We start from the raw sequence: 214412 nt of genomic DNA, 5'->3' as shown, positions 1-214412 counted from the left end.
ACGGGACCGATGAGCGTCGGTGACCGGCTCCGCGGGCTGGTCCCCGAGCGCTTCGAAGCGCTCGTCTCCGGGGTGCGGTTCGGTCAGTTTCTCTCGGTCGGCATCGTCGGCGCCATCAGCGACAACGCGGTACTGGCGGTGCTGGGACTGGCCTTCGGCGTCCCCGACCTCTGGGCGAAAGCCGCCGGCGTCGAGACCGCCATCGTCGTGATGTTTCTGGTCAACGAGCACTGGACCTTCTCGGGGGACGGCGAGGCCGGCCTGCGACCGTTCCTCGAGCGGCTGGGGAAATCCCACCTCGTCCGGACCGGCGGTGTCACCGTCCAGCTAGTCGTCTACTGGCTGTTGACCCAACAGCTGACGGTCGAGCTGGTGGTCGCCGGCCGGGACCTGTGGTTCATCGCCGCCAGCCCCATCGCCATCGCCGCCGCCATGTCGGTCAACTACGTCTTCGAGAGCCTCTTTACCTGGCAGGTCCATCAGGACGAGTAGTGCGTCAGTAATTCACGGACGGCAACCGAATCACAAGTCTTAATGAGGGCACTCGGGTATGAACAGGTAGCGGGATGGGATAGCCAGGAGATTCCGGCGGGCTCATAACCCGCAGATCGGTAGTTCAAATCTACCTCCCGCTATTTTCTGACGACACAACGACGAGGAGCAAAGCGACGAGTCCTGTGTCGTTGATAATCGAACGGAGTAGATTTGAAGAAGACCACGAGCGACGGGCGGGAGCGACGTGGGCGTAGTTCAAATCTACCTCCCGCTATTTCTGACGGACTCACTTCACAGCGAGGCGGTTTATCGCCGAGCGATACGTGAGTCAGTCGTCGCAGCGTAGATTTGAACCCTGCAAGACGCAGCGCGAACGGCGTGAGCGACCGTCCTGCTCCGGTTCAAATCTACCGCCCGCTATATTCTCTCGCTCACAACTCCGTGAGCGACGAACCCGTTCGAAGGAGACCACGCTAGCCCAGCGAGTCACGCTCCGCTGGTGGGCTGTGTACAGTTCGGTATCACAACGTAGCTACGCGTCTCGCACGCAGCGGGCTGAGACGCCTGCGAACCGGGTGAGGGAAGACGAGCAGTCTCGTGTTGATGTTTCCGGCCGACAATGCAAAAATCCGCGACCGCGCTGGCCCCTCACCCGTCGCCGTACTCGTCCGTGATTACCACTTCGCCGTCCTCGACGACGACGTTGATGAGCGTCTTGGCCTCGTAGCCGGCCTCGTCGAGCTTGTTCTGGCCGTCGTCTTTCTTGATGACACAGACGACATCGCAGATGTCCGCGCCGATGTCCTCCAGCGCACCGGTCAGTGCCGCCAGCGTCCCGCCCGTCGAGAGCACGTCGTCGAGCACGAGCACGCGGTCGCCGTCGTAGACGTCGTTGACGTACATCTCGTTCTCCGAGTAGCCCGTGACCTGCGAGAGTGCGACCTCGCCGTCGAGACCGTACTGGCGCTTGCGGACCACCACGAGCGGGATGTCGGTCATCAGCGACACCGCCGTCGAGATGTGGATGCCCATCGCCGCCGGCGTGACGATCTTGTCTACGTCTTCGAGTTCGGCCTTGCGGATGATCTTGATGACGATCTCGCGCAGCAGTTCGGGCCGCAACATCGGCACGCCGTCGCTGATCGGGTGAACGAAGTAGTGATACCCCTCCTTCTCGATGATTGGCGCGTCGAGCAACGACTCCTGCAGCTTTTCCATATCGAGGGTTCTGCGAGGCCCTACTAAAGTTCGTCGTCAGCGGTCGGCAGGCGGCTGGGAAAACCGACAGCCGCCTGGCCTCGCCAGCGTTGCCACTGGCCGACCGATACAAAGGAAAAGCGTCGCCGCGTGCCGATTCAGGGGGTAGTTAGCTTAGCACTCGGCGACGATGTGCGAGCCACTACCGTCCGGGTTGTTCCAGCGGACTTGCTCGTCACCGCCTATAGCTACTGCTCAAGAAATGCCCACCAGCGGAGAGATATGTCGAGGGTTTTGAGACCAAGACTTTCAGCGTTCAGCAGCACCTTGGACGCCATCAACAGCGCCCTGTACGGCTGCAACTCGGTCTCACTATTGAGACAGATAGCAGGGAGCCCGACAGTCGCCCAATCGAGCCCGAGGAGTCCTCAGCGCCTGTCGTCCTCGACGAACTCCGTCAGCGTCATCTCCCGAGCCACGAGGGTGTGATACAGCGCCGACAGCGTGAGCACGACGGCAAAGAGCGTGCCCCACACGAGCGGCGGGATGAGCGTGAAGGGGTAGACGCCGACCCACAGCACGGTCACGATGGCGAGGCTGATGGCGCCAATAGAGAGGTAGTACTCGCGCCACGGGAACTCCCCTTCCGGGACAATTTCCAGGTAGACCGTCAGCTCCTCCGTGTGGTCGGTGGTCGTGATGACGCCGTCATCGCTGTCGTAGTCGACGATACCCGCCTCGTCCATCTGCGGGAGGTGGGACTGCTGGAGTGTGGTGTAGACGCGCTTGCGCTGAGCGCTGGTAACCTCCTCGCAGTCGCAGTCGTACTCCGCGGCGGCGACGTGGTCGGCGAGATCACCCAGCGAGACTGGTCCACCGTGTTCGCGGAGATACTGGAGGACGTAGCGGCGACGCTCGTTGTGGAGGACATCGAATATCTCCTCGTTCGAGAGGCCGTCGTCCGCCTCGCGGCGTACCTGCTGGCTCATCTGGCGATCTCACCTTGACCCCGCGACGGTACCATCCTACCCGCCAGTGAGAGGTATGAGATAATAATATTGGCGGTCATAAATGTATGAGGAAAGATACGTATCTCCAAGACAGGTCTTGGAAAGTAGTCCCACCATCCAAAATATGGCTATGGAGATTTTACGCGTCGGGACCGTCCCAGTTTCCGATGGTCGCGCTATTATCTCCGTTACTGTCCTGCCAGATGACCCGGACCGTGTCACCGCTCTCAACGCCCGTATACGTATACGAGCTTCCTGCAGTTATGTCTGCATCGCCCGCGGTCTCGCTCCCGTCCCAGTCAATACCTGGACCTTCATTGCTACCGGAACTCGCACCTCGCAGCGCAATTTCGGATTCGGGTATCGCGTCACCGCCTTCGTGGGTTATCGTAAGATCGTTGGCTGAGCTATCGTAGTCGAAGTCGAAGTTTGCTTGTGGTGCACTATTACTTAGTGAGTCACCGAGTCCGAGCACGAACGTCGCGATAACGGCCGCGAGGATAACTGTGATAGCGACCATCAGGATGACACCTATGACCGGCGATACTGCGTCGTCGTTCGTTAATAGTTCTTTGAAGTTCATCATTCGGGATTAGCAGCTCTCCGAACGGAGCGTTGCCGAGCTACCCTGGTCGCTCCAAGTGAGTGGTGCTTCAAAGTCGCTATCTATAGTATCGCCAGCAGTTATAGAGGTATCTGAATTGGTGACCCCATCATCATCATCGGCGTCATCCAATTTAGTACCGTCCAGCTCGTCTCCACCATCGTGAAGAAGAGTAGTACTATCTTCACACGTGAAACTAGCCTGCGGCGCGGTGTTACTCAGCGAGTCACCGAGACCGAGCACGAACGTTGCAATCACTGCAGCGAGGATGACTGTGATTGCGACCATCAGGATGACCCCAATGACCGGCGATACCGCGTTGTCGTCTTGTAGTAGTTCTTTCAGATTCATAGTCGTGTCCGACACGAACTGAAGGGTACCATGCGGATACCAGTTGCGCCCCAGCCGTGTCCCTAGCGGTGATATTGGGACAGGAGTGTATAAAGGTACAGCACTAATTATCCGCTGTGAGAATACCTTTAACACTCAGGCCAAGAACAATAAGACTACTGTCACGAAGACGGCGAGGACGAGAATACTGAGCCCGATACCCGCTCGGAGCGGGTTTGAGCTCTCGCCGCCGACCACCCGGTCGTAGACGGTATCAGGATTTGTAACCGAGCTGACCACAGTGCCCGCTCCCGCGACGGCCGCCCGGTCAGCAGCGGCGTAGAGTTCGGTGAGACCGACGACCAGACCGCGGGTGCCGTAGAACACGGCCGGGTTCGTGAGACGGTCGATGTCGGGGACCCGCCCGAGTTTCGAGAGGGGCTTTTTCGTGATAGCGAAGCCGACGAGCCCGGCCACGGCGAGGACGAGCCCCTCGACGATGTGCTCGACCGTGTAGGTCGTGTAGGCGTGCGAGACGACGGCCTCGCTGGTCACGTCGAAGGGCAGCAGTGCGAACAGGGCGCCGTCGAAGAGCCCGTAGGCGACACAGAGAGCGGCGACGCCGACCATCGCGACGGCCTGGCCGCGGTTCGCGTCCGCCACATCCCCGTCGTACTCGCCGTGGAAGAAGGCGTAGTAGCCGAACTTGATGAACGACATGAACGTGCCGACGCCGCCGATGTAGAGCAGCCACTCCAGAGTCGTCAGGCCGCCGACGTACACCGGGCCGTGGGGGAAGTCGTAGTGGCTCGCCGCGATGACGATACCCTTCGAGACGAAGCCGTTGAAGCCGGGGAAGCCGGCGATAGAGAGGGCCGCGACGGTAAAGGCCCCCGCCGTGATGGGCATCTGTCGGGCCAGCCCGCCGAGTTTCTTCAGGTTCTCCTCGCCGGTCCGGTAGACGACGACGCCGGCGGTCATAAAGAGCAGTCCCTTGTAGAGGATGTGGTTGAACACGTGGGCAAAGGCGCCGGCCTGGGACAGGGCCGACCCGATGCCGACGCCGGCTATCATGTAGCCGACCTGGGACTGGATGTGATAGGAGAGCAGCCGGCGCATGTCGTTCTGGAACAGCGCGAAGGTCGCGCCGAAGACGGCCATCCCGCCACCCATGTAGGCGATGGCGACGTGGCCGTCCGGGAACGCCCGGTACATCCCGTAGACGCCGGTCTTCGTGGTGAACACACAGAGGAAGACGCTGGCGGCGATGTGTGGCCGGGGGTAGGTGTCGGGCAGCCAGGCGTGCAGGCCGATGAAGCCGACGTTGACGCCGATGCCGACGGCCGCAAGCGCCGCCGGCAGCCCCGGCACGATACCGGCGGTCTCGGGCCCGCCGGGCACCGAACCAAACAGGAAGGTGCCCTTGATGGCGTAGTTCTGGAGGATTGCAGCCATCAGGAGAGTCCCGCCGATACCGTGGAAGATAGCGTAGCGGAATCCGGCCCGTATCGCCGCCCCGCGGTAGTGCCAGACGAGCAGCGTGCTCGTGACGGCCATCAGCTCCCAGAAAAAGAGGAGGGTGAGCCAGTCACCGGCAAAGACCGCGCCGAAGCTGGTGGCGACGTAGGAGTAAGCAAAGGCGGTCTGGACGCTCTCTGCCTCGCTGGCGTACGAATACAGCACCGCCGCGATACCGATGATGCCGAAGATGACGCCCATCAGCCGGGAGAAGTCATCGACGTTCAACAGGACCGCGTCGAAGCCCAGGAACGTCGTCCGGAGGAAGGCACCGGAGGGGACGACCCACGCCCAGGCCAGGGCGGCCCCGGAGGCGGCGATGCCAAGCGCGTGGCCGGCCCGCCGCGGCAGGACGGCGATGAGGACGGCGACGGCCAGCAGAACGACGACGGGCGGAACGGTCGTAAGGGGACCCGCCATCAGAGCGCCACCCCCGGCAGACCGCCGACAACTGTCTCAACGATGCGGAGGAAGACCGCCAGTCGCGGCGCGATACCGAGCGCCAGCGAGAGGGTCGCCGCCGTCAGGATGGGTCCGAGCATGAACCAGGTGCTCTCCCCGCCCAGCCAACCGCGCCGGTCCCAGCCGCCCTCGGGCGGCCCGCCGTGGTGTTCGTGGTCCTCCTCAAACTTCCCGAGGTGGTCGACGTGTTCGGGTTCGGGCGCCGGCTCGTCAGTTTCGACCGCCCCGTCCGTTTCCGTGACTGGCTCCTCGCGGCCCTCTCCACCGTCGGGCCGCACCGCTTCGCTCCCGCCCAGCAGGCCGCTGATGAGCGGCTTGTCGTCGTGGTGCTCGGGCGTCTCGAAGTACGCCTGGTAGACGATGGGCCAGAAGTACGCGATGTTGAGGATGCCCGAGACCAGCAGCGCGGCGGCGAAGACCGTCTGGCCGCCCTCCAAGGCCCCGATGACGAGATACCACTTGCTGACGAAGCCGGCCACGAGCGGGATGCCGGCCATCCCTGCCGCGGCGACGGCGAAGGCCGCCATCGTCAGCGGCATCCGGGCTCCGATACCGGCCATGTCGCTGATGTCGTCCGTGTGGGTCTCGACGTGGATGGCCCCCGCACAGAAGAACAGGGTGAGCTTCATGAACGCGTGAGCGGGGATGTGGAGCAGCCCGCCGATGAGGGCGTTCCCCTCCAGCAGGGCGAGCCCGAGGACGATGTAGGAGAGCTGGCTGATGGTGGAGTAGGCCAGCCGGCGCTTGAGGTTGTCCTGGCGCAAGGCGATGACGCTGGAGGCAAGCAGGGTGAAGGCAGCGACCGCAGCGAGTGGCAGCGCGACCCCGAGGTCGGCCATGAGGTCGGTGCCGAAGACGTCCAGCACGATGCGAGCGATGCCGAAGATGCCGCTCTTGACGACGGCGACGGCGTGCAGCAGTCCCGACACCGGGGTCGGCGCGACCATGGCGTCGGGCAGCCAGGAGTGGGCCGGCATCAGCGCGGCTTTCACGCCGAAGCCGGCCGCAAGCAGAGCGAATGCGGCCTTCGCCAGCGTCGGGTCCGCCGTCGCGAGCGCCTCGATACCGCCCGGCGTGAACGCAGTGGTGCCGGTCAGGAAGTAGACCAACAGGGTGCCACCGAGGACGGCGACGCCGCCGCCGAAGGTGTAGGTCAGATACTTTCGGCCGGCTGCGCGGGCCTCGTCGGTCTCGTCGTGGGTGACCAGCGGGTACGTCGACACCGTTAGCAGCTCGTAGAAGACAAAGAGTGTCAGGAGGTTCGCGCCGAAGGCCACGCCGATGGCGGAGGCGACGCTGGCCGCGAAGGAGGCGAAGTATCTGGTCTGGGCGTGTTCGCTCAGCCCGCGCATGTAGCCGATGGAGTAGAAGCTCGTGACGAGCCACAGCAGGCTCGCGAGCAGGCCAAAGAGAACACCGAGCGCGTCGGCACGCAAGACGAGCGAAAGGCCGTTACCGAAGTCGGCGATGTCGGTGACGTACACCGTCCCCGAGAGGACACCGGGGACCATGCTGCCGACGATGGCGAGCTTGGACCCGGCCACGAGAAGGGTGACGCCCTCGCGGACGTTCGGCCGGGATTTAAGCGAGAGGATGACGGGGATAGCCAGCGCGCTCACGAGTACGGCGGCCAGTGGTCGGATGGATGGTTCTATCATTGTAGGAGTGAGGGCAGCGTCTCGATCAGGAGCTGTTCGAGCGCCGGGACGGCGGCGGTCAGCGCGACCGCGAGGACGGCGGCGACGACGACGACGGCGAGCATCCCGGTCGAGACGCCCGTAGCGCCGTCGGGCTGTGAGTCCGACTCGGGCCTCTCACCGCCGTCGGCCACGGCCCCCTCCTCGCGGATGGTCGGCTCGGCGAAGTAGAGCCGCTCGCCGAGGCGGGCGAAGTAGGCGAGTGTCAGCAGCGTACTGAGCAGGAGGACGCCGACGACAGGCCACAGCTGGGCCTCGACGGCGCCCACGAGGATGTACCACTTCCCGACGAACCCGATAGCGGGCGGGACGCCGACCATCCCCAGCGCGAGGACAGTGAAGGCGCCGGCGGCGACCGGCGTCCGGGTACCCATCCCGGCGTAGCCCCCGAGCGTGGTCGCGCCGGTCTCGCGTTCGATGATGCCACTTGCGGCAAAGAGGCCGCCTTTCATCACGGCGTGGCCGACCAGGTGGACGGTCGCGCCGACGACGGCGAGAGGGGTCGCGACGGCGAAGCCGGCGATGACGAGGCCGAACTGCGACACCGAGGAGTACGCAAGCATCCGCTGGACGCTGGACTGGGAGACTGCAAGCGCCGAGCCGGCGACGATGCTGACCGACGCGACGGCGATAAGGGCCCAGCGGGCCGCGGGCACCGCCGTCAGGAACTCCACGGTAAAGACCGAGAACAGCAGTCGGGCGAGGGCATACGCCGACACCGTCGAGACGAGTGCCGAGATGAACGCGCTGACGCTGTCCGGGGAGTTCGCGTACGCGTCGGGCTGCCACGTGTGTAAGGGAAACAGCGCGACCTTGACTGTGAGCCCGCCGACCATCAGCCCGAACGCAGTCAGGACCAGCGTCGAGTCGTAGCCGACGGCGGCGAGTTTCGCGCTCATGTCCGCCATGTTGAGCGTCCCGGTCGCTGCCAGCGCGTAGCCGACGCCCAGCAGGTACAGCGACGCGCCGACGGTGCCGACGATGAGGTACTTCAGGGCCGCGACGGCCCCACTTGCCTCGCGGCCGCTGGCGACGAGGCCGTAGGCCGCGAGGCCGGTAATCTCCAGGAACACGTAGAGGTTGAACACGTCGCCGGTCACGGTCATCCCCGTGAGCCCGGTGACGAGCAGGAGGAACTGGCTGTAGAAGGTGTTCTCGTGTGGGCCGGCGTGGCGCGCGTACGCGAGTACGCCAAGCGAGATGGCGCTGATGAGGGCGACGACGGCGACGGTGAGCCCGTCGACGACGAGTTCGATGCCGTAGGGTATGGTGAAGCCGCCGACGGCGTAGCTGACGACGCCACCGGTCCGGACCTCGCGGACGAGCAGGCCCGCGAGCGCGGCGTGGACAAGCATCGTGACGGCGGCGATGGTCCAGCCGGCACGGTCGGTGTAGAGGCTCGCCACGAGCGGGACGGCGGCCCCGACTATCGGTACGACGACAAGCAGGACGGGGAGATGGTCAATCATAGTAGAGCTCCTCCAGCGTGTCTTCGTCGAGCGTTCCGTACTCCGAGTAGATGCGAACGATAAGCGCAAGCGCCACCGCAGTGAGGGCCACGCCGACGACGATGGCGGTCAGGATGAGCACGTGTGGCAGCGGACTCACGTAGGGGCCGCCACCGTCCGTCACGACCGGCGGGTTCCCGCCGGTGCGGTAGGCCAGCGTGACGAAAAACAGGAAGATACCCGTCTGGAAGATGTTCATCCCGATGACTTTCTTCACGAGGTTGGGCGACTCGATGAGGGTGTACAGCCCGATACCCAGCAACAGCACAACGGCGTAGTAGTTGTACCGGCTCGTCAGCAGGTCCAACTGGAGCGGGTCGGCCGTCATCGCTCGCCCTCCGTGTCCGTGACGTGGCCGAAGCCGGCAGCCAGCACGAAAAAGAGCCCGATGGCGACGCTTGCCACGATGCCGCCGATGCCCAGTTCGACCAGCTCGATGCCGTACTTGCTGGCCTTGTAGTAGTACGGTTCGTAGACGTTGTACTGGAGGAACTGCCCGCCCAGCGCCATCGCGCCGAGACCGATACCAGCAAAGACGAAGACGCCACCCGAGGCAAGCGCCGCGACGATGCGCACGTCGAGCCACTGCCGAGTGGAGTCTATACCGAAGGCGAAAGCGAGCATCATCACGACCGAGCCCGCGATGACGCCGCCCTGGAACCCGCCGCCGGGCGTGTCCGCCCCGTGGAACATGATGAAGAGGGCAAACGTGAGGACGAACGGGGCGACGACCCGTACGGTGGTCATGATGATGGTCGACTCGACGTACAGCCCCGGCCGCTCGTCGGCGCTCATGCGAACACCTCCCGGCGAAGCACGGAGAGGGCGACGACGCCGGCCGAGAAGACCACGACGGCCTCCCCGAGCGTGTCGAAGCCCCGATAGGCCGCGAGCACTGCCGTCACCGCGTTGTGGACCTGTGTCTCCTTGTAGGCGTTCGCCAGGTAGTACTGGGTGACCTCCCCCCCGACGACGGGTGCGGTCGGGTCGCCGATGGCCGGCAGCGACGGGACGGTCGCCCCCAGTACGAGGACGAACGCGCCGACGAGGGCGACCGTCCGCCAGCGGACCGACTCGAACAGGCTGTCGGCGTCCGGCGTGACCGTGTTAGCAAGTGCCAGCAGGAACAGGATGGTCATGATGCCGGCGCCGACGGCGGCCTCGGTCAGCCCCACGTCCGGGGCCTGGAGGACGAGCCAGATGATGGAGATGCCCAGGCTGTAGGCGGCAAAGGCGATGACCGACGCCATCGTGTCCTTCAGCAGCGCCGTCCCGAGCGCACAGCCGATGACGAACACCAGCAGGGACCCCTCCAACAGCGACAGACTCATTGGTCGTCCTCCGTGGTCCACGGTTCGATTCCCTGGTCCTCCGCGGCCCGGGCGATGGCGTGGGCCGCCGTTGGGTTCGTGAGGAACATGAACACGACAAGGAAGACTGCTTTGATCGTCGAAAGCCCCGTCTCCAGGGCCAGAGCGACCGCGGCGATGGTCAGTACCGCCCCGAGCGTGTCGCTTTTCGACGCCGCGTGTGCACGTGTGTAGATATCGGGCATCCTGACGATGCCGACGGCGGCGACGCCGCCGAAGAAGGCCCCCAGCACGGCGAGGACGACGATGGCCCACTCGACAGGTGTCATAGCACACCTCCGTGCTCGACGTTGAACTTCGAGAACGCGATAGAGAGCAGGAAGTTGAGCAAGGCATAGACGAGCGCCACGTCGAGGAAGGTCGACTCGTCGAAGGCCGCCGCGACCAGGGCGATGGCTATCACCGTGTTCGTGCCGGCGACGTTGACGGCGATGACTCTATCGTGGATGGTCGGGCCGACGAACACCCGGTAGAGGGCGACGACCGCAAAGAGTACGAACGCCGCGGCGACGGCGAGCAGGGCGGTCGAAAAGTCAACCATCGCTGTGGCCCCCGTCGTCCCCGCGTTCGCGGGGCGTGGCGATAGCGGCCGCCTCGCGGCCGTAGAAGACGAACCGCACGGCCCGTTCCAGCCCGCCGTCAAAGAGGTCCCCGCGTGCGCCTGCAGTCAGCGAGTGGATGGTAAAGGCGCGGTCGGAGACGCTTACAGTCAGCGTGCCGGGCGTGAGGGTGATGCTGTTTGCCAGCGTCGTCACGGCGGTGTCGCCCCAGACGGCAGCCCGGAGTTCGACGACTTCCGGGTCGATGGGGAGGGACGGATGCAGGACGACGTAGGCTATCTGGAGGTTCGCGACGGCGATTTCCTTCAGGAGATACGGCGCGTAGATGAGCATCCTGACGGTCTGTTTGCCGATGCGTACAAAGGAGGGCTGGTCGCTGAACGCGACCGGGGCGAGCAGGACGGCGACCAGGGCCGCAGTGAGGGTGCCGGTGGCGAAGTCGATCGGTTTCCACGACGAAAGCAGCATGTAAAACAGGAACGAGGCACCGAACACGGCGAGGTACTTCGGAAGCGACGCCGCACGGGCCACGACCGTCCGCTCGGTCCGGCGCTCGACGGGCGCCTCCTCGATATCGACCTCGCCGCGGGCGAGTTCGATAGTGAGCGGGCGCAACATGGGGGCCGCGCCGCCGGGGCTGTACTCGGGGTCCAGTACGATGCGGTCGATTCCCCGCTCGTCGGCGTACGCGAGCAACACGTCGGCGTAGTCGCCGGGACTGAACAGGTACTGGTCGGCGCCGACGACGTCGGTGACGAGTGTCAGGTTCGCGGGTCGTTCCCCGGCCGTGTCCTCGTCGACCCAGGCCTCGACGCGGTCGAGCAGGTCGCTTGCGGCGGCCAGTTCCTCGGGGGCGTCCGGGTCGACCGCGCGGGTCGAGGCGACGTCGACGACGTGGAGCTCGACCGGCCGGTTGTCGGCCGCTTCGATGGCCGCGTCGACGGCGTACGCGACGGTGTTTCGCACCGTCACGGAGTCGGCGACGGGTACCAACAGACGAAAGGCGTCGGAAGTAGTCACGATAGTTTCTGAGAGTCCTGTCTCTGTGTGTCTAAGCGGCTCTACAGTCGTTACCGGAAGCGAGCGTCGGGATACGCAAAACTATTTCGCAATCACTCGACCGCGGATGGCTGTTCGCCCAGTTTTCCGGCCAATTTCTCCGCGACGGCGAGTCCGAGGCCCCCCTTGTCGCCGGTGTACTCGTCGTGGCGCTTGCCCTCTACGAGCAGCGCCCGAGTCGTCTCGCTTCCCATCACGCTCGCGTCGTTGGCGACGACGAATGCGAGGTCGACACGCGCTCTGAGTTCGCGAGCCCGAGCGACCAGCGCATCGTCATCGCCCGCCGACTCGACCTTGAAGCCGACGATCGGCAGGTCCGGGTGGTCGGTCCGGACGGTGTCGATGAGCTTCGGGGTGGGTTCGAGTTCGAGGGTCAGCCGGGCCTGGCCGCTGCGTATCTTCTCGTCGGCGGCCTCGACGGTGTAATCCGAGATAGCGGCGGCGGAGACGAGCGCGTCGGCGTCGCCGGCGACCTCGGCGACGGCGGCGGTCATCTCCGCGGCCGACTCCACGCCCTCGACGGTCGCGTAGGGCACGTCCGGCCCGTCGTGGACGAGCGTCACGTCGGCTCCGAGGACGTGACAGGCCCGCGCGACCGCCCGGCCGGTCCGGCCCGAGGCGCGGTTCGAGAGGGTCCGCACGGGGTCGACCGACTCCGTGGTCGCCCCGGCGGTGACGACGACGTGTCGGCCGTCGAGGGGTCGGTCGCCCGCCGCCCGCGCGACCGCGGTGACGATGGCCTCCTCGGTCGCGACCTTGGCTTTCCCCTCCTCGATTCGGGGGTCGACGAAGTCGACTCCCCAGGACTCGACCCGTTCGATAGCGTCCAGCACGCCCGGATGGTCGTACATCGGTTCGTGCATCGCGGGCGCGACGACGACGGGGACGCCCGCGCCGAGTGCCGTCGTCGCCGTCGTCGTCACCGGCGTGTCGTCGACTGCGGCGGCGACCTTCCCGACGGTGTTGGCCGTCGCCGGCGCGAGCAAGAGCACGTCCCCCCAGCCGTCGGCGCCACACAGCTCGACGTGTTCGACCCGGCCCGTGAGCTCGGTCACCACGTCGTTCTCGGTGGCGAACTCGACGGCCCACGGGTGGACGATGCCCGTCGCGCTGTCGGTCATGACCGCCCGGACCTGGGCCCCCTGTCGGCGAAGCTCGTGGGCCAGTTCCACCGTCTTGACCGCCGCGATGGAGCCCGAGACCCCGAGGACGACGTTGACTCCCTCCAACATGGAATCGTCTTGGCCGTCGCGGCCTAAAAGTCCGACCGTCTCTGCGCTCTAGTCATCGTTGGCGACACTCGGATGCATCGTCGGCTCGCCCGGGTGTGGCTCGGCGAAGGCCTCGCGCATCCGCTCCAGCGACTCGGCTTCCCGCCGCTTGCGTTCGGCGTCGTCTATCTCCTCACAGCCCGGCGGGACCTCGCGGTCCCGCTCCGTGAAGTAGCCCTCGGGGACCGTCCAGTCGTGGTAGAACTTCGCGTCGCTGTCCTCGACGACGGCGATACCCACCTGGGCGCCGTCACCGGCGGCGACGACGGTCTGGTGGTGTTTTTCCGCCAGGCGACCCGCCGCGTACAGCCCGTCGACCGAGGTCGAGCCGAACTCGTCGACGCCGACGAAGGTCTTGGAGCCGCGGTCGAGGAAGTCCACGTCCAGCCCCTCCAGATACGTCGCGTCGGACCACGAGGCCGCGACGACGTAGTCCGCCTCGTAGCCCTCGCCGTCGGCGTCGACGAGTTCGAACGCCCCGCCGTCACGGGTCACGCGCTGGACTCGCCCGTCGGCGAACTCGACCCCCGCGTCGGCGGCCTGTTCTTCCAGCAGTTCGAGGAGGAGCCGGGGGTTGACGCCGGCCGGGAAGCCGGGGAAGTTCTCCAGGTGGGCGTTGCGTTCCAGTATCGACTCGCCGGTCGAGACGACGGTCGTCGCGAGGCCGGCCCGGGCGGTAAAGAGGGCCGCCGAGAGCCCCGCGACGCCGCCGCCGACGACGACGACGGAGGTGGTCTGTGATGCCATAGGTGGCCTAGCCCCGGACCCGGCAGAAAGCTACCGATTCGGCAGGTGCCACAGGAGTGCCGTGTTCGAACGTTTCCGGGCCGCTACGCCCGCTTTCGGTATGTGGCACTACCCGAAGCCTCTTAATGATTCACCTACTAATAGGGGCATAATGACCGACACCGTCGACGAGGTGGACCTGCCGTATGACGAGGGTGCCTCGATGCAACAGAAGATAGAGTCGCTGCAGGAGCGCCTGGAGGTGCTCGAATCGCAAAACGAGGAGATGCGTGACAAGTTGCTGGACGCCAACGCCGAGAACAACAAGTACCAGCAGAAGCTAGAGCGGCTGACCCACGAGAACAAGAAGCTCAAGCAGTCGCCGCTGTTTGTCGCCACGGTCCAGGAGCTCAACGACGACGGTGCCATCATCAAGCAACACGGCAACAACCAGGAGGCCCTGACGGAGGTCACAGACGAGATGCGGGAGGACCTCGCACCCGACGACCGCGTCGCCGTCAACAACTCGCTGTCCATCGTCAAACAGCTCAACGACGAGACGGACGTACGCGCACGCGTGATGCAGGTTGACAAGTCCCCGGACGTCACCTTCGCCGACATCGGCGGCATCGAAGAGCAGATGGCAGAGGTCCGCGAGACCGTCGAGATGCCCCTGACCAGCCCGGGGATGTTCGAGGACGTGGGTATCGAACCACCGAGCGGCGTCCTGCTGCACGGCCCGCCCGGCACCGGCAAGACGATGCTCGCCAAGGCCGTCGCAAACGAGACCGACGCCACCTTCATCAAGATGGCCGGCTCCGAGCTGGTTCACAAGTTCATCGGCGAGGGCGCCAAGCTCGTCCGCGACCTCTTCGAACTGGCCCGCCAGGAGGAGCCCGCCGTCGTCTTCATCGACGAGATCGACGCCATCGCCGCCAAGCGAACCGACTCCAAGACCTCCGGGGACGCCGAGGTCCAGCGGACGATGATGCAGCTGCTCTCGGAAATGGACGGCTTCGACGACCGCGGCGACATCCGCATCATCGCCGCCACCAACCGCTTCGATATGCTCGACCGCGCCATCCTCCGACCCGGCCGGTTCGACCGCCTCATCGAGGTCCCCAACCCCGACGCCGAGGGCCGCGAGCAGATCTTCCAGATCCACACCCGCAGCATGAACGTCGCCGACGACGTGGAGTTTTCCGACCTCGCCGCCGAGATCGACGACGCCTCCGGCGCCGACATCAAGGCCATCTGTACCGAGGCCGGGATGTTCGCCATCCGCGACGACCGCACGGAGGTCCGGATGTCGGACTTCCACGACGCCTGGGAGAAAATAGAGCAAGACGAGGCCGAAGACGAGGACGTCTCGAAGACGTTCGCCTAGACCCGGTTTCGACGCCCGTTCCAGAACACGGAAAGCCCTCGAATTCTCAGGTGGAGTATGGCCGTCGCAGACAGACTCCAGTCACGCGCGAGAGCCTCCCCGCGCCGTGTCACCGCCGTGTTATCGCTCGTCGGGTACGCCCTCGTCTTCGGGACCTTCGGGGGCGTCTTCCCGTTCCCGTCTATCAGCAACGAGACCGTCATCGTGCTGTCCGATGCCATCGCCGTGGTCAACACGCTGGCCCTTGGCTGTATACTCGCCGGCGTCTACTTCATCAGGACCGACCAGGTCCGCAGACACCGCGCAGCGATGCTGTCGGCGTTTGCCCTCATCGTCCTCTTTCTGGTACTGTATCTCCTGAAAGTGGGCGGGGGCTTCGAGAAGTCGATTCTGGTCGAGGGAGCCGTCTACTACGCCTACCTCGTGATGCTCGCGGTCCACATCCTGCTGTCGGCCGTCTCCGTCCCGGTCGTCGTCCACGCCGTCGTCCTGGGACTGTCACACACGCCCAGCGAACTCAGGGAGACGGCCCACGCGAGAGTCGGCCGCATCGCCGTCGCCGCGTGGGGGCTCTCGCTCTTTCTCGGCATCGTCACCTACGTCATGTTGAACCACATCTACATGTGGGAGCCACGCGGCGAGGCGGCGCTACTCCTTGCGCTCGTCGGGCCGAAACTGCAACGGTAGTCGACGGCTCAGTCCGTCCGGGGCAACAGCGCCGCGCCGACGGCGAAGCCGACGACGGCACAGACCGAAAGCACCGCAAGCGGGAGCAGCGTCTCGCCGCTCCCGGTGCTCACTGCACGCACACCGCGGGAGAAGTAGGTCAGCGGCGAGAGCCACGTCGGGAACCACGCCGGGAGCAGCTCCGGCGGGACGAACGTCTCCGAGAGGAAAAGCAGCGGCAGGGCGATACCGTTGCTCGCGGAGATGACGCCGTCCTGTGAGCTCGCGAGGCTGCCAAGCATCGCGCCGACCCCACAGAACAGCGCCACACCGAGGACGACAAAGGGGAGCAAGAGCGGGGAGAGCACGATATCGGCCCCGGTCAGGACGACCATCAGGCCGAGAAGGATGAGTCCCGCCAGCCCGATGACGACGGTGTTGACGAGCGTCTGGGCCAGCAGCCACTCCGGCCGTGTCAGCGGCGTGGTCGCCAGTTTCTCGAAGCGGTTGCCGTCGCGGTGGCGGGCCACCTCGCTGCCGACACGGGAAAGCGGCGTAAAGAGGACGACCACCGCGAGATAGCCCGGCACGTAGTAGGCCGGCTCCCGGGTGAACAGCCCGCCGCCGCCGGGCCGTGTCTGGACGAGGACGCCGAAGATGACGACGATGATGAGCGGGAAGAAGAAGGTGAAAAAGACCGCGGTACGGCGGCGCAGGAACGCGCGGCTCGCGGCCCGCGACTCCGAACGGAGCCGGCCGAGACGACTCATCGGGCCCCTCCCGCGGCCGCCGGGACGGCCTCTTTCGGTTCGCCGGACCGACCGACCCCGGTGCCCGTGAGTTCGAGGTAGACGTCTTCGAGGTCCGGCTGCTTCCAGGTCAGGCTGTCGTAGTGCAACCCCGCGGTGTCGAGCGCGTCGACGACGCCGCCGATGGATTCGGGACGGACGCCGTAGACGACGAGCCGGTCGTTGCGCAGTGTCATCTCGGCCGGGTAGTCGATGGTCTCGACGGCGGCCTCGTCGAACTCCCCGTCGATGCGGAGCTGGCTGTCGCCGCCGTGGTCGGCGACCAGCGCCTCGGGGGCGTCGAGCGCGACGAGCCGCCCGTCGGCCAGCAGCCCCACGCGGTCGGCGAGCCGCTGGGCTTCCTCCATGTAGTGGGTCGTCACGATGATGGTGACGCCGCGGTCGGCGAGCCCTTCGAGCAGCTCCCACAGCGCCTGCCGGCCGGCGGGGTCGATGCCGGTCGTCGGCTCGTCCAGCACGAGGAGGTCCGGGTCGTTGATGAGCGCCGTCGCCACGCAGGTCCGGCGCTGCTGGCCCCCCGAGAGGTTCTCGTAGTGGGTGTCGGCAGTGTCAGTCAGTCCCACGTCGTCGAGTACGTCCGCGACGGGGCGGGTCTCGTCGTAGAGCCCGGCGTAGTAGGCGACCAGTTCGCGGGCGGTCAGTCGCTCGTGCGGGGTGAACGACTGGGGGAGCAGGCCGATTCGGTCCCGGTCGACCGCCGTCGGCGACCGGCCGAACAGTTCGACGCGCCCCTCCGCGTCGGTGGTTCCAGTCAGCGCCCGAACGAGCGTCGTCTTGCCGGCCCCGTTCGGGCCGACCAGCGCCAGCACTTCGCCCGCCGTCGCCGACAGCGACACGCCGTCCAGCGCGACGGTGTCGCCGTAGCTCCGGCGGACCTCCTCGGCGAGGAGTACGTCTGTCATACTGGTGGCTGGGAATCGGGCGCCGAAAGCCGTTCCGTTCTCCGCGCGGCTACACCCGCTTGCGGACCGCCCGAACGATGCCGTCTACGTCGTAGTCGTCCTCGCTTTTCTCGTAGACCGCCTCGCCGTCGACGGTGACGCGGAAGACGCCGTGGTCACCCATCGCCAGGCTCACGCGGTCGAGGTCGCGCTCTAAGCTCGTCAGAATAGCCCGTTGCACGTCAAGCGCCCGTTCGCGGAACCCACACGGGACGCAGTACTCGATTTCGACAGTGGTCATACGAATCGGTAGGGGCGGTCGGTGACAAACCCACCGACACGGACCGCTCAGTTCCCGAACCCGTGTGCCGTCGCGGTCCGCTCGTACAGCGAGCGGACCGACTGGAGGAGGAGCAAGACACCGAGCGGGACCATGACAAGTGAGACGCCACCTCTGGCCCACAGCAGGAGCGACCCGACGCCGACGACGAGGCCGAGGAGGGCGAGCGTGCGTTCGGTGGATTCGAGCAGCGGGAGCGGGAGGTCCATGGCCATCAGTGTCACGGCCCCGTCAAAAAGCTGTGTAACTGCCGCCGTAGACGGCGTCACCGGTCCGCGACACGGCGCAGCCAGCCGACGGCGGTGATGTCGAACCGATGGACGGCATACAGCACGCCGACCGAGACGAGAAAGACAACCGTCGAGAGCCCGTAGGACTGACCGAGAGCGGCCTGATACAGCGTCCCGCCGGCACCGATGGCCCCGCCCACGACGGAGGCGACGATGGGCAACACGCAGCTGACACAGGAGAACAGGCCGATCACGCCGCCCGCGAGCCCGCCGCTGGCGTCAACGACGGTGACATAGACGAGATACGAGAGCGCGAGATAGCCCGCCACCTTCCAGGGGGTGACCACGACGGCGAGAGTCGCCCCGCTGTAGACGACCGAGGGCGCGAAGCCGGGCGGAGCCGCGAGGACGACCCGGAGTCCCGTCCCCGCCCCGCCCAGTCCGACGACGCCGCCGACGTAGCCCAGCAAGAGCCCGTACCCGACGGCGACGGCCGCGGCGACGGCCCGCCGACGGGGCGAGGCCGGCGCCGGACGGACCTGCAGGAACACCAGTCCGGCGACGTTGAGCCAGACGAACGGGAACGCAAGCAGGACCGGGTCCGTCGCGGCACCGGGGAGCAAGACGAGATACAGCAACACCAACAGAAGCTCCGTGTTCAGCACCACGGCCCACAGCGCGAGCGAGCGTCCCTCGGGAACCAGCCCGCGCCAGTCGGGTTCGAGCGTACTCATAGGACAAGCGAGTCGACGACGACGGCGACGAGCAAGAGTCCCAGGTAGGCGTTCGAGGCGTGGAACGCCCGGAACGCCGAGGCCTCGGTCTGCTCGCGGTGGAGGCGGACGACTGTCCAGAGGAAGACCCCGCCGACTGCGGCCGAGGTGAGCGCGTACAGCCACCCAAGCGAGGTCAGCGCCGCGAGCACGCCCGAGCCAACCAGCGTCGCGCCCAGGTAGTAGACGATGTGCTTGCGAGTCTCGGTCTCGCCACGGACGACCGGCATCATCGGGAAGCCGCCGGCCTCGTAGTCGTCCTTGTACGCCAGCGCGAGGTTGTAGAAGTGCGCCGGGGTCCACAGGAAGATGACGCCGGCAAGCGCCAGCCCCGGGAGCCCGATGCTCCCCTCGACGGCAACCCAGCCGATGAGTGCCGGCAGCGCGCCCGCGACCCCGCCGAGGACGGTGTTCTGGACGGTGTTGGGCTTCAACACGAGCGTGTAGATGACGCTGTAAAAGAGGATGGCCGCCAGCCCCAGCGCGGCCGCCAGAACGTTGACCTGCCAGAACAGGACGAGGGCGGCCGCCGCGAGCGCGACGCCAAAGGCCATGGCGTTGGCCACCGGAATCCGGTGGGTGGCGATGGGCCGGTCCGAGGTCCGGTCCATCCGCTTGTCGATGTCCCGCTCCAGCACGTGATTGAACGTGCCCGAGGCCCCGATAGAGAGCACACCGCCGCCAAGCGTCAACAGCACGGTCCGGGTCGTGAGTTCGGGGCCGGCCGCCAGCGCCATCCCGGCGGCGGCGACCAGACACAGCAGCCACATCAGCCGCGGTTTCATCAGCCGGAAGTACGCCCCGAGGGTGCCGAGCACACGCTGTTTCGTCGAGAGCGCGGCTACGGGCGGCGAGTCGGTCTCGTCGGTCTCGGGCATCGGCGCCGGCGTGGGGTCGTCGACCGGTTCCTCGTCGTCGCTGCCCGTCTCGAACTCCAGATGCCACGCGAGCGCGACCACGAACGAGGCGAAGATGGCCATCCCGACGCCGAGGTGCGCGCCGGGGAGGGCGCCCACGCCGGCGGTGGCGACGAACGCGCCCAGCGCTATCTGGACCGGGTACAGCGCGATGCCGACGAGCAGGGCGGCCTTGACCCGTCGGCGCGTCGCCGTCCGCAGTCCCAGCGCGACCGTCCCCAGCGCGAGCAGGCCGACGACCGCCGCGGTCAGTCGGTGGCCACGCGCGATCAACAGGTCGGGGTCGGCAAGCGTCACTGGCCCCCGACACAGGGGCCAGGAGCTACAGGCGGCGACGGCGTCGGTGATGGCCGCCGTCGCACCAGCCATGACCAGCAGATAGACGCCCACGGCCGTCGCGGCCAGCAGCCCGGTGAATGTCCGGCTCTCTGCCATTGTTCCACCCTTCGGGCAAGGACACTTAGACTCCTCGCTTTTTTCCCGCCTCCTGAGAACGGTAACAGCAGCCGAGGGTGGCCACTGGCTGTCTGGTCGGTCCTACCCGCCCAGTCGCCCCCCAAGGCGAGACAGCAGTTATTTATCCCCGAAATCCTAAGCCGCGCACATGACTCGGAGACGCGCCGGTCTGGTCGCGCTCGTCGGCGCCGCGCTGCTGGCGTTCGCCGCCGAACCTGTCGCCGCACAGCCCTCGGCATCCACGACGGTCGAGCAGATATGGAACCTCAACATGAACCTGCTCGCCGTGGCCATCCCCATCACCGTGCTGGTCGAGGCGATTCTCATCTACACCGTCTGGCGGTTCCGGAACAAGGAGGAGGCGCTGCCGACGATGGAGAACCGACGCCTCGAGATCACCTGGACAGTCGCGACGGCCGTCATCCTGCTTTTCGTCGGCATCGCGTCCTACCAGGTGATGGCCAGCCCGTTCGTGACGGCCGAATCGACCAACCAGGCTGAGCTGCAGACGGAGGAGGTAACGCACATACAGGTCGAGGCGTACCGTTACGGCTGGACCTTCTACTACAACGGGTCGAGCTTCGGCCAGGAGGCCGACGTGACTTCGACCGGAACACTCCGGTTGCCCGCCAATCAGGAAGTGAACTTACGGGTCACCTCCACCGACTGGCTCCACGCCTTCCACGTCCCCAGCCTCGGACTGAAGGCCGACGCCTTCCCGGGCCAGTACAACCAGCTCCGGACCGTCCCGACCGAGACCGGCACCTACCAGCTGTACTGTGCGGAGTACTGTGGGTCGGGCCACTCCCAGATGCTCGGCACCGTGCAGGTGATGCCACAGGACGAGTACGACCAGTGGCTGCAAGACCAGCGTTCGGGCGACAGCAGCGGGAACGAAACGAGCGCCGATAACAGCACGTCGGGCAACGCGACAGCGACGCCCGCAGGCACTCCGACGCCCGGCGCCACGGCGACCCCGGCCTGAACGAACGGTTTCTTCGGCACTGTTGGGCCGCGAGAGCCCACCGTCTGTGTGGCGTCGTTCGATAGCTGCGCTAGCTCCGGCGACGAGGCACACACGGCGCAGTGACCGGCCCGGAGACAGCGGTGTCGGGTCCAGCGGAGGTCACCAGCAACTGAAACACGGCAGCGGTGTGGCCCCCGACTGACAGCGTCGCGGAGCCATGCGCCGAGGTCTACTCGTCCCCGACGTGCCGGGCGGCTACGCGGCGGGTCAGGAAAGCGTGCGTCGACAATCTGGAGGTTATTCCGGCGGGTCCACTGGGAACGTCGGTCGCACTGTCTAGCAGACGTTCGCGGTCGCGTAGACGCTCCCGGTTCTGGTGACGGTGACGCCGACGCCGATGCGGTCGGCGTTCTCGTAGAGCAGCCGTTGGGACTGTGTCGAGAGCCACTCCTCGGTCAGTGCGTTCGCGACGGCGGTATCGTTTCCGTTGAATTTCTCGGTCCCGTTATCGGGGTACTCCTGGCCGGCGTAAGTCCGTCCGACAACCTCTAGTGCGTTATTGTCGGCTCTTTCGATGTAGCTTGCGACCTAGAACTGGCAGGTGTCATAGAGGTCGTACTGTCTGTATCGGTCAGCGCTGGTTGTTCCATCGATAGTGTGCCTGGCGAGGCCGGCCTCGGCCATGGCGTCGCTGTGACTGCTCGCCATCGTGCGGACGGTCTCGGCCGTGATACCCGTAGTTGACAGCGGTTCAACCCCTTCGTCCTCGCGTGCGTCGTTGATGTCTTCGACGATGGCGTCACCGATGTTTCGCGCGGTGAACTCACGCGCCGGAATCGGTTCGCGCTCGTCGCTCGACTCCCCCGACGACGCGGGTGTTGACTCGGGTGTCGTTGTGGCCGGCGCGTCGGCGCCTGTCGGCGTCCCGGCGGCCTGTGACCCCGTCTCGGTCGCCGTTTCGGCGGGCCCACCACCGCCGAGGCCGCCGACCTGCATACCGACGAGGACCCCTGTGCCAAACACCGCAAAGAGCACGACTGCGGCGAGACTGAGGAGAGCTTTGTTGACCATCTAGTCGCCAGTAGTGTGTACAATCATGTAAGTATGTAGTCTCCCGGAGCCGTCGGAAAAGAACATAAGTGAGGGGTGGTCACTGTCGGGCATGGTCGAGAACGTCATCTGGCCGGTCGCGTTCGACGCGGAGCGCTCACGCAGCGAGGGGCGCCGCGTCCCGACCGACCTGGCGGTGCAGGAGCCGACGGTAGACGAGATAGCGAAGGCGGTCCAGCAGGTGGGCTACGACGCCGTCATCGAGCGGGACAAGACGTATCCCCGCGAACACGAACAGCGGGGGCGCGTCATCGTCAAGGACGCCGACGACGCCACGAAGACCGACCTGCTGGGCGCCGCCGCGGCCTACATCCAGGTGCTGCGCGAATGAGGCGAGTCGGCTCGGTCGAACGGCTCGCACAGGGGCTGGCCGTGGTCCGAGCCACAGACGGGACGTACGCGGACATCGGCGCGTCGCTGGTCGACGACGAACTCACGTCGGTCGGCGAGGTCGTCGACGTGTTCGGGCCGGTCGAGCGGCCGTACATGGCCGTCTCGCCGGCGACTGGTGTCCACCTCCCGGCGCTTCTGGGGTCCCCGCTGTACGCTCGGTAACTGTCAGCCAGCTCTCAGCGGGACTCCGTAACCCTGAAATCCGGTCCTGCGAGACGGGAGATATGGACAGTCGCTGGCGTGCCGTCGCCGGATGTGCGCTCATCGGGTTCATCTTCCTGTTCGTCCAGGTCGGCGCGCTCGCGCTGGTCGAGCCGTTCAAGACGGCCGGCTACCAGGCCGTCGAGGACCCGTCCGACCCGACCAACAGCGTCCTCTACGTCGTGGCCATCCTGCTGGCGACGGCCGGGATGTTGCTCGCTTTCCGCTACGACGCCGACCAGCTGATTCGGGGCGTCATCGTCTTTTCGAGCGCGTGGCTCTCGCTGTACATCTTCCGGCTGGTCGCGCCGCCGGTGTTCGTGGTCGGCGGATTCAACGTCCTCGCACTGGCCATGGCGACCCTGCTCGGGGTCGGGCTGCTCGTCTACCCGGAGTGGTACGTCATCGACACCGCCGGGGCGGTGATGGGTGCGGCCGCGGCCGGCCTCTTCGGCATCAGTTTCGGCATCCTCCCGGCGCTACTGCTACTGACAGTGCTCGCGGTGTACGACGCTATCAGCGTCTACGGCACCGAACACATGCTGACACTCGCCTCCGGCGTGATGGACCTCAGGGTCCCCGTGGTACTCGTGATTCCGCTCTCGCTGTCGTACTCCTTCCTCGAGGCGACGACGCCGGACCCGACCGCGGAGGACGGGAGCGACGAAGCCACCGGGGAGAATACGGTCGATGACACGACAGCGGCTGAGACGAGCGAGGAAGCGACGAGCGACGAGGAACATACCGAAGACGCCGAGGTAGCGCAGGGCCCGCTGGAGCGGGACGCGCTGTTTATCGGCCTCGGTGACGCCATCATCCCGGCCATCCTGGTCGCCAGCGCCGCCTTCTTCGCGCCCGCGGGCGTCCGGACAGTACTGGGAATCCCGCTCCCGGCAGTGACGGCCATGGTCGGGACCTTCCTCGGTCTCGCGGTGTTGCTCTGGCTGGTGCTCAAGGGGCGGGCCCACGCGGGGCTGCCGCTGCTGAACGGCGGCTCCATCGCGGGCTACCTGCTGGGTGCGCTGGTGGCCGGCATCGGCCTCGTCGAGGCGCTCGGCCTGGCGCCGTACGTCTAGCGGTCCATCGCCTCGCTGGCGGGCGCGAAGTCGATTTCCTCGCCGACGCCGTCCTCGACGGCCCGGTCGTACAGCATTTTCGCGGCGGCCACGGTCTCGATGGCCGTGCCGCCCGAGTCGAAGACCGTGATGTCCTCCGGCGACTCCCGTCCGGGCGCGTCGCCGACGAGCACCTCGCCGAGTTCGGCGTGGACGTGGTCCTCGTCGACGACGCCTTCCTCGACCGCGTGGATGAACGACCCAGCGTCCCGCGTGACGCGAGCCCTGAGGTCGGGGACGTACGTCGCACGCTCGATGGTCGCGGCGTCGAGTTCGCGTTTGTCGGGATGGTACTGTCCCATCGCGGTGACGTGGGTGCCCGAGTCCAGCATCTCGCCGTCGAAGACGGGGTCGTCGGCGTTGGTCGCGGTGATGACGACGTCGGCGCCCTCGACCGCGGCCGCCGAGGAGGCGACCGCGGCGACTGTGGCGTCGAGCGTCTCGTTCATCTCGGCGGCGAAGTCCTGTCGGTTGGACTGGGTGGGTGAGTACACCTCGACGCGGTCGAAGTCCCGCACCGTCGCGGTCGCCAGGAGCTGGCCGCGGGCCTGGGTGCCGCTGCCGATTATCGCCAGGTCCGAGGCGTCGACCGGGGCCAGGGCGTCGGTGCCGACAGCGCCGGCCGCGCCCGTCTTGTGGGGGTTCATGCTCGCGCCGTCGAGCAGCGCCAGGGGGGCGCCGGAGTCGGCGTCAAAGAGCGGCAAAGCGAAGTGGGCGTCCCGCTCGCCGAAACCGGCGGCGTAGGTGTACCCGCCCATGGCGCCCGTCTCCGGGAGCACGGCGAGATAGCCCGTCAGCATCCCGGCCGGGGAATCGTTGGACAGCGTCGTTCGGGGCTCGGCCGGGGCGCCGTGGCCGCGTTCACGGTAGCCCGCACGGACCGGGTCGACGTACTCCGCTGGGCGAGCGAGCTCGGATATCTCGGCACTTGTGAGAAACAGGGCGGTCGACATACCCGACCGTAGGTCGGACGGCGACTTAATGGCGATGGGCGAACGGAAAACAGCGGGCGTCACCGCTTTACGGGAACGGGTCAGTCTGCGGTCTGTACCGGGTCCGACTGGACGGTTTCGGCAGGGACGGGGTCGACCGGAGCGTTCACGAACATCGCGTGGCCGATGAGGCCAACGGCGACGACCGACGCCAGAGGAATCGCCGTCGTCAGTGCGAAGCCAGCGAAGACGAGGGCGCCAGTGATGCCGGCCATTGCGAGCGGGATAAGTCCAAGAACGATGTCGTAATAACCCGTCATAATTGTGATTTATTGTATGGGAGAGGGGTACATAAGCGTTTCGCGTAATTTTTGCATAGGATTTCTTGTAGGCACCAGATACTTCCTCTGATTAATCGTTGTAACACTCTCATAAGTTATAGAGATACTCAATAGGCAACGAGCCCGGAGCTCCTCGACCGATGGGCGCGTATCTGGCGACACAGTGCCAGTCTGTGGCGTTTTCAGTTGTTACACTGCCGTCCGGAAAGCAAGCTCTACGGGTGGCCGTCCTCTCTCTCCCCACGACTCGGGGCCGGTCCGTCCCACCAGCCGTTTTCAGAAAATGAAGCCGCTCGTTCCCTCTTTTCAAGTGTCGGCCAATGTCATTTTATGGAATGATAACTGGGTCCGAGCGCTTATAATCGGTAACAAGGTAGCAGATACCGGAGGGAGCGACCCGGGGTTGCCCGGCGAAATCAATGAGTACGAACGCCACGGACGATACGACCGACGCCCGAAGCGAGGAACCGGCACGACGGTACGCCGAGTTGAACATCGGTGACGAGGAGTTCGTCATCTACGACCGGGAGAACCACCAGGCGTGGATTCAGTCGTCGATGGCCCTCGACGTAGCCGACCTCCGGTAGGTACGGGCCGGCCACCGGACCGAGAGCCACCACTTCTACGGCCGACTATCGATCGATGGTCAGCGCCGCGCCGGCCCGCCACAGGGTGAGAAGCAGGCCGCCGACGAGCACCGAGACCACGGCGAACGTCAGTGCGGCCCCACCGTGAAAGACGCTCGTGGCCCGGAGCCCCTGGGCGATAGCGACGGCGGCGACCCAGCTGAGCAGCGTCACGAGTGTCGCGTTGGCGAGTGTCCCGGGCGCGTCGCTGGCGTACAGCCCCGCGGCGCTGGCCACGAGTAGCCAGCCGATGAGGAACGGGGCGAAGGTCCCGGCGACCCGTCCGAAATCAAGGAGCGGATTGTAGCCGTGCGTGTACTCGCCGACGGCGACAAAGAGGAGGATGGCGCCCAGGTCACCGGCCGCCAGCAGGGCCGTCTTCGAGGAGAGGTCGATGCGGCTCCGGTCGGCCGTCGCAACGCTCATACTACCTGTTTTGCGCTCCCCGTATTTCGGTGTCCCGTTTTCCGCCCGCTTGCGGCCGGTTGTGCCGTACCGCGTACGCCGAGTGAGTGGGAACTACATGGCCGGTGGCGCTACGGGCGGTATGGAGTTCGCGCTGCTTAGCTGGCCTGAGGACGACCACCCGCTCCGGCTCGACTACCGGGAGTTTGCCTACGCCGGCAAGTTCGTCATGACCTCGACGGGGAAGGCGGTCGTCGGCGACGACGGCGTCGTGGCCGCCGCGGCGTTCGACGCCGACCGGACCGACCCGGAGACGCTGTGTATCCGCTACATCACCGTCCGGCGGGACCGCCGGGGGGAGGGACTCGGACCGCGACTGCTCCGGTTCGTCCGCGAGCGGGCCGGCGAGCGCGGCTACCGACGGGTGACTATCGGGGTGAACAACCCCTTCTCCTATCAAGCGGCCTATCGGGCCGGCTTCGCCTTCACCGGGGCGGAAACGGGGCTGGCCGAGCTCACGCTCGAATGGCCGGGCGACCGGAGCCAAGCGCAGTACCGGGCGGGACTGGCGGTGTTCCGTCAGCGAGACCTCTCCGCCGACGAGGACGCGTTTCTGGCCGAGAAGCTGGACAGCGAGCCGCCGGACGTGGTCGAAGCGCCGGGCTGAGCCCGTCCCGGGAGATTCAAGCGCCCCTCGCCCGAACGCCCCCCAATGGGAAACGCTGACCTGCGCTCGCTTGCGGCCATCGAGGACGTGGCCTTCGCGGACCTAGACGGGAGCGTCGTCGCCGTCGACGCGCACAACTGGCTCTACCGGTATCTGACGACCACGGTCAAGTTCACGAGCGACCACAAGTACACCACCGCCGACGGCGAGGAGGTGGCGAACCTCATCGGCGTCGTCCAGGGGCTGCCGAAGTTCTTCGAGCACGACCTCACCCCCGTCTTCGTCTTCGACGGCGCGGTGACCGAACTCAAAGACGACGAGGTCGCGAAACGGCGCGAGCAACGCGAGAAGTACGAGGACGAACTCGAAGACGCCCGCGAGGCCGGCGACTCGGTTCGCGTCGCCAAGCTCGACTCCCGGACCCAGCGACTCACCGACACCATCGTCGAGACGACCCGCGAGCTGCTGGAACTGCTTGACGTACCCGTCGTCGACGCCCCCGCAGAGGGGGAGGGCCAGGCGGCCTACATGGCCCGGCAGGGCGACGTGGACTACGTCGGCACCGAAGACTACGACAGCCTGCTCTTTGGCGCGCCCTACACCCTGCGTCAGCTCACCTCCAGTGGCGACCCCGAGCTGATGGATTTCGAGGCCACGCTCGAATCGACCGGGCTGACCTGGGAGCAGCTGGTCGACGCCGCCATCCTGATGGGGACGGACTTCAACGAGGGCATCTCGGGTATCGGCCCCAAGACCGCCGTCAAGCTACTGAGCGAGCACGGGGACCTCTTTGCAGTGCTGGAAGCGCGGGGCGAACACGTCGACCACGCCGACCGCATCCGGTCGCTCTTTCTCGACCCCGCCGTCACCGACGACTACGCGATTCCCGACGACATCGACCCGGACCTCGACGCTGCCCGCGAGTACGTCACCGGGGAGTGGGAGGTCGACGCCGAGGAGGTCCAACGGGGCTTCGAGCGCATCGACGAGTCCGTGGTCCAGACCGGGCTCGACCGCTGGACGTAGGGGCGGGGTAGCAGCTAGCCGGGAGACGCGGACCGGTGGATTTTACGCGGAGGCGTCCGAGCGGCCAGCCATGAGCGACGAGTTCAGAACCGAACAGGACAGTCTCGGGGAGATGCAGGTGCCGGCCGACGCCTACTGGGGGGCCCAGACACAGCGGGCCATCGAGAACTTCCCCATCAGTGACGTGACCTTCGGGCGGCGGTTCGTCCGCGCGCTGGGCATCGTCAAGAAGGCCGCCGCACAGGCCAACCGGGACCTCGAACTGATTCCGGAGGAGAAGGCCGACTGCATCGTCGAGGCCGCAGACGAGGTCATCGCCGGCGACCACGACGACCAGTTCCCGGTCGACGTGTTCCAGACCGGCTCGGGCACCTCCTCGAACATGAACGCAAACGAGGTCATCTCGAATCGAGCCACCGAGCTCTACGGCGGGGAGATCGGGACCCGCGAGATTCACCCCAACGACCACGTCAACTTCGGCCAGTCCTCCAACGACGTCATCCCGACCGCGATGCACGTCGCCAGCCTGGAGGCCGTCGAGAAGGACGTGATTCCGGCGCTGAAGACGCTGCGGGACGCACTGGCCGGGAAAGAAGACGAGTTCGACACCGTCGTCAAGACCGGCCGGACCCACCTCCAGGACGCCACGCCGATCACGCTTGGCCAGGAGTTTTCGGGCTACCGCACGCAGGTCGAGAAGGGCATCTCGCGGGTCCAGGACACCCAGGGCCGCCTCGCGGAGCTGGCACTCGGCGGCACCGCCGTCGGGACGGGACTGAACACCCATCCGGAGTTCCCCGCGAAAGCCGCCGAGTACATCAGCGAGGAGACCGGCCTGAGCTTCCGGGAGGCCGACAACCACTTCGAGGCCCAGGCCGCCCACGACGCGATGAGCGAGGCCCACGGCGCCCTGCGGACGGTGGCCGGCTCGCTGAACAAGATAGCAAACGACCTGCGCCTGCTGGCGTCCGGTCCGCGCAACGGGCTCGGCGAGATAGACCAGCCCGAGAACCAGCCCGGCTCCTCCATCATGCCCGGGAAGATAAACCCCGTCGTCGCCGAGTCGGTCAACCAGCTCCACAAGCAGGTCGTCGGCAACGACGCCGCTGTCTCGGCCGGCGCCGCCGAGGGCCAGATAGACCTCAACCTCTACAAGCCCGTCCTGGCCTCGAACTTCCTGCAGTCCGCTCGCCTCATCGCCAACGGCAGCGAGGTGTTCGCCGAGAAGTTCGTCGCGAAGCTCGAAGCCGACGCCGACCACTGCGCCGAGCGCGTCGAACAGTCGATGGCGCTGGCGACGGCGCTGAACCCCGCAATCGGCTACGACAAGGCGAGCAAGGTGGCCAAGAAGGCACTCGCCGAGGACAAGACGATTCGGGAGGTCGTCCTCGAAGAGGGGTACCTCGACGAGGACGAGGTCGACGACGTGCTGGACCCCGAGAAGATGACCGAGCGGGGAATCCTGGGCGAAGACTGAGCCGGGAGGCGTCCCATCGCCGACACCCAGTCTTTGCCCAGTAGAGGACGAGCAGGAACCGCGGGAGTCTCCTCGGAGGTGGGCGGTGGCCATCGGGAACCGCGAGTGACCGGGAAAGCGCCGCGTCGCCGACTCGCAGTCCTCGCCGAGTAAGGAGTTTGATACCGGGAACCGGCCTCGGTTACCAAGCGCCGGAGCCACAGGACAGCACCCCTGTCTGCGATGAGTGGCTGGTCCGTGTCGGCGGCGAACGCCGGGCCGCAAACGCCCAGCTATACTCGTGCAACGTTACTGGTAACTATAGGGATAAGAACAAACTACTGACAAGACACAGGGGATTTTGTATCCCGGTCCCATGGTGAACCACATGTCTCACAGCGACGGTGATGTCAGCGAGTCGGCGGCGGGCGTGTACCACGTGAGCATCTTCGAAGACGACACGGAGGAGCCGATGATGGAGCTTGTAAACTGCATCGCGGAACACAAGGGTGTCCAACAGGACGAACTGAATCCGCTGTACCAGTGGGCGGACCACCTCATCGAACATCTCTACTCGTCACCACCGCCGGCTGAGGCCCAGGGTGTCGTCGAGTTCAGTTACGAAGGGTTTCGAATCAGGCTGTATCAAGACGGCCGCGCCGTCATAATGCGTCGGAACACGTCCGAGTAAGGCGTGTGGGCGCTGTACGGACAGGATTTTGGCGTCAGTACGCCGGTCAGCAGCTCCCGGAGCTGTCGCCGATTGGATCGACATCCACACACTATTAAGCAGTATTATTACACGTATGGATTCATTATGGAGTGTATATGCAGTTAATACGGTAGTTATTTGGCACTATAGTTGAATTTTGTAGCTACAGATCCGATGACGAACCACGCAACGAGCGAGCCGATGTCGGATAGCCTGGGAGACGCGATCAAGTCGCTGAGCAGGTCAGCCAACAGCCTGGGGTCCGGGCTAAGCGAGCTACACGACTCCATCGACGAGCTACAGGCTTCGACGGAGCGCTGTTGTGTAACACAGCAGTCGGCATCGGCATCGTTGACCAGAGCTGCCGAGACGCTCTCGACGGCGGCCGATCGGGACAGTCCCGACCGTCCGGACGCCGTCGCTACTACGGCCGCGTCCGACTGAGAGTGTCGCCCGCGGAAGCGACAGTGCTCTCAGAGTCGGGACGGGGGGATTCGGCCGGGCCGTCACAGTATGAAACGTGGAGGCCCGGGCTATCCGGCTGCCGAAGGGTGCGTTTTTTGGCCCCCGGTCCCGGAGTCGACGGTAATGACTGACGCCGACTTCGACTACGAGGAGCTGGGACTCGTAGCCGGGCTCGAGATCCACCAGCAGCTCGATACGGCCACCAAGCTGTTCTGTTCGTGTCCGACCGAGCTGCGCGAACCCGAGGACGCCGACCACACCTTCACCAGGTACCTCCACCCGACCAAGAGCGAACTGGGCGAGATAGACGACGCCGCCCTGGAGGAGAGCATGGTCGACCGCGAGTTCGAGTATCTGGCCTACGACACCACCTGTCTCGTCGAGGAGGACGACGAGCCGCCGGGTCGGGTCGACCGCGAGGCCATGGAGACGGCCATGGAGATCGGCCAGCTGATGGACATGAACGTCGTCGACCAGGTGAACGTGATGCGGAAGATCGTCGTCGACGGGTCGAACACGACCGGGTTCCAGCGGTCGATGCTGGTCGCCAACGACGGCGAGATAGCGACGAGCGACGGGCCGGTCGGCATCGAGGACATGCTGCTTGAGGAGGAGTCCTGCCAGCGTATCGAGGAGACCGATTCGGGGGTCCGGTTCTCGCTCGACCGGCTGGGCATCCCGCTGGTCGAAATCGGTACCAAACCCGACATCAGCTCGCCGGCACAGGCCCGCGAAGCCGCCCAGCGCATCGGGATGTTGCTGCGCTCGACCGGTAAGGTAAAGCGCGGCCTGGGGACCATCCGCCAGGACGTCAACGTCTCCATCGCCGAGGGCGCCCGCATCGAGCTCAAGGGCGTCCAGAGCCTCGACGACATCGACGACCTCGTCCGCAACGAGGTCCGCCGGCAGGTCGAACTGGTCGATATCGCCGAGGAGTTGGGCGACCGCGACGCCGCCGTCGGCGACCCACAGGACGTGACCGAAGTGTTCGAAGGCACCGACTCCGGCGTCATCGGCGGCGCCCTCGACAGCGGCGGCGAGGTGCACGCGGTCCGGCTGGACGGGTTCGACGGCCTGGTCGGTCGGGAGATACAGCCGGACCGACGCCTGGGCACCGAGTTCTCCGACCACGCCAAGCGCCACGGCGCCGGCGGCATCTTCCACACCGACGAACTGCCGGCCTACGGCGTCACCGAGAGCGAGGTCGAGGACCTGCGGGCGGCCGTCGACGCCGGTCCCGAGGACGCCGTCGCACTCGTCGCGGACGACCCCCACACCGCCGAGCTGGCAATCGAGGCGGTCGTCGAGCGGGCCGAGACGGCCATCGAGGGTGTTCCAGAGGAGACCCGCGACGCCCTACAGGACGGGACCTCGCGGTATCTCCGACCGCTGCCCGGCGCGGCGCGGATGTACCCGGAGACGGACGTTCCCCCGGTCGAACCCGACACCAGCGAGGTCGAGACGCCAGAGCTGCTCACCGAGAAGGTCGACCGCTACGAGTCCGACTACGGCCTCGATTCGGGGCTGGCCGAGCAGGTCGCCTACGGCCAGCGGTGGCCGCTGTTCGAGTCGGTCGTCGCCGAGGGCATCGACGCGACGCTTGCGGCCGGCACACTCGAATCGACGCTGACCGAACTCCGCCGGGACGACGTGCCCGTCGACGCCCTCACCGACGCCCACCTGCGGGCGACGCTCGCACTCGTCGACGGCGGCGACGTGCCCCGGGAGGGCATCGAGGACCTGCTGTCGGCGCTGGCCGAAGAGCCCGAACTCACCGCCGAGGAGGCGGTCGAACAGGAAGGGCTGGGCGGCGTCGACGAGTCCGAAGTTCGCGAGGCCGTCGCCGAGGTCGTCGAGCGCAACGCAGACCAGGTCGAATCGGAGGGGATGGGCGCCTTCTCGGGCCTGATGGGCGAGTGTATGGGCGCACTTCGCGGGAAAGCCGACGGGGACACGGTCAGTTCCGTGCTGCGCGAGGAGATACGGAAGCGGGCCTAAATACTCCCGTCCGGTTCGGGACTCATCGGTCGCGCTCGCGCTCGATACGCTTTCGAGCCCGCCGGAACACGCCCCGGAGCGTCTTTGCCTCCCGGCCCGTAGGGTGGGCGCGACCGACCAGCCGGCGAAAGAGCCGGCGGACGCGGTGGCGTTTCTCCTCGGGGTGGTCGATGCTGTCGAGAAAGCTCCCGAACTCCTCGTACAGCCCCTCGACGGCCGCTTCGTCGGCGCGTGCGTGGAGGTCGCCGGGGTGCTGGTCGCGCTCGACGGTTAGTTCCCGCAGTTCATAGAGGACGATAGTCGCGGCCTGGCCGAGGTTCAGGACGGGATAGTCGGCGCTGGCCGGAATCGAGCAGATCTCGTCTAGGCGTTCGAGCTCGTCGTTGGTCAGCCCGACCCGCTCGCGGCCGAAGACGACGCACGTGTCGGCCGCGACGCCGGCGAGCGAGTCGGCCAGTTCGGCCGGCGTCTTCGCGGGGTAGCGGACGTGGCTGGAGTCGTCCTCGTTTGTCGTTGCGGTGCAGGCGACGGTGTGGTAGTTCTCGACGAGATAGTCGAAGCTCACCTCGCGGGCCTCGGGAAGGATGTCCTTTCGGGCCTGTCCGGCAAAGCCGTAGGCCTCCCCGTCCGGGTCGAGTTCCGGCGGGTCCACGAGCAACAGCTCCGACAGGCCGAAGTTCTTCATCGACCGGGCGATGGTGCCGACGTTGCCGGGCGTCTCGGGGTCCACGACGGCGACGGATATCATACGTCGAGGTCGTCGAGGTCGATGTCCATCCCGTCGAGGTCCTCCTCGTCGAGCCCCTCGATTTCCTCCTCGAAGCCGGGGATGGCCTCGTTCCGGCCGGGAGCCTCCGGCAGCGAGGTCGGGTCCTCGTCGACGTGTTCGAGCCCCTCGTAGTCCTCGGGCGCGCGGTTCCCATCGAGAATCCACTGGTGGAACGCATCCCGGAGTTCGAGTTCGCCGGCGAAGTCGGAGCCGCCCGCCTCGCGGAACCAGTAGAGAAAGTCCGGCTCGTGGGCCGAACACAGCACCACCTCGCCGCGTGGCTCGCCGTAGATGACCTCGGCGACGTTGCACTCCTCGATCTTGTTCTCGCCGTACTCCAGCCAGCAGGCGTCACAGGGGTCGACGACGCGGTCGGCGAGTACGAGAATGCGCTGGCGGTCCTCCGGTTCCATCGTTGCCAGCGGGCGCACCCGACCGTCCTCGCCCAGCACGTCCTCGTCGAACCGCCACCCTCGTAATCCGATGTTGACCTTGCCCATACGCTACGGTTGGGCGACTGCGCGATTAAAAGGGCGCGGTGTTCCCGCCAGTGGTGAACAGATGGCCACCATGTATACTACAGGTGTGAGTAAGAGAAAGCTTATACCGGAGGCGTCAAAACACTGGCGTGAAAGCCGGAAGGGCACCCGGGTAGGGGTACACGGACGTGCCATTTCGGCTCAACCCGCTTTATCTGGCGCCAGTTCGATAGTGATAGCTATGGACTTTCAGACGTGGGAGCCCGTCTACGACGGCCTCTTGGCGGCGTTTGGCTACCCCCGCGAGGGGGACGAACAGGCGCGCGACCGGCTCGGTGACCTGATCGACGGGGCGGGGACGTACAGTCCCGCCGACCTCGCGCTCGACGGCGAAACGGTCGCCATCGCCGGTGCCGGCCCGTCGCTGGAAGCCAAAGCGGACCGGGCGGCCGAGGCCGACGCCGTACTGGCCGCCTCGACCGCCGTCGACCGCTTGCGAGAGCGGGGCGTCGCCGTCGACGCGATGGTGACCGACCTCGACAAGAACCCCGAGACCGGCCGGGCGCTGACCGAATCGGGGACGCCGGTGTTCGTCCACGCCCACGGCGACAACGTCCCTGCCGTCGAGGAACACGTCCCGACCTACGACCCCGCCTTCGTCGTGCCGACGACCCAGGCCGCCCCGACCGACCGCGTGTACAACTTCGGGGGGTTCACCGACGGCGACCGGGCGGCCTTTATCGCCGACCACCTCGGCGCCGCCGAGTTGGCCTTCGTCGGCTGGGACTTCGACGACCCCGACGTGGCCCCCGAGAAACGCGAAAAGCTCCGCTGGGCCGAGCGGCTGCTGTACTGGCTGGAGCGGCGCCGCGGCGAGCGCTTCGACGTGCTGGCCGGTCGGCGGGCGGACATCAGCCTGCCGGCCGGGGCCGACTAGGGCGCCAGGGCCGCCACCGTCGCCTCGATGTCGGACCGCTCGGCCGCCCGCGGGAAGGAGACGTTGACGGCGTCGACGCCGTCGATGCCCGCGAAGCGAGCGAGGCGGTCACGGCACTCCTCTGGCGTGCCGGCCACGGCCAGCGCGTCCAGCAGGTCGTCGTCGATGGCGGCTATCGCCCTCCCGCGGTCGCCGCCCGTCCACTGTTCGAACACCTCGGTCGCCGTCTCCTCGTACCCCTGTCTGGCCAGCGCGTCCCGGTAGTACGTGCCCATGCCGCCGACGTAGAAAGCGAGGTGCTGGCGGGTCAGGTCGCGGGCGCGCTCGCGGTCGTCCAGCACACAGCAGGGGACCGAGAAGGTGACCCGCTGGCTGGCCCGGTCGCGGTCGCCCAGGTCGACCCCGCGGTCGAAATCGTCCAGCCGGTCGGCCATCCCATCGACGGTGAAAAGCAGGGCGTGCCAGCCGTCGGCGAAGCGACCGGCGAGTTCGACGGCCTTCGGGCCGAGCCCGCCGGCGTCTATCGGCGGCGCGGGCTCGGGCGGGTCCGAGCGAAGGCGGAACCCGGAGAGTTCGAACAGGTCGCCGTCGTACTCGACGCTGTCGCCCGACAGCACCTGCTTGACGATGTCGATAGTCTCGCGGGTCCGGCGCAGCGGTCGCTCGAAGGACTCCCCGTGCCACCCCTCGATGACGCGCGGACCCGAGGGGCCCAGCCCGACGCGCAGGCGCCCGTCGGAGACCTCCTGCAGCGTGGCGGCGGTCTGGCCGATGAGCGACGGCGAGCGCGAGTAGACGTTCAGCAGCGACGTGCCGATACCCACGTCGGTGGTCCCGTGGGCGATGCTCGTCAGCGTGGTCACGGCGTCCCGGCCCCACGTCTCGGGGAGCCAGACCCGTTCGTACCCCTCGACCTCGGCGAGTTGGCTCAGCCCGACCAGCGTCGAAACCGACGGCTGTGCGGCGACAGGGAGGTAGATGTCTCTGGCAGTCATCGGTCGGGCCGCAGTCGTGGCGGTCGAACGGTGGAAACGGCTCCTGACGGGTCGCTTCGACGTATCGCCGGCATACCTCTACTGTGACGCCGCATGGTATAAAATGACAGGCGGACGGCCACAAGCGAGTTTAAACGAGTTTCAACGGTCGATCTGTTGGCACGCTCAGTCCGGCCGCGAACCGCTAGACCGGTCGAGGGCCTCCCGCGAGGCCGCAAGCACCGCCGAAGGCGAGAGGTCGGTCGCCGTCCACGCGGGGAGCCGGTCGTCCGGGCCCGGCGCGCGGATGCTTTCGGCGTAGGACTGAGCCTGGGAGCGCTCGGACTCGGCGTCGTAGTCGAGCCCGTTTATCCCGGCGTCGGCGCCGTACTGGCGGATGAGCGTGTCGGCCGCGTCGCGGTAGGCGTCGGGCAGGCGCTCGTAGTCGGGGGCCAGCCCGCGGTCTTCGAGGACGCGAAACAGCGCCTCGCCGACCTCCTCCGCCATCGTCGAGAGCCCGCCGCGGCCGCCGACGGGGCGGTGGTCGTGGCGGTGCATCCCGAGGTCGACCTGCGCGGTCGCGGTCTCGCCGACCACGTCGTAGGCCTCCCCGAGCATCCCGACTTCGAGCCCCCAGGCCCGCTGGGCGCGAATCGAGCGGGCCGCCTCGGCCGTGAGGGCGAACTCGCCGGCCAGCGGGTAGCGAAACGCCGAGAGATAAGAGAGCAGCGGGTCATCGTGAGCACGCGACAGCGCGCGCAGAAGCGGCGCGACGAACAGCCTGGCGAGCCGGCCGTAGAGCTGTCCGTCCTCGACGCGGGCGTAGTAGCCCTTGACGAACCCATACCCCATCTCCAGCCCCGCGAGCAGGCGCGGGACGTGTTTCGGGGAGTACGTCGAGGCGTCGGCGTCGTGGACGGCAACGTAGTCGGCCCGGCTCGCGGCCAGCCCGAGCCCGAGCCAGACGTCCCGCCCTTTCCCCATCGCGCCGTCGAGCCCGTGGTCCTCAAGCAGCGGGGCCACGGTGGGCGCGTTACACCACAGCGTCGTCACGTCGAGGTCGAAGTCGGCGGCCCAGCGGTCGAAGGCGGCCGCGACTTCCCGGGGGGCCCGAAGCGGGACGACGACAGCGTCGGGACCGACGGTTTCGAGCGCATCGAAGACGTGTGTCGGCGCCACGGCCGCCTCGCTCTCCCCGGCGATGGGAACCACGACCGAGCTCTCCCCGTCCGGCATCGCCGGCACCGCGTCGGTCAGGTCGTGCAGCGTCGTGATACGCTCCTGTAGGTAGTCCATGCGTTAGCTCGTTCGGACAGCCTCGACAAGCGGTTCGAACGCGGGCCGCCCGGCCAGCTCGTCTGCCGCCGCACGGAGCGCGTCGGGTCGGCCGCCCACCAGAACGCCGCCGTCGCCGGTGGTGACGGTGAGCCCGGCCGACTCGGCGACGGCGGCCAGGTCCGATACGGCTTCGGGGGCGAGTCCGGACACCTCGAAGATGCGGCTGACGTAGGCCTCGCTGTCGTCGGCCGACGCACCGAGCGTTTCGAGGTGGCGCGCGACCTCCGTGGCCCGCCGGGCGTCGAGTTCGGTCACCGAGACGCTGTCGTCGGTGACGAAGGCCCGCTCGGTGAACGCCGAGCCGATCTTCGCCGCGTCGACGGTCTCTTCGACGTCGTGGGTCCGGACGATGTGGGCGCCCCGTTCGACGGCCAGCGCCGTCGCTGCCAGGGAGACGGGCAGGGCGTCCTCGGTCGAGCGGTCGGCGATGGTCCGCAGGAAGTTCTTCCGGTTGATCGAGACCAGGATGGGGCGGCCAAAGCCGCGGAACTCCCGCAGTCGCTCGAAGGTGGCGTGGTCGTCTTCGATGGTTTTGGCCTCGCTCCAGCCGCCGAAAGCCGGGTCGACGATGGTCTTCTCTGTGAGCCCGTTCTGTTTCAGCGACTCGTAGACCTGGTCGACGTAGTCGGCCGACTCGGCCCACCCGGGCGATTTGCGGGCAGCCCAGTCGGTCTCCTCGACGGCGCCGGGGCGTTCGAGGTCCGGCGGGCTGGCCATCTTGGCGACGGCCACATCGTACTCCCGACAGACCTCGGGCATCTCGGGGTCGGCGAAGCCACAGATGTCGTTGACCATGTCGAACCCGCCCGCAATGGCGGCCTCGGCCACCTCGGCATAGCGGGTCTCGATGGAGAAGACGGCGTCGTCGCTGACCGACTCGATAGTCTCTATGGCGATGTCCAGCCGGTCGAGTTCCGCCTCGGCCGAGAGCACGTCGAGTCGCTTGTTGGCCGACTCCAGTCCCACGTCGACGATGTCTGCGCCCTCACCGATGAGCTCCTCGTCGACGTAGGCGGCGGCCTCGGCCGGGTCGTCGTAGACGGAGGGCGAGTACGGCGACTCCTTGCTGACGTTCAACACGCCCATAACTCGTGGCGGATGGTCGTCACCAATCGACAGCCCTGCCGCGTCGACCGTTTGCATGGCCGGTTCCTGGGACTGGGGACGGTAAGCGTTGGCGCTTCCGGCACCGTTCGCTCGGGTCAGGCCGGCGCCGCGGACGGGTCGAGGGGGGCTTCGTTCTCGTATTCGATAACGTCGAACTCGTCGTACCCGTGGCGGTCGGCCACCGACCAGTTCGTCCCGAGATAGGGAAACACCCGGCTCGCGGCCTGCCGCTCGGGCAGTTCGGAGACGTAGGCCCGCTCGGCGTAGGGGAGAAACGTCGCGTAGATGGACTGGCCACCGATGACATAGCCCACCTCTCGCTGGGCCGCGACGGCGTCGACGGCGTCTTGGACTGTTGAGACGAACGTGGCGTCGGCTTCCTCGTACTCGTCGGGACTTCTGGTGACGACGACCGGGTGGGTCCCCCGAACCCGGGTCATCCCTTCGTGGGTCTTGCGGCCGACGACGACGGGATGGTCCGCGACGCGGTCCTTGTACTGCTTTTCGTCCTCCTCGTAGTGCCACGGGATGGTCTCGCCGTCGCCGATGGCGCCCGTCCGAGCCACGCCCGCGATGAGTCTGAGTTCGACCATGCCCGGTGTTCGGGAGCGGTCCCTAAGCGACTGTCGGCGCCACACAGTCAGGCGGCTGTGGGCTCCTCTCGCTGTCCGCTGTCGAACCGCCTGACACTGGGCACAGCACACCCCCTTCACCGTCGTGAGTATCAGTAACGATTTTACCCTAACAGACCCTACGGGTAACCGCTATTTTAACACCAAACAGTCTGACTACTCCCAACGTGTATCTTCTGGGCTACGTTCTCCTCTTCGGTGCCGCGGCGACGGCCTGTTTCGCGAGCCTCCCCCGCGCTCGGGCCATCGAGCACGAGGGGACACGACAGGGGCTCGTCGGTCTCCTGCTGACGAGCGGGTGCTGGTCGGTCGCCCATCTCGGCTTCCTCCTCGCGCCGACTGTCGAACTCAAGCTCGTGTTCTATCACGTCGGGCTGTTCGTCGGACTCAGTACAGTGGGGCCGTGGCTGTACTTCTGTTCGGCCTACACTGGCCGCAATCTCCATCGGTCAGCACCGATACGCCGGGCCGCAATCGGCGTGTTCGCCGTCATCTCGCTCGTGAAGTTCACGAACCCGATACACCATCGATACTTCCAGTCCGAAGTGTTGCTCACCCCGTTTCCCCACATCTCTATTGTCTCCCAGGAGCTGCACTGGCTCGCGATGGGACTGGCCTACGCCCTCTCGATTGTCGGCTATTTCATGCTGTTCGAGCTGTTCCGTCAGGTGGGCCACGACACCAGGCCGTTACTCGGGCTGGTCGTTCTCACCGGGCTCCCGATCGTCCTCGATGCGCTGGCTATCGTGAGCCCGACGATACTCAACATCACGTACGAACCGCTTGGCGTCGCCGCCTTCGCAGTCGGCGTGTTGTTCGTCTTCGTCGACGATTTCCAGACTGTCCAGCTGACCGGCGGGCACAACGACCCGGCCATCGTGCTGAACGACGAGGGGCGGATACGCGATTTCAACATGAAAGCCAGCGAGCGGTTCCCGGCGCTCGAAACCGGCAAGTCGATCGAGTCGGCGGTACCCAGACTCGCCGAGTTTCTCGGCGGCCCCGAAAACGACGACGTTCTGGAACTCGAAAGCGATGGCGGCCCCCGGTACTACCACCTCGGTGTCAGGCCGTTCACGACCGACCGGAGCCGGCTCGGGAGCTCGATTACGCTCACCGACGTGACCGAGCGCGAGGAGTACCGCAGGGAGCTAGAGCGACAGAACAACAGGCTGGAGCAGTTCGCGGGGATGGTCTCTCACGACCTTCGAAACCCGTTGAACGTCGCACAGGGGCGGGTCGCCTTCCTCCGTGAGGAGGACGACGACGAGCACCTCGCCGCGACGGCCCGCGCCCTCGACCGGATGGAGGTGCTCATCGAGGACGTCCTCGCGCTCGCCCGGCAGGGGCAACCGATAGGCGAACGCGAGAACGTCACCCTCTCCGTCGTCGCGCGGGACGCCTGGGACGTTGTCGAGTCGGACGGGGCGACGCTCGCCATCGAGAGCGACGGGACCTTCCTGGCCGACGCCACGCGACTCCAGCAACTGCTGGAGAACCTCTTCCGGAACAGCGTGGAGCATGGCTCTACGGGCAGCCGGCCGGCGGCCGACGACGCTGTCGAACACGGCAACGACATCGAAATCACCGTCGGCGTCCTGGACGGCGACACCGGGTTCTTCGTCGCCGACGACGGGGACGGCATCCCGGTGGAGGACCAGGAGGCGGTTCTGGAATCGGGCTTCTCGACGTCGAACGACGGGACGGGGCTGGGGCTGGCGATCGTGACAGAGGTCGTCGCGGCCCACGACTGGGAGATACAGGTGACCAGCAGTGCGGAGGGCGGCGCGCGCTTCGAAATTACCGGCGTCGAGTTCGAGGAGCGGGCGGCAGAGCCATGACGGCTGCGGTCCCCCATCGTCCGGCCTATGTACTTTCCCTGTGGCGAGGATTTCGAGGGTCCCGCGGCGGAGACACTGACAGTTTTATCCGGCCACCCCCCATAGCCGGTCACAGTGTCGACGCCGGAAGCCGATATCCGTGCTGTCCTCGACGAGTCGGGGCCGGACTACAGCGGGTTCACGTTCGAGACCCCGGGCGGCGGTCACCAGAGCGACGTCTACATGGTGACACTGGACCACGGCGGCGAGCAGTACGAGGTCGTAGTGAAGTTCAAACCGGCCGGTGACATCCCCTTCGACATCGAGCCGAAGCTGCACGAGTACGTCGCCAACCGGACGGACGTGCCGGTCCCCCGGATTCTCGTGTTCAAACAGGAGCCCGCGGTCGACGTGCGTCCCTACTTCGTCACCGAACGGGTCCACGGCGAGAACCTCTCACAGGAGTTTGCGACGCTCTCGTCGGGCGACCGCCAGCGGGTCATGCGCCAGGCCGGTCAGATCCTCGGCGACCTCCACTCCGAGATCGGCTTCGAGGCCTTTGGCCGCCTCGACCTCCACAACGGCCGACTCATCGTCCGGGACTGGATGGGGAACTGGCGGGAGTACTTCGAGCGGCTCACCCGGGCACACCTCTCGCGGCTCGACGAGACCCCCTTCGCTGACCTCAAGGGCCGCGCGATGGCGAAGATCGAGCCCGCCCTGGAGTCCGTCCCCGAGGACGGCGTCCCCCGGCTGGTCCACGACGACTTCCGGCCGGCGAACCTGCTGTTCGAGGCCGGCACCGAGCGGCCGATTACGGCGGTGCTTGACTGGCAGGACGTGCTCGCGGCCCTGCCCGAGTACAACCTCGCCCAGACGGAGTTTCTCTTCATCGACTCCTCGTTTACCGACCCCGATGTGCGTGAGGGGTTGCGCTCGGAGTTCCACGACGGGTACACCGAACACCGACCGATGGAGTTCGAGGACGGCTACGCGGAGCGCCGACCGCTGTATCAGCTCTCGACCCTGCTGTGGCGGATGGCCGGCTTCGACGCCGTCTTCGACGACGACTCCGGACTGGCCAGGGCCCGCGCCGAGGCCCAGTACCGCCAGCAGTTCGAGCGGCTCATCGACGGGCTTCCCGACTGAACCCCCGTCTCCGTGACCGCCGTGTGTCGCCGCCCGGGGTGTGGGGATCGCCGGTCACTGTAGCCGGTGGTCGGCCCGGTATCGTGGTACTATCACACAGTCCGTCGGGTTTATTGTATCACCTTGTCCAGTTGTGGTATGCAAGCTATCCCCGCAGAGACACCCTCCACCGGCCACAACCGAGACGTTCGAAACACGGGAGGCGCGCCGTGCGTCGACTGGTAGTCGCCGCGCTGGTCGTACTGGCGACGCTTCCGGCACTCGCCGCCGGTGCACAGGTCAACGCCTCCATCACCGGTGTGACGGTCTCGCCACAGAGCCCTGCTCCCAACGAGTCGGTCACGTTCACGCCGACGATTCGGAACCTGGAGGGGAGCGGCGACGCGATGGTAATCGATAGCGTCGAACTACGCCCCAGCGGCGGACAGGGGCTCCCCGTCTACACCCGAGCCCAGAACCTCGGGACGCTCTCGCCCGGGGCTAAGATCACGGTCCCGCTGACCCACAGGTTCGAGGAGCCGGGCACCCGCGACCTGCGGATCCACGTCGACGCCCAGAACGCCAACACCGATGAGTCAGTCGAACTCCGCTACCCGGTCTCGCTGTCCGTGCAGAAGCGGCATCCACAGATAGACGTCCAGACCAACGATTCGGTCGCCGGTGTGGCGACGAACGGGTCGGTGAGGGTCGCCAACGGACTCGATACGGGCGTCTCGAACGTCGAGGTGGCCGTCTCGGGCGACGGCGTCACCGTCTTCGACGACCGCTCGGTGTTTGCGTCCCTGGAACAGGGCGGGACGGCCACCGCGGACTTCCGCTTCCGGCCCGAGCGCGCCGGCGTCAACGAACTGACGGCGACTGTCACCTACACGCTCCCAAGCGGTACCGAGCGGACGGTGACACGGAACCAGACGATAGAGACCGAGCCCGCCCGCCGCGGGGTCGTCCTCGAAACGTCGCGGTCGGGCAGCGGCACCGAACAGACCCTCACGGTAGATATCGTCAACCAGGGGAACGCGCCGGCCGAGGACATCGTGGTCACCGGCGTCTCGGAGAACGCGACTATCAGCCAGACGATAGTCGATTCAGTCCCCGCCAGCTCGACGAGACAGGTCCGGCTCAACGCGACGCTGTCCGAACCGCGCGCCGACGTGGCCGTCACGGCCGACTACGAGAGCGGCACCGTCCAGCGGTCGGTCAACGCGACCGCCACGCTTCGGGCGACACCCGCCAGTATCGAACTGACCGGGCTCGATGTCGCCCGGGAAGACGGGCTGCTCCAGGTGACCGGCAGCACCAGCAACGTCGGCACGACGACGGCACGGAGTGTCGTCGTCCGCGTCGTCCCCTCTGAGACCGTCGAACCGGCGCCCCCCAACAGGGACTTCTTCGTCGGGGAGGTGCCGGGGAGCGATTTCAGCTCCTTCGACCTGACGGCACGGGCCACCGGTAACGTCTCCTCGATTCCGCTGGAAGTGAGCTACCTCGTCGACGGCGAGCGGATCACGGAGACGTTTGCCGCGCCCGTCGATTCGGGGCTGGCGGGACAGGAAGAACAGCAGACCGGCGGCGGTCCGGGTGTGGGCCTCTTTGCGGTCCTCGGGCTCGGTGTCGTCACCGTACTCGCCGTCGCCGGGCTCCTCTTCCGTCGCTACCGGCGCGGCGACGACGACGATGACGTGGACATATGACCGTCATCGACGCCCGCGGGCTGGTCAAACGCTACCGAACCGGCGGCCAGACCCTCGAAGCGCTGAAAGGCGTCGATTTCTCGCTCGAACCCGGGGAGTTCGTCTCCATCATGGGACCAAGCGGCAGCGGGAAGACGACCCTCCTGAACATCATCGGCCTGCTCGCGACGCCGACGGAGGGGCGGCTCCTGTTAGAGGGCCGCGACGTGACCGACCTGGGCGACCGGAAGCGGACGCTGCTTCGAAAGCGGACCATCGGGTTCGTCTTCCAGCATTTTTACCTGCTGCCGACGCTGACCGCCGTCGAGAACGTCGAGGTCCCCCGGCTGTTCGACCGGGACCCGAACCGGACCGAACGTGCCAAGGACCTCCTGACGCGGGTCGGGCTCGGTGACCGGCTCGACCACCGGCCCGACCAGCTCTCGGGTGGCCAGAAACAGCGCGTGGCCATCGCCCGCTCGCTCATCAACGACCCGAAGATCGTCCTCGCCGACGAGCCGACCGGGAGTCTCGACCGCGATACCGGGCGACAGATCCTCGACGAGTTCCGCCACATCGCCGACGAGGAAGACGTCGGTATCATCGCCGTCACCCACGACGAACTGGTAAACGAGTACGTCGACCGGACGGTCCACCTGGTCGACGGCGCGCTCGGGGAGGAGACGCCCGATGCTTGAGTCGCTCTACCGTCGGTTCCCGTCGGTGCTGATGGCGCAGCGGAACCTGACACGGACCAAGATACGCTCGCTGCTTGCCTCGCTCGGTATCGTCATCGGCGTCATCGCCATCGCCTCCCTGGGGATGTTCGGCGTCGCGCTGCAGTACTCGATCTCCGATAACCTCGGCGGGCTGGGGAACCAGGTGACGGTCTCGCCCAACGGGGAAGCGGGCGTCCAGAACCTCACCGAACGCGATGTCCGGGAGATACGGCGCGCGGCGGGGCCGGACGCGACCGTGTCACCGGTCAAACAGCGGGTCGAACCGATCGCGTTCGAGCGGGGGACAAACACCACACAGCTGGTGTACGGAATCCAACAGCCAAGACAGGTGTACAACGCCTCGGACGGGCGCATCCCCGAACCGTTCCAGAGCGGCACACTCATCGGGCAGAGCATCGCCGACGAGTACGACCTCCAGCCCGGCAACACCATCACGATCAACGGTACGTCGGTCAGGGTCCGGGCCGTCCTCGAATCGACCGGCTCGTTCTCGCAGCTCAATCCCGACAGCCGTGTCATCGTGCCGGTGGGCTCGTTCGAGGGGCGCAGCTACGCACAGGTGTACGTCACCGCCGAGTCGGGGACGGCGGCCAACGAATCGGCGATGGCGATTCGCGAGGCCCTCAACGGGCGCGAGCAACGCGTCACCGTCCAGGAACTTGGCTCCATCGTCGACCAGGTGAACCAGACCTTCCAGGTCATCAACACCGTCCTCGTCGGTATCGCCGCGATATCGCTGTTCGTCGCGGGCATCTCCATCCTCAACGTCATGCTGATGTCGACAGTCGAGCGCCGCGAGGAGATCGGTGTCCTCCGCGCCGTTGGCTACCAGAAGCGGGACGTGCTGAAGGTGATGCTCATGGAGGCGACGCTACTGGGCGTTTTCGGCGGGGTCGTTGGCGTGGTGGTCAGCACGCTCGTCGGTCTCGCGATCAACCACTACACGGTCGGCGACGCGACGGCGCTGTTCCGGGTGGCGAACCTCTGGTATCTGGTCGCCGCGTTCGGCTTCGCCGTCGTCGTCAGCGTCCTCAGCGGGCTGTATCCGGCCTGGAAGGCAGCGAGTGAAGAACCGGTCGAGGCCCTGCGGGGATAGCGGGGTCCGACACCTCGGAGCGGTCGGCGACGACGGGCCTACGGTAACGCCTCGACGCCGGCTTCGAGCCACGGCTCGGTCCGGTCGACAGTGACGGCGTCGAACTGGGCCAGCCACGCCTCGTCGCCGCGCTCGAAGGCGTCCAATGCGTCCCCGACGGTGTAGACGTGCTCGCCGTCGCTGCAGGGAAACACCGACTGCAGCCGTTTCTCGTCGTAGATAGCCAGCGAGACGACGGGGAAGACCACGACGTCGTCGACCCGGTCCATGCCGACGTAGGTCCGCGTGCGGCGCTCGAAGGCCGGTTCCAGCGACGAGCCGTTCCGGTCGGCCCAGTCGTCGAACTCCTCGTAGGTCGCAAGCGCTCCCGAGCGGGTGTCCTCGGCCATCGTCCGGATGCGCTGCCAGTCGCCGGCCACCATCGACTCGGTGAAGACGCCGTTCGCTTCCAGCCGATTGACCCGGTTCAGCACCTGCTGTTGAGCGTCGAAGGTGCCGTACGTATCACCGCGAAGATACAGTTCCGCTCGGAGGTGTGTCTTGTCGGTCATCGGGTATCTCGTCTGGAACATCACCCGAGTACAACTAAACTCTTTCCCAGCGACAAGAGTTAGCAACCGAATAATTTCGTTCGAAGGCTATTCGTCTCAATAGCGTTTTCAAGCACTCTAAATGCGTTTCTATAACTGAATAGTTATCTTTTCTTTATTTATCGCCAATGCTTTTATTTCTGCGCTGGTCGAGTTCGAGTTCGTCTATCGTCGAACCGTCTGGCCGGTTTGACCTGCGTGGCTTCCGGCTGTTGAGCTGTACGTGCGTTCTCACGTGAGAAATTGAAGCCCCACAGCACAGTTATCGGCGGGGAGACACCGCGCGACTGTCACAGTCGTTAGAAGTCGTCCGCTGGCCCGGTAACTGACTACTCGCGGACCGCTCGAACTGTCATCGTCGCACGGGTCACTCTGTTCCCCGTTCGACGTATCCGAGACGCTCCCGCTGGTCGCGTCTCGCTAGTCGTCCGCACTCGCTTCCGCACCGCTGTCGGCGACGACCTCGATCTCGCCGGCGTCGAGTTCCTGTTCGACCTCGCGGGCCGCCGTGACCATGTTTTCCATCTTGCCGCGCGCGATCTCGCGGGGCAGGAGCTTCACGCCACAGTCGGGCGAGACGGTCAGGCGCTCGGGCGGGACGACTTCCAGCCCTTTCTTGATATTGTCCTTGATCTCCTCGACGGACTCGACCTCGGCCGTGTGGGCGTCCAGCACGCCCATGGCGAAGTCCTTCGTGAACTCGTGGTCTTTGAACACGTCGAGCTGTTCGTAGTTGCCGTTTGCCAGTTCCAAGTCGTACTCGTGGACCGGATAGTCCAGAATCTCCGGGTAGATACGCGAGTAGTCTCCATAACAGACGTGCAGACCGAGTCGAACGTCGTCGGGGATCTCGTCGACGATGCGTTCGAGACACTCGCCGACGATGGCGTGGTCGTCGGGCGTCGTCGCGAGGGCCGGCTCGTCTATCTGGATGTAGCGGGCGCCGGCCTCGACGAGGGCCTCTATCTCCTCGTTGACGAGGTCCGCCAGCTCGTAGGCCAGTTGCTCCTCGCTGTCGTAGACCTCGTTAAAGGACCAGTTCGCCAGCGTGTACGGGCCGGTGATGGGGACCTTGACGGGGCGGTCGGCGATCTCGTCGGTGAACTCGAACTCCTCGACGAGCCACTGCTCGCCGTACTCGACCTCGTCGGCGACGCTGGGCTTGTCGAAGTAGTTGTGGCCCCACACCTTCACGCGGCCGTTGAACTCGTAGCCGTCGATGCGGTGGGCGAAGTACTCGACCATCTCGTTGCGGCGCATCTCGCCGTCACAGACGACATCGATACCGCAGCGCTCGTGTTCGTGGGTGATGAGCCGCGAGGCGTCGTCCTTCGACTCCTCCCACTCCTCCTGCCCGAAGTCGGCGTCTTCGTCCTCGAACATCTCGCGGGCGCGGTCGTGCCACTTGGGCTTGGGGTAAGAGCCGACGACGGTCGTCAGCAGGAAGTGGTCGTTCGGGTGGTCCTCCGGTCGGAACTGCTCTCGTGGTCCTGTCATTGGTCTGGTGCCTCCAGCTGTGCCGCGTTAGCGAGGGACCGAATCTTGTCCTCGAACTTGTTCACTGGCAGGTAGAAGGTCTCGGTGTTCGTGGTGGCGTAGACGGTGTCGTAGGCCGTGTTGGTCTGCTGTTCGAACCAGTCGATGCGGTCGCGGATGGTTTCGGGCGACTCGATACGGGTGTTCTGGCCGTCGACGACGCCCAGCGCGACGGCGTCCTTGGTGCCGTACTCCTGGACGTTGTAGACGTTCTTGTCGTGGTCGGAAACGAGGTCGAAGCCGATGGCGTCGACGTCGGCGTCCATCAGGTGCGCGTAGGTCTTCTCGGGGATCGACCCCCAGTAGGTGTGGGCCACGACCTCGGCGTCGATGGCGCCCGCGATGGCGTCGATGGCCTCGCTTGCGCGCTCGTCTTCGCCGTCTTCCGGCGGGTTCTCGACCAGCGACGGCTCAAGCAGGAACAGCGTCTCCACGTCGGGGAACTGCTCGACCTCGCGGACGAGGAAATCGGCGACGGCCTCGACGAACTCGGCCTCGTCGCCGTAGTGTTCGTCCGTCGCCAGGTCCGCAAGCGAGTACGGGCCCGGCAGGACGGCCTGCAGCCCCGAATCGACCAGCTCCGTGGCGGCGTCGAGGTCTGCGGCGACGTCGCCACCGGTGGTCAGGTCGCCCGTGACGACCGGCTCCCGGTAGAAGTTGTTGTTGTCGTAGTAGCGGACGATGCCGCGGGTCTCGACGTTCTCGTGAACCGCCAGCGGGTGTGCGAGCATGTCGTCCCAGCGCAGCTGACCCTCGCTGATCCGGTCGAGGCCGGCGTCGGTCTGGAGGGAGACAACCTCGCTGCGGGCGCGGTCGTAGGCATCCGTGATCGCCCCACCCTCGTCGCCGCTGATGAGGTCCGTTTTCTGGTGTCCTTTCAGGTCGGACAGCTCGTCTTTGGCCCAGTCCGGTAACGGGAACAGGCCGGGTGTCGTCGCTACAATCTCTGGCATTAGCCGTTGCTATGAAATGACGAGCTTTAATATTTCCTATTCAGAAAAATGCCCTTCAGTAATCCCCTGGGGAAAACCGCAGGACTACGAGCTCCTCGTAGGGATGTTTCTCGGTAGCAAGCACCTCGCTTTCGAGCCCTCGCTCGCGAGCGTACGCGCGAACGGCGTCGGGGTCGGTCAGACTGCTCACCAGCATGAGGACCTCGCCGCCCGGTGTGAGCACCCGACCCACGGTCTCCAGAAACGGGTCGACCAGCCGGCGGCCGTCCTCGCCGCCCGACAGCGCCGCTTCCATCCAGTCGTCCCACTCGGCCTCGGCCGGCGTCGGCAGATAGGGAGGGTTGAACGCCACGAGGTCGAAGGCGTCGGCCCGGAACGGAGCTACCAAGTCCCCCCGGACGACCGACACGCCGTTGTCGGCGGCCTCGCGACACGCCAGCGGGCTGAGGTCCACGCCGACGGCGTCGGCGCCAGCCTCGGCCAGCGTCGCGGCGACGTAGCCCGACCCGGTCCCCACGTCGAGGACGTGGTCGCCCGGAGCGACGCGCGCGGCAGCAGTACGAGCCAGCAGGTCGGAGTCCTCAGCCGGCTGATACACTGTCTCGACGCCGCGCCGGTCGGCCAGCGCCGGCTTGCCGCTCGACGCCGACGGCTCGTCCTCAGTCATCGGCAGCGGGCTCGCCGATCTCGTAGGCCAGCGTCGCCAGGTCGGCGAAGTCGGCCGGCGCGAGTTTCCCCGCGCGGGCGCTCATCAGGTCCTCGTCGGCAGCATCGACGACCGCGTCGGGGTCGCCCAGCCCGGAGATATGGGCCGTGTTGCGGACGGCGTTGCGCATCGTCTTCCGTCGCTGGGTGAAGACGGCCTTCAGGAAGTCCATGAAGAACTCGTCGCTGGGGACGGTGTAGTCCGGCTCGCGCGGTGTCGTCCGAACCAGCGCGCTCGTGACCCGTGGCTGCGGGTCGAACGCGCCCCTCGGGACAGTCTCGACGAGTTCGGCGTCGGCGTAGTGACCCGCCGTCACCGACAGCCGCCCGTAGTCGTCGGTCGCGGGCTCGGCGGTCATCCGCTCGGCGAACTCCCGCTGGAACATCAGGACCATGGGCTTGCCCTCGGGTAGCAGCCGGAACGCTATCTCCGAGGACGCGCCGTAGGGCAGGTTCGAGATGCTCGCCGTGAACTCGGGGAGTTCTACGTCGAGCGCGTCCCCCTCGATAACGGTCAGCCGGCCGGCGGCGACGGCGTCGGCGAACTCCTCGCGCAGATGCGCCGCGAAGTCGGGGTCCCGCTCGACCACGGTGACCCGGTCGGCGACGGCCAGCAGCCTGTCCGTGAGCGCGCCGGGTCCGCCCCCGATTTCGAGGCCGTGAGACAGGTCCATCCCCTCGGCGTAGGTCGGAATCCTGTCGAGGACGCGGTCGTCGACCAGGAAGTGCTGGTCCTGTCGCGTGTCGGCCCGCTTGCCCGCCCGGGCGACGAGCGCGTCGGGGTCGCGGCTCCCGTAGTCAGTCATACCCTCCGTAGACGGTCGGGCAGTGAAAAAGGCCGCTACTCGGCTCGGCATCGAACGAGCCGCCCCGCCTCGAGGGTTCGTTTGCTTCGCTCAGGCATCCCCGCCTCGCTCCGCGGGTCGCTACGCTCCCCGCTCCGCCTCGAGGGTTCGTTCGCTTCGCTCACTCACCCTCGCCTTGCTCCGACCGCCGCACGAAAATCCGGTACTTCAGGTCGTCGTCGCGCAGCTCCTCCTGGATGCGTTCGACGAGCACCTCTCGGGGGTTGTGGAGGCCGCTGACCCGCTCTTCGAGGTCCTCGAAGCTCTCGAAGGGCTTTCGCTTTCGCTCGTCGAGGATGGTGTTGCGCAGCTTCTTCCCGATGCCCGGAAGCAGGTTCAGCTGGTGGAGCCGCAGCGTGATAGGCTGGGCGTCGTTGTAGAAGTCGACAAAGCGCTGCTCGTCGGCATCGACGACCTCGTCGACGGCGTACTCGAGTTCCTGTCTGGCACCGCTTGGCAGGTCCTCGAAGTCGACCTCGGTCAGCCGGCCGAACTCGGTGAGATCGATGCGGTCGCCAAAGGCGATGTCGTCATCCTCGTCGAGCGAGAGCTCGTATATGTGGAACTCGTCGACTCCGAGGGCGTACGCGAGCGGCTCTTTCTGGTGCTGTGGGCGGTCGTCGTCACTCCGGCCGTGCGGGAGCACGTCGAGCACTGCCGCCACTATATCCTCACCACCGCTCTCGGTACTGCTCATGGAAAACTGTACGACAAGAGTACACTTAATGGATTGGATGACCGCAGGAGAGAACGGGCCCGACCGTCAGGCGTACTGCTTGACGACGGCGAGAATGTCGTCGAGTTCCTCGCCCGACAGGGAGTACCGCTCCTGGGCGTAGATGGCTCGCAGTTCGTCGCGGTCGAGCGGGCGCAGGTTCGCGATCTTGTAGGCGGTCGCCTCGTCGACTTTCTCCAGGTCCCGGAGCTGCTCGACGAACTCCAGGGACTCCTCGACGTCGAGCATCGCGAAGTGGTTGACGTGCTCGATGGAGCGTTTGAGCTCGTAGCGCATCTCGCGGTCCTCGTCGGCCGCTCGCTCCATCTCCAGGTCCGCCAGTATCTCCTTGGTCTCGGCCGTCGTGAGATACTCCTCGGAGACCTTCTCCTTGAATATCGTCATTCTTGCCGGCGGAGGTGAGCGGGCTTGACGATGAGCGTCTTGGTCTTGCCGCCGTCGACGATTTCGACCTTGTAGGCCGTGCCCTGCTCACCGGTGACGGTGCCGGTCTGGCCGTCGAAGCGCGGGTGGAAGCGACCCTCGGGAACCGAGGGGTCGATCTTCAGGTGGACCTTCTCGTCGACCTCGTACTGCTCGACGGCGCGCTGGGGCGGGGAGGTGCCGCGGTCGCGTGGCTTGTTTTTCAGCTTGTTCCGTGTTCCTTCGAGGGGGCCGTTCGAACTAGGCATTCTTGCTCATCGCTTGTCTACTCGCCCATATAAAACGTGCGTTCCGCGGTCGGCGGAGCGGCCGCCGGCGCTGTCGCTGACCACGTGGCGAGACGGAAAACGAACGCCGCGTTACAGACGGCCGACGGTATCGACGTCAACCGATTCGACACCCTCGACGTCGGCGAAGGCGTCCTCGACGGCGTCTGTACCGCCGGCTTCGTCCGGGATGATGACCGTCGGGAACAGCGCGACCAGCCCGAAGGCCACGTCGTCGCGCTCGAACCCTTTGATTTTCGCTCCCTCGGGAAGTGCCCCTTCGAGACGCTCCTGAAGCGCGTCGAGGTCGACTTCCGGGCTCTGCGGCATGATCTTGATCTTGGCTGCTACTTTCCCCATTGTTATGGTCCCGTGAATCCGCAGTCGGGGCACTTGTAGAGGTTGCTCTGCTTTCGGCACTTCGAACAGCGGTATATCTGCTGTCCGCAGTCCGGACACTTGAACGCGGCTGCGTTCGTGGTGGCGATGTTGATGCCACACGAGACGCATTTCTGCGCTCGTTTTTGCTGGCTCTCGCTCATACCACCCCGTACCCGACCGGCGCTTTTAACGGTTGTCAAACGCCCCGGAAAGTGTGGGGTAGTATGGCAAACGCGGCTCAGCTGCCCGGGAGGATGTCCCCGAGTGCCGCGCCGATGGCCATGGGCACGAACGCGATGGCACAGATACACAGCGATTCCCAGACGACCGCGGGGTCGCTCGACCAGTCGACCAGCCCCCAGGCAGTCAGTAAGGCGACCGAGGTAGCGAGGGGTGTCAGCGTCACGCCGACCAGACGCCGGGGGAAGACCCCGAAGATACGGTGGGCGACGCGCACGTCCTGAAAGTCGGCGACATAGAGGATACCGACGACCATCGCGACCGCGGTCGCCAGCGTCCCGGCGAAGTAGAGTGGGTGCTGTGCGATGTGGCGTCCGGCGTCGATAGTCCCGCCCTCGACGGCCATCGGGATACCAAAGAGCAAGGACCCAAGCACCGCCTCGGCGAAGTCCTCGCGGTCGAACCCCCAGATGACCCGGCCGAACACGGCGGGGTCGTCGTCCTGCGTGTCGGCCGCGGCCCGCATCGCCTCGCGAACCTGTCGGCGCTCCTCGTCGCTGTCGACGATGTCTTCCAGTTCCTCGAGTTCGTCGAACAGGCTACCGATGCCCTCCCTGTCTCCCCGTGGGTCCGCACTCATCGCCAGACCGCCCCGCGGGAGGGTGCGATCGCCCGGGTATCCATCGCTTACGACACCCCGAACGGCCGGCGTTCGTGGTTCGAGACGGCGGCGCGCGCGCTGTCGCGGACTCGTTCGACTGTGATAATCGGCCCCTGGAACGGTTGCATGTATCTACATAGCACGGCACGCATGGGGGTTAAGGCTTTACTCGCCCCCCTGCGAGCGGGATGTAGGCGGGGCGTACACCCGGTACCCACCCGTTTCGCCCAAACATTTATACGTGATTAGGCGTTCTCCGTAAAAGAACACATGGAACGGCCGACGCGCCAGCGGGACACGGAAGAGGAGGAGGCTGAGCAGTCGTCCGAGAACACGGGCCAGCAGACCTGCCCCGAGTGTGAGTCGGAGTCTATCACCAGCGACGGCGGCGGTGAGCTCGTCTGTGAGGACTGCGGACTGGTCATCGAGGACGAGAACATCGACCGCGGACCGGAGTGGCGCGCGTTCAACCACTCCGAGCGCCAGTCCAAATCCCGTGTCGGCGCCCCCACGACACAGACGATGCACGACAAGGGGCTGACGACACAGATCGACTGGAAGGACAAGGACGCCTACGGCCGCTCGCTCTCCTCGGAGAAGCGTTCACAGATGCACCGACTGCGCAAGTGGCAAGAGCGCATCCGCACGAAGGACGCGGGCGAGCGTAACCTGCAGTTCGCGCTGTCGGAGATCGACCGCATGGCCTCCGCGCTGGGTGTCCCGCGCTCGGTGCGTGAGGTCGCCTCGGTCATCTACCGGCGCGCCCTCAACGAGGACCTCATCCGCGGGCGTTCCATCGAGGGCGTCGCCACCGCCTGCCTGTATGCCGCCTGTCGGCAGGAAGGCATCCCCCGCAGCCTGGAGGAAGTGTCGGACGTCTCCCGCGTCGAACAGAAGGAGATTGGACGTACCTACCGCTACGTCGCCCAGGAGCTCGAACTGAAGATGGAGCCGGTCGACCCCAAACAGTACGTCCCCCGTTTTGCCTCCGAACTGGACCTCTCGGAGGAGGTCCAGTCCAAGGCAAACGAGATAATCGACACCACCGCCGAGCAGGGGCTGCTCTCGGGCAAGTCCCCGACCGGCTACGCCGCCGCCGCCATCTACGCCGCCTCGCTGCTGTGTAACGAGAAAAAGACCCAGCGCGAGGTCGCCGACGTGGCACAGGTGACGGAAGTCACCATCCGGAACCGGTACCAGGAACAGATCGAAGCGATGGGCATCCACTGACAGGGTCCCGGGACGCCGCAGTGTGGCGACCCAACTTGGTACCGACCGAAAACAGTGTGCCGTTCCCCTGTGGAACCGTTCTTTTCCAGCTCAGTCGGCCGTGATAGCGGCCCCGTCGGTCACAGCGTCGAGGTCCATCGTCATCCAGGCGTGGAGCGCGATAGTCCCGAAGCCGACCTTCGTCACCACATCCAGGTAGACGATGACCAGCGACGCCGTCTCGACGTCCATCAGCCCGATGCCGGCCGCGCCGAGCAGCCAGACGACGGGGTAGACCGACCAGAGGACGACGACGAAGTTCCGCAGGGTCCGGTAGAGGCTGGCCTCGACGTCTGAGAGGGTGGCGACTGCCGAGTCGGCCACGTCACCGTACAGCAGGTAGACGACGCCTGCGAAGGCGGCCGCCCCGGCCGTAAAGAGCCCGTAGCTGAGCGCGCCATTCGCCATCGCACCGGCGAAGCCAAAGACGATAGTGAGCGCCTGCAGCCCCACCAGCTTGCCGATAGTCTCGCGGTTCACGTGGGCGAGCAGCCCCAGATAGAGGACGTTTATCGGCGTCGTCAGCAGCCAGTCGACGTACCTGACCACGTAGACGGTGTGGCCGCCGCCGTCGACGGCACCGATGTCAAGCGCCAGCAGCAGATACGCGACGATGGCGATGCCGGGAATCGCCACCAGGAGTAGATACCGCTTGCGTGTCGATTCGGGGACCAGGGTGTAGCCGTAGGCCAGCAGCGCGGTCCCGAGCAGTTCGCCGAGCAGTCCCAGCGTGAACCATGTCGTTATCATCTCAGTCGTCCCCCGTGGCAGCCGCCTCGGCCGTATCGTCTCGTCCGTTCCCGTCGACATCGAACTGGCCGAGGACGGATTCGAGGTCCTCGGCGCGAGCGCGCAGCTCCCGGGCGGAGTCGGTGACCGTCTCGATGGAGGCCGCCTGGTCGTCGGCAGCGCCGGCGACGGTGTCGGCCTCGGCCGCCGTCTGCTGGGAGATGCTGCTCAGTTCGTCGATGGTCGCCTGCACGTCCTGTGCGGTGCGGGCCTGCTCCTCCGTCGCGCGGTCGATCTCCTGAATACCGGTGTCGACCTCCTCGGTGTACTCGACGATAGTCTCTAAGGCGTCGACGGCCTCCTCTACGGTCTCGACGCCCTCGGAGATGCGTTCGCTCGTCGACTCGATGGTCTCGACCGTGTCGCCGGCCTGGGACTGGATGCGCTCGATGCGGTCCTCGATGTCCGCGGCGGCCTCTTTGGTCTCCTCGGCGAGGCCCTTTATCTCGTCGGCGACGACGGCGAAGCCGTCCCCGTCCTTGTCGGCGTGGGCGGCCTCGATAGAGGCGTTCAGCGCCAGCATATTCGTCTGCTCGACGATGTTCGTGATGACGCTCACGATGTCGCCGATCTCCTCTAGATCGCCCTCCAGGGCGTTTATCTCGCGGACCGTCTCCGCGGTCTCGTCGTCGATGGCGCTCATCTCAGCGATGGCCTCCTGTGCGGCCTCGCGGCCGTCTTCACCGACCTCGGCGGCGGCCTCGGACGTGTTCGCGACCTCCTGGGCCGAGGCCGCGACCTCCTCGGCAGTCGCCGAGAGGTTGTCCATCTCGGCCGACCCCTCCTGAAGTTGCTCGCTCTGTTCGGTCGCCCCGTCGAATATCTCCTCGATTGAGTCGGAGACCTGCTGGCTGGCCATCCCGACGCGCTCGGCGTTGGTCTCGACCCGGTCGCTGGCCCCCATCACGTTGTCGGCGAAGTCCTGCATGTCCGCGATAGTCGTCTCCAGGGCGTCCAGCGTCTCGTTTATCTCGCGACCGACGTCGGCCATCGCGTCGCTCATGCTCTCGGTGTCGACGCGGGCGGTGAGGTCGCCGTCGGCCGCCGACTCCAGCGTCTGGGAGTACTCCTCGGCCTTCAGTTCGAGATGGCTGGAGAGAGCTTGCATCTCGTTGCGTTCGGCCTCGACCTCGGTCCGTGCCTCCTCGGCCTCGCGTTTCGCCGACTCGGCCTCCTCCCGGGCGGCCTCGGCGTCGGATATCTTGTCCTGGAGGTTCGACCGCATGTTGTCGAAGGCGCCATACAGCGTGCCGAACTCGTCAGAGCGGGCCGTGCTGAGGTCGACGTCGAGGTCCCCCTCGGCCATCACCTCGGCCTGCGAGGAGAGCCGTCGCAGCGAGGCGATAGTGCTTTCGCCGACGGTCACGCCGACCAGCCCGAGGTTGATGACCGCGAGCAGGATGAGCGCGATGAGGTCCGAGTTTATCTGGTCAGCGAGGGCGTAAGCCTGAGCCCGGTCGGCGTGGACCATCACCGACCAGTCGTGACCTTCGAGCCGGGAGATACCCATCAGCATCTCGTCGGTCTCGACAAACGTGCTCTGGCCGCTGTCGAGCGAGCTGAGGGGGTTTTCCTCTCCCGACGCGACCGGGGCCGTCGAGCCGATGTTGGAGACGTTCGGATGGGCGATGAACTCCCCGTCCCCGTTGACGACGGTCGTGTAGGACCCCTCACGCTGGTTCGATATCGAATCGGCCCGCGCTTCGAGGTCAGTCATATATACGATAGAGCGGTTTTCCGCCCCATTTACCGGCGAGACGACGGCGATGATGGGGTGGTCGACGATGGACACCGTGAAGGGGTCCGTGACGTGCGTGTCGTCGGGCCCGCTGAACTCGGGCGGGTCCGTCGCGAAGGGTGCGCCCTGTTCGGTGGCGTTGACGCCGACGAACTGCTCGTTCGAACTGGCGGAGATGGTCCCGTTTGCCGTGTTGACGTAGTGGACCGCCACGACGTCGGGCGGGACCTCGTCGTTCTCAACCAGGCCCGTGAGCCTGTCCTGGACGGCCGACTGTGACCCGTCAGCGAAGACCGAAAGGCGCGAAGTCGTGCGGGCGTCCCGTCTGGTTGTCGTCAGCCAGCCGTCGAGCTGTGCCGCTTGTGTGTCTGACAGCGCCGTCGTGTCGCTCTCGACGTCCTCCGAAAGCGTCGACGACGCCTGGACGCTGATGACAGCGCCGAAGGCGACGACGACGACAATAGCGAAAGCGAGCGCAACGCCGAGGCGGACGGCGTAGCTGTCGCCGACAAAACTCGGCAACGGCGAGTCGCGGTCTGTTGGCATCCTTTGTTCATCAGGCAAACACAGTGTAAAGCGTTCCTCCTCGATTTTCACCGTTGATAAATTGCGACGCCGCCGCGGGTGTCAACAACTCACCAAAACAGTGATGCCATCGGGGGGAAGATGCTTGTTCTATCGACCCATGACCTCGGAGAGAGACCCCCGTGTGCTCGTCGCCGAGGTGCTCACCGCGACCGACGTGGACCGGAACAGCATCCCGCGACTGCTCGACCTCCTCGACGACGGTGACCGACAGGTCCGCCTGGGCGCGGCGACGGCGCTGTGTGTCGTCGCCGACGCCCACCCCGGGGCCGTGGCCTCGCTGGTCGGCCGCCTCGCGGACCGAACCGACGAGAGCCTGGCCGCCACGCTCGCGCTCGAATACATCGCCGACCAGTACCCCACAGTCGTCGAGGACCGACTCGACCAGTGGGAGACGAGTCTAGAGGCCAGACACGACGTCGAGCGGTCGACACCGACGGGCCGGACCGACAGCCGCGAGATGGGGCGGACCAGGGTCGCCGGCTCGGGGACTGACTCCGACGGGCGGCAGGTATACACGGACGACGAGGACGAGGACGCCCAGCGCCAGGGGGCCGACAACGAGGACGGCAACACCATCGGTCAGCGGCCGCGGGCGGCCGACGCCGAGTGGCGGTCGCTGATCGAGTACGAGAGCCGGTTCGACAGCCTCACCGTGCTGGCGCCGCGCGAGCGCCGGCGCTACGGCGACACCTACCGTACGCTCGGCGTCGTCGACGAGACCGAACACGCCGTGGCGCTGCGCCTGCTCGACGGCGTGGACGGGACCGACGAGGCCTTCGAGGCGGCGCTCTCGACCCGGCTTGACGACTGGCGGGCCGTCTCCGAGGTCGAGAACGTGCTGACGCTGTACGACTGGCAGGACGACCCCCGGCTGTGGCTGGCGACCGAGTACACGGCGGAGACGCTGGCCGACCGCGAGCGGGTCCCGACGGCCGAGGCCGCCTGGCACGCCGAACAGCTGGCCGAGGCAGTCGCGACGCTCCACGAGCGCGGGCTCGTCCACGCCGGTATCGACGCCGAGTCGGTCGCTTACTACGGGAACGTAATCGAGGAAAGCGACAGACAGCCGCCGCTGCTTGACAACCTCGGCCTGTTGTCGGTGTACCGCCACCGGTTCGACCCCTCGGAGTTCCTCGACCCCCGCTATGCCGCGCCGGAGTACTATCAGCGCCGCTTTGGCCGCATCGACCACGCGACCGACATCTACGGGCTCGGCGCGGTCTGCTACCGGCTGTTCACCGGACAACCGCCCTATACCGGAGCGTTCGACGCGGCCCGGGAAAGTATCCTGTCGGCGGACCCGCCCGAGCCCTCGGCAGTCGCGGACGTGCCGCCCGCCGTCGACGACATCGTCGGCAAAGCGATGGCGCGGCGAAAGCTCGCCCGCTACGAGACGGCGGCCCACCTCCGGCAGGAGCTCCGGAGCCTGCGGGGTGGCGATGAATAGCGTCGCCGTCGGTCTGCCGTACGCGCCCAACAACCCCAACCTGACTTTCATCTTCTTCATCGCGCTGACGCTGCTTGCGGTGCTGGGGGTCCGCTTTAGCTACTACGCCTACCGGAACCGGCTGACGAGCGAGCTCGGAACCGGGGACGGGCTGTGGGACTTCCTCGTCCTCGCCGGGCTGCTTGCCGTCGGCTTCGCCCTGCTCGGGCTGGTCGAGCTGCTGACCGTCTACGTCCTCCCGTTCAAGATGGGGCTGTTGCTCGGGGCGGTGTTCGTACTGGCCGTTGCGCTCCGGGTGCTGTATCGCAGCGTCGCCCTGCCGTCGTCCGGCGGCGAGGCCGGCCCGGAACGGGGGGTGACGTCGGCGGCCATCGTCGGCGTCAGTGTCGCCGTCGTCGGGCTGGCACTGGTCGGCCGCCACCCGCTCTTGCTCGCGATTACGGGACTGAGCGCGCTGGGGTTCGCGCTGGCTGGCGGGCTCTACGGCCGACGCGGGGCGGCCGAGGCCCGCGTCCAGGGCACTGTCGCCGACACGCTGTTGCGCCACCTGCTCCCTGTGGTGCTGTTTGCGGCGCTGGTTCCCGCGCTCGACCTCGCCGTGCTCGTCGGCCTCGACCGCACCGTCGTCCTCCACATCCAGGTCGTCTTCGTCATCATGACCGCGACAACGCTGATGACGGCGACCATCAAGCTCCGGCAGAACCTCGCCAGCCTCTGAGCGCCGGCGGGACCGCTACCGTGGCGGCCGTGCGCAGGCGGACGCTGAGAACGGCGTTCCTGCGCCCCGACAAGAAACATATGCGTTTAAAACGGGGCAGCCGCATGCTTTGGGTACTATGTCTGACCGGGAGACGTGGGCCACGCGGCCAGGATTCATCATCGCAGCCATCGGGAGCGCAGTCGGTCTCGGGAACCTCTGGCAGTTCCCGTTCAAGACCGCGACCAACGGCGGCGCCGCGTTCGTCGCCTTCTACCTCATCGCCGTCGTCGCCATCGGGTTCCCGGCGATGCTCGCCGAGTTCGTGCTGGGTCGGCGGACCAACGTCAACGCCGTCGACGCCTTCGAAAGCCTGGGCCACCGGTCGTGGCGGGCGGTCGGCGGACTGGCCGTCCTCACCGGGTTCTGGATTCTCTCGTACTACAACGTCGTCGGCGGGTGGGTGCTGCGCTACATCGTCGGGAGCGTCCGCGGCGCGTACTTCTCGGACCCGGCGGGCTACTTCGGCGCGGTGTCGGCCGGCCCCGAAGCGGTTCTGGCCCAGGCGCTGTTCCTGGCGCTGGTTGTCGGCATCGTCTCGCTCGGCATCGAGGACGGCATCGAGGCGGCGACGAAGCTCATGGTGCCGAGCATCCTCGTGCTGATGGTGGCACTGGCGGTGTGGGTGACGACCCTGCCCGGCGCGGGTGCGGGCTATGACTTCTTCCTCTCGCCGGACCTGAGCACGATGACGGCAAACGCCGGGAGCATTATCCCCTTCGCGGTCGGGCAGGCCTTCTTCACGCTCTCGCTGGGGATGGCCATCATGGTGACCTACTCCTCCTACGTGGGCGACGACGACAACCTCCTCGTCGACGGGAGCGCCATCGTCGTGACGAACACGCTCGTGGGCGTCCTGGCCGGGCTGGTCGTCTTCCCCATCCTGCTTACCATCGGCGCCGAAATCACGACCCAGACCGGCGGCGCCGGCGCGCTGTTCGTCGCGACCGCCGCCGGCTTCGGCTCGGTCCCCTTCGGCCGGCTGTTCGGCGTCGTCTTCTTCGGCGTCGTCCTCATCGCGGCGCTGTCCTCGGCCATTAGCCTGCTCGAAGTCACGGTCTCGTACGCCAACGACAACTACGACGTGCCCCGGACGGTCCTTGCGCCCGCCGTCGGCGCCGGGCTCTTCGTGCTCGGCCTGCCATCGGCCTGGGACACGGCGTGGCTGACCTGGTTCGACAGCGTGGCCTACCAGCTGTTCCTCCCGCTTTCGGTGCTCGCAACGGCGATTTTCGTCGGCTGGGTGCTCGGGACCGACGCCGTCGACGAGTTGCGCGCGGGAACCGACGGGCTGGGCGCCGGCGGCGACGTGTGGCTCTGGACGGTCCGGGTGGTCGTCGTCGCCGCCGTCGTCGTGACCCTCGCGCTGGGGGTCAACGAGCTGTTCCTCGTCGAGGACGCCGCCTTCTTCGCGCCGCTCTGATACGGTTTATTGTAGATTATTTCCGGATATCGCCGACCCCGGGGTCGGCGAATACCGGTAAATCGCTACACGAATCCGTATGAGCCCGCACCCGACGAGCTTTTCCCCGTTCACACGGACCGGCAGACGATGACGAGAGCGACGTGGGGCACACGACTCGGGTTCGTGCTCGCGGCGGTCGGGAGCGCCGTCGGGCTTGGAAACATCTGGCGGTTCCCGTGGCTGACCGCGACCAACGGGGGGTCTGCGTTTCTCCTGTTGTACGTGGTCGTGGTACTGCTCGTGGGCGTGCCGGGACTGCTCGGGGAGATGGTCATCGGCCGCCGGAGCCGGCGCAACCCCGTCGGCGCGTTCGACGCGCTCGGCGGTCGCCACCTGCGGGCCCTTGGCGGGCTCGCGCTGGTCGCGTCGGTCGTCGTCCTCTCCTTTTACAGCGTGGTCGGCGGCTGGATACTCCGCTATACGGCCGCCAGCGCGACGGGCGCGTACTTCGAGGCGCCACAGGCGTACTTCGCCGCCGTCGACTTCGGGCCCGCCGCGGCGGGCTTTCACGCGCTGTTCCTGCTGGCGACGGTCGCCGTCGTCTACGCCGGCGTCGACCGCGGCATCGAGGTCGCGACGACGGTGATGGTGCCGGGCATCGTGCTCCTCTTTGGCGCGCTCGCGGTCTGGGTGGCGACGCTGCCGGGCAGTGCCGGCGGCTACGAGTTCTACCTCTCGCTGGACGTGGCGTATCTCCGGGCGAACTTCTTCGACGTGCTCGTCGCCGCGGCCGGGCAGGCCCTCTTTACCCTCTCGGTCGGGGCCGGCGCGATGCTCACCTACGCCTCCTACATCGACGAGGACCGCTCGCTGGCCGCCGACGGCACGCTCATCGCCGTGTTGAACACCGGCATCGGCGTCCTGGCGGGGCTCGTCATCTTCCCGCTGCTGTACTCGCTCGACGTCCCGCCGGGGTCGGGCGGGCCCGGCGCGCTGTTTGTCGGTCTCGCCGGCGCGTTCGCCGACCTGCCGCTCAGCCGGCTCGTCGGCGTCGTCTTCTTCGGCGTCGTCCTGCTGGCCGCGCTCTCCTCGGCTATCAGTATCTTCGAGGTGCTCGTCGCCTATCTGGTCGACGAGCACGGGCTCGGGCGGTCGCGGGCGGTTGCGGGCGTGGGCGGCCTGTTCCTGGTCACGGGCAGTGCCGCGGCGCTGTCGCCGTCGCTTTTCACGCTGCTTGCGGACACGATGGCGAACCTCGCGCTGACCGTCACGCTGCTTGGCTTCCTGCTGTTCTGTGGCTGGGTGCTCGGTCGGGACGCGATAGCGGAGTACGAGCTCGGGGCCGGCCGGGTCGCGCGACTGACGAGCCGGCCGTGGTACTACGCCGTCGCCGTCGTCATCCCTCTGTTCCTCGCGTTCACGCTCGCAAGCGGGGTCGGGACACTGGTCGGCGTCTCCCTGTCGGCCACGCAGTCGGCGGCCATCGCCGTCGCGGTCGTCGGCGTGACGGCCGTCGCGTTCCGATATCGGGCCGAGCCGGCCTGAGGCCGACGCGCGGATAGAAACCCCGATACGCCTCGACGCCGACCATCCCCCAATGGAACGGGGCTCGATAGACGTGGCGTCGCTGCCGGGCGGTATCGACCTGCAGGCGACCGTCGAGAGCGGCCAGTCGTATCTCTGGGACCGCGAGGACGGGCAGATGTACGAACGGACCGCCGCCAGCGGCGGGTCGGCGTGGTACTGGACGACGCTGCGGGTCGACGGCGACCCGGAGGTCGTCCGTGTGCGCCAGACCGACGGACGGCTGGAGTGGGCGGCATCGTTCGACGCCGCGGACGCCCTCCATACCCTGTTGGGGCTGGACGACGACCTGCCGGCCATCCGCGAGACCGCGCCGTCCGACGCCGTCGTCACGGAGGCCTACGACGCCTACTGGGGGATGCGCATCGTCCGGGACCCCGCCTTTCCCACGCTTATCTCCTTTATCTGCTCGGCCCAGATGCGCGTCGGGCGCATCCACGGGATGCAACAGGCGCTCCGGCGGGAGTTCGGCGAGCCCGTCGAGTTCGACGGAGAGACGTATCACGCGTTCCCGACGCCCGCGGCCCTCGCGAACGCCAGCGAGGCCGACCTCCGGGATCTGAGCCTGGGCTACCGTGCCCCCTACGTCAAGCGGTCGGCCGAGCTGGTCGCAAGCGGCGAGGCCGACCCCGAGGACGCCCGCGGGCTGGCCTACGAGGACGCCCGCGAGTCACTCACCCAGTTCGTCGGCGTCGGCGACAAGGTGGCCGACTGCATCCTGCTGTTCTCGCTTGGCTATCTCGAAGCGGTTCCACTGGACACGTGGATTCAGACGACCATCGCCGAGTTCTACCCCGACTGTGACCGCGGCAACTACGCCGACACCTCCCGGGCCATCCGGGAGACGCTGGGCGGCGAGTACGCCGGCTACACGCAGACCTATCTCTTCCACTATCTGCGTTCGGGCGGGCGGGACCTGTAGCCCGGACTCATCGGGGCGCCACAGGCCGCCGAAACACCACACACAGTGTCTCGACCCCCGAACATAACTGCCACCCCGGCAAAGTCCAATCCATGTCACGAAAGCGAGTCCACGTCTACGTCTCCGGTCGAGTACAGGGCGTCTTCTTCCGGGCGACGACGCGGGACACCGCACAGGAGCGCGGCGTCGACGGCTGGGTGAAGAACCTCGATGACGGGCGCGTCGAGGCGGTCTTCGAGGGCGACCCCGAGGCCGTCGACGCGATGGTCGATTTCTGCTACGAGGGCAGCGAGATGGCAAGCGTCAGCACCGTCGAGGTCGAAGAGGAGGAGCCCGAGGGGGTAGACGGGTTCCAAATCGAGTACTGACGGCGGGCGTCGTCCCCCACCGTTAGGAGCGTGGCGGGCCAAGCGCCGGTATGCTCACTGGCTCCGAGATGGCCGTCGTCGACGCGAACGCCGAGGCGCTCGGCGTCCCGCGCAAGCAGCTGATGGAATCGTCCGGCCACGCCGTCGCGCGGGCGGTACGGGACCACGTCGACCCGGGCGCGTCCGTCACCGTGGTCGCCGGCCGGGGGAACAACGGCGGCGACGCGCTCGTGGCCGCCCGCTTTCTCGACGAGTACGACCTGCGGGTCTGCCTGCTGGGCCGCCCGGAGACCATCACGACCGACATCTCACGAGAGAACTGGGACGCCCTGCAGTCGGCTGATTACCCCACCGAGCAGGTCCGCGACAGCGCCGGGTTCGACCTCGGCGACCCCGACCTCGCGGTCGATGCGATGCTCGGGACCGGCATCAGCGGCGCGCTCCGGGAGCCGGCCGCCACCGCCGCCGAAGCCATGAACGAGTCGGCGGCGACGGTCCTCGCCGTGGACGTGCCCTCCGGGCTCGACTGCGAGACGGGCGAACTCGCGGACAACGCCGTCGCGGCCGACCACGTCGTCACGTTCCACGACACGAAGCCAGGCCTGGACGAACTGGCAGCGTCGGTCAGCGTCGCCGACATCGGCATCCCCGACGCCGCAGAGCGGTTCGTCGAGCGGGGCGACCTCCGGCGGCTCTCGCGGGACCCCGCGAGCCACAAGGGCGACAACGGCGAGGTGCTGGTCGTCGGCGGCGGCCCCTACACCGGGGCGCCGGCCCTGGCCGGACAGGCCGCACTGCGAGCCGGTGCGGACCTCGTCCGGGTCGCCGCTCCCGAGTCAGTCGCCCGCAAGATTCAGGGGTACAGCGAGAACCTCATCGTCCGCGAGTACGACGGGGACCGACTCGGTCCGGACCACGTCGACTGGCTGGCCGACCTCGCCGCGGACCACGACACCGTCGTCCTTGGGCCGGGACTCGGGAGCGCCGAGGGGACGCTGGAGGCGGTCGCGTCGCTGCTCTCGACGTTTGCGGGGACCGCCGTCGTCGACGCCGACGCGCTTCAGGTCGGCCCCGAGGTCGAGACCGACGCCGAGCTGATCTGTACGCCCCACCAGGGCGAACTGGTCGGGATGGGCGGGGAGACCAGCGACGACTGGCGCGAACGGGCCGACCTCGTGGAGGAGTTCGCCGCCGACATCGGCCACACGCTGCTGGTCAAGGGTGCCCACGACGTGATATCCGACGGCGAGCGGACCCGTATCAGCCGAACGGGCAACGCGGGGATGACCGTTGGCGGGACCGGCGACGTACTCGCCGGTGTCACCGGGGCGCTGGCTTGCGTGCTCGACCCCCACGACGCCGCCGCCCTCGGCGCTTACGCCAACGGCGCCGCTGGCGACACTGTCGTCGAGAAATACGGTTCCGGGCTGGTCGCGACCGATCTGTTAAAAGCGGTGCCGGGCGTGCTGTGGGACTGAGTGTCAGGCGGACGCGCCGACGAGGTCGCCGGCCTTCGAGCGGGACTGCTCGACGATAGCGGGGCGGGCCTCGAACTCGATGACGACCTCGTCGCCGTAGTCGACGGTCTCGACGTGGGCGTGGTCGTGAATCCAGGAGACGACGCTCATCGTCTCGTCGGTCATCGGCAGTACCAGCCGCTCGCGCTCGTAATCGGGGAGGTCGGCGTCGATGCGGTCGGCCAGCCCCTCGATGTTCAGCCCCTCGGCGGCGCTTACGGCCACGGGGTTGGGGGCAAGCGCCGACAGCGCCTCCCGCTTGCGCTGGATCTCCGCGTCGTCGACCTTGTCGGTCTTGTTCAGCACCGTCACGATGGGGGCCTCGTTGCGCTCGTAGAGGGTGTCGTGGCTCGTCACCAGCTTCTCGCGTATCTCCTCGACCGACTCGGAGATGTCGACGACGAGCAAGACGAGGTCGGCCCGGTACACCGAGTCGAGCGTGGACTTGAACGACTCGACGAGCCAGTGGGGGAGGTCCTGAATGAACCCGACAGTGTCGGTCACCAGCACCTCACGCTTGCCGACCGAGGCGCGGCGGGTGGTCGTCCCGAGCGTCGTAAAGAGGCGGTCCTCGCTTTCGGCCGTGGTGTCGAGGTCCGGATGCAGGTCCTCGTTCTGGTCTACGTCCAGGTCCTCGGCCAGCCGGCGCAACAGCGTGGATTTGCCGGCGTTGGTGTAGCCCGCAAGCGCCACGAGGTCGAATCCGGACTCCCGGCGCTGGTTGCGCCGGTGTTGCTCGGTCTCCTCGATGGATTCCAGTTCGTCGCGGATGTTGGCGATCTGCTTTTTGATGTCCTCCTCGCGGGACTCGTCGTACTCACCGAGGCCCATGAAGCCGGGGCGCTCGTCGCGTTTCGCGAGGCTGGCCTTGGCCTCGGCGCGGGGCAGCTCGTAGCGCAGCTGGGCGAGCTCGACCTGGAGCTGGGCCTTCCGCGTCTGGGCCCGCTGACCGAAGATTTCGAGGATGAGACGGAACCGGTCCAGCACGGTCGCGCCCTTCGGGAGCTCGTTACCGATGTTGTAGGTCTGGTAGGGGCCAAGCTGGTTGTCGAAGATGACCGTCGTCGCCCCCTCGCGGGCGACCGTGTTTGCCAGCCGCGTCACCTTCCCCTCGCCCAGGTGGTAGGCGGGGTCCTCGGTTCGGGTCTGCGTTATCTCGCCGACCACCTCGTAGCCGGCCGCCCGCGCGAGGTCGCGAATCTCCTCCGTGTCGGCCTCGCCGCTGTCGACGCGTTTGGCCAGGACCGCCTTGTCTGTGGTGTGTGTCGCCGTCACTCGCTCCAACGTAGGCTGTCCGGTTATTTAATCTGCGGGGTCGGACAGAAACCACCGGACTTGGGCGGCCCAAAAAGGATATACACCGTCACGAGTAGGTGTCCAGTATGGCAGGGTTAGCGTTACAGCTGGATTTCAATCTGCAACAGATGGGGCTCGAACTCGGAACCGGCGCCGTCATCGGTGGTATCATCGGCTTTGCCGCCAAGAAGGTCGCGAAGCTCATCGCCGTCATCGTCGGCCTGGAGCTTGCCCTGTTCAAGTTCCTGGAGACGAGGGGTATCCTCGAAGTGAACTGGGACGCCATCAGCGGCGCCGCACAGAACACCACCACCAGTGCGGGGGCGGCCGCCAACCAGCCCCCGGGGTGGATCATGTCGCTGCTCTCGGCCCTGCCCGTCAGCGCCGGCTTCTCGGGCGGTTTCCTGGTCGGATTCAAGAAGGGGTAAGCCGCGATCGGTCGCTATCGCGTGCCGATATCGTCTTCGTCCTTGATGATGCGAGTCTCGGCTTCGCCGCTCGTGTGCTCGTTGACGACGTCGTAGAAGTCGTTTTGCATCCCCGCGGGGAAGGTAAGGACACCGACCCAGGAGCCGTCGGCCTGCCACTCCTCGCGTTCGAGTTCGCCGAAGGTCCGGATCTTGGCCTGTGCGCTGCCGGCGTAGTCGGCCGGGACCTGAACGGCGACGGTTATCTCGTCGAAGCGAATCGGAATCACGGGTCGCAGGGCGTCGAGGGCGTCGTCGACCTGCGTCTCGACGGGCTCCATCGGGTCGATGCGGAAGTCCGTCTCCTCTAGGGCCGACTCGATTCGCTCGGGCGGGTGGGGCGCGTCGTCCATCTGCGGGTTGACCGCGTTGCGCGTGATACGCTGGACGAGCTGTTTGTGCTTCTGCTCTTGCATCTCGCGGCGCTGGTCGGCCGTGATCTGTATCTCGCCGCGTTTGATCACCTCCGGGATGATCTCCATCGGCTCGGTGGTCTCGAACACCTCTTCGAGCATGTTCTCGGGCGGGCGGTCCCCCCGGTCGGCGTCCTCGAAGACGTCCTCGGCGGCGATGACGTCCTCGAGGTCGCCCTCGAACTCCCCGCGTTTGATTGTCAGTGCCGCGTCGGGATCGACCAGTACCTCGAACCGCTGACCGTGGGATTCGAGGCGCGCCGTAACCGCCTCGTCCAGCGATATCATACCAGGCGGTAGCGGTGGGGCAGGTAAAGTCCTTACTGCGACAGCGGGAAAGACTGATTACACAGCCGTCGGATAATGAATATACGAACGTGGCCGAGAGAAAACTATGACAGACGGGACCGATGACGGACGACTCTTCGAGTGGTATCGGACGTACATTGGCGAGCCGGACCGGGAGATAGACGTCTATCTCGGGTTCGCGCTGTTTTTTGCCGGTATCGGGTTCGGTATCGCCGCGTTCGTTATCGGGGCCATCGGCCAGTTGACGGGGGCGGGCGGCCAGTCGGCCGATTTCGTCTACCGCGAGGCGGCCATCGCAGTGGGAATGCTCGCGCTGCCGGCCACGCTGTCGAGTGTCGTTGTCCTCCTGCCGGTCAGCAGGCGGGCGGTGTACGGCGCGGCCGCCGGCTCGGCGGTGTCGCTCGTCGGACTGGGGCTTTTCATCTGGGCGTACCCCTACAGCTGGGCGGTCGGGCCCGGACCGACCTACAGCGTGCAGGTCCTGTTCATCTACGGCGTCGGCCTGGCCGCCCTGCTGGCGGCGACCGGCGGGGCCCTGGTCGCCTACCACATCGACCGGGCGGAACCCCGTCCCGGCGATTTCGCCGCCGAGGACGACAGTGCCGGCGACGAGATCACCGACGAGCAGATCGAGGAAGACATCGAGTCGGCGATGGAGGGGGTCGACCTCACCTGGGGCGGCGTCGAGCGGGACGAGGGAAGCGACCTGAAAATCACGCCCAGCGAGGGCGAGCTCGATATGGACGTACAGGGGATGGACGTCGAGGCCGAACGGGTCACCCGCAGCGGCGTCGACGAACAGGTCCAGGGGCTGGCGATGGTCAAGGGCGGCCAGAAGACGACCGACCGGTCGGAGTCGACGGTCGACGACCAGACGAACAAACTGGCGGAGCTCCGCGAGCGAAAGCGGGCGGAGGAAGCGAACCAGGAAGAGGAGACGGTTCTGGGCAGTCTGCTCGACCGCATCGCGGCCCTGTTCGGCCGGAACTGAGACGCGGTAGCGGTTCGTTTCGGCCGACCTGTGCCGGTCGGTGCCTGATTCACAAGGGTTCTATTCGTCAGCAAAAGGTCAGCTAAAAACAATAACGTATCAGGCAGATACGTACATTTATGTGTTCTATCCGGGAAATGTTAGTGAGCTACTCATGGCAAAAGGACTCGACGTTGGGACGATGAACCTCATCTCGGCACAGCAGGACGGGTCAGACACCGTGTTCGTCCAGCAGCGCAACTCCTTCGTGGAGATAGAGTACAGCGACATGGCCGAGCGGATGCTCTCCCGGTCCGACGTACTCCATATCCGGAAAGACGACGACGTGTACGTACTGGGCGACGACGCCCTGAACTTCGCGAACATCTTCAATCAGGAGACACGGCGCCCGATGTCACAGGGGATTCTCTCCTCGGACGAGCAATCGGCGATTCCGATGATGAAACTCATCATCGAGCAGGTCGTCGGCTCCCCGGACCATCCAAACGAGAAGCTGTATTTCTCCTCCCCGGCCGACCCGATCGACTCGGACCTCTCTACGCTGTATCACCAGAAAACCATCCAGTCGTTCCTCAACGACATGGGCTATGACGCAGAGCCCATCAACGAGGGGATGGCCGTCATCTACTCCGACCTCGCCGACAGGGACTTTACGGGGCTGGGTATCAGCTTCGGTGCCGGGATGACCAACGTCTGTCTGTCCTACTACGCAGTGCCAGTGATGAAGTTCTCCGTCGCCCGCGGCGGGGACTGGATCGACGAGCAGGCCTCCCAGGCGACGGGCAAGCCGGTCGACAAGATCACCTCCATCAAGGAAGACGACTTCGAACTTGACTTCGAGACCGACGTCGGCGGCGTCGAGGGTGCCCTCTCCATCTACTACGAGAACCTGCTCGACTACGTCATCGACAAAATTCAGGAAGAGGTCGACGAAGAGGACATCGAGGAAGGGCTCGACGTCCCGGTCGTCGTCACCGGCGGAACCTCCTCGCCGAAAGGGTTCAAGAAGCTCTTCGAGCAACACCTCGAAGACGCGTCGATTCCCTTCTCCATCAGCGACGTGCAACACGCCGACGAGCCGATGTACAGCGTCGCTCGCGGTGCGCTCGTGGCCGCTCGCTCCGAAGAGGAACAGACGGGTCACGGCGGCGACGACGAAGAGGAAGTCGAAGCCGACGACTAGTCGCGTCTTCCGGCCCCGGACCGGGGCCACAGTTGGACTCGTCGGTCACTCGCGTCGGCCGGCACCGCTTTTCTGGGCTATTCGGCCGCGTCGTCGTCGCGAGCGGCAGCTGTCCCCTCGTTGCCGACGGCCTCGTCGAAAACGGGCACCACCAGGTCCTCTTCGTCGACCGTCTCCGTCTCGACCCCGTTTACCAGCTCTTCCTCAGACGGCAACTCCCCGGCGGGGACCTCGGCCGGCAGGTCGTCCCGCGTCACAACGGTGACTGTCTGGCCCCGTTCGCGGAACCGGTCGATGGCGTCGTCCCACGACTCCGGCGGCCCGTGTTCGGCCGTGTGGTCGACCGAGACCCCGACGTAGGCACACGACTGGCAGCCGATCGCCTCCCGCTCGCCGAGCCGATAGCGCGTGAGCGTTCCCCCACACCGTGGACACTCCATGCGTCACGCTTTGCCACTGCGGGGCTTAATTCTATGGTCGGCACAGAAAAAACGAACCCGCCTACTCCTCGTCGTCGGCAGCGTCGTCCTCGGCGTCGGGGTCGGCCAGCAGGTCGGCGGCCTCCAGGTGGCTGCGCTTCTCGTCGTCGGAGAGCTCGCCGAACGTCTCCGTCTCGACGTCGATAGTCGCGATGCCGATACCCTCGGGGGCGAGGCCGCCCTCTGTGACCGACGCGAGCGCTTCGAGCGCGAGGTCGACGCCCTCGTCGAGGGGCATCGACTCGTCGTAGTTCGCTTCGAGGTAGTCCCGGATGTCGCTCCGGTCGGCGCCCACGGCCAGGGCTTTCCACTCGTAGGGCGTGCCCGACGGGTCCGTCTCGTAGAGGCGGGGCTCGCCGTTGGCGATGCCGGCGATGATGAGCGCGACGCCGAACGGTCGCGCGCCGCCGACCTGGGTGTACTGCTGGATGTAGTCGGTTATCTCCTTGGTGAGCGTCTCGACACCGACCGGCTCGCCGTAGCGCAGGTGGTTGACCTGGGCCTGGCGCCGGGCGAAGTCGATGAGCTGGCGGGCGTCGGCGACGTGGCCGGCGCTCGCGATACCGATGTGGTCGTCGGCCTTGTGTATCTTCTCGACGGAGGACCGCTCCATCAGCGGCGAGCGGATGCGCTTGTCGACGGCCAGGACGACGCCGTCGCTCGTCCTGATACCGATACTCGCCGTGCCGCGCTTGACCGCCTCGCGGGCGTACTCGACCTGGTAGAGGCGCCCGTCCGGAGAGAAGATAGTGATTCCGCGGTCGTACGCCTGCTGTTGGTTTTGTCCCTGCATAGTGTTAGATGTCGAGGTCTGTCGCGCCGACGAACCCGTCGTCGGTCTGTACGTCCACCCGCCCGCCGCGGGCGACCGCACGCCGGTCCCGGTTCTCGAACACGACCTGTCTCTGTTCCGGGCCTTTTGCCGGGCCGCGTATATATTTTTCCTCACACGCACGGACGGTGCCGCTGGTGCCGGCGACCCGCAGGCCCACGGGGGCGCCGTCGACGGTGTCGAGGCAGGCAAGCGCCGCTCTGGCGGTATCGGTGTGGCCACGCCGGACCCGGACGATAGCGTGACCGACGCCGTCCGCGTGGCTAAAGCGCAGGACGGTCATGTCCGCCTCGGCGCTGCCGGGGTCACCGAGCAGGTTCTGGGTGGCATACCACACCTCGCGCTGGAGCGCTCGCCGGTCGAGGTCTGCGTCGGGCCACGTCTCGATGACCACGGCGAGATACCGCCAGCGCGGCTGGAGGTGTTTGGGCAAGTGTTTCACGGGACAGGACCCCCGCTGTCAGGCTGCATACGACCCTCCTGGCGGGCCGGGGTGAAAACGGATGTCATCGACGCCTCACCGGAGCGTCGAGCCGTGGCGGGTCGCGCTGTCGTCCTCGTCGATGTGGGCCGGCTCGGTGCGCGCTACCGGGCTCCGGACCAGCAGGTAGAGCACAGACAGCGCCATCCCGACGCTCTCGACGACGATGACGGGATCGACCGCTCGAAGCGACGGGTAGCTGAGCGCGATGACGGCCAGAAACGCCGCGACGGTCATGACACGAGCGAGGACGAACGCGCCGGCCAGCGCACCGGCGACCAGCGCCAACACCACGCCCACCGCAAGCGTCACCGCCACGCGGTCGGTCACCAGTACCGAACTCACCACCGACGCGCCCGCCGCAGCCAGCGCGCCCCCCAGGAGATACTTTGTGCCCACCACACCCGCGAGGGAGGCGACGACGAGACCGCCGAACGTGGGGCTCGTGTCGGCCATATATCACGCTTTTTGCCCTCATGGTAGATAAAGGCACCACATGCCCCGAAACTGTCAGGAACCGTCGAGCCATACACCGGGCTCGACGAAAGACTCGGCCCGGCGGTCACGGTTTCGCGCGGCCAGGCGCTCCCACTCGGCCAGCCCGTTCCGAATCGCATCGGCGTCGAACCCGATTGCCCCGCCCAGGGCAGACAGCTCACGGGGTGCCCGCAGCTCCAGGTGGCTCCGCGGGTCGGCGCTGACGACGTAGGGGGCGTCGGCGTCGGCGACGAGTTCCCGGAGCTTCCGGAGGCCACGCAGGCGGCGGACACGGCTCCCGCCCTCCCCGTGGATGACCGGGTGGAGATTGAACTCGACGCGGACGCCGTTGTCGGCGGCCGCCTTCGCAAGCACGTGGTTGAAATCGCCGTCGCCAGCCATCGGATGGGCGAGCACGTCGACGGCGTCGTTCTCGACGGCAAAGCGGTTCACCGCGCTGTCCCCGCCGTGGACGACGACCACCGTCCGCTTCGAGCGGTAGTTGCCCACGAGGCCGCTTGCCTGTGAGGGGTCGTCGGCCCGGACCTCGATGCCGTAGACCACGTCGATGTCGACGCCGTCCCGGACGGCCGTGAGGTCGTCAGGACTACCCTCGTCGCCGTGGTTGCGGACGACGATGCCGTCGAACCCGTATTCGGCGGCGGTCCGGGCCTGTCTGGCGACGGTACTCGGGCCGTCGGGCCGGGCGTGGACGGCCTCGTACATCACAGTTCGGACAGCAGGTTCCGGGCGTTCTCGATAGCGTTCTCGCGTTTCGCGGGGTAGGCCTCGACCTTCGCGCGGAGCGTGATGCCGTCACCGCGTTCGATGGCACCGCCGAACGCGGCCTGCTTGTCGAGCGTGAGGAAAAACGAACAGTTGTCGTCGACGCGGTCGTCAAGCTCCGCCCGCACCTCGTCGATATCCGAGAGCGTCGCCACCTGCGAGAGGACGTGGCGGATCTCGTCGGCGTTCTCGACGCGGGCCGAGAGGACGACGATGCGGTCGCCGTAGTGGCCTTCGCTCTCGGCGCGCTCGATTGGGTAGTCCTCGGGGAGATAGGTCCGGAGTGCCGACTCGACGCGTTTCTCGTCCTCGGTGGCGTAACAGAACACCCGGAGGTCGACGTAGTGGAACGGAACCGACGGCACGTCTTACTCGCTGGCTTCGAGGTTATCCTCGGGGACGCCCTGCTCCTGGCCGTCCTCGAAGGAGACCGTGTAGTTCGCGTCGCCGAACATCGTCTCGACGACCTGCGTGACGGTGCCCGTCTCGCCGTCGTAGTCGCTGTGCTCGTCGTGGAGAATAACCTCGTCGTCTTCTTCGAATGCCATACCTGCCGGTACTCGATGGCCGCTCAAAAAGGGACTGATTCAGCGGGAACAGCGGCCCCGTGTCCACCGACACCGGCGAGCGCCCGACGCCGCCGCTTTGGAGCCTGTAAGCGAGTGTGTCGAAGGGTTATAGTGGTGCTCTTGCGTAGCCAGTCCCATGATTGGTCCGTCTCGTCCCCTTCGGTCCGCCCGCGATAGCTACGTCACAGCTCCCGAAGAGAGATGACTACCGTCGACGACCTGTGGTATCTCGCCGACGTGGCCAGTCAGCAGGCCGAACAGACCTACCACGAACTCACAGAGGAGTACGACGAGTTCGTGGAGTTTACCCGCCACCGGCGAGTCAAGCGCCCCCGGTTTCGCGCTGTCGCCGAGGACGCCCGGGACCACGGCGCGCCCTTCGGTGCCCACACGCTCCCCTACCGGTCGACGGGCGAGCTCCTGCTGGTGCGCCACGACGGCGTCGGTCGATGGGTCTTGCCCGGCGGCGAACTCGACGCCGGGGAGTCGTTCAGGGACGCGGCCCTGCGGGAACTCCGCGAGGAGAGCGGCATCGAGGCCCGAATCGAGGGACTGGGGATGCTCGGTCGGGTCGAGTTCTACTGTGCAGACAACAACACTTGGGGGATACTCCCCGTCTTCGAGGCCCGCGCCGAGACGACCGACATAGACGTCCAGGACCCGGACGGCGAGATAAGCGAGGCCCGCTGGTTCGAGGAGTTACCGTCGGACACCCGGGACCGCGAGGAGATACTGTGCTGGCGGGAACGGCGGTTCGGCCCCGAGTAGCACGGGCCGGGACAGCGTCACTCCGCCGAGCCGATCCGGTCGCCGGCTTTGGCCTTTGCCTTCTCGGTCGCCCGCTCGACCACCGGTTCGGCGTCCGTCCACTTCTCCCCGATTACCGCGCCGACGAGCGCGCCGATACCGGCGGCCGTGCTCGCGGCTTTGGGACTGACCAGCCCGCCGATTGCCCCGCCGACGGCACCGCCAGTTGCTGCGTACTTGGCGCGATTGAGCGCTCGCTTGATTCGTTTTCGCATATCGATACTCCGACACACGGAGGTAAAAAGGACGTGGCAGCCGCCGGGTGCGCTACTCGGGACCGAACGACTGGCCCTCGCGGGCGTCCGCGCCCATCCGTCGAACCGTCGCCCGGGCGTTGCTGGCGTCGTAGCCAAAGAGTACCGAACGGCCGTACTCGGCGGCCACCTCGGCGGCGTCCGCGAGGTCATCGATGTCGACGTCGACCGCGTACAGCTCGACGCTGAACGGCGTCGCGAGCCTGTCGACGAACCCCTTCGCGAGTATCTCAAGCCAGTAGGTCGTCGAGTAGGCCATGTCGTAGATGGGGACGACAAACTCGTCGACGTACGCCTCGATGTCGTCGACGGCGACGCCGGTGCGGGCTTCGAGGTGGCCCGGGTAGGGGTCGGGGTACAGCGTCAGATAGAGGTCGCCGGGGACGCGCTCGCGGGCCGCGGCGACGAACTCGGTGATGACGCTCGTGCGCCACCGGCCCCACTCCTCGAACTCGCTGTCGGCGAAGCGGCGCTCACAGCGGTCGCAGTGGCAGTACTCCTCGCGGGGAAAGCCCACGTCGTCCAGACGCACGTCGCCGTTTACCTCGGCGGCCTCCTCGATGATGTCGAGCAGCCCCTCCCGGTAGCGGTCGTGGGTCGGACAGACGTACGTCCAGTCGAAGTAGGGTTCGTTCCGGGTCGCGGCGGTGCCCTCGTCGTCGAAACAGAGCAGTTCCTGCTCGCCCTCGACGGCGTTGTCCCCGAAACACGACACCATGTTCACCGCCCCTTCGACCGGTTCTGTCGCCCGGCCGGTGACGTCTTTGACCTCGTAGAACGCCCGGTCGAACTCGGACCAGTCGGTCTCCTCCTCGTTTCGCGTGACGACGCCGTACATGGGGGCGGCTATGGGGTTACGGCGGGTAAGCGTTCTGAAAAGGGTGGTCGAAGACGATACGACAGCGGGGGTCGGATTACCTCTTGGCCACGTACGCCGCGCCGACGGCGACGAGAGCGACTAGGAGGAGTACCTTCTTTGACATCGTTTCGAGGTATGACAGCAGTTCTTAAAGAACTATCGGCGCGAGCGAGCAGCCCGGTCGCCGCTGTCGGTGGTCTGTGCCGCTTTCTCCAGTTTACTCATCCCGCTCGTGGGCCCAGAACGCCCCGTTGACCGTGACCTCCTTCTTGAACAGCGGGATCTCGTCTTTCAGCCGGTCGATGCCGTCCTGAACCGCGCAAAACGCTTCCTCGCGGTGGCCCGCCAGGACGACCACGAAGACGATGTCCTCGCCGGCCACAACGGTGCCCGTCCTGTGATGGAGCCGGACCGCGTGGACGCCGTCACGAGCTTCGAGGTCCGCCCGCAGGTCGGCCATCCGCGCCTGAGCGACGCCGTCGTAGCGCTCGAACTCAAGGCGTTCCGTGGGTCGGTCCGCCGGCCCGTCCTTCGCCCGTACGCGACCCGTGAACGTGGCGATGGCGCCGGCGCGGTCCTCGTTGGGCGAGCGCTTGACCGACTCGACGAGCGTCTCCAGGGTGACGTAAGGGTCCCGCTCGGCCAGGGCGTCCAGAGCCGCATCGAGGTCGGCGTCCTCGGCGCTGTCGAAGCGTGCGAGAACGGGGTCGGCGGCCGTCCCGTCGCCGAGCACCACCTTCGGAATCGCCGCGTCGCCGTACCCGTCGACGAAGGCGTAGTCGTAGTCGGGTGCCAGCGTGTCGAGCGTGTCGGAGAGGGTCCGGCCATCACCGGTGGCGACCCACTCGCCGTCGTCGGTCAGCGCGACCGTCTCGTCGGCGCCGGCGGTCCGGTGGCTGGCGGTGTCGTTCCCGTCGGTGCCGACGCCGGGCAGGTGGCTGCAGTGGTCGACCGTGGCGACCCGCCCCTCGCAGCGTTCGACCAGCCGCTCGACCAGCGTCGTCGTCCCGCCGTCTGTCCCGCCCACGATGCCCAGGACCTGCATGTCGACCGCTATCGGCGGCACACACGTCAGTGTTTCCGGTCGCACCGCCGGTTCGGCCATCAGACACTTACCGATATACCCGATTCATCGGGTGTGAACCGACGAGAGTATCTGAAGACGGCAGGGGTCACCGCCACGGCAGGACTGGTCGCCGGCTGTAGCGGCTCGACCGACGGCAACGGGACACCGACCTACGGCACGCTCGCGACGAGTGTCACCGACCAGCCGGCGGACATCGACGACTTCGAGTCCTGTGTCGTGACGATTCAGGGTATCTGGGTCAAGCCCGCCGGGGAGGAAACCGAGAGCGGCTCCGAGTCGACGGCGGAGACGACCGAATCGGGGACCGACGCGGACGGCCGCCGCTACATCGAGTTCGAGGAGGCCCAGGAGGCCGACCTCGTACAGTTGCAGGGAGCGAACACCCAGCTGCTCGACGAGACGGAGGTCGAGACGGGCGACTACCAGTATCTCCAGCTCGACATCAGCGGCGTCGAGGGGGCGCTCACGGACGGGAGCGACGCCTCGGTCGACACGCCCGGCAACGCCCCGCTGAAGTTCGACGCCGAGTTCGAAATCCGGGAGGGGGAAACCACCACGTTCGTCGCCGACTTCACCCCGGTCAAACGCGGCCCCAACGGCTACGTCATCCAGCCGGTTGCGTCCGGAACGAAGGTGCTGTACGGCGACGACGAGTACACCGCCGCGGACGCGAGCGCGACGCCGACCGAGAGCTGATACTGTTGGCTGTAAGTACGTGGAGATATTCGGCACCCCGGGGTGCCGAATTCTTCCGTAATGGTACAGCCGACAGTATGAGAACGACCCCGATTACTCCCGCCGTACCGACTTCGTTTTCTCGACGACGCGCACGTCCTCGATGGCCGCCGTCGGGTACCCCCCGTCGTCGTCTTTCTCGCTGGCTTTCACCATGTCCCAGACGACGTTCAGACCCGTCGTCACGCCCTCCAGGGCTTCCATCTCGCAGCCGGTCTTGCCGACCGTCTCGACGGCGACGGTACACTCGACTACCCCCTCGCCGAGTTCGAAGTCGACCTCGACGTTCGTGATGGGTATCTGGTGACACATCGGAATCGTCTCCCAGGTGCGTTTGACGGCCTGGATAGCGCCGATACGGGCCGTCGTCAGCACGTCACCCTTGCCGATGTCGTCGTCCGCGATGGCGTCGAGCGTGGCCGAGGAAAGCCGAATCTCCCCGCGGGCGACCGCCCGGCGCTCGCTGTCGGCTTTCCCACCGACGTCGACCATCTGCGCGTCGCCCTCGGCGTCGACGTGTGTGAACTCCTCTGTCATGGGTCGGCTTACCGGAACCACAGGGAAAACGATGGGGATGTTCAGCGACGGACCAGCCCGAGCAGATGGCCCACGGCCGGCGCGACGAGTTGCTCGCTGCCCGTCCGTGCGGCGTCTTCGCTGCCGGGGAGACAGAAGACGAGCCGGTCTTCGACCACGCCGGCGGCCGCCCGGGAGGCCATCGCCATCGGCCCGACGTCCTCGAAGGAGACGTACCGAAACAGCTCGCCGAAGCCGGGTATGTCGCGGTCGAACAGCGGGCCGAGGGCGTCGACGGTCACGTCGTCGGAGGCCAGCCCGGTGCCGCCGGTGGTCACCACCGCGTCGGCGCCGGCGTCCAGCGCACCAGTGACGGCCTCGGCGATGGCGACCCGGTCGTCGGTGACCAGCGTTCGGTCGGTCACCTCGTGGCCGGCCCGGGAGAGGGCCGCCTCGACGGCGTCACCGCCGGGGTCGTCGTCGAGTGTTCGGGTGGACGAGACTGTGACAACGGCAATCGAGGCCGCGGCTTCGTCGTGTGCGTGGTGGTCGTCGTGGGGGCGGTCGCCCATGTGTCACATAGCTGCGCCGCGGGGCAAAACTATCAGGGCAACTGGCCGGCCGGGGCGGCCACCGACCGAGGTCGACACGCAGGCCCGGTCCGGGTGCGCCAGAGCGCGGGTAAAAGCGGCTCAGTCCGCGAGGATGTGGGCCGGCAGATCGTCCCGGATGATGGTCTCGCAGTACTCACAGCGGACGCCGTCGTCGACGACGGCAAAGCGGGACTTCACTGGCTCGTCCTCCGTCGAGATGCAGTTGTGGTTCGGACACTCCAGGATGCCCTCGACCATCGACGGCCGCTCGACGCGGGCCTTCTCGACGACCTCGAAATCCCGGACGATGTTGATAGAGGCGGCGGGGGCGATAAGCGACAGCACGTCGACCTCGTTCTGGGAGAGCTCTTTTCCCTCGACTTTCACGATGTCTTTCTTGCCCAGGCGGTCGGAGGGCATGTTCATCGCGACCGAGACGGAGTCGCCGCTGGTGCCGTCGATGCCCAGAATGGCCAGCACGTTCAGCGCCTGACCGCCGGTGATGTGGTCGATGACGGTACCGTTGCGAATCTTCGAGACGCGCAGTTGCTGGTCGTCGTCGCTCATTCGTTTGCCTCCAAGAGCAGGTCGAGCAGCGCCATCCTGACGGGGACCCCGTTGTGGGCCTGCTCGAAGTAGGTCGCGTAGTCGGTGTCGTCGACGTCGTGTGCGATCTCGTCAACGCGGGGCAGCGGGTGCATCACGGTCAGGTCGTCCTTTGCGGCCGCCAGCGTCTCACTGTCTATCTGGTACTGGCCGGCGACCTCGCGGTACTCGCTCTCGTCGGGGAACCGCTCGCGCTGGATGCGGGTGACATAGAGCACGTCGAGTTCGGGGAGCACCTCCTCCAGTTCGGTGTGTTCGCGCACTTCGGCACCCTCCTGGTGGAGGTCATAGCGCACGGAGCGGGGCAGCTGCAGGGACTCGGGGCTGATGAAGTGCTGGCGGGCATCGACGTTCGTCAGCGCGTGGGCCAGCGAGTGGACGGTGCGGCCGTACTTCAGGTCGCCCATGATACCGATTGTGAGGTCGTCGAAGCCGGCGTTCTCACGAATGGTGTAGAGGTCGAGCAGCGTCTGTGTGGGGTGTTGGCCGGCGCCGTCGCCGGCGTTGACCAGCGGCACGTCGACGAACTCGCTCGCCATCTTCGCCGACCCCTCCATCGGGTGGCGAAGCACCAGGGCGTCGGCGTACCCCTCGACGACGCGGACCGTATCGGCCAGCGACTCGCCCTTCTTGACGCTGGACGATTCGACCGAGCCCATGTCGACGATGTCCCCGCCCAGGCGTTTCATCGCCGCCGTGAAGCTCATCTTCGTGCGTGTACTGGGCTCGAAAAAGCACAGCCCCAGCAGCGTGTCGGCGTGCCGGTCGGCGTAGGCCGACGGGTCCGCCGCGATGTCGGCCGCGTGGTCGAGGACCGTCTCGATGTCGGCCCGCGACAGCTGTTTGGCGCTGATGATGTGGTCGTGCCGCATCTTACTCCCACACCCGCCCCCGACGCTCTTGAATCTCTCGACACGCTCTAGCTGCGGTCGGTGGGCTGGTAGTTACCGGGTGTGTGAGCGTGTCATAGAACGCGTCTCACGCTCTCGCCTGTCCGGTTACTTCGGAACAGGTTCACAGAGAGCGATAATGCTAGTTGTATACTAGTAGCGCGACGCCCCCGGGGAAAACGAGTGGCAGGACAGCTCCGGCAGTCACCCGAACAGGAACCCGGGAGTCAAGACGGTAGCGACGAGGGCGCCCAGGTACACAAGTATCGCCGTGAGACGGAGTACACCAGCTGTCTGTCGCCGGCCCTCCGGACGTGACTCGGCGACACCCTGCAACGCGAATCCGGCCCCCATCAGGAGTGGAAACAATACGCCATCTTCGCTACCGAGGACCCATGCGAAATAGACGTACATGCTCAGAAAGACGACTGCTATGCCGGAGTAAAAGAGCGACACGGGGCGGCCGTCCGGCTCACTGAACACGCGTTTACTGATTGTAGAACGCATTACTGCCAGATTTTTGTCCAATCTGTAAACTACTTTCCCTCTCATCTTACCCCGTGTGGGCTGCTGTTCGACTGTGGACGATTCTGTGAATCCCTCCAGTTCAGGGCGAGAGTTCAAGACGGAGACCGAACACACCCACCCTATGCTCGCAATCGCCGGGGGGAAAGGAGGGTGTGGGAAGACGACGACGGCCGTCGGGCTCGCGCGCGGGCTGGCGGCGCTTGGGACGCGGCCGCTGGTGGTCGACGCGGATCTCGATATGCCGGACCTCCACCACCGGACCGGCGTCGACCGGCGACCGGGTATCGACGATGCCGTCAAACGGGGCGACCCACGCGGCGTTGCGCAGTCGGCCACTCGCTTCCCGGCGATAGACGTGTTACCCTGTGGCGGGGCCGACACCGCGACCGCCGCGGCGCTGTTCGAGCGACTCGCGGACGACAGCGAGCGGTCCGGCAGCCCCGTCCTGCTTGACTGTCCGGCCGGCGCGAGCCCGGACGCCGCGGCACCGCTGCGAGCGGCCGACCGGACCGTCCTCGTCTCGACGCCACGGGAGCGGAGCCTGCGGGACGCGGCCAAGACGGCGGCGATGGCCCGCGAACTCGACGCCCCGCCGGCCGCAGTTGTGCTGGTCCGCAGCGACGGCGGCGTCGACCCGAGCGAGCTGCTGGGTTGTGAGGCTGTCGTCCACGTGCCGGAGCTCTCGGAACCTCCACTCGAAACGGAGGAATCGGCCGCGAGACACCGTCAGTGTGCCAAATCGCTATCCAAGCGGAATATTTAATCGGGTGGGCCGGGTAGGTCCACTATAGCATGGTCAACCGGCTCCGTACGGGCATCGACGTCCTCGACCGGAAGCTCGACGGCGGCATCCCAGCGGGGAGCATCGTCGCGCTGACGGCCCAGCCGGCGAGCCAGGCGGAGCTGTTCCTCTATGAACTGACGGCCACACGCGGGACGCTGTGGCTCTCGCTCGACCGCACCGCGGAGTCAGTCGTCGCCAGCATCGAGCAGACGCCGGCCAACACCGGCGACCCGACGGTCCGACACATCTCCGGGGAGGCCCCGCTGGACAACGCGGGCAAACTCGTCTCGGCGCTGCCCGAGACCTCCAACCTCATCGTCGACCCGCTGGACGTACTGGAGGCCCAAGAGCCCCACTCCCGGTTTCGGGCGTTCATGAACGACCTCCAGAACCACATCGTCAACACGGGCAGCATGGCCATCCTGCACTGTCTCGACGGCCGCGCGGTCCCGCCGCTTCGGGACACCACCGAACACTTCGCCGACGTGGTCTTCCAGCTCAAAACCCACACGCGGGGCGACGAGGTGGAAAACCGGCTGGCGATTCCGAAGTTCCGGGGCGGCCGGGCGCCCAACGACATCATCAAGCTCGACCTGGTCGAGCAGGTCAGCATCGACACGAGCCGGGACATCGCGTAGCCCGGGGGTATATTTATTTCCCGGTAGCAGCGTGTGTGAGTGTATGGCGAATGCAGCCGAGCGGCTGCGGGCCATCGTCGAGGAGAGCGATGCGTCCGAGCAGTCCCTCGTCGTGGTCAACCGCACGGAAGTCGACCCGATCCAGCGGTTGCTCGCGACGACGTTCGACGAGCAGTCGGTCGATGTCGCCGAGGCAGACGTTCCCAACACCGAAGACGACATGGTCCTCCTCGTCCGGGACGGCGAAATAGTGGCGTCGTCGTCGCTCCAGTCGGTGATGGACGCCTGCCTGCTGGTCAACAGCGACCTCTACCGGTCCGGCGCGGGCGGTATCGAGCGGTCACGCGCCCCGTCGGTGATCACGGAACTCGACGAGACCGTCTTCGAACTCCGGGGGTTCCCCGCCTCGGCGAAGGAGAAGCTGATTCTGGTGCTCATCTCGCGGTTCATCGAGGGAGGCGCACTCGACCACGGCTCGGGTGTCCTCCGAGCGACGTTCCAGAAGCTCTCCCGGCTCGGGACCGAGAGCGGGACCCGGGAGGTGTACCGCCGGCTCTCCGAGACCGACCTAGAGGTCCACGTCTACGGGGTGGACGACTGGACGGTTCCGGCGGCGTTAGACGTCGAGACACACGCCGGGAGCCACCGCGGCTACCGGGACTCGTGGTGTGTCATGTTCCGGCCGTCCGAGGACGCCGTGCGACACGCGGCGCTTGTCGCCCTGGAGACCGGCCCGAACGAGTGGGTCGGTACCTGGACCTACGACGCCGGGAAAGTTCGACGGATCGACGAGATACTCGTCGACGGGTTCTGAACCGCAGAAAAGTGCGAGCGAGTCGTTACTCGCCGGCGTTTTCGAGTTCTTCGGCGATCTCCTCGGCGTCGACATCGGCGTCCTCGAGTTGCTCTTCGAGGCCGCCCATGCCGCCGCCCATCATGCCGGGCATACCCATGCCGCCACCGCCGATCTCCTCCTGGACGATGATGCGGTCGACGCCGAGCAGCTGGGTGAGCTGCTGGGCGATCTGTTGCTTGCCCATCATCCACTGCTGGTTCATCGTCAGCTGCGGCGTGGCCTCGATGTAGAGGGTGTCCTTCTCGACTTCGACGGTCTCGTACTCGGGCTCCGCGTCTTCGTCGTCCTCGTCGTCGGACTCAACGAGCTGCTCTTCCTCGACGGTCTCGTCCTCGAACCAGACGTCGAGTTCCATATCGAGCATCAGCGAGAGGATGCCCTGGGCCTTCTCCTCGCGGTCGGTGACCTCGGCGACGATCTCGTAGTCGTACTCGACGGCCTCGCCGGCGAGGGGGTGGTTGAAGTCGACGCGCGCGCGGCCACCGATGATGGTTTCGAGGCGGCCCTGCTCGCCGTCGATCTGGACCTGCGCGCCGGGGTAGCGGTCGTCCTCGTCGATCTTGTCCTTCGAGACGGTGCGGACCTCGCTCTCGTCGTACTCGCCGAAGGCGTCCTCGGCGGAGACCGTGACGGTTCCCTCGTCGCCGACCTCCTTGCCGTAGATGTCTTCCTCGACGTCCGGGAAGATGTGGCCTTCACCCAGCACGATGGTGCGCGGGCCCCAGTCCTGCTGGTCGGTGTCGATGCCTTCCTCGTCGGCCACGTCCTCGTCGGTCGTGTCGACGAGCTGGCCTTCGTCGACGGTTCGGGCGGTGTAGGCGAGTTTGACGACGTCGCCGGACTGGAAACCGCTCTCGGGCTCTTCGTCGGCCGCGTCTTCCTCGACTGCTTCTGTCTCTTCGGCCTCGGAGTCGTTGCTCATACCCCGAAGGACTGCCGTGGCACTCTTAAGAACAACGTTTCGGGCCGGCGCGCAGAGCGGTCGGTCTCACACCGCGCCGTCGTGCGCTTCGAGAATAGCGTCGAGCTTCTCGTGGTCGATGTTCCGGCCCGAGACCGGGACGACGACGGTCTCGCCGGCGATGTCGTCGGCCCCGAGCGCGGCGGCGACGCCGGTACCGCAGGCGCCCTCCATGACGATGCGCTCCTCGGTGAACAGCCGGGCGACGGCGTCGTGGATGGCGTCCTCCGAGACCAGTTCGAAGTCCGCCAGGCCCTCCCGGAGGATACCCATCGTGAGGGCAAAGGGAACCCGCGTGGCGACGCCCTCGGCGTCCGTCTCCATCCGGTCGTGGGGCGCGAGCGTGTCCTCGTGGTAGGCCCGATGCATCGCCGGAGCCGCGGCGGACTGGACACCCACGACCTCGGCGTCGGTCAGTGCGCCGACGGAGAGACAGTAGCCGACGGCGGCGGTCCCGCCGCCGATTGGGGAGTAGAGCCGGTCGACCTCGGGGAGTTCCGCGACCACCTCCAGCCCGGCGGTGCCGACACCGGCGAGCAGCTCCGGCTCGTTGCCCGAGTGGACGTAGCGCTTGCCGGTCTCGACGGCGAGCGCTTCCACGTGTTCGCGGGCGGCGTCGAAGTCGGGGCCGTGTCTGATGACTTCGGCACCCAGTTGCTCCATGGCCGCGACCTTCCCGGCGTTGGCGTCCTCGGGCACGCCGATGGTGACGGGCACGCCGAACTCCCGCCCCGCCCACGCGACAGAGAGACCGTGGTTCCCGGAGCTGGCCGCGAGGACGCCCCGCTTGCGGAACTCCTCGTCCAGCGTGGCGAGCAGATTGACTCCGCCCCGGACCTTGAACGCGCCCGTCGGCAGCGTGTCCTCGCGCTTGAGGTAGACGTCGGCGCCGGTGGCTTCCGAGAGGTGTTCGCTGCGGACCAGTGGCGTCTCGGGGAGATACCGGGAGACGGTTTTCCGGGCGCGGGCCACGTCGGCCGTCGTCGGCGGCGTCAGGTCGTGATACGGGAAGACGGTCGTCTCGTCTGGCGACTCGACCGGTTCGTAGCGACCGTCCATACCCCTACCCCGGGAGCGCGGACAGTAAAACTCGCGGTCTCTTCGCGGGCGCGTATATAAGCGGGTCGGAGCAGCCAGCGTCTCGGCTCCCGCGGCTCGCTGTCGTCCCACGGGAGCGCGACGAAGGGGGTCCATGTCACCGGGAGAGACAGCGACGGTCATTGTCGAGTAGTTCCACTTGTGCCGGCCTCGGGACCGATACAAACCGGTAGCTCGCTGCGATACGCCGTACGAGAGCGGACGGCCCGCGATACCACCGCTTTTTGTTGTCCGACCCCACGCCAGAACCATGTACGAAGTCGAAGTGAAAGTCGCCGCCGACCTGAGTGCCGTCGCCGAGCGCCTCGACGAACTGGGCGCCACGCTGACGGGCGACGTCGTCCAGGTCGACACGTACTACGACGCGCCCCTCCGGGACTTCGCCGAGACGGACGAGGCCCTGCGGGTGCGCCGCGAGAGCCGAGCGGACGACACCGAGGCCCGCATCACCTACAAGGGACCGCTGGTCGAAGCCGAGTCCAAGACCCGCGAGGAGTTCGAGACCGGCGTCGCCGACGGCGAGACCGCCGACGCCATCTTCGAACACCTGGGGTTTTCGCCGGCCGCGACGGTCGAGAAGGACCGCCGGTTCTACCGCTACGACGGCTACACGGTGACGCTGGACGCCGTCGAGGGCGTCGGGGAGTTCGTCGAGGTGGAGACCGAAACCGACGAGAACGGCGTCGAAGCGGCTCGCGAGGGCGCGTTCGCGGTGCTGCGCGAGCTGGGGCTTGACCCCGAAGACCAGACCCGGACGTCGTATCTCGGTATGCTCCTCGAAAATACCTCATAGTAATCTTTCGGCGGCCAGCGGTTCCCGTAAGTTATAGAAGCGGCCGAAGTTTAGGGGGGAGCAATGACCGAGCGGAACATCCACGTCGCCCCCGAGAGCGGACTCCCGATCGAGGAACAGAACGTCGAAATCGTCGAGCGGAAGGGCATCGGCCATCCCGACTCCATCTGTGACGGGGTCGCCGAGAGCGTCTCCCGTGCGCTCGCACAGACCTACATCGACCGCTTCGGCAAAGTGTTGCACTACAACACCGACGAGACACAGCTCGTGGCCGGCACCGCCGCGCCGGCCTACGGGGGCGGCGAGGTGCTCGAACCCATCTACCTGCTCGTGGTCGGCCGCGCGACAAAGACCTACGACGGCGAGCGCATCCCCGCCGAGACCATCGCCTTGCGCGCCGCCCGCGAGTACCTGGGCGAGAACTTCCCGCATCTGGATCTGGGCACCGACATCGTCGTCGACGTGGAGTTCGGCGAGGGGTCGGGCGACCTCCAGACCGTCTTCGGCGAGGAAGAGGTCGTCCCGAACGCCAACGACACGAGCTACGGGGTCGGCCACGCGCCCTTCTCCGAGGTCGAGCGCATCGTCGCCGACACCGAGCGCAAGCTCACCGGCGAGTACGCCGCCGACAACCCCGTCGTCGGCCAGGACGTGAAGGTGATGGGCAAGCGCGAGGGCGACCACATCGACGTGACCGTCGCCGTCGCGATGGTCGACGAACACGTCGCCGACCTTGAGGGGTACAAAGAGGCCGTCGAGGATGTCCGTTCGTACGTGGAGGAGCTCGCAGTCGAGAAGACGGACCGTGAGGTGACCGTCCACGTCAACACCGCCGACGACTACGACGAGGAGTCCATCTACCTCACCGTGACCGGGACCAGCGCCGAGCAGGGCGACGACGGCTCCGTCGGCCGGGGCAACCGCGCCAACGGTCTCATCACGCCGAACCGACCGATGAGCATGGAGGCCACTTCCGGGAAGAACCCCGTCAACCACATCGGGAAGATATACAACCTCCTCTCGACGGAGATCGCCCAGTCGGTCGCGACGGAGGTCGACGGCATCCGCCAGGTGCAGGTCCGCCTGCTCTCCCAGATCGGCTCGCCCATCGACCAGCCCCACGTCGCCGACGCGATGGTCGTCACCGAGGACGGCATCGCAGTCGGGGACATAGAGGACGAGGTCGAGGCGACTATCGACGCGGAACTGGCCGACGTGACCGAGATCACCCGCAAGGTCATCGCCGGCGAGCTCACGACGTTCTGAGACTGTCGGCTGGTCCGTCGTCCGGTAGCGACATCCGTCACGTGAGCCCAGCCGACAGTAGGTCCCGGCGAACGACACCCCTTTATTCGCGTTCGGGCAACTGCCGGTATGTCCCCGCCCGATGCCGACGTCGTCCTCGTCCGCCACGGCGAGCTAGGCGTCAAGAGCGAGCAGGTCCGCCGGAAGATGGAGGGCCGGCTGGCCGAGAACCTCCGGGCGATGCTCGACGCGCGCGGGCTCGCCGGCGACATCGAGCGCCGCCGCAACCGCCTGTTCGTCCACACCGGTGAGCCGGACGCCGTGGCCGACGCGGCCGCCGACACCTTCGGCGTCGTCTCGGCCTCGCCGGCCCGCACCGTCGAGCCCACGCTCGACGCCATCGAAGCCGGGCTCGTGGCGGCGACCGAAGCCGACTACGACGGCGGGAGCTTCGCCGTCGACGCGGCCCGCGCCGGCCCCAGCGACGCCCACCCCTTCGCCAGCACCGACATCGAATCGGAGGGCGGTTCGGCGGTCTGGTCGGCTATCGAGTCGCTGGGTGGCGACCCCGAAGTCGACCTCGACGACCCCGATTTCACCCTCTTCGTCGAGTGTCGACGCGGGGAGGCGTACGTCTTCCGTGAGAAGCGAGCGGGGCCGGGCGGGCTCCCGCTTGGAACCCAGCGGCCGGTCGTTGCCCTCGTCAGCGGCGGCATCGACTCGCCGGTCGCCGCCTGGCAGCTGATGGCCCGGGGCTGTCCCGTCGTCCCGGTGTACGTGGACCTGGGCGACTACGGCGGCCCCGACCACCGGGCCCGCGCCCGGGCGACCGTCGAGACCCTGGCGAGCTATGCGCCGAGCGAGGCGATGGCCATGCACGTCGTCGACGCTGGAGACGTGGTGGCCGACCTGGAGACCGAGGTGGGTGACCTGCGGATGCTCGTACTCCGTCGGTTCATGCTCGCGACGGCCGAGACCGTCGCCGAGGACGAGGGGGCCGTCGGCGTCGTGACGGGCGAGGCCATCGGCCAGAAGTCGAGCCAGACCAGCGCGAACATCGCCGTCACCGACGCCGCAGTCTCGCTGCCGGTCCATCGCCCGCTGGTAGCGATGGACAAGGCCGACATAACGAACCACGCCCGCGATATCGGCACCTTCGAGGACGCCACGGTCGACACCGGCTGCAACCGGGTCGCCCCGGAACTGCCCGAGACCAACGCCGACCTCGACGCGGTGCGGGCGGCCGAGCCCGACGACCTCTTCGAGCGGGCCCGGGCGTGTGCCACGTCCCGCGAGGTCGCCCCTATCGAAAGGTAAATCTCCGGGGCGCCAGTGGGTCGGGGTATGGCAGAGGTGTGTCTCGTCGGGAGCGACGACGTGAACCTCCGGTACGAGCTGCTCTCCCGCGAGACTGCCCGGAACGCGCTGGTCACCTACGACCTCCGGGAGCCCTTCGAGAACACCCTCCAGGTCGAGACGGTGAGTCTCGGCGCCGCGGTCGCCCTGCTCAACGACCTGAACTGGTATCTCGTCCGCTTTACCGACGCCGCCTTCGTGAAAGTCCCCTCCATCAGCGAGAGCGAGTGGCTCTCGCGGGAACTGGCGACAGCTATCAGGGACGACGAGATAGCGCCCGAGGAGACGGGGCGGTTCCTGACGGTGTACGGCATCGTCGAGGCGCCCGATGCGGGCGACGAGACGGGCGACGACACGGCGGCTGCGACCCAGGACCGCCCGCCACGGCTCGTAGAGCCGATGTTGCTGACACGCACCGGCGAGACGATTCCCGACTACGACCTGCGAGACGTCGACGACACGCTGGTCGTTCGGGTCACCGAGTCGGAGTTCGGAGCCTGAGCGACGGCACAGCTAGTCGAACATCCCGGTCGACATGTACCGCTCGCCGCTGTCCCAGTAGACCGTCACCACGAGCGGGTCCGTCACGCCCTCGGCCAGCAGTTCGTCGGCCACCTCGCGGGCCGCGAGATTCGACGCGCCCGAGGACTGTCCGACGAGGATGCCCTCCTCGCGGGCGAGGCGGCGACACTCCGCTTCGGCGTCGTCGAGTTCGACCGTCTTCACGTCGTCCAGCAGGTCCACGTCGAGGTTGTCGCTGACGAATCCGGGGCCCATGCCCTGGAAACTGTCCTCGCCGGTGCCCGGCTCCATCCCCGAGAGGACGGCGTTGTCGGCCGGTTCGACGGCGACGATGTCCACGTCGGGGAACGCCTCCCGGAGCCGGCGGCCGATGCCCGTGATGGTCCCGCCGGTGCCGACGCCCGCGACCAGGGCGTCGACGGTCCGGTCGCCGACCTGGTCGAGTATCTCGGGGCCCGTGGTCTCGTAGTGGGCCCGTGGGTTCGCGGGGTTCTCGAACTGGCGCAACTGGACGTGGCTGTCGCGGTCGGTCAGCTCGTCGGCCCGTTCTTTCGCGGCCGAGATGTCGCCCTCGACCAGCTCGATGTCGGCGCCGTAGGCCTGCATTATCTCGCGGCGCTCGGGCGACTTCGAGGACGGCATCACCAGCACCACGTCGTACCCCTTCGCCGCGCCGACCATCGCCATCCCGATGCCGGTGTTGCCGCTTGTCGGTTCGACCAGCGTGTCACCGGGGGTGATGTCCCCCTCACGCTCGGCACGCTCGATCATGAACCGCGCCGGCCGGTCCTTCGCGGAGCCGCCGGGGTTGAACGACTCGACCTTCGCGGCCACGGTCGCCCCCTCCGGCGCGGCGACCGACACCAGCGGCGAGCCGATAGTCTCGACAATGGAGTCGGAGAGTGACTCGTGCATTGGCGACGGCTACGCCGTCGCCGGTTAAAACCCCCCGTGGAACCGCCAAGGCCGAGGGGGAGTCGCGGGTGCCGGCAGTTCTTTCCGGCGCGAGGGTCACGCGCCCGTACGAGCGGTGCAGTGTAAGAGACGGACGTCGCGGCGATACAGCACGACCTGGCCGGCCTCGGCGGGTCCGGGACGGCGAGACGGTCGTCCTCGTCTGCTTCGAGGGTGACCGGAAGCGCTGTCACCGGAGCCTCCTGCAGGAGCGGCTCCGCGAGCGGGTCGACGCGCCCTGATAGCCGAGGGGTTCAAGCCAGTTGCACTGTTACCGGTAACCATGAGCGAAACCGGACACCTCGAAACGATGGAACCGAACCCGGTGTGGGTCGAGGACGCCTACGCCGACACGGTCGACCGTCTCGCCAGCTACCGACTCGAACTGGACTACCACATCTGGGGCGGCGACTGGTGTAAGGACTGTCGCGCACAGCTTCCGGACTTCGCCGCGGCACTGGACGCGGCGGAGATTCCCGACTCGCGGGTTCACCACCACCCGACGGAGAAAGAGGAAGACGGCTCGAAGACCGGCCCCGGCGTCGAGGAGTACGGCATCGAGTACATCCCGACGGTCGTGGTCGAACACGACGGCGAGGAGATCGCCCGCTTCGTCGAGGAGGAACGGGTTCCCATCGCGGTCTATCTCGCCGACGAGATCGAATCGGCACTCTGAGGCGGGCCAGCATCCGGCCGTTTTATCCCCTCCGAGGCGACGAGACACCGTCTGTCTGAAACGCGGTGATTGCTGTTTCCGGGGCAGTAGACGGTCGATGGACGCGGACCTCGGTAAGAACGGTATTATGTGTCGGTGTATCTATACGGGGAGTATGAACGAGATTCGCGTTCTTCATGTCGACGACGAGCCGGATTTCGCCGATGTGACGGCCGAGTTTCTCGAACGCGACGACGACCGCTTTACAGTCGAAACTGCGTTCAGCGGGCCCGACGGGCTCGAACAGCTCACGCCGGCAGTCGATTGTGTCATCTCCGACTACGATATGGCCGGCATGAACGGCCTCGAGTTTCTCGAAGTCGTTCGCGAGGAGTACCCCGAGCTCCCGTTTATCCTGTTTACCGGAAAGGGAAGCGAGGAGGTCGCAAGCGAGGCGCTGACCCTCGGGGCGACGGACTATCTGCAAAAAGGGTCCGTCCCGGACCAGTACGAACTCCTCGCGAACCGGGCCAGTCGCGCTGTCGAGCAGTTCCGCACGGAGCGGGAACTGGAACGGAAAAACGAACTGCTGGAGAAGAGCCAGAACCTCGCCGATGTTGGGGCCTGGGAGTACGACCCGGAGACGGGGGAGGCGTACTTCACCGACCAGGTGTACGACATCTACGGCGTCGACCGGGACCACGACCCGTCGCCCGAGTCGGACATCGAGCGGTTCTATCACCCGGAGGACCGGGATACGGTCCGAGACGCCGTCGCCGGGGCGCTGGAGGACGGCGAGCCGTACGACATCGAGGCCCGCATCACCGCCGCCGACGGCACCGAGAAGTGGATTCGGACCCGGGCCGACCCACAGTTCGAAGACGGCGTCTGCCAGCGCGTCCGCGGGACGATTCGGGACATCACCGACCGGAAGGAACGGGAGGAGAGTATCGCACAGACCACGGAGTGGTATCGGACCCTGCTCGACGGGGCCCCGGACGCGGTCTTCGTCGTCGACATCGAGTCGGGCAAGATACGCGAAACCAACAGGGCAGCGACCCAGTTGCTCGACCGGTCACGCGAGGAGCTTGTCGGACTCGACCAGACGAAGCTCCACCCGCCCGAGAAGGCCGAGGCGTACGCCGACCTGTTCGACCAGCACGTCGGCGCCGGCGGTGGCCGGGCCGAGACGCTCGGCCAGGAAGAGGTCTACGTCGTCGACTCGTCGGGCGAGCGAATCCCCGTGGAGATCAACGCCCAGACCGTCGAGGTCGACGGGAAACGCTACAACCAGGGGTACTTCCGTGACATCACGGCCCGCAGGGAACGCGAACGCGAACTCAAGCGACAGCGCGACCGGCTCGACGAGTTAGTCACGGTGGTCAGCCACGACCTCCGGAACCTGCTTCGGACGCTGTCCGCGTCGCTCGACCTCATCGAGACCGACGACAGGGCGTCACTCGAACGGTGTCGCCGCACCGTCGACCGGATGGAGCAACTGATGGACGACCTGGTGAACCTGGCGCGCCACGGCGAGACGGAGCCGGGGCCGGTCGGGCTCGCCCCCCTCGCGACGGCGAGTGCCCGGGCGACCGGTCTGTCCGAAGGGACCCTCTCGGTGACGACGGACGCGACCATCGTCGCGGACGAATCAGGGCTCAGACACCTCTTCGAGAACCTCTTTGTGAACGCTGTCGAGCACAGCGCCGCGAGCCGTCAGCCGGAGGGCACCGACGCTGTCGCGCGCGGACCGACGAGCGACCAGTCCCGGTCCGCCGACGCCGTCGGCCACGATTCGGGAGTCTCGCTCACTGTCGGGCGTCTCGACGACGGCTTCTACGTGGCAGACGACGGGCCGGGAATCCCAGAGAGCGAGCGTGAACGGGTCTTTCGGGTCGGCTATTCGACGAGCGACCGGGGCACCGGCTTCGGGTTGAACATCGTCAAGCAGGTCGCCGAGGCCCACGGGTGGGACATCGACGTGACGGAGAGCGCCGACGGGGGCGCCCGCTTCGAGATCACCGATGTCGAGTTCGCCGACAGCTGACAGCTCGCGGATGGGGGACCACTGACCTGCAAAAGAGGGGCGTATCGCCGCGCAGTGGGGGCAAAGTACACCATGCTGGGGAATAGAAACTTGGCTACTAATGCCCGAGATCACGGTCACCGAGACACAGCGTGAGCGACTGGCGGATATGCGAGAGGAGCTCGAAGCGGCGTACATCGACACGTACGGTCACATACGGACGACGGATGTCGTCCAGTATCTCCTCGATACGTACACGCCCCCCGAGCAGCGAGGCGACGTGGCCCACGAGCGAATCGCCACGGCCGAGTTCCAGGACCTCCAGGCGGTCGCGACCGACGTCGAGGGGGTGCCCGGAAGCGGGATCGACGCGGAGACCATGCGGGGGGAGCTGCTCTCGACGCTGGGCGTCGCGGAGTTTGCGGCCCGGCTCGCGGCCGTTGAGGACGGCGAGCCGGCGAGCAGCGACACTGGCGGCGCGGAACGCAGCGACTCCGGGGCCGACGACGCGGAGAGCAGTGGCGCGGACAGCGAACCCGACGACGCGGCAGCCGACAGCGAGGAGCCGCCAGCCGACGACGCGGACACTGCTTCGGACGGCGCGAGCGACGACGGCGGCTCCGGGCCGACGCCAAACACCGACGGCCCGGGCTCGATTCTCTCGGCGGCCAACCAGTTGCTCACCGACCACGATGACAAGTGGCGGGAGGGCGGCGGCGACGAGCCGTACGAGGTCGACCTCCCCGACGGGACGACGGAGACGGTCCGGACCAAAGACGACGTCAGAGGGCTGCTGTTCAAACACTACTGAGACTCGGGTACGACCGGGCTGTGACGGCGGACCACAGTCGGTCCCGGGAGCGAACGAAGCGGTTAGTCCTGTCCCCAGTCGAGCGCCTCGCCGAGGTCGTGTCGGGGCGGCGAGCAGGCGAAGTTCCGGCAGGCGTACACCGTCGGCTCGCCGTCGGCGGCGTCGCGGCCGGCCCAGATGGGCGGCGCGTCGGGCAGGTCGAGCGTGTCGAGCCACGAGTCCAGACCGTCGTCGGGCCGCCAGGCCAGCAGGCGCCTCGGGACGTAGCGGTCGGCGAGGGTCTCGGTCCAGTCGGCGGGCGGGTCAGTCGGGTCACAGACGAGCGTGAGTTCGAGCGAGCCCTGTTCGTAGGTGTCGGTGGCCAGGGTGAGCGAGGCGTGTTGCAGCGGGTTCGCGGAGACGCGGTCGGCGTGGCTCCGGACGACCCGCTCGGCCACGTCGGCAAAGCGGTCGCCGTCGCTGAAGTGGGACAGCTCCAACAGCAGCGACACCGCGACGCCCGTACTGGAGGGGGTGGACTGGTCGCCCAGCTCCTGTGGCCGGGCGACCAGCGACTCGCCGCCGGTCGGGGTGAAATACAGTGTCCCCGCCTCGCTGTCCCAGAAGGCCGCGACGACGGCGTCGGCAAGATCCAGCGCGAAGTCCAGGTACTCGACGTCGCCGGTGGCCTGATAGAGGTCGAACGCGCCCCGCCCGAGGAAGGCGTAGTCCTCCAGATAGCCGTCGATAGCCACATCGCCGTCCTTGAAGCGGCGCGAGAGGCGGTTTTCCGACTCGTCCCAGAGGTGCTCGCGGACGAACCCCATTGCGTCGGCGGCCACGTCGGCGTAGCCGTCGTCGAGGACGATAGCGCCCTCCGCGAGGGCGGATATCATCAGCCCGTTCCAGCCGGCCAGGACCTTCTCGTCGCGGGCTGGTCGGGGCCGGGACTCGCGTGCCTCGAAGGCCTCGTTCAGGGCCACCCGGAGCTTCTCGGTCAGTTCCGCCTCGCTCAGTTCGTACTCCTCGGCGAGCACCTCGATTGGCTTGCGGACGCCAAGCACCGTCGCCCCCTCGAAGTTCCCGCTCCCCGTGACGCCGAAGTACTCGCAGAAGATGTCGGCCGCCTTGTCATCGCTCACGGCGTCGTGGACCTGCTCGGGCGTCCAGACGTAGAAGGCGCCCTCCTCGGTGTCGGCGTTTTCGTCGCTCCCGGGAGGCCGGCTCACCGCATCGAGCGTGCTGAAAAAGCCCCCGTCGTCGTGCTGGAGTTCGCGCTGGACGAAGTCGAACGTCTCGCGGACGACCGAGGCGTAGCGTTCGTTGCCGGTAGCCTGGTAGCCGGCGAGGAAGGCGCGGGGTATCTCGGCGTTGTCGTACAGCATCTTCTCGAAGTGGGGGACCGCCCACTGCATGTCCGTCGAGTAGCGGTGGAAACCGCCGCCGACGTGGTCGTAGAGCCCGCGGTCGGCCATCGCGTTGAGCGTCTGTTCGACGACGGTCAGGTAGTCCTCCTCGCCGCCATCGGCGTGTGCCCGAAGTAAGGCGTGAATCCGCCCGGTCTGGGGGAATTTCGGCCCGCCCGACCCCCAGCCGCCGTGGTCGCGGTCGGCGCCCCGGTGGGCGACGGTCGCCGCCGTCTGTACGAGGTCGTCGGCGGGGTCGCCGGGTTCACCCACGTCTTCGAGGTCGCTCTCGATGGCGTCGGTCCACTGCCGGGCGCGGTTCTCCATCTCCTCGCGTTGCTCGGGGTCCGACCAAGAGTGTGAGAGGCGGTCGAGCAGTTCCGAGAATCCGGGCTGGCCGCGCTTCTCCTCGGGCGGGAAGTACGTCCCCACGTAGAAGGGCTTCCCGTCGGGCGTGAGCCAGGCCGACAGCGGCCACCCGCCGCCGCCGGTGACCTGCTGGCAGATGCTCATGTAGACGCTGTCCAGGTCGGGCCGCTCCTCTCGGTCGACCTTGATGGGGACGAAGTTCTCGTTCAGTTGCTCGGCGACGGCCTCGTCCTGGAAGCTCTCCTCCTCCATGACGTGACACCAGTGACAGGCGGCATAGCCAATAGAGAGGAAGATGGGCACGTCACGCTCCTTTGCGGCCTCTAAGGCCTGCTCGTCCCAGGGCTGCCAGTTGACCGGGTTGTCGGCGTGCTGGCGGAGATACGGGCTCTCGGCCTCGTCAAGTCGATTCCGGGCTGTGGGGTCGCTCATACCGGTCTCTCGGTGGGCCGGCCTCAAAAGGGGTCGGACGAACCGTCGGACGAGACGACAGTGCCGGCCGAGCCGCGTCGGGCCCTCCGCGCGGAACGCGGCGCGCGGCCGGACCCTATCTTCAACCATTATATAACAAATTATATATGACGAACGTTCGTTCGTCTCCGACGTATGCCAGAGATTACCGACCACGACCGACAGCGCCTCCGCGCGGCGTTCGACCGGCAACTCGACGCCGGCCTCCACCACGGGGCCCAGCTGGCCGTCTACGTCGACGGCGACTCCGTCGTCGACTTCGCGGGCGGGACGACCGGCCCTGACGGCGACGAGACCACACCGACGACGCGCCACGTCATCTTCTCGTGTACGAAACCGTACGCCGGGGTCGGACTGCACCAGCTCATCGAGGACGGGAAAGCCGAATACGACGACCCGGTCGTCGAGCACTGGCCGGCGTTCGCCGACGAGGGCACGCGGAAGGCCGACATCACCATCCGGCACGTGCTCAGCCACACCGCCGGTATCCCGTACGGCGAGTTCGACGACCGAGCCGAGCAGTGGGGCGACTGGGACGCCGTCGTCCAGGCGATGGAGGACATCGACCCCGTCTTCGAGCCCGGCGAGCAGCCGGCGTATCACACGCTCAACTACGGCTGGCTCGTCGGCGAGCTCGTCCGTCGACTCAGCGGCCAGCACGTCGACGAGTACGTCGGCGAGAACGTCTTCGAGCCCCTGGGGATGGACCGGACGTCTATCGGGCTCGGGCCCGAGGAGGACGACGACGTGGCCACCCTCTCCGGGTTCGAGGTGTTCGACCGCTGTCGCGACCCGGGCGAGGGGCTCGGGGACCCGGCGTCGGAGTCGGCGGCGGCGTTCAACAGCGAGGCCATCCGCCGGGCCGTCATCCCCGCCGCGAACGGCATCGGGACCGCCGGGGACATGGCGCGGTTCTACGCCTGTATGGCCAACGGTGGCGAACTCGACGGGACGCGGCTGCTGGACGAAGCGACGGTCGACCTGGCGACGGAAACGCACGCTGAGACCGAGTCGGACGGCACGCTCTCCCGGCCGGCCCGATACGGGCTTGGCTTCTGGACCGGCGGGCTGGCAAACGACATGTTCGGCTCGCTCAGCCGCGAGCGGATGTTCGGCCACGCCGGCCTCGGGAGCGTCTTCGGCTGGGGCGACCCGGAGCTTGGCGTCGGGTTCGCCTACGTCACCAACGGCATCCGGGAGGAGTCCTGGGAGCACGCAGCCCGGGTCGCGGGCATGTCCGACGCCGTCCGGCTGGCCCTGCTGGAGTAGCCGTCTGACAGCGGTCACTGAGCCACGGAAAGACAATACTTACGTCCGAGCCAATCAGGCCTTGAGGTATGACAGAGACAGTGCTGCTCGTGGGCGGCGGCGGCCGGGAACACGCCGTCGCGCGTGCGCTCGCCGATTCGGACGCCGACCTCTACGCCTGTGCCGGCAACCGCAACCCGGGCATCGTCGACCTGGCCGTCGGGTTCGAGACGCTGGAGACGACCAACCCACAGGCCGTCACCGAGTACGCCGAGGAGGTCGGCGCAACGCTCGCCGTCGTCGGCCCGGAGGCCCCGCTGGCGGCCGGCGTCGCCGACGCGCTCGACGAGGCCGGCATCTACGCGTTCGGCCCCCAGGCCGAGGAGGCCCGCATCGAGACGGACAAGGCCTTCCAGCGCCGCTTCATGGCCGAACACGATATCCCCGGCTGTCCCGACTTCGAGACGTTCGACGACATGGAGGCCGCCTGTGACTACATCGACGAGTACGACGGCGATCTGGCCGTCAAGCCCGCCGGCCTCACCGGCGGGAAAGGGGTCCGGGTCATCGGCGACCAGTGCACCGCCGAGGAGGCAAAGGCGTACCTCCGCGACTCGGACTACGACCGCGTTGTCCTCGAAGAGCGCCTCGTCGGCGAGGAGTTCACCGTCCAGGCCTTCGTCGCCAACGGCCAGCTTCGCGTGACTCCCGCCGTGCAGGACCACAAGCGCGCCTACGAGGGCGACGAGGGGCCCAACACCGGCGGGATGGGGAGCTACTCCGACGCCAGCCTCGAACTCCCGTTCATGACCGAGGACGACTACGACGCGGCCGTCGACGTGCTCCGCGCGACCGTGGACGCCCTGGACGGCTACAAGGGCGTGCTGTACGGCCAGTTCATGCTGACCGAGACCGGCCCCCGCGTCGTGGAGTTCAACGCCCGCTTTGGCGACCCCGAGGCGATGAACACCCTCCCCGTGCTCAACACGGACTTCCTCGACGTGCTCGTGGCCGCCCGCGAGGAGCGCTCGATTCCACAGCTTTCCTTCCAGCCCAAAGCGACGGTCTGTAAGTACGCCGTCCCAGACGGCTACCCGACCGACCCCGAGGCCGGCGCCGAGGTCACCATCGACGCCACCAACGCCGGCGACGCCCTGCTGTTTTACGCCTCCGTCGACGACCGCGAGGACGGCGTCTACACCACGACCTCCCGCTCGTACGCCGTGGTCGGTATCGCAGACAGCATCACCGAAGCCGAGGCGATCGCCGAGGGCGCGCTGGAGCGGGCCGGGACCGAGGGCCTGCGCGTGCGCCACGACATCGGCAAGCCCGACCTCGTCCAGCAGCGCATCGACCATATGGACGAGATCCGCGACTCGCAGTAGGTCCCGTTTTACGCGTTCGCCATCTGCCGGCAGCTTTCGGCACACTCCTGTAACACGTCGGCACAGACCTGACAGTGGTCGGCATCGTGGGTGGCACACTCCTCGGCACAGGCCTCACACGCCTCTGCACAGGCCTCTGCGAGCGTGGCGCTGTACGCCGAGCCACGGGCCATAAACCGGGCGTGCAGCGACGTGAGGTCGGCGACGTCCCGACAGAGGCGGGCGCACGCTTCCATGTCGGCGTCACCGAGACACTCGTCGGCACACCACTCACACACCTCGGTGGCCTCGTTGCAGTTCTCGATGCACTCGCGTTGCTCGTCGCTCAGGCTCTCGATTTTCTCTACTGTCTCTCCAAGTGACATGACGGTTCGGCGTTCGCATGGGATGAGTGTAAACAGCGCGCCTGCCTCTGCAGGGTGGACTGGCAGTGGCTAGCGGGGCGTTCAAGGCAGTCGCCGTCGTACCGACGGGCGTGAGCGACGCGACAGAACCAGACAGCGAGACGGAGCGGCGACACGACCGGCTGGACCGCGTCGCAACGCCCGGCCCGCGCAACTCGCTGTTCCCGTGGCCGGATGGGAAAGGACGGCTGCGGGTGATGGTGAACTACGTCGTCATCCTCGTCTGTCGTATCTCCCCGAGTCTCCGGCTCAAGAACTGGCTCCTGGGTCGTCTCGGTGTCTCCGTCGGCGACGGCGTCGCCTGGGGGCTCGAATCGACGCCGGACGTGTTCTGGCCCGAACGCATCACCGTCGGGGCCGACGCGATAATCGGCTACGACGCGACGCTGCTCTGTCACGAGTTCTTACAGGACGAGTACCGCACCGGCGATGTGGTCGTCGGCGAGCGGGCGATGATAGGCGCGGGCGCTATCGTCCTCCCGGGGGTCGAGATCGGCGCGGACGCCCAGGTCGCGGCGAACTCGCTGGTCGTCAAGGACGTCCCACCCGGGACGACGGTCGCCGGAGTGCCGGCGGAACCGGTCAGCAGCGGCGGGGACTAGTCCCGCACGCGGACCATCCCGCTTTGCATCACCTGCTGATTCGGGATGATGTGCTCTTTCCCGTCGCTTTCGACGTGTGTGACGAACATGTCCACTTCCTGGACGATGCCGCGCTGGTCGTCGATGACGACCTCGTCGCCGATGCTGTAGGGCTCGGTGAGCAACAGGTAGAGCCCGGCGGCGGCGGCCGCGAGCAGGTCTTTCAGCGCCAGCCCGGTGAGAAAGACGAGCCCGAAGGAGTACGCCGCAAGCAGAATGAGCAAGGCGAGGGTCGCGACCCCGAGCTGGCCAAGCGCGATGAGAACCGCGAGATAGAAGATGCTGTACTTGACGAGTTCGGGGAGGACCGTCGCCTCGGGTAGCTTGACGCTCCGCAGCTTTTCTGAGACGACCAGTTTCGCCTTGTCGCCGGCGATGAGGCCGATGATGATGGCGAAGACGGCGATAAAGAGATTCGGGAGGAAGGCGGTAAATCGGGTCCAGTACGCCTGTGGCTGGACGAGCTGGGCGATGTTCAGCGCGACAGTGATGGCGATGATGTAGACAAACAGCGCGGCCAGGTTCGAGACGATACCGACCGTCGAGGTCCCAAGGCTTCGGGCAGTCCGCTCGAACGGCGTCCCCTCGACGGCCTCGGGAACCCCCATCTCCTCCATGAACTGGCGGGCCGCCCGCCAGACGATGAAACCGGCAAGCAGGCCGACACCCAGGACGATAAGGGAGACGACGAAGGTCCCCTGCGGGGAAAACAGCGTCCGGACGATGTCCGGCCAGTCGGATACGGACTGCATTGTCAGTACTCCTCGGGGTCGATTTCCATGACGAGTTCCCCGCCCTTGAACGCGCGTACCAGCCCGTCGCTCTCCGAGAGGACGATAGCCGTCGCGTTCGTGTCGCGGGTGATGGCCCCGCCGGCCATGTGTCGGGCGCCCAGCCCCTTCGGGATGTCCACGCCCTCGGCGGAGGGTTCGAGATAGCGGTACGCGGAGACGATCTTCCCGGCGTCGGAGATGACGAAGGCGCCGTCGAGCCGCGAGAACTCCTTCAGCATGACGTTGACAATCGGGTCGCCGACGTGGACGTGGGACTTCTCGAAGGGGTTGTACGACAGGGGCCGGGACTTGTTCATCACCTTGCCGGCGTCGCCCACGACGAAGAGGGCGCCGACGGGCTTGCCCTTCTGACCTTTCTTGCCCAGCTCGATGGCCACCTCGAAGACGTCCCGGACGACACCGGGTTCGGCCCGGGAGTTGACAAAGAGGTCGTAGACGCCCGAGGGGGAGAACTCGTTGGTCTGGATGCGGGCCACGGCGTTGGCCGTCCCGGTCATGAAGTCGCTCACGCAGGCCACCTCGTCGCCTTCCTCGACGAGTTCCTGTTCCAGCGCCCCCTCGATGCCAAAGCGGATACGCCCCTCAAGGTCGGTGAAGTCGATGGGTAACTCGACGAACTTGTCGGCGTCGACGGTGTTCTCCGGTCCGACCACGACCACGGTACCGTCGGCCGCTTCGAGCGGTTCGAAGTCGCTCATGCTCGGCGAGAAGAGGAAGACGGCGTCGACATCTGCGACCAGTCCCTCGGAGAGGTCGCGCAACTCGTTCATTGTTCGTATCACGACGGCAAGCAGGAAAAAACCTTCCGGGCAGTCAGCCGCCCGTCAGCGCCGCGTCTGACGGTGCTCTCACGCCGCCCGACGGGTCATCCTGACAACAGATCGTCGAAGGCACCGCTTGCCGGGTGGGCGTGACAGTACGTGCCCACGGTGGCGTACTCGGTCAGCCCGTCGTGGTCGCCGTCGATACCGTCGCCCCGCTCGACGTCGAACGCGAAGCTCGCGTCCCCGTCGACGGTCGCCGCCGAGTAGTGAAACTCGTGGCCCCGCCGCCGGCTCCCCGCGGGCGCGACCGACGAGTCCCGGCTGGCGGTCAGTTCCACGTGGTCCAGTGCCTGGTAGCGCTCGCGCATCTCGACGGTCGCCGGGAGGACGCCAGCCATGTCGTAGCTGTCGCCCTCGACAGTCGTCAGCGACTCCGAGAGCGCCATCAGCCCCCCACACTCGCCGTAGACCGGTAGCCCCTCGGCCGCCCTTGCCGCGAGGTCGTCCAGCGTCGCGGACCCGGAGAGCGTCTCGGCGTGCAGCTCCGGATAGCCGCCGGGGAGGTAGACGGCGTCGACCTCGGGCACCGGGTCCCCGGCCAGCGGCGAGAACGGCTCGATGCGACCCTCGAAGCGGTCACGAAGTGCGGGGTAGCGAAAGCAAAAGGCCGCGTCGCTGGCGACGGCGAGCGTGTGGGTGTCGGCCGAGTCACCGGCGTCGAACGGGCGCTCGGGGGCCGCCGCCGGCGGTTCACGCGCGATGTCGGCGATGGCCTCGGCGTCGATAGCCTCGGCCGCCGCGTCGAGCGCGCCGGCGTCGAGGGGCGACTCCGTACCCATCTCCAGGCCGAGGTGCCGGTCGGGTATCTCTAGGTCCGGTGTCGGCGGCACCCGCCCGAGATAGGCGATTTCGTCGGGCAGGGCCTCGCGGATGCCGTCGGCGTGGCGGCCGCCGTGGGCACGCTGTGCGATGACGCCGGCGACATCGATGTCGACGCCGGCGTGAGCGGCGTACTCCCTGAACCCCAGGGCCGTCGCGCCGACGCTTTGCATTCCCGCCTTGGCGTCGACCACGAGGACGACAGGGAGGTCGAGCACCTCGGCCACGCGAGCCGTCGACACCTTCGTCCCGTCGTACAGGCCCATCATCCCTTCGACGACACAGATATCGCCCTCGCCGCGGTGGTAGGTCCGAAGGGTGCCGTCCTCGCCGGCCAGCCACGGGTCCAGCGACCGCGACGGTTTGCCCACGACAGCCGTGTGGTGGCTCGGGTCGATGAAGTCCGGCCCGGCCTTGGCCGGCTGGGGGTCGTAGCCCGCCGCGTCGAGTGCCCGGAGCGTGGCCAGCGTCGCCACGGTCTTGCCGACGCCGGAGGCCGTCCCCCCGAGGACGACGCCCCTCATCGGGACCCGGCGCCGGACTGGGGCGCCGTGGTGTCGCTCGCCGGGTCGCCGAGCAAGTCGTCGTACACGGCCCCGAACCGCTCGCGGACGTCGGCCATGCCGACGCCGGCGCGGTCGGCAAGCGCCAACGCCCCGCCCATGCCGACACCCTCCTTGGCCTCGCCGGCGACGAACCGCTCCATTGCGATGTGGTCGCTCGCGCCGAAGCCGGGGTCGGTGACAGTCAGGTCCAAGTCGAGGGCAGCCGCGCCGGCCCGGAGGTCCGCCGTAGCGTCGTCGGCGACGTAGCTCGTCGCCGCCAGCCCGAGCCGCCCCTCGTAGCCGCCCGCCCGCACGAGCGCCGCCACTGCGAGTTGCTGTGTCCCACCGGCGAGCGTCACGGCGGTGTCGGTCTCGACGGCGCCGGCGGTGAGCCCCGCGAGCGTCGCCAGAACGGGGTCGCCCATCCGACGGACCGCCCGCTTTGGCTCGCCGGCCGCGTCACCCGGGCCCATCGAGCTCGCCGAGAGCCCCTCGCTGACAGCCTCTTCCTTCCGCTCGATGGGGTTTGACGGCAGCGACGAGGAAACCATCCCGTCCTCCCCCAGCGCCCGCAACACGCCCAGTGCCGTCGTCGTCCCGCCGGGGACCGTCTCGGCCAGCCACAGCTCGTCGGTCGGGAGCGTCCGACCGAACTGCCGGGCCGCCTCGAAGGCCCCGTAGGCCGTCGGCACCGGGTCCTGCTCCCCGATGTCACGACCGACGCCGGCGCCGACCGAGACCGTGGGTGCGGCCGTGGGTTCGGCCAGCCCGCCGTCGACCACGGTGACCTCGAAGCCGAGCAGTTCCCGCACTGCGCGTGTCACCAGCGCCGGCGTGGGACAGCCGCTCGGGCTCACCGGGACCGTCTCCGTCCGGACCGGCCGACCGTAGGTGAGCAACTCCGCGTCGGCCGCGGGCGTCGTCGAGAGCAGGTCCGGGTCCGCGCCGGCGGCGCTTATCCCGTCCCGACGGGCCGTCTCCGTCGTACCCGCGACCAAAATGAAGCGTCTCGTCTCTGGGGACCGTTCCATGCTAGTTTGAGTTACTGCAACCGGACTTTAACGCACCGGTCGGCTGTGAGCTCGTGGCTAACTTCGCTCGCCGGGGCACGTCGAAAGCGACTATGACCCAGAATTTAAGCGACACCGGCCGGGAGTGTCGGTATGGAAGATTTCGACGAAATCGTCTCCTCGCTGACCCCCCGCGAGGACAACGAGGCCATCAAGTCCTACCAGAACACGACGGCCGTCGCCTGCCCCGCCTGTGAGCAACCGTTCGACGACATGGTCGTCTGCAAGGACCCGCCGACATCGCTGAACCTGGACTTCGAGATGGACCTGTGTACCGCCATCCACGACGACCGCGTGGTCATCTTCACACACCGGTAGCGTCGCAGACAGCCGCCCGGGCCCCGTCCCGGGTGGCCGGAGCCAGTGACCGGCGATTACGTCTCGACAGCCGTGTGGCTCTTTCCCCACACATCACAGTCACTGTTTCCCGACCGCACGGCCGGACCACTCCTGAATCGAGAGCGCCCACACGTTGGGGTTTTCCTGAAGTTCGTACTCCGAGAGGAGATTCGACTGATACGCATTGTCGGCCATGGCCCGACGTGCCGCGTCCCACTCGTCGATCGTGATTCGCTCAAGCGGTCCGGAGACGATGACGCTCTGCCAGGAGCCGTCAGGGTCGACATCGAAGGCGGTAAAGCTCGCCGTGTCGGCCTGTTCGGCGTACATCTCTTTCCGGAGCTCGCCGCTGGCACCGAGGAACACGAAGTACAGCCTGTCGTCGCCGTTGTACCCGAACGACAGCGGCACCCCATACGGCACTCCCTCGGCACTCATCGAGAGCACTCCGACGCCGACCTGCGTCAACACGTCGTCGATCTCAGCCGCGTCCATGTCGATTCCCAGTAAGGACTGGAACTCCGTCATACGGTAGAGGACACCCACAGTCGTAATAAAAACCGTGAGATTTCTCACATACTTGGAACACAAGTCGTTTTCTACAACACGTGTGATGTGTATGGAGTAGGTCTACAGGAGATACCGGCGATAGCGATACGACCGCAACCACCATTTACGCACTCACCGCTCACAGGTTCTTCGCGGAGACTCACGGCTCGCGTCGCTCGCCGTTCGTCTTTTCGAGGCGCTCACTCCGTTCGCGCCTCGCTATGCGCGGGACCGGATTCGAACCGGAGGAAGACGGTCGGCCTCACACCGTTCGGCCGCTGCGACTTCCAGAGTTCGAATCAGTCCTGCTCTTCGCTCACCTCGTTCGCTCATGCGCGGGACCGGATTCGAACCGGCGGACCCCTACGGGATAGCGTCCTAAGCGCTACGCCTTTGGCCTGGCTCGGCAACCCGCGCTCACTTCCTCGTTTCCACGAGGTAATCAAGAACCCTTCGCTTGCGGGCGAGTGTTTACGGTCCCCGGGGTCCACCTTCGGGTATGTACCGCGCGAGCGACCGGATCGAACAGGACGAGTGGCTGGGCGAGATAGAGGCCACGGCGGAGACGCTGGACCTGGGGACGCAGGCGCGCTCGCACGCGGTGGACCTGTTTCTCTCGACGCTGCCCGACGAGGACCGGTCGAAGCGGGCGTCGATGGCGGCGAGCATCTACGTCGGCGCGCTTGTCGCCGGCGAGGAGCGCTCCCAGACGGCCGTTGCCGACGCCGCCGGGGTCTCGCGGCTGACCATCCAGCAGCGCTGGAAGGAACTCATCGAGCGGGTCGGGCTGGACGCCCCGGACTGGTAGCACAGGGGGCCTCGCGGACGGTGTGAGAACGCGGGCCGACAGCCTCACGTCGACTGTTCGCGGCCGTCGCGCTCGGGGGTGAGGTTGCCGTACTCGTCTATCTCCCCGTTGACGATACGGGTCGAGGAGATGATGTCGCCGTCGTCGGCCCGCACGTGGGGGACGACCTCCAGTTCCAGTGGGTCGAGCCCGCGCTCGCGGCGTATCTCGTTGATTCGCTTGCCGCCGGTCTCGGTCTCGGGCGAGACGACGAGAGTGTCGAACTGCGGTTCGGTCGCGATACCGGTGGGTTCGGCCAGCTCGCGGATGTCCCACGAGCGGCCGTGCGTCTCGGCCACCCGTTCCAGTTCGGCCGCGAGGTCGGCGCGGCGCTCGTCGAACGAGCGGATGTGGCGTTCGTCCTGTCGGGTGTTCGGGGCGAGGTCGTCGCTGGTGAGTCCCACAGTTACGTCCCCGAGTTCGAAGGCGCGCTCGAACAGCGCCCGGTGTCCGTCGTGGACGGGGTCGAACGTCCCCCCCAACGCCACGTTCATATCCGCGCTAATGGCAGCGCCCGATTTAGTAATGTCGTCTCGGGCACCCCGCGGTAGCTCGTCACACAGCGCCGCCGTCGACCGGTACCACGGCTACTCGTCGTCGGTCGCGTCTTCGACCGAGATGGTGACCGGTTCGTCCGCGTCGTCGGTCGAGCCGACGTCACCGAGGTGGGCGTCCAGATTGAACACCGTGTTCAGCTCCGCCTGCACGTCGCCCACGACGGTCTCTACGAGTTCACTCGGCGCGATAGCGCTGTACTCGTAGGGGTTGTTGCCGGCGCCGTCGCTCTCGCGTTTCTCCCGGGTCACCTTCCCCTCCTCGTGGAGCGCGGCCAGGGCCTCCCGGACGGTGCTGGGGTACAGCCCCGTCAGGTCGGCGAGTTCGTCGCTCGTACTCCCCGAGTGCTGGCGGAGGGCCACGTAGATGCGAGCCCGCGTCTCGGTGTCGAGCACCCACGCGAGCATGTCCACGATGCCTTCGTCGAACTGTTCGACGGCCCGGTCTGCCTCCTGTTCCAGGCGATTCCGTACGTCATCGGCGTCGTCGAGGGCGTCGCCCTCGTCCTCCGGCTCGTCTGCAGACATGTGTTGTCTCTGTGGGGACGAAAGCGGTAGGCGGATAAAAACCTTGGCTCGGGGAGATACCGAGGCCGAGAGCAGGCCGGTGACGCCGATACGTCGCCGTGTCTGGCGGACGAGCGTCCGCCGTTGTCTCTCGCTCGGAGAGACACTTAAACAACCCCGGAATTCGGGGGCTGCTATCGCGTGTGAGAGTGACCCTCTGGTATTTTATTGACACACTCGGTACGAGTACGTGTTGCCGGGCAGAGCCGTACCGTCGACGCTCGGTGTCCGACAATCAATGTGGCCGCCGTTTGGGGACGGCGCCGCTGTCGGTCCGCAACGCGACATGCGAATGGGGAACACGACTCAGCGGGAGGGGAGGTAGTGGCAGCCAGAGCTTTCGTCGCCGCAGTCGCCGCGGCCTTTTAGTACTGGAGTTCGAGCGCACCAGCGAGCGCCGGGACGCCCGCATCCGTTCGGAGCCGGCGCTGTTTCTCCGCGCCGCTTTCGGCCTCGAACAGCCGTGCGATTCCGTCGATGCCCAGGCGGTCGCACTCGGCCTCGACTATCTCCCCCAGCGACAGCGTGTCGTCGCCGGCCCTGGTCAGCAACGACGCGGACTGGCCGTGGCGAATCGCACGCCACTTGTTCTCGTCGAGCAGCTCCCGGCGCAGGTCCGTCCCCGACTCGCCGTCCTCGTAGCGCGCTGCGAGGTCTTCGACGAGCGCGTGGACGTACTCGACAAAGGCGAGCACGCGCTCGGGGTCGGCCTGGCCGTCCGGGGCCCGCACCTCGACGGTGCCATGGCCCGAGTGGGGCCGCACGTCGAACCACAGCTCGCCGCGGTCGTCGATACTCCCGTGTTCGACCATCCGCCGCTCGTAGGCCTCGAAGGCCGCGTAGTCCTCGAAGGCCGTCGGAATGCCGGTGTTGGGGAGCGCCTCGAATATCTTCGCTCTGGCCGACTGGAGCCCGGTGTCGAAGCCGTTCCAGTACGGCGAGTTGGCCGACAGCGCCAGCATGACCGGGACGTGCCAGCGCAACTCGTTTGCCACCCACACCGCCTTGTCGGGGTCGTCCACGCCGACGTGGACGTGCAGGCCCGCCGTCGTGTTTCGGTGCTGGGGGTACTGGATGCGGTCCAGCTGGGCGCGATACCGGGGTTTCTCCGCGTGTTCGAGTTCGCGCCACTTCGCGAGCGGATGCAGCCCGGCTGCGGCGACGCCAAAGCCCTCGCTGTCGGCGTACTCCACGAGGGCCTCACGGACCGCCAGCAACTGCTCACGGGCACCGGCCGGGTCCTCGATGAGCGGCGTCTGCGTCTCGATGACGCATTTGAACAGCTCGTGGTCCAGCCGCTCTTCGAGCAGTTCCGGCGGTTCGCCCTCGTAGACGAGTTCGTCCGTTCCCGACGTGGGGCGGCCGTGCTCGTCTACGACGTAGAACTCCTCTTCGATACCGAGTGTACCCATCCGGGTGAAGTTCTCGGGAGACCCCGTCTCGTCCATTGACCAAAACGTCGCAATCGACCCGCTAAAGCCTTGCGTCCCCAGGCCAGGAAGCGTTGGAAACTCCGAAACGGTTGGTGCCCCGGGAGCTGTGACTCCCTGCGGGACCCGGCGTAGCCGGAACGGCCCCGCCCGTGGTAATTGGTTACACAGTACGTTCCGCGTGACGGGGTGCCATGGGCTGGATTTCCTATTCCAGCGGCCGCGCCACGACGCCGAGATGGTCCTCGTGGTAGGGGTCGAGCCGCTCGGTATCTAGAATCTCGTAGCTTTCCGCCAGTTCGGTCACCACGTCCTCGAAGACGTCTTCCGGGTCGGCGGTCACGTCCTCGCTGCGGGCCTTGATGGCAGCGAGCAGGCGGCCGTCGCCGTCGAGGAACCGGCGGTTCAGCGCCGCGACGCGGGCCTGGCCGCGGGTGGCCACGTCCTGGACGATGACGTCAACGGGCTCGACAACGTGGGCGTACGTTTCGGGCTTTCGCGCGTCCTTGAGCAGCGGAAAGAGGTTCGGCCGGTGGTCGGCCACGTCGAGCAGCTCCCGGGTGGGCCGTGGCGCGAACTCGACCGCGTAGGTCGGCCCGCCGAAGTCGGCGACGTGACTCACGGTCGTCCCGGCGGCGGCGCCCAGATACAGAGTTTTCTGGTCGGCTTCCAGCCCGGTCTCCATCCCCAGGACGAGCATCGCGCCGAGCTTCGAGCGGTGGGGGTCCCAGCGCCGGTACTCGCCGTCTGTCGCTTCGCCGTACTCGGGGTGGCCCCGCGTGGCGATGCTCGTCTCCCCGCCGAAGCCGTGGCGGGAGACGCCGTCGGGCAGCCGAGGCGTCACTCGCCGTCACCTCCGCGCGAGCGGATGCGCTCCATGCGCTCGTCCAGCTCCCGCTGCAGGTCGGGCCGGCGGTCGCCGCTGTAGTGGTCGATGCGGGCGGCGATAGCGAGTTTCCCGGCGAGGGCGCGAGCGGCCGACCCGCGCTCCTCGCGGCGGGTGCCGCTGACGTACTCGTGGGTGAAGATGATGCCGTGCTTGGGAGAGGGCGCGCCCCCGCTGAGGTGGGCAAAGAGGGCGTCCTCCGCGCCCAGCACCTGAACGGTGCCGCTGGGTTGCTTCGCGAGCGACTCCAGCCCGCCCGAAAGCGAGATGAGCCGTGCCGCGAGGACCGGGCCGGCCAGCATCGAGAGGTTCGGCGCGACGGCGGGCGCTGTCCGTTCGATGTACGCCCGCAGGCCGTCGGCCTCCTCGCTTACCGCCACGACCCGCTCGGCCAGCCCGCGGAGCGCCCGGTCGCCGCGGTCGCCGCGGTCGTCGCCCTCGCCCAGTTCGCCCTCGGCGACGTGGCGGGCGAAACCGACGCCGCTGCCGTCCTCGCCGTAGCGACTGTTGCCCCACTCGGCGACCCGCTCGGCCAGCTCGTTTGCGGTGCGCTCGCAGTCGGCCATCGCCCGGACGGCGTGGACGAGCTGCTGGTCGTCGGCTGTCTCGCGCTCGGTGACGGCCGCCTCGGTGGCTGCCGTCGTCGCCGCGTGGAGCCGGTCGTAGTAGTCGTCGATATCTTCGGCGAAGCCCGCGTCGACGGCCGTGGCGGGCCAGTCGTCGGGAGCCTCGGCCCGGCCGCTCGCGATGCGTTCGGCCGCGGCGGCCTCGTCGTCGGGGTCGAGGTCGGCGAACCACCCGTCTGTCATACTCGCCGGTGGGCACCCGACGCGAAAAAGCCCCGCGGTTGGTGTGTCGGCAAGCGGTGTGGCCACAGCCGGATAGCTGCTATCACACGTCTATATCTGTTTATATACTCTCTCGACTAATATAAGGTTGTTATGAGAGAACAGCGACACCCCTTCGACGGCATGGACCGGTTCTTCGACCAGATGCGCCGGGAGATGTTCGGTGCGTGGCGTCCCCAGGGTCGCCAACTCGGCGACGGCCAGCACGACGACGGGTCCAGAGAGCCGACCCAGTACGACGCCGGCGGGTGGGACGCCGGCGTCTCCGTCGAGGAGACCGACGACGGCTTCGTCGTCCTCGCTGACCTCCCCGGCTTCGACCGGGACGACCTCTCGGTTCGCCTCCACGGCGACTACCTCCACCTCAGCGGCGAACACGAGGTCGGGGACGGGATGAGCTACCGGAGCCGGCGGGTCGACGAGCGGATCGCGCTCCCGAGCCACACCGACCCGGACGCGGTGACCGCGAGCTACCACAACGGGGTACTGGAAGTCCGGTTTGCGGTGACGGCGTCCGAGGACGCGGGCACGGACATTCACATCGAGTGAACGTCGGGGTGCTATCGGGTCCGGCAGTTGCTATCCGGTTTTGAAACGGTTTCCAACGTGTAGTGTGTTAACATCCACTACCTACTTGTCCATCCTCGGTGAACTAACGACAAAATGGGCGCGACACCTGGCTGGTACGAGGCGGAGGCCGCCTACGACGACGCGGTCACCGAGATGGACACGCTCGGCGAACTGTTGGCGGCGACGGCGGCGCGCAACGCCGACCGGGACGCCCAGCGGTACAAGGGCGGCATCTACGACCGCTCGCTGACCGGCGAGGTTCTCCCGGGGCCGCCCGACGGCGAGTACGGCGCCGTCAGCTACGAGCGGCTGGGCGAGCTGGTGCGGTATCTGGCCGCCGGTTTCCACGACCTGGGCGTGACCGCCGACACCCGCGTGGGGCTGTTCGCGTCGACGCGGATGGAGTGGGCGCTCGCTGACTTCGCGGTGCTTTCGGCCGGCGGCGTCGTGACGACAGTGTACACCGACTCCTCGGAACAGCAGGTGCAGTACCTGCTCGACGACCCGGACGCCGAGCTGGCGGTCGTGGGCACCGAGGACCAGCTGGATCGCGTGCTGGCGGTCGAGGACGACCTCTCCCTCGACGCCGTCGTCACGATGGACGACTGCGCGCCCGACCGCGGGGACGTGCTCACGCTCGCGGAGGTCTACGACCGGGGCGAAGCGGCCTTCGAGGCCAGCGCCTACGAGTCGTGGCTGTCCGACCGGTCGGTCGACGACCTCGCGAGCATCATCTACACCTCCGGCACCACCGGGCGGCCGAAAGGGGTGAAGCTGACCCACCGGAACTTCCGGGCGAACGTCAACCAGACCAGGCGGCGGCTGGGTCCCCGTCCGGACAAGGACCCCGACCTCCCGACGGTCGCGGCCGGAAAGCGCTCTATCGCTTTCCTCCCGCTGGCGCACGTCTTCGAGCGGCTGGCGGGCCACTTCTTCATGTACGCCTCTGGCGTCACCGTCTGCTACGCGGAGAGCCCGGATACGCTCGCCGACGACCTCCGGCAGGTGCGCCCGCACATGGGTGCAAGCGTCCCCCGCGTCTACGAGCGCATCTTCCGGCGGATGCGCGAGCAGGCCGGCGAATCCACGGTAAAGGAACGCATCTTCGAGTGGGCGGTCGGCGTCGCTCGGGCGTACGCGCGGGCCGACGACCCCGGGGCCGCGCTGTCACTCCAGCACGGGCTGGCCGACCGCCTCGTCTACAGCACAGTCCGTGAGGGGCTGGGCGGGGAGGTGGAGTTCATGGTCAGCGGCGGCGGGAGCCTCTCGAAGTCGCTGTGTGAGACGTTCATCGGGATGGGCGTCGACATCGTCGAGGGGTACGGCCTCACCGAGACGGCGCCGGTCGTCGCCATCAACCCGCCGGAGGACCTCAGACCGGGGACGCTTGGCTACCCCGTGACCGAACTGGACACCTACATCGACGAGGGCGTCGTCGACGCCACGGAGTTCGACGAGGCCAGCGGCCGCCTGGGCGAACTGCTCGTCGACGGTCCGAACGTCACCGAGGGGTACTGGAACGACCCCGGCGGGACGACACGCGGCTTCACCGAACGGGACGGCCGTCGCTGGTTTCGCACCGGCGATGTCGTCGAACAGACCGGGGACGGCTTTCTGGTGTATCATGACCGCATCAAGCAGCTGCTGGTCCTCTCGACCGGGAAAAACGTCGCGCCCCAGCCCATCGAGGACCGGTTCGCGACGGTCGACGTGGTCGACCAGATACTGGTCGTCGGCGACGACCGGAAGTTCGTCGGCGCGCTCGTCGTCCCCGACTTCGAGGAGATAGAACGCCTCGCAGCGAAGGAGGGGGTCGACCTGCCGGAGGATCCGGCGGCGCGGTGTGACCACGAGGCCGTCCGCGGGTGGGTGCAGGCGGCCGTCGACGCGGTCAACGCCGACCTCGAACGCACCGAACGCATCAAGGCCTTCGAGCTGGTCCCCGAGGAGTGGACCACGCGCAACGACCTGCTGACACCGTCGATGAAGAAGAAGCGCCGCAACATCCACCAGGAGTTCGAGGCCGCAGTCGACGCCATCTACGACGAGCGGTCGTGATGGCCACCGGCACCGTCAGCCCGCCGGGCGAACTAGTCCCAGCCCCGCGACAGTATGTCCGAGCGGGACACAGCACCGCCGCACTGAAACGGCTCGGCCGGATAGAGCGAGCATGACCGACGACTACGCCGAGCAGCTCCGCCGGAACCGCGCCGAGAAGGACGACTTCTTCGCCGACCACCCCCAGTCCCCGATACCACCCGAGGAACGGGACGACTTCGACGGGCTGTCGTACTTCGACCCCGACCCGGCCTACCGCGTCGAGGCAGCGGTGACCAGCCACGACGACCCCGACCCCGTGGAGATGGAGACGACCGACGGCCGCGTCGTCCGCTACCTCCACGTCGTCACCTTCGAGTTCGATATCGACGGCGAGACCGCGACCCTCCAGGGATACCGGCAGGCCGGCGACGACCCCGGGCAGCTGTTTGTCCCGTTCCGGGACAAGACCACGGGCCAGCAGACCTACTCGAAGGGCCGGTACATGGAGCTCGAACACGAGGGGGAACTGGCCGACGGCGACACCGTGACGCTCGATTTCAACCTCGCCTACGCTCCCTTCTGTGCCTACAGCAACACCTTCTCCTGTCCGCTCCCGCCCGAGGCGAACTGGCTTGACGTGGCGGTCGAGGCCGGCGAGCGGACGGCGTGATACGGATTCGTGTAGCGATTTACCGGTACTCGCCGACCCCGTGGTCGGCGATATCCGGAACTAATCTACGATAACCCGTATGAGAACGGCTGCCGGAGGGAACGGCTTTTGAGGCCGTCGTTGCTACGGATAGGTATGTCAACCGCGTCGCGCGAGCGTCCCCGCCTCCAGTCGGCTATCGCGCTGGTCTCCGCGCTGAGTCTCGGGGCCGGCGGACTCGCACTCGGGTTCGCGTTGCTCGTCCTGACGGTCGTCGGTATCGGGCTCGTCACCGGGGCGGAGCTTTCGGGCTTTGCCTTCCTCGTCCTCAGCCTCGTGTTCGTCCAGGGCATCGGCTGTGGCGGTGTCGCACTGAGTTACTACAAGCTCAGGCCGGTCATCGCCCCGCGCGTCCGGGACGCGCTGAACATCGGTGGGGACGGGGAGCCGTTCGGAATCCCCGTCTCGGTGCCGAGCCTCCGTCAGGTCGGTGTCGTCCTCGCGGGCTACGCCGCGGCCATCGTCTGGGTGATGCTCTCGGGCGTCGTGCTGACCGTCGTCCAGAACGTCCGGGGCGAGCCGATACAGACCGGGAACAACGCCGCCGCGGAGCTCGGACAGACGAACCCGGAGCTGCTCTTGCTGTTGATTCCGGCGTCGGTCCTCCTCATCGGCCCGGGCGAGGAACTGCTCTTTCGGGGCGTCGTCCAGGGGCGCATCCGCGAGCGGTTCAGCCGCGTGCCGGGCATCGCCATCGCCTCCCTCTTCTTTGCGGCGCTGCACATCGTCGCCCTCGTCGGCGGTTCGCTGCTTGGCAACCTGGTCGTCGTGGCCATCCTCTTTGGCACCGCGACGGTCTTCGGCGTCGCCTACGAGTTCGCCGACAACATCGTCGTCCCGTCGCTGATACACGGGCTGTACAACGCAACGCTGTTTACCATCCTCTATGTCAGCCTGACCGTCGGCGAGGAGCTCCAGCAGGGGCAGGCCCTGCTCGGGCTGGCCGGCTGATACTGGTGGCTGTACCGAACTGACGGAATTCGCCCCCGCGAATGCCTTTCCGACCAGTATGACGACGTTACTCGCGGACGGCCTCCACGTGGGCCGTCGCCTCCTCGGGGGTCATCCCGCGGACGCCACAGACACAGGAGAGCAGTTCCGGGTCCGCGAGTTCGTCGACCTGTTCCCGGTCGGCCCGCTCCAGTGACCCGCTGTCGGGGTCGTACTCGAAGGAGACGCGGTAGCTGACCTGCGAGACGCCCTCGATGCGGTGGTCCTCGTCCGGGTCGGGACTGTGGATGGCCTCCTCGTGTTCGGCCTGCATCGTCTCCTTCCACTGCTTGAGGTTCGACCCGGGGTCGGTGTCGTCGGTCATGCCGAGAGGGTCGCGTGAGACGGACAAAAAGGGTGGCGACGCGACGCGTATAAGGGGCCTTGATTCGCCGGCAGCACCGCTAATCCCGTAACCGCCCTTTCCCAGCCCGGGGCCACGCGTGTGGCCGCCCGAAATCGCCGGCAGTCGGCGGGAGACACACCAATGGCGACACCAGAACCACAGAACGAACAGGAGCGACACCGGGACGGGACGCGCGCCGAACGCGAGCTGCTCCCGAAGACACTGACACGGGGCGGACAGCTAGTACTCGGGGCCGCACTGATCGACCACGGCCGCAGACGGCGCTCCCGCCGCGGGGCGGCCACGGCGCTGGGCGGCGGCGCCCTGGTGTTCAGTGCCCTGGGCGGTGTGTCCCGGGTGAAGCGGGCGTTCACAGACGGGACCGACAGCGAGCGAGCGGCGCCCCGCGAGACGGCCGTCCGCCGCTCGATAACGGTGGACGGGACGCCCGACGAGGTCTACGACCGGTGGCGCGACCCCGGGACCTTCTCGGAGATACTGGGGCACTTCGCCGACGTGAGCCCAGTCGACAGGGACCGGTTCCGGTGGACGGTCCACGGGCCGTACGGCCAGAACATCGGCTGGGAGACCAGCGTCGTGGCCGACGAGCCCGGCGAGGTCGTCCGCTGGGAGACGCCGACGGACGCCGTCCTGCCCAACGAGGGGGCAGTCCGCTTCGAGGAGGCGCCCGGGGACCGGGGCACCGTTGTCACGCTCTCGGTCGCCTTCGACCCGCCGGGCGGGACGCTCGGCAGCGCCGCCCTCGAACAGTTCGATATCGCGCCGGAGGCGCTTGTGGGAGCCGCGCTGGACCGGTTCAAGAGCCTGGTCGAGACCGGCGAGGTGCCGACGCTCGACCGGAACCCCTCGGGCCGCGGGTCAGGTGAGACCGTATGAGAGCGCTCACGTGGCACGGGAAGCAAGACGTCCGCGTCGAGGAGGTCCCCCGCCCGGAGGTCGTCAACCCGACGGACGCCGTCATCGAGGTGACGGCCACCGCCATCTGTGGCTCCGACCTCCACCTCTATCACGGCAGAGTGCCGTCGATGCGGGAGGGCGACGTGCTGGGCCACGAACCGATGGGCCGGGTCGTCGAGGTCGGCGAAGAGGTCGAGACCATAGAAGAGGGGGACCGCGTCGTCGTCCCCTTCACTATCAGCTGTGGCGCCTGCTGGTTCTGCGAGAACGACCTGTACTCGCTGTGTGACAACACCAACCCGAACGCCGAGCTCGCCCGCGAGGTGATGGGTCACTCGCCGGCCGGCCTCTTTGGCTACTCCCACATGATGGGCGGCTACGCCGGCGGACAGGCCGAGTACCTCCGGGTCCCCCACGCTGACGTGGGGCCGGTGAAAATCGAGTCGGACCTCACCGACGAGCAGGTGCTGTTCCTCTCGGACATCTTCCCGACGGGCCACATGGCCGCCGAGAACGCCGACATCGACGAGAACGACACCGTCGCAGTCTGGGGGTGTGGTCCGGTCGGACAGTTCGCCATCCAGAGCGCCGACCTGCTCGGGGCGGACCGCGTCGTCGCCATCGACCGGGTTCCCGAACGGCTGGAGATGGCCCGCGAGCACGGCGACGCGGTGACCATCGACTACGAGGACGAGGACGTCTACGACCGCCTGATGGACCTGACCGGGGGGCGCGGCCCGGACAGCTGTATCGACGCCGTCGGGACGGACGCCCACGGCACCGGGGTCGTGGCGACCTCCGACCAGGTGAAACAGCGGCTGAAACTGGAGGACGACCGTCCGACCGTGCTGCGCGAGGCGATTCGGTGCTGTCGCAAGGGCGGGACGCTCTCGGTCCCCGGGGTCTACGTCGGCCGCGCGGACAACTTCCCGATGGGGCCGCTGATGAACAAGGGAATTACGGTCAAGACCGGCCAGACCCACGTCCAGCGGTATCTCGGGCCGCTGCTGGACCAGATCGAGTCGGGCAACGTCGACCCTTCTTTCGTCGTTACCCACGACGCGCCCCTGGAGAAGGGGCCGGAGCTGTACGAGACGTTCAACCACAAGGAAGACGACTGTATCAAGGTGGTCCTGCGGCCCTGAGCGGCCGAGCGCTGTGGCTGGGGTTTGGGCCGTGAAATGTGCGCCCGGAACACTAACGTCCGGCATCATCCTCGGCGGTGTGCCACGTCAGCCGGCAAACCCTCGTGCCGGGCGGGTGGCGACGAAGTCGCCACCGATTGCCAAGCCGGCGGAAGCCGACGAGGCGCGCGGTTTACGACCGCAATCGGGCGGTTTTCGACGGCCAGTCGAGCGGCTTACGGCCGCTACGCGGACGGTTCGGGCCGTCAGTCCTGGCGGTAACGCCGCCGGATGTACCGCGCCCGGGTTCTCCGGTCTCTCATCGTCCCCCGAGGGGGGCCTCGGCCGGGGATTAAAGGCACGCACCGGCGCTAGACGCCGCCGGTATCTAAGGGTGGCGCTCGGCCGGCCAGGAGTTCAGATGGCGTAGTCGGCTTCCCGGAGCTGGACGTAGCGGCCGTCCCGGTAGCCGAACTTCCCCCACTTGTACTGGGCGACGAGCTGGAGCCCGTGCAGGCCGCCGCGAAGCGCCGCGTCGGCCTTGATGCCGCGGGCGTCCATCAGGTCGTTGGCGGTCCTGAACGCGCGGTCCCAGTCGCGGGGCCGCCAGTCCCGGACCAGATCGGCAAAGGTGACGTTTCTGAGTACCTCGTCGCCGATGGCGGCGTGCCACTCGCGGTTGTAGCGCTCCATGGACTCGTCGGCCGCGAGCCGCCCCGCTATCTTGCCGGTACGGACCGCGACGTGGTCGCCGCCCTCGTGGAAGGCGGAGGTCGCGCCCATCGCGCCGCCGACGACGGCGATGCCGGCGCCGGCGGGCGATTCGATGGGGCGCGTCGAGGAGATGGGATAGGTCTCGGTCCCCTTGGCCTTCCCGCGCTCCTCGACGACGGGGAAGTCCGCGAGGTCGTAGCCGGGGAACTGCTGTTCGAGCAGGCGCTCGATGTACTGGGCGCCGCGGGGAATCCCCTCGTCGTCCGCGCGCAAAAGCGCCCACTCGCTTTGCTCGTAGTCGTCGATGTCGAGCCCGATGGGCATCGTCAGACCGATGCGGGCGACGTTGTCGTCGTTCGGGAATATCCACGGGTAGGCCGTGTGGCCGGGCATCATCCCCCACCAGAACTCGATGAACTCGGGGTCGAACAGCTCCTCGGGCATCCGGCGGTGTTCCTGGTAGGCGATGTGGTTGGCCTCGTTGGATGGCATGATATCGCCCATGGTCCGGTCTAACAGGAACTGGTCCAGCGTCGGTCCGGTGACGGTCCGCTGTGGGCCGTCGGCCAGCACGACGTAATCCGTCCGGATGTCCTCGCCGTCGGCGAGGTGGACGGTGTGGCGAGGCGACGTGGCGAGTTCGGTATCGATGCCCGTGACGGAGACGCCGACCCGGTAGTCGGCGCCGGCGTCTTCTGCCCGGCCGCGGAGCCAGTCGTCGAACTTCGCGCGGTGGAACGTGAAGCCGAAGCCGTCGTACTCGGCGTCGATACCGGTCTCGGTCAGCGCCAGCTCCGAGTCGGGGCCGTAGAACTTCGCGCCCGCCAGTTCGCTGAGGACGATGTCGTCGGGGATCTCGTCGGGCGCATAGCCCATGATGTCGAGCCAGTAGTCGAGCAACCCGGCGGCGTCCGTCGAGTCCGGTCCGCGGCCGGCGCGGTCGGCCCGGGGGACGCCTTTCTCCAGCACGACGGCCTCGGCGCCGCGGGCGGCGGCCGCTTGCGCGGCCGACGAGCCCGCCGGACCACCGCCGACGACGGCCACGTCTACGTCTTCCATACCCGCTACGGTGCCCCCCGGCGGCTAAAACCTATTGTCTCTGTCGCGCGGTGGCGACCACGGCGTCGCGGCTGCCGCCGACTACTGCTCCGCGTTCGCGGCGGTCGGAACAGCTTTCCGGGCCTGTTCGAGTTCGGGACTGTCGCCGTCGAGCCGGTCGACGGTGCGCTGGTATTGCGGGTTCCGGGCGAGTCTGTGCTCTGACACGGCGGACTCGACAATCTGGCGGCGCCTGTCGAAGGCAATAAGCCGACGGTGCCGGTCCGAGCACTCGGCGATGGCGGCGGCGCGTTCGATGTGCGCTGTGACCGTCTCCCGCGACGACGGTTTCTGGAGGTAGTCGTCGACCGGGATGTCGAGGAGGTCGACGTCCGGCTCCACGCCGCTTATCATCACGACCGCCGCGTCTGTATCCCGCTGTTCCAGTTCGTGTGCGACGTCTACACCGTCTCGCCTGGGCATCTCCCGGTCCAGCACGACGACATCGACCGTCTCGTCGAGTTTCCGGAGCGTCTCATCGCCGTCGGCCGCCAGCCGAACGTCGTATGACGGCGCCAGCCAGCAGCGGTACAGCGAGCGCATGTCGCTATCGTCGTCGGCTGCCAGCACCGTCCCGGCGGTCCCTGTCATACCAGAGTAACTGGGCGGCTATCGCATATACACCGCCTACCGTTTAGACGATTCAAAACCGTTTAATCTGCCGTTTATCGGCCTCTCGGCAGCAATTTGGGAATTTCGCTCGCGACGCTGCGCCACCGTTTTGACGCCGCCGGTCGACGTCACTGCTATGCCCGATATCGTCGTCCGCCGTCACAGCGTCCACGGTATGCCCACCGCGGAGTACGCCACAGCCCTGCGCGAGCGCCTCCCCGGCCGCGAGGTCGCAGTCGCGCGGACACCGGCCGCCGAGCGCGACCTCGTAGCCGACGCGGCGGTCGTCACGGGCAGTGCCATCGACGAGTCGCTGCTGGAGCAGGCCGACGGGCTACGGCTGTTCGCCAGCACCTACGCCGGCTACGACCACCTGCCCCTGTCGGCGCTGGCCGAGCGCGGCGTCGCCCTGACGACCGCCTCGGGCGTCCACGGGCCAAACATCGCGGAGTACGTCGTCGGCGCGTGGCTGTCGATGGCTCGGGGGTTCCCCCAGGCGCGCCGCCAGCAGCGCCGGAGCGTCTGGCAGGCCTTCCAGGCCAGCGACTTCGCCGGGAGCCGCGTCTGTGTCGTCGGCGTCGGCGCCATCGGAGAGGCCATCCTCGACCGGCTGGACGGCTTCGGCGTGGAGACCGTCGCCGTGCGCCACTCCCCGGCGAAAGAAACGGCCGCGGACGAGGTGTTCGGCTACGAGGAAATCCACGAGGCGGTCGCCGACGCGCGATACGTCGCGCTGGCCTGCCCGCTCACCGCCGAGACGCGCGGGCTCGTCGACGGGTCGCTGCTGCGGACGATGCACCCGGACTGCGTGCTGGTGAACGTCGCCCGCGGCCCGGTCGTCGACACCGACGCGCTGGTCGGCGCCCTCCACCGCAACCACGTCGGCAGCGCCGTCCTGGACGTGACCGACCCCGAACCGCTCCCCGGCGACCACCCGCTGTGGGACTTCGAGAACGTCCTGCTTACGCCCCACAACGCCGGCCACACGCCGAAGTATTACGAGCGACTGGCCGACATCGTCGCGGAGAACGTCCGACGGGCCGAGGAGACGGGGTCGTGGGACGGGCTGCAAAATCAGGTCGACCTGTAGCTACGGCCCGCGGCTCGTCCGATAGCCGTCGCGGGCCTCGTAGGCGACGTAGGCGCCGAAGACGACCGCTACGAGCGCCCAGACGGCTGTCGAAAGTTGCCAGTTGCCCAGCTCGACCCCGCTGTAACTGTTGCCAACCAGTACGGCAGCGACGGCGAAACTGACCACCGCGACGAACCGCCAGCGGGCGGCGACTGGGACGGCCTCGCCGTCGCCTCGCGTGGCCAGATACGCGTGGGAGCCGGCAAAGAGGAAGACGTAGCAGGCGGCGACGAAGAGCCCCGACGAGACTGTGTCCGTCGTTCCGAAGCGTACCCAGAGCGTCGCGAGCGCCATCGTGGCGACGACGACGGCGACTTGGACCTTGCTATCGCGGGAGACCATCGCCGCCCTTTTGGTGCCGGCGAAAAGAGTGTGCCGGCCTACAGGTAGCCGCGCTTGTCGAGCAGCTCGCCGTTCAGGATGCTCGCGCCGGCGGCGCCCCGCATCGTGTTGTGGGCGAGGCAGTTGAACTGGACGCCGTCGGTCGTCTCGCGGAATCCGCCGACAGCGACGCCCATGCCGCCCTCGGTGTTGCGGTCGAGGCGGGGCTGTGGGCGGTCTGGCTCCTCGAAGACCTTGATGAGCCGGTCGGGCGAGGAGTGGAGGTCGACGCCGGTGACCGCTTCCATCGCCTCGGCGGCGTCCTCGGGGGAGATGTCCTCGGCCGTGTCGGCCCAGACGTTCTCAAGATGGCCGTCGAGTGTCGGGATGCGGTTGCAGGAGGCGGCCACGTCCATGTCGTGGAGTTGGACCTCGGCGCCGTCGAAGCTACCCAGCAGCTTCCGGGACTCGGTCTCCATCTTCTGTTCCTCGCCGCCGATGTGGGGGATGGCGTTGTCGATGATCTCCATCGAGGAGACGCCGTTGTACCCCGCGCCCGACACCGCCTGCAGCGTCGAGACGCGCACGTCCGTCAGATCGAAGGCGCGGTCGAGCGCCTCCAGTGCGGGGACCATCGTAATCGTCGAGCAGTTGGGGTTTTTCAGCAGGGCGCCGTCCCAGCCCCGTTCGTCGCGCTGGACCTCGATGAGGTCGACGTGGTCCGCGTTGACCTCCGGGATGGTGAGGGGGACGTCGTCGTCCATCCGGCCGTTCGAGGAGTTCGAGGAGACGACGTAGCCGGCCTCACAGAACTCCGGTTCGACCTCCGCGCCGACACCCGAGGGAAGCGAGGAGAAGATGAGGTCCACGTCGTCGGGCACGGACTCCGGGGTCGTCGCGCCGACCTGGATGTCCGCGACGTCGTCCGGGATGGGCGCGTCGACGCGCCATTTGGCGGCCTTCCGATACGGCTTCCCGGCGCTGGATTCGCTCGCGGTGAGTGCGGCGATCTCGAACTCCGGATGCGGGTCGAGTAGCTGGATAAGTCGCTGTCCGACTGCCCCTGTGGCACCGAGGACGCCTACGCGTACAGACATTGAGTCACCGTCTGCTTCCGGTACTCAAAACCGTTTGGGTATTGTCCCGCGTTGGCACGGCCGTCGAACCCGGGCCGACGTGTGCCCGTGCCCGGCAACCGTCGGGAGAAAAGCGTAGTTTCAACTATGAGATTGTTTTAACATGATTCCCACATATACTACAGTAGATGGACCAGTCAGCGTTGTTTGGCGTCCTGATCGACCACGTGCGTGATAAGATTCTCCTCGTGGACGAGCGGGGTGAGGTCACGTACGCCAACGACGCGGTGAAACGTCGCCTCGGCTACGACCCGGCCGCGCTTGTCGGCGAGCCCATCTTCGACTACATCCACCCGGAGGAAGTCGAGAAGACGAGAGACGCTTTCGAGCGGACCATCGCCGCCGAGAGCTACACCGAGATCACGGTCGAGTACCGGTTCCGCACCGCAGACGGGTCCTACGTGTGGCTGGAGAGCCGGATGTCGAACCTCACCGACGAGCGGTTGGACGGCTACGTCGTCAGTTCCAGAGACATAGACGACCGCGTCGCCGCCGAACGCGAGCGCGAGGCGACGGCGACCCGGCTGAAAGAGATCGCCGCCACGGCCGGGGACGTCCTCTGGATGTTCTCCGCTGACTGGTCCGAGCTCCTCTTTGTCAACCCCGCCTACGAGTCCGTCTACGGGAAACCGATCGACCGGCTCCGCGAGGACCCGTCGGCGTTTCTGGCGACGGTCCACCCCAAGGACAGACCCTGCGTGGAGGAGGCGATGGACCGGCTCACAGCGGGGCAGTCCGTCGACATCGAGTACCGCGTCAACTCCGTGGACGACGACGTCTGGGTGTGGGTACAGGCCGAACCCATCGTGCAGGACGGCGAGGTCGTCCGTATCACCGGCTTCACCAGGGACATCACCGACCGAAAGCGCCGCAGCCGCCAGCTCTATGTCATGGACAAGCTGTTGCGACACAACCTCCGCAACGACCTCACGACCATCCTGGGACAGGCGGAGTACATCGGGGAGACGGCGCCGGAGACGAGCGAGCGCGTGGCCGTCATCCGCCGGACCGGTGAGGACCTCTTGGCGACGGCGGAGAAACAGCGTGACATCATCGACGTGCTGACCAACGACGTCCGCTTTGAGACCCGGGACATCCGTGACATCGCCGACCGGAGCGCCACGATTGTCACGGAGCGGTTCGACGCGGCGAGCATCGACGTCACCGGACCGGCCTCGGTGCCCGCGTACGCGATACCGCACCTACAGCACGGTATCACCGAGCTCCTCGAGAACGCGGTGCGCCACAGCGACCGGGACCGCCCCCACGTCGACGTGACCGTGCGCCCGGAGGGCGAACGCGTCGTCGTCGAAGTGCGTGACGACGCACCCCCGATCCCCGACAACGAGGCGCAGGTGCTGACAGGGGAGTACGAGATGAGCGACATCTACCACAGCACCGGCCTCGGACTGTGGCTCGTCTACTGGGTGATAGAGCTGATGGACGGCTCGATAACGGTCGACAGCGAGGCGGCGGGCAACCGGATACGGGTGCAGTTCTCGGCCCGGCCCCGGACCACGCCGGTCGACAACTCGGCGTCGGACACCGACTAGCCCGGACCGCGACGCGACACCGGGCGCTCAGGCCGACGCCTCGGTGTCCTCGAAGGCCCACTGAATCACGCGTGCCTCGACGACATCGCGCTCGTCGACGTACGGGTCCTCGCGGTTTTCGAGGACGCGCTCGGCGTCGGCGCGCATCTCGGCTTCCAGGTCGGAGTGGTCGGGTTCGTCGCGGACCTCGTTGAGCAGCGCCTCGAAGTCAGAGCGCAGGTCAAAGGAGGCCCGGGCGACGTTGCACCGCGACAGCGGGCTCATCCCGGTTTCGAGGACGAGCTCCCGGACCGTCTCCCAGTCCGACGCACAGAAGTAGATGGACACCTCGCCGACGATGTCCCGCCAGGCGATGGCCCCCGAATGACGCATCAGCGGGACCGCTCTCGGCGGCAGGTCCAGCCGGCTGCTGGTGTCGGGGTTCCCACAGAGGCAACACGCCTTCTCCGTCTTGCCGGTGTACATAGTCGAGGGTAGGACTCGACGGACTTGGGTACTCCGTTCGGGACTGAAAGGTTTTAATCGCCGGCCCCGGGAGTCGAGGTATGAACACGGCCGAGCGAATCGACCTCGTGAGCAGACACACACAGGAGGTCGTCAAAGAGGCGGAACTCGAGGAACTGTTCGAGGCCGGCGACCCGACGGCCTACATCGGCTACGCGCCCACTGGCGAGATGCACATCGGTCACTTCACCACGATGCGCAAGCTCGCGGACTTCCTGCGGGCGGGCGTTGAGGTCACCGTCCTCATCGCCGACCTCCACGCCCATCTTGACGACAACAAGAGCCCGTTCGACCTGCTCGACGCCCGCTCGGACTACTACGAGACGGCTATCGAAGGGATGATAGACGCGGCCGGCGCCGACCCGGAGGACGTCGAGTTCGTCCGGGGCACCGACTTCCAGCTAGACGAGGAGTACACCCTGGAGATGTACCGGATGGCCGCCGAGACGACCATCGCGCGCAGCCAGCGGGCCGCAAGCGAAGTCGTCCGCGAATCGGAGAGCCCCAACCTCGGCGGGCTCATCTACCCGCTGATGCAGACCCTGGACGTGAAGGCCCTCGATGCGGACATCGCCTACGGCGGGGTCGACCAGCGGGGCATCTACATGCTCTCGCGCGAGGTCCTCCCCGACCACGGCGGCGACGCGCCCGTCTGCGTGTTCGCGCCGCTGCTCTCGGGCCTGTCGGGCGGGAAGATGAGCGCCTCTGACGCGGCCTCGAAAGTGAACCTGACCGACAGCCCCGAGGAAGTCGAAGAGAAGATCGGACAGGCGTACTGTCCCGCGGGCGAGGTTGAGGACAACGGCGTCCTCGAATACCTCGAGCACCTCGTCTTCCCCGTCCTCGCGGTCGACGACGAACCCTTCGTCGTCGAGCGACCCGAGGAGTACGGCGGCGACCTCACCTACGAGAGCTACGAGGAGGTCGAGGCGGACTTCCTCTCGGGCGAACTCCACCCCGCGGACCTCAAACCCGCCGCCGGCGCGGCCATCTCCGACGTCATCGACCCGGTGCGCGAGCGCCTGACCGACGAGCCCGAGCTGCTGGCCGAGGCCTACCCCGACGAGTACGGCGCGGAGTGACGGCCGGTACGCGCCGGCGACTCGGAGCGTTCGGACGGTCCCGGCCGGGGCCGGCCGGTCGTGTGTGTGGCCGAGTGGGACGCAAGTTCGGCGTCGTTTTGGAGTAGTGTTATATCTCCGAGGGAGGATATGGTGGGTGCGAGAATGTCACGAGCAGGTGTGTCGACGGGGCGGTGGCGGACGACAGTCGCGCGGCCGGGAGCCACAGGCGGGACCGCCCCAGTCGCTGCCGACCGCGAGGTCGGATGAGACCGGGGCTGGTCGGTATCGGGGTAATCGCCGCCTCGATAGCCGCTGGCCTCGGCGCGGTGTACCTGCTGCAGTATCTCTATGGCTACCGCGAGAAGCCGGGGGCGGCGTGGTTCATGGGCAACATCGCCAATGTGGCGGCGTTCTGTCTCACCTACGGGCTCTCGCTCCTCGTCTTCGACCCCGCGCTCCGGGTCGTCTTCGAGACGGCGGCGTTTATCAGCATGTGTTTCATGGGCCCGTTCTTCCTGGCCTTTGGCCTCGATTACACCGGCCGCGCGGACCTCATCCGGAGCCCGCTGTTTGCCGTCGTCATGTTCGTGCCGCTCCTGACTGTCGCGCTGACCGCGACAAACGCCGCACACGGGCTGGTCTGGACCCAGTTCGGCCTCGACCCGGTGTTCGGTCTGGCGACGGTCCAGTACGCCATCCAGCCGTGGGGGGTGTTCGCCATTCTGTTCTGTGTCGGGACCGCCGCCGTCGGGTCGCTGTTGCTCGTGGGCGCGATTATCAGCTACGGGCCGCTGTACCGCCGGGAGGTGACCGCGGTCATCCTGAGTACGGTGCCCCCGACCGTCGGCGTGTTGCTGTGGCTGTTCGAACTCGGACCGGTGCCCCAGTTGCATCTCACGGCGCCGCTGATGGTCGTCCACGTCTCGCTCGACGTCTATGCCTTCGTCGGGACCCACATGTTCGATACGAACCCGGCGACACAGCGGGTCGCCGAGCAGACGGGGCTGGACTCGCTGACCGAGCCGGTCATCGTCCTCGGCACACAGGAGGAGGTCGTCAAGCTGAACGACAGCGCCGAGGCGGTGTTCGGAGAGACGGCTGCCCTCCCGGTGGCGCTGGAGCGACTGACCGGCGTCACGCTGTCGACGCTGAAAGAGACCGGTGAGGTGGACATAGAGGGCGCACGCGGCGGGACGTTCGCCGTCTCCTACACCCCGCTTTCGGACCCGGACGGCGGCCCGGTCGGCGGGATGCTCGTCCTGTACGACCTCCAGGAAGAGCGGCGGCGCAAACAGCAGCTGTCCGTCCTCAACCGCGTGCTCAGACACAACCTCCGCAACGAGATGACCGTCATCCAGGGGTTCGCAGCGTCGCTGGAAGACAGCGTCGAGGAGCCGGCGTTACAGACACAGGCCGGGACAATCGTCCGCGCCGGCGACCGGTTGCTCTCCATCGGCGAGAAGGTCCGCGAGTTCGACCGCCTGCAGGAACAGGTCCGCCATGCCGGCCCGGTCGCGCTCGACGAGGTGGTCGCGACGGTGCGCGAGGAGTTCCTGTTGCAGTACCCAAACGCCACGATAACGACCGAGGTCGCCATCGCGGACCCGACGGCCCACGCCCAGCCGGAGGTGCTGGAGCTGGCGCTGTCGAACCTGACGGAGAACGCGCTGAAACACGCCTCGGGGAGGGACCCCCGAGTGTGGATTACCGTGGGGGCGGGGCCGGAGGACGACTCGGTGACACGGATCGAAGTCCGCGACGACAACGACCGGATCGCCGACGGCGAGATCGCAGTGTTGCGCGAGGCCGACGAAACCCCCCTGCAACACGGCCAGGGTATCGGGCTCTGGGTCGTAAACTGGTGTCTCAACGCGCTGAACGGCGACATCGAGTACCGGTACGAGGACGGGAACGTGTTCACGCTGGTCCTGCCCCGAGAGTGAGAACGATAACCCAAAGGTCCGCGGTCCACAGGCAGCGGTATGGGAACACCGCTTGCCAGTCGCCAGGAACAGGCCGAGGCAGTCGTCGACCGACTGCACGAGGCGTACCCGGACTCGACTATCTCGCTGAACTACGCGAACCGGCTGGAGCTGCTCGTCGCGGTCGTCCTCTCGGCCCAATGTACCGACGAGCGCGTCAACGAGGTCACACAGGAGCTCTTCGAGAAATACGAGACGCCCGAAGACTACGCCGAAGCGAGCGAGGAGCAGCTCGCGGAGGACATCTACGGGATCACCTTCCACAACAACAAGGGCGGCTACCTGAAGGGCATCGGCGAGCAGATCGTGGCGGACCACGACGGCGAGGTACCGGACACCATGACCGACCTGACCGACCTGCCGGGCGTCGGCCGCAAGACCGCCAACGTCGTCCTCCAGCACGGCCACGACATCGTCGAGGGCATCGTCGTCGACACCCACGTCCAGCGCATCTCCCGCCGGCTGGGCCTGACCGAGGAAAAACGGCCCGAGGCCATCGAGCAGGACCTGCTCGATATCGTCCCCGAGAGCGAGTGGCAGCAGTTCACACACCTGCTCATCGACCACGGGCGGGCCGTCTGTGGCGCCCGCTCGGCCGAGTGCGGGGAGTGTACGCTGGCCGACATCTGCCCCTCCGAGCAAGGCGACAGCGACGTCGACCTCGCCTCGGGCGAGGCGTGGTGAGTCTCAGATCACGTACCGGATGACATAGCGGGCCGTGCCGACGACGTAAGCGAGCATCCAGAAGATGACGTAGCCGAAGACGCCGATGCGAAGCCGAGAGCGCCAGTGGTCCATCTGCTCGCCCCCGATCTCGTCCATGAGCAGGTCCTGGTCGTAGTCGTTGTAGAGGTCGTGGCGGCGTTTCGCCCGGAAGATGCGGACGATACCCGTCCCGCCAAACAGCAACAGGGCGTACGCCTGCAGGCCGAGATAGGCGTGGACGGCGGAGAGTCCGCCGAGCTGGTCCGGGAGCCGCGGCACCATCCACAACAGCATCGGCACCGTCGTCAGCGTGAGCCCGGTGCCGACGAACTTCAGGTGGTGGACGAGCACACCCCACGTGACCGGCTCGGTCTCGATGATGTAGTACGCGCCGTACAGGAAACACGGGAAACTGAGACTCACCGACACGAACACGACGGATGCGATCAGCGCGTCCGACACCATGCGCGGCGTTAGGGCAGGACCCGCTAAAACGTGCCGGATACGCCGACCAGCCGCCGGTTCCGTGGTCGTCCGTGCGGCCCACATAGTAGCCACTTCGACCAACTTTTTCGGCGTATAGTATCCATATAACTGCTAATATCGCTGAAAAACCGTGCAGATATAGACTTATCCCGGTAGAACCGATACGTATGATCAGACAATGATTGGATCGGCAAGCCGTCGAGACGTTGGCACGGGTGGCATGAACACCCCGACGAAACGGAGCGAATTCTACTACGGCGAACTCGCGACCTGTGAGATCTGTGAGGTCGAAAAGCAGTGTTTCGACCGCTTCGGGATGCTGACCTGCCAGGCCTGTCAGACCGAGTACCTGCCCTCCGGCGGCGGCGTTCTCTACTTCGGCTAGTCGACTCGCGGGGCCGGCAATCGTCACGCTAACGGGCACGCCCCACGTAGGTCGGGCCGATGAGCGATTCCTCGGACGAGCAGGTGCGAGCGGGACAGGACGACGGGAGTCCCACGGAAACCGATTCCGAGGACGTCGAGGCGCTGCGCAAGCAGGTCGAAGAGAAGTACGACTTCGACGACTTCGGCCCGGCCGATATGGCCGAGATGACCGCAGAGGAGTGGGACGTCGCCTTCGACGAGGACTCCTGGATAACCGGCGAGGACCTGCTTTCCCGCGTCGAGCGGGACCTCCGGAGCCGGGTGGCCAACCGGGACGTGTTCGCGCGCATCGAACGAAGCGAGAACCCCCCGCGCGTGCTGGCCTACTCCGACGAGGGGTACGCCATCGTCTACCCTGACGGCTCGGTCGAGGGCGAGGGGACCGTCCTTCGGGACGTGAAACCGACCGTCGCGCTGTGTTCGATGGACAGCTACGACGTGCCCGAGTCGGTGCCGGACAACCCGCTGCCCGAGCCCGAGGCGGTCCCACAGGGCGGGGGCGAACTCGGTAACCGCATGCTACAGGTCATCGCCGGCGTGCAGCTGCTCGCCGGCCTGGCGATGCTTGCGGGGGCAGTGTTCGCACTGGTCGGTGTGTTCGGACTGGGGGGCCCGGGGACGAACATCGAGTTTCTGGTCGTGGGCGGGCTCGCGTTCATCGGTGTCTCGCTGGTGCTGTTTTTCACCGTCGCGAACGCGCGCCTCTCCGATAAGTTCCGGGCCGAGGAGTACCGCGACCGGCTGCGCGCTATCGGGCTGGAGGACGGCGAGCGCCCCGACTTCGTTCCCGAGCTCGGAGCCGAGGACGACCGGGGAGAGTGAGGCCGACCATGGAGGCCTCAGAAGACACGAGCGGCGACGCCGCGAGTGAGGCCGACGAGGAGCGCGAGGACGCCGACGAAGTCGGTGCGTAACGGTTCCTGCGGGTGGTATCCGGTGGGTTTATACAAACACAGTCCTGAAATCCGGATGAACATGAACAGGCGGGAATTCGTCCAGACAGCCGGGGGTGCCACGGCCGGCGTGGCGGCCCTCGGCGCTGCCGGCCCGGCCGCGGCCCAGGAGGAGGGCACCGAGTCCGGCGGCGGCGACACAGCCCCGGATTACGGCGGTTTCCTCGACTCCGTCGGGAACTTCGGCGGTCCCGGAAGCACCGTCGACGCGACGGGACAGGACTCAGTGACAGTCGAGGTCGGCGTACAGGCAAACGGCGGGGCCTACGGGTTCGGTCCGCCCGCAGTCCACGTCGACAACGGCGCGACGGTCCAGTGGGAGTGGACCGGCGAAGGCGGCGGCCACAACGTCGTCTCCGACGGCGACGGACCGCTCGACTCCGGGGAGGCAACGAGCAGTGCCGGTGTCAACTACGAACACACCTTCGAGTCCGACGGCATCTACAACTACATCTGTGTCCCCCACGAGGGGCTCAACATGAAGGGCTCCATCGTCGTCGGCGAGGACTACCCGACCCAGTCGCTGGGCGGCGGCGGCCCCGTCGAGGTCGACCCCCACTACGCGGGCGTCCCGATCCAGCCACACTACGTCGGCTTCGGGGCGGGGCTTGCGGTCATCATCCCGCTCATTTTCACCTTCTTCCAGCTGAAGTACGGTGAGTCGCCCCACACCAGCGGAGGGAACAACTGATGGCCTCGGAAGGCTCCACCTACGGCGATATCCACCGGTACGAGCCCCCGCGCGAGAGCACGGCCGCGGCGGTCGGCATCGTCCTGCTGACCATCATCCAGGTCGGGCTCGTCGGGCTCTTCACCTACGGGATGATCTCCGGCTGGGCGTCCGGTATCGGGCCGACGCTGACGGTCAGCCTCATCGAGGCCAACATGTTCCTCGGTGGCGTCCTGACTGCCATCTTCATCGACCTGGCGTTCATCATGTTGCTGTATCGCAAGGAGTTCCTCCCTGACGTGATGATCGTCAAAAAGCGCCGACGCAAGTGGGAGGACCTCTACATCCGCCAGGACGATGTCGACGGGACCAGCATGGCCGATAAGGACCAACTCGTTGAGACAGTCAAACGCGCTATCTACCCCTACTACAAGAAATAATGCCACTAGACGAAGACAAGTATCCGGCTGAGACAGGCAGACGACGGTTCGTATCGGGTGTCGTGGGTAGTGCAGCCCTCTCTGCCGTCGGCGTCGGCGGCGCGGCGGCGGCGGACTCACTGACCAGTTCCTCCGGTGAGGGTGGCGGGACCACGACGTTCATCGGCGTGGAGAACACCGACGGCCCCGCCCCGCGCGGGATGCCGATAATCCCCATCGAAATCGACGGCGGCGAGCTATCCGGTGTCTGGCCGGAGTACGACGAAGAAGAAGGACTCGCTATCAGCAAGGACTTCGCCGGGAGCGGCATCGACTACTCCTCGGCGTGGTTTCAGTACTGCGGCGTCCAGAGCAAACCGCCGGTCTACCCGCAGACCGAAGCCGACAACGCCTTCCTCAACAAGTCCGGGACGTTCGAGTGGCAGGGAGAGTACGAAGATGGCGAGCCCCTGACTGTCGACATGTTCGACGACTACCAGGAGTGGGGCAACGGTATCGGGAAGGACGGAATCGGCAAGCCCGCGGCCGTCGACTGGCGTACGACCGAAGATGACAGCCTTCAAGTTCAGGTAATCCGCTCGAAGCGAATCGAGGAGATGGCCAACGGGAACACCGACCTCCCCGGTCCCGTCCAGGACTTCATCTCCGAAGCGACGGACCAGGGCTTTCTCGCCTGGCTCAACAAGTGTACGCACTTCTGCTGTGTCCCCGGCTTCAAGACACAGGAGGGGAGCGCGAACTTCGGTGGCGCCAACGGCATCTACTGCCAGTGTCACCAGTCGGTGTACGACCCGTTCAGCCCCGTCCAGAAACAGTTCGTGGCGCTGCCCCGCCCGCCACAGACCGATGGATAACCAACCATGAGCCTAGAACGCAAAGACGACCACGACCACAAAGGGTGGATGGAATCGCGCGAGCTATCCCCGCTCGAGAGCATCTACCTCACGACACTCATCTGGCTCGACAAGCGCCTGCGCGTCGTTGACTACCTGGAGATCCTCGAGGACCTCTACTACAAGGTCAACATGCAGATGCCAAAGAGCCACACCGAGCAGTACAACCTCGACAACAAGTTCTGGTACTGGTATCCGCTGTACGCGCTTGGCTCCTTTTCGACCATCGCGTACATCGTCGCCGCCATCTCGGGCGCGCTGCTTGGCTTTTATTATGCCCCCGCAGCGGCGGCCGCCGACGGCTCGCCGACGGTGGCGTACGACTCGGTGATGCTCATCATGGGCCAGCTCAACCTCGGCTACTTCCTCCGGTCGGTCCACCGCTGGGCCGCCCAGATCATGGTCGCCGCGGTGTTTCTCCACATGCTCCGTGTCTACTTCACGGGCGCGTACAAGGAACCCCGCGAGCTCAACTGGCTCATCGGCATCATCCTCATCTCGCTGACGCTCGTCTTTGGCTACACCGGCTACCTGCTCCCGTGGAGTCAGCTCTCCTACTGGGCGGGCCAGATCGGCGTCGAGATGTCACTCTCCATCCCGCTCATCGGCGAGTGGGTCGCACAGCTGATGTTCGGCGGGTTCACCCTGTCACAGGCCACGCTGCAACGGATGTACATCCTGCACGTGTTCTTCCTGCCGTTCATCACGACCGCCGTCATCGCCCTGCACATCGGCATCGTCTGGATGCAGGGCATCGCGGAGCCACACTAAGACAATGAGCGACACCGAATCAGACGACGACGTTCGCACCGACGGCTCGGGCTCGGGTATCGTCGCCCCGGACGACGAGACCCCATCGTGGTCCGAGCGCAAGCAGCGCACGCAGGGGCTCTCCCGGCTCACCTACGAGTACTTCGAACGCGGCCGCCGGGAGGACCAGGACCTGCGCCAGCAGTCCGACTACGTGGAACGGGACGTGCTGGCGTTCCCGGCCTGGCCCCACGAGATGATGCGCAACCTCGCCCTGACGAGCTTCTTCGTCGGGATGATCCTGTTCGTGGCGGCGGCGCTCCCGCCGGAGATGCCAAACCCCGCAAACTCCGGCGTGACGCCGGCTATCATCCTGCCCGACTGGTATCTCTACTGGTCCTTTGGCCTGCTGAAACTCGGTCCGCTGAACCCCGACCTCGCGATACTTGGCGGCCAGAAGATAATGGCCGACCGGACCTACGGGGTGCTGGCCAACGTCGTGGTCGTCGGCTTCGTGGCCATCGTCCCCTTCCTCAACAAGGGGTCGGCACGACGTCCCGTCGAGCAGCCGTTCTGGGCCGCCGTCGGGATGTCCGGCGTCGTCTTCAGCCTCACGATCGCCGCCCTGTCGATCAAGAACCTCATCCCGATGGACTCCCATCTCCTCTTTGACCTGACGTTCCTGGTGCCCATCGTCAGCGCGACGATCACCTACGCGGTCTTGAAGACGATGCGTGAAGGCTACATGTTCACGCTCAACCGCCGCTACTACCGGCTGCGACCGCCGAAGTAATCGCAGCAGATTTTCTGGCCGTTCTTGCCAGCGCCGGTTGTCCGAGCGACTAATGCAGTTACTACAGTCAGCAAGCCCCGATCGCCTTCGGTCGGTCGAGAGACTCGCTGCGCTTCTCGTCGACCGCGTCGCTCACCCCTGTGTGTTGACGCAAGTACCGCAGGCCGTAGGCCGAGGAGCACAGCGAGGCGCCCGAGTCGGGCGGGACTTGCCGGCTGTTCTGCGTCGCAACGAAAACAGCACCGACACTCTGTAGCCATCTCGCCGCAGTCAAGTAGCTGTATCACCTAGGAACGACAATGAGCGAGGCCGACAAGGAGACCGAGGACCCGCCCCAGATAACCAGTTCGGGCGAGGGGAAACAGCGGGAGGTCGTCGTCCCGCTTCGCCTCTACAAGACGGTGACCGTGTTCTCGACGCTGTTTGCGATACTCAGCGTCGTCGGCGGGTTCATCCTCGTCGACGTGGCGACTGACAGAGCGTCGGCCCCGGCCTCCGAGATTGACATCCCAATCGCCGTTCTGGGTATCGGGCTCATCCTCGCGGGGACTGTCGTCTACGCGTTCTCGACGCGGTTTCGAACCGAGGAGATGGGAAAGTCTAAAGACGACGCTGACGAACCCTCTAGTAATGGCTGACGAGTTCATGAAAGGGTTCGCCGCCCTCATGGTTGGCGGCCTGGGCTGGATGACCATCGCGGGCTGGTACCGGACGCCGAGCTTCGAGGGGGCACAGCTCATCGGCGAGTTACCGCCAGCGGAGTCGCTGACGGTGTTTGACTCCGCCGCACTGCTGTTGATGGATGCGTTCTTCTGGTTCGCCGTCTTCGGCGCGCTGACGTTCTGGGTCGTCATCCCGCTGGTCAGCGAACTGCGCGAGTACCTCGACGAGCGCTCGGCCTGAGCGCGGGCGATCTTCTGCGGGACCGTCTTCCAGAATGTACGAACGGGTACCAGTCGTGACTGGGTGTGCCGCTGACGGCGAGTCGGGAACGGTGGTCCAGCCGTCCGGGCGGACAGGACACTGCCGTGGCACAGTCGCTTGCAAACTACCCCGAGGGCGATAATCGAGAAGGAGACCGCGTCAGATAACCGCGGACCAGGGGCCCTTGATGACCCAGAACAGCGCCTGGTAGCCGGCGTACATCGCGAGGAGCACGACGGCGGCGATGGCGCCCTTAGGTCGTTCGAGCGGGATGTCCCGGCGCGCTTCGACCTTGCGGGACTCGAACTCGAAGAAGTCGGTGATGACGGCTCCGAGGACGAGCACCGACATGACCATCCCGCCGTGGTGGGCGATGGTCATATAGAGGAACGAGGTGAGAATCAACAGGACGTTGCTCGCGACGTGTGCCGGATGGCGGGTGATCTCCTCCGCACCGCCCTCCTCGTACTGGGACTCGTGTCGTCGGTGGGCCAGCAGTCGCGTCCCGAAGTTAGCGAGGACGAGCGCCAACAGGACGTACTCGATGACGAGCACGCCACCGGGTCCCTCGCTCCCGAAGACGGTGTCCAGCGGCCCGAAGAGGATGACGTCTGGCTGCATACCTGATTCTGTGTCCGACGGCCATTAGTGTCTTTCCAATTTCCGGAGGGCGTACGGAGCGTTGGAAATTACGCACGGACGGTGCCGACACTGCGGTCGGGACCGCGCTGTAACACCCCGGTATCAGCGGAATCGGGACCGGCTCTCCCCGAGGACTGCGACCCGCAGCGACCGGTCCCGCCGCAGTCGGGCCGTCTCGCCACGGGCCACCGTCGCCGCCTCCTCGCCGTCGACGTACAGCGCGACGGTGGCCTCGTCGCGCTCGACCGAGAGAGAGAGCCCGTCGAGCGAGACCACCCAGTGGTCCGGGTTCGTCTGGAACGGGGCGATGGGGGCGACCACGCCGACCGAGTCGGCCGGCGCGAGCACCGGGCCGCCGATGCGGCGCGCGTAGCCCGTCGACCCCGACGGCGTCGCCAGTGCCACCCCGTCAGCACGGAACTGTCCGACAGTGTCTGTGGTCGTCTCGACGGCGTACTCGGAGATGCGAGCGGCCTCCACGGTGACGGCTGTCACGTCGAACAGCGCTGTGCCGGCGTCGACACCGGCGACGGACACGTCGAAGACCGGGTGCAGCTCCGTGTCAGCCTCGTCAAGCCCCGCGACGGCGGCCGGAACGGACTCCCGGGCCACGGAGCGGACGCCTCGGCCGGCGTCGACCGGGAGCACCAGCGGGTCAGCACTGGCGGTCGCGACGGCTCGCATCGCCTGCCGACCGACGGCGACGACCCGCTCCGTCGGGGGGACGGTACCAACGGTACCCGTTTCGACGGCGACCCCCGCCTCGCGGAGTCGGTCGGCCACCGCCGGGTCGCCGACCACGCCCACGGGGCTGTCACTCATTGGCTGAGGGTCCCCGCCGGTCGGAGAAAAAGTTGCCGCACTCGGACCGGCAGCGAGCCACTTGCGGACCGACGGCGACTCGCCGGACATCCCAGAGAGCGTGTCACTAGAGCGCGCTGACAGCTTATTTCGACCCGAACTCGACACCGGTGATCTCGAATCGCGCACCGCCGGCAGCCCCCTCTGTCACCTGAATGTTCCAGCCGTGGGCTTCGGTTATCCGCTTGACGATGCTCAGCCCGAAGCCGGTCCCTTCGTCGGCAGTCGAATAACCGGCGGTAAACACGTCGGTGCGCCTGTCTTCGGGGATACCGGGACCATCGTCTTCGATGTAGAACCCGTCGTCCACCGTCCCAACGGTGACAGTGACGTCCTCCCCGCCGTGTTCAATCGCGTTGCTCAGCAGGTTTTCGATGAGCTGGCGGAGTCGGTCACTGTCCGCTTCGACCGTGGCTGTCGGGGCCGCCTCGTCGGCGTAGCGTAACGCGGTGTGTTCGTCGCGGTCTGCCACGATGTCCCACGCGTCGTCGACCGTCCCGGCCAGGGGAACGTCCGCTACCGAGCCGATGTCCCGCCCCTCCCGGGCTAGCCAGAGTACGTCCTCGGTAATACGGCTGATACGGTCCAGTGCCGTCGAGATGGTGTCGAGATGCTCACTGTCACACTCCGCCTGTGCGAGTTCGACCCGCCCCCGCGCGACGGACAGCGGGTTCTGGAGGTCGTGGCTGACGACGCCCGCGAACTCGTCGAGGCGGTCGCGTTCCTCCCGGAGCTCCTGCTCGCGCTCTTTCAGCTTCGTTATCTCGCGGGACACCCCGACGATACCTTCGACTGTTCCATCGACGAGGAGCGGCGTCAGCTGATACTCCAACACCGCGTCGCCATGCGTGGGAAATTCGACCTCTATTTCGGTCGAATACTGGTCGCGCTCGCCATCGAGCAGCGCTCGATACGGGTCAGTGTCGGTAGCCCGCTCCCGGACCAACGGGAGGAGGGTGCTCTTCTGGCCTGTGAGGTCCTCCCGTGTCGTGTCGTACCAGTCAGCCAGGTGTTCGTTGACGACCACGAACCTGCCATCTTCATCGTAGATACAGGCGGCATCCTGCATCGAGTTGACCATATCCTTGTACCGACGGAGGTCCTTGTTCCGTTCGGCCAGCTTCTGTTCCGACCGGTACGACTCGACGACGTTGGTGATTCGGTTGGCCAAGACCGTGTATTGGTCGGCACCGCCGCCCTTTTGCAGGTACTCGGTAACGCCTGCGGAGATCGCGTCCATAGCGACTTCCTCGGACCCCTTGCCCGTGTACAGGATAAACGGGAGGTCGGGACACTCCTCACGAACAGCCCGCAGGAACCCGATGCCGCTCTGTCCCGGCAGATCGTAATCGGAGACGACACAGTCGATGTCACGCCGCCGAACGATCTGCAGCCCGTCGTCGGCGCTGGTCGCGGTTTGCACGCTGATTCGGTCGTCTTCACGTTCCAGAAACGTCGTCGTCATATCAGCAAACGCCGGGTCGTCGTCCACGTGCAGAACGTGGACAGGATCAGGCATGCGGTCCATCCATAGTCCAGCATAAGGCAGTCTAAGCTTAAGTAAACGGATGGAATTCACGCCGGCAGAAGCCCCCGGCCCGACACCGCGATATCGTCAACCTGGAGCCCCGGGTTCGAGCCCGCTAGCGGGACAGGCGCCGCTTGGCGTACTTCGCGAGCAACGAGAGGTCGGAGAGGTGGGTGAGCTCCAGGATGGCGCGCCGGTCGCCACGGTTTATCTGTTCGAGGGTGTCGCTGTCGGTCTCTCTGAGGTCGTCCATCAACTCGTCGTAGCGCTCGTTGGGGGCGAGATACAGCAGCTCGGTCATCATCAGCCGGGCGTTGTGTTTCGGGGCCACGTCACGGTGCCAGAGCTGGTCGTACACCGAGAGGGTGTCAGCGTCGGTCTGGGGCTCGTCGGGGGTCAGCGCCGCGTCGACGGTGGCAGCGGCGGCGCGGGCCGACTTCATCCCCTTGTGAATGCCCTCGCCCCACAGCGGGTCGATGGTGGGGACAGTGTCGCCGATGGCCATGAAGTTGTCCGTGCTCATGGATTTGGGCGGCTGGATGTGGGCCGAGCCGCGGTGGGCCTGGGTCCCTCCGATGCGCTCGGCGTCGGCAAATCGGGGGTCCGAATCGAGCCAGTATTCGAGGTAGTCGTCGATACCCATCCCCTCCTTGGCGTACTTGTGATGCGAGCCGTTCTGGATGTAACACAGCCCGACTTTCGCCGTGTCCTCGCCGGTGTGGAAGATCCAGGAGTACCCCCCTGGCGCGAGGTCGTGGTCCAGACGGAGCATCATCGCGTCCCGCAGGTCGGCGTAGCCGTCGTGGTTCACTGCGACGTTCTCGAACTCGTACTCGATGCCGATGGCCTGGTGTTCCCGTTCCAGGTTACAGACGTCGAGTTCCTTCGCCAGCGGCGCGGCGGGGCCGGTGGCGTCGATGACGATATCGGCGTACACCTCCCGGTCCCCGTCGTAGCGGACGCCGACTATCTCGCCGTCCTCCATGATGGGTGCCGACACCCGCGAGTCGAATCGGTAGGTTGCGCCCAACTCCTTGCTGTCCTCGACGAGGAACTGTTTGAACTCGGCGAACTCCAGGACCGCACCCGTCTGGGTGCGGGTGTAGTGGTCGTTGGGCGACTCCAGGACGACCTTGTCGGTGTACTGCATCACGACCTCGTCGGGGATGGCGAAGGCGGTCATCGCCGACGGGAAGGTGCCAGCAGTGGACTTGTTGCTCTGACGCGGGAACCCCTCTTCGGACTCGGTTTCGAGGACCAGCACGTCGTAGTTCCGCTCGGCCAGGTCACGAGCACACTGGCCGCCGGCGGGACCAGCCCCGGCGATTACCACGTCAAAGCGGTCACGCATTACTCATGGGTTTGCCGTATACGTAATCAGTCTTGCTTTCTCGGCTCCCGGCTCCGTCTCTCGAAAGGGTAAAGAAGCCGCCAGTCACAGCAGTGTCCATACCGGGACACGACAGATGGTTCTCAAAACAGGCGCGGCCGCGCTCGCGGAGAGACGCCGGCTGCCGACGGCGCTCCGCTCGGTGCTTGGCTACTACGCCGACACGGGCGTGTTCGACTACGGCAGCCTCTCGCTGAAATCAGAGATAGACGACCGGACCGAACGGATGCTCGACGACGTCTACGGCCGCATCGAGGCCGCACTCGCCGAGGAGTTCGGCCGCCCCGTCGACTTTAGCTACGACACGAAGCTCGTCTTGCCGGCGCGGCTGACGCTTGGGTACGTCTACCGCGCCGCCCGACAGGACGCCGACATCGACCCCGTCGGCGACGGCCTCGCTGACGGGGTCCCGCCGGTCGAGGACGCCGCCCTCGACGGCGAGTCGCCGACGCTGTCCCCCCGCGAGCGGGTCGTCCGCGCCGAGCAGATGACCCGCCTCGCCATCGAGGCACTCGTCGACGGCGACATGCGCGACGCCATCAACGACGCCGAGTTCGAGGACTTCCAAGTTGATTTTGACGCAAGCGAGACCGACCGCCGTCGCGTGGCGGAAATCGCACAGGAGACACTGCAGTCCCATCTGGACGGGCTACTCGCTGACCTGCCCGACGCGGTCGCCGAGGCCTACCAGTGGGCGGTCGACTACAGCGAGGCCCACCAGGACCGCGACGACCACTTCCGGGAGCTGATGCAGCGGGCCGAAGGCGGCGACGGCGACGCTGTCGACGCCATCCGCGAGGAGTACAAGTTCGCCGACTACGAGGAGCCCCCGGCGACGCTGTCGGCCGCCGAGCAGGAGCTTCCCTACAGCAAGACCCAGTACGCCCGCGTGGGCGTCATCTACGACGGAATGCTTGACCTCTACCGGCTGGCCGGGCTGGACATTGACGACGACTTCGCGAAAGCCATCGTGTTGGCCATCATCGGCGCACAGGTCTGGCTGGACGACGTAGACGACTACGCCGACGACCGCGCGGAGGGCCAGCTCACCCCCGTGACGGCCGAGTACCTGCTCCGGCCGGACGACCGGGCCGCCTACAGTCACGTCGTCGACATCACCGAGCGGTATCTGGACCTGGCAAAGGAGTACGCCACGGCCGCGGACTCGCCGCTGACGGGCGTGGCCGTCGAGTACATCTACCGGTCGGGCGAGCCCGACGTGTTGCCCGGTCACCGCTGAGTTCGTGCTAGCGGCGCGTCACTCGACGATGAACGGCGACGCGATGTCCAGAACTTCCGACCGGGACCGCGGGTCGTCGTAGGCCTCGGGGAACGGGATCTGCCCGTTCAGCGCCCGGAGGTAGGCGGCGTGTCGCGCCTCGACGCTGTGGATGCTGAGTGCCGGCGGGACCAGCGAGTCGTCCTCGATGAAGGGCGCGGCCCCGGCGTAGGCGGAGACGCCCGTGTCCTCCAGCTGGACGGCCGTCGCGATGAACTCGTCGGGCTCCTCGACGGCGGAGCCGAAGTCGAACTCCGGTTCGTCGACCGGCTCGCCGTCGAGGCTCTCGATGACCGACGCGAGCGTCTCCGCGTGGGTCCGCTCGTGGTCCCGTATCGTTTCGAGGTTCTCGTACACACTGTCGGTTATCGGGTCGCCAAAGTCCGCGAGCGGGCCGTCGTCGACGAGGTCCTCCTCACAGACGTTGTCGAGGGCCGCCTCGTAGAACGCCGCTTCGAGGTACTCCAGCGTCAGCGCGTAGTTGAAGATGTCGACGTCGTCCTCGAACTCGTTTTCGACCGCTTCCGGGGGACCGCTGTCCTCCTCGTCGCTGTCCGTGTCGTGTTCCTCCGCCAGGGCCGGTGTAGCGAACGCGCCACCGAGGGCGACGCCGCCAAGTGCCCCAGCGGTCCCGGCGAGGAACCGCCGTCGAGTGTCCGAATCTACGTTGGTATCTTCGTTGGTCACGAGCCCACATTATGTCAGTGTTCTATTAGTTATGCGCAAGCAAGCCCGGCCTCACTGCGTAGCGCTCGAATCAGTCGTCAGTATGCGGTGGTATCTGGCCGTTCCAGACTGCCGTATGCGTGTCGCCTGGGCGATAAGACCACAGTAAACGGAGTAAGTCGGCTCACTCGGCCTCGACAGGCCGGACTGCCTCGTCGCGCTCTATGACCTCGCGATCGGGCAGGTCCGTATCAGGTTTCCGCCCCACCGTGAGCAGGCGCTCGGTCAGCGTTAGCTCCTCGGGGCTCGGGCTGGGCTTCTGGATGGGTTCGTACTCGACGGCTACGCCCGCTGCCTCCGGTGCGATGCGGACGGCACAGAGCTGGTAGGAGGGGTAAAACACCGGCGGGAGCAGGCCGATGATGCCGTCGCGCCGATGGAGACGCTTGAGCCACGTCCCGGTGTTGACCATGACCCCGCCGTCGACGGTCCGCATCGTCGGGCGGTGGGTGTGGCCGTAACAGTAGATAGAGGCCCGTGGCTCCTCCGCGAATATCTCCTCGGCGGCCGCCACATAGGGCGACTCGGCGTCGACGGTGAGCCCGGTCTCGAAGATGCCAAACCGGTTTATCGTCTGGCGAACGTCCCGACGGAGGAAGTAAAGCGGGACGGCCACGAGCAACAGGAGCCCGGTGATGGCGACGTTTATCGCCAGCAGGGTCCGGACAGCGGTGCCGGCGGGGCCAAACTGGCCGAGGAACGCAGTGGTGACGTCGACCGGCATCGACCAGACACCCAGAACGTCGAGGCCGGCCACGACCGCGAGGACGGCGCTGACGTTGAAAAGCAACAGGAAGGGGAGCAAGGCATACCGGATAAGGGGGTTCATCTCCCTGTAGAAGTACTTCGAGAGCAGCCACACCGGCATCCGCTCGGTGGGCGTCACCGCCTGGACGTCTTTCAGCCAGTTGTACCGGCCCCTGTCCGAGAGCTGGCCGGCCCGGCTGGTGACCAGGGTGTTGTAGTAGTAGCCAAGCGGCGTCGCGTTGGGGTCGCCCCAGGCCTCGATCCGGTTGTTCGGGTCCTGCTGGTGGCCGTGTTCGAAGTGGACGACCTGGTCGCCCACGGTGCGCCTGAGCGACTGGCCCTGTACGAGGTCGACGTTGTACTCGGCGAACCGCTCGACGTACTCGTCGTAGGCCGCCAGCTCGTGGTCGTGGTTGCCCGGCAACAGCGTGATGTCGACGTTCTCGCCGGTCGCACGCAGCTGTGCGAACAGCTCCGGATACGTGTCGGCGAGTACCTCGAATTTTCCCATCCCGTCGACCATCGTGAACTCCCACAGGCCGAAGGCGTCGCCGTTGATGACGAGTTCGGCGTCCTCCTCGGTGGTTTCAAGCCGACTGAGAAACTCAAGCAGCTCGTCGAGAAACTCAACTTCCTCCAGTTGCTCGTCGCCGCCAATATGGAGGTCGCTGATGACATAGCAGACCCGGTCGTCGCTCTCCTCACCCATTGGAGTGGAGTGGTCGGTCAACGGTTATGGTCTTTGGGGGGTCGTACCCTCAGCCTTCCCATCCCGTCTGTCGGTTTCGGCGACGCCGTGGTGGGCCACCCGCTATCGACGGCCCAGCGCGCGCTCGAACACCCGCTGGGCGCGCTCGTAGGCACTGTCCCGGTCGACGATAGGGGCGGGGTACTCCGGCGCGAGCCGCTCGCGTTCCGTCCGCGGGAGCGTCGGCCAGTCGACGATTGTCGCAGGGTCGACCCCTTGCAGTTCCGGAACGTACTCGGTGACGTAGTCGGCGCCGTCGTCGTATTTGCTCATCTGGGCGACCGGGTCGAAGATGCGCACGTCGACGGAATCGGTCCCCGTGGAGGCGGTCCACTGCCAGTTGGCGGCGTTGTTCGCGGGGTCGTGGTCGAGGAGTTGCTCCTCGAAGTAGGCAAGCCCCTCGCGCCAGTCGACAAGCAGGTGTTTGGTCAGGAAGGAGGCGACGTTCTGGCGCGGGCGGTTGTGGACGTATCCCTCCTCGTTTAGCTGGCGCATCCCCGCGTCGACAAGTGGGTAGCCGGTCTCGCCGCGTTTCCACGCCGCGAGGTTGTCGGGGTCGTTCTCCCAGTCGATGGCGTTCGGGAACGATTTGTAGTTCGCCGACGGCAGCGAGGGGCGATGATAGAGCAGGTTGTAGTTCTGCTCGCGCCAGGAGAGCTCGTAGCGGTACTTCTCGACGTTGCGCCGGGCGTCGCCGTCGACGGCCTCGTAGCGTTCGGTGGCGTCGGCCCACAGCTCCCGAATCCCGATCATCCCCGCCGCGAGATAGGGCGAGATGCGCGAGACCGCGCCGACGGGACGCGCCACGGCCGCTCGCATGTCGTCGCGCGTGTCGCTGTAGGAGTCGATGCCGTCGGCCAGAAAGCGCTCCCAGCGTTCGCGTGCGGCGGCCTCGCCGGCCGCGGGGAGCGTGATGTCGGCCCCGGCGTCGGGGACGGGCTGGCCGTCCGACACGTCTGCCAGCGCGTCGGCGCCGGGGGCCGGAACCGGACTGGGCTTCTCCCGGGCCTGCCAGTCGTCGTGGAACCGGCTGTGGTTCTCGTAGCGCGATTCGAGGGTGGCCGGGTCGACGAGGGTGAGGTCAGTGACGGCGGTGGTCTCGATTGTGTCGTCGACGGCCCGCTGGCGCTCCCGGCGGACGGGCCGGTAGTGCTCGTTGTGGTACACCCGGTCGGCGCCGTGTTCGTCGGCCACTGCGGGGAGGACCGTCGCCGGGTCACCCACGCGAACCAGCAGGTCGCTGCCCCGCTCGCGGTACTGCGCCCGAAGCTCGCGGACGCCTGCCAGCCAGAAGGCCCACTGTCGGTCGCCGACCGCCGCGCGAACTTCGGGGTCGATAACGAAGACGGGAACGACGGTATCCTCGGCCGCGGCGGCGAGCCCGCGGTTGTCGCGCAATCGGAGGTCTCGCTGGTGCCAAAAGACGTGCATGGTCGAGGTATGCGAGCGACGGGTATGGGTCCGGTCCCAACTCAGTTGTGTATTGACGGGCGCCCCACTCACTCGCCGCCGCGTGACTGCCACAGCTTGGCGGCCGACCAGCAGCAGACGAACCCGAAACAGCCGACAGCGAAGTAGAACGGGTCGAGTCGGAGCGGGCCAGCGGCCACGCTGTGTTCGCCCGGTCCGGTCACGGCGACCGTCAGCACGAGCCCCACGACACCGACGGCGACCTGTTGCCACTCGTACAGTCGGTCCCAGTCCACAGCGACCCGTTCGACCGCGAGCTAAACAACCCTTCCGTCGCCGGGGATGGTTTTAGACACAAAACAGCTGACAGGTGTGACAGACGACGGAACCTCGCGCGGCGCTTCCTGCTCGGGACAGGTATCATGGTCGGCACGGCCGGCTTCGCCGGCTGTGGGATTCCCGGCGGAGGCGGCGGCGAAGAGGGCGAGGAAGGCGAGGGCGGAGAGGAAGAGGACGAAGAAGAACAACTGCAGGCGCCCGAATCAACGTAACGAGTGGTGCGGTGGCCGGGCGCGGCCTCCGTGCCGCGCCTCGGGGAAAGGCAGGCTGTCCAGGAGTAGCATCCGGTGAGCGAAGCGAGCCGGTTCGACCGCGGCGCGCGGACTGCCGCGCGGCTTCGCCGCGCGAAAGGAGCACGCCGCGATTTTTCCCCATGTTTTTGCCGCGGAGGCGTGTCGAGCGCCGCCGCGCTCGACCGCCGAAGCGTGCAAAAAGTGGTCTAGTAGAACTCTCTGACCAGGTCCATCGCGCCCTCGGGCGCGCCGTCGGGAATCTCGGCCATGGAGCCCTCGACGCCCTCACGCTCCTCGAAGGGCACCGAGTCCTCGTCCTGGTAGAGGACGCCCATGTACTCCTTGTCGCCCTCCAGGATCTTCTCTTTTGCCTGCTCGCGGTCGTGTCGGTCGTGGTCCGTCTCGCCGAGGTCCTCGATGGTGTCCCGGAAGTAGTCGTAGGTGTCGACGTCGTTGAACGTGACACACGGGCTGTAGACGTTGACGAAGCCGAAGCCGTCGTGTTCGATGGCCTCCTGGACGAGTTCGGCGTGACGCTGGGAGTTCGAGGAGAAGGACTGGGCGATAAACGTCGCGCCGGCGGCCAGGGCCAGGGCCTTGGGGTTGACCGGCGGCTGGTTGGGCCCGTCGGGGCTCGTCGAGGTCTCGAAGTCCTCCCGCGAGGTCGGCGAGGCCTGGCCCTTGGTCAGCCCGTAGATGCGGTTGTCCATGACGACGTAGCTCATGTCGACGTTGCGCCGCACCGCGTGGATGAAGTGGCCCGCGCCGATGGAGTAGCCGTCACCGTCGCCCCCGGAGACCATCACTTCGAGGTCCGGGTTAGCCATTTTGACGCCGATGCCCACCGGCAGGGCGCGGCCGTGGACGCCGTGTAAGGCGTAGCTGTGCATGTACGTCCCGATCTTGCCCGAGCAGCCGATACCCGCGACGATGAACGTGTTGTCGGGGTCGTTGCCGGTCTCGGCCAGCGCCTTCATCATGCCGTTCATCGTCCCGAAGTCGCCGCAGCCGGGACACCACGTCGGTTGCTTGTCGGATTTGAAATCCGTGAATCGAATGTCTGAGCTCATTCTGCTTCCACCTCCTGTGTGCCGGTCGCACCGGCGATCGTCGCTTTCACTTCCTCGGCCAGTTCGTCGGCGTCAAAGCGGACGCCGGTGTACTTGTTGATGCGTTCGACCCGTTCGAGGACGTCGTGTTCGATGACGTCGGCGAACTGGCCGGTGGCGTTGCACTCGACGACGATGGTCGTCTCGGCCGCCTCGACCGCCTCTGTCAGGTCCGGCCGCGGGAAGATGTAGGGGACCGAGATGAACCGCACGTCGATGCCCTCCTCGGTGAGCAGCTCCATGCCCTCACGCATCGCGCCCTCGTTCGAGCCCCACGAGATGACGAGCGTGTCGGCTTCGGGGTCGCCGAACTCGCGGTAGTCGAAGTCCTCCTCTTCTTTGGCGGTCTCGACCTTGCGGTTTCGCTTGTCGACCTGCTCGACGCGGACCTCGGTGTCCTCCGTTCGGCGGCCGAGTTCGTCGTGTTCGAGCCCGGTCGTCATGTGGGCGCCGTCGGTCGTGCCCGGGAACGCGCGCGGCGAGACGCCGTCGGCGGCGGGGAAGTGCGCCTGGAAGCGGCCCTTCTCGTCGAGCCACGCGTCGATGTCGTTCTCGTCGACGACCTTGCCGCGGTCGACCTCGACCTCGTCCATGTCGAAGGTCTCGGGCGAGAACGTCTGTTCGGTCACGGCCATCGCGAGGTCCGAGACGAGGAAGACCGGCGTCTGGTACTTCTCGGCCAGGTTGAACGCCTCGACGGTCTTCCAGAAACACTCCGAGATCGTCGTCGGCGCGAGGACGAAACGGGGAATCTCGCCGTGGCCGCCGTACAGCGTCATGTTGAGGTCGCCCTGCTCCTGTTTCGTGGGCATGCCCGTCGAGGGGCCAGAGCGCATCACGTCACAGATGACAAGCGGCGTCTCGCTGGTCGCGACCAGCCCGAACGTCTCGGTCATCAGGTCGATACCCGGGCCGGAGGTGGCGGTCATCGAGCGCGCGCCGGCTCGTGCCGCACCCAGGGCCATGTTGATGGCCGACAGCTCGTCTTCGGCCTGGACGACCTTGCCGCCGAACTGGTCGATTCGGCCTGTCAGATACTCCATCACGTCTGTTGCGGGCGTGATGGGGTAGCCGGCGTAGAACCGGCAGCCGGCGGCGATGGCGCCCATCCCGATGGCCTCGTCGCCGTTGAGCAGGACGTAGTCCTCGTCGGTGGTTTCGAGGTCGTAGCCGAAGTCGTGGTCGTACTCCTCGCGGACGTACTCCTGGCCCTTCCGTGCGGCCTTTTTGTTGTTGTCGACGATAGCCTCGCCCTTGTCGCCAAAGCGTTTCTGGAGGCTCTCATCGAGGTTCTCGATGGGGAAGTTCGTCACCTCACACGCCGCGCCCAGGGCGACGACGTTGAGCATGATGGCCCCGCCGGCCTCCTCGGCCAGCCGCTTGAGCGGGACCTCCAGGGCGGTCGCGCCGTGGGGTACCTCGACGTCCTGCATCGTCGAGCGCTCGCCGTCGTAGATGACGACACTGTCCTCGTGGAGTTCGTCCTCGTTCTCGTGGACAGTCCGTTCGGTCAGCGCGATGAGGATGTCCAGCCGGTCGACGACACTCTCGACGCGGTCGACCGACGTCCGGATCTTGGAGGCGGTGTAGCCACCACGTATCCTGGAGGCGAAGTCCTTGGAAGTGAAGACGTGTCGACCGGCCCGGGAAAGTGCCTGCGCGAAGATTTTCCCGGTCGAGTCGATTCCATCGCCGGCCTCGCCGCCGATGGCCCAGTTGAGGTCGTCTGGCATACTGCCAACTGATAGCCTGTGGCGGGTAAAAAGACTTCTGTGTGCGGGTGGACACATGTATCGTCCGACGCCCGACAACGACCGAAATTCCCTTGTCTCCGTACCGCTACGTCGCCGATATGGACGAACGTTCACTCACGGTCACCGCGGTCCGTGACGTCGGCCCCGACGCCATCGCTCTCGACGTGGAGACCCCAGACGACTTCTCGGCCCAGCCCGGGCAGTTCGTCAAGCTCACTCTCTCCGTCGACGGTGAGGACGAATCGCGCTTCTACACGATCTCCTCGCCCGACGTCGACGGCGAGTTCGAGATGACGGTGGGTATCGACCCCGACGGCGACGTGGCACCGCACCTGGCCGCGCTCGAAGCCGGCGACTCGGTCCGCATCTCGGGTCCGTTCGGCTCGGACTACTACGAGGGCGAACCGCGGGCAGTGTTGCTGGCCGGCGGCCCGGGCATCGGTCCCGCGATCGGTATCGCCGAGCGCGCGCTGGCGGACGGCAACGAGGCCGCCGTGGTCTACCGGGACGACGCGCCGATTCACGAGGAGCGACTGGCCGCGCTGCGGGAGCAGGGCGCCCTGGTCCGCGTGCTCGGCGGTGACGACGACCTGACCGACGCCGTCGCCGAGGCGACCGGCGAGGGCGGCCAGGTGTTCATCTACGGCTTCGCCGACTTCCTCGACGACGCGACCGCAGCGCTTGACGGGGCGGGTGTCGACACCGAGGACGCGAAAGTCGAGAACTTCGGCTAGGGACTTTCGTCACAGCAGCCGCCGTTTGCAGTGTGGCCGGACAGCGCTGGCCCGCAGACCGGATACGGGCCGGGCTACTTCTTCCGTCGCCCAGCCCCGAAGAGCCGCTCTATGAGCGACCGGTCGGTCGCGCGTTCGGCGAGCAACACCGTCCCCTCGACCTCGTCGACGACGTTCAAGTGCAGGGAGTTGGTGACCAGCCGGGAGAGGATGCCCTGCTCGGTCGCGCCGAGTACGACCATCGTGTGGCCGGCCGCTTCCCGTTCGATGGCCGCCTCGACGTCGCCCGAGTCGTCGACGACGCGCTCGGCGTCCCCGAGGTCGTGGTTCTCGGCCCACTCGGCGAGGAACGTCTCGCCCGCCTCGCGCTCGCCGCTGTCGGCGACGTGCAGGAGGGTTATCTGTGAGCCGACGGCGCTGCGGAGCCCGCGAGCGATGTCCGCGCTCAGGTCCGAGGCCGGCCCGCCCGCAGTCGGGACGAGGATGCGTGAGGCGTCGCCGCCGCGGTTCTTCAGGACGAGGAAGTCGGTGGGGAGCTGGTTCGTAAGCTCGGCCAGGGGCCGCTCGGCGCGAGCGCTGGCCCACAGCCCGTCTTCGTCCCAGTTCATCAACACGAGGTCGGGACGGGTCCGCGTCGCGCGGTCGAACACCACCTCGAACGAGCGGTGGGAGACGATAGTCGAGGTCTCGAGTTTCACGTCGTACTGCTCGGCGATGCGAGTGACGTCATCGAGCTGGCCCGATGACTCCTCGACGATTCGGTCCCGCTGTTCGCGGTCGGCGATGGCGCTGCTCTGTTCGGGCGCCTGGACGACGTGTGCGACGTGGACTGTCCCCTTCTCTCGGGTGCTTGCGAGCGCACAGGCGAGTTCGACCAGCGCGGACTCGGTGCGCGGGTTCGCGATCGGAACCAGAACGCGGTAGGACTCGGGGTCGCGGACGAAATCCTCGACGGTGTCGACGAGCGGGACGTACGACCGGCCGGCAAGGTTGCCAAGCAGCCACTCCCGAACGGAGAGCCGCCGGACGTGTTCGAACCGCGCCGTCTCCAGCCGGTCCTCCGTCGTCTGGTAGTAGTTGACGATGGTGACCAGCACGACGCCGCCGATGGTGTTGCCGAGCATCACGGGGACGACGAAGTCGGTCATCGCCAGCAGGAAGGGGAGATCGCCGGCCAGCATCAGATACACCGCCTCGGTAAAGGAGACGACCACGTGGAAGAGGTTCGCGAGCGGAATACAGAGGAACGCGAGGTAGACGACCGCCAGGCGGGTGATGGTGTCGCGGGCCGCGAAGTTCATCCAGACGACGCCGGCGACGATAAGGCCCGCGAACGCCCCCTTGAAAAACAGCTCCCAGCGGGAGGTCTCGTAGACGCCGTTGACGGCCAGGTCGGCCGCGACCGCCGCCGCTTCGGGGCTGAAGACGCCGCCGTAGGCGAGCACAACGGCACCGATTGCCCCGCCGGCGAAGTTACCCGCCGCGACGATACCCCAGTGGCGAAACAGCGCCGGGATGGAGGCCAGACGCTCCAGCGTGAGCGCGACCGGCGGGAGCGTGTTCTCCGTATAGAGCTGGTATCCCCCGATGATGATGTAAATGAACCCGATGGGGTAGAGCAGCGCTGCGAGGATGCTGTTGTCGGCCTTGGGGTACATCGAGGCGTAGACCAGCAGGGTGATAGTAATCGCGAACCCGCCTGCCAGCGCGCTGAAGAAGAGCTCGCGGGCGCCTGACGTTATCTCGTGGTCGGCGTCCGCGACAATGCGCTGGAACACCTCGTCCGAGGAGAACTTGTCGGGGACGACCTCGCCCGTGACGGGGACCTCCTGTTCGGCGTCAGCGGAGTCGCCCGCGGACCCCGACGGGCCGTGTGAGTCTGCCATTACGCGGTCATTATCCAGCCAGCCTAAGAAGCTTGGTTTTTCCGCCGATACCGCCGGCTAGCGACAGTCACTCGACGGAGGTGTCGACCGGTTCGACAGTCACGGTCGAGATACGGGCGCCGTCGATGGTGTCGACCTCGATTCGGTAGCCGGCGGCCTCGACGGTGTCGCCCGGTTCCGGTATCTCACCCAGTCGGGCCAGCACCAGCCCGCCGATGGTCTCGACGCCGTCGCTCTCGAACGTCGACTCTAGCTCCTCGTTGACGAGCGAGAGCGGGACGCTGCCGTCGATGTCGTACCGTCCCGACCCCAGTTTCCGGACCGAGTGCTCGCGCTCTTCGACGTCGAACCCGTCTCTGAGGTCGCCGACGACGGCCTCGACGACGTCCTCGATGGTGACGATACCCTCGAAGGCGCCCCACTCGTCGACGACCGCGGCCATCTGCTGGTGTTCCTCGCGGAACTGCAGGAGGAGGTCGTCGGCGGTCGCCGTCTCCGGGACCATGAGGAGGCCGCGGGCCAGTTCAGCCGCCGTCGTCGCCCCGTCTTCCTCGATGGCGCGCAACACGTCCTTGACATCGAGAAAGCCGACCACCTCGTCTTGGTCGTCGCTGTCGACGACCGGGTAGCGGGTGTGGCCGGCCGACAACACGGTGTCCCGAACCTCGGTCAGCGAGGCGTCGACCGGGATGGAGACGACATCGGGCCGCGGGACCATCACGGTCCGGACGGTCGTGTCGTCGAGGTCGAAGACCCGCTCTATCATCTCCACTTCGGCCGTGTCGACGTTCCCCTGCTCGCTGGAGCGGGCCAGTACGCGCCGTATCTCGCGCTCTTCGAGCGTCTCCTCGGTCTCGGAGGCCGGGGGGATGCCGATGAGCCGCGTGAAGGCGTTGGCGGTCCCGTTGAACACGACCAGACCGGGATAGAACACGTAGTAGAACAGTTTCATCGGGGGCGCAACGAACAGCGACAGCTGCTCCGCACGGGCGATAGCGATGGTCTTGGGGGCGAGCTCGCCAAAGACCACGTGGAGAAACGTAATGAGTCCAAAGCCGATGACAAAGGAGACCAGATGGAGCAGATCGGCCGGCAGGAGCGGGCCCAGAACCGGCTCGATGAGAGCCGCAACCGCCGGCTCGCCGGCCCACCCCAGTCCCAGCGAGGCGAGCGTGATTCCCAGCTGGGTGACCGCGAGGTAGTCGTCGAGGTTGGCCATCACGTCCTGGAGCGTCTCCGCGCCGGCTCGCCCCTCCTCGGCCAGCTGCTCGACTGAGGTCGAGCGCACCCGGACGAACGCGAACTCCGTCGCGACGAAAAAGCCGTTCAGTACCACGAGCACGAACGCGATGAAGAGCCGACCGAGCGCAAAGGCGAGGTCTACCATCGATGCCCCCGAGGACGCCCGAGACGACGGTGTCCGGTCATACCCGAACCTGTCGCCCCGGAGACTTAAACAGCCGCGGATGGAAGACGGAGCGGCGGTCAGCGACGCGGCGGGGCGCCCGGCGGATGTCGGCCGTTTTTATCGGTCGAACCCCTAGAGACGCACAATGTATACCGACGAGCAGTTCGATTACGACGTCGCAGTGGTCGGCGGCGGCCCCGCCGGGTTGACGAGCGCACTGTACACCACCCGTCTCGGGATGGACACCGTCGTCGTCAACCGTGGCGGCGGCCGCGCGGCGATGATGACCGACACGCACAACGTCATCGGCGTCACCGAGGACGTCTCCGGCAACGAGTTCCTCCAGACGGCCCGCGAACAGGTCGAGGACTACGGCGGCACCTACGAGCGTGGCTTCGTGGAGTCGGTCGAACCGCTCGACGACGCCGACGGCTTCGACGTGACGACGGCCGACGGCGAGATGACGGTCAAGCGCGTGGTGCTTGCGACCGGGTTTTCCGACGAGCGGCCCGATCCGCCCCTGCCCCGCACGGGGAAGGGGCTACACTGGTGTCTCCACTGTGACGCGTTCATGTTTGTCGGCGAGCCCGTCTTCGTGATGGGCACGGGGGAGTCGGCGGCCCACGTCGCGATGATCATGCTGAACTACACCGACGACGTGGACATCCTGACCCGCGGCGAGGCGCCCGAGTGGAGCGAGGAGACCCAGACGATGCTCGACAACCACCCGGTCGAGATTGTCGACACGGAGCTTGCGGGCAAGCGCACCGACGACGACGGCTGGCTAGAGGCCTACGAGTTCGAGGACGGGTCGGTCCGGGAGTACAAGGGCGGCTTCCCGATGCTGGGCTCGGACTACCACGCCGAGATCGCCGACGGCCTGGGCGTCGAACGCAACGACGACGGCACCGTCGCCGTCGGAGACCACGGCGAGACGAGCGTCTCCGGCGTCTACGCCGTCGGCGACCTGACGCCGGGCCACAACCAGATTCCGGTCGCGATGGGCGAGGGCGCCAACGCCGGCATCGCCATCCACAAAGACCTCCGGAAGTACCCGCGCTCCGTCGAGGATATCGAGGCCGACGGCGCCGTCGAAGACGTGGACGTGCCCGCGGTCTCGCCGGAGCTCTTCGCTACGGCGCTCGGTCACGAGGGCCACGCCGCCGGGCCGCGCCCGGTCGGCGAGGACGAACCGGAGGCCGCCGCGGACGACGACTAGCGCACCGCCGCTCAGGACCGGAGAACGAACGGCCCGGCGCCGGCGGTCCGCTGGGCGACCGTTGCGACGCGGAGCATGTAGGACGTGAGCACGATGAACGGGGTCAGCGCGACGGCGAAGGTGATGCTCACGAAGGTCAACAGCGGCGGCAGTCCCAGCATCCACACCTCCGGGAGGATCTGGGCGTTGATGGCGAGAATCGTCGACGCCGTCACCACGATGGCCGGCAGCGAAACGACAAGCAGCGTCCGCGAGAGCGCGGATATCTCCTGGTTGTAGTAGAGTGTCTTGAAGTACTCCCGGCCCGTCGCGAACAGCTCCAGGGCCTGGAGCAGTTCCTCGACGTTGTCGTCCCCGCTGTCGGAGAGGCCGTTTTCCTCCGCCGCCTTGAGCTGGCGTGACTGGCTCATCAGCGGGCCGTAGTCCATCTCCAGCCCGATCCACAGCACACCGAACTTGCCGCCGTGGACGTTCGTAAGCGAGTCCTCGATGTGTTCGGCGGTCCCGACGATCTGGTCGAGATACTCCTGTACCTCCCTGGCGAAGGTCTCCTCACCGCTCCGAGAGGACTCTTCCAGTTCCCCCGCCTCACGGCGAATAACGTCGGCCATCACCTGGAGGAACGTGTTCGGGTCCGTCGGGTTCTCGTCAGTGTCGGAGATGTGACTGAGGGTTCGCCAGAAGCTCATCATTCCCTCGATGCGGTCTTGCTGGTCGCTGACGTGAGTGATGTCATAGGAGAGGATGATGGAGTTTATCGAGACGACGATAGAGACGAGCAGAATGATGCCGCTCAGAAAGGTGGTGAGGAGGGTCTGGACGGCCTGAGTCTCAACGAGCAGCCGCTGCATCTCGAAGGTCCATACCGACCCGATAGCCAGAATCGAGACGAACGTCACCGTCAGGAGCGCCCCGGTGACGGCATAGCGGTTGCCTTCGAGCAACAGCCACCGGCCGAGCCCGATGCCGCCGTCCCCTGTCGGAACGGGGAACCAGCTCCGGAGACCGTCGAAATCGTCCGCGAGGCTCATCGACGCTCCCGGACCGACGGTCCGCATCGACTCATCCGGTCGCCGTGAACGGAGAGAACCACTGCGTAGACAGTACGCCGGTGACGGGATAAATAGTTGGTTCAGTTTCATTTTCCCCCGTCCGAAACGATTGAGAGACCAACATGAGTGCCACGGTCACGCGAGAACGGTACTGCGGGAGACACGCGAGAAGCCGTGTAACGAGCGATCACACACTCCCCGTGAGGTTATCAGCATGTGAAATAAGCCGGAAACGGATATATGCCGCTACGCCGTTTCAGAAGTTATGGTAGAATCCAGTATCGAAGGTAATAATGAATCGGTATCGTCTGGCTCGCTCCGGGAGTTCCTCAGATACATCCCGAGCGGGGACACGATTCCGGAGGAAACGTGGCGGAGCCGGCACCGACGGATTCTGTTGTTGTTGTTTGGGCATATCCCTTTCCTGCTCGCCCTGGGCCTCTACGAGGGGACCGAATCGGTCGTCACCGGCGCGACGATTCCCGCGGTGCCGCTCTGGCGGCTGGTGTTGAACCTCGGCGTCATCGGCGGGTTCGGGGCGCTCGCGCTGTGGCCGCGGTTCAATCGGCGGACCCGGACGGCTCTCGCGTCGCTGGGGACCGTGGTCGCCTCGACGACGCTGGTCTTCTTTTCTGGCGGGTTTATCGAGGCACACTTCCACTTCTTCGTCGCGCTCGTCTTCCTGGCGCTGTATGAAGACTGGCTCCCCTTTGCGGTCGGTTTCGCCGGTGTTGGAGTCTCCCACATCGTCTTCGGCGTCATCGACGCCAGCCGGGTGTACAACCACATCGCGGCGATGGAGAACCCGATGGTGTGGGGCGGAATCCACGCGGTCTTCATCGGGGCGTCGGCCATCGGACTGATGGCACAGTGGTACTCGACGGAGAAGTCCCGCGAGCGGGTCCAGACGCAGCTCAACGAGGTCGAGCAAAAGCGCGAAGAGATAGACGACCTCGAAGCCCGGAAATCGGAGGTCGAGGCGGCCAAGGCGGCCGCCGAAGAGGCCGAAGAGGCGGCCCAGCAAAAGCAACGCGAGGTCGAGCAACTGAACGAGCAACTGGAACAGACGGCCAGCGACTACAGCGACGCGATGGCGCGGGCGGCCGACGGCGACCTGACGGTCCGCCTCGATACGACGACCGACAGCGAGGCCATGCGGGAGATCGCCGAAGCGTTCAACGAGATGGTCGCGGACACGGAGTCGACGATGCGGGAGATACAGTCGTTCGCGGACGAGGTGGCGGCCGGAAGCGAGAGGGCCGAGGGGAGCGTGAGCGAGGTCTCCCGGACGAGCGCAGACGTAAGCGAATCCATCCAGCAGATCGCCGACGGCACTGACAAGCAACGGGAGATGCTCAAGAGCGTGACCGACGAGATGACGGACCTCTCCGCGACGGTCGAAGAGGTCGCCGCGTCCGCCGACGGCGTCGCAGACACGGCGGCCGAGTCCGCCGACGTCGCCGCCGACAGCGAACAGACGGCAAAGCAGGCGGCCGAAGACGTCCGTGCAGTCAAAGGCTCGCTCGACGAGACGGTGACGAACATCCGAGAGCTCGACGACCGGATGGCCGAAATCGGCGACATCGTCGAGCTCATCGGCGACATCGCAGAGCAGACGAACATGCTGGCGCTGAACGCCAACATCGAGGCTGCCCGGGCGGGAAGCGGCGACAGCGGCGGTGACGGCTTCGCCGTCGTCGCCGGCGAGGTCAAACAGCTCGCCGAGGAGACCCAGGAGTCGGCGACCCGGATAGAGCAACTCATCGAAACGACCCAGGAACAGGCCGCGGCGACGGTCGAGAAAGGCGAGGCGGCCAACCGCAGCATGACCGAGGGGGTCGAGGCCGTCGAAGAGGTCGCGGACGCGTTCGCGACGGTGCGGGAAAACGCGCGGGCGGCCGACGCCGGTATCCGGGAGATACGCGACGCGACGGACGACCAGGCGGCCACCTCGGAGGAGGTCGTCTCGATGGCCGGCGAAGTGTCGGAGATAAGCGACGAGAACGCCGCCGAGGCGACGAACGTCTCCGCGGCCGCCGAAGAACAGGCCGCCTCGATGAGTGAAGTGAGCGAGAGCGTGCTGTCGCTGAACGAACGGGCCGGCCAGCTCAAAGACCTCCTGTCGTCGTTTACCGTCAGCGAGGGCGAGACGGGCACTGACGTGTTCTCGGAGGACGTCTCCGTGGCCGGTAACCGGTCGGTGCAGACCGACTGATACTGCCGGCTAGCGGTTCGTGGAACTGTATGAACCGCTGGCCACTAACTTCTATTAGCCGTGGTACCGTAGCGCCGGCATGCGCGAGGCAAGTCGCACGACGCGCCAGCGCATCGCCGACCGCTTGCGCGATGAGCCCATGGCCGCGGGCAGTATAGCTAACGACTTCGAGATCCCGACCAGCACCGCGCTCACACACGTCGAACACATCGCGAAGTCCCTGGACGAGACCGACGAGCAACTGCTCGTCGCGCCGCCCGAGTGCAACCAGTGTGGGTTCACCGACTTCGACGACCTGACAAACCGGCCGAGCCGCTGTCCCGAGTGCAAGGCCGAGAGCGTCGCCGAGCCGGCCTACCGAATCGGGTGACCCCCGCTCACGTGAGTTGCACGAGGTCCCTACGGCTGAACTCCTCGTTACAGCAGTCACAGAAGTAGCCCCCGCTCTCCAGAACAACGGGGTTGTTGTCACATTCGGGGCATACCTCGTCCTCAGTGCGGTTTTCGCGTGTCATGTGTGTTGGTACCACGCACCATCATATAGTTCCGTTGTAACTTTACGCGGACACCCCACTCGCCAGTAAACAGCTGGGCCGGGTCGAGCTGTCGGGTGCTACTGGCCGGAAAAGCCGATGCGGCCGCCGGAAGACAGGTCGTGGTCGCCCGAGGGACCCCGGTTCTCGAACTCGTAGCGGTCGTCGGTCAGGTAGACATCGCCGTCCTGAACGCTGATGTCGACCGTCTCCAGAATCGCGCCCTCACAGGGGCCAAACGTACACGAGCCCGAATCGCGTTCGAACGTCGCGCCGTGTTTCTCACACACCAGCTCGTCGTCCCGTACCGTCGCGCCGCTGCCCGTGTCGAGGCGAACGTCCGTCCAGTGAGGGCAGTAGTTCTCGAAAGCGACGACGCCATCGGCGAGTGCCACGAGAATCGCCTCCGAGGTGTCGAATCCCTCCCGGACGGTAAAGAGGAGGCTGCCGTCCTCGGGCACGTCTTCGACCGCCGCGATACGGCTGTCCTCGTCCATTGGTGACGGCGATACGACCCTGGGCGGTTTCAACGTCCCGGTTGCCTCACCGTTTGCGCCCAACCGTTTTGCACGTGCCCCACCAACTGCCAGTGTGAGCGGCCTCGTCATCTACGGCTCTTATGGCTACACCGGGGACCTCATCGCCAAAGCGGCCGTCGAGTACGGGCTGGACCCGGTACTGGCCGGGCGCGAGCGCCGGACGCTTGAGTCACAGGCCGACCGGTTGAACTGCGAGTTCGAGGTCGCAAGTCTCGGCGAGCCGGACCTGCTCGATATGCTCCTCGACGACGCGACGGCCGTGCTCAACTGCGCCGGCCCGTTCTCTCGGACCTGGGAGCCGATGGTCGAGGCCTGCCTGCGGACCGGGACCCACTACCTCGACATCACCGGGGAGCTGACCGTCTTCGAGGCCATCCACAGGCAGGACGACCGGGCCGAGGATGCGGGTGTGATGCTGTTGCCCGGCGTCGGCTTCGACGTGGTCCCGACGGACTGTCTGGCGGCCCATCTCGCCGACCGTATGCCCGACGCGGCGACGCTCGAACTGGCCTTCCGCGCGGAGAACGGCGTCTCCCGCGGGACGGCAAAGACGATGGTCGAACACCTCGACGGCGGCGGCGCCGTCCGCCGCGACGGCCACATCGAGGACGTTCCGTTCGCCCACGAGAGTCGGACCGTGGACTTCGGCTGGGGACTGGACGGCCAGCACGTCGCCACGATTCCCTGGGGCGACGTCTCGACGGCCTATCACACGACCGGCATCCCGAACGTCACGACGTACATGGCGATGCCCGAACGCGCCGTCCGAATACAGCGAGCGGCGGGCCTGGTCGCGCCGTTGCTCTCCCTATCGCCGGTCAGGACCGGCCTGCAGTGGCTCATCGGACAGACCACCGATGGACCGGACGCCGGCGAGCGCGAAACCGGCGAGAGCCACGTCTGGGGCGAAGTCCGCAACGCCGAGGGCGAGCGAGCGGTGTCCCGGCTTCGGGGCCCCCACACCTACGCGCTGACCGTCGAGACGGCGCTGTCGGCGGCCGAGCGCGCACTCGCCGGTAACGCCCCCGCCGGCTATCAGACGCCCGCCGGCGCCTACGGCCCGGAGCTGATTCTGGATGTCGAGGGCGTCGAGCGCGAGGACGTGGTGTAGAGTTAGTACGCACCGCAATCGTTTCCCCAGTATTGGTAAAAGACCCGCTACTAGAACTCGAAATATCTGATGTTTCGAGTGGATATTTATGAATTGCTTATAGAATGTTGTCTATGAGTGCTGAGGCGGTCACGGCAACGTGCAAGAACTGCGGGTATACTGACGACTGTGACGAGGTAACGAGTAACGTTGGTTACGAGTGCGATTACTGCGGGGGGAACAACTGGGATACGACCGACTGCGAGTGAGACCAACCGCTCGATAGCGGTTCCCGTGGCGGCTCTCGAACGGCCACGAATCGGCCGGTCACACTGGTGGCTGTAACAAACTGAAGTAATTCGTCACCCCGGGGTGAGCAATATCTTTACGAACGTACAGCCACCAGTATCAGTAGCAGTTCGCTTCCACCCGCTCGTCGTAGAGCCGCTGTAGCAGCTTCGTCATCGGGCCGGCGCCGACGTCGATGCCGTCGACCGTCTCGACGGGGCGGATCTCCCACGTCGAGTTGGTGAGGAACGCCTCGTCGGCGTTCCGTAGCGCGTCCAGCGAGTAGGCGCCCGTTTCGACGGGAAACCCCTCGTCCCGGGCCAGCTCCATGACGACGTCTCTGGTGACACCGGGCAGCAGGTCCAGTTCCGCGCTGGGCGTCCGGAGGCCGTTCTCGGTCACGAAAAAGAGGTTGCTCGTCGCCCCCTCGGCGAGGTTGCCGTCGACATCGCGCAGGAGACACTCGTCGGCGGGGTCGCCGTCGCCGGCCGACCGGCGGAGTTCGAGCCGGCCGAGAATCCCGTTCAGGTAGTTGTGGCTCTTGATGTCCGCGGGAACCGCCTCGTCGGGGACCCGGCGCGTGCGGACGGTCTGGACCGTCGCCGGGCCGTCCCACGGGCGTTCGCCGCCGCGGCCGCCCCGGGGAAGCGGCTTGACGATGACGACGACGGTCGGGTCCACCCCGGGGTCGGGCGTGAGCTTCCCGGGCTGGACCCCGCGGGAGACCGAGACTTTGCAGTACGCGTCGTCCAGGTCGTTGGCTTCGAGCGTCGCGTCGACCCGCTCGCGCAGGTCATCGGGGAGGGCGTCGGCAAAGCCCAGCGCCTCGGCGGTGTGGGTCAGCCGCTCGCGGTGGGCCGCCCACTCGAAGGGGTCGCCGCCGTACACTCTGAGGGTCTCGAAGGCCGCGTCGCCGTACATGAACCCTCTGTCCAGCACCGACACCGTGGCCTCGCTCTCGGGGACGAGGTCTCCGTTTACGTGGTATTGCATGACAGACAGAAGTTCTCGACCATGGTCTTCCCGTGGTCGGTGAGGATGCTTTCGGGGTGGAACTGGACGCCGACGTGGGGCGCCTCCCGGTGGCGGACCGCCATCACGATGTCCGCCTCGGCCGCCTCGACCGTGTGGGCCGTCTCCGCCAGCACGTCGGGCAGGGCGCCGCGGTCGACCGCAAGCGAGTGGTACCGGCCCACCTCGACCGGGTCCGGGACGCCCTCGAAGACGCCCTCGCCGTCGTGGGTCACAAGCGAGGACTTGCCGTGGACCACGGCGTCGGCGTGCCCCACCTCGGCGCCGTGGGCAGCACACAGCGACTGATGGCCGAGACAGACCCCGAGCGTCGGATAGGACAGTTCGGCGAAGGTCGCCATCGAGATACCCGCGTCCTGGGGCGTGCCGGGCCCGGGGGAGACGACGATACCGTCGGGGTCGAGCGCGTGGATATCCCCGACACTGATGGCGTCGTTGCGCCGGACCACTACGTCGTCTTCCGTCCCGCCCAGACGCAGGACCACCTCGCCGACGTACTGGACGAGGTTGTAGGCAAAGGAGTCGTAGTTGTCGACGACGAGGACGGTGGGGGCGAGCGACTCGGTCACGGCTGCCCCTCCACGGAGAGGTCCGCACGCTCGCCAAGCGCCTCGTCGACCGCCGTGACCAGCGCCCGGCCCTTGTCTAGGGTCTCCTCGTACTCGCGATCGGGCTCGGAGTCGTGGACGATGCCCGCGCCGACCCGGAGGTGATACTCCCCGCCGTACCGGACCAGGGTCCTGATGACGATGTTCAGCGTCGCCCGGCCGTCGAAGCCGAAGATGCCGATAGAACCGGTGTAGGGGCCCCGGCGGGTCGATTCGACCTCGTCGATAATCGCCATCGTCCGGGGCTTTGGAGCCCCCGTTATCGTACCGCCCGGGAACACGGCCCCGACGGCGTCCGTCAGGCTCGCCCGCTCGCGGAGCTGTCCCCGGACTTCCGAGACGAGGTGCATCACCTCGGAGTAGCGGTCGACGCGGCGGTAGTCTGTCACCTCGACGCTGCCAAAGCGGCTCACCTTCCCGAGGTCGTTGCGTTCCAGGTCGACGAGCATCGCGTGTTCGGCCCGCTCCTTGTCGTCGGCCAGCAGATCCGCCGCGAGCCGCTCGTCCTCCTCGGGGGTCGCCCCTCGCGGTCGGGTGCCGGCTATCGGTTCGGTCACCAGGTCGTCGCCGTCCCGTTCCAGGAGCAACTCGGGGCTCGCGCTCACGAGGTCGACGCCGGGGAACTCCACCAGCGCGGAGTACGGCGCCGGGTTCACCCGCCGCAGGGCGTCGAAGGCAGCAACCGGGTGGACGGCGGCCGGGGCGGAGAGGCGCTGTGAGACGTTTGCCTGGAACGTGTCGCCGTCGCGGATGTACTGCTTGACAGTCCGCACGCGCTCGGCGAAGGCCACGCGCGTGCAGTCGCTCTCGAAGGCGGCGCTGTCGGTCGCCACCGGCGGGTCGCCCACCGTCGGGTCGCCCTCGGTGACCTCGCGGGCCAGTTCGAGGGCGTGCTGGCGGGCGAACTCGTAGGCCACGCCGACCGAATCGTGGTCGCGCAGGCGTGGACACGCCGTAATGGTGAGTTCGACCGGCCCGTCCCCGCGGGGCTCCGGCCAGGCGGCGACGCGGTCGTAGGTGGCGAGTTGCAGCCGGGGCAGGGCGCGGTCGGCGGCAGCGCTCTCGGGGAGGGACTCCAGCTCGCGGACGACATCGTAGGAGAGCCAGCCGACGGCGCCACACGGGTAGGGGACCTCGCAGTCGCCCCGGACGAGGTCGTCACCGGTCAGGGCGTCGGTCAGTGCGGCAAGCGCCGGGCCGTCGTCGGGGCCGACTTCGGTGAACTCGGCGGGCGCGGTCGCGAAGTAGCCCCAGCCCGACTGTCCGCCGGTCGTCCCGAGATAGACGCCACCAGTCGGGTCGCGGGCCCGGCGATACGCGGTGAAGGGGTCGTCGACGGTGACCGTGACAGCGACGGGAATCCGGGCCGACGGCGGCGCGTCGGCCGCGAGGGCCTCGTAGGCGTCCCGGCTCGTCTCGACCCGTGGCATGGCCGATAGCAACGAGCCCGGGGGGTAATTCGCTTGCGGTTCGGGCCGTGTCGACCGAACGCCGGCGGCAGCCGACACCCCCGCAGCGTCAGTACTCGTTTGCCTGCTCTATCCAGCCGGATACGCGGCTCTCGCCGAGGTCTATCCGGTCAGCCAGGTCGGCGGCGTCGGCGCCGGCCAGCTCGCCGACAGTGTCGATACCCGCGTCGGCGAGCCGGTCGCCGTAGGCCGGGCCGATACCCGTCAGCTCGGTGACCGGGTCGGTGCTGCCCTCCGTGTCGGTATCGTCGGTGTCCGCGTCCAGTTCGGCCTCCTCGATGCCGTCGACGCCGGTGTCAGCAGCCGCTTCGTCGGCGTCAGTCTCGCTCGTCGCGGACTCGTCGGCGTCGGTCTCGTCTGCCAGCGTCTCGAACTCCTCGGCCGACGGACCCCCGTTCTCGGCGTCGTCGGACTCCGAGACCGTCGGTTCGTCGGTCGACCCCCCACTACTCGCCGTCTCGGTTCCCTTGACAGCGTCCTCGTCCTCCGTCGAGGGCTCGCGCTCGACGGTGACGTCCACGTCGCCGGAGCGACCCGGCTCCGACGACCCCGTCCCGTCGAGCCCGAGTGCGGATTTCAACTTCTGAAGCAAACCCATACGCCTCTGTTCTGGGCCCCTACACTAATCTCTTGCTGGTAGAGTACTCCTCGATTGGTGTCTGTCTCCCGGACGGCGTCGACTCGGGGTCGGCGCGTGGGGTCATCCCCCGACAGCCCTATCAGAGCGCCGCCCGGAGGACCTCGTTCATCGCGTCGACCGGTGCAGACTCGCCGGTCCAGCGCTCGAACGCCTCGACGCCCTGGTACAGCAGCATCCACGCCCCGTCGACGGTCGTCGCGCCGGCCGCCGCGGCGTCCCGGAGCAGCCGCGTCTCGATGGGGGAGTACACCGCATCGAGGACGGCGAGGTCGGCGTGTAACGCCTCGGCGGGGACCGGCGTCGCGTCCTCGTCCATCCCGACGCTGGTGCAGTTGACCAGCACGTCGGCCCCGGAAAGCAGGTCCCCGAGCGCGTCGAGGCCGTGTCCGCCCGCGCCGGGCACCTCGGCGGCCAGGTCGTCGGCCTTCGAGGCCGTCCGGTTGGCTATCTCGACGGCCATCCCCTCGTCGGCCAGCCCGAAAGCGACCGCGCGGCCGGCCCCGCCGGCGCCGACGACGACCGCCGTGCCATCGAGGGCCACGTCGTGGTGGTCGAGCGCGCGGACCGCACCGACGGCGTCCGTGTTGTACCCCTGTGGCGTCTCCCCCGTGAGGTCGATAGTGTTGACCGCGCCGATACGCGCCGCGAGGTCGTCGGTCTCGACCGCTTCCAGTACGTCCTGTTTGAACGGAATGGTGACGTTCAGCCCCGCGACGCCGAGCCGGTCGGCCGCCGCGACGGCCGCCGCGCCCTCGTTGGCCGGCGGCTCGAAGGTGACGTACTTCGCGTCGATACCCAGCGCGTCGTAGCCCGCTTCGTGCATCGGCGGCGACAGCGAGTGCCCGACTGGATTCCCGATGAGCCCGTAGACGTCCATACCTCCGAAGGCGTGGCCCCCGCTATTGAACGCCACGCTCCCGACCGCCTACAGGAGTCGCTGCTGGTCCCACGCCGGAGCAGCCGGGGGCCACGGCTGGCTCTGGCCGTCTGCTCGAAATCCGTCAGGACCGTCCGGCTGTCTCGACCCGGAAGTACGCACACCACTACTAGCCATACGATTCGCAACCTTTTCCACCGGACCACCGCTGTGACGTTCTAGTGAGTCGTCTCCGTCATCCACTCGTGCAGGTCGGGGCCGCAGCGCTGTTGACCGTCGGCTGGGTCGCCGTGTTGCTCCTGGGCGTCGACCTCGGCAACGTGGCGACCGTCGGCATCTCGGGACTGGCTGTCCTGGGCGCGTCGTTCCTGCTCGCGTGGGGCGCCGAGACCGCGGAGAAGGACGTGCCCCGAGCCTTCGCCATCGCCGTCCTCGCGGTGCTCGCGGTCGCGCCCGAGTACGCCGTCGACGCGCTGTACGCCTGGAACGCGGGCGCCGGCGGCGCGACGGCCGAAGCCTGTAGCCAGCTGACCGCCGCGCAGATAGAGGCAAGCGGGACAACGCTGGCCCGTGGCTGTCACGACGCGAACCTGGCCATCGCGAACATGACCGGGGCAAACCGCATCCTCATCGGCATCGGCTGGGCCGGTATCGCCGTCTTCACCGTCTGGCGGGCCGCAAAGACCCGGGACCCGGCAGTCAAGAACCGCGACGGGTTCCTCAACGACGCGGTCACGCTGGACCGCGACATCGCGACCGAGATCGCCTTTCTCTTTGCGGCGACCGGCTGGGCCTTCCTCGTCCCGCTGGGCGGGGGTATCGGGCTGCTCGATACGCTGTTTCTGGTGGGGCTGTACGTCACCTACATCGGGCTGGTACTGAAGTCGGACATCGAGGCGTCGGACCACACCGTCGGGGTGCCAAAGTACTTCCAGGGCTGGTCGCTGCCGTGGCGCCCGCTCGTCGTCCTCACGCTGTTTGCGTACTCCGGGGCGCTCATCTTCACCGCCGTCGAGCCCTTTGCCCACGGCCTGGAGGAGATCGGCCTCCAGAACGGTATCCCCGAGTTCTTCATGATTCAGTGGGTCGCACCGCTTGCCAGCGAGTCCCCCGAGCTCATCGTCGTCGCGGTGCTGGTCAACAAGGCCCGCTCGACGGCGGGGTTCAACGCGCTCATCTCCTCGAAGCTCAACCAGTGGACGCTGCTCATCGGGACCATCGCGGTCGTCTACTCCATCGCGCTGGGCGGGCTGGGGACCCTGCCGTTCGACCAGAAACAGGCCGCCGAGATATGGATTACCGCCGCACAGTCCTACTTCGCGCTGGCTATCCTCTGTAACTTCGAGATCTCGCTGCGCGAAGCCGTCGTCCTCTTTGGGCTGTTTATCTCCCAGGTCGTCATCGAGTTTGCGCTCATCCGGGACCTCGTGGCGCTGCCGTTCGACAGCTACGAGCTGCTTATCGGCTACACCGTACTGTATCTCGTCGTCGGGACGGCGCTGTTTGCCGTCCGACGGCGGGCACTCGGCGAGCTGTTCGGGCTGGCCGGCGACGCCTTCCGGACTGCGCTGGGTCGTGACCCGGTCCACGAGGAGCTGGCGGACTGATGCTCGCTATCGTCGTCTCGCGGGCCGACGAGGCCAGTGTCCACATCGGCGAGCAGTTGCTCGACGCGGCCGACTGGACCGAGACGGTCGACGACAGCCGGACCGACGCCGACGGCGGCGGGACCGTCTATCGGACCGACGGGGCCGAACTCCGGGAGTTCGAGGGACAGCATCTCGACCTCGACGGCGTGGCCGACCGATTCAACGACCCGTCGCTTCTGGTGTTTGCCTCCAAACACGCCGGCGAGACCGGACAGTTGCTGACCGCCCACCACACCGGAAACTTCGGCGAGGCCGAGTACGGCGGTGAGAGCAGCCAGTTCGCCCGCGCCGCCCCCAACGCCCACCGGGCCGTCCTCGACGCGCTGGCCGAACACGCCCCCGAGGGCTACGACGTGGGGATGGAGTGTACCCACCACGGCCCGACCGAGGTGGGCGCTCCCTCGATGTTCGTGGAGGTCGGCAGCGCCGAGCCCCAGTGGCGCGACCCCGCGGCGGCGGCCGCCGCCGCCCGCGCGATACTGGACCTCCGGGGGGTGGCTCCCGACGCCCCGGCCGAGAGCGGCCACCGCCGCCAGCTCGTCGGCTTCGGCGGCGGCCACTACGTCCCGCAGTTCGAGCGCATCGTCCGGGAGACCGACTGGGCGGTCGGCCACATCGGCGCCGACTGGTGTCTGTCGGACTTACGCGAGTGGGCGCGGCTCGCGGACGGTCCGTCGGGGCAGTCGCGAGACGTCGACGAGCGGTACGAGGCCGTCCTCGGGCGCGCCGCCGCGGCCAGCGGCGCCGAGTACGCGCTCGTCACCGGCGACCGCCCCGACCTCGTCGAGACCGTCGAGTCGCTGGGTTACCGCGTCGTCGACGAGCGGTTCGTCCGGGAGACGACCGGCGTCCCGCTCGGGTTCGTCGAGTCGATGGAGTCGGCGGTCTGCCCCGTCGACGACGGCCTCCGATTTGGCGAGGGGGCGACGGACCCGCCCGACGCCTGGGACGTCGTGGCGCTTCCCGGGGAACTGGTCTCGGAGGCGACCGGCATCGACAGCGAGGCGGTCCGCTCGTGGGTCGAGCGGAACACGCTCGCGTTCGGCACCGAACAGCGGGGCACCGTCGTCACCGGGCCGGTCGTCCTCGACGACACGGTAGATCGGACCGCGGTCGTCGACGCGCTGGCCGGCGTCCTCCGGGCGCGCTACGACAGCGTCAAGCGCGACGGCGACGAACTGCGCGCCCGCGAACAGCGGTTCGATCCGGACCTCGCCGAGACGCTTGGCATCCCCGAGGGACCGAAGTACGGGAAGCTGTCCGCCGGCCAGTCCGTCGAGGTCGACGGGCGAGAAATCGACCCGGAAACGGTTCACAGCGAACGTATACGTCGCTTTACGTTGTAAGAAATCGGCCGGAAACTGGCCGTGGCACCGTCAGTCGCCCGTCTGACACAGGGGGAAAACTAATGAGTGTTCGTCTGCAACGGGGATTTAAATATGGACTCGATTATCGACGACGCCATCGACGAGGCCGAGGGGGAGCGCGAGGACGGCGCTGACCCCGAGGCCAACAGCCAGCACGAACCGACGCCCGACCGGGAGGACCCCTCCACGTCCGGGACGATGACCGACGACGAGCTCGCAAGCGTCGTCAAGGACCTCGAAACCAAGATCACCGTCGTCGGCTGTGGCGGGGCCGGCGGCAACACGGTCACCCGGATGATGGAGGAGGGCATCCACGGCGCGAAGCTGGTCGCCGCGAACACGGACGCCCAGCACCTCGCCGACGAGGTCGAAGCCGACACGAAGATTCTGATGGGCCGGGAGCGCACCGGTGGTCGCGGTGCCGGCTCGGTCCCGAAAATCGGCGAGGAGGCCGCTCAGGAGGACATCGAAGACATCCAGCAGTCCATCTCGGGGTCGGATATGGTCTTTGTCACGGCCGGGCTCGGCGGCGGAACGGGGACTGGGTCGGCCCCCGTCGTCGCCCAGGCCGCACAGGAGGAGGGCGCGCTCACCATCTCTATCGTGACGATCCCCTTTACCGCGGAGGGCGAACGGCGCCGGGCCAACGCCGACGCCGGCCTCGAACGGCTGCGCTCCGTTTCCGACACCGTCATCGTCGTCCCGAACGACCGGCTGCTGGACTACGCGCCCAGCATGCCCCTGCAGGACGCCTTCAAGATCTGTGACCGCGTGCTGATGCGCTCGGTCAAGGGGATGACCGAACTGATCACGAAGCCGGGCCTGGTCAACGTGGACTTTGCCGACGTTCGGACCATCATGGAGAACGGCGGCGTGGCCATGATCGGCTTGGGCGAGAGCGACTCGGAGAACAAGGCCCAAGACTCCATCCGGTCGGCGCTTCGCTCGCCGCTCTTGGACGTGGAGTTCGACGGCGCCAACTCCGCGCTCGTCAACGTCGTCGGCGGCCCCGACATGTCCATCGAGGAGGCCGAGGGCGTCGTCGAGGAGATATACGACCGCATCGACCCCGACGCGCGTATCATCTGGGGCGCCTCGGTCAACAACGACTTCGAGGGGAAAATGGAGACGATGATCGTCGTCACCGGCGTCGAGAGCCCACAGATATACGGCCAGAGCGAGGGCCAGCAGGAGCGAGCGGTCCAGCAGGCAGGCGAAGAGATAGACTACGTCGACTAACGCCCCGTCGCCTCGGTTTTCTGATTCTCCCCCAGTACCAGTAACTGCAGTTACCCCGATGCGGCTGTTATCATAAACGATACTCTAGTCGAAAGCGGTTTACGGAGAAATTCTAACTCTCACCGCATGCACTCAGATTCGAGGCGTAATGTTCTCAAAAAGTGTCTGGCCGTTGGGAGCTTGGGACTTACATCCGGCTGTCTTGGATCTCTGCGCGGGGGCAGTGACACTGTTCAGTTTGGTGCACTCCTCCCGCTCAGTGGTGCGCTCGGCCCACTCGGGCAACACGGCAAGCGCATGGTCGAGCAGGCAGCGAGCGACGTCAACGCCGGCGGTGGGATCGGCGGTAACGACGTCGAAGTGACGATTCTTGACACCGAAGCGAACGCCGAAACCGCGGTCGAGCAGTACCGATCGCTCGTCGACCGTGGTGTCATCGGTTTCGTCGGTGGCCTCGTCAGCGATGCGTCGCTCGCTCTCGCGCCGGAGGCAGCCAGCGACGAAATCATGGAGGTCAGCCCCGCCAGTACTGCCCCGCAGCTATCGACTGCCGGCCGGGCCAACGGCCGGAAATACTTCGGCCGAACGGTGCCAAGCGACGGGACACAGGCAGTGGTGATGGCGAAGGCCGTCGACGACCCGCTCTACATCGACGCGGACTCCGTCGCACTACTGAGCATCGACAACTCGTTCGGTGCCGGACTGGCCGAAGTGCAACGCGACGTATTAGACGCCGAGGTCGTCGCCGATGTTCGGTATGATCCGTCGTCGGAATCGTTCGACGACACGCTCGCGGACGTGTTCCAGAACGACCCTGATGCCGTCAGCTTCACCAGTGTCTCCGGTCAGGAGCGCGGTATCCTCGATGCGTACAGCCAGTCGGAGTACGACGCTCCGTGGGTGCTGTCTGCGGGGCTGTTCGGCAGCGACCTCCCGTCGTACTACGAGGGGTTCTACAGCGCGTCGCTGTCATCAGCGCGGACGCAGGCGTACTTCGAACTGGTCCGCCGGCTCTCGGACATCGACGAGCCCAGGGCGTACTCGGTCAACGCGTACGACGCACTGTTTTTGATGGCGTGTGCCGCCGAACAGGCCGGTGAAGCCAGCGGTCCGGCAATCGCCGAGACCGTACAGTCAGTTTCCGGTGGGTCCGGACACACTGTCTCCGTCGGCGACTTCGGTCGCGTACGGTCACTCACCGACGCAGGCCGAGCAGTGAATTACCAGGGTGCGTCCGGAAGCGTCGACCTGACAGGGGACCTCGAACCGCTGAGTTCGTACCTGATCGAGCGGGTCACTGACGGCTCGGTCGAGTCACTGGAGCTACTGCAACCGCAGTTCTTCAAATCGGGAGGGGCCCGATGAGGTCGCTCCCGAGTCGCCTGGTTCAGGCGACAGAGCGTGCGCTCCCTAACGTCGTTCGGCGTCGGTACGCGGCGAAGTTCGGCGTCCTGTTGCTCGGCGTGGTCGTCTTACTTGCACTCGGTGGGGCAGCCATCAACCTCGAAACGGGGGCACTGGTCGAGTCACAGACAGAGGATCAAATCCGCGGTGTCGCGGAGTCCCAATCGAGTTCCGTCTCAACTTGGGTCTCGAACAAGCAGTCGACAGCGTCGTTCCTCGCGGCGTCTATCGGTGACCGGTCCGAGTCGACTACGGACAGGGAACACCAGCGGTGGCTCGAACAGAAGCTCATCGGGTTACCGGGAGACGTCCGGGCGCTTCACTACGTCGACGCCGCTGACGGCACGGTCACCGCCAGCACCGACGACGAGCTGAACGGCGCCTCGTTGAGCGCCGTCGACGATCCGTGGACCGACGAGAGCGGTGCAGTCGTCTCGTCGGGGCCGACAGGGACGTCCGAAGCGTACCAGAGCGGGAACGAATCGGTTATCGCGTTCGTCCAGCCACTGGCCGGGAGCGAGGAGTACGTGGTACTGACGGCATCGCTCGAGGCGCGCTCCCACGAGTTCACGTCACCGTTTGCGACCGGCGACGTGAAAGTCGTCGGGTCGGACGGCCAGCTCATTCTCGACAACCGGAAGGGTTCGATTCTCGAGGAGTACGCGGCGACCGGGGACGCGACCGACACGAGTGTCGAAGCGGCACTGAACGGCGAGACCGGCTATAAGTCCGTCTCCGCCAGAACGGGCATGGAAGACGGCCAGTACGTGATGGCGTACACGCCGGTCACCGGAACCGAGTGGGCGTTGCTGTATCACGTCCCGGAGGACCGCGCCTTCGCCCTGCAGTCGGCTGTCTCCGAAAACATCGCGCTCCTCCTGGCGCTTGCTGTGGGGGCGCTGTTCGTCGTCGGCGTGACAATCGGGCGCGGAACCGCGAACGCGCTCTCCCGCGTGGCCGAAAGCGCCGAGGACATCGCCGCCGGTGATATCAACAGCACCCTCCCCGAGACCACGCGCGTCGACGAGATGGGGCAACTGTACGACTCGTTCGCGTCGATGCAGGCGTACCTGACGACCGCCGCGAACCAGGCCGACGCGCTCGCCGACAAGCGCTTCGACGACCCGGCCCTCGACGAGAACATCCCCGGTGAGTTCGGCGCGGCCCTGGAGGAGATGGGCGAGGACATCCAGACGTTGATTACCGACGTCGAAGCCGCCAGAGACGAGGCGGAGGCGGCAAAGGAAGACGCCGAGTCGATGGCGTCCGCCCTCGAAGCGAAGGCGGCCGAGTTCAGCGACGTGATGGACAAGTCGGCGGCCGGAGACCTCACCCAGCGGATGGCCACTGATAGCGACTACGATGCGATGGTCGACATCGCGGAGAGTTTCAACGAGATGATCACGGAGCTCGAACGGACGGTAAACCGCATCGAAGGCTTCGCCAGAACCGTCGACAGTTCGACGGATACGATCTCCGCGAGCGCGAAGGAAGTGCGGTCGGCAAGCGAACAGGTGAGCGAGTCGGTACAACAGATCGCCGAGGGCGCCGACGAGCAAAACAGGAACATCCAGCAGGTAAGCGGCGAGATGACCGACCTGTCGGCAACCGTCGAGGAGATAACCTCCTCCACCGACGAAGTCGCATCGAAGTCACAGCAGGCTGTCAACGACGGCGAGTCCGGCCGCGAATACGCCGAGCAGGCCGCCGCCGAAATCGAGGCGCTCGAACGGAAATCCACCGAAGCTATCGAACAGGTGGAGTCCCTCGCTGAGGAGATGGAGCGCATCGGCGAGGTGACGACGCTCATCGACGACATCGCGGAACAGACGAATATACTCGCACTCAACGCGAACATCGAAGCCGCTCGGGCCGGTGAGGCGGGCGAAGGGTTCGCCGTCGTGGCCCGCGAAATCAAGACGCTAGCCGAGGAGACCCAGGAAGCAACGACCGACATCGAGTCGATGATCGACACCATTCGGTCCCGGACGGACTCCACCGTCGAGGATATGCGGGACATGGGCGAGAGCGTCGACACCGGGAAGGAGACGGTCGAAAACGCGACGGACGCACTGACCAGTATCGTCCAGCAGGTCAACGAGGCAAACGACGGCGTCCAGGCTATCAGCGACGCCACCGACGAGCAGGCGGCTTCGATGGAAGAGGTCGTCTCGATGGCCGAGGAAGTCGGTTCGATCAGCGAGGAGACCTCTTCCGAAGCCGAAAACGTCGCCGCGTCCGCCGAGGAACAGACGGCATCGATCACGGAGGTCACCGAGAAGATACAGTCGCTCTCAGATCAGGCGACTGACCTCAAGGAGCTCATCGACCAGTTCGAAACCGGCGATGCCGGAGACAGTGGCGAACGGAGCACACACGAATCAGGCGGGACCGCGCTGACCGACGACTGACCGAGCGAGTCCGGAACGGCAGTTCCGGTTATCACCGCTTTCAGTCGGCTAATTTTTAGTAGATGGTAGACCCAGCGTGTTCTGTGAGTGGCGCGAAGCTGGTCGCCGCGAACACGGGCGCCCGGCCAGCGCAACACCGGCAATTGTCTCCGCTCGCGTCGAGCGTTCGACGGCGACCGGTCCGCAGTTCCTGTTGTTCTATTATGATAAATATTATATCAGCGTCTAAGAGTTGTTGTTGCATATGCGAAGCGAGGACCAATCGACGGACGCCAACGGAGAGGCGACACCAGACGGCGGCTCGATGGCCGAGCCCGTCAACCCCACCGACGGGCTCCACTACCGGATGATCCTCGACCGCGTCGACACGCCTATCTTCGTCCTCGACGCCGACGGCGACATCGTCCACTGGAACAGCTCCCTCGCGGCGCTGACGGGCGAGTCCGAGGCCGGCGCGGTCGAGCTCACGGAGGAACACGGCGTCGTCGGGCCGGCGTTCTACCACGACGGGCGGCGGTCGATGACCCTCGCCGAGAAGGTAATCGAGTCTCCGGAACACTGCGACGAGGCGTACGACGTGCCACGGGTCGACGACGTCGACTACACGCTGTACGCCGACGAGAGCGTGATGAAAGACGCACGCGGCGCGGAGCGACACATCCGGTTCAGCGCCGCGCCGATGTACGACGACGACGGCGAACTGGCCGGCGTCGTCGAGATGATACAGGACCGGACCGAGGACGCCAAACGGCAGGAGCAGCTCCGCGGGATGGTCGCCGAGCTGCAGTCGACCATGGCCGACATCGAGGCCGGGAAACTCCAGTCTCGCGCGTCCGTCGGGGAGACCGACTACGTCGACGACGAACTGCTCGATGTCGTCGACTCGCTCAACCAGATGGCGGCGCGACTCGACGACATCGTCTCGGATGTCGCCGGCCGGACCGACGACCTCCACGACTCCGTCGACTCGGTCGCAGACAGCAGCCAGCGGGTGTCGGAAATCTCCGACGAGCAGTCCGAGGCCCTCGCGACCGTCAGCCAGGAGGTGTCGAACCTCTCGGCGACCGTCGAGGAGATCGCCTCCACGAGCGACCAGGTGGCCTCGACCGCCCGCAACGCCGACGAGGCCGCCTCGGAGGTCCAGGAGACCGCCGAGGAGACCGAACGCGTGATGCAGGAGGTCGGCGAGTCCGCCGCGGAAGTCACCGGCGACGTGACATCGCTCCGGGACCGGATGGACGAGATAGACGAGATCGTCGACGTCATCGACGAGATAGCCGACGAGACGAACATGCTGGCGCTGAACGCCTCCATCGAGGCCGCCCGCGCCGGCGAGGCCGGCGAGGGCTTTGCCGTCGTCGCCGACGAGGTAAAGAACCTCGCCGAGGAGTCACAGGAACGGGCCTCCCAGATAGAGGAGATGGTCGGGCGCATCAAGGCGGACACCCAGGAGACCGTCGAGAACTTAGAGGAGACGACCGAACAGGTCGACCGCGGTATCGAACAGGTCGAGGCCGCCACCGAGGCGCTGACCGACATCGTCACGGCCATCGAGGAGACGGCCGAAGGCATCGAACAGGTGTCCGGGGCGACGAACGACCAGGCCGCGAGCACCGAGGAGATAGCCAGTATGCTCGACGAGGTGGTCCAGCGGGCCGAAGACATCTCCGACGAGATGCAGGCCACCGCCGAGAACACGCAGGAACAGGCGCGGCAGGTCGACGAGATCAACGCCACTGTCAGCCGCCTGTCGGGCGGCAGTGTCGGCGACCGCTGACCGGGACACTAACCAGTTAGGGTGTGCCCACACGCGCGCTCGGTTCTTTGTCTATCGTATGACCACAGACGAAACCGACGTGGGCAGCGCGCTCTCGCGGCTCGGGGACTCGATGGCGGACCTCCACACCAGCACGACCGGGCTCGACGATGCCGTCGAGCAGTTGCGGGCCTCCACACAGCGCCTGAGCGACCAACAGGCAGTGGTCTCCGAACAGATGTCGGAGACGGTGCGGGCACTCAACCGGGAGTCGACGGCTAACCCGGCGGTCACACCGACCGTAACGGGCCACAGCACCGTCGCAGACGACTGAAATGCCCTGTCGTAGCGTCTGGCCGGGGAGTCGCGCGCAGGGACACCGATGCGACAAGCCCTGTGAAACACGACCGGCGACCACAATATAGAAAAGCCACCGACCGGTAGGCTCCGATATGAACGTTCCGTACGACCTCACCTCCTACGTTCGCGTGCTCAAACTGGCGAGTACGCCCGACTGGGAGGAGTTCTCCCAGATAGCAAAGATTGCCGGTGCCGGTATCGTCCTCGTGGGGCTCATCGGCTTCATCATCTTCGCCCTCATGACGTTTGTCCCGGGCAGCAAGCCGGTGTAATCCGATGGGTATCTACGCAGTCAAAACCACGGCGAGCCAGGAGCGGACCGTCGCGGACATGATAATCACGCGCGAAGAGCCCGAGATCCACGCGGCGCTGGCCCCCGACTCCCTGACGAGCTACGTGATGGTCGAGGCCGACGACCACAACGTCTTCGACCGCATCCTCGACGAGATTCCCCACGCAAACGGCGTCGTCCAGGGCGAGTCCTCGATGGCGGAGGTCGAACACTTCCTCTCGCCGAAACCCGACGTGGAGGGGATCGCCGAGGGAGACATCGTCGAGCTCATCGCCGGTCCGTTCAAGGGCGAGAAGGCCCAGGTCCAGCGCATCGACGAGGGCAAGGACCAGGTCACCGTCGAGCTGTACGAGGCGACGGTCCCGATTCCCGTCACCGTGCGGGGCGACCAGATTCGCGTGCTGGATAGTGAAGAGCGGTAGTCCGGCGGCGTAGCCGCCGGTTCACGGGTCCTCGCTCCGCTGGACCCGCTTTTTCGCCCACGTTTTGCAAGTCGAGCGAGAGCGCAGGTCCCACAGACATGCGAACGACGACTGTGTCACTGTGAGGGGTGCGCAAACGCAGCGAGCGCACCCGACGCCGAAAAAGGTGAAGCGGTAGAGGCGACGGTCGGTGTCCGGTGGCACAGCTCCCGGGTCGCGGGCCGGGCAGGGCTGTCGGTTCGATTTGACTACCGGGCGGTACCCTGATTCTCCAACGGTATCGCCGAGCTGTCGGTCAAAATTCGCTCGAACCGTGCAGAAGATATACACCACCACCTGGTGATACCGCAGCCACAAGATGGCAGCTATCCGAACGGACGGGTTGACAAAGCGCTTCGGTGACGTCGTCGCCGTCGACGACCTGAACCTCACGATCGATGAGGGGGAGGTCTTTGGCTTTCTCGGCCCCAACGGTGCGGGGAAGTCGACGACGATCAACCTCCTGCTTGACTTCATCCGGCCGAGCGACGGACGCGTCGAGGTGCTCGGGCGGGACGCACAGACGAACCCCGAAGCGATACGCGAGCGGGTCGGCGTCCTCCCGGAGGGGTACGGCTTCGACGACCCCCTGACGGGGCGGGAGTACCTCTCGTGGGCGATCCGGACGAAACGGGCCGACGACGACCCCGACGACCTCCTCGACCTCGTGGGGCTGGCCGACGACGGCGGCCGCATGGCCGGCGACTACTCCAAGGGGATGCAACAGCGCCTTGCCTTTGCCATCGCGCTGGTTGACGACCCGGACCTCCTGATTCTGGACGAGCCCTCGACGGGACTCGACCCCAACGGCATCCAGCAGTTGCGCGACGTGGTCCGCGAGCGGGCGGCCGACGGGACGACCGTCTTCTTCTCCAGTCACATCCTCTCGGAGGTCGAGGCGGTCAGCGACCGGGTCGGCGTGATGAACGAGGGGGAACTCGTGGCGGTCGACAGCATCGAGGGGCTGCGCGAGAGCGCGGGCGGCCACGCCACGCTGCATCTCGACTGTGCGTCGCCGCCGACCGGGCTCGGCGTCGACGGCCTCCCGGGTGTCGCGCGGGCGGCCGTCGAGGAGCGGACGCTGGTGGTCGACTGCACCGACCCGGCCGCGAAGGTCGACGTCGTCACCCACGTCGCCGAGCGCGCGACCGTCGAGGACATCCGTTCGGAGACGGTCTCACTGGAGTCGCTGTTCAACGACCTGACCGGCGGCGGCCGCGACGACGCACGCGCCGCCGAGGAGGTCCCGCAGTGACGCTGCGCGATGTCACCCGGAAGGATTTCACGGCGGCGCGCCGGTCCCGGGCGCTGTGGGCCGTGGCGACGCTTTTGGGCCTGCTGACGGCGCTCATCGCCTTTGGCTTCTCGGGGTATCGGCTCACGCCGCGGGAGACCGTGATACAGCTGTTCCGAACCATGGGCGGGGTCTTCGGGCTCTTGCTTCCAATCGTCGCGCTGGTGGCCAGCTACATGGCCATCGCCGGGGAGCGCGAGAGCGGCGGCGTGAAGTTCCTGCTGGGGCTGCCAAACAGCCGCCGTGACGTGTTCCTCGGGAAGCTGGCGAGCCGGCTCGGGGTCGTCACCGCCGGGGTCACGTTCATGTTCGCCACCGCCACCGCGATGGCGGTGGCCCGCAACGGCGCCCTCCCGGTGGGCGTCGTGGTCGGGATGTTCGCCGTCTCGCTCGTCTACGCGGCCGTCTTCGTCGCAGTCGCCGTCTCGCTGTCGGCGGCTGTCGCCGAGCGCAGCCGGGCCATCGCCGCCGCGGTGGGGTCGTACTTCGGGCTGGTGCTTCTGTACGTCATCCCCGGGGTCAGCGTCGCCCTGCTCGTCCGCTTTGTCCACCAGACGCTGCTGGGGTTCGACCGGAACGTGGACCTCTACAACGCCGTGCTGTACACCAGCCCGCTCGTCGCCTACCGGAAGGCCATGAACCTCGTTGTCCCCTCCGAGTTCGAGCGGCAGGTCCTCCAGCGGGCCGGGGAGGGCGACACGTTGCCGGCGTATCTCGGCGACGAGGTGTCGCTGCTCGTCTTTGCCGTCTGGCTGGCGGTGCCGCTGGCGCTTGGCTACTGGCGCTTCGAGGGGGCTGACCTCTGATGGTCGACGACGTCGCCGGGACCGCGACGGCGGTCCTGCTCGTGGTCGGTGTCGCCGCGTTGCTCGTCCCGGCCCTGTTCCCGGTCCAGCAGGTGCTCTATCACGACACCGGCGCCGGGACGACGGCGAACGGCTCGGAACTCGAAGCCGAGGGGTACACCGTCATCGAGTACGAGAACCTCTCCCAACGGGGCCAGGAGATATACGTGGCCGCGCTGCGCTCACCCCAGCGGGAGTACACGGTCCCGGTAGGACAGGGAGCGCCGGAGTTCCCGTACTCGGCGGCGACGGAGATCGGTGACACGAACGGGCCGGAGAAGTTTGAGGAGCGACAGCGGCGCACCAGCGTCGTCATCGAACGACCCGACGACGCCGACCTCCCGCCGCCCGACGAGCCGGTCGACCGCATCCAGTCCGAGCGGATACAGCCGGAGGCGACGACGACAGGCATCCGGACGGCGTCGGGCGGTCAGGAGGGAGAGACACCGCCCGGTCAGTCGAGAGAGCAGCGGCTCGAACAGCGACGACAGGGTATCGCGACGTACGACATGGTGACCGTCCGGCAGGGGACGCCGCCGGCGACCCACAGCGGGACCCTCCTGCGGCTGGGGTCGGTGGTGTTCGGGGCGGTCGCTATCGGGACCGGGGGGTATCTCCGGTCGCGGCCCTAGCCTTCCAGGCGCTCGATGACTTCGTTCATGTCCGCTTCGGACTCGATTGACTCCTTGACGTTCTCGCGGCGCCGGACCTCGGCGGCGGAGGCGTCGTAGGCGCGGACGTACTCGGCCCTGGAGTGTTCGTCGAAGGCGTGTTTGATCGCGAAGTAGCCGTCGGGGACGACGGTCCCACAGACCTTGCAGGTGATGCGGTCGTGCTCGGTCGACTGGTGGACGATGAGCTCCTCGACGCGGTCGAACTGGCTGTCGTCGCCCTCGATTGCACACTCCCAGCGTGGCATTGGACGGAGGGAGGCACCCCGATGGTAAAAGCGTTCGCCACGGCACAGCGACACTTCCGAAAATAGAAACCCATAATGGGGCGACCGAGGTATTCCGACCCGTGACGAGCGAGGGGTTCACCGTCGACCTGCACGTGAAGGTTCTCGACGACCAGGTCGTCGAACGAGCGAAGGCGCGCGGACTCGACGCGCTGGTGTATGCACCCCACTTCACCCGTCTGCCGGATATCCGCGCCAAGGCGCGGGCGTTCTCCGACGAGGAACTCACCGTCTACCCCGGCCGGGAGCTTTTCACCGGGACCTGGCAGCGCCGTCGACACCTGCTGGCTATTGGCCTTGAGGAGATGGTCCCGGACTTTCTCACACTCGACGGGACCATGGCGGAACTGCGACGCCAGGGAGCGGCGGTACTGGTCCCCCACCCCGGCTTCCTCTCGGTGAGTCTCGGACTGGACGAGCTGCGGACCTATCGGGAGACCATCGACGCCATCGAGGTGTACAACCCCAAGTTCCTCCCACACCACAGCCGCCGTGCCCGGCGGTTTGCGGGGACGACCGGGCTGTCGACGTTCGCCTCGTCCTACGCTCATCTGCCGGGGACCATCGGCGAGGCGTGGACCCGCTTCGACGAGCCGATCAGGAGCGAATCGGCGTTGCGTGGGGCGCTCCGGGAGGGCAAACCGCGGCGCGTCAGCCACCGGAGCGGGCCGTTGCATACGCTCCGGCGCGGACTGGAGTTCGCTCACCTCGGGTTCGAGAACAGCTGGGAGAAGTTCGACCGCGTCATGCTACAGGGCACCGCGCCGACACACCCGGACCACGTCGCCTACGGCGAGGCCTTCAACGACGTGAAGGTGTACTAGGCGACCGACCCGATGGCGTTGGCCAGCAGCTCCGTCGCCCTCGGCGGCAGATACCTCGGGAGCACGTACACGAGCGCGCCGACGGCAGCCAGCTCGAGTATCGTGATAGCCACCGTGACGGCTTCGGCGTAGTCGCTCGACGTCGTCACGCCGGTCGGGAACCCGTACTCCGTGTCCAGCACCGGGTAAAACAGGGCGATTCCCCGCCGCGAACCGACCATATCGAGCACGTAGTGGGTCAGGACGCCCAACCACACCCACTGGAGGTTCCCGCCGTGGTAGATCGGATGGGCCATAAAGAGGAGCAACACCGGCAGGTTGTGTAGCGTCTTGCGGTGTTTGCCGAAGGCGGTGTCTACGTCCGGGAACAGCGCCCCGAGGACCACCGGAAGGAACACCTCGGCGATCGTCGCGAACGTCGACACGTCCCCGGAGGGGTCGAGGACGTATCCCAGCCCGATGCTCAGCAGGACCGCGTTCAGAACGTGGCCGCGTTTGTTCATTCAGCCGGCTCGACGCCACCCCGACCGAAAGCTCTTGCTACTGATTCTGTACGCGCCCCAACAGGTCTGTGAGGGCCTGTCGGGCTATCTTCTCTTTCACCTCGGTCCGGGCACCGTCGAACTCGTAGCCAGCGACAGTACAGCCAGACTCGCCCGTCTCCCAGGGGGCCGCGTGGGCGACGGCGACGTAGACGGTCCCGACGGGCGTTTCAGGGCTGCCCCCCGTCGGCCCGGCAACGCCCGTCGTCGCCACGCCCCAGTCGGTCCCGGCGGTGTCCCTGACGCCGCGGGCCATCTCGGCCGCGACCGGCTCGGAGACCGCGCCGTGGTCGTCCAGGGCTTCCCGGGAGACGGCGAGCAGTTCCTGCTTTGCCTCGTAGGAGTAGGTCACCAGCGAGCGGTCGAAGTAGGCCGAGGAACCGGACACGTCGGTCACGAGCGAGCCGACCAGCCCGCCGGTACAGGACTCCGCGACCGCGAGGGTCTCGTCGCGCTCGCGCAGCGCCGCGCCCACGCGCTGTTCGATAGGATCGTCCGTCATATCTCGGTGTTTGGCCGGGGACCGAATAAGCGTTCAGCCGTGTGACGGACACCCGTTGTACCGCCGAGAGACGGTAAATAAATACGTTGTGGCCGCTGAGCTAGTCGTAACAATTAGTTATATACTTCTAAACGTACTGGTAAGCGTGTGATGTCCACACTGTTACAGCTGCAAGCGCCCGCTGGGCTCGTACCTGCGGTGGTGTCGTTCGTCCTAACTGCCGTGACGTTCGTCGTCGCGTTTCTCATCCTGTATCTGGTTGGGAAGTCCGTCCTGGTCAGGGTGACCAAACGAGCGCTCAACGCCCGCGAGTTCTCGCCCGCCGTCGTCAGCCTCGGCTCCAGTATCGCCGGCGCTGTTGCGCTGTTTGGCGCCGTGGCGTTTGCCGCGACCGTCGCCGGCTTCCCGACGATTCTGTCGGCCTTCGCGACCATCACCGGTGCGCTCGCGCTGGGTGTCGCCTTCGCCGCGGGCGATATCATCGAGAACTTCGTCGCCGGCATCTTCATCCTCAAGGACAAGCCCTTCGAGGTCGGCGACTACATCGAGTGGAACGGGAACGGCGGCATCGTCCGCGAGATCAACCTCCGCGTCTCCAAGCTCGATACGTGGGACAACGAGCAGCTGACGGTCCCGAACGGGGAGCTGGCAAACGCCGTCGTGAAGAACACACAGGCCCACGAGACCCGCCGGGTCACGGTCGACTTCGGCGTCGACTACGGCTCCGACGTGGACAGAGCGCGGGAGATCATCTTAGAAGAGATCGAGGCCATCGACGGCGTCCTAGCAGAGCCGGCGCCGTCGGCCCCCCTCACCACCCTCGGCGACTCCGCCATCGTGTTCAACGCCCGGATGTGGATCAACCCACAGGAGACGGGTGCCGGCGGCGTCAAGCACAAGCTGACCGAGTCGGTGATGGACCGCTTTGACGAAGCGGACATCGGGTTCCCCTACCCACACACGCAGGTCGTCGGCGAACTGGACGTCAACCAGCGCGACGCCGGCGCTGTCGCGGACGACTAACGAGGGCGGGTCCCTCGGCCCGTGTGAGCGGGGAGAGACAATTCGCGAACCAGCCGATTTGTGGCCTTCTTTCGTGGTACCGCGTGGGCGGACGGTCCCGGGAGCTTTCAGTGTCGGCCCCGAACGTGTCATATGGCCTATCGTACTACGGTCGGCTGGTCGCTCGTCTCCTCGGGTATCGTGACGCTCCTGCTTGGTTTCCTGCCGGGGACGGACCTGTTCTGGGGGCTGCTCCTCCTGGTCGTCGGGGCGGTGACGCTGTACATCAGGCAGTGACGGAAAGGCAAAGGCCGTCGACCCGCCCAGATGAGGTATGGACTACGAGACCCCGCAGTTCTATCGGGTCATGCAGTACGCCGCTCGCGCCGACCGGGACGTGGTCGATATGGTCTCCGGCAGCCCGGACTGGGACCCACCGGCCGGCGTCCGGGCGGGGTTACGGGAGTACGCCGACGCCGGCGCCGGGGAGTTCCAGTACGCGCCGAGCAGAGGGCTCCGCGGGCTCCGTGAGCAGATTGCCGCCCGGCACGGCGTCGCCGAGGACCGTGTCGTCGTCACGAACGGTGCCGGCGAGGCCAACCACCTCGCGATGACCGGCGGGCTGGACCGCTTCGACGGCGACGAGATACTGCTTGCGGACCCGGTCTACCCCTACTACGCCGGTCGGGCGAACTTCCTCGATGCCGAGACGGCGTTCGTTCCGGTCGACGACGAGGGTCGGCTCGACCCCGACGCGGTGCGGGCGGCAGCGAGTTCGGAGACGGCGGTCATCGTCGTCAACTCGCCCAACAACCCGACCGGCGCGGTGTACGACGCCGACGCGATGGCCGCCTTCGCCGCCGTCGCCGAGGAAAACGACGCTCTGCTCGTCTCCGACGAGGTGTACGACCAGTTCGACTACTCGGGGCGGTTCGCCTCCGCGCTCGACTGCGCGTCGCCCAACGTCGTCGCGACGAACGCCTTCTCGAAGTCGATGGCCATCACCGGGTTCCGCGTGGGCTACGCCGTCTTCCCGCCGACCGAGGGCCCGACCGGCGGCCTCGTCGAGCGGGCGACGACGCGGCACATGCTGACGAACGTCAGCGGCTCGCGACCGGCCCAGCACGCCGTCGAGCGGGCGATGGAGACAACCGAACCGGGCTACTACGAGGCCGCCCGCGACCGGCTGCGGGCACGCATCGACCGGTTCTGTGACGCGCTCGACGAGGCGGGCGCGGTCTACACCCGTCCCGACGGCGGCTTCTACGTGCTGGCCCGGTTCCCCGAGTTCCCCGGCACGTTCGAGAACGCCTACCGGCTCGTCGACGAGGCCGGCGTCGCGGGGATGCCCGGCGCGGCATTCGGGGAGGCCCGAGCCGACTCGCTGCGCTTCTCGCTGACGACGCCGCGGGTCGGGACGGCGGCCGACCGGCTGGTGGCGTTTTTCGGGTAGCCGGCGCTGGTCCACGGACCGCACTCGACGCCCGTCCCGGCACCGACCGCTGTCGCGTTCGCCCCGCTACCGCTCCGTACTGTCGAAGTCGTCGGTGTCGTGGCTGTCGCCTTCGTTGTCGTCGACGGGAATCGTCCGGGCCGGCTCCTGGGGTTCGGACTGCCTCGTCTCGCGGCGTCCCCCGTCGCCGACGTCGACCGGAATCCGCTCGCGGAGGTCGCTGGCCAGCGATTCGACCCGCCGCCGGACGGTCCCGGCCTGGTCCTCGAACTCCTCGACGGTGCGGTCGACGCGGTGGACGCGCTCTTTGGGAATCTGTTTCATGAGGTCGTTGCCGTCCTCGTCGGTGCCGGTGCGGACCATCCAGTGGTCGCGGGCGTACACTATCTCTTCGTTGTCGACGGTGTCCCGGACGACGCCTTCGTCCGGGTCCTCGTAGACTATCGTCGCCTGTCCGAGTTCGATTTCGTCCATACAGTTACTCAGTTGACACTCTTGACACTTACATACTCGGTCGAGAGACAATGGCACGGCCGGGCGGCCTGGCGCTCAGTTGAATCTCAGCTCGACGTCGAGCGCCCGCTCCAGCAGGTCGTCGTCGTAGCACTCGTCGGTCTGTGCGGGGTGGGTCTCGTCGATGGCTCGCACCGTCAGGACGGTGTTGGCGAAGTTCTTGTAGGTGGCCTCATCGACCATCTGGCCGTCGACGACGACGGCGCCGGTCCCCTCGCGTTTGGCCTCGTTGAACGCCTCTATCTTGGTGAGGTCCCGGTCCAGCTCCTCGCTGCTTGGCATGTGGATGCGGTTGGCCTGGGCGGTCTGTTTGGGATGGAGCGACCACGAGCCGTCGATACCGATGGTCGCCTCGTGTTCGACCTGGTCTGCGTACCCCTCGGCGTTGTAGTAGCTGACGCCGGCCCGCTCGTGGAAGAGCTGGTCGAAGGGGCCGCCGATGGAGACGATGCCCGCGGCGCTGGTCTCGTTCGAGAGGGCTTCGAGCAGCCCGTCCCAGCGCGGGCGCTCGCCGCCGAGCGCCCGGCCGCCCAGTTCCGCGGTGTAATCGACGGGCCCGAAGACCAGCCCGGAGAGCCGCGACTCTGTCGCGAACTGGCATATCTCCCGCAGGTCCGAGCGAGCGGGCGCCGTTTCGAGGATGATGGCCATATCGAGCGCGCCGTCGTCGAGGCCCGCCTCGCGCTCGGCTTCGGCGAGGACGCCGGCGGCCTCGCGCACGTCGTCGAGGCGGCCGACCTTCGGGAAGACGACGCCGTCGAGGTGGTCACCCACCTCGCTCGCGAGCCGGCGGACCTGCTCGGTCCCGCGCTCGCGGAACTGTGCGTCGTCGTAGGCCCACTCCACGCGGGGGAGTATCTCGCCCGCGAAGTCGGGCGCGTGGTCGGGCAGGCGGTCGACGATGTTGTCGATGGCTTCGGCTTTCATCGAGGGGGCGGTCCCGTCCTCGATGTCGGGGACGAGCCAGTCGGGCGTCGAGAAGCCCTCGCTGGTGAGCCCGGATTCGAGGAACTTCGCGCTGTTGTCTCTCGGGACGGCGGCCGGTGCGGTCTGGAACGTTCGGCAGAGTCGTGTCATTGTCGGGTGATGAGTGCGGTTCGCCGGCCGCTGTAGACCGGGGCGCTGTCCTGGTTGAAGGCGACGTGTTCGAAGGTCACGGCCCCCGCCGTTGCGGGGCCGGCCTCGCCGTCGCAGTCGAGCACGCGGGTGAAGCCGTAGACGGTGTCACCGAGCGTGACGAAGTCGTGGAACCGTTCGTTCTCGAAGCGCCGCTCGCGGTAGGTCGCCTCGTCCGAGCGGGCGTGTGCCAGCGCGATGGAGCGGGTCACGTCGCCGTAGGCGACGATGTCGCCCGACGGCGAGTCGGCCATCGCGTCGCGGTTGTGGTGCTGGCGAGCGGTGTTCAGCGTCGAAAGCGGCAGGCCGGCGACGAGGCGCTCGTCCATCGTCCGGCCCCGCTCGTGGCGGTAGGCGACGGCGGCGTCGGTCTCCCGGGCCCGCTCCAGGGCCGCGCGGAAGTCCTCGAAGGTGCCCCCGTCGGGCGTGACGAGCGTCGACGGGAGGTCGGGGCCGGTGCTGTCGGCGCCCGAAGGCTGGTCGTCAGCCACTGCACCGCTCCCGTCCGACGCCATCGGTTTGCGCCGCGGAATCATGTTCGTCCGCTCGTAGGAGACGAGCCGGTCGCCGGTCTCGCGATCCCGGCCCACGGACTCCCAGGTGACGATGCCGTAGTTGGGCCGCGAGGAGGAGGTCCGGGTGTCGACGACCGTGGAGGTCACGTCGAGTTCGGTTCCCGGATACGCGGGCCGGTGGAACTCGACGTCCGTCCGGCCGAGGAAATAGCCGCCCTTCTCCGAGAGGTCCTCGACGGTGACGCCCATCACGCAGGCCAGCAGGTAGTCGGGGTGGGCCGGAGGCTCCGAAAAGTCGCGCTCTCGGGCGTCGTCGGGCCGCCAGTAGGCCGGGTCGTGGTTCAGCGTCTGGCCCATCCACTCCTCGTTACCGTGCTGGCTGAGCCGCAGGCCGGGGTCGTGGCGTAGCTCGTCGCCCTCGTCGAAGAACTCGAAGTAGTGGCCCTTCTCGCGGGTCTCGACGCGGTCGAGCAGCGCCCCGAAGGCGGACTCGTCCGCGCAGTCGATTGCGTCGGGCGCCGACCAGTCAGTCATCGCTCCCACCTCCCGTCGACCGCGCCTCGCGGCTGTCACCGGCGACCGCGCTCCCTGCGGTCGCGGCGGTCCCCGAAGTCGCCCGCCGCATCTCGTTGGTGACGACCATGAACCCCTCGTCGAAGCCCATCCCGGGCTTTGCCAGGACTTGCGCGGCGTCGGTCGCCAGCGCCACGTGGGCACAGGCCCGCGCGGAGGTCACCGTCTCGTTGCAGGTGCCGCCCAGATACGCGCGGATGTCGGTGCCGTCGCAGTAAAGCACCGCCTCCGCGGAGCGCTGGATGCCGCCCAGGTCCGGCGTCTTTATCTGGACCACGTCGGCGGCGCCCTCGTCGACGAACGCCCGCACGTCCTCGAAGGTGTTGCACCACTCGTCGGCGACGATGTCGACATCGACGCCCGCCGAGTCGAGCGCCTCGCGGAGTTCGGCCATCCGTTCGATCTGGGCCTCGCGGCTGCCGGCGTCCATCGGCCCCTCGACCTGCAGCGGGTAGGGCGCGGCGGCTTCCCGCAGCGACTCGAAGTAGTCCGTGACCTCGGGCCGGTCGTAGGGGGGGCCGAACAGCTCGCCGAGGATACCGTAGACGTCGACGTGGAAGCGCGGGTCGTACCCCTCGGAGCCGAGCGCGTCGGCCAGCTCCGAGAGCCCGGAGAGGTACTCGCGTAGCGTCTCGCCGTCCCGACCCACCTTCTCGACGCTGTTGAACAGGCCGTGGGGAAGCACCGGGACGCCTTTCAGCAGCATCTTCTCGGCGTTGGTCCAGCGTTCGTCGCCCGATTGGCCGAACACCGGCACCGGCTCGGTCGCGGGCTCGGTGTCGTAGGCCGCTGCGAGCACGTCGGTCGGCGTCACGCCTCGCGCCTTCGCGGCGGCGTTCAGGAGGGCCTGGGAGACCCCGTAGCGAACGGCCGTGTGCAGGCGGTCGCCGCCGGAACGCTGTGCGTCCATGGCTTCGAGCGTCTCGGCGTTGTCCCGGAACAGCGTGGCATCCCGTCCACACAGTGCGTCGGCGACGGTGCCCTCCACGACCGGGCGATACTCGCTCGCCCGGAAGAGGGGGTCCCGGCCGCCGGTCCCCGAGTACTGCACCGCGGCGCAGTCGCCGGTAACGACGGTCCCGTCTGCGAGTTCAAGTTCGACGATGAGCGACTCGCCGGCCTCGCGGACCCGCTCGAACCCCGCTGTCTTGGGCGGGCTGTCGTAGGCGAATCCCCGCTGGGTGGCGCCGGCTTTGATGGCCCGCTGGTCGTCGAAGAAGAAGCCGGAGACCCCCGGAATCGCCTGAATCGACTCAATCCGCATCGCTGGCACCTCCCCGGTGGCCGGTCGGCCGTCCGATGAGCTTCCCGTCGCTGATGGCGTCCACGTCGTCGGCGACCATCCGGAACGACTGGTCCCGGCCCTCGGTGCGGGCGCGCTCGCCGAGTTTCGCCGCGTGTGTCTCCTTGATGTCGTCGGGCAGGGCGAGGTCGGCGAACTCGAAGATGCGCACGCGGCCGTCGTCGTCGCGGGCCGGCAGGACCGCCCCGGCCGCCGCGTCCGACGGGGCGAAGGGCACGTCCATCGCGCCGCTGTCAAAGGCGGCGATGACACCCTGGGCCACGTCGCCGTCGCCGGCCCGCTCGATGGCGTCGACGAGGGCCCTCGTGGCCCGCTCGATGAGGCGCTGTTCGTCGTCGATACCGCCGAGGTCGATGTCTTGCTCTATCATCATATCGATAAGCTGTCTCGTGGTCCGCAGGCCGGCGGCGTTTGCCTCCTTCGTGGGCACACCCTGGAACTCCTCCGGGGACTTGGTGATGACCTTGTCCGGCCGCGCGACCGCCGCGGTCGCCCCGCCGAGGCTGATGACGCCGTTGGCGCGGGCCTCGTCCGGCGGGAACCCGCCCATCCACTCGTGGAAGACGGTCGTGACGGTCACCTCGTCGGGGAGGTACTCCTCGCCCAGTTTGCGCAGCGCGCGCAGCGCGGCCACGTCCTGGACGAGGTTGCCGACCTGCCCGTAGCCCAGCGTCACCGAGCGCACGCCTTGCGTGGCCGCGAGCTTGCCCTCGATGAGCATCACCGCGATGGCGATACAGGGCGGGACCAGTGTGCCGGTCAGCGGGCCGAACGGCTCGCGGTTGATGGTGACGCCGCGCTCGGTGTAGGCGCCACAGAGCCGGTCGACGAACTGCCAGTGTTCGATGGTCGTCGCGAGGTCGTGGCGCTTGGTGTAGGGGATGTTATACGAGATGGGGCCGCCCTCGAAGGACTGGAAGCCGCCCGCGAGAGTGACCATCGCCAGCAGGCGCGCGTCGGGCGTGCCGTGGCGCACCTCGATGGGGGCGTCAAGCGCCCGGATGAGCCGCCGGCAGTCCTCGACGCCGTGGTTGACGGCGGGGAAGCCGTTGAGCTCGTCCGTGTCTTCGTTTCTGGACGCGGCCAACCCCTCCTCCGCCTTCTCGTACTGGTTGTCCCGCGTGTACGAGTCGATGGTCGTCGGCAACAGGTCCGCGCCGCCCTCGTCCTGGAGATACCGTAGCAGGTCTATCTGGTCCTCCAGACAGGGGACGCCGGCCCGGGGCTGCAGGAGTGGCCGGTCGGCCGACTCCAGCAGGGGGGCGAACTGCTTGCTCTCGGGCAGGGACTCGTGGAAGGCGACGGCCTCCTCGAAGTCGACGCCCCGGCCGGTGTGCCAGTTGTCGCGCAGCTCCGATGCGATGCGCTGTAGCTCGTCGGCGGGGAGCTTGCTGTCCGTGAGCATGGTCAGCCGTCGACCCTGACCGGTTCGCCCTCTGTGGTCGTGAGCTTGAGGTCACGGCGCAGCGCGGCGATGGCCTCCTCCGGGTCGGTCTCCGCGTCGAAGACCCGGTCAAAGCCCATCTCCGTGAACTGCTCGCGCGTGGCCTCGAAGTCGTCCTGACCGACGGCGAGGTTCCCGCCGACGTACGTGGGCACGTCGATGCCGGCTTCGGCGAGCCGGTCGTGAAAGCCCTCGCAGTCCTGTCGGGCGTGCCCGTACAGGGAGGATACCAATACCGCCTCGGCGTCGTGGGACTTGGCTGCGCTGACGAACTCCTCTTGTGAGGTCTGGACGCCGAGGTTGATGACCTCGAAGCCAGCGGCCGACAGCGCCTGCTCGAGAATCGTGATACCGACGACGTGTGCGTCGGAGCCGATCACGCCGAGGATGACGGTACGGGGCATGTGCTCTGTCGTGGTTCCGGGATGGGCATAAACCTAATGGTTTTTCATGATAATACGGCCTTAAGGAATTTATAATGATTTATCACCAAAGTTTATGCCGGTGCCCGCTATCGGTTCCGCTATGAGCGCGCTTGCCGACCTGCGGGTGCTCGATCTCACACAGGTGCTTGCCGGCCCGTACTGTACGATGTTGCTCGCGGACATGGGCGCGGACGTGGTAAAGATCGAGCGCCCCGGCGGTGACCTCATCCGGGGGAACCCCCCCTACGTCGACGACGGCGACGAGGAGGCCTACGGCGGCTACTTCCAGAGTGTCAACCGCGGGAAACGCTCGCTGGAGCTCGACCTCGGCGCCGACGACGACCGCGAGGCCTTCCTCTCGCTGGTCGAGCGGGCCGACGTGGTCGTCGAGAACTTCAAAGCCGGCACCATGGAGAAGTTCGACTGCGGCTACGAGACGCTGAAAGAACGCAACCCGGGGCTCGTCTACTCCTCCATCCGCGGCTTTGGCGACCCGCGCACGGGTGAGACCCACCGTCAGGGCCAGCCCTCGTTCGACCTCATCGCGCAGGCACTGGGCGGGGTGATGGAGATAACCGGCCAGGAAGACGGCCCGCCGACCAAAGTGGGTCCGGGCGTCGGTGATATCTTCACCGCCGCGCTGAACGCGGTGGGGATTCTGGCGGCGGTCCACCACCGCGAGCGCACCGGCGAGGGCCAGTATGTCGACACCGCGATGTACGACTGCATGGTCTCGCTGGCCGAACGCGCCGTCTACCAGTACTCCTGTGACGGCGAATCGCCGACCCGACAGGGCAACTCCCACCCCACGCTGTTCCCCTACGACGCCTTCGAGGCCAGCGACGGCTACGTCGTCATCGCCGCCTTCTCCGACGGTCACTGGGCGACGCTGTGTGAGGCGATGGACCGGCCCGACCTGGCGGCAGACTACCCCGACGCCCCGAGCCGGCTGGCGAACCGGGAGGCGCTTCGGGCGGAGATCGCGGACTGGACGAGGGCACACGAGTCGGCGGCGATTCTGGACCTCCTCGAAGGCCGGGTGCCGGCCGCCCCCGTCCAGAACACCGCCGATATCTTCGCCGACCCGCACGTCCGCGACCGTGAGATGCTCGCCGACGTGGCCCAGCCGGGCGCCGACGACCCGATGACCGTCGCGGGGAGCCCGATCAAGATGACGGAGACGATGCCCCGGCCGCGGGGGCGGGCGCCGCTGCTGGACGAGCATCGGGCCGAGCTGCTCGGCGAGGAGGTCGACGGAACGCCCGAGGTCGCCGAGAGCGACTGAGCCACTGTTCGAGGCTTCGACCTCGGTTGCGGCGGGCACGACGGTTCCCGGACCCGTGATTTTACCCCGCCGTTCCGCCTTTCACTACGCGTGTACTCGTCTACCCCGTCGTCGGTGCCCGTCGGACAGTTCGGCGCGCTCCCCGCGGTCTCGCAGGAATCGATTACCGTTCTGGGGACCGTCGCAGTGGTGGTTCTCATCCTGTTTTCGGCGTTTTTCGCCTCCGCCGAGATAGCCATCTTCTCGCTCGCCGACCACCGCATCGCCTCGCTCGTCGAGGCGGGGACGCCGGGCGCCGAGACGCTCTCCCTGCTGAAAGACGACCCGCGCCGGCTGCTCGTGACGATACTCGTCGGGAACAACATCGCCAACATCGGCATGTCGGCTATCACCACGGGGCTGCTGGGGTTTTATTTCACCCCGGGCGAGTCCGTCCTCGTCGCCACCTTCGGGGTCACGTCGCTTGTGTTGCTGTTCGGCGAGACCGCGCCGAAGTCGTACGCGGTCGAACACAGCGAGCCGTGGGCGCTGCGCATCGCCCGGCCGCTCCGGTTCGTCCAGCGGGCGCTGTATCCGCTCGTGGCGCTGTTCGACGCGCTCACCAGCCTGGTCAACAGACTGACCGGGAGCGAGGGAGACCTCGAAAACGCCTACGTCACGCGGGCGGAGGTCCGGGAAGTCATCGAGGCCGGCCAGCGCGCGGGCGTGTTCACCGAGGAGGAACACCGGATGCTCCAGCGGTTGCTCCGCTTTCGGAACCGCATCGTCAAGGAGACGATGGTCCCGCGGCTCGACGTGGTCGGCGTCGAGGCCGACGCGGACCTCGATACGGCCATCGAGACGTGTCTGGACAGCGAGTTCAGCCAGCTCCCCGTCTACGAGGACGTACTCGACAATGTCGTCGGCGTCGTCCACATCCGGGACCTGCTCGAAGCACAGCACCGGGGCGACTCGCTCCGCTCCGTGACCCGTGAACCCTACGCCGTCCCGGAGACCAAGGAGGTCGACGAACTGCTGACGGAGCTACGCGAGCAGCGCCGTCGGATGGCCGTCGTCGTCGACGAGTTCGGCACGACGGCGGGGGTCGTGACCATCGAGGACATCGTCGAGGAGATAATCGGCGAGGTGCTCACCGCGACGGAGGCCCCGCCGATTCGATGGCTCGACGACGACTCGGCTATCGTCCGCGGCGAACTCAACGTCCACGAGGCAAACGAGGCGCTGGGCACCGAGTTCCCGGAGAGAGAGGAGTTCGAGTCCGTCGCCGGCTTCCTGATGAGCCGGACCGGCCGCCTCGTCGACGAGGGCGAGACGATTACCTATGACGGCGTGAGCCTCACCGTCGAGACCGCCGAGAACAACCGCGTGCTGGAGGTCCGCATCGACCTGTCCGGACCCGGGGAACAGTAGCTCAGGGCGGCGTCCACTCGAAGCGATACGCGACGTTCAGGACGCTGTCGGGGAGGACGACCGTCACGCCCTCGCCGCGTGCGACGGCGCTCACCATCGCCGGGAACCAGAGGTCGCCGCCGGCGGTCTGGCCGCCGAAGGTACCGAAGGCGTCGGTCGGCTCGTCGGGAATCCCCCCGTCTGGCAGCGTCTCGAACACCTTGACGGCGCGGTTGACGAGGTCCACCACGAACAGGTAGCCGTCGGCGAGCGCCAGACTCGTCGGCAGGAGAAAGCGGCCGGCGTCGTCGCCATAGCCCGCCCGTCCCGCGACCGTCCAGCCGTCGCCGGCGTCGTACTGGACGCGGTCGTTGCTGCGGTCGGCGACGTAGGTGGCCTCCGGGCCGACCGCCACGTCCGAGGGGAGCCAGAACTCGCCGGCGTCGTGGCCGAACGTGCCGCGGGTGTCGTGGTCCTCCACGGTTTCGGCCCGGCGGTTGACGACCCACGAGGCGACCCGCCCGTTGAGCGAGTCGGCGACGTGGAGCCGGCAGCGGTCGGCGTCGAGCGGCTCGACGGCCATCCCGCGGGGGAGACGCACGTCGCCGCCGAAGTAGCCCCAGCCGCCAAAGCCCACGACGTGTTCGGGCTCGCCGTCGTGTAGGCGGTAGCAGTGGAGCTGGCGGTCGTCCTCGAACGCCTCGGCGTCGGCGGTGTAGTCGGCGGCAAAGAGGTACGTCTCCCCGTCGGGGTGCCACGTCGCCAGCGTCGCCGGGAAGCGGTTCTCGGTGAGCGATTCGGGCGCGACCGGCTCGTCGAGCCCCGGAGCGGTGTGCTGGGCCCGGCCGTTGCCGCCGTCGCCGACCCAGAGGACCGGGTCGTCGCGCCGCTGAACGGCCGACCCCAACGCGTAATCGAACTGGCCGGGCCGGCGCCGGCAGCCGTCGACGGTCGCCAGCCGGGCCTTGCGCTCGGCGACAAAGCGGAGCCGGTACGCGGAGACGGCGTGGTCGAGGGCCTCGGTGACCAGCACGCGTCCCCGGATGGCGCCGGTCGGGTCGGCCTCCCCGGGGTCGTAGCCGGTGACCGCCATCGGTGCGCCAAAGCGGCGCGACTCGATATCGGGCGCGATGACGGAGGGTACCTCCCCGCGCCGGTCGCCGTCGAGCGAGTACGCATAGAGGTGCCCGCCGCCGATGTCCGGGACCAGGATTCGCTCCTCGTCGGGGATGTAGCTCACGGCGCGGGGGACGGCGAACTCGTCGTCCAGGACGGGCGAGCCCGTGGTCGGGAACGGGACCTCGGTGCCCTCGCGGTCACAGCGGAGGACGTTCGCGTAGTAGGGCGGACGGCCGTACTCGCGGGCCTGCTGGCCGTAGCCGGTGTTGGCGACGAGCAGGTTCCCCTCGGGGTCCGTGTCGAGCCCCTGGGACCAGTAGAGCCCGAGTGGGTCGTCGTCGGACCGTGACACCTCGCGGAACTGCCCGGTCTGGCGGCCCTCGCCGTCGAAGACGACGACGCGGCTCCGGGTGTCAGTCGGGCACTCGTGGTAGAACTCGTCGGCGACGAAGACGGTCAGGCCGCCGTGGCTCTCGTGGACCGCGATACCGTTGGGATGGAAGTCGCCGGTCGGCGCGAACGTCCGCTCGACGGTCACCGGGACGCCGCCCTCGTCGGCGTCGCCGTGGGCCAGTTCCTGCACGCGGCCGTTCCCCAGGTCGGTGACGAACAGCCGCGGCTCGCTGGGGTGGTGAGCCAGGCGGAAGGGCAGGTCGAACTCGCCGGGCGCGGTCCCGAAGGCGCCGACCTGCCCGAGGACCCGGTCGAGCGAGCGGTCGAAGACGAGCAGGCGGCTGTTGCCGGCGTCGGCGACCCAGACCCGGCCGGCGGGGTCCTGGACGACACCCACCGGCGTCGACAGCCCGACGTCCGTGACCGGTCTGGGGAACGGGGGTTCGAGGCCCTGGGAACGGACGCCGTACGTTTCCTGATGCCGACCGGGCATTTGCCATAACGTCTCTAACGGCAATATTAACTGTACTGATTGTCCGAGTGGAACCCGGCGGTTCAAATACGGTGACGCCCAACCCCGGGGCAATGCGGGAACCGGCTCGGGAGAGCGAGGCGTGGCGCACCTACTTCGGGTTCGAGGAGCCATACGACAACCAGGCCGACGCCATCGAGCGGGTCATCGAGGCCGGGAAGTCCCGCGGCTTCCTCGCGATGGAAGGGCCCTGTGGCACCGGGAAGACGATGGCCGCCCTGACCGCCGGCGCACATCTCGTTCGGGACACAGAGCTCTACGACCGCATCGTCGTGGTGACGCCGGTCAAACAGCAGCTCCAGCAGTTCGTCGACGACCTGCGGACGCTCAACGCCGGCATCGAGGAGCCCCTCGACGGCATCTCGCTCGTGGGCAAGCGGGACCTCTGTCCGTACGGCCGCGAGGGGAAGTTTCCAGACGACGCGAGCACGCACGAGCGGTGTGAGGACCTGCGCGAGGCGACTGCCCGGCTCGTCGAGGACGACGGGCGCGGGGACGGGGCGGCCGTCGCGGACACCGCCATCGAGAACGAGGTCGACGACGACGAACAGTGGTGGGACCCGCGGCTGGGCCAGGACCTCGCCGCGGCCGCCCGCCCCGACGCCGCCTCCCAGACGACGCTGGGCGAGGACACGCTCGCCACCGCGGGCGCGGCCTCGCCCTATCGCCCGAGCCAGCCCACCGCCCCGGAGTCGATGGCCGAGGGCGACGACCCGCCGCTGTACTGCCCCTTCGAGGCCGACTGGTACGCCCGGAACAAGGGCTCGCCCGTGGACTTCTCGGCGGGGCCGAACAACGTCGTCACCATCGACGACTACCTGCCGGCGGCCGTCGAACGGGGCACCTGTCCCCACCGGGTGATGAGCGTCATGCTGGAAGAGGCCGACGTGGTGGTCGGTAACTACAACCACCTCTTTGACCCCAACTCGCGGCCGCTACTCGACTCGATTCTCGACGAGGGGACCTTCGTCGTCGTCGACGAGGCCCACCGGCTCGAAGAGCGGGTCCGGGACCTGCTCTCGGACCGGCTGGGCAAACAGACCATCACGCAGGCGCGCAACGACTGTGACCTGCTGGTCCAGCGCGCCCAGCAGACCGCAGACCACAAGGCACAGGTCCGGGAGGTACTCCAGGCCCGGGAGGTCCCGCTGGAAGCGGTCGACCGCGCCCGGAAGTTCTACGCCGACCTCGAACGGTGGGTCGACGACCGGGTCGAAAGCTTCCTCGACAGCGAACACGAGGGGTGGCGCGCGGACCCGAGCGTCCTCCCCCAACACGACCGCGAGATACCGCTGCGGGACCCCGACACCGTCGAGCGGGACGAGCTGACCGAGTGGGCCGAAGAGAAGGGGTACGACGGGGAATTGTGGCGCTCGCTCGCGAAAGTCGGCGCCGCCGTCGAGGACGCCATCGACCAGCTCGGGCTGAACCGCCAGCCGGTATCGGCCGCCGTCGGCGCCATCGCGGGCCAGTGGTGGGAGCGGGACCACTCGACGTTCCTGCGGGAAATCGAGCTGGAACACTCCCCCGACGAGCGCCGGGTCACCGACGCCGACTACGAGGCCGTCTACACGCCCGGGCTGCTGTGTTACAACTGCATGCCCGCGATGGCGCTCCGGGACGCCTTCGACGAACTCGGTGGAGGATGCGTGATGAGCGCGACGCTGGAACCGCTTGACGTGTTCACCGAGGTCGCCGGCCTCGACGGGCTGGCCGAGCAGTCACTGGACGACGCGGACGACGCCCCGACCCGGCCCGTCCGCTCGGTGACCTACGACCTGCCGTTCCCGCCGGAGAACCGCGCCTCCTATCTCGTCGACGCACGGCCCTTCACCGCGCGCAATCGCGGGAACCCCGAGGAGATGAAGCCGCTGGGCGAGAACTGGAACCCCACCCGCGACGAGTACGCCCAGGCCCTGCGGGCGCTGGCTCGCTCGCCGGGCAACGTCATGATAGCCATGCCGAACTACCGGGAAGCGAGGTGGGCGGGGGCCTACCTCCAGGAGGCCGTCGAGAAGGAGGTACTCGTAGACGAGTCCTCCAGCAACGAGGAGACCGACCGGACCAAACAGTCATTCTTCGCCGGCGATGGGAAGGTGCTGGTCACGTCGACGCGTGGCACGCTCACGGAGGGCGTCGACTACGACGGGGCGAAGCTATCGACCTGTGCCGTCGTCGGCGTCCCGCTCGTCAACATCGGCTCGCCCCGAATCCGGGCGGTCCAGCGGGCCTACGGCGACACGTTCGGCGACGAGAACGCCTTCGAGTACGCCCTGACCGTCCCCGCGGTGCGGCGGGCGCGCCAGGCCATCGGCCGGGTCATCCGCGGGACCGACGAGGTGGGCGTGCGGGCCTTCGTCGGCCGGCGCTACACACCCGACGGGCGCCACTCCGTCTACGAGTTTCTCCCGGAGGGCGAACGCGAGGAGTTCACGCGGATGACCCCCGACTTCCTGTCGAGTCAGCTCGAGTCGTTCTGGCGAAACCACTGATTCCGGGCGGTTAGTCGCCTGAACGTGGTTTGTAACTCCCCCTCGTTGGCCGTAAACAAAAAGCATATACATCATAATTAGAGTGTTACAAGGGATGCCCGAGTGTCAGAACTGCGGCGAATTCGTAACTGAGCAGTACGTGCGGGTGTTCACACCGGAAGCCTCCGAAGCACACGGACCGAGAGTCTGTCCGAACTGCGAAGACAAACTTCGTGACGGCGCCGAGGTCCGCGAGGCGCGCTCCTCGCGACAGTAGGGCATACGCCGGTCGCTCGGCGACCGGGGGCCCGAGAGTCGCCCGACAGCCACGGGTCACTGTCGGGCTGTTTTCCGGGAACTACTCAAGGCCGGAGGCGTAGCCTGAGGTATGACCGACCTAGACGTCGAGGCAGTCGACGACATCGACGCACCGACCGGCGTCGACGCGCCCGAATACGTGCTGTACGGGGGGAAAGGCGGCGTCGGAAAGACCACCTGTGCCGCCGCGACCGCGCTGGCGTCGGCCCGCGATGACACCGCGACACTTGTGGTCTCGACGGACCCCGCCCACTCGCTTTCGGACACGCTCGAAACCGATATCCCCGCGGAGCCGACCCGCATTCGCGAGGACATGCCCCTCTTTGCGGCCGAAATCGACCCCGAGGCGGCGATGGGCGAGGGACCGCTGGGCATGGAGGACGACGCCCTGGGCGGTCTCGGCGGGATGCTCGGCGGTGGCGGGCCGATGGGCGGCGAGGACCCCATCGGCGGCGAGGACGGTATCCTGGGCGGGTCGATGCCCGGCGCCGACGAGGCCGCGGCGATGCGCCTGCTGCTCGATTACACCGACGACGACCGCTTCGACCGCGTGGTCATCGACACCGCACCGACCGGCCACACCCTCCGGCTGCTGGAGCTCCCGGAGACGATGGACTCGATGGTCGGGACGATTCTGAAGCTCCGCGAGCGCTTTTCGGGGATGATGGACTCGGTCACGGGGATGTTCGGCGGCGACGATGACGTGGACGCGGAGGCCGGCATCCAGGACTTGGAGGAGCTCTCCGCGCGCATCGAGCGCCTGCGGGCCATCCTGCAGGACCCGACACGGACCGACTTCCGCATCGTGATGGTGCCCGAGACGCTGTCGGTGATGGAGTCCGAGCGCCTGCTCGCCCAGCTCACCGACTTCGAGATTCCGGTCAGCACCATCGTGGTCAACCGGGTGATGCAAGACCCCAGCGAGGTGCTGGGCCGCGAGGTCGGCATCCCGGGCCCGAACACCGATGGCTGTGAGTTCTGTGCCCGCCGGTGGGACGTCCAGCAGGACGCCATCGCCAGCGCCCAGGACCTCTTCCGGGGCCACGAGGTCAAGCGCGTCCCGCTCTTTGCCGACGAGGTCCACGGCGAGGCGCTGTTGTCTGTCGTCGCGGCCTGTCTGGATTGAAGCATCAGTTCGTCAGCTTCCGGAGCACGCCGAAGGCGGCGTCCCGCCAGCTGGCCGGCAGGTGCCGCGCCATGAGAAGGAGCTTCGCGCCCTCGCCGACGGGGTAGCGCGGGTCGGGGTCGCTCGCGTTCGCGGCGTCACGAATCGTCAGCGCGACGGCGCCGGGCGTGACCGAGAGGGCGTCCTGCACGCCGGCCAGGCGGGAGTCCTCGTGGGCCCGGTAGAGCCAGTCGTAGGCCCCCGTCGTCTCGAGGTCGTTCTGTTCTTCCTGTGCGCGGTCGTCGAAGTTCGTCTCGACGGGACCGGGCTGGACGAGCACCACGTCGATGCCGTACTCGTCGGCCTCCACGCGGAGCGCGTCGCTCAGCCCCTCCAGGGCGAACTTCGAGGCCGCGTAGCCGCCCTGGCCCGGCAGCGAGAGCTTGCCGGCGACGCTGGAGACGTTGACGACGGTGCCCGAGTCACGGGCGCGCATGTGGGGCAGGACCGCCCGGACGAGCCGGTGGGGACCGTAGAGGTTCACATCGAACTGGGCCTCCAGGTCCTCGGTCGGCACGTCCTCGACGGCGCCAAACTGGGCGTAGCCGGCGTTGTTCACCAGGCAGTCGATGCGCCCGGCCGACTCGACCACGTCCTCGACGACGCGCTCGCACTCGCGGGCGTTTGTCACGTCGAGTTCGGCGGTCTCGCAGCCGGCCCCGGCCAGGTCCGCGACATCGTCCTCGTCGCGGGCCGTCGCCCAGACCTGCCAGTCGTCGTCCAGAAACACCTCGGCTGTCGCGTGGCCGATGCCCGAGGAGGCACCGGTTATCAGCACCGTCTTGGCCATAGCAGTGCCGTCTCGCCCCGGACAATTAAGATTGCCCCGTTGGGCGCCGATATTCGGGCGTCGACACCGACTGTCGGAGGTTCTCGAGCGTCTGTTCGAGTTCGCGCTGGTTGAACCAGTCGAGAACCGGGGACAACAGCGGCCCGGCGACCGGCGGCAGTCCGAGGTCGTACGTCGCCGTGTAGGTGACCCGCGTCCCGCCGTCTGCCGGCTCGAACCGCCACCGAATCTCCCCCGCTATGTCACCGACCATCTCGAAGGTGATTGCCTCGGGCGGGTCGTGTTCGATACCCCGGACCGCCCCGTCGAACGACAGGCCGGCCAGCCGGTAGGTGTAAGTCGCCAGCTTGCCGCCGCTGTCCAGCGTCCCGACCGTCTCGACGGCCGACAGCCGCGGCGAGATGCGCGCCTGGTTCTCCGGTACGTCCATGAACTCGAAGACCGCTTTCGGCGGGCGGGCGATGACGATACTGGCGCTCGCGTGCATACCCACAGTCTGTGGCCGGACGGGGATAGTACCCCGCGGTGGCGGCCCCGCCGGACCCGATCACACCTCGCCTTTCACGGCGTCGGCGTAGCTGTCGGCGAGCCGCGTCGGCTCCGGGAGTTTGTATCCGGCCGCCGTCGCCAGCACGAGGTCGGCCGCCGTCTCGGCGCTCACCCGGTGGCCGGGGCTGACAACGAGCGGGTTGATGTACTGGTTCGACGAGTCGTACTGTCGGCTCTGGACCGCGTAGCCGATGACCGTCCCCCCGGGAGCCGTCTCGACCTCAGCGTCGGCCTCGATGGCGACGCGAGCGCCCTCGGGGAGCTTCCGGTCCAGGGACTCGCGCGGGTGGCCACAGAGGAGGTTCTTCGCGACGCCGACAGTGGGAACGTCGAGCGTGACGCCGATATGGGTCGCCAGCCCCGCCTCGCGGTAGTGGATGCGACCGCTCCCGTCGACGAAGACGATATTGGGGTCACAATCGAGTGCAGCGAACGCCGAGAGGACGGCCCCGCCCTCGCGGAAGGAGAGCAAGCCGGGAACGTAGGGAATCTCCGTCGGTTCGACCGCGTAGACCCGCTCGACGACCTCGCGGCCGCGCAGGACGACGATGGCGGAGACGGCCCGGTCGCCGACGAAGGCCTGGTCGACGCCGGCGACGAGGGGCCGGTCTGGAGCTCCGTCGGCGATGTCACCCGCTGACTTACCCAGGGTCGCCTGCCCGGCCGGGCCGTCGACCGCGATGGCGTCGGGATCGAAGGCGAAGTCGTCGGTAAAGACCGCTACGTCGGCGATATCTCGCTGTAGCGCCTCCATCTCGGCGGTCGAAAGCGAGGGGTCGGGAACGAACTCCGGGCGGACGACCGCCATCAGAACGGGCCGCGACCGCCCGGGCCGCCGGGGCCGCCGGGACCGCCGGGACCGCGACCGCCGAACTGTATCTGGTTCGGGATGCGCGCCCGGTCCTTAACCCGGCGGCCGTACCACAGGCCGATGACGAGGCCGACCAGGTGGGCCGTGTGGGCGATGTTCCCGCCCAGCAGGCCCGCGCCCTGGGGCGACAGCGAGCCGGCGATGCTGATGATGGCGTAGAACCCGGTGATGGCCCAGATTGGGACCGGAATCAGGAAGTACAGATAGACCGTGAGGTCCGGGTTCAGGACCGTGACGAAGCCGAGGATGGCAAGCGCCGCGCCGCTTGCGCCCAGCACGCCGTAGGCGGGCCCGCCCTGGACGAACTGCAGCCCTACCTGCCCGAGCCCGGCGAGCATCCCCGAGCCGAGGAAAAAGAGCGTGAACGTCTTCGACCCCATCTGCTGTTCGGCCAGGCGACCGAAGAAGTAGATGACGATGGCGTTGCCGAGGATGTGAAAGAGTCCGCCATGCGAGAAGATAGCGGTGACCCACGTCCAGACGTAGAGGATGTTGTCCGGGTGGAGGACAAAGAGGGACCGGTAGGTAGCGGGCGGGAGCGCGCCGGCCGCGACGAACGCGACGACGATACGCTGTGCGACGAAGGTGATGGCCATGACCGCGAGGAACACGTAGGTCATGTTCCCGCGGAAGTAGCCCATGATACCGCCGGGACCGGTGTTCACTCCGAAGCGGTCGGCGACCCCGCCGGAGCCGCCCGACGACCCGCCGTCGACGGAGTCGTCGAAGCCGCTGTCGAACACTCCCTGCGGGTCGTTCCAGTTGTCCAGCCCCGGGCAGTCGTGGGCCTCGGGCAGCCGGTGCTCGGCGCAGTAGGTGCCCCCGCAGTGCCCGCACTGGTAGGGCATGTTCTCCTGCTTGCCACAGACGTCACACTCCGACATTGGCGATGCTTGGGGTGGACGGTGCAAAGGGGTTGTGTTTGGGCGGGTGAGCGATGCGAGCGAGCGGGGCTGACAGCCCGTCACACCCGCAGCCGACAGTATAAGACCCCCCAGGCCAAAGAACGCAGTAGTGCAAGAGTTCGAGCGCAAACAACTGCTGGAGCGCATCGAACGGGAGGGTGCGACCGTCGGTGCCGATATCCCCGACGAGATCACCGTCCAGGGCGAGCGCATCGACCTGCAGTCGTTCGTCTTCGAGATCAAACGCAGGGAGACGGTGCCACGGGGCGAACGCGAGCGTGTCACCCGGGCCAAAAAGAACCTCCGCCGTGAGCGACTCCAGCGAAAGCAACAGCTGGAAGACGGCGACATAAGCTACGCCGAGGGCGAGACGCTCGTCGAGGCCATCATCGGTATCGACCGGGCGCTGAACGCCCTCGAAGGGCTGGGGCCGGCGAACCTCGAAGACGAGGCCAGAGCACAGGAAGCGGCCGACAAGAAGCGCTGGATGTCCTTCCTGCGGAAGGCGCTGGGCCACGAGGATGCCGACTCCGGCACCGGGCGGGCCAGCAGGGGGCGCTAGCGTGTCCCGGAACGACGAAATCGCGAGCCGGCTGGAGGCCTTCGCCGACCTGCTGGACGCGAACGGCGTCGAGTACAAGCCCCGGGCCTACCGCCGGGCCGCCGAGAACATCCGCGACTACCCCGGCGACATCGAGGGGCTTGCCGCCGAGGGCGCCGACGCGGTGGGGGAAATCGAGGGCGTCGGCGACGCCATCTCCGCGAAGGTCGTCGAGTACTTCGAGACGGGGGAAATCGAGGAACTGGGCGAGCTCCGCGAGGAGCTGCCCGTCGACATGGCCGCCCTGACCGCCGTCGAGGGGGTCGGACCGAAGACCGTGGGATCGCTGTACGAGGCGCTTGGCATCACGACGCTGGACGAACTCGAAGCGGCCGCCGAGGCCGGCGAGATTCAGGAGGTCAAAGGCTTTGGCGCAAAGACCGAACAGAACATCCTGGAGAACATCGACTTCGCCCGCGAGGCCCACGCTCGCACGCTGCTTGGCACGGCCCACCCCTACGGCGAGCAGGCAAAGGCGTTCGTCGCCGACATCGACGGCGTCGAGCGGTGTGCGCTGGGCGGGTCCCTGCGGCGCTGGCGGCCCACCATCGGCGACGTGGACGTACTCGTCGGGAGCCACGAGGGCGCGGCTGTCGTCGAAGCCTTCACCGGTTGGGACGAAGTCGAGGGCGTCATCGAGGCCGGCGAGACCAAGGCCTCGGTCCGGGCCGGCGGGCTGCGGGTCGACCTGCGGGTCGTGGCCCCCGAGGAGTTCGGCGCCGCTCTGCAGTACTTCACCGGCAGCAAGGACCACAACGTCGCGGTCCGGAACCGCGCCATTGAACGGGACCTGAAGGTAAACGAGTACGGGGTGTTCGATGTCGCGGACGTTCCCGACGACGAGGACCACCAGCGCGCCGGCGAGCGCGTCGCCGGCGAGACGGAGGAAGGCGTCTACGAGGCGCTGGATATGGCCTGGGTCCCGCCGGAGCTGCGCGAGAACCGCGGCGAAGTGGCGGCGGCCGCCGACGGCGACCTCCCCGACCTGCTCGTCGCGGACGACGTGCGCGGCGACCTCCATACCCACTCGGAGTGGTCCGACGGCGGCAACACCATCGCCGAGATGGCCGCGGGCGCGGCCGACTTTGGCCACGACTACGTCGCGATTACGGACCACGCCACCGGTCCGGGGATGGTCGGCGGCGTCGGCGTCGACGACGAGACCCTGCGCGAGCAGATATCCGCGGTGGACGCGGTCGCCGAGGGGGCAGCTATCGACGTGTTCAGCGGCGTCGAGGCCAATATCGGTGCGGACGGGGAGATTTCCGTCGCCGACGACGTGCTGGCCGAGCTGGACGTGGTCGTCGCCTCGCCCCACGCCGCCCTCGACGGGGACGGCACCGACCGCCTCGTCTCGGCGGCCGAACACCCCCACGTCGATATCGTCGGCCACCCGACCGGTCGCTACCTGAACCGACGGCCCGGGCTCGACGTCGACATCGAGCGGCTGGCCACGGCGGCCGCCGAGGCAGGGACCGCACTGGAGGTCAACGCCAGCCCCGCCCGGCTGGATCTGGACGGCTACGCGGTTAAGGCGGCCATCGAGGCCGGCGCGACTATCGCCATCAACACCGACGCCCACAGCCCCGGGAGCTTCGGTCAGGTGACCTACGGGATCCACACGGCCCGGCGCGGGTGGGCCGAGGCCGGCGACGTGCTCAACGCCCGTTCGGCCGAGGGCCTCAGGGAGTTCCTCGATGACTGACCGCGAACGCGACCCCCTCGTCCTCGACTCGATGCTGGGGAAGCTGGCGACGTACCTGCGGATGTGTGGCTACGACACCGCCTACGCGCTGGACCGGGACGCCGAGGCCGACGACGACCTGCTCGCGCTGGTCGAGACGGAGGGCCGTCGGCTGGTCACCCGAGACGAGGGGCTGGCCCGGCGGGTGCCCGACGCCGTCCTGCTCACGAAGCGGGACGTGACCGACCAGCTGCGGGAGCTCGCGGCGGCCGGATTCGACCTGGAGCTGTCGCCCGAACCCGTCCACTGTGGCACCTGTAACGCCCCCGTCGAACTCGTCGACCGCACCGAACCGACGCCCGGATACGCGCCCGACCCGGGCGAGACGGACATCTGGCGCTGTCGTGACTGTGGCCAGCACTTCTGGCGGGGGAGCCACTGGAACGACGTGGCCGAGACGCTCGCCAACGTATAGCCCTCGGGGCTTTCCGGTTTCCCGCACCAGTAAGAACGGTGCGACCAGAGTCAGCAACTCAGCCCCGAAGCGCCTCGACGGGCGGCTCCCAGGCGGCTCGATAGGCCGGGTAGAGCCCGCCGACGAGCGCGATGAACACGCCGAAAGCAAAGGCACCCAGCGGAACGAAGACGTTACCGGGCTGGAGAACGGCCCACATCGGAAGCTCCGTCTGGGTGGCGACGAGGACGACGGCCACCGTTCCAAGCACTGCTCCGACTGCACCACCGACGACGCCGAGCAGCGTCGCCTCCACCAGCAACGTCCGGAGGACCTGCTTGCGGTGGATACCCACCGCTCGCAACACGCCGATCTCCCCGCGGCGCTCGGCGACGGTCATCAGCATTACGTTGAAGATGCTGACGCCAGCCACGACCAGCGAGATACCGGCGATAGCCAGCAGGAACCCGTTCAGCAGGTCGAAAAACTCCGATATCCGGTCGAGGACACTCGTCAGCGAGAAGACGCTGACCTGCTGCTTTCGGCTGTTGAGCTGGTCTCGCACCCCGCTGGCGACCGCGCGGGCGTCCTCGGGGGAGTCGGCGCGGACGACCACCTGCGAGACGGCGTCGCCCGCGAACTCGCCGGGCGGGAGCACCACTGCGGTGTCGGGCTGGAGCGGCGAGATGCCCTCGACCGGCGGTAGGACGCCCACGACGCGGTAGTCGTTTTGCTCGACGGTGATGGTACTGCCCGGCCGGAGGTTCAGGTCCGCGGCGAGCCCCGACCCGACGAGCGCGCCCTGCCGGTGTGACGAGGGGACGGCGCCGCTGCCGTTGCCAAAGAGGGCCTGCGGGTTGTCGGTCCCGTATATCTGGGCTACCGACTGGCCGCCCGTCCCCCGGACCGTTCCACCGGTCGACCGTAGCGGGACGACCGTCCCCCGGCCGTCGGCGGCCCGGCGCACCGCCGCCACATCCCGGTTGTCGAGTGTCTCCCGGCCGCTCTCTTCACCCGGGCTGATGATGACCTGATCGCCCAGCCCGCCCAGTTCCTCCTGTGCAGCCACCGACAGGGCGTTGCCCAGGAGCCCGAGTGTCACGACGGCGAAAACGCCGATAACGATACCGAGGGCCGCCAGTCCCGCCCGCAACCGCTGCCGGGCAAGGTTCCGGGTCGCGAGCGAGAGGGCCGGAAAACGGCGGTCAGACATCCCGCAACACCCCGTCGACCAGCTCCACGGTCCGGTCGGCGTAGTCGGTGACGAGGTCGTCGTGGGTCACCGCGACGACGCCGACGCCGGCCTCGTCGGTGATGCGGCGCACCTCCTCTAGGATGTCGGTGCCGGTGTCACGGTCTAAGTTCCCCGTCGGCTCGTCGGCCAGCAGTACGTCCGGCTCGTTTATCAGGGCTCGCGCGATGGCGACGCGCTGCTTTTGCCCGCCCGAGAGCTCGTCGGGCGTGTGGTCGAGCCGGTCGCCAAGCCCCACGAGTTCGAGCAGCTCGCGGGCCCGGTCCGTGGCGTCGCCGGGGAGAAAGGCCGTCGGGAGGCGGACGTTCTCGAGGGCCGAAAGCGTCGGCAGCAAGTGGAAGTCCTGAAACACGAAGCCCAGCGACTCCCGACGGGCGTCGGTCCGCTCGGCCGCGCTCAGGCCGGCGGTGGTCTCGCCGCGCAGTTCGACGCTGCCTGCGGTCGGCTCATCGAGCAGTCCGAGGATGTTCAGCATCGTGGACTTCCCGCTCCCGCTCGGGCCGATGACGGCGACGACCTCGCCGCCCGCGACGGCGAAATCGACGTCTGAAAGGGCCGTGACGGTGTCACCGCCGCCGCTCTCGTAGCGTTTGGTCACGTCGGCCAGCGCGAGCGACGGGGCCGGGTGCCGAGGCGGGTCGGGGCTCATCGGTTGCGGGCGACGTAGACGGTCACGCTGGCAGCGGCGGCCAGCCCGAGCAGTATCACGGCGGCCAGCCCGGGCGAGCCGGGCCCGCCGCCGGCGCTGCGCTCGGCCGGCGGCAGCGGCGCAGTCGCGTTCATCGTGAGCGGCTCGCCGTCGACGGAGTAGGTGACCCGGAGCGGCACCCCGCTCGCGTCGGTCACGTCGGCCCGTGCAGTCAACTCGAAGGGCGCAAAGGAGCTCCCGTCGACGGTGCCGACGAAGTAGTCTCGCTGGGGGTAGGCCGGCTGGATACCCTCGGCCGGCTGGACGGTGACGACGGCGCTCGTGACCTCACCGTCGCCGACGTTGGCGAGGTTCCCGTCGATGGTGACCCGCCCGTCCTCGGTGACCGAGATGTCAAGCCCTGTCAGCGTCGCCTCACCGCGCCGGGCGCGGTAGTCGTACAGCAGCGCAGTCTCGTTGCTGCCCCGTGGCGACTCGTAGGCCGCGACAAAGCGGACGCCGTCGGTCGACTGGACCCGAGAGAGGTCGACCGCGACCGTCGTTTCCTCGCCAGGACCGAGGGAGTCCGCGAGCGCGAACCGACCGACGGAGCCGAGCCGCACCCCCTCGCTGTCCTCGGCGGTCAGGACCACCTCGTCGACGGCCGCGTTGCCGAAGTTCGTCACTGTCACGTCCACGCGCGAAGCGCTCGACTCGTCGGCCGACTCGGACTGGGGCTGGAGCGCGCCGGTCCCGCCGCCGCCCAGGAGCCCCGTGAGGTCGTCCCCGGCCTCCCCGCTGTCGTCGCTCTGTGGCCGCTGGACGCGGACTCCGATGTCGGTCCGCAGCGGTTCGACCGTGACCGGAGCCGCCGTCCGGGCCTCTCGCTTGACACCGTTTGGCGTCGTGTAGCTCGTCCGCAGGTCGACCGTCCCGTCGCCGGCGTTGGGGACGACAGCGGTGAGATTCACCGTCTCCGAGGCACCCGAAGCGAGCGTCGGAATCGTCCGCCGGCTTTCGCCGCCAGCGACGGTCACCTCGACGCTCCGGAGCGGCGCTGTCGTCGGGTTCGAGACGGTCGCCTGCACCGACGACGGCGCGCCGGCGACGACCCGGTCGGTCTCGACTTCGACCTGCGGGGCGCCCGGCTCGATGCCGACGGTCAGGGGCCGGGTCGCCTCGACGCGGTCCCCGTCGCTGTCGGTCCCGACGGCGACCAGCCTGAGGTCCCGTGAGCCGGACTCGTTGACGGTGAAGGTGACCGGGACGGCGAGCGTCTCGCCGGGCGAGAGCCGCCCGAGGTCAGTGGCCCGCCCGAGGACCGCGTCATCCGAACTCGGGTCGACGACCCTGACCTCCTCGACGGCCATCGACGTGTCGCTCCCCGCCGAGAGCCGGAGCGTCGTCTCGGCGGTGACGGGCGCGCCGACGGTCGGCGTTGCCGGCGTCACCGTGGTGTCGGTCAGCGTAACCCGTGCGTCGGCAGCGGCGGCTGGGCCGACAGCCACACCGACTGCGACGGCCGATACGACCACCAGCAGTGCAAAGACGACCGCACGGAGCGGTCCCGGGAGCACGGGAAGTGAGCGCATACCTAGCCGTTCGAAGGGCCGTAGAGTGAAGTATCTTCGCTGGCCGACTCCAGAACGCTTGTTACACCCGTACTGCTAGGGGGGACCGATGACCCTCTCGGAGGAGGCCCACGAGCGGCTCGCCGACATCGTCGCCAACCAGCCGACCAAGAACGGCAAGTTACAGGAGCTGTGGGGGATGGAAAGCGGGAGCGAGGTCCACCAGTATCTGGAATCGGAGCTCAAAGAGTACTACTACCGCAACGAGAACAGCCTCATCTGTGCCACCCCGGAGGCGACGGCGCTCATCGACGGCGAGGACTCCGACCGGGTCCAGACGATGACCGTCTCCCCCCTCCAGGAGACTATCGTCGAGGTGCTCGCCGGTCCCGACGAAGAGCCACAGAGCGTCGTCGCGACGCTGCAGGCGGTTCGTGCGGCCGGCGAGGACCCCGAAGTCGACGCGGTGCGGTCGGCGCTGCGGAGCCTCGCCGACATGGGTATCGTCGAGACGGTCCAGAAGACGGTGCCGACCTTCCGGCTGGCCGTCGCGCGCGAGGACGTAGACGTCGAGGTTCGCGACGAGTAGGCCGGCGAGTCCGCGACGACCACTCACTCCAGGCCGGGCCGGCGCTCGCGTCGCCGCCGGGCCAGTAACCGCTTCGTCGCCGCGCCGGGGCCGCCCCCGATGGGCCACCCCTTCGTCCGCCAGACCGGCGGCTCGGGCTCGAACGAGCTACAGCCGCCCCGGCACTCCCCCTGGGTCGGCGTCCGTCCTTTGGCCACGCAGTACGGCGAGACGCCGGTCCCGTCGTCCCGGAGCTCGAAGTGCCGACAGTCCGGCCGCATCGTGTCGGCGTAGCTTCGCCACCCCCGTTCGTAGGCCCGTTCGGCGATAGCGCGACGTTTCCCGGCCTTCCAGTCGGGGCCGACGTACTCGAAGCGAGCGGCGCTGTAGTCGTCGTCGGGGCGCTCGGTGATGCGAGTGCCGTACCCGTCGGCGACGAGCGAGCGGGGCTCCCAGACGGTCTCGGCGGCGCCCGCGTCGGTGTCGACGGTCAACACGCCGGCCTCGGGCGGGAAGTCCGCGAGCAGTATCGGCTCGACGCGCTCGCCGGTGGCCTCGGTCGCGACCCACACCTCGTCGGCCAGCCCCAGCGCCACGTCCCGCTGTAGCTGCCCCGCCAGGTCGCGGGCGGCGCTGGCGGTGAGGTCGGGCTTGTTCTCGATGGCGACGACGCGGCGGACCCAGTCGGGGTAGGGCCGCTCGCGGCGAATCTCGATGCGCCGGCCCCGTTTTCTGGTGTCGAGGGCGTCCCGGTCGGCCAGTTCGTGAACCGACTCCCGGACGTACCGCCACGGGTAGCCGGGGTCCGGAAGCGCATCCCGGTAAAAGGTCCAGTCGGCGGGCGCGTGCCGGAGGACGTGGAGGTGGTCCGAGTCGAACGCGTCGGGGCCGAACGCGCCCCGCTGGGCGAGCGCGTCGGGGTCGCATTCGAGGACGAGCGTGTCCCACCGGCGGTACTTCGTGCCCAGCTGGCGGGCGACGAGGACGATTGAGTCGTCGCGTGCGGGCGACCACTCGCGTTCGGCCCACTGGCAGACGCGCAGTTCGAACGCGAACTCGGAGTCGGGCGACACGGGAATCGGTTGGACAGTGGGGCACCTGAATGTGTTCCCGGTCGGGCGCCACTACGTTGGTCTCTTACGGAAAGAATTTTATACAAAGTAATAGCAGACGCAATATGCTCAGTGAGCTGATTGCAGCCGTCGGACCGTCAGTGATTCCACTGCAGAACGACGCGGCCGGAGCCATCTTCGGGTTCGTCTTTTTCGCGCTGTACGCGCTCCTAATCGTCGCCGTCATCGGTGGGATGTGGAAAGTGTTCACGAAAGCCGGCGAGCCCGGCTGGGGCGCAATCATCCCGATATACAACGTCTACCTGTTGCTCAAGATCGCCGACCGCCCCGGCTGGTGGCTGGTCCTATTTTTCATTCCAGTCGTCAATATCATCATCCAGGTCATCGTCAGCATCGACGTCGCCAAGAACTTCGGCAAGGGCGTCGGCTACGGACTCGGGCTGACGTTCCTGGCCTTTATCTTCTACCCGCTGCTGGGCTTTGGCTCGGCCACGTACCAGAGCAGCGCCACGGGCGGGTTCTGACGGACCGCCGGCGCTGACGACAGGTTCAGGCCGGGAGCCGCCACCGGCCTCGATTCGAAAAAACACAGCCGTGGCTCGGACCAGCGGGCCCGACCGTGACGGGGCTCACTCCTCGCTGTCCTCGCGCTCGTCGAGGAACTCGTGGGCCTGTTCCAGTATCTCGCGGGGGCCGTCCTGCGTGACGGTGTTTATCGCCTGCTCGTAGTCGCGCCACTGCAGGTCGCGGTGCTCGGTCGACAGCTCTGCCGATGCTTCGAAGGACTTCGCGACGAACAGATGGACCGTCTTGTGGATGGTGTTGCCGTTCGCCTCGAACACGTAGTCGTAGTCCTCGCGGAACCCGTCTAAAAGCCGGAAATCGCCGATTCCGGCCTCCTCTTTCACTTCGCGTATGGCGGTCTGCTGGAGCTCCTCCTCGCCCTCGACGCCGCCCTTGGGAAACTCCCAGTCCCCGGGTCGGCTCTTGAGCAGGAGGTACTCCCGCCGGCCACGCGTATCGCGAAAGAGGATGGCTCCCGCGCTCGTGGCCTCTATCATTACCTGATTTTACATCATGGGTACTTAAGAGAATATCGGAGACGGGCGCTGGGGACGAGCGGGGCGAATCGGGACGGGCTGGCGGGGGGGTAGCTCGTCTACCACCAGCACGTATGGTTGTGTTACTCCGCGGTATCCCGTTTATACGCCGCCACGACGGGCGGCCGCGGAGCCGGAACGGTGGCACCCGACACCGGGCGCGAAAGGCTGGGCTTTTGGTGGTCGCCGGCTTTCTCACTCCCAATGCCGTACGTCACGACTCTGACCCTGACGAGTGGGGACCGCCACCGCCTCGACGACGTCGTGGCGGACATCAAGGCCCGGGCCGAGCGCAAGGGCGTGGAGCTGAAAGGCCCGCGTCCGAAACAGCCACGCAAGCTGCGCGTGCCGCGGTCGAAGACGCTGGGGCCCGACGGCGGGCGGTTCGACCCGTGGAACTACACCGTCTACGAGCGGACCATCGACATCGTCGGCTACGAGGGGTTCGCCCGCGAGGTGACCGCCGAGGCGTTCCCGCCGACGGTCCACGTCGAGGTGGACGTCGAGCAACAGACCCCGCCGGGGAGCGGATAATAAGTTCTCCCGTCCCGTCGGCCCGCTATGGACCAGGAGAGACACGAGCGGTTGACGGCCCTCCGGAGGGCGCTCCACCGCCACCCCGAACCGGCCTGGTGTGAGTACTGGACGACGAGCCGAATCGTCGACGAACTGGAGCGCATCGGCGTCGACGAGCTGCTGGTCGGCCCGGAGCTACTCGACGGCGACGCGCGGATGGCGGTCCCCGACGAGACGACACTCCGAGAGTGGCACGACCGCGCCCGCGAGTCGGGCGCGCGTGCGGACGTGCTGGAGCAGTGCGCTGGCGGCTTTACCGGCGCACTCGCGACCGTCGAGCGCGGCGACGGGCCGACGGTGGCGCTCCGGGTCGACATCGACGCCCTGCCGATCACCGAGTCGGACGAGCGGGCCCACGCGCCGGCCGAGGCCGGCTTTCGCTCCAGTACCGAGGGGTACATGCACGCGTGTGGCCACGACGCCCACGCCGCCATCGGCGTCGGTGTCCTCGACGCCGTCGTCGAGAGCGACTTCTCGGGCACGTTCAAACTGCTCTTCCAGCCCGCCGAGGAGGTCATCGGCGGCGGGAAGGCGGTCGCGGAAAGCGGCGTGCTGGACGACGTGGACCACCTGCTTGCCCTCCATATCGGGCTCGACCACCCCACCGGCGAGGTGGTCGCCGGCGTGAACGGCTTTCTGGCGGTGCGGCAGTTCGAGGCGGAGTTCCGGGGGGAATCGGCTCACGCCGGCGGCCACCCGGCGGCGGGTCGGGACGCCGTCCAGGCGCTGGCGACGGCGGTCCAGAACCTCCACGCCATCCGCCGCCACGGGGACGGCGCAACGCGGGTCAACGCCGGCGTGGTCTCGGGCGGGACGGCATCGAACATCGTGCCCGAACGGGCGACCATCGAAGGGGAAGTCCGGGGTGAGACCACCGCGCTGATGGAGTACATGAGCGAGCGGGCCGAGTCGGTGGTGACACACGCCGCCGGGATGCACGGCTGTGAGTCCGAACTGGCGACCGTCGCGGAGGCCCCCAGCGCCGAGAGCGACCCGGGACTGGCCGACGTCGTCTACGCGGTGGCCGAGGGCGTCGCGGGCGTCGACAGCGTCCGTCACAGCGCCCCGCTGGGCGGCAGCGAGGACGCGACGTATCTGATGGAGCGGGTCCAGAAGCGGGGCGGCCGAGCGACCTTCGTCGGCGTCGGCACCGACCACCCCGGCGGCCACCACACGCCGACCTTCGACGTGGACGAGCGGTCACTGGAGATAGGGGTGGACGTGCTGGCGGGCGCTATCGAACGGTTGTGGTAGCCAAGACGGAACGCGTCGTGGCTCAGTACTTCGGTTCGGCGCCGGTGACCTCGTAGATGTCGTCCATGATGGCGTCGCGTTCGCGCTGCCAGGCCTCGAAGCCGTCGCGGTCGCTCGGGTATGACTCGTAGTGGGAGAGCAGCCGGTCGGCGGCCTGTTTCGTCTGGTAGAGGTCCCGAATCGTCCCCCAGTGGCCGAAGCTCTTGACGGCCATCTTGAGTTTGAGACCGAGACCGAGGCTGGTCGAGCCGCCGTAGAGGGCTTCGGCGAGTTTCTCGCCCGGAATCGCCGCGAGCAGCGCCATCAGGTCGTCGACGTCGTAGGCGGTGGTGAAGATATTGTAGACGTCCAGGGCGGCGTAGCGCGCCCCGAAGTGGTCCATCACGTTGACGTTGTACTCCCAGAGGGCGTCCTCGTCGTCGGTGCGGCCGTCCGCGATAGCGTCGATGGCCTGTTCGGCGGCGTACGTGCCGGCGTAGGCCGCGCCAGCGATGCCGCCACCGGTCGTGGGGTTGACGTGACCGGCGGCGTCGCCGACCGCCATATAGCCCGGCGCGACCGCCGAGTCGTAGGGTCGCCGCGTCGGCAGGGCGGCGCCGAGCTTGTCCGTGACCTCGGCGCCCTCGAACTCGGGGCGCCCGCGCAGGTCCCGTTTGAGATCGTCGACCAGCTCCATGGGCTCCTCGTTCATCTGGAACCCCAGCCCGGCGTTGATCTCGGTGTCGGTGCGGGGGAAGTACCAGAGGTAGCCCGCCGACCGCTCGGTGGGCTTGAACACGAGCGCGTCGTCCCATTCGACTGGCTCGTCGACCTCGACGATCTCCCGGTAGGCCGAGCAGAACTGCGAGTAGCGGACGTTCGTATCGAAGGTGGCGTCCTCGAAGTCGGTCTTGTCCTGCAGCAGGGAGAGCGCGCCGGCGGCGTCGATGACGATCTCGGCGTCGTAGGTGACGGGGTCGCCCTTGCGAATCGCGTCGAGGCCGGTGACGGTGCCGTCGTCGGTCTGGCGTACGTCCTGGACGACGGTGTCGTAGTGGAACTCGACCCCCGCGTCGTCGGCGCCCTCGATGAGACAGCGGCCGTACTCCCAGCGGTCGATGACCGCCAGTTCGCCCGGAACGGGAATCTCAAGCACCGTGTCCTCCTGGGGAATCTCGAAGCGGCCGTGGTCCACGTCGGTGTTCGTGAAGGCCGGTTCGAGCTGGGACTTCGGGATGGCCTCGGGGAAGTCGCTTGCGCCTTTCAGCGCGTCCCCGCAGGCGATGTGGCCCGCCTCCTCGGCGTCCTTGCGCTCGACGATGACGACATCGTAGCCCGCCTCGGCGATGGTCGCGGCGGCGTAACAGCCCGACGTCCCCGCCCCGACAACGGCCACGTCGTACTGGTGTGTGGTCATGCAGTCCCGTCCACCCCGGAGCGCAAAAATCGTTCCGACTATGTGTCTGTCGCCGGCGCGTCGGGAATAAAGAGTTTTGACGGGAGCCGGCAAACCGGAGAGCATGACCGACTACACCGTCTCCTTCGTCGGGACCGGCGAGGAGATCACGGTCTCGGAGAAAGAGACCATCCTCTCGCGTTGCATCGAGGAGGGTATCGCCCAGGAGTACTCCTGTCGCGTGGGGATGTGTCTGGCCTGTTCTGCCGAGATACTCTCCGGCGAGGTCGTCCAGCCGGCCGCCCGCGGGCTCACCGAAGCGGAGCGGGAGAACTACGCGCTGACCTGTATGGCCCGGCCCGCCTCGGACCTCGAACTGGACCGCGGGAAATACCCCCCGAGCATCGAGGGCGACGTGGCCGACGCGGCCGCGGCGGACGACGACTAGCGGGGCTGTGAGCACAGCGAACAGAGTCTTCACGTGCGACCGGTGAGCGAAGCGAGCCGTGAGCACGGTGGGTGTGCCCCGGTCGTCGGCCCCGTCTGTGAGTGAATGGGACACACACTTCGCCTAACTGATAGAATAGAAGGGCAGGTCATATAAGCACGTGGGTCCTACAGTACGGTGACACCAGCGTCAGCGGACGGCCGTCGACGACTTGACACACTCTCCCAACCATGACCAGCCGTGTATACAGACTCCATTCGACGCTCGAACTGCCACTGGAAGACGCGTACGATTTCTTCGAGGAGCCCGACCTCCCGCCGGAGATCGCTGACGTAGATATCACCCGTCGGAACAACACGCTCATCGTCAGTGCCGTCGCGAAAGACGACAGCATGAGCAAGTACACCCCGACGGCACAGCTGAAAGCCAGCGTAACCGAAAACCGAGTTTACGAGGAAGACCCCGACGAGATGGGGCCGACCGGCGCCGCCTCGACAGGCTCGGCCGGCGGCGGTCCCCAGTGGGGGGCACTCGAAGAGGAGGAAGAGGAGATCGAGTCGGAACTCGTCGAGTACGCCTGCTTCAAGGGCGACCGCGAGACCGTTCTTCAGAACACAGCGTTGCAGTACGAGATGTTCGAGGTGCTCTGTGAGATCGCGAAGGTCGCAGAGAAGGGCACACTGACAGCCATCGCCGCCATCGACGGGGAACTGGAGGCCGTCCGAATCGTGGACGGCGAGGAACACCCCGCCTCGATCAACGTGGTCGAGGACCCCTCCGACGAGGACGAAGAAGAGGGCGTCAACTGGCGGGACAACGAGTTCATCAGCTAGTTCCGCTGCGGTTCGGACACTTCGAGGGCCTCGCCGGCGACTGTCTCGGCCAGTTCTATCGTGACGTTTGCCTCGATGTAGGCAGCGACGACGATGAGCAGCGCCGATATCGCGAGGAGCCACCCCGCCTCCCGCAGGTCCCGACGGGTGAGGAGCCGCTCTTCCAGCCCGCGGATGTATCGAACCGTGAGCCGGGCGAAGCGGAGGCCGACGGCGGACGCGACGAGCAGCGCCGGAATCTCCAGCACGCCGTGGGGGAGGATGAGCATCGCGACGACGAGCGGGTCGACCTGCTGGACGGCGATGCCGACGACGGCGCCGATGAGCAGCCCGTTGAGGACCAGCCCGAAGACGGTGACGAGCCCGAGCGAGACAGCGCCAAGCGCCAGCGCGAGCATCGCGACGAGATTGTTGACGGCGAGGTCGGCGGTCGTCAACGCGGGGAACGGGGAGGGAGCCCCGCTCTCGGGCGTCGGGAGCGCCTCTATCGGGACCGCGCTCCCGAGCAGGAAGCCGGCGACGGTGCTCGCGCCCAGAATCAGCGCCGCCACGGGCACGTAGAGGCGGAGCCAGCGGCGGTAGACGGCTCGTGCGATAACCAGACGGGACCCCATAGCGAACCCAGGGGCGTCGTCGGGAAAAACCGTGGGACCGGCCCACAACGGCCGTGAGAGTGAGACACACGCCGTCTGTGCATCCAAAAGGTTCTTACAGCCAGTAATTATATGTCATTACACGATGTCCGAAACAGCCGAGTTCCCCGACTATCTCGACGTCGACTACTCCGACGGCGAGGGCGAGGACCCCGAGGAGTACCCGACGGTCAACCACAAGATAGAGAAGGCCATCGAGGTCACCAAGCAGGGCCTCGAACAGTACGAGAACCCGGTCGTCATGTGGACCGGCGGGAAAGACTCGACGCTGACGCTGTACTTCGTCAAGGAGGTCGCCGACCGCTTCGACCTGGAAGTGCCGCCGGTCGTCTTCATCGACCACTACCAGCACTTCGACGAGCTCATCGACTACGTCGAGCACTGGGCCGAGGAGTGGGACCTGGACGTCATCTGGGCCCGCAACGAGGACGTCGGTAACTACGTCGAGGAGAACGGGCTCACCCCCGGCGACGACATCCCCATCTCGGAGCTCTCCGAGCACAACCAGCACCACGTTCGCAACATCCTCGAATACGAGGAGGACACCTTCCCGTTCCTGCTTGACACCTACGTCGGCAACCACCTGCTGAAGACCGTCGCACTGAACGACGCCATCGAGGAGCACGACGTCGACGGTATCCTCTCGGGTATCCGCTGGGACGAGCAGGAGTCCCGCGCCGACGAGACGTTCTTCTCGCCGCGACACGACCCCGACATCTACCCGCCCCACGACCGCATCCAGCCGATTCTCCAGTTCGCCGAGCCCGACGTGTGGGAGGCCTTCTGGAACTTCGTCGTGCCCGACACCGTCGAGGGCTACCCCGAAGAGGGCTACGTCCCGCAGGGCCAGGACGACCTCCCAGAGGGTATCGAAAAGGAGGACGTCCCGGTCTCGCCGAAGTACTTCGCCGGCTTCCGCTCGCTGGGCAGCGAAGTGTCGACGGACAAGTCCGCCGACGAGCCCGCCTGGCTGCAGGACATGGCCAACACGACCGAACGCGCCGGCCGCGCCCAGGACAAAGAGGACCTGATGGAGCGCCTGCGCGATCTGGGCTACATGTAAGCTCGGCCGCGACGACCACCCGACGGCTTGTTCTCCGTTTTCGCCGGCTCGTCGTCTCCCGTACCAGTCAGTCGTACGTCCAGTAACTTGCCGACCCCACCTCGATGCGGACGGCGGTGTTTTCGGCCCAGTCGTCCTCGTCGGCGCCGTAGCGGTCGTTGATTCGGCGCAGTATCTCGCCGGTGTCGTCCGCGACGACACTCGCCGTCCCCCGCAGGGTCAGGCCCCACTGGGCGTCGCCGTCGTCAGTGTCCTGCACCGAGAGGGCCACGCGGGGGTTGTGCCGGATGTTGTCCAGTTTCCGTCCGGTCGTGGCGATTTCGATGGCCCCCTCGTGGTAAGCGTACCAGACGGGGGCGACGTGGGGACGGCCCTCGCGGCTGGTCGCCAGATGGGCGACGTGTGCGCCGCCGGTGAGCCGTTCGACGGCATCGTCGGAGAGCGCGTCGGACATACCGGGGCTACGCCCCCAACAGTCAATAACGTGTCACCCGTGGGTGCTTCCCCCGCTGTGCTCACTCGACGACCCGGAACTGCTCGCCGTCCTGTTCCAGGCGCCCGTTGGCCACGGCGATTTTCAGGGCACGGTCGACCTCGCGCCTGTCGATAGTCGTCGCACCCATCAGCGAGTCGACCTGCGCACGCGAACACCAGCCGTCCGCTCCGGCGGCGTCCGCGACGGTCTCGACGACGCGGTCGGCGATATCGCTCGGCATACCGGTACCACGCGCGCCGACCACTTGGCTGTCGGGGCGTTCGGCGACATTTACTTTCCCGCGCCCGCCCACGGCCCACACGTGAGTGAGCGCCGAGCGCGGGTCGTCCTCGCGGCGGTCGTCTTCGTCGTCTTGCTGGCCCAGGTGTTGCTCTACCCCGGCGTCGACACGCTCGTCGCGGCACTGGGGGCCCAGACGGCCCTGAACGCGAGCATGTGGTTTCTCGCCGCGGAGTTTGCGGCCTTCGTGGCCTTTGCCGGCGTCTGGGGAGCCATCAGCGACCGGACCGGCCGGCGGGTCCCCTACATCGTCGGCGGCGCCGTGGTCGGGAGCGTCCTCTATGCGGCACTGGCGTGGCTGCCGGCTGTCACAGCCGTCTCCTTCGAGGCCGTCCTCCTCGTTCGCGCCCTGCAGGGCGCGGCGACCATCGCCGCGTTCTCGCTGTCGATGACGATGCTGATGGACCTCTCGGGCGGCCACGGCAAGAACATGGGCGCGGCGGGCATCGCCATCGGCTCGGGGACGGCGCTGGGGGCACCCCTGGGCGGGCAGCTCTACGGCGTCTCACCGACGCTGCCGCTGTACGCCGCGAGCGGACTCCTGCTGGTGGTGGCGCTGCTGTCGGCGCTGGTGCCCGACCGCGCCCCCGCGGGCGACGGCGGACGCCTCCGCCGGGCTGCCGACCGGCTGGGCGAGACGCCCGAGCTGGCGATTCCCTACGCCTTCGGCTTCATCGACCGGCTGACCGCCGGCTTCTTCGCGCTCGTCGGGACGCTGTACTTCCGGGTGGCGTTCGGGCTGACGCCCGCCGAGACGGGGCTCGTCCTCGCGCTCTTTTTCGCGCCTTTCGCCCTGCTGCAGTACCCCTTTGGCGTCCTCTCGGACAGCGTCGGGCGGACGACGCCTATCGTGGTCGGGTCGGCGCTGTACGGGCTGGCGGTCGTCGCTGTGGGCGTGGCCCCGACCGTCGAGCTAGCTGGGGCTGGAATGGTCGTCGTCGGCGTCATCGGCGCGCTGATGGCCCCGGCGACGATGGCCCTGGTCACCGACCTCGTCGGCGAGCGGAACCGTGCGACGGCGATGGCGGGGTTCAACGCCGCCGGGAGTCTGGGCTTCCTGGCGGGCATCCTCGTCGGCGGGTTCGTCGCGGGCGAGTTTGGCTACCTCGCGGCCTTCCTCGTCGCGGGCGGCGGCGAGGTGGTGCTGGCGCTGCTCGCGCTGCCGCGGCTGCTGGCGCTGGAACTGCCCGCCGAGAGCGAACCAGCCGGGTGACGACGACCAGACAGGATACCGGTCGCCAGTGTGAACTCGACCCACACGGTCGTGTTTAGTTTGGAGCATTGTGCCAGCGAGCGAAACTCTGGAGCCAATTTTCAGCTGTCTTCGGTTCGACGTGACTGAAACAGTTTGAAAACGAAGAAGTTCGTCGTTTTACT

The 214412-nt window shown here is 67.1% G+C and carries 236 protein-coding genes, 2 tRNA genes and 1 pseudogene (1 of these 239 running past the window's edge); 111 read left to right on the top strand and 128 right to left on the bottom strand.

The genetic code is table 11. The features are described from left to right. From VJ162_RS01185 to VJ162_RS01175, 3 genes are all read left to right on the top strand, one after another. Window positions 1-13: the final stretch of a glycosyltransferase gene (locus VJ162_RS01185; protein ID WP_324661847.1), read on the top strand. The gene continues 755 nt to the left of window position 1, outside the view; 13 of the gene's 768 nt are visible here — the last part of the coding sequence; its start codon lies off the left edge, out of view; it ends in the stop codon at window positions 11-13. Beyond that, window positions 10-492 (top strand): GtrA family protein, encoded by a 483-nt coding sequence (locus VJ162_RS01180; RefSeq protein WP_324661846.1) that lies wholly within the window; start codon window positions 10-12, stop codon window positions 490-492. The genes VJ162_RS01185 and VJ162_RS01180 overlap by 4 nt, the downstream gene beginning before the upstream one ends. A gap of 68 nt (window positions 493-560) precedes the next feature. Next, window positions 561-635, top strand: a tRNA-Met gene (locus VJ162_RS01175). A gap of 508 nt (window positions 636-1143) precedes the next feature. Here the strand turns inward: VJ162_RS01175 and hpt are convergent. The 15 genes from hpt to VJ162_RS01100 all read right to left on the bottom strand — a co-directional run bounded on the left by hpt (window position 1144) and on the right by VJ162_RS01100 (window position 13828). Then, window positions 1144-1713: a hypoxanthine/guanine phosphoribosyltransferase gene (gene hpt, locus VJ162_RS01170; RefSeq protein WP_324661845.1), complete on the bottom strand. Its 570-nt coding sequence runs from the start codon at window positions 1711-1713 to the stop codon at window positions 1144-1146. Between the two features lie 407 nt (window positions 1714-2120). Further along, complete coding sequence (locus VJ162_RS01165) at window positions 2121-2681, bottom strand: DUF7344 domain-containing protein (RefSeq protein ID WP_324661844.1); 561 nt, start codon at window positions 2679-2681, stop codon at window positions 2121-2123. A 160-nt stretch (window positions 2682-2841) separates the two neighbouring features. Then, window positions 2842-3285 (bottom strand): type IV pilin N-terminal domain-containing protein, encoded by a 444-nt coding sequence (locus tag VJ162_RS01160; protein ID WP_324661843.1) that lies wholly within the window; start codon window positions 3283-3285, stop codon window positions 2842-2844. A gap of 9 nt (window positions 3286-3294) precedes the next feature. Next, window positions 3295-3657, bottom strand: coding sequence for a type IV pilin N-terminal domain-containing protein (locus tag VJ162_RS01155; protein ID WP_324661841.1), 363 nt, complete (start codon window positions 3655-3657; stop codon window positions 3295-3297). Window positions 3658-3792: 135 nt separating this feature from the next. Further along, window positions 3793-5574 carry a Na(+)/H(+) antiporter subunit D gene (locus tag VJ162_RS01150; RefSeq protein WP_324661840.1) on the bottom strand — a complete coding sequence of 594 codons (1782 nt, stop codon included), beginning with the start codon at window positions 5572-5574 and terminating at the stop codon, window positions 3793-3795. Beyond that, window positions 5574-7274, bottom strand: coding sequence for a proton-conducting transporter transmembrane domain-containing protein (locus tag VJ162_RS01145; RefSeq protein ID WP_324661839.1), 1701 nt, complete (start codon window positions 7272-7274; stop codon window positions 5574-5576). Before VJ162_RS01145 ends, VJ162_RS01150 begins: the two co-directional genes overlap by 1 nt. Then, the gene (locus tag VJ162_RS01140) at window positions 7271-8782 is read right to left on the bottom strand and encodes a monovalent cation/H+ antiporter subunit D family protein (protein ID WP_324661838.1); all 1512 of its coding nucleotides are present in this window, start codon (window positions 8780-8782) and stop codon (window positions 7271-7273) included. The genes VJ162_RS01145 and VJ162_RS01140 overlap by 4 nt, the downstream gene beginning before the upstream one ends. Continuing rightward, a complete protein-coding gene (locus tag VJ162_RS01135; protein ID WP_324661837.1) occupies window positions 8775-9149 on the bottom strand; it encodes a cation:proton antiporter subunit C in 375 nt (124 codons plus the stop codon). Before VJ162_RS01135 ends, VJ162_RS01140 begins: the two co-directional genes overlap by 8 nt. Further along, a complete protein-coding gene (locus VJ162_RS01130; RefSeq protein WP_324661836.1) occupies window positions 9146-9616 on the bottom strand; it encodes a Na(+)/H(+) antiporter subunit B in 471 nt (156 codons plus the stop codon). Before VJ162_RS01130 ends, VJ162_RS01135 begins: the two co-directional genes overlap by 4 nt. Continuing rightward, window positions 9613-10152 (bottom strand): DUF4040 domain-containing protein, encoded by a 540-nt coding sequence (locus VJ162_RS01125; RefSeq protein WP_324661835.1) that lies wholly within the window; start codon window positions 10150-10152, stop codon window positions 9613-9615. The genes VJ162_RS01130 and VJ162_RS01125 overlap by 4 nt, the downstream gene beginning before the upstream one ends. After that, window positions 10149-10460 carry a monovalent cation/H(+) antiporter subunit G gene (mnhG, locus tag VJ162_RS01120; RefSeq protein WP_324661834.1) on the bottom strand — a complete coding sequence of 104 codons (312 nt, stop codon included), beginning with the start codon at window positions 10458-10460 and terminating at the stop codon, window positions 10149-10151. The genes VJ162_RS01125 and mnhG overlap by 4 nt, the downstream gene beginning before the upstream one ends. Then, on the bottom strand, window positions 10457-10732 hold the full coding sequence (locus tag VJ162_RS01115; protein WP_324661833.1) for a cation:proton antiporter: 276 nt from the start codon (window positions 10730-10732) through the stop codon (window positions 10457-10459). The genes mnhG and VJ162_RS01115 overlap by 4 nt, the downstream gene beginning before the upstream one ends. After that, complete coding sequence (locus VJ162_RS01110; RefSeq protein ID WP_407066830.1) at window positions 10725-11723, bottom strand: monovalent cation/H+ antiporter subunit E; 999 nt, start codon at window positions 11721-11723, stop codon at window positions 10725-10727. Before VJ162_RS01110 ends, VJ162_RS01115 begins: the two co-directional genes overlap by 8 nt. A gap of 140 nt (window positions 11724-11863) precedes the next feature. Continuing rightward, window positions 11864-13042: a bifunctional phosphopantothenoylcysteine decarboxylase/phosphopantothenate--cysteine ligase CoaBC gene (gene coaBC, locus VJ162_RS01105; protein WP_324661830.1), complete on the bottom strand. Its 1179-nt coding sequence runs from the start codon at window positions 13040-13042 to the stop codon at window positions 11864-11866. 48 nt (window positions 13043-13090) lie between these two features. Next, the gene (locus VJ162_RS01100) at window positions 13091-13828 is read right to left on the bottom strand and encodes an FAD-dependent oxidoreductase (protein WP_324661828.1); all 738 of its coding nucleotides are present in this window, start codon (window positions 13826-13828) and stop codon (window positions 13091-13093) included. Window positions 13829-13979: 151 nt separating this feature from the next. Between VJ162_RS01100 and pan1 the strand changes: the two genes are divergently transcribed. After that, window positions 13980-15194 carry a proteasome-activating nucleotidase Pan1 gene (gene pan1 / locus VJ162_RS01095; RefSeq protein WP_324661827.1) on the top strand — a complete coding sequence of 405 codons (1215 nt, stop codon included), beginning with the start codon at window positions 13980-13982 and terminating at the stop codon, window positions 15192-15194. Between the two features lie 57 nt (window positions 15195-15251). After that, window positions 15252-15881, top strand: coding sequence for a DUF420 domain-containing protein (locus tag VJ162_RS01090; protein ID WP_324661825.1), 630 nt, complete (start codon window positions 15252-15254; stop codon window positions 15879-15881). 8 nt (window positions 15882-15889) lie between these two features. Here VJ162_RS01090 and VJ162_RS01085 read toward each other — a convergent pair whose 3' ends face one another. From VJ162_RS01085 to VJ162_RS01060, 6 genes are read right to left on the bottom strand one after another with little or no spacing between them, the layout of a single operon-like run. Then, window positions 15890-16630 carry an ABC transporter permease gene (locus VJ162_RS01085; RefSeq protein ID WP_324661824.1) on the bottom strand — a complete coding sequence of 247 codons (741 nt, stop codon included), beginning with the start codon at window positions 16628-16630 and terminating at the stop codon, window positions 15890-15892. Next, a complete protein-coding gene (locus VJ162_RS01080) occupies window positions 16627-17571 on the bottom strand; it encodes an ABC transporter ATP-binding protein (protein WP_324661823.1) in 945 nt (314 codons plus the stop codon). The genes VJ162_RS01085 and VJ162_RS01080 overlap by 4 nt, the downstream gene beginning before the upstream one ends. A gap of 49 nt (window positions 17572-17620) precedes the next feature. Then, window positions 17621-17851: an Rdx family protein gene (locus tag VJ162_RS01075; RefSeq protein ID WP_324661822.1), complete on the bottom strand. Its 231-nt coding sequence runs from the start codon at window positions 17849-17851 to the stop codon at window positions 17621-17623. A gap of 47 nt (window positions 17852-17898) precedes the next feature. After that, entirely contained in the window at window positions 17899-18099 is a 201-nt protein-coding gene (locus VJ162_RS01070) for a hypothetical protein (RefSeq protein WP_324661820.1), read from the bottom strand. Between the two features lie 56 nt (window positions 18100-18155). Beyond that, complete coding sequence (locus VJ162_RS01065) at window positions 18156-18854, bottom strand: DUF7546 family protein (RefSeq protein ID WP_324661818.1); 699 nt, start codon at window positions 18852-18854, stop codon at window positions 18156-18158. Then, window positions 18851-20245, bottom strand: coding sequence for a heme o synthase (locus tag VJ162_RS01060; RefSeq protein WP_324661817.1), 1395 nt, complete (start codon window positions 20243-20245; stop codon window positions 18851-18853). Before VJ162_RS01060 ends, VJ162_RS01065 begins: the two co-directional genes overlap by 4 nt. A 169-nt stretch (window positions 20246-20414) precedes the next feature. On the opposite strand from VJ162_RS01060, the gene coxB reads away from it, so the two are divergent. Continuing rightward, a complete protein-coding gene (coxB, locus tag VJ162_RS01055; protein WP_324661815.1) occupies window positions 20415-21251 on the top strand; it encodes a cytochrome c oxidase subunit II in 837 nt (278 codons plus the stop codon). A 570-nt stretch (window positions 21252-21821) separates the two neighbouring features. Here coxB and VJ162_RS01050 read toward each other — a convergent pair. Continuing rightward, the gene (locus VJ162_RS01050) at window positions 21822-22304 is read right to left on the bottom strand and encodes a spore germination YkwD domain-containing protein (protein ID WP_324661814.1); all 483 of its coding nucleotides are present in this window, start codon (window positions 22302-22304) and stop codon (window positions 21822-21824) included. 91 nt (window positions 22305-22395) lie between these two features. Here VJ162_RS01050 and srp19 point away from each other — a divergent pair, with 91 nt between their 5' ends. From srp19 to VJ162_RS01035, 3 genes are all read left to right on the top strand, one after another. After that, window positions 22396-22674 carry a signal recognition particle subunit SRP19 gene (gene srp19, locus VJ162_RS01045; protein WP_324661812.1) on the top strand — a complete coding sequence of 93 codons (279 nt, stop codon included), beginning with the start codon at window positions 22396-22398 and terminating at the stop codon, window positions 22672-22674. Beyond that, window positions 22671-22898, top strand: a complete 228-nt coding sequence (locus VJ162_RS01040; protein WP_324661811.1) for an H/ACA ribonucleoprotein complex subunit GAR1 — start codon at window positions 22671-22673, stop codon at window positions 22896-22898. The genes srp19 and VJ162_RS01040 overlap by 4 nt, the downstream gene beginning before the upstream one ends. A 62-nt stretch (window positions 22899-22960) precedes the next feature. Then, on the top strand, window positions 22961-24013 hold the full coding sequence (locus VJ162_RS01035; protein ID WP_324661810.1) for a presenilin family intramembrane aspartyl protease PSH: 1053 nt from the start codon (window positions 22961-22963) through the stop codon (window positions 24011-24013). Here VJ162_RS01035 and VJ162_RS01030 read toward each other — a convergent pair. Both VJ162_RS01030 and VJ162_RS01025 read right to left on the bottom strand, forming a co-directional pair. Next, a complete protein-coding gene (locus VJ162_RS01030) occupies window positions 24010-25005 on the bottom strand; it encodes an ornithine cyclodeaminase family protein (protein ID WP_324661809.1) in 996 nt (331 codons plus the stop codon). The genes VJ162_RS01035 and VJ162_RS01030 overlap by 4 nt on opposite strands. A gap of 80 nt (window positions 25006-25085) precedes the next feature. Next, on the bottom strand, window positions 25086-25304 hold the full coding sequence (locus VJ162_RS01025) for a hypothetical protein (protein ID WP_324661808.1): 219 nt from the start codon (window positions 25302-25304) through the stop codon (window positions 25086-25088). 440 nt (window positions 25305-25744) lie between these two features. On the opposite strand from VJ162_RS01025, the gene VJ162_RS01020 reads away from it, so the two are divergent. After that, a complete protein-coding gene (locus tag VJ162_RS01020; RefSeq protein WP_324661807.1) occupies window positions 25745-25912 on the top strand; it encodes a DUF7331 family protein in 168 nt (55 codons plus the stop codon). A 45-nt stretch (window positions 25913-25957) separates the two neighbouring features. Here the strand turns inward: VJ162_RS01020 and VJ162_RS01015 are convergent, their stop codons facing one another. Next, window positions 25958-26377, bottom strand: a complete 420-nt coding sequence (locus tag VJ162_RS01015) for a DUF3054 domain-containing protein (RefSeq protein WP_324661805.1) — start codon at window positions 26375-26377, stop codon at window positions 25958-25960. Between the two features lie 121 nt (window positions 26378-26498). Here VJ162_RS01015 and VJ162_RS01010 point away from each other — a divergent pair, with 121 nt between their 5' ends. The 6 genes from VJ162_RS01010 to gatE all read left to right on the top strand — a co-directional run bounded on the left by VJ162_RS01010 (window position 26499) and on the right by gatE (window position 32680). Next, on the top strand, window positions 26499-27023 hold the full coding sequence (locus VJ162_RS01010) for a GNAT family N-acetyltransferase (RefSeq protein ID WP_324661803.1): 525 nt from the start codon (window positions 26499-26501) through the stop codon (window positions 27021-27023). A gap of 45 nt (window positions 27024-27068) precedes the next feature. Then, on the top strand, window positions 27069-28049 hold the full coding sequence (gene fen, locus VJ162_RS01005) for a flap endonuclease-1 (protein WP_324661802.1): 981 nt from the start codon (window positions 27069-27071) through the stop codon (window positions 28047-28049). Window positions 28050-28119: 70 nt separating this feature from the next. Beyond that, a complete protein-coding gene (locus VJ162_RS01000; protein ID WP_324661801.1) occupies window positions 28120-29526 on the top strand; it encodes a class II fumarate hydratase in 1407 nt (468 codons plus the stop codon). A 367-nt stretch (window positions 29527-29893) separates the two neighbouring features. Beyond that, window positions 29894-30196, top strand: coding sequence for a HalOD1 output domain-containing protein (locus tag VJ162_RS00995; protein ID WP_324661800.1), 303 nt, complete (start codon window positions 29894-29896; stop codon window positions 30194-30196). A gap of 195 nt (window positions 30197-30391) precedes the next feature. Beyond that, window positions 30392-30661 (top strand): hypothetical protein, encoded by a 270-nt coding sequence (locus VJ162_RS00990; protein ID WP_324661799.1) that lies wholly within the window; start codon window positions 30392-30394, stop codon window positions 30659-30661. Window positions 30662-30805: 144 nt separating this feature from the next. After that, window positions 30806-32680: a Glu-tRNA(Gln) amidotransferase subunit GatE gene (gene gatE, locus VJ162_RS00985; RefSeq protein ID WP_324661798.1), complete on the top strand. Its 1875-nt coding sequence runs from the start codon at window positions 30806-30808 to the stop codon at window positions 32678-32680. Between the two features lie 22 nt (window positions 32681-32702). Here gatE and VJ162_RS00980 read toward each other — a convergent pair whose 3' ends face one another. Both VJ162_RS00980 and VJ162_RS00975 read right to left on the bottom strand, forming a co-directional pair. Continuing rightward, entirely contained in the window at window positions 32703-33428 is a 726-nt protein-coding gene (locus tag VJ162_RS00980) for an RNA methyltransferase (RefSeq protein WP_324661797.1), read from the bottom strand. Next, the gene (locus VJ162_RS00975) at window positions 33425-33949 is read right to left on the bottom strand and encodes a hypothetical protein (protein WP_324661796.1); all 525 of its coding nucleotides are present in this window, start codon (window positions 33947-33949) and stop codon (window positions 33425-33427) included. Before VJ162_RS00975 ends, VJ162_RS00980 begins: the two co-directional genes overlap by 4 nt. Before the next feature lie 220 nt (window positions 33950-34169). Here VJ162_RS00975 and VJ162_RS00970 point away from each other — a divergent pair, with 220 nt between their 5' ends. Further along, window positions 34170-34865 carry a 6-hydroxymethylpterin diphosphokinase MptE-like protein gene (locus VJ162_RS00970; protein ID WP_324661795.1) on the top strand — a complete coding sequence of 232 codons (696 nt, stop codon included), beginning with the start codon at window positions 34170-34172 and terminating at the stop codon, window positions 34863-34865. On the opposite strand, the gene VJ162_RS00965 is transcribed toward VJ162_RS00970, so the two are convergent. The 4 genes from VJ162_RS00965 to VJ162_RS00950 form a co-directional block, all read right to left on the bottom strand. Beyond that, the gene (locus VJ162_RS00965) at window positions 34862-35860 is read right to left on the bottom strand and encodes a TIGR04024 family LLM class F420-dependent oxidoreductase (protein WP_324661794.1); all 999 of its coding nucleotides are present in this window, start codon (window positions 35858-35860) and stop codon (window positions 34862-34864) included. The genes VJ162_RS00970 and VJ162_RS00965 overlap by 4 nt on opposite strands. A 165-nt stretch (window positions 35861-36025) precedes the next feature. After that, on the bottom strand, window positions 36026-37135 hold the full coding sequence (locus tag VJ162_RS00960) for a glycosyltransferase family protein (RefSeq protein WP_324661793.1): 1110 nt from the start codon (window positions 37133-37135) through the stop codon (window positions 36026-36028). A gap of 3 nt (window positions 37136-37138) precedes the next feature. Further along, window positions 37139-38320, bottom strand: coding sequence for a dihydropteroate synthase (gene folP / locus VJ162_RS00955; protein WP_324661792.1), 1182 nt, complete (start codon window positions 38318-38320; stop codon window positions 37139-37141). Between the two features lie 59 nt (window positions 38321-38379). Next, window positions 38380-38877 carry a dihydrofolate reductase gene (locus VJ162_RS00950; protein WP_324661791.1) on the bottom strand — a complete coding sequence of 166 codons (498 nt, stop codon included), beginning with the start codon at window positions 38875-38877 and terminating at the stop codon, window positions 38380-38382. 206 nt (window positions 38878-39083) lie between these two features. Between VJ162_RS00950 and VJ162_RS00945 the strand changes: the two genes are divergently transcribed. From VJ162_RS00945 to VJ162_RS00925, 5 genes are all read left to right on the top strand, one after another. Continuing rightward, window positions 39084-40757, top strand: a complete 1674-nt coding sequence (locus VJ162_RS00945) for a sensor histidine kinase (protein ID WP_324661790.1) — start codon at window positions 39084-39086, stop codon at window positions 40755-40757. Window positions 40758-40871: 114 nt separating this feature from the next. Then, on the top strand, window positions 40872-41885 hold the full coding sequence (locus VJ162_RS00940; protein WP_324661789.1) for a phosphotransferase family protein: 1014 nt from the start codon (window positions 40872-40874) through the stop codon (window positions 41883-41885). Window positions 41886-42094: 209 nt separating this feature from the next. Then, on the top strand, window positions 42095-43576 hold the full coding sequence (locus tag VJ162_RS00935) for a COG1361 family protein (protein WP_324661787.1): 1482 nt from the start codon (window positions 42095-42097) through the stop codon (window positions 43574-43576). Then, complete coding sequence (locus VJ162_RS00930; protein ID WP_324661785.1) at window positions 43573-44253, top strand: ABC transporter ATP-binding protein; 681 nt, start codon at window positions 43573-43575, stop codon at window positions 44251-44253. The genes VJ162_RS00935 and VJ162_RS00930 overlap by 4 nt, the downstream gene beginning before the upstream one ends. Next, a complete protein-coding gene (locus VJ162_RS00925) occupies window positions 44246-45391 on the top strand; it encodes an ABC transporter permease (RefSeq protein ID WP_324661784.1) in 1146 nt (381 codons plus the stop codon). The genes VJ162_RS00930 and VJ162_RS00925 overlap by 8 nt, the downstream gene beginning before the upstream one ends. A gap of 38 nt (window positions 45392-45429) precedes the next feature. On the opposite strand, the gene VJ162_RS00920 is transcribed toward VJ162_RS00925, so the two are convergent. The 11 genes from VJ162_RS00920 to VJ162_RS00870 form a co-directional block, all read right to left on the bottom strand. Further along, on the bottom strand, window positions 45430-45942 hold the full coding sequence (locus VJ162_RS00920; RefSeq protein ID WP_324661782.1) for an HTH domain-containing protein: 513 nt from the start codon (window positions 45940-45942) through the stop codon (window positions 45430-45432). A gap of 459 nt (window positions 45943-46401) precedes the next feature. Further along, the gene (locus tag VJ162_RS00915; protein ID WP_324661781.1) at window positions 46402-47478 is read right to left on the bottom strand and encodes a methionine synthase; all 1077 of its coding nucleotides are present in this window, start codon (window positions 47476-47478) and stop codon (window positions 46402-46404) included. After that, entirely contained in the window at window positions 47475-48470 is a 996-nt protein-coding gene (locus VJ162_RS00910; RefSeq protein WP_324661780.1) for a 5-methyltetrahydropteroyltriglutamate--homocysteine methyltransferase, read from the bottom strand. Before VJ162_RS00910 ends, VJ162_RS00915 begins: the two co-directional genes overlap by 4 nt. Window positions 48471-48525: 55 nt before the next feature. Then, entirely contained in the window at window positions 48526-49137 is a 612-nt protein-coding gene (locus VJ162_RS00905; protein WP_324661778.1) for a HemK2/MTQ2 family protein methyltransferase, read from the bottom strand. Then, complete coding sequence (locus VJ162_RS00900; protein ID WP_324661776.1) at window positions 49130-49981, bottom strand: 16S ribosomal RNA methyltransferase A; 852 nt, start codon at window positions 49979-49981, stop codon at window positions 49130-49132. Before VJ162_RS00900 ends, VJ162_RS00905 begins: the two co-directional genes overlap by 8 nt. 160 nt (window positions 49982-50141) lie before the next feature. Beyond that, window positions 50142-50717 (bottom strand): DUF655 domain-containing protein, encoded by a 576-nt coding sequence (locus VJ162_RS00895; RefSeq protein WP_324661775.1) that lies wholly within the window; start codon window positions 50715-50717, stop codon window positions 50142-50144. A 66-nt stretch (window positions 50718-50783) separates the two neighbouring features. Then, window positions 50784-51140 (bottom strand): RNA polymerase Rpb4 family protein, encoded by a 357-nt coding sequence (locus VJ162_RS00890; RefSeq protein ID WP_324661773.1) that lies wholly within the window; start codon window positions 51138-51140, stop codon window positions 50784-50786. Next, on the bottom strand, window positions 51137-51427 hold the full coding sequence (locus VJ162_RS00885; protein ID WP_324661771.1) for a 50S ribosomal protein L21e: 291 nt from the start codon (window positions 51425-51427) through the stop codon (window positions 51137-51139). The genes VJ162_RS00890 and VJ162_RS00885 overlap by 4 nt, the downstream gene beginning before the upstream one ends. Window positions 51428-51538: 111 nt before the next feature. Further along, window positions 51539-51805, bottom strand: a complete 267-nt coding sequence (locus tag VJ162_RS00880) for an elongation factor 1-beta (protein WP_324661770.1) — start codon at window positions 51803-51805, stop codon at window positions 51539-51541. 2 nt (window positions 51806-51807) lie between these two features. Next, the gene (locus VJ162_RS00875; RefSeq protein WP_220587000.1) at window positions 51808-51987 is read right to left on the bottom strand and encodes an HVO_2753 family zinc finger protein; all 180 of its coding nucleotides are present in this window, start codon (window positions 51985-51987) and stop codon (window positions 51808-51810) included. 77 nt (window positions 51988-52064) lie between these two features. Further along, window positions 52065-52646 (bottom strand): DUF2391 domain-containing protein, encoded by a 582-nt coding sequence (locus tag VJ162_RS00870; RefSeq protein WP_324661767.1) that lies wholly within the window; start codon window positions 52644-52646, stop codon window positions 52065-52067. Window positions 52647-52937: 291 nt separating this feature from the next. Between VJ162_RS00870 and VJ162_RS00865 the strand changes: the two genes are divergently transcribed. Further along, window positions 52938-53897: a transcription initiation factor IIB gene (locus tag VJ162_RS00865; RefSeq protein WP_324661765.1), complete on the top strand. Its 960-nt coding sequence runs from the start codon at window positions 52938-52940 to the stop codon at window positions 53895-53897. A 90-nt stretch (window positions 53898-53987) separates the two neighbouring features. On the opposite strand, the gene VJ162_RS00860 is transcribed toward VJ162_RS00865, so the two are convergent. Together VJ162_RS00860 and VJ162_RS00855 are read right to left on the bottom strand one after the other, a co-directional pair. Then, window positions 53988-54686, bottom strand: a complete 699-nt coding sequence (locus VJ162_RS00860; RefSeq protein WP_324661763.1) for a bacteriorhodopsin — start codon at window positions 54684-54686, stop codon at window positions 53988-53990. 1 nt (window position 54687) lies between these two features. Continuing rightward, window positions 54688-57009: a methyl-accepting chemotaxis protein gene (locus VJ162_RS00855; protein WP_324661762.1), complete on the bottom strand. Its 2322-nt coding sequence runs from the start codon at window positions 57007-57009 to the stop codon at window positions 54688-54690. A gap of 139 nt (window positions 57010-57148) precedes the next feature. Between VJ162_RS00855 and VJ162_RS00850 the strand changes: the two genes are divergently transcribed. The 7 genes from VJ162_RS00850 (at window position 57149) to VJ162_RS00820 (ending at window position 65012) form a co-directional block, all read left to right on the top strand. Continuing rightward, on the top strand, window positions 57149-58498 hold the full coding sequence (locus tag VJ162_RS00850; RefSeq protein ID WP_324661760.1) for a protein kinase domain-containing protein: 1350 nt from the start codon (window positions 57149-57151) through the stop codon (window positions 58496-58498). Then, window positions 58491-59216 carry a hypothetical protein gene (locus VJ162_RS00845; RefSeq protein ID WP_324661758.1) on the top strand — a complete coding sequence of 242 codons (726 nt, stop codon included), beginning with the start codon at window positions 58491-58493 and terminating at the stop codon, window positions 59214-59216. Before VJ162_RS00850 ends, VJ162_RS00845 begins: the two co-directional genes overlap by 8 nt. Window positions 59217-59334: 118 nt before the next feature. Beyond that, window positions 59335-60678 (top strand): sodium-dependent transporter, encoded by a 1344-nt coding sequence (locus VJ162_RS00840; RefSeq protein ID WP_324661757.1) that lies wholly within the window; start codon window positions 59335-59337, stop codon window positions 60676-60678. Window positions 60679-60807: 129 nt separating this feature from the next. Next, window positions 60808-62205, top strand: coding sequence for a sodium-dependent transporter (locus tag VJ162_RS00835; RefSeq protein WP_324661756.1), 1398 nt, complete (start codon window positions 60808-60810; stop codon window positions 62203-62205). A gap of 52 nt (window positions 62206-62257) precedes the next feature. After that, a complete protein-coding gene (locus VJ162_RS00830) occupies window positions 62258-63166 on the top strand; it encodes a DNA-3-methyladenine glycosylase family protein (RefSeq protein WP_324661755.1) in 909 nt (302 codons plus the stop codon). Between the two features lie 92 nt (window positions 63167-63258). After that, window positions 63259-63534 carry an acylphosphatase gene (locus VJ162_RS00825; protein ID WP_324661753.1) on the top strand — a complete coding sequence of 92 codons (276 nt, stop codon included), beginning with the start codon at window positions 63259-63261 and terminating at the stop codon, window positions 63532-63534. A 50-nt stretch (window positions 63535-63584) separates the two neighbouring features. Next, window positions 63585-65012 (top strand): NAD(P)H-hydrate dehydratase, encoded by a 1428-nt coding sequence (locus VJ162_RS00820; protein ID WP_324661751.1) that lies wholly within the window; start codon window positions 63585-63587, stop codon window positions 65010-65012. A 3-nt stretch (window positions 65013-65015) separates the two neighbouring features. Here the strand turns inward: VJ162_RS00820 and hflX are convergent, their stop codons facing one another. Beyond that, a complete protein-coding gene (gene hflX / locus VJ162_RS00815; RefSeq protein ID WP_324661750.1) occupies window positions 65016-66326 on the bottom strand; it encodes a GTPase HflX in 1311 nt (436 codons plus the stop codon). Window positions 66327-66433: 107 nt separating this feature from the next. On the opposite strand from hflX, the gene VJ162_RS00810 reads away from it, so the two are divergent. Beyond that, window positions 66434-66775 carry an FUN14 domain-containing protein gene (locus VJ162_RS00810; RefSeq protein WP_324661749.1) on the top strand — a complete coding sequence of 114 codons (342 nt, stop codon included), beginning with the start codon at window positions 66434-66436 and terminating at the stop codon, window positions 66773-66775. Between the two features lie 14 nt (window positions 66776-66789). On the opposite strand, the gene VJ162_RS00805 is transcribed toward VJ162_RS00810, so the two are convergent. After that, window positions 66790-67515, bottom strand: a complete 726-nt coding sequence (locus tag VJ162_RS00805) for a ribosome assembly factor SBDS (protein WP_324661748.1) — start codon at window positions 67513-67515, stop codon at window positions 66790-66792. 106 nt (window positions 67516-67621) lie between these two features. Here VJ162_RS00805 and VJ162_RS00800 point away from each other — a divergent pair, with 106 nt between their 5' ends. Together VJ162_RS00800 and VJ162_RS00795 are read left to right on the top strand one after the other, a co-directional pair. Beyond that, window positions 67622-68527 (top strand): DUF7139 domain-containing protein, encoded by a 906-nt coding sequence (locus tag VJ162_RS00800; protein WP_324661747.1) that lies wholly within the window; start codon window positions 67622-67624, stop codon window positions 68525-68527. Window positions 68528-68681: 154 nt separating this feature from the next. Next, window positions 68682-69710, top strand: coding sequence for a cell division protein FtsA (locus tag VJ162_RS00795; protein WP_324661746.1), 1029 nt, complete (start codon window positions 68682-68684; stop codon window positions 69708-69710). Window positions 69711-69787: 77 nt separating this feature from the next. Here VJ162_RS00795 and VJ162_RS00790 read toward each other — a convergent pair whose 3' ends face one another. The 7 genes from VJ162_RS00790 to VJ162_RS00760 form a co-directional block, all read right to left on the bottom strand. Continuing rightward, a complete protein-coding gene (locus VJ162_RS00790) occupies window positions 69788-70150 on the bottom strand; it encodes a hypothetical protein (protein ID WP_324661745.1) in 363 nt (120 codons plus the stop codon). A gap of 61 nt (window positions 70151-70211) precedes the next feature. Further along, on the bottom strand, window positions 70212-70982 hold the full coding sequence (gene psmA, locus VJ162_RS00785) for an archaeal proteasome endopeptidase complex subunit alpha (protein ID WP_324661743.1): 771 nt from the start codon (window positions 70980-70982) through the stop codon (window positions 70212-70214). Window positions 70983-70986: 4 nt separating this feature from the next. Continuing rightward, window positions 70987-71463, bottom strand: coding sequence for an Rpp14/Pop5 family protein (locus tag VJ162_RS00780; RefSeq protein WP_324661742.1), 477 nt, complete (start codon window positions 71461-71463; stop codon window positions 70987-70989). A gap of 75 nt (window positions 71464-71538) precedes the next feature. Then, the gene (locus VJ162_RS00775; RefSeq protein ID WP_324661741.1) at window positions 71539-71958 is read right to left on the bottom strand and encodes a hypothetical protein; all 420 of its coding nucleotides are present in this window, start codon (window positions 71956-71958) and stop codon (window positions 71539-71541) included. Between the two features lie 54 nt (window positions 71959-72012). Next, window positions 72013-72705, bottom strand: coding sequence for an RNase P subunit p30 family protein (locus VJ162_RS00770; RefSeq protein ID WP_324661739.1), 693 nt, complete (start codon window positions 72703-72705; stop codon window positions 72013-72015). Next, window positions 72705-73130, bottom strand: a complete 426-nt coding sequence (locus tag VJ162_RS00765) for an RNA-binding protein (protein WP_324661738.1) — start codon at window positions 73128-73130, stop codon at window positions 72705-72707. Before VJ162_RS00765 ends, VJ162_RS00770 begins: the two co-directional genes overlap by 1 nt. 3 nt (window positions 73131-73133) lie before the next feature. After that, window positions 73134-73313 (bottom strand): DUF1918 domain-containing protein, encoded by a 180-nt coding sequence (locus tag VJ162_RS00760; protein ID WP_324661737.1) that lies wholly within the window; start codon window positions 73311-73313, stop codon window positions 73134-73136. A gap of 222 nt (window positions 73314-73535) precedes the next feature. Between VJ162_RS00760 and VJ162_RS00755 the strand changes: the two genes are divergently transcribed. Then, window positions 73536-74102: an NUDIX hydrolase gene (locus tag VJ162_RS00755; protein ID WP_324661736.1), complete on the top strand. Its 567-nt coding sequence runs from the start codon at window positions 73536-73538 to the stop codon at window positions 74100-74102. A 17-nt stretch (window positions 74103-74119) separates the two neighbouring features. Here the strand turns inward: VJ162_RS00755 and VJ162_RS00750 are convergent, their stop codons facing one another. The 3 genes from VJ162_RS00750 to VJ162_RS00740 all read right to left on the bottom strand — a co-directional run bounded on the left by VJ162_RS00750 (window position 74120) and on the right by VJ162_RS00740 (window position 76299). Continuing rightward, entirely contained in the window at window positions 74120-74356 is a 237-nt protein-coding gene (locus VJ162_RS00750; RefSeq protein ID WP_324661735.1) for a glycine zipper 2TM domain-containing protein, read from the bottom strand. A 52-nt stretch (window positions 74357-74408) separates the two neighbouring features. Beyond that, window positions 74409-75233, bottom strand: a complete 825-nt coding sequence (locus tag VJ162_RS00745; RefSeq protein ID WP_324661734.1) for a hypothetical protein — start codon at window positions 75231-75233, stop codon at window positions 74409-74411. Between the two features lie 238 nt (window positions 75234-75471). Further along, complete coding sequence (locus tag VJ162_RS00740) at window positions 75472-76299, bottom strand: molybdopterin synthase (RefSeq protein ID WP_324661733.1); 828 nt, start codon at window positions 76297-76299, stop codon at window positions 75472-75474. A gap of 93 nt (window positions 76300-76392) precedes the next feature. Between VJ162_RS00740 and VJ162_RS00735 the strand changes: the two genes are divergently transcribed. Continuing rightward, window positions 76393-77037: a DUF4382 domain-containing protein gene (locus tag VJ162_RS00735; RefSeq protein ID WP_324661732.1), complete on the top strand. Its 645-nt coding sequence runs from the start codon at window positions 76393-76395 to the stop codon at window positions 77035-77037. Between the two features lie 93 nt (window positions 77038-77130). On the opposite strand, the gene moaC is transcribed toward VJ162_RS00735, so the two are convergent. The 5 genes from moaC to VJ162_RS00710 form a co-directional block, all read right to left on the bottom strand. After that, window positions 77131-77613 carry a cyclic pyranopterin monophosphate synthase MoaC gene (gene moaC, locus VJ162_RS00730; RefSeq protein ID WP_324661731.1) on the bottom strand — a complete coding sequence of 161 codons (483 nt, stop codon included), beginning with the start codon at window positions 77611-77613 and terminating at the stop codon, window positions 77131-77133. Between the two features lie 41 nt (window positions 77614-77654). After that, a complete protein-coding gene (locus VJ162_RS00725; protein WP_324661729.1) occupies window positions 77655-78164 on the bottom strand; it encodes a MogA/MoaB family molybdenum cofactor biosynthesis protein in 510 nt (169 codons plus the stop codon). Between the two features lie 120 nt (window positions 78165-78284). Then, entirely contained in the window at window positions 78285-78752 is a 468-nt protein-coding gene (gene pyrI, locus VJ162_RS00720; RefSeq protein WP_324661728.1) for an aspartate carbamoyltransferase regulatory subunit, read from the bottom strand. After that, window positions 78749-79663: an aspartate carbamoyltransferase gene (pyrB, locus tag VJ162_RS00715; protein WP_324661727.1), complete on the bottom strand. Its 915-nt coding sequence runs from the start codon at window positions 79661-79663 to the stop codon at window positions 78749-78751. The genes pyrI and pyrB overlap by 4 nt, the downstream gene beginning before the upstream one ends. Window positions 79664-79885: 222 nt before the next feature. Next, window positions 79886-80188, bottom strand: coding sequence for a hypothetical protein (locus VJ162_RS00710; RefSeq protein ID WP_324661726.1), 303 nt, complete (start codon window positions 80186-80188; stop codon window positions 79886-79888). Between the two features lie 142 nt (window positions 80189-80330). Between VJ162_RS00710 and VJ162_RS00705 the strand changes: the two genes are divergently transcribed. Genes VJ162_RS00705 through VJ162_RS00695 form a run of 3 tightly spaced genes read left to right on the top strand, consistent with a single transcriptional unit; the run spans window position 80331 to window position 82445 of the window. Then, a complete protein-coding gene (locus VJ162_RS00705; RefSeq protein ID WP_324661724.1) occupies window positions 80331-80972 on the top strand; it encodes a MinD/ParA family ATP-binding protein in 642 nt (213 codons plus the stop codon). 29 nt (window positions 80973-81001) lie between these two features. Further along, complete coding sequence (locus VJ162_RS00700; RefSeq protein ID WP_324661723.1) at window positions 81002-81631, top strand: RAD55 family ATPase; 630 nt, start codon at window positions 81002-81004, stop codon at window positions 81629-81631. A gap of 43 nt (window positions 81632-81674) precedes the next feature. Further along, window positions 81675-82445, top strand: coding sequence for a DICT sensory domain-containing protein (locus VJ162_RS00695; RefSeq protein WP_324661722.1), 771 nt, complete (start codon window positions 81675-81677; stop codon window positions 82443-82445). Between the two features lie 25 nt (window positions 82446-82470). Here the strand turns inward: VJ162_RS00695 and VJ162_RS00690 are convergent, their stop codons facing one another. Then, a complete protein-coding gene (locus tag VJ162_RS00690) occupies window positions 82471-83409 on the bottom strand; it encodes an FKBP-type peptidyl-prolyl cis-trans isomerase (RefSeq protein ID WP_324661720.1) in 939 nt (312 codons plus the stop codon). Window positions 83410-83475: 66 nt separating this feature from the next. After that, window positions 83476-84507: a threonine ammonia-lyase gene (locus VJ162_RS00685; RefSeq protein ID WP_324661719.1), complete on the bottom strand. Its 1032-nt coding sequence runs from the start codon at window positions 84505-84507 to the stop codon at window positions 83476-83478. A 289-nt stretch (window positions 84508-84796) separates the two neighbouring features. On the opposite strand from VJ162_RS00685, the gene cyaB reads away from it, so the two are divergent. From cyaB to VJ162_RS00665, 4 genes are all read left to right on the top strand, one after another. After that, window positions 84797-85339, top strand: coding sequence for a class IV adenylate cyclase (gene cyaB / locus VJ162_RS00680; RefSeq protein ID WP_324661716.1), 543 nt, complete (start codon window positions 84797-84799; stop codon window positions 85337-85339). A gap of 63 nt (window positions 85340-85402) precedes the next feature. Beyond that, on the top strand, window positions 85403-86605 hold the full coding sequence (locus VJ162_RS00675) for a methionine adenosyltransferase (RefSeq protein ID WP_324661714.1): 1203 nt from the start codon (window positions 85403-85405) through the stop codon (window positions 86603-86605). Window positions 86606-86713: 108 nt separating this feature from the next. After that, window positions 86714-87901 carry a tRNA sulfurtransferase gene (locus VJ162_RS00670; protein WP_324661712.1) on the top strand — a complete coding sequence of 396 codons (1188 nt, stop codon included), beginning with the start codon at window positions 86714-86716 and terminating at the stop codon, window positions 87899-87901. Between the two features lie 27 nt (window positions 87902-87928). Further along, complete coding sequence (locus tag VJ162_RS00665; RefSeq protein ID WP_324661710.1) at window positions 87929-88441, top strand: DUF5804 family protein; 513 nt, start codon at window positions 87929-87931, stop codon at window positions 88439-88441. A 12-nt stretch (window positions 88442-88453) separates the two neighbouring features. On the opposite strand, the gene VJ162_RS00660 is transcribed toward VJ162_RS00665, so the two are convergent. After that, complete coding sequence (locus tag VJ162_RS00660; RefSeq protein WP_324661708.1) at window positions 88454-89377, bottom strand: PLP-dependent cysteine synthase family protein; 924 nt, start codon at window positions 89375-89377, stop codon at window positions 88454-88456. On the opposite strand from VJ162_RS00660, the gene VJ162_RS18470 reads away from it, so the two are divergent. The 4 genes from VJ162_RS18470 (at window position 89365) to VJ162_RS00645 (ending at window position 92908) form a co-directional block, all read left to right on the top strand. Continuing rightward, a complete protein-coding gene (locus tag VJ162_RS18470; protein WP_407066820.1) occupies window positions 89365-89658 on the top strand; it encodes a DUF488 family protein, N3 subclade in 294 nt (97 codons plus the stop codon). The two genes, VJ162_RS00660 and VJ162_RS18470, sit on opposite strands and share 13 nt — an antisense overlap. A 41-nt stretch (window positions 89659-89699) precedes the next feature. Continuing rightward, the gene (locus VJ162_RS00655) at window positions 89700-90092 is read left to right on the top strand and encodes a thioredoxin family protein (RefSeq protein WP_324661707.1); all 393 of its coding nucleotides are present in this window, start codon (window positions 89700-89702) and stop codon (window positions 90090-90092) included. 154 nt (window positions 90093-90246) lie between these two features. Further along, window positions 90247-92118: a PAS domain S-box protein gene (locus VJ162_RS00650; RefSeq protein WP_324661706.1), complete on the top strand. Its 1872-nt coding sequence runs from the start codon at window positions 90247-90249 to the stop codon at window positions 92116-92118. Window positions 92119-92218: 100 nt separating this feature from the next. Further along, the gene (locus VJ162_RS00645; protein WP_324661705.1) at window positions 92219-92908 is read left to right on the top strand and encodes a hypothetical protein; all 690 of its coding nucleotides are present in this window, start codon (window positions 92219-92221) and stop codon (window positions 92906-92908) included. Window positions 92909-92970: 62 nt separating this feature from the next. Here VJ162_RS00645 and VJ162_RS00640 read toward each other — a convergent pair whose 3' ends face one another. Next, entirely contained in the window at window positions 92971-95094 is a 2124-nt protein-coding gene (locus VJ162_RS00640) for a thioredoxin domain-containing protein (RefSeq protein WP_324661704.1), read from the bottom strand. 174 nt (window positions 95095-95268) lie between these two features. Here VJ162_RS00640 and VJ162_RS00635 point away from each other — a divergent pair, with 174 nt between their 5' ends. Both VJ162_RS00635 and purD read left to right on the top strand, forming a co-directional pair. Beyond that, a complete protein-coding gene (locus tag VJ162_RS00635) occupies window positions 95269-96402 on the top strand; it encodes a serine hydrolase domain-containing protein (RefSeq protein WP_324661703.1) in 1134 nt (377 codons plus the stop codon). A gap of 68 nt (window positions 96403-96470) precedes the next feature. After that, on the top strand, window positions 96471-97766 hold the full coding sequence (gene purD, locus VJ162_RS00630; protein ID WP_324661702.1) for a phosphoribosylamine--glycine ligase: 1296 nt from the start codon (window positions 96471-96473) through the stop codon (window positions 97764-97766). 8 nt (window positions 97767-97774) lie between these two features. Here the strand turns inward: purD and VJ162_RS00625 are convergent, their stop codons facing one another. Beyond that, complete coding sequence (locus VJ162_RS00625) at window positions 97775-98131, bottom strand: four-helix bundle copper-binding protein (RefSeq protein ID WP_324661701.1); 357 nt, start codon at window positions 98129-98131, stop codon at window positions 97775-97777. A gap of 110 nt (window positions 98132-98241) precedes the next feature. On the opposite strand from VJ162_RS00625, the gene VJ162_RS00620 reads away from it, so the two are divergent. Beyond that, window positions 98242-98772 carry an acyltransferase gene (locus VJ162_RS00620; RefSeq protein ID WP_324662962.1) on the top strand — a complete coding sequence of 177 codons (531 nt, stop codon included), beginning with the start codon at window positions 98242-98244 and terminating at the stop codon, window positions 98770-98772. Here the strand turns inward: VJ162_RS00620 and VJ162_RS00615 are convergent. The 4 genes from VJ162_RS00615 to VJ162_RS00600 all read right to left on the bottom strand — a co-directional run bounded on the left by VJ162_RS00615 (window position 98769) and on the right by VJ162_RS00600 (window position 102824). Further along, window positions 98769-99563 (bottom strand): mechanosensitive ion channel domain-containing protein, encoded by a 795-nt coding sequence (locus VJ162_RS00615; RefSeq protein ID WP_324661700.1) that lies wholly within the window; start codon window positions 99561-99563, stop codon window positions 98769-98771. The genes VJ162_RS00620 and VJ162_RS00615 overlap by 4 nt on opposite strands. A gap of 2 nt (window positions 99564-99565) precedes the next feature. Beyond that, window positions 99566-100375: a diadenylate cyclase DacZ gene (dacZ, locus tag VJ162_RS00610; RefSeq protein WP_324661699.1), complete on the bottom strand. Its 810-nt coding sequence runs from the start codon at window positions 100373-100375 to the stop codon at window positions 99566-99568. 95 nt (window positions 100376-100470) lie between these two features. Next, window positions 100471-101772 (bottom strand): cobyrinic acid a,c-diamide synthase, encoded by a 1302-nt coding sequence (locus VJ162_RS00605; RefSeq protein ID WP_324661698.1) that lies wholly within the window; start codon window positions 101770-101772, stop codon window positions 100471-100473. Further along, window positions 101769-102824 carry a nicotinate-nucleotide--dimethylbenzimidazole phosphoribosyltransferase gene (locus VJ162_RS00600; protein ID WP_324661696.1) on the bottom strand — a complete coding sequence of 352 codons (1056 nt, stop codon included), beginning with the start codon at window positions 102822-102824 and terminating at the stop codon, window positions 101769-101771. Before VJ162_RS00600 ends, VJ162_RS00605 begins: the two co-directional genes overlap by 4 nt. A gap of 132 nt (window positions 102825-102956) precedes the next feature. Here VJ162_RS00600 and VJ162_RS00595 point away from each other — a divergent pair, with 132 nt between their 5' ends. Then, complete coding sequence (locus VJ162_RS00595; protein WP_262176191.1) at window positions 102957-103181, top strand: DUF7385 family protein; 225 nt, start codon at window positions 102957-102959, stop codon at window positions 103179-103181. A 99-nt stretch (window positions 103182-103280) separates the two neighbouring features. Here the strand turns inward: VJ162_RS00595 and VJ162_RS00590 are convergent, their stop codons facing one another. Together VJ162_RS00590 and VJ162_RS00585 are read right to left on the bottom strand one after the other, a co-directional pair. Further along, window positions 103281-103730 carry a pyridoxamine 5'-phosphate oxidase family protein gene (locus VJ162_RS00590; protein WP_324661695.1) on the bottom strand — a complete coding sequence of 150 codons (450 nt, stop codon included), beginning with the start codon at window positions 103728-103730 and terminating at the stop codon, window positions 103281-103283. Between the two features lie 353 nt (window positions 103731-104083). Beyond that, a tRNA-Leu gene (locus VJ162_RS00585) sits at window positions 104084-104168 on the bottom strand. Between the two features lie 82 nt (window positions 104169-104250). Between VJ162_RS00585 and VJ162_RS00580 the strand changes: the two genes are divergently transcribed. Further along, window positions 104251-104559: a cyclin family protein gene (locus VJ162_RS00580; protein ID WP_324661694.1), complete on the top strand. Its 309-nt coding sequence runs from the start codon at window positions 104251-104253 to the stop codon at window positions 104557-104559. Between the two features lie 44 nt (window positions 104560-104603). On the opposite strand, the gene VJ162_RS00575 is transcribed toward VJ162_RS00580, so the two are convergent. From VJ162_RS00575 to VJ162_RS00555, 5 genes are all read right to left on the bottom strand, one after another. Further along, a complete protein-coding gene (locus tag VJ162_RS00575) occupies window positions 104604-105092 on the bottom strand; it encodes a phosphopantetheine adenylyltransferase (protein WP_324661692.1) in 489 nt (162 codons plus the stop codon). 93 nt (window positions 105093-105185) lie between these two features. Then, window positions 105186-105680 carry a helix-turn-helix domain-containing protein gene (locus tag VJ162_RS00570; protein ID WP_324661691.1) on the bottom strand — a complete coding sequence of 165 codons (495 nt, stop codon included), beginning with the start codon at window positions 105678-105680 and terminating at the stop codon, window positions 105186-105188. 404 nt (window positions 105681-106084) lie between these two features. Continuing rightward, window positions 106085-107167: a glutamate--cysteine ligase gene (locus VJ162_RS00565; protein WP_324661690.1), complete on the bottom strand. Its 1083-nt coding sequence runs from the start codon at window positions 107165-107167 to the stop codon at window positions 106085-106087. 190 nt (window positions 107168-107357) lie between these two features. Next, window positions 107358-107993, bottom strand: coding sequence for a fibrillarin-like rRNA/tRNA 2'-O-methyltransferase (locus tag VJ162_RS00560; protein ID WP_324661689.1), 636 nt, complete (start codon window positions 107991-107993; stop codon window positions 107358-107360). After that, a complete protein-coding gene (locus tag VJ162_RS00555; protein ID WP_324661688.1) occupies window positions 107990-108844 on the bottom strand; it encodes an NOP5/NOP56 family protein in 855 nt (284 codons plus the stop codon). Before VJ162_RS00555 ends, VJ162_RS00560 begins: the two co-directional genes overlap by 4 nt. Before the next feature lie 132 nt (window positions 108845-108976). On the opposite strand from VJ162_RS00555, the gene VJ162_RS00550 reads away from it, so the two are divergent. From VJ162_RS00550 to VJ162_RS00535, 4 genes are all read left to right on the top strand, one after another. Continuing rightward, on the top strand, window positions 108977-109432 hold the full coding sequence (locus VJ162_RS00550) for an Hsp20/alpha crystallin family protein (RefSeq protein WP_324661686.1): 456 nt from the start codon (window positions 108977-108979) through the stop codon (window positions 109430-109432). Window positions 109433-109546: 114 nt separating this feature from the next. Further along, the gene (locus VJ162_RS00545; protein WP_407066819.1) at window positions 109547-111511 is read left to right on the top strand and encodes an AMP-dependent synthetase/ligase; all 1965 of its coding nucleotides are present in this window, start codon (window positions 109547-109549) and stop codon (window positions 111509-111511) included. 112 nt (window positions 111512-111623) lie between these two features. Continuing rightward, window positions 111624-112163 (top strand): DUF1684 domain-containing protein, encoded by a 540-nt coding sequence (locus VJ162_RS00540; protein ID WP_324661684.1) that lies wholly within the window; start codon window positions 111624-111626, stop codon window positions 112161-112163. A gap of 135 nt (window positions 112164-112298) precedes the next feature. Further along, complete coding sequence (locus VJ162_RS00535) at window positions 112299-113153, top strand: CPBP family intramembrane glutamic endopeptidase (protein ID WP_324661682.1); 855 nt, start codon at window positions 112299-112301, stop codon at window positions 113151-113153. A 67-nt stretch (window positions 113154-113220) separates the two neighbouring features. Here VJ162_RS00535 and VJ162_RS00530 read toward each other — a convergent pair whose 3' ends face one another. Further along, window positions 113221-113517 carry a hypothetical protein gene (locus VJ162_RS00530; protein ID WP_324661680.1) on the bottom strand — a complete coding sequence of 99 codons (297 nt, stop codon included), beginning with the start codon at window positions 113515-113517 and terminating at the stop codon, window positions 113221-113223. Window positions 113518-113679: 162 nt separating this feature from the next. Here VJ162_RS00530 and VJ162_RS00525 point away from each other — a divergent pair, with 162 nt between their 5' ends. Next, the gene (locus VJ162_RS00525) at window positions 113680-114435 is read left to right on the top strand and encodes an SRPBCC family protein (RefSeq protein ID WP_324661678.1); all 756 of its coding nucleotides are present in this window, start codon (window positions 113680-113682) and stop codon (window positions 114433-114435) included. Continuing rightward, window positions 114432-115601: a zinc-dependent alcohol dehydrogenase gene (locus tag VJ162_RS00520; protein ID WP_324661675.1), complete on the top strand. Its 1170-nt coding sequence runs from the start codon at window positions 114432-114434 to the stop codon at window positions 115599-115601. Before VJ162_RS00525 ends, VJ162_RS00520 begins: the two co-directional genes overlap by 4 nt. 396 nt (window positions 115602-115997) lie before the next feature. Here the strand turns inward: VJ162_RS00520 and VJ162_RS00515 are convergent, their stop codons facing one another. Both VJ162_RS00515 and VJ162_RS00510 read right to left on the bottom strand, forming a co-directional pair. Continuing rightward, window positions 115998-117353 (bottom strand): NAD(P)/FAD-dependent oxidoreductase, encoded by a 1356-nt coding sequence (locus tag VJ162_RS00515; RefSeq protein ID WP_324661674.1) that lies wholly within the window; start codon window positions 117351-117353, stop codon window positions 115998-116000. An 81-nt stretch (window positions 117354-117434) separates the two neighbouring features. Next, entirely contained in the window at window positions 117435-117983 is a 549-nt protein-coding gene (locus tag VJ162_RS00510) for a response regulator transcription factor (protein WP_324661672.1), read from the bottom strand. Between the two features lie 157 nt (window positions 117984-118140). Here VJ162_RS00510 and VJ162_RS00505 point away from each other — a divergent pair, with 157 nt between their 5' ends. Next, window positions 118141-119094: a D-2-hydroxyacid dehydrogenase gene (locus VJ162_RS00505; protein ID WP_324661670.1), complete on the top strand. Its 954-nt coding sequence runs from the start codon at window positions 118141-118143 to the stop codon at window positions 119092-119094. Here VJ162_RS00505 and VJ162_RS00500 read toward each other — a convergent pair whose 3' ends face one another. Together VJ162_RS00500 and asd are read right to left on the bottom strand one after the other, a co-directional pair. Further along, the gene (locus tag VJ162_RS00500; RefSeq protein WP_324661669.1) at window positions 119095-119478 is read right to left on the bottom strand and encodes a hypothetical protein; all 384 of its coding nucleotides are present in this window, start codon (window positions 119476-119478) and stop codon (window positions 119095-119097) included. A 38-nt stretch (window positions 119479-119516) separates the two neighbouring features. Continuing rightward, complete coding sequence (gene asd / locus VJ162_RS00495) at window positions 119517-120554, bottom strand: aspartate-semialdehyde dehydrogenase (RefSeq protein ID WP_324661667.1); 1038 nt, start codon at window positions 120552-120554, stop codon at window positions 119517-119519. A gap of 167 nt (window positions 120555-120721) precedes the next feature. On the opposite strand from asd, the gene VJ162_RS00490 reads away from it, so the two are divergent. After that, the gene (locus VJ162_RS00490; RefSeq protein ID WP_324661665.1) at window positions 120722-122146 is read left to right on the top strand and encodes a PAS domain-containing sensor histidine kinase; all 1425 of its coding nucleotides are present in this window, start codon (window positions 120722-120724) and stop codon (window positions 122144-122146) included. A gap of 27 nt (window positions 122147-122173) precedes the next feature. Here VJ162_RS00490 and VJ162_RS00485 read toward each other — a convergent pair whose 3' ends face one another. Next, the gene (locus tag VJ162_RS00485; protein WP_324661664.1) at window positions 122174-122611 is read right to left on the bottom strand and encodes a hypothetical protein; all 438 of its coding nucleotides are present in this window, start codon (window positions 122609-122611) and stop codon (window positions 122174-122176) included. A gap of 80 nt (window positions 122612-122691) precedes the next feature. Between VJ162_RS00485 and VJ162_RS00480 the strand changes: the two genes are divergently transcribed. The 3 genes from VJ162_RS00480 (at window position 122692) to nth (ending at window position 126380) form a co-directional block, all read left to right on the top strand. After that, window positions 122692-123732 carry a tyrosine--tRNA ligase gene (locus VJ162_RS00480; RefSeq protein ID WP_324661663.1) on the top strand — a complete coding sequence of 347 codons (1041 nt, stop codon included), beginning with the start codon at window positions 122692-122694 and terminating at the stop codon, window positions 123730-123732. A gap of 245 nt (window positions 123733-123977) precedes the next feature. Continuing rightward, complete coding sequence (locus tag VJ162_RS00475; protein WP_324661662.1) at window positions 123978-125657, top strand: sensor histidine kinase; 1680 nt, start codon at window positions 123978-123980, stop codon at window positions 125655-125657. A gap of 39 nt (window positions 125658-125696) precedes the next feature. Next, on the top strand, window positions 125697-126380 hold the full coding sequence (gene nth / locus VJ162_RS00470; protein ID WP_324661660.1) for an endonuclease III: 684 nt from the start codon (window positions 125697-125699) through the stop codon (window positions 126378-126380). Window positions 126381-126383: 3 nt separating this feature from the next. On the opposite strand, the gene VJ162_RS00465 is transcribed toward nth, so the two are convergent. Beyond that, on the bottom strand, window positions 126384-126866 hold the full coding sequence (locus tag VJ162_RS00465; protein WP_324661659.1) for a DUF7321 family protein: 483 nt from the start codon (window positions 126864-126866) through the stop codon (window positions 126384-126386). A gap of 241 nt (window positions 126867-127107) precedes the next feature. On the opposite strand from VJ162_RS00465, the gene VJ162_RS00460 reads away from it, so the two are divergent. From VJ162_RS00460 to VJ162_RS00420, 9 genes are all read left to right on the top strand, one after another. After that, window positions 127108-127272 carry a hypothetical protein gene (locus VJ162_RS00460; RefSeq protein WP_324661657.1) on the top strand — a complete coding sequence of 55 codons (165 nt, stop codon included), beginning with the start codon at window positions 127108-127110 and terminating at the stop codon, window positions 127270-127272. A gap of 59 nt (window positions 127273-127331) precedes the next feature. Beyond that, window positions 127332-128135 carry a DUF7319 domain-containing protein gene (locus tag VJ162_RS00455; RefSeq protein ID WP_324661656.1) on the top strand — a complete coding sequence of 268 codons (804 nt, stop codon included), beginning with the start codon at window positions 127332-127334 and terminating at the stop codon, window positions 128133-128135. 153 nt (window positions 128136-128288) lie between these two features. Further along, the gene (locus VJ162_RS00450; protein ID WP_324661655.1) at window positions 128289-128957 is read left to right on the top strand and encodes a halocyanin domain-containing protein; all 669 of its coding nucleotides are present in this window, start codon (window positions 128289-128291) and stop codon (window positions 128955-128957) included. Further along, entirely contained in the window at window positions 128957-129376 is a 420-nt protein-coding gene (locus tag VJ162_RS00445) for a DUF7318 family protein (protein WP_324661654.1), read from the top strand. The genes VJ162_RS00450 and VJ162_RS00445 overlap by 1 nt, the downstream gene beginning before the upstream one ends. Next, window positions 129376-130230 (top strand): ubiquinol-cytochrome c reductase iron-sulfur subunit, encoded by an 855-nt coding sequence (locus tag VJ162_RS00440; RefSeq protein WP_324661653.1) that lies wholly within the window; start codon window positions 129376-129378, stop codon window positions 130228-130230. Before VJ162_RS00445 ends, VJ162_RS00440 begins: the two co-directional genes overlap by 1 nt. Before the next feature lie 6 nt (window positions 130231-130236). Continuing rightward, a complete protein-coding gene (locus VJ162_RS00435; protein WP_324661652.1) occupies window positions 130237-131040 on the top strand; it encodes a cytochrome b in 804 nt (267 codons plus the stop codon). 4 nt (window positions 131041-131044) lie between these two features. Further along, window positions 131045-131812, top strand: a complete 768-nt coding sequence (locus VJ162_RS00430) for a cytochrome b family protein (protein ID WP_324661651.1) — start codon at window positions 131045-131047, stop codon at window positions 131810-131812. A gap of 299 nt (window positions 131813-132111) precedes the next feature. Beyond that, window positions 132112-132450: a DUF7315 family membrane protein gene (locus tag VJ162_RS00425; RefSeq protein ID WP_324661650.1), complete on the top strand. Its 339-nt coding sequence runs from the start codon at window positions 132112-132114 to the stop codon at window positions 132448-132450. Continuing rightward, window positions 132443-132715, top strand: coding sequence for a DUF7314 family protein (locus tag VJ162_RS00420; protein ID WP_324661649.1), 273 nt, complete (start codon window positions 132443-132445; stop codon window positions 132713-132715). The genes VJ162_RS00425 and VJ162_RS00420 overlap by 8 nt, the downstream gene beginning before the upstream one ends. Window positions 132716-132895: 180 nt before the next feature. Here VJ162_RS00420 and VJ162_RS00415 read toward each other — a convergent pair whose 3' ends face one another. The 4 genes from VJ162_RS00415 to VJ162_RS00400 form a co-directional block, all read right to left on the bottom strand. Beyond that, window positions 132896-133357: a DUF7313 family protein gene (locus VJ162_RS00415; RefSeq protein WP_324661648.1), complete on the bottom strand. Its 462-nt coding sequence runs from the start codon at window positions 133355-133357 to the stop codon at window positions 132896-132898. A gap of 123 nt (window positions 133358-133480) precedes the next feature. Further along, window positions 133481-134200 carry a diacylglycerol kinase catalytic domain-containing protein gene (locus VJ162_RS00410; RefSeq protein WP_324661647.1) on the bottom strand — a complete coding sequence of 240 codons (720 nt, stop codon included), beginning with the start codon at window positions 134198-134200 and terminating at the stop codon, window positions 133481-133483. Between the two features lie 124 nt (window positions 134201-134324). Then, window positions 134325-135758 carry a hybrid sensor histidine kinase/response regulator gene (locus tag VJ162_RS00405; protein ID WP_324661646.1) on the bottom strand — a complete coding sequence of 478 codons (1434 nt, stop codon included), beginning with the start codon at window positions 135756-135758 and terminating at the stop codon, window positions 134325-134327. 124 nt (window positions 135759-135882) lie between these two features. Next, window positions 135883-137118 carry a digeranylgeranylglycerophospholipid reductase gene (locus VJ162_RS00400; RefSeq protein ID WP_324661645.1) on the bottom strand — a complete coding sequence of 412 codons (1236 nt, stop codon included), beginning with the start codon at window positions 137116-137118 and terminating at the stop codon, window positions 135883-135885. A gap of 115 nt (window positions 137119-137233) precedes the next feature. Between VJ162_RS00400 and VJ162_RS00395 the strand changes: the two genes are divergently transcribed. After that, window positions 137234-138397: a hypothetical protein gene (locus VJ162_RS00395; RefSeq protein WP_324661644.1), complete on the top strand. Its 1164-nt coding sequence runs from the start codon at window positions 137234-137236 to the stop codon at window positions 138395-138397. Between the two features lie 18 nt (window positions 138398-138415). Here VJ162_RS00395 and VJ162_RS00390 read toward each other — a convergent pair whose 3' ends face one another. The 4 genes from VJ162_RS00390 to VJ162_RS00375 all read right to left on the bottom strand — a co-directional run bounded on the left by VJ162_RS00390 (window position 138416) and on the right by VJ162_RS00375 (window position 142363). Continuing rightward, entirely contained in the window at window positions 138416-139123 is a 708-nt protein-coding gene (locus VJ162_RS00390) for a ferritin-like domain-containing protein (protein ID WP_324661643.1), read from the bottom strand. Between the two features lie 163 nt (window positions 139124-139286). Next, the gene (locus VJ162_RS00385) at window positions 139287-140618 is read right to left on the bottom strand and encodes a metallophosphoesterase (protein ID WP_324661642.1); all 1332 of its coding nucleotides are present in this window, start codon (window positions 140616-140618) and stop codon (window positions 139287-139289) included. 102 nt (window positions 140619-140720) lie between these two features. Continuing rightward, window positions 140721-142088: a cryptochrome/photolyase family protein gene (locus VJ162_RS00380; RefSeq protein ID WP_324661641.1), complete on the bottom strand. Its 1368-nt coding sequence runs from the start codon at window positions 142086-142088 to the stop codon at window positions 140721-140723. A 68-nt stretch (window positions 142089-142156) separates the two neighbouring features. Next, window positions 142157-142363, bottom strand: a complete 207-nt coding sequence (locus VJ162_RS00375) for a hypothetical protein (protein WP_324661640.1) — start codon at window positions 142361-142363, stop codon at window positions 142157-142159. A gap of 126 nt (window positions 142364-142489) precedes the next feature. Here VJ162_RS00375 and VJ162_RS00370 point away from each other — a divergent pair, with 126 nt between their 5' ends. Next, window positions 142490-142618 carry a hypothetical protein gene (locus VJ162_RS00370; RefSeq protein WP_324661639.1) on the top strand — a complete coding sequence of 43 codons (129 nt, stop codon included), beginning with the start codon at window positions 142490-142492 and terminating at the stop codon, window positions 142616-142618. A 227-nt stretch (window positions 142619-142845) separates the two neighbouring features. Here VJ162_RS00370 and VJ162_RS00365 read toward each other — a convergent pair whose 3' ends face one another. Continuing rightward, window positions 142846-143709 carry a 2-oxoacid:ferredoxin oxidoreductase subunit beta gene (locus VJ162_RS00365; protein ID WP_262176101.1) on the bottom strand — a complete coding sequence of 288 codons (864 nt, stop codon included), beginning with the start codon at window positions 143707-143709 and terminating at the stop codon, window positions 142846-142848. Beyond that, on the bottom strand, window positions 143706-145481 hold the full coding sequence (locus VJ162_RS00360; protein ID WP_324661638.1) for a 2-oxoacid:acceptor oxidoreductase subunit alpha: 1776 nt from the start codon (window positions 145479-145481) through the stop codon (window positions 143706-143708). Before VJ162_RS00360 ends, VJ162_RS00365 begins: the two co-directional genes overlap by 4 nt. A gap of 119 nt (window positions 145482-145600) precedes the next feature. Here VJ162_RS00360 and VJ162_RS00355 point away from each other — a divergent pair, with 119 nt between their 5' ends. Then, window positions 145601-146236 (top strand): FAD-dependent oxidoreductase, encoded by a 636-nt coding sequence (locus VJ162_RS00355; RefSeq protein ID WP_324661637.1) that lies wholly within the window; start codon window positions 145601-145603, stop codon window positions 146234-146236. A gap of 74 nt (window positions 146237-146310) precedes the next feature. Here the strand turns inward: VJ162_RS00355 and VJ162_RS00350 are convergent, their stop codons facing one another. Beyond that, a complete protein-coding gene (locus VJ162_RS00350) occupies window positions 146311-148122 on the bottom strand; it encodes a formate/nitrite transporter family protein (RefSeq protein WP_324661636.1) in 1812 nt (603 codons plus the stop codon). 67 nt (window positions 148123-148189) lie between these two features. Further along, window positions 148190-149509 (bottom strand): hemolysin family protein, encoded by a 1320-nt coding sequence (locus VJ162_RS00345; protein WP_324661635.1) that lies wholly within the window; start codon window positions 149507-149509, stop codon window positions 148190-148192. Window positions 149510-149675: 166 nt separating this feature from the next. On the opposite strand from VJ162_RS00345, the gene VJ162_RS00340 reads away from it, so the two are divergent. Beyond that, window positions 149676-150749: an NAD(P)/FAD-dependent oxidoreductase gene (locus tag VJ162_RS00340; RefSeq protein ID WP_324661634.1), complete on the top strand. Its 1074-nt coding sequence runs from the start codon at window positions 149676-149678 to the stop codon at window positions 150747-150749. An 11-nt stretch (window positions 150750-150760) separates the two neighbouring features. Here VJ162_RS00340 and VJ162_RS00335 read toward each other — a convergent pair whose 3' ends face one another. Next, the gene (locus VJ162_RS00335) at window positions 150761-151780 is read right to left on the bottom strand and encodes a hypothetical protein (protein WP_324661632.1); all 1020 of its coding nucleotides are present in this window, start codon (window positions 151778-151780) and stop codon (window positions 150761-150763) included. 286 nt (window positions 151781-152066) lie between these two features. On the opposite strand from VJ162_RS00335, the gene VJ162_RS00330 reads away from it, so the two are divergent. Together VJ162_RS00330 and VJ162_RS00325 are read left to right on the top strand one after the other, a co-directional pair. After that, window positions 152067-154016, top strand: a complete 1950-nt coding sequence (locus VJ162_RS00330) for a methyl-accepting chemotaxis protein (RefSeq protein ID WP_324661631.1) — start codon at window positions 152067-152069, stop codon at window positions 154014-154016. Window positions 154017-154095: 79 nt separating this feature from the next. Then, window positions 154096-154386: a transcriptional regulator gene (locus VJ162_RS00325; RefSeq protein ID WP_324661630.1), complete on the top strand. Its 291-nt coding sequence runs from the start codon at window positions 154096-154098 to the stop codon at window positions 154384-154386. Window positions 154387-154393: 7 nt separating this feature from the next. Here the strand turns inward: VJ162_RS00325 and VJ162_RS00320 are convergent, their stop codons facing one another. Beyond that, window positions 154394-154531: a hypothetical protein gene (locus VJ162_RS00320; RefSeq protein ID WP_324661628.1), complete on the bottom strand. Its 138-nt coding sequence runs from the start codon at window positions 154529-154531 to the stop codon at window positions 154394-154396. 98 nt (window positions 154532-154629) lie between these two features. Next, window positions 154630-155046: a Rieske (2Fe-2S) protein gene (locus VJ162_RS00315; protein ID WP_324661627.1), complete on the bottom strand. Its 417-nt coding sequence runs from the start codon at window positions 155044-155046 to the stop codon at window positions 154630-154632. A 94-nt stretch (window positions 155047-155140) separates the two neighbouring features. Here VJ162_RS00315 and VJ162_RS00310 point away from each other — a divergent pair, with 94 nt between their 5' ends. Further along, the gene (locus VJ162_RS00310) at window positions 155141-156199 is read left to right on the top strand and encodes a saccharopine dehydrogenase family protein (RefSeq protein ID WP_324661625.1); all 1059 of its coding nucleotides are present in this window, start codon (window positions 155141-155143) and stop codon (window positions 156197-156199) included. Between the two features lie 113 nt (window positions 156200-156312). Beyond that, window positions 156313-156447, top strand: coding sequence for a hypothetical protein (locus tag VJ162_RS00305; protein ID WP_324661623.1), 135 nt, complete (start codon window positions 156313-156315; stop codon window positions 156445-156447). Window positions 156448-156586: 139 nt separating this feature from the next. On the opposite strand, the gene VJ162_RS00300 is transcribed toward VJ162_RS00305, so the two are convergent. The 5 genes from VJ162_RS00300 to VJ162_RS00280 all read right to left on the bottom strand — a co-directional run bounded on the left by VJ162_RS00300 (window position 156587) and on the right by VJ162_RS00280 (window position 161092). Continuing rightward, window positions 156587-157459, bottom strand: coding sequence for an aminotransferase class IV (locus VJ162_RS00300; RefSeq protein WP_324661622.1), 873 nt, complete (start codon window positions 157457-157459; stop codon window positions 156587-156589). Continuing rightward, window positions 157444-158067, bottom strand: coding sequence for an anthranilate synthase component II (locus tag VJ162_RS00295; RefSeq protein ID WP_324661620.1), 624 nt, complete (start codon window positions 158065-158067; stop codon window positions 157444-157446). The genes VJ162_RS00300 and VJ162_RS00295 overlap by 16 nt, the downstream gene beginning before the upstream one ends. Continuing rightward, complete coding sequence (pabB, locus tag VJ162_RS00290) at window positions 158064-159536, bottom strand: aminodeoxychorismate synthase, component I (RefSeq protein WP_324661619.1); 1473 nt, start codon at window positions 159534-159536, stop codon at window positions 158064-158066. The genes VJ162_RS00295 and pabB overlap by 4 nt, the downstream gene beginning before the upstream one ends. A gap of 88 nt (window positions 159537-159624) precedes the next feature. Further along, window positions 159625-160173, bottom strand: coding sequence for a helix-hairpin-helix domain-containing protein (locus tag VJ162_RS00285; RefSeq protein ID WP_324661617.1), 549 nt, complete (start codon window positions 160171-160173; stop codon window positions 159625-159627). Window positions 160174-160294: 121 nt separating this feature from the next. Then, window positions 160295-161092, bottom strand: coding sequence for a shikimate dehydrogenase (locus VJ162_RS00280; protein WP_324661615.1), 798 nt, complete (start codon window positions 161090-161092; stop codon window positions 160295-160297). A 245-nt stretch (window positions 161093-161337) separates the two neighbouring features. Between VJ162_RS00280 and VJ162_RS00275 the strand changes: the two genes are divergently transcribed. The 12 genes from VJ162_RS00275 (at window position 161338) to VJ162_RS00220 (ending at window position 174802) form a co-directional block, all read left to right on the top strand. After that, on the top strand, window positions 161338-162699 hold the full coding sequence (locus tag VJ162_RS00275; protein ID WP_324662958.1) for a sodium:calcium antiporter: 1362 nt from the start codon (window positions 161338-161340) through the stop codon (window positions 162697-162699). Then, window positions 162699-164087, top strand: coding sequence for a D-aminoacyl-tRNA deacylase (locus VJ162_RS00270; RefSeq protein ID WP_324661613.1), 1389 nt, complete (start codon window positions 162699-162701; stop codon window positions 164085-164087). Before VJ162_RS00275 ends, VJ162_RS00270 begins: the two co-directional genes overlap by 1 nt. Window positions 164088-164180: 93 nt before the next feature. Further along, window positions 164181-165347 carry a cell division protein FtsZ gene (gene ftsZ / locus VJ162_RS00265; RefSeq protein WP_324661612.1) on the top strand — a complete coding sequence of 389 codons (1167 nt, stop codon included), beginning with the start codon at window positions 164181-164183 and terminating at the stop codon, window positions 165345-165347. A gap of 126 nt (window positions 165348-165473) precedes the next feature. Then, a complete protein-coding gene (locus VJ162_RS00260; protein WP_324661611.1) occupies window positions 165474-166712 on the top strand; it encodes an ABC transporter substrate-binding protein in 1239 nt (412 codons plus the stop codon). Beyond that, window positions 166709-169162, top strand: coding sequence for a methyl-accepting chemotaxis protein (locus VJ162_RS00255; RefSeq protein ID WP_324661610.1), 2454 nt, complete (start codon window positions 166709-166711; stop codon window positions 169160-169162). The genes VJ162_RS00260 and VJ162_RS00255 overlap by 4 nt, the downstream gene beginning before the upstream one ends. Before the next feature lie 244 nt (window positions 169163-169406). Then, the gene (locus VJ162_RS00250) at window positions 169407-170939 is read left to right on the top strand and encodes a methyl-accepting chemotaxis protein (protein WP_324661609.1); all 1533 of its coding nucleotides are present in this window, start codon (window positions 169407-169409) and stop codon (window positions 170937-170939) included. A gap of 58 nt (window positions 170940-170997) precedes the next feature. Beyond that, window positions 170998-171252 (top strand): hypothetical protein, encoded by a 255-nt coding sequence (locus VJ162_RS00245; protein ID WP_324661608.1) that lies wholly within the window; start codon window positions 170998-171000, stop codon window positions 171250-171252. Between the two features lie 118 nt (window positions 171253-171370). Continuing rightward, window positions 171371-171550: a protein translocase SEC61 complex subunit gamma gene (locus VJ162_RS00240; RefSeq protein WP_262176056.1), complete on the top strand. Its 180-nt coding sequence runs from the start codon at window positions 171371-171373 to the stop codon at window positions 171548-171550. A 4-nt stretch (window positions 171551-171554) separates the two neighbouring features. Next, a complete protein-coding gene (locus VJ162_RS00235; protein WP_324661607.1) occupies window positions 171555-171992 on the top strand; it encodes a transcription elongation factor Spt5 in 438 nt (145 codons plus the stop codon). Window positions 171993-172350: 358 nt separating this feature from the next. Further along, complete coding sequence (locus VJ162_RS00230) at window positions 172351-173286, top strand: ABC transporter ATP-binding protein (protein WP_324661606.1); 936 nt, start codon at window positions 172351-172353, stop codon at window positions 173284-173286. Next, complete coding sequence (locus VJ162_RS00225) at window positions 173283-174131, top strand: ABC transporter permease subunit (RefSeq protein ID WP_324661605.1); 849 nt, start codon at window positions 173283-173285, stop codon at window positions 174129-174131. Before VJ162_RS00230 ends, VJ162_RS00225 begins: the two co-directional genes overlap by 4 nt. Next, complete coding sequence (locus VJ162_RS00220) at window positions 174131-174802, top strand: hypothetical protein (RefSeq protein ID WP_324661604.1); 672 nt, start codon at window positions 174131-174133, stop codon at window positions 174800-174802. Before VJ162_RS00225 ends, VJ162_RS00220 begins: the two co-directional genes overlap by 1 nt. On the opposite strand, the gene VJ162_RS00215 is transcribed toward VJ162_RS00220, so the two are convergent. Continuing rightward, window positions 174799-175089: a DUF7565 family protein gene (locus VJ162_RS00215; RefSeq protein ID WP_324661603.1), complete on the bottom strand. Its 291-nt coding sequence runs from the start codon at window positions 175087-175089 to the stop codon at window positions 174799-174801. The two genes, VJ162_RS00220 and VJ162_RS00215, sit on opposite strands and share 4 nt — an antisense overlap. A gap of 101 nt (window positions 175090-175190) precedes the next feature. Between VJ162_RS00215 and VJ162_RS00210 the strand changes: the two genes are divergently transcribed. Then, window positions 175191-175952, top strand: coding sequence for a PHP domain-containing protein (locus VJ162_RS00210; protein WP_324661602.1), 762 nt, complete (start codon window positions 175191-175193; stop codon window positions 175950-175952). Here VJ162_RS00210 and VJ162_RS00205 read toward each other — a convergent pair. Then, window positions 175949-176455, bottom strand: coding sequence for a metal-dependent hydrolase (locus tag VJ162_RS00205; protein WP_324661601.1), 507 nt, complete (start codon window positions 176453-176455; stop codon window positions 175949-175951). The genes VJ162_RS00210 and VJ162_RS00205 overlap by 4 nt on opposite strands. Before the next feature lie 37 nt (window positions 176456-176492). Continuing rightward, entirely contained in the window at window positions 176493-176996 is a 504-nt protein-coding gene (locus tag VJ162_RS00200; protein ID WP_324661600.1) for a CinA family protein, read from the bottom strand. A gap of 150 nt (window positions 176997-177146) precedes the next feature. Here VJ162_RS00200 and VJ162_RS00195 point away from each other — a divergent pair, with 150 nt between their 5' ends. The 3 genes from VJ162_RS00195 (at window position 177147) to VJ162_RS00185 (ending at window position 179451) form a co-directional block, all read left to right on the top strand. Further along, window positions 177147-178019 carry a mechanosensitive ion channel family protein gene (locus VJ162_RS00195; RefSeq protein WP_324661599.1) on the top strand — a complete coding sequence of 291 codons (873 nt, stop codon included), beginning with the start codon at window positions 177147-177149 and terminating at the stop codon, window positions 178017-178019. A gap of 132 nt (window positions 178020-178151) precedes the next feature. Then, on the top strand, window positions 178152-178295 hold the full coding sequence (locus VJ162_RS00190; protein ID WP_324661598.1) for a hypothetical protein: 144 nt from the start codon (window positions 178152-178154) through the stop codon (window positions 178293-178295). A 37-nt stretch (window positions 178296-178332) separates the two neighbouring features. Beyond that, the gene (locus VJ162_RS00185) at window positions 178333-179451 is read left to right on the top strand and encodes a pyridoxal phosphate-dependent aminotransferase (RefSeq protein ID WP_324661596.1); all 1119 of its coding nucleotides are present in this window, start codon (window positions 178333-178335) and stop codon (window positions 179449-179451) included. A gap of 66 nt (window positions 179452-179517) precedes the next feature. Here VJ162_RS00185 and VJ162_RS00180 read toward each other — a convergent pair whose 3' ends face one another. From VJ162_RS00180 to glmS, 6 genes are all read right to left on the bottom strand, one after another. Then, window positions 179518-179925, bottom strand: coding sequence for a hypothetical protein (locus VJ162_RS00180; protein WP_324661595.1), 408 nt, complete (start codon window positions 179923-179925; stop codon window positions 179518-179520). 75 nt (window positions 179926-180000) lie between these two features. After that, the gene (citE, locus tag VJ162_RS00175) at window positions 180001-181041 is read right to left on the bottom strand and encodes an L-malyl-CoA/beta-methylmalyl-CoA lyase (RefSeq protein ID WP_324661594.1); all 1041 of its coding nucleotides are present in this window, start codon (window positions 181039-181041) and stop codon (window positions 180001-180003) included. Then, complete coding sequence (gene mch, locus VJ162_RS00170) at window positions 181038-182129, bottom strand: 2-methylfumaryl-CoA hydratase (protein ID WP_324661593.1); 1092 nt, start codon at window positions 182127-182129, stop codon at window positions 181038-181040. Before mch ends, citE begins: the two co-directional genes overlap by 4 nt. Beyond that, window positions 182122-183432, bottom strand: a complete 1311-nt coding sequence (locus VJ162_RS00165) for a methylaspartate ammonia-lyase (protein ID WP_324661592.1) — start codon at window positions 183430-183432, stop codon at window positions 182122-182124. The genes mch and VJ162_RS00165 overlap by 8 nt, the downstream gene beginning before the upstream one ends. Further along, a complete protein-coding gene (locus VJ162_RS00160; RefSeq protein WP_324661591.1) occupies window positions 183422-184876 on the bottom strand; it encodes a methylaspartate mutase subunit E in 1455 nt (484 codons plus the stop codon). The genes VJ162_RS00165 and VJ162_RS00160 overlap by 11 nt, the downstream gene beginning before the upstream one ends. 2 nt (window positions 184877-184878) lie before the next feature. Beyond that, window positions 184879-185319, bottom strand: coding sequence for a methylaspartate mutase subunit S (gene glmS, locus VJ162_RS00155; protein ID WP_324661590.1), 441 nt, complete (start codon window positions 185317-185319; stop codon window positions 184879-184881). A gap of 121 nt (window positions 185320-185440) precedes the next feature. On the opposite strand from glmS, the gene mct reads away from it, so the two are divergent. Both mct and VJ162_RS00145 read left to right on the top strand, forming a co-directional pair. Beyond that, on the top strand, window positions 185441-186625 hold the full coding sequence (gene mct, locus VJ162_RS00150; RefSeq protein WP_324661589.1) for a succinyl-CoA:mesaconate CoA-transferase: 1185 nt from the start codon (window positions 185441-185443) through the stop codon (window positions 186623-186625). 90 nt (window positions 186626-186715) lie between these two features. Then, a complete protein-coding gene (locus VJ162_RS00145) occupies window positions 186716-188035 on the top strand; it encodes a hemolysin family protein (protein ID WP_324661587.1) in 1320 nt (439 codons plus the stop codon). A 1-nt stretch (window position 188036) separates the two neighbouring features. Here the strand turns inward: VJ162_RS00145 and VJ162_RS00140 are convergent, their stop codons facing one another. After that, on the bottom strand, window positions 188037-190019 hold the full coding sequence (locus VJ162_RS00140; protein WP_324661586.1) for an NHL repeat-containing protein: 1983 nt from the start codon (window positions 190017-190019) through the stop codon (window positions 188037-188039). 92 nt (window positions 190020-190111) lie between these two features. On the opposite strand from VJ162_RS00140, the gene VJ162_RS00135 reads away from it, so the two are divergent. The 3 genes from VJ162_RS00135 (at window position 190112) to VJ162_RS00130 (ending at window position 193973) form a co-directional block, all read left to right on the top strand. Next, window positions 190112-192550 (top strand): ATP-dependent DNA helicase, encoded by a 2439-nt coding sequence (locus VJ162_RS00135; RefSeq protein WP_324661585.1) that lies wholly within the window; start codon window positions 190112-190114, stop codon window positions 192548-192550. Window positions 192551-192644: 94 nt separating this feature from the next. Next, window positions 192645-192806, top strand: a complete 162-nt coding sequence (locus tag VJ162_RS18575; RefSeq protein ID WP_262176004.1) for a DUF7563 family protein — start codon at window positions 192645-192647, stop codon at window positions 192804-192806. Between the two features lie 111 nt (window positions 192807-192917). Further along, on the top strand, window positions 192918-193973 hold the full coding sequence (locus VJ162_RS00130) for an ArsA family ATPase (protein ID WP_324661584.1): 1056 nt from the start codon (window positions 192918-192920) through the stop codon (window positions 193971-193973). Window positions 193974-193977: 4 nt separating this feature from the next. Here the strand turns inward: VJ162_RS00130 and VJ162_RS00125 are convergent, their stop codons facing one another. The 4 genes from VJ162_RS00125 to VJ162_RS00110 are packed head-to-tail and all read right to left on the bottom strand — an operon-like array spanning window position 193978 to window position 197106. Next, window positions 193978-194802 (bottom strand): SDR family oxidoreductase, encoded by an 825-nt coding sequence (locus VJ162_RS00125; protein ID WP_324661583.1) that lies wholly within the window; start codon window positions 194800-194802, stop codon window positions 193978-193980. Window positions 194803-194827: 25 nt separating this feature from the next. Continuing rightward, window positions 194828-195289, bottom strand: a complete 462-nt coding sequence (locus VJ162_RS00120; protein ID WP_324661582.1) for an SRPBCC family protein — start codon at window positions 195287-195289, stop codon at window positions 194828-194830. A gap of 60 nt (window positions 195290-195349) precedes the next feature. Further along, the gene (locus tag VJ162_RS00115) at window positions 195350-196159 is read right to left on the bottom strand and encodes an endonuclease V (protein WP_324661580.1); all 810 of its coding nucleotides are present in this window, start codon (window positions 196157-196159) and stop codon (window positions 195350-195352) included. Then, window positions 196159-197106, bottom strand: a complete 948-nt coding sequence (locus tag VJ162_RS00110; protein WP_324661579.1) for a rhomboid family intramembrane serine protease — start codon at window positions 197104-197106, stop codon at window positions 196159-196161. Before VJ162_RS00110 ends, VJ162_RS00115 begins: the two co-directional genes overlap by 1 nt. Window positions 197107-197236: 130 nt before the next feature. Between VJ162_RS00110 and VJ162_RS00105 the strand changes: the two genes are divergently transcribed. From VJ162_RS00105 to VJ162_RS00095, 3 genes are read left to right on the top strand one after another with little or no spacing between them, the layout of a single operon-like run. Continuing rightward, window positions 197237-197689, top strand: coding sequence for a DUF5788 family protein (locus VJ162_RS00105; RefSeq protein WP_324661577.1), 453 nt, complete (start codon window positions 197237-197239; stop codon window positions 197687-197689). Between the two features lies 1 nt (window position 197690). Next, window positions 197691-199433 carry a DNA polymerase/3'-5' exonuclease PolX gene (gene polX / locus VJ162_RS00100; RefSeq protein WP_324661576.1) on the top strand — a complete coding sequence of 581 codons (1743 nt, stop codon included), beginning with the start codon at window positions 197691-197693 and terminating at the stop codon, window positions 199431-199433. Beyond that, on the top strand, window positions 199426-199887 hold the full coding sequence (locus VJ162_RS00095) for a Mut7-C RNAse domain-containing protein (protein ID WP_324661575.1): 462 nt from the start codon (window positions 199426-199428) through the stop codon (window positions 199885-199887). The genes polX and VJ162_RS00095 overlap by 8 nt, the downstream gene beginning before the upstream one ends. Before the next feature lie 58 nt (window positions 199888-199945). Here the strand turns inward: VJ162_RS00095 and VJ162_RS00090 are convergent, their stop codons facing one another. From VJ162_RS00090 to VJ162_RS00080, 3 genes are read right to left on the bottom strand one after another with little or no spacing between them, the layout of a single operon-like run. Next, window positions 199946-201079, bottom strand: a complete 1134-nt coding sequence (locus VJ162_RS00090; protein WP_324661573.1) for an ABC transporter permease — start codon at window positions 201077-201079, stop codon at window positions 199946-199948. Beyond that, entirely contained in the window at window positions 201072-201767 is a 696-nt protein-coding gene (locus tag VJ162_RS00085; RefSeq protein WP_324661571.1) for an ABC transporter ATP-binding protein, read from the bottom strand. The genes VJ162_RS00090 and VJ162_RS00085 overlap by 8 nt, the downstream gene beginning before the upstream one ends. After that, entirely contained in the window at window positions 201764-203338 is a 1575-nt protein-coding gene (locus VJ162_RS00080) for a COG1361 family protein (RefSeq protein ID WP_324661570.1), read from the bottom strand. Before VJ162_RS00080 ends, VJ162_RS00085 begins: the two co-directional genes overlap by 4 nt. A gap of 88 nt (window positions 203339-203426) precedes the next feature. Between VJ162_RS00080 and VJ162_RS00075 the strand changes: the two genes are divergently transcribed. Beyond that, window positions 203427-203906 (top strand): DUF5797 family protein, encoded by a 480-nt coding sequence (locus tag VJ162_RS00075; RefSeq protein ID WP_324661568.1) that lies wholly within the window; start codon window positions 203427-203429, stop codon window positions 203904-203906. A 23-nt stretch (window positions 203907-203929) separates the two neighbouring features. On the opposite strand, the gene VJ162_RS00070 is transcribed toward VJ162_RS00075, so the two are convergent. Further along, complete coding sequence (locus tag VJ162_RS00070; RefSeq protein ID WP_407066829.1) at window positions 203930-204964, bottom strand: DUF5787 family protein; 1035 nt, start codon at window positions 204962-204964, stop codon at window positions 203930-203932. Window positions 204965-205062: 98 nt separating this feature from the next. On the opposite strand from VJ162_RS00070, the gene VJ162_RS00065 reads away from it, so the two are divergent. Then, a complete protein-coding gene (locus VJ162_RS00065; protein WP_324661565.1) occupies window positions 205063-205482 on the top strand; it encodes a DUF5684 domain-containing protein in 420 nt (139 codons plus the stop codon). A gap of 105 nt (window positions 205483-205587) precedes the next feature. Here VJ162_RS00065 and VJ162_RS00060 read toward each other — a convergent pair whose 3' ends face one another. Then, window positions 205588-206019 (bottom strand): bis(5'-nucleosyl)-tetraphosphatase, encoded by a 432-nt coding sequence (locus tag VJ162_RS00060; RefSeq protein WP_324661564.1) that lies wholly within the window; start codon window positions 206017-206019, stop codon window positions 205588-205590. A 243-nt stretch (window positions 206020-206262) separates the two neighbouring features. Between VJ162_RS00060 and VJ162_RS00055 the strand changes: the two genes are divergently transcribed. Both VJ162_RS00055 and VJ162_RS00050 read left to right on the top strand, forming a co-directional pair. Then, window positions 206263-206592 carry an uS10/mL48 family ribosomal protein gene (locus VJ162_RS00055; protein WP_324661563.1) on the top strand — a complete coding sequence of 110 codons (330 nt, stop codon included), beginning with the start codon at window positions 206263-206265 and terminating at the stop codon, window positions 206590-206592. A gap of 27 nt (window positions 206593-206619) precedes the next feature. Further along, complete coding sequence (locus VJ162_RS00050) at window positions 206620-207888, top strand: amidohydrolase (RefSeq protein WP_324661562.1); 1269 nt, start codon at window positions 206620-206622, stop codon at window positions 207886-207888. Window positions 207889-207910: 22 nt separating this feature from the next. Here VJ162_RS00050 and VJ162_RS00045 read toward each other — a convergent pair whose 3' ends face one another. Next, window positions 207911-209284 carry a geranylgeranyl reductase family protein gene (locus VJ162_RS00045; protein WP_324661560.1) on the bottom strand — a complete coding sequence of 458 codons (1374 nt, stop codon included), beginning with the start codon at window positions 209282-209284 and terminating at the stop codon, window positions 207911-207913. Between the two features lie 103 nt (window positions 209285-209387). Between VJ162_RS00045 and VJ162_RS00040 the strand changes: the two genes are divergently transcribed. Beyond that, window positions 209388-209711, top strand: a complete 324-nt coding sequence (locus tag VJ162_RS00040) for a 2Fe-2S iron-sulfur cluster-binding protein (protein ID WP_324661558.1) — start codon at window positions 209388-209390, stop codon at window positions 209709-209711. Window positions 209712-209941: 230 nt separating this feature from the next. Then, window positions 209942-210544 (top strand): DUF7110 family protein, encoded by a 603-nt coding sequence (locus VJ162_RS00035; protein ID WP_324661557.1) that lies wholly within the window; start codon window positions 209942-209944, stop codon window positions 210542-210544. Here VJ162_RS00035 and VJ162_RS00030 read toward each other — a convergent pair. Then, window positions 210541-211158, bottom strand: a complete 618-nt coding sequence (locus tag VJ162_RS00030) for a stage II sporulation protein M (RefSeq protein WP_324661556.1) — start codon at window positions 211156-211158, stop codon at window positions 210541-210543. The two genes, VJ162_RS00035 and VJ162_RS00030, sit on opposite strands and share 4 nt — an antisense overlap. A 124-nt stretch (window positions 211159-211282) precedes the next feature. Here VJ162_RS00030 and VJ162_RS00025 point away from each other — a divergent pair, with 124 nt between their 5' ends. After that, the gene (locus VJ162_RS00025) at window positions 211283-212260 is read left to right on the top strand and encodes a phosphoadenosine phosphosulfate reductase family protein (RefSeq protein WP_324661555.1); all 978 of its coding nucleotides are present in this window, start codon (window positions 211283-211285) and stop codon (window positions 212258-212260) included. Between the two features lie 67 nt (window positions 212261-212327). On the opposite strand, the gene VJ162_RS00020 is transcribed toward VJ162_RS00025, so the two are convergent. Continuing rightward, the gene (locus VJ162_RS00020; RefSeq protein WP_324661553.1) at window positions 212328-212714 is read right to left on the bottom strand and encodes a pyridoxamine 5'-phosphate oxidase family protein; all 387 of its coding nucleotides are present in this window, start codon (window positions 212712-212714) and stop codon (window positions 212328-212330) included. Window positions 212715-212775: 61 nt separating this feature from the next. Then, window positions 212776-212976, bottom strand: a complete 201-nt coding sequence (locus tag VJ162_RS00015) for a hypothetical protein (RefSeq protein ID WP_324661552.1) — start codon at window positions 212974-212976, stop codon at window positions 212776-212778. An 81-nt stretch (window positions 212977-213057) separates the two neighbouring features. Between VJ162_RS00015 and VJ162_RS00010 the strand changes: the two genes are divergently transcribed. Beyond that, window positions 213058-214248: an MFS transporter gene (locus VJ162_RS00010; RefSeq protein ID WP_324661551.1), complete on the top strand. Its 1191-nt coding sequence runs from the start codon at window positions 213058-213060 to the stop codon at window positions 214246-214248. A gap of 55 nt (window positions 214249-214303) precedes the next feature. Here VJ162_RS00010 and VJ162_RS00005 read toward each other — a convergent pair. Further along, window positions 214304-214412: pseudogene (locus VJ162_RS00005) on the bottom strand (IS6 family transposase); the annotation flags it as partial.

The organism is Haloarcula sediminis (genome assembly GCF_035656455.1).
GTDB lineage: Archaea > Halobacteriota > Halobacteria > Halobacteriales > Haloarculaceae > Haloarcula > Haloarcula sediminis.
The sequence above is the reverse complement of the archived record's forward strand: the minus strand, read 5'-3'. Positions and strand labels throughout refer to the sequence as shown.

What these genes read in the sequence shown, in the direction of transcription:
- VJ162_RS01180 (WP_324661846.1), top strand. Translation starts at nt 10, where the DNA reads ATGAGCGTCGGTGACCGGCTCCGCGGGCTGGTCCCCGAGCGCTTCGAA.
- hpt (WP_324661845.1), bottom strand. Translation starts at nt 1,713, where the DNA reads ATGGAAAAGCTGCAGGAGTCGTTGCTCGACGCGCCAATCATCGAGAAG.
- VJ162_RS01165 (WP_324661844.1), bottom strand. Translation starts at nt 2,681, where the DNA reads ATGAGCCAGCAGGTACGCCGCGAGGCGGACGACGGCCTCTCGAACGAG.
- VJ162_RS01160 (WP_324661843.1), bottom strand. Translation starts at nt 3,285, where the DNA reads ATGAACTTCAAAGAACTATTAACGAACGACGACGCAGTATCGCCGGTC.
- VJ162_RS01155 (WP_324661841.1), bottom strand. Translation starts at nt 3,657, where the DNA reads ATGAATCTGAAAGAACTACTACAAGACGACAACGCGGTATCGCCGGTC.
- VJ162_RS01150 (WP_324661840.1), bottom strand. Translation starts at nt 5,574, where the DNA reads ATGGCGGGTCCCCTTACGACCGTTCCGCCCGTCGTCGTTCTGCTGGCC.
- VJ162_RS01145 (WP_324661839.1), bottom strand. Translation starts at nt 7,274, where the DNA reads ATGATAGAACCATCCATCCGACCACTGGCCGCCGTACTCGTGAGCGCG.
- VJ162_RS01140 (WP_324661838.1), bottom strand. Translation starts at nt 8,782, where the DNA reads ATGATTGACCATCTCCCCGTCCTGCTTGTCGTCGTACCGATAGTCGGG.
- VJ162_RS01135 (WP_324661837.1), bottom strand. Translation starts at nt 9,149, where the DNA reads ATGACGGCCGACCCGCTCCAGTTGGACCTGCTGACGAGCCGGTACAAC.
- VJ162_RS01130 (WP_324661836.1), bottom strand. Translation starts at nt 9,616, where the DNA reads ATGAGCGCCGACGAGCGGCCGGGGCTGTACGTCGAGTCGACCATCATC.
- VJ162_RS01125 (WP_324661835.1), bottom strand. Translation starts at nt 10,152, where the DNA reads ATGAGTCTGTCGCTGTTGGAGGGGTCCCTGCTGGTGTTCGTCATCGGC.
- mnhG (WP_324661834.1), bottom strand. Translation starts at nt 10,460, where the DNA reads ATGACACCTGTCGAGTGGGCCATCGTCGTCCTCGCCGTGCTGGGGGCC.
- VJ162_RS01115 (WP_324661833.1), bottom strand. Translation starts at nt 10,732, where the DNA reads ATGGTTGACTTTTCGACCGCCCTGCTCGCCGTCGCCGCGGCGTTCGTA.
- coaBC (WP_324661830.1), bottom strand. Translation starts at nt 13,042, where the DNA reads ATGTTGGAGGGAGTCAACGTCGTCCTCGGGGTCTCGGGCTCCATCGCG.
- VJ162_RS01100 (WP_324661828.1), bottom strand. Translation starts at nt 13,828, where the DNA reads ATGGCATCACAGACCACCTCCGTCGTCGTCGTCGGCGGCGGCGTCGCG.
- pan1 (WP_324661827.1), top strand. Translation starts at nt 13,980, where the DNA reads ATGACCGACACCGTCGACGAGGTGGACCTGCCGTATGACGAGGGTGCC.
- VJ162_RS01090 (WP_324661825.1), top strand. Translation starts at nt 15,252, where the DNA reads ATGGCCGTCGCAGACAGACTCCAGTCACGCGCGAGAGCCTCCCCGCGC.
- VJ162_RS01085 (WP_324661824.1), bottom strand. Translation starts at nt 16,630, where the DNA reads ATGAGTCGTCTCGGCCGGCTCCGTTCGGAGTCGCGGGCCGCGAGCCGC.
- VJ162_RS01080 (WP_324661823.1), bottom strand. Translation starts at nt 17,571, where the DNA reads ATGACAGACGTACTCCTCGCCGAGGAGGTCCGCCGGAGCTACGGCGAC.
- VJ162_RS01075 (WP_324661822.1), bottom strand. Translation starts at nt 17,851, where the DNA reads ATGACCACTGTCGAAATCGAGTACTGCGTCCCGTGTGGGTTCCGCGAA.
- VJ162_RS01070 (WP_324661820.1), bottom strand. Translation starts at nt 18,099, where the DNA reads ATGGACCTCCCGCTCCCGCTGCTCGAATCCACCGAACGCACGCTCGCC.
- VJ162_RS01065 (WP_324661818.1), bottom strand. Translation starts at nt 18,854, where the DNA reads ATGAGTACGCTCGAACCCGACTGGCGCGGGCTGGTTCCCGAGGGACGC.
- VJ162_RS01060 (WP_324661817.1), bottom strand. Translation starts at nt 20,245, where the DNA reads ATGGCAGAGAGCCGGACATTCACCGGGCTGCTGGCCGCGACGGCCGTG.
- coxB (WP_324661815.1), top strand. Translation starts at nt 20,415, where the DNA reads ATGACTCGGAGACGCGCCGGTCTGGTCGCGCTCGTCGGCGCCGCGCTG.
- VJ162_RS01050 (WP_324661814.1), bottom strand. Translation starts at nt 22,304, where the DNA reads ATGGTCAACAAAGCTCTCCTCAGTCTCGCCGCAGTCGTGCTCTTTGCG.
- srp19 (WP_324661812.1), top strand. Translation starts at nt 22,396, where the DNA reads ATGGTCGAGAACGTCATCTGGCCGGTCGCGTTCGACGCGGAGCGCTCA.
- VJ162_RS01040 (WP_324661811.1), top strand. Translation starts at nt 22,671, where the DNA reads ATGAGGCGAGTCGGCTCGGTCGAACGGCTCGCACAGGGGCTGGCCGTG.
- VJ162_RS01035 (WP_324661810.1), top strand. Translation starts at nt 22,961, where the DNA reads ATGGACAGTCGCTGGCGTGCCGTCGCCGGATGTGCGCTCATCGGGTTC.
- VJ162_RS01030 (WP_324661809.1), bottom strand. Translation starts at nt 25,005, where the DNA reads ATGTCGACCGCCCTGTTTCTCACAAGTGCCGAGATATCCGAGCTCGCT.
- VJ162_RS01025 (WP_324661808.1), bottom strand. Translation starts at nt 25,304, where the DNA reads ATGACGGGTTATTACGACATCGTTCTTGGACTTATCCCGCTCGCAATG.
- VJ162_RS01020 (WP_324661807.1), top strand. Translation starts at nt 25,745, where the DNA reads ATGAGTACGAACGCCACGGACGATACGACCGACGCCCGAAGCGAGGAA.
- VJ162_RS01015 (WP_324661805.1), bottom strand. Translation starts at nt 26,377, where the DNA reads ATGAGCGTTGCGACGGCCGACCGGAGCCGCATCGACCTCTCCTCGAAG.
- VJ162_RS01010 (WP_324661803.1), top strand. Translation starts at nt 26,499, where the DNA reads ATGGAGTTCGCGCTGCTTAGCTGGCCTGAGGACGACCACCCGCTCCGG.
- fen (WP_324661802.1), top strand. Translation starts at nt 27,069, where the DNA reads ATGGGAAACGCTGACCTGCGCTCGCTTGCGGCCATCGAGGACGTGGCC.
- VJ162_RS01000 (WP_324661801.1), top strand. Translation starts at nt 28,120, where the DNA reads ATGAGCGACGAGTTCAGAACCGAACAGGACAGTCTCGGGGAGATGCAG.
- VJ162_RS00995 (WP_324661800.1), top strand. Translation starts at nt 29,894, where the DNA reads ATGTCTCACAGCGACGGTGATGTCAGCGAGTCGGCGGCGGGCGTGTAC.
- VJ162_RS00990 (WP_324661799.1), top strand. Translation starts at nt 30,392, where the DNA reads ATGACGAACCACGCAACGAGCGAGCCGATGTCGGATAGCCTGGGAGAC.
- gatE (WP_324661798.1), top strand. Translation starts at nt 30,806, where the DNA reads ATGACTGACGCCGACTTCGACTACGAGGAGCTGGGACTCGTAGCCGGG.
- VJ162_RS00980 (WP_324661797.1), bottom strand. Translation starts at nt 33,428, where the DNA reads ATGATATCCGTCGCCGTCGTGGACCCCGAGACGCCCGGCAACGTCGGC.
- VJ162_RS00975 (WP_324661796.1), bottom strand. Translation starts at nt 33,949, where the DNA reads ATGGGCAAGGTCAACATCGGATTACGAGGGTGGCGGTTCGACGAGGAC.
- VJ162_RS00970 (WP_324661795.1), top strand. Translation starts at nt 34,170, where the DNA reads ATGGACTTTCAGACGTGGGAGCCCGTCTACGACGGCCTCTTGGCGGCG.
- VJ162_RS00965 (WP_324661794.1), bottom strand. Translation starts at nt 35,860, where the DNA reads ATGACTGCCAGAGACATCTACCTCCCTGTCGCCGCACAGCCGTCGGTT.
- VJ162_RS00960 (WP_324661793.1), bottom strand. Translation starts at nt 37,135, where the DNA reads ATGGACTACCTACAGGAGCGTATCACGACGCTGCACGACCTGACCGAC.
- folP (WP_324661792.1), bottom strand. Translation starts at nt 38,320, where the DNA reads ATGCAAACGGTCGACGCGGCAGGGCTGTCGATTGGTGACGACCATCCG.
- VJ162_RS00950 (WP_324661791.1), bottom strand. Translation starts at nt 38,877, where the DNA reads ATGGTCGAACTCAGACTCATCGCGGGCGTGGCTCGGACGGGCGCCATC.
- VJ162_RS00930 (WP_324661785.1), top strand. Translation starts at nt 43,573, where the DNA reads ATGACCGTCATCGACGCCCGCGGGCTGGTCAAACGCTACCGAACCGGC.
- VJ162_RS00925 (WP_324661784.1), top strand. Translation starts at nt 44,246, where the DNA reads ATGCTTGAGTCGCTCTACCGTCGGTTCCCGTCGGTGCTGATGGCGCAG.
- VJ162_RS00920 (WP_324661782.1), bottom strand. Translation starts at nt 45,942, where the DNA reads ATGACCGACAAGACACACCTCCGAGCGGAACTGTATCTTCGCGGTGAT.
- VJ162_RS00915 (WP_324661781.1), bottom strand. Translation starts at nt 47,478, where the DNA reads ATGACAGGACCACGAGAGCAGTTCCGACCGGAGGACCACCCGAACGAC.
- VJ162_RS00910 (WP_324661780.1), bottom strand. Translation starts at nt 48,470, where the DNA reads ATGCCAGAGATTGTAGCGACGACACCCGGCCTGTTCCCGTTACCGGAC.
- VJ162_RS00905 (WP_324661778.1), bottom strand. Translation starts at nt 49,137, where the DNA reads ATGACTGAGGACGAGCCGTCGGCGTCGAGCGGCAAGCCGGCGCTGGCC.
- VJ162_RS00900 (WP_324661776.1), bottom strand. Translation starts at nt 49,981, where the DNA reads ATGACTGACTACGGGAGCCGCGACCCCGACGCGCTCGTCGCCCGGGCG.
- VJ162_RS00895 (WP_324661775.1), bottom strand. Translation starts at nt 50,717, where the DNA reads ATGAGCAGTACCGAGAGCGGTGGTGAGGATATAGTGGCGGCAGTGCTC.
- VJ162_RS00890 (WP_324661773.1), bottom strand. Translation starts at nt 51,140, where the DNA reads ATGACGATATTCAAGGAGAAGGTCTCCGAGGAGTATCTCACGACGGCC.
- VJ162_RS00885 (WP_324661771.1), bottom strand. Translation starts at nt 51,427, where the DNA reads ATGCCTAGTTCGAACGGCCCCCTCGAAGGAACACGGAACAAGCTGAAA.
- VJ162_RS00880 (WP_324661770.1), bottom strand. Translation starts at nt 51,805, where the DNA reads ATGGGGAAAGTAGCAGCCAAGATCAAGATCATGCCGCAGAGCCCGGAA.
- VJ162_RS00875 (WP_220587000.1), bottom strand. Translation starts at nt 51,987, where the DNA reads ATGAGCGAGAGCCAGCAAAAACGAGCGCAGAAATGCGTCTCGTGTGGC.
- VJ162_RS00870 (WP_324661767.1), bottom strand. Translation starts at nt 52,646, where the DNA reads ATGAGTGCGGACCCACGGGGAGACAGGGAGGGCATCGGTAGCCTGTTC.
- VJ162_RS00865 (WP_324661765.1), top strand. Translation starts at nt 52,938, where the DNA reads ATGGAACGGCCGACGCGCCAGCGGGACACGGAAGAGGAGGAGGCTGAG.
- VJ162_RS00860 (WP_324661763.1), bottom strand. Translation starts at nt 54,686, where the DNA reads ATGATAACGACATGGTTCACGCTGGGACTGCTCGGCGAACTGCTCGGG.
- VJ162_RS00855 (WP_324661762.1), bottom strand. Translation starts at nt 57,009, where the DNA reads ATGCCAACAGACCGCGACTCGCCGTTGCCGAGTTTTGTCGGCGACAGC.
- VJ162_RS00850 (WP_324661760.1), top strand. Translation starts at nt 57,149, where the DNA reads ATGACCTCGGAGAGAGACCCCCGTGTGCTCGTCGCCGAGGTGCTCACC.
- VJ162_RS00845 (WP_324661758.1), top strand. Translation starts at nt 58,491, where the DNA reads ATGAATAGCGTCGCCGTCGGTCTGCCGTACGCGCCCAACAACCCCAAC.
- VJ162_RS00840 (WP_324661757.1), top strand. Translation starts at nt 59,335, where the DNA reads ATGTCTGACCGGGAGACGTGGGCCACGCGGCCAGGATTCATCATCGCA.
- VJ162_RS00835 (WP_324661756.1), top strand. Translation starts at nt 60,808, where the DNA reads ATGACGAGAGCGACGTGGGGCACACGACTCGGGTTCGTGCTCGCGGCG.
- VJ162_RS00830 (WP_324661755.1), top strand. Translation starts at nt 62,258, where the DNA reads ATGGAACGGGGCTCGATAGACGTGGCGTCGCTGCCGGGCGGTATCGAC.
- VJ162_RS00825 (WP_324661753.1), top strand. Translation starts at nt 63,259, where the DNA reads ATGTCACGAAAGCGAGTCCACGTCTACGTCTCCGGTCGAGTACAGGGC.
- VJ162_RS00820 (WP_324661751.1), top strand. Translation starts at nt 63,585, where the DNA reads ATGCTCACTGGCTCCGAGATGGCCGTCGTCGACGCGAACGCCGAGGCG.
- VJ162_RS00810 (WP_324661749.1), top strand. Translation starts at nt 66,434, where the DNA reads ATGGCAGGGTTAGCGTTACAGCTGGATTTCAATCTGCAACAGATGGGG.
- VJ162_RS00805 (WP_324661748.1), bottom strand. Translation starts at nt 67,515, where the DNA reads ATGATATCGCTGGACGAGGCGGTTACGGCGCGCCTCGAATCCCACGGT.
- VJ162_RS00800 (WP_324661747.1), top strand. Translation starts at nt 67,622, where the DNA reads ATGACAGACGGGACCGATGACGGACGACTCTTCGAGTGGTATCGGACG.
- VJ162_RS00795 (WP_324661746.1), top strand. Translation starts at nt 68,682, where the DNA reads ATGGCAAAAGGACTCGACGTTGGGACGATGAACCTCATCTCGGCACAG.
- VJ162_RS00790 (WP_324661745.1), bottom strand. Translation starts at nt 70,150, where the DNA reads ATGGAGTGTCCACGGTGTGGGGGAACGCTCACGCGCTATCGGCTCGGC.
- psmA (WP_324661743.1), bottom strand. Translation starts at nt 70,982, where the DNA reads ATGCAGGGACAAAACCAACAGCAGGCGTACGACCGCGGAATCACTATC.
- VJ162_RS00775 (WP_324661741.1), bottom strand. Translation starts at nt 71,958, where the DNA reads ATGGCCGACACGAGCCCCACGTTCGGCGGTCTCGTCGTCGCCTCCCTC.
- VJ162_RS00770 (WP_324661739.1), bottom strand. Translation starts at nt 72,705, where the DNA reads ATGTACGAGGCCGTCCACGCCCGGCCCGACGGCCCGAGTACCGTCGCC.
- VJ162_RS00760 (WP_324661737.1), bottom strand. Translation starts at nt 73,313, where the DNA reads ATGGCATTCGAAGAAGACGACGAGGTTATTCTCCACGACGAGCACAGC.
- VJ162_RS00755 (WP_324661736.1), top strand. Translation starts at nt 73,536, where the DNA reads ATGACTACCGTCGACGACCTGTGGTATCTCGCCGACGTGGCCAGTCAG.
- VJ162_RS00750 (WP_324661735.1), bottom strand. Translation starts at nt 74,356, where the DNA reads ATGCGAAAACGAATCAAGCGAGCGCTCAATCGCGCCAAGTACGCAGCA.
- VJ162_RS00745 (WP_324661734.1), bottom strand. Translation starts at nt 75,233, where the DNA reads ATGTACGGCGTCGTCACGCGAAACGAGGAGGAGACCGACTGGTCCGAG.
- VJ162_RS00740 (WP_324661733.1), bottom strand. Translation starts at nt 76,299, where the DNA reads ATGCAGGTCCTGGGCATCGTGGGCGGGACAGACGGCGGGACGACGACG.
- moaC (WP_324661731.1), bottom strand. Translation starts at nt 77,613, where the DNA reads ATGACAGAGGAGTTCACACACGTCGACGCCGAGGGCGACGCGCAGATG.
- VJ162_RS00725 (WP_324661729.1), bottom strand. Translation starts at nt 78,164, where the DNA reads ATGGGCGACCGCCCCCACGACGACCACCACGCACACGACGAAGCCGCG.
- pyrI (WP_324661728.1), bottom strand. Translation starts at nt 78,752, where the DNA reads ATGAGCGACGACGACCAGCAACTGCGCGTCTCGAAGATTCGCAACGGT.
- pyrB (WP_324661727.1), bottom strand. Translation starts at nt 79,663, where the DNA reads ATGCGGCACGACCACATCATCAGCGCCAAACAGCTGTCGCGGGCCGAC.
- VJ162_RS00710 (WP_324661726.1), bottom strand. Translation starts at nt 80,188, where the DNA reads ATGCGTTCTACAATCAGTAAACGCGTGTTCAGTGAGCCGGACGGCCGC.
- VJ162_RS00705 (WP_324661724.1), top strand. Translation starts at nt 80,331, where the DNA reads ATGCTCGCAATCGCCGGGGGGAAAGGAGGGTGTGGGAAGACGACGACG.
- VJ162_RS00700 (WP_324661723.1), top strand. Translation starts at nt 81,002, where the DNA reads ATGGTCAACCGGCTCCGTACGGGCATCGACGTCCTCGACCGGAAGCTC.
- VJ162_RS00695 (WP_324661722.1), top strand. Translation starts at nt 81,675, where the DNA reads ATGGCGAATGCAGCCGAGCGGCTGCGGGCCATCGTCGAGGAGAGCGAT.
- VJ162_RS00690 (WP_324661720.1), bottom strand. Translation starts at nt 83,409, where the DNA reads ATGAGCAACGACTCCGAGGCCGAAGAGACAGAAGCAGTCGAGGAAGAC.
- VJ162_RS00685 (WP_324661719.1), bottom strand. Translation starts at nt 84,507, where the DNA reads ATGGACGGTCGCTACGAACCGGTCGAGTCGCCAGACGAGACGACCGTC.
- cyaB (WP_324661716.1), top strand. Translation starts at nt 84,797, where the DNA reads ATGTACGAAGTCGAAGTGAAAGTCGCCGCCGACCTGAGTGCCGTCGCC.
- VJ162_RS00675 (WP_324661714.1), top strand. Translation starts at nt 85,403, where the DNA reads ATGACCGAGCGGAACATCCACGTCGCCCCCGAGAGCGGACTCCCGATC.
- VJ162_RS00670 (WP_324661712.1), top strand. Translation starts at nt 86,714, where the DNA reads ATGTCCCCGCCCGATGCCGACGTCGTCCTCGTCCGCCACGGCGAGCTA.
- VJ162_RS00665 (WP_324661710.1), top strand. Translation starts at nt 87,929, where the DNA reads ATGGCAGAGGTGTGTCTCGTCGGGAGCGACGACGTGAACCTCCGGTAC.
- VJ162_RS00660 (WP_324661708.1), bottom strand. Translation starts at nt 89,377, where the DNA reads ATGCACGAGTCACTCTCCGACTCCATTGTCGAGACTATCGGCTCGCCG.
- VJ162_RS00655 (WP_324661707.1), top strand. Translation starts at nt 89,700, where the DNA reads ATGAGCGAAACCGGACACCTCGAAACGATGGAACCGAACCCGGTGTGG.
- VJ162_RS00650 (WP_324661706.1), top strand. Translation starts at nt 90,247, where the DNA reads ATGAACGAGATTCGCGTTCTTCATGTCGACGACGAGCCGGATTTCGCC.
- VJ162_RS00645 (WP_324661705.1), top strand. Translation starts at nt 92,219, where the DNA reads ATGCCCGAGATCACGGTCACCGAGACACAGCGTGAGCGACTGGCGGAT.
- VJ162_RS00640 (WP_324661704.1), bottom strand. Translation starts at nt 95,094, where the DNA reads ATGAGCGACCCCACAGCCCGGAATCGACTTGACGAGGCCGAGAGCCCG.
- VJ162_RS00635 (WP_324661703.1), top strand. Translation starts at nt 95,269, where the DNA reads ATGCCAGAGATTACCGACCACGACCGACAGCGCCTCCGCGCGGCGTTC.
- purD (WP_324661702.1), top strand. Translation starts at nt 96,471, where the DNA reads ATGACAGAGACAGTGCTGCTCGTGGGCGGCGGCGGCCGGGAACACGCC.
- VJ162_RS00625 (WP_324661701.1), bottom strand. Translation starts at nt 98,131, where the DNA reads ATGTCACTTGGAGAGACAGTAGAGAAAATCGAGAGCCTGAGCGACGAG.
- VJ162_RS00615 (WP_324661700.1), bottom strand. Translation starts at nt 99,563, where the DNA reads ATGCAGTCCGTATCCGACTGGCCGGACATCGTCCGGACGCTGTTTTCC.
- dacZ (WP_324661699.1), bottom strand. Translation starts at nt 100,375, where the DNA reads ATGAACGAGTTGCGCGACCTCTCCGAGGGACTGGTCGCAGATGTCGAC.
- VJ162_RS00605 (WP_324661698.1), bottom strand. Translation starts at nt 101,772, where the DNA reads ATGAGGGGCGTCGTCCTCGGGGGGACGGCCTCCGGCGTCGGCAAGACC.
- VJ162_RS00600 (WP_324661696.1), bottom strand. Translation starts at nt 102,824, where the DNA reads ATGGAACGGTCCCCAGAGACGAGACGCTTCATTTTGGTCGCGGGTACG.
- VJ162_RS00595 (WP_262176191.1), top strand. Translation starts at nt 102,957, where the DNA reads ATGGAAGATTTCGACGAAATCGTCTCCTCGCTGACCCCCCGCGAGGAC.
- VJ162_RS00590 (WP_324661695.1), bottom strand. Translation starts at nt 103,730, where the DNA reads ATGACGGAGTTCCAGTCCTTACTGGGAATCGACATGGACGCGGCTGAG.
- VJ162_RS00580 (WP_324661694.1), top strand. Translation starts at nt 104,251, where the DNA reads ATGTACCGCGCGAGCGACCGGATCGAACAGGACGAGTGGCTGGGCGAG.
- VJ162_RS00575 (WP_324661692.1), bottom strand. Translation starts at nt 105,092, where the DNA reads ATGAACGTGGCGTTGGGGGGGACGTTCGACCCCGTCCACGACGGACAC.
- VJ162_RS00570 (WP_324661691.1), bottom strand. Translation starts at nt 105,680, where the DNA reads ATGTCTGCAGACGAGCCGGAGGACGAGGGCGACGCCCTCGACGACGCC.
- VJ162_RS00565 (WP_324661690.1), bottom strand. Translation starts at nt 107,167, where the DNA reads ATGGACGAGACGGGGTCTCCCGAGAACTTCACCCGGATGGGTACACTC.
- VJ162_RS00555 (WP_324661688.1), bottom strand. Translation starts at nt 108,844, where the DNA reads ATGACAGACGGGTGGTTCGCCGACCTCGACCCCGACGACGAGGCCGCC.
- VJ162_RS00550 (WP_324661686.1), top strand. Translation starts at nt 108,977, where the DNA reads ATGAGAGAACAGCGACACCCCTTCGACGGCATGGACCGGTTCTTCGAC.
- VJ162_RS00545 (WP_407066819.1), top strand. Translation starts at nt 109,547, where the DNA reads ATGGGCGCGACACCTGGCTGGTACGAGGCGGAGGCCGCCTACGACGAC.
- VJ162_RS00540 (WP_324661684.1), top strand. Translation starts at nt 111,624, where the DNA reads ATGACCGACGACTACGCCGAGCAGCTCCGCCGGAACCGCGCCGAGAAG.
- VJ162_RS00535 (WP_324661682.1), top strand. Translation starts at nt 112,299, where the DNA reads ATGTCAACCGCGTCGCGCGAGCGTCCCCGCCTCCAGTCGGCTATCGCG.
- VJ162_RS00530 (WP_324661680.1), bottom strand. Translation starts at nt 113,517, where the DNA reads ATGACCGACGACACCGACCCCGGGTCGAACCTCAAGCAGTGGAAGGAG.
- VJ162_RS00525 (WP_324661678.1), top strand. Translation starts at nt 113,680, where the DNA reads ATGGCGACACCAGAACCACAGAACGAACAGGAGCGACACCGGGACGGG.
- VJ162_RS00520 (WP_324661675.1), top strand. Translation starts at nt 114,432, where the DNA reads ATGAGAGCGCTCACGTGGCACGGGAAGCAAGACGTCCGCGTCGAGGAG.
- VJ162_RS00515 (WP_324661674.1), bottom strand. Translation starts at nt 117,353, where the DNA reads ATGGAAGACGTAGACGTGGCCGTCGTCGGCGGTGGTCCGGCGGGCTCG.
- VJ162_RS00510 (WP_324661672.1), bottom strand. Translation starts at nt 117,983, where the DNA reads ATGACAGGGACCGCCGGGACGGTGCTGGCAGCCGACGACGATAGCGAC.
- VJ162_RS00505 (WP_324661670.1), top strand. Translation starts at nt 118,141, where the DNA reads ATGCCCGATATCGTCGTCCGCCGTCACAGCGTCCACGGTATGCCCACC.
- VJ162_RS00500 (WP_324661669.1), bottom strand. Translation starts at nt 119,478, where the DNA reads ATGGTCTCCCGCGATAGCAAGGTCCAAGTCGCCGTCGTCGTCGCCACG.
- asd (WP_324661667.1), bottom strand. Translation starts at nt 120,554, where the DNA reads ATGTCTGTACGCGTAGGCGTCCTCGGTGCCACAGGGGCAGTCGGACAG.
- VJ162_RS00490 (WP_324661665.1), top strand. Translation starts at nt 120,722, where the DNA reads ATGGACCAGTCAGCGTTGTTTGGCGTCCTGATCGACCACGTGCGTGAT.
- VJ162_RS00485 (WP_324661664.1), bottom strand. Translation starts at nt 122,611, where the DNA reads ATGTACACCGGCAAGACGGAGAAGGCGTGTTGCCTCTGTGGGAACCCC.
- VJ162_RS00480 (WP_324661663.1), top strand. Translation starts at nt 122,692, where the DNA reads ATGAACACGGCCGAGCGAATCGACCTCGTGAGCAGACACACACAGGAG.
- VJ162_RS00475 (WP_324661662.1), top strand. Translation starts at nt 123,978, where the DNA reads ATGAGACCGGGGCTGGTCGGTATCGGGGTAATCGCCGCCTCGATAGCC.
- nth (WP_324661660.1), top strand. Translation starts at nt 125,697, where the DNA reads ATGGGAACACCGCTTGCCAGTCGCCAGGAACAGGCCGAGGCAGTCGTC.
- VJ162_RS00465 (WP_324661659.1), bottom strand. Translation starts at nt 126,866, where the DNA reads ATGGTGTCGGACGCGCTGATCGCATCCGTCGTGTTCGTGTCGGTGAGT.
- VJ162_RS00460 (WP_324661657.1), top strand. Translation starts at nt 127,108, where the DNA reads ATGAACACCCCGACGAAACGGAGCGAATTCTACTACGGCGAACTCGCG.
- VJ162_RS00455 (WP_324661656.1), top strand. Translation starts at nt 127,332, where the DNA reads ATGAGCGATTCCTCGGACGAGCAGGTGCGAGCGGGACAGGACGACGGG.
- VJ162_RS00450 (WP_324661655.1), top strand. Translation starts at nt 128,289, where the DNA reads ATGAACAGGCGGGAATTCGTCCAGACAGCCGGGGGTGCCACGGCCGGC.
- VJ162_RS00445 (WP_324661654.1), top strand. Translation starts at nt 128,957, where the DNA reads ATGGCCTCGGAAGGCTCCACCTACGGCGATATCCACCGGTACGAGCCC.
- VJ162_RS00440 (WP_324661653.1), top strand. Translation starts at nt 129,376, where the DNA reads ATGCCACTAGACGAAGACAAGTATCCGGCTGAGACAGGCAGACGACGG.
- VJ162_RS00435 (WP_324661652.1), top strand. Translation starts at nt 130,237, where the DNA reads ATGAGCCTAGAACGCAAAGACGACCACGACCACAAAGGGTGGATGGAA.
- VJ162_RS00430 (WP_324661651.1), top strand. Translation starts at nt 131,045, where the DNA reads ATGAGCGACACCGAATCAGACGACGACGTTCGCACCGACGGCTCGGGC.
- VJ162_RS00425 (WP_324661650.1), top strand. Translation starts at nt 132,112, where the DNA reads ATGAGCGAGGCCGACAAGGAGACCGAGGACCCGCCCCAGATAACCAGT.
- VJ162_RS00420 (WP_324661649.1), top strand. Translation starts at nt 132,443, where the DNA reads ATGGCTGACGAGTTCATGAAAGGGTTCGCCGCCCTCATGGTTGGCGGC.
- VJ162_RS00415 (WP_324661648.1), bottom strand. Translation starts at nt 133,357, where the DNA reads ATGCAGCCAGACGTCATCCTCTTCGGGCCGCTGGACACCGTCTTCGGG.
- VJ162_RS00410 (WP_324661647.1), bottom strand. Translation starts at nt 134,200, where the DNA reads ATGAGTGACAGCCCCGTGGGCGTGGTCGGCGACCCGGCGGTGGCCGAC.
- VJ162_RS00405 (WP_324661646.1), bottom strand. Translation starts at nt 135,758, where the DNA reads ATGCCTGATCCTGTCCACGTTCTGCACGTGGACGACGACCCGGCGTTT.
- VJ162_RS00400 (WP_324661645.1), bottom strand. Translation starts at nt 137,118, where the DNA reads ATGCGTGACCGCTTTGACGTGGTAATCGCCGGGGCTGGTCCCGCCGGC.
- VJ162_RS00395 (WP_324661644.1), top strand. Translation starts at nt 137,234, where the DNA reads ATGGTTCTCAAAACAGGCGCGGCCGCGCTCGCGGAGAGACGCCGGCTG.
- VJ162_RS00385 (WP_324661642.1), bottom strand. Translation starts at nt 140,618, where the DNA reads ATGGGTGAGGAGAGCGACGACCGGGTCTGCTATGTCATCAGCGACCTC.
- VJ162_RS00380 (WP_324661641.1), bottom strand. Translation starts at nt 142,088, where the DNA reads ATGCACGTCTTTTGGCACCAGCGAGACCTCCGATTGCGCGACAACCGC.
- VJ162_RS00370 (WP_324661639.1), top strand. Translation starts at nt 142,490, where the DNA reads ATGGTCGGCACGGCCGGCTTCGCCGGCTGTGGGATTCCCGGCGGAGGC.
- VJ162_RS00365 (WP_262176101.1), bottom strand. Translation starts at nt 143,709, where the DNA reads ATGAGCTCAGACATTCGATTCACGGATTTCAAATCCGACAAGCAACCG.
- VJ162_RS00360 (WP_324661638.1), bottom strand. Translation starts at nt 145,481, where the DNA reads ATGCCAGACGACCTCAACTGGGCCATCGGCGGCGAGGCCGGCGATGGA.
- VJ162_RS00355 (WP_324661637.1), top strand. Translation starts at nt 145,601, where the DNA reads ATGGACGAACGTTCACTCACGGTCACCGCGGTCCGTGACGTCGGCCCC.
- VJ162_RS00350 (WP_324661636.1), bottom strand. Translation starts at nt 148,122, where the DNA reads ATGGCAGACTCACACGGCCCGTCGGGGTCCGCGGGCGACTCCGCTGAC.
- VJ162_RS00345 (WP_324661635.1), bottom strand. Translation starts at nt 149,509, where the DNA reads ATGGTAGACCTCGCCTTTGCGCTCGGTCGGCTCTTCATCGCGTTCGTG.
- VJ162_RS00340 (WP_324661634.1), top strand. Translation starts at nt 149,676, where the DNA reads ATGTATACCGACGAGCAGTTCGATTACGACGTCGCAGTGGTCGGCGGC.
- VJ162_RS00335 (WP_324661632.1), bottom strand. Translation starts at nt 151,780, where the DNA reads ATGAGCCTCGCGGACGATTTCGACGGTCTCCGGAGCTGGTTCCCCGTT.
- VJ162_RS00330 (WP_324661631.1), top strand. Translation starts at nt 152,067, where the DNA reads ATGGTAGAATCCAGTATCGAAGGTAATAATGAATCGGTATCGTCTGGC.
- VJ162_RS00325 (WP_324661630.1), top strand. Translation starts at nt 154,096, where the DNA reads ATGCGCGAGGCAAGTCGCACGACGCGCCAGCGCATCGCCGACCGCTTG.
- VJ162_RS00320 (WP_324661628.1), bottom strand. Translation starts at nt 154,531, where the DNA reads ATGACACGCGAAAACCGCACTGAGGACGAGGTATGCCCCGAATGTGAC.
- VJ162_RS00315 (WP_324661627.1), bottom strand. Translation starts at nt 155,046, where the DNA reads ATGGACGAGGACAGCCGTATCGCGGCGGTCGAAGACGTGCCCGAGGAC.
- VJ162_RS00305 (WP_324661623.1), top strand. Translation starts at nt 156,313, where the DNA reads ATGAGTGCTGAGGCGGTCACGGCAACGTGCAAGAACTGCGGGTATACT.
- VJ162_RS00300 (WP_324661622.1), bottom strand. Translation starts at nt 157,459, where the DNA reads ATGCAATACCACGTAAACGGAGACCTCGTCCCCGAGAGCGAGGCCACG.
- pabB (WP_324661619.1), bottom strand. Translation starts at nt 159,536, where the DNA reads ATGCCACGGGTCGAGACGAGCCGGGACGCCTACGAGGCCCTCGCGGCC.
- VJ162_RS00285 (WP_324661617.1), bottom strand. Translation starts at nt 160,173, where the DNA reads ATGGGTTTGCTTCAGAAGTTGAAATCCGCACTCGGGCTCGACGGGACG.
- VJ162_RS00280 (WP_324661615.1), bottom strand. Translation starts at nt 161,092, where the DNA reads ATGGACGTCTACGGGCTCATCGGGAATCCAGTCGGGCACTCGCTGTCG.
- VJ162_RS00270 (WP_324661613.1), top strand. Translation starts at nt 162,699, where the DNA reads ATGCTCGCTATCGTCGTCTCGCGGGCCGACGAGGCCAGTGTCCACATC.
- ftsZ (WP_324661612.1), top strand. Translation starts at nt 164,181, where the DNA reads ATGGACTCGATTATCGACGACGCCATCGACGAGGCCGAGGGGGAGCGC.
- VJ162_RS00260 (WP_324661611.1), top strand. Translation starts at nt 165,474, where the DNA reads ATGCACTCAGATTCGAGGCGTAATGTTCTCAAAAAGTGTCTGGCCGTT.
- VJ162_RS00255 (WP_324661610.1), top strand. Translation starts at nt 166,709, where the DNA reads ATGAGGTCGCTCCCGAGTCGCCTGGTTCAGGCGACAGAGCGTGCGCTC.
- VJ162_RS00250 (WP_324661609.1), top strand. Translation starts at nt 169,407, where the DNA reads ATGCGAAGCGAGGACCAATCGACGGACGCCAACGGAGAGGCGACACCA.
- VJ162_RS00245 (WP_324661608.1), top strand. Translation starts at nt 170,998, where the DNA reads ATGACCACAGACGAAACCGACGTGGGCAGCGCGCTCTCGCGGCTCGGG.
- VJ162_RS00240 (WP_262176056.1), top strand. Translation starts at nt 171,371, where the DNA reads ATGAACGTTCCGTACGACCTCACCTCCTACGTTCGCGTGCTCAAACTG.
- VJ162_RS00235 (WP_324661607.1), top strand. Translation starts at nt 171,555, where the DNA reads ATGGGTATCTACGCAGTCAAAACCACGGCGAGCCAGGAGCGGACCGTC.
- VJ162_RS00230 (WP_324661606.1), top strand. Translation starts at nt 172,351, where the DNA reads ATGGCAGCTATCCGAACGGACGGGTTGACAAAGCGCTTCGGTGACGTC.
- VJ162_RS00220 (WP_324661604.1), top strand. Translation starts at nt 174,131, where the DNA reads ATGGTCGACGACGTCGCCGGGACCGCGACGGCGGTCCTGCTCGTGGTC.
- VJ162_RS00215 (WP_324661603.1), bottom strand. Translation starts at nt 175,089, where the DNA reads ATGCCACGCTGGGAGTGTGCAATCGAGGGCGACGACAGCCAGTTCGAC.
- VJ162_RS00205 (WP_324661601.1), bottom strand. Translation starts at nt 176,455, where the DNA reads ATGAACAAACGCGGCCACGTTCTGAACGCGGTCCTGCTGAGCATCGGG.
- VJ162_RS00200 (WP_324661600.1), bottom strand. Translation starts at nt 176,996, where the DNA reads ATGACGGACGATCCTATCGAACAGCGCGTGGGCGCGGCGCTGCGCGAG.
- VJ162_RS00195 (WP_324661599.1), top strand. Translation starts at nt 177,147, where the DNA reads ATGTCCACACTGTTACAGCTGCAAGCGCCCGCTGGGCTCGTACCTGCG.
- VJ162_RS00190 (WP_324661598.1), top strand. Translation starts at nt 178,152, where the DNA reads ATGGCCTATCGTACTACGGTCGGCTGGTCGCTCGTCTCCTCGGGTATC.
- VJ162_RS00185 (WP_324661596.1), top strand. Translation starts at nt 178,333, where the DNA reads ATGGACTACGAGACCCCGCAGTTCTATCGGGTCATGCAGTACGCCGCT.
- VJ162_RS00180 (WP_324661595.1), bottom strand. Translation starts at nt 179,925, where the DNA reads ATGGACGAAATCGAACTCGGACAGGCGACGATAGTCTACGAGGACCCG.
- citE (WP_324661594.1), bottom strand. Translation starts at nt 181,041, where the DNA reads ATGACACGACTCTGCCGAACGTTCCAGACCGCACCGGCCGCCGTCCCG.
- mch (WP_324661593.1), bottom strand. Translation starts at nt 182,129, where the DNA reads ATGACTGACTGGTCGGCGCCCGACGCAATCGACTGCGCGGACGAGTCC.
- VJ162_RS00165 (WP_324661592.1), bottom strand. Translation starts at nt 183,432, where the DNA reads ATGCGGATTGAGTCGATTCAGGCGATTCCGGGGGTCTCCGGCTTCTTC.
- VJ162_RS00160 (WP_324661591.1), bottom strand. Translation starts at nt 184,876, where the DNA reads ATGCTCACGGACAGCAAGCTCCCCGCCGACGAGCTACAGCGCATCGCA.
- glmS (WP_324661590.1), bottom strand. Translation starts at nt 185,319, where the DNA reads ATGCCCCGTACCGTCATCCTCGGCGTGATCGGCTCCGACGCACACGTC.
- mct (WP_324661589.1), top strand. Translation starts at nt 185,441, where the DNA reads ATGAGCGCGCTTGCCGACCTGCGGGTGCTCGATCTCACACAGGTGCTT.
- VJ162_RS00140 (WP_324661586.1), bottom strand. Translation starts at nt 190,019, where the DNA reads ATGCCCGGTCGGCATCAGGAAACGTACGGCGTCCGTTCCCAGGGCCTC.
- VJ162_RS00135 (WP_324661585.1), top strand. Translation starts at nt 190,112, where the DNA reads ATGCGGGAACCGGCTCGGGAGAGCGAGGCGTGGCGCACCTACTTCGGG.
- VJ162_RS18575 (WP_262176004.1), top strand. Translation starts at nt 192,645, where the DNA reads ATGCCCGAGTGTCAGAACTGCGGCGAATTCGTAACTGAGCAGTACGTG.
- VJ162_RS00130 (WP_324661584.1), top strand. Translation starts at nt 192,918, where the DNA reads ATGACCGACCTAGACGTCGAGGCAGTCGACGACATCGACGCACCGACC.
- VJ162_RS00125 (WP_324661583.1), bottom strand. Translation starts at nt 194,802, where the DNA reads ATGGCCAAGACGGTGCTGATAACCGGTGCCTCCTCGGGCATCGGCCAC.
- VJ162_RS00120 (WP_324661582.1), bottom strand. Translation starts at nt 195,289, where the DNA reads ATGCACGCGAGCGCCAGTATCGTCATCGCCCGCCCGCCGAAAGCGGTC.
- VJ162_RS00115 (WP_324661580.1), bottom strand. Translation starts at nt 196,159, where the DNA reads ATGGCGGTCGTCCGCCCGGAGTTCGTTCCCGACCCCTCGCTTTCGACC.
- VJ162_RS00110 (WP_324661579.1), bottom strand. Translation starts at nt 197,106, where the DNA reads ATGTCGGAGTGTGACGTCTGTGGCAAGCAGGAGAACATGCCCTACCAG.
- VJ162_RS00095 (WP_324661575.1), top strand. Translation starts at nt 199,426, where the DNA reads ATGACTGACCGCGAACGCGACCCCCTCGTCCTCGACTCGATGCTGGGG.
- VJ162_RS00090 (WP_324661573.1), bottom strand. Translation starts at nt 201,079, where the DNA reads ATGTCTGACCGCCGTTTTCCGGCCCTCTCGCTCGCGACCCGGAACCTT.
- VJ162_RS00085 (WP_324661571.1), bottom strand. Translation starts at nt 201,767, where the DNA reads ATGAGCCCCGACCCGCCTCGGCACCCGGCCCCGTCGCTCGCGCTGGCC.
- VJ162_RS00080 (WP_324661570.1), bottom strand. Translation starts at nt 203,338, where the DNA reads ATGCGCTCACTTCCCGTGCTCCCGGGACCGCTCCGTGCGGTCGTCTTT.
- VJ162_RS00075 (WP_324661568.1), top strand. Translation starts at nt 203,427, where the DNA reads ATGACCCTCTCGGAGGAGGCCCACGAGCGGCTCGCCGACATCGTCGCC.
- VJ162_RS00065 (WP_324661565.1), top strand. Translation starts at nt 205,063, where the DNA reads ATGCTCAGTGAGCTGATTGCAGCCGTCGGACCGTCAGTGATTCCACTG.
- VJ162_RS00060 (WP_324661564.1), bottom strand. Translation starts at nt 206,019, where the DNA reads ATGATAGAGGCCACGAGCGCGGGAGCCATCCTCTTTCGCGATACGCGT.
- VJ162_RS00055 (WP_324661563.1), top strand. Translation starts at nt 206,263, where the DNA reads ATGCCGTACGTCACGACTCTGACCCTGACGAGTGGGGACCGCCACCGC.
- VJ162_RS00050 (WP_324661562.1), top strand. Translation starts at nt 206,620, where the DNA reads ATGGACCAGGAGAGACACGAGCGGTTGACGGCCCTCCGGAGGGCGCTC.
- VJ162_RS00045 (WP_324661560.1), bottom strand. Translation starts at nt 209,284, where the DNA reads ATGACCACACACCAGTACGACGTGGCCGTTGTCGGGGCGGGGACGTCG.
- VJ162_RS00040 (WP_324661558.1), top strand. Translation starts at nt 209,388, where the DNA reads ATGACCGACTACACCGTCTCCTTCGTCGGGACCGGCGAGGAGATCACG.
- VJ162_RS00035 (WP_324661557.1), top strand. Translation starts at nt 209,942, where the DNA reads ATGACCAGCCGTGTATACAGACTCCATTCGACGCTCGAACTGCCACTG.
- VJ162_RS00030 (WP_324661556.1), bottom strand. Translation starts at nt 211,158, where the DNA reads ATGGGGTCCCGTCTGGTTATCGCACGAGCCGTCTACCGCCGCTGGCTC.
- VJ162_RS00025 (WP_324661555.1), top strand. Translation starts at nt 211,283, where the DNA reads ATGTCCGAAACAGCCGAGTTCCCCGACTATCTCGACGTCGACTACTCC.
- VJ162_RS00020 (WP_324661553.1), bottom strand. Translation starts at nt 212,714, where the DNA reads ATGTCCGACGCGCTCTCCGACGATGCCGTCGAACGGCTCACCGGCGGC.
- VJ162_RS00015 (WP_324661552.1), bottom strand. Translation starts at nt 212,976, where the DNA reads ATGCCGAGCGATATCGCCGACCGCGTCGTCGAGACCGTCGCGGACGCC.